General features: G+C 73.6%; 206 protein-coding genes, 2 tRNA genes, 2 pseudogenes and 2 riboswitches (2 of these 212 running past the window's edge). Of the genes and pseudogenes, 107 read left to right on the top strand and 103 right to left on the bottom strand.

Going from position 1 to position 224,003, the window contains the following annotated elements:
* Positions 1 to 691 carry the 5' portion of a UTP--glucose-1-phosphate uridylyltransferase GalU gene (gene galU, locus ACSUPR_RS19880; protein WP_436886206.1) on the bottom strand. The gene continues 239 nt to the left of window position 1, outside the view, so the window shows 691 of its 930 coding nt (coding positions 1-691); it begins with the start codon at positions 689 to 691; its stop codon lies beyond the left edge, outside the window.
* A gap of 159 nt (positions 692 to 850) precedes the next feature.
* On the opposite strand from galU, the gene ACSUPR_RS19875 reads away from it, so the two are divergent.
* The 4 genes from ACSUPR_RS19875 (at position 851) to mscL (ending at position 3,599) form a co-directional block, all read left to right on the top strand.
* Entirely contained in the window at positions 851 to 1,471 is a 621-nt protein-coding gene (locus ACSUPR_RS19875) for a 5-formyltetrahydrofolate cyclo-ligase (RefSeq protein WP_436886205.1), read from the top strand.
* A 362-nt stretch (positions 1,472 to 1,833) separates the two neighbouring features.
* Positions 1,834 to 2,175 carry an FmdB family zinc ribbon protein gene (locus ACSUPR_RS19870; protein WP_436886204.1) on the top strand — a complete coding sequence of 114 codons (342 nt, stop codon included), beginning with the start codon at positions 1,834 to 1,836 and terminating at the stop codon, positions 2,173 to 2,175.
* Between the two features lie 190 nt (positions 2,176 to 2,365).
* Complete coding sequence (locus ACSUPR_RS19865) at positions 2,366 to 3,019, top strand: SAF domain-containing protein (protein ID WP_436886203.1); 654 nt, start codon at positions 2,366 to 2,368, stop codon at positions 3,017 to 3,019.
* 172 nt (positions 3,020 to 3,191) lie between these two features.
* Positions 3,192 to 3,599, top strand: a complete 408-nt coding sequence (gene mscL / locus ACSUPR_RS19860; protein WP_436886202.1) for a large conductance mechanosensitive channel protein MscL — start codon at positions 3,192 to 3,194, stop codon at positions 3,597 to 3,599.
* A 108-nt stretch (positions 3,600 to 3,707) separates the two neighbouring features.
* On the opposite strand, the gene ACSUPR_RS19855 is transcribed toward mscL, so the two are convergent.
* A complete protein-coding gene (locus ACSUPR_RS19855; protein WP_436886201.1) occupies positions 3,708 to 4,760 on the bottom strand; it encodes a D-alanyl-D-alanine carboxypeptidase family protein in 1,053 nt (350 codons plus the stop codon).
* Positions 4,761 to 5,253: 493 nt separating this feature from the next.
* Here ACSUPR_RS19855 and ACSUPR_RS19850 point away from each other — a divergent pair.
* The 4 genes from ACSUPR_RS19850 (at position 5,254) to ACSUPR_RS19835 (ending at position 7,597) form a co-directional block, all read left to right on the top strand.
* Positions 5,254 to 5,326, top strand: a tRNA-Arg gene (locus ACSUPR_RS19850).
* 129 nt (positions 5,327 to 5,455) lie between these two features.
* The gene (locus ACSUPR_RS19845; RefSeq protein WP_436886200.1) at positions 5,456 to 6,043 is read left to right on the top strand and encodes a TetR/AcrR family transcriptional regulator; all 588 of its coding nucleotides are present in this window, start codon (positions 5,456 to 5,458) and stop codon (positions 6,041 to 6,043) included.
* A gap of 77 nt (positions 6,044 to 6,120) precedes the next feature.
* On the top strand, positions 6,121 to 7,185 hold the full coding sequence (locus tag ACSUPR_RS19840) for an SDR family oxidoreductase (RefSeq protein ID WP_436886199.1): 1,065 nt from the start codon (positions 6,121 to 6,123) through the stop codon (positions 7,183 to 7,185).
* 181 nt (positions 7,186 to 7,366) lie between these two features.
* Positions 7,367 to 7,597 (top strand): calcium-binding protein, encoded by a 231-nt coding sequence (locus tag ACSUPR_RS19835; protein WP_436886198.1) that lies wholly within the window; start codon positions 7,367 to 7,369, stop codon positions 7,595 to 7,597.
* 333 nt (positions 7,598 to 7,930) lie between these two features.
* Here ACSUPR_RS19835 and ACSUPR_RS19830 read toward each other — a convergent pair whose 3' ends face one another.
* The 3 genes from ACSUPR_RS19830 to ACSUPR_RS19820 form a co-directional block, all read right to left on the bottom strand.
* A complete protein-coding gene (locus tag ACSUPR_RS19830; RefSeq protein ID WP_436886197.1) occupies positions 7,931 to 9,166 on the bottom strand; it encodes a phospholipase D-like domain-containing protein in 1,236 nt (411 codons plus the stop codon).
* A 136-nt stretch (positions 9,167 to 9,302) separates the two neighbouring features.
* The gene (locus ACSUPR_RS19825; protein ID WP_436886196.1) at positions 9,303 to 10,088 is read right to left on the bottom strand and encodes a class I SAM-dependent methyltransferase; all 786 of its coding nucleotides are present in this window, start codon (positions 10,086 to 10,088) and stop codon (positions 9,303 to 9,305) included.
* 80 nt (positions 10,089 to 10,168) lie between these two features.
* Positions 10,169 to 10,756 (bottom strand): class I SAM-dependent methyltransferase, encoded by a 588-nt coding sequence (locus ACSUPR_RS19820; protein ID WP_436886195.1) that lies wholly within the window; start codon positions 10,754 to 10,756, stop codon positions 10,169 to 10,171.
* A 77-nt stretch (positions 10,757 to 10,833) separates the two neighbouring features.
* Between ACSUPR_RS19820 and ACSUPR_RS19815 the strand changes: the two genes are divergently transcribed.
* The 7 genes from ACSUPR_RS19815 (at position 10,834) to ACSUPR_RS19785 (ending at position 18,016) form a co-directional block, all read left to right on the top strand.
* Complete coding sequence (locus tag ACSUPR_RS19815) at positions 10,834 to 11,283, top strand: MerR family transcriptional regulator (RefSeq protein WP_436886194.1); 450 nt, start codon at positions 10,834 to 10,836, stop codon at positions 11,281 to 11,283.
* Positions 11,284 to 11,432: 149 nt separating this feature from the next.
* Positions 11,433 to 12,452, top strand: coding sequence for an STM4015 family protein (locus tag ACSUPR_RS19810; protein ID WP_436886193.1), 1,020 nt, complete (start codon positions 11,433 to 11,435; stop codon positions 12,450 to 12,452).
* 49 nt (positions 12,453 to 12,501) lie between these two features.
* Positions 12,502 to 13,524, top strand: coding sequence for an STM4015 family protein (locus tag ACSUPR_RS19805; RefSeq protein ID WP_436886192.1), 1,023 nt, complete (start codon positions 12,502 to 12,504; stop codon positions 13,522 to 13,524).
* A 39-nt stretch (positions 13,525 to 13,563) separates the two neighbouring features.
* A complete protein-coding gene (locus tag ACSUPR_RS19800; protein WP_436886191.1) occupies positions 13,564 to 14,547 on the top strand; it encodes an STM4015 family protein in 984 nt (327 codons plus the stop codon).
* Between the two features lie 19 nt (positions 14,548 to 14,566).
* Complete coding sequence (locus ACSUPR_RS19795) at positions 14,567 to 15,565, top strand: STM4015 family protein (RefSeq protein WP_436886190.1); 999 nt, start codon at positions 14,567 to 14,569, stop codon at positions 15,563 to 15,565.
* Between the two features lie 84 nt (positions 15,566 to 15,649).
* Positions 15,650 to 16,669, top strand: coding sequence for an STM4015 family protein (locus ACSUPR_RS19790; RefSeq protein ID WP_436886189.1), 1,020 nt, complete (start codon positions 15,650 to 15,652; stop codon positions 16,667 to 16,669).
* Positions 16,670 to 16,924: 255 nt separating this feature from the next.
* The gene (locus ACSUPR_RS19785; RefSeq protein WP_436886188.1) at positions 16,925 to 18,016 is read left to right on the top strand and encodes an STM4015 family protein; all 1,092 of its coding nucleotides are present in this window, start codon (positions 16,925 to 16,927) and stop codon (positions 18,014 to 18,016) included.
* Positions 18,017 to 18,099: 83 nt separating this feature from the next.
* Here ACSUPR_RS19785 and ACSUPR_RS19780 read toward each other — a convergent pair whose 3' ends face one another.
* The 3 genes from ACSUPR_RS19780 to ACSUPR_RS19770 all read right to left on the bottom strand — a co-directional run bounded on the left by ACSUPR_RS19780 (position 18,100) and on the right by ACSUPR_RS19770 (position 19,349).
* Entirely contained in the window at positions 18,100 to 18,456 is a 357-nt protein-coding gene (locus ACSUPR_RS19780; RefSeq protein ID WP_436886187.1) for a VOC family protein, read from the bottom strand.
* Between the two features lie 108 nt (positions 18,457 to 18,564).
* On the bottom strand, positions 18,565 to 18,900 hold the full coding sequence (locus ACSUPR_RS19775) for an ArsR/SmtB family transcription factor (RefSeq protein ID WP_436886186.1): 336 nt from the start codon (positions 18,898 to 18,900) through the stop codon (positions 18,565 to 18,567).
* Positions 18,900 to 19,349, bottom strand: coding sequence for an SRPBCC family protein (locus tag ACSUPR_RS19770; RefSeq protein WP_436886185.1), 450 nt, complete (start codon positions 19,347 to 19,349; stop codon positions 18,900 to 18,902). The genes ACSUPR_RS19775 and ACSUPR_RS19770 overlap by 1 nt, the downstream gene beginning before the upstream one ends.
* Before the next feature lie 414 nt (positions 19,350 to 19,763).
* On the opposite strand from ACSUPR_RS19770, the gene ACSUPR_RS19765 reads away from it, so the two are divergent.
* The 12 genes from ACSUPR_RS19765 (at position 19,764) to ACSUPR_RS19710 (ending at position 30,995) form a co-directional block, all read left to right on the top strand.
* On the top strand, positions 19,764 to 20,324 hold the full coding sequence (locus ACSUPR_RS19765) for a DinB family protein (RefSeq protein ID WP_436886184.1): 561 nt from the start codon (positions 19,764 to 19,766) through the stop codon (positions 20,322 to 20,324).
* Between the two features lie 86 nt (positions 20,325 to 20,410).
* Positions 20,411 to 20,953 (top strand): DUF1707 SHOCT-like domain-containing protein, encoded by a 543-nt coding sequence (locus ACSUPR_RS19760; protein WP_436886183.1) that lies wholly within the window; start codon positions 20,411 to 20,413, stop codon positions 20,951 to 20,953.
* A 356-nt stretch (positions 20,954 to 21,309) separates the two neighbouring features.
* Positions 21,310 to 22,152: a hypothetical protein gene (locus ACSUPR_RS19755; RefSeq protein ID WP_436886182.1), complete on the top strand. Its 843-nt coding sequence runs from the start codon at positions 21,310 to 21,312 to the stop codon at positions 22,150 to 22,152.
* Between the two features lie 115 nt (positions 22,153 to 22,267).
* Positions 22,268 to 23,338, top strand: coding sequence for an STM4015 family protein (locus tag ACSUPR_RS19750; RefSeq protein ID WP_436886181.1), 1,071 nt, complete (start codon positions 22,268 to 22,270; stop codon positions 23,336 to 23,338).
* Between the two features lie 182 nt (positions 23,339 to 23,520).
* The gene (locus ACSUPR_RS19745; protein WP_436886180.1) at positions 23,521 to 24,021 is read left to right on the top strand and encodes a hypothetical protein; all 501 of its coding nucleotides are present in this window, start codon (positions 23,521 to 23,523) and stop codon (positions 24,019 to 24,021) included.
* 154 nt (positions 24,022 to 24,175) lie between these two features.
* Complete coding sequence (locus tag ACSUPR_RS19740; RefSeq protein ID WP_436886179.1) at positions 24,176 to 25,225, top strand: STM4015 family protein; 1,050 nt, start codon at positions 24,176 to 24,178, stop codon at positions 25,223 to 25,225.
* Positions 25,222 to 26,376 (top strand): STM4014 family protein, encoded by a 1,155-nt coding sequence (locus ACSUPR_RS19735; RefSeq protein ID WP_436886178.1) that lies wholly within the window; start codon positions 25,222 to 25,224, stop codon positions 26,374 to 26,376. Before ACSUPR_RS19740 ends, ACSUPR_RS19735 begins: the two co-directional genes overlap by 4 nt.
* 8 nt (positions 26,377 to 26,384) lie before the next feature.
* Positions 26,385 to 27,257, top strand: a complete 873-nt coding sequence (locus ACSUPR_RS19730) for an STM4013/SEN3800 family hydrolase (protein WP_436886177.1) — start codon at positions 26,385 to 26,387, stop codon at positions 27,255 to 27,257.
* The gene (locus tag ACSUPR_RS19725) at positions 27,254 to 28,600 is read left to right on the top strand and encodes an STM4012 family radical SAM protein (RefSeq protein ID WP_436886176.1); all 1,347 of its coding nucleotides are present in this window, start codon (positions 27,254 to 27,256) and stop codon (positions 28,598 to 28,600) included. The genes ACSUPR_RS19730 and ACSUPR_RS19725 overlap by 4 nt, the downstream gene beginning before the upstream one ends.
* Positions 28,600 to 29,511: an STM4011 family radical SAM protein gene (locus ACSUPR_RS19720; protein ID WP_436886175.1), complete on the top strand. Its 912-nt coding sequence runs from the start codon at positions 28,600 to 28,602 to the stop codon at positions 29,509 to 29,511. Before ACSUPR_RS19725 ends, ACSUPR_RS19720 begins: the two co-directional genes overlap by 1 nt.
* Positions 29,512 to 29,554: 43 nt before the next feature.
* Positions 29,555 to 30,358 carry an HAD family hydrolase gene (locus ACSUPR_RS19715; protein WP_436886174.1) on the top strand — a complete coding sequence of 268 codons (804 nt, stop codon included), beginning with the start codon at positions 29,555 to 29,557 and terminating at the stop codon, positions 30,356 to 30,358.
* Positions 30,359 to 30,494: 136 nt separating this feature from the next.
* Positions 30,495 to 30,995 (top strand): DUF2087 domain-containing protein, encoded by a 501-nt coding sequence (locus tag ACSUPR_RS19710; RefSeq protein ID WP_436886173.1) that lies wholly within the window; start codon positions 30,495 to 30,497, stop codon positions 30,993 to 30,995.
* Positions 30,996 to 31,081: 86 nt separating this feature from the next.
* Here ACSUPR_RS19710 and ACSUPR_RS19705 read toward each other — a convergent pair whose 3' ends face one another.
* Complete coding sequence (locus tag ACSUPR_RS19705; protein WP_436886172.1) at positions 31,082 to 31,396, bottom strand: DMT family transporter; 315 nt, start codon at positions 31,394 to 31,396, stop codon at positions 31,082 to 31,084.
* A gap of 29 nt (positions 31,397 to 31,425) precedes the next feature.
* Positions 31,426 to 31,486, bottom strand: a riboswitch (guanidine-III (ykkC-III) riboswitch).
* Between the two features lie 314 nt (positions 31,487 to 31,800).
* Between ACSUPR_RS19705 and ACSUPR_RS19700 the strand changes: the two genes are divergently transcribed.
* The 7 genes from ACSUPR_RS19700 (at position 31,801) to ACSUPR_RS19670 (ending at position 38,972) form a co-directional block, all read left to right on the top strand.
* Positions 31,801 to 32,181: a DUF485 domain-containing protein gene (locus tag ACSUPR_RS19700; protein WP_436886171.1), complete on the top strand. Its 381-nt coding sequence runs from the start codon at positions 31,801 to 31,803 to the stop codon at positions 32,179 to 32,181.
* On the top strand, positions 32,181 to 33,857 hold the full coding sequence (locus tag ACSUPR_RS19695) for a solute symporter family protein (protein ID WP_436892066.1): 1,677 nt from the start codon (positions 32,181 to 32,183) through the stop codon (positions 33,855 to 33,857). The genes ACSUPR_RS19700 and ACSUPR_RS19695 overlap by 1 nt, the downstream gene beginning before the upstream one ends.
* A gap of 433 nt (positions 33,858 to 34,290) precedes the next feature.
* Positions 34,291 to 35,307 (top strand): sensor histidine kinase, encoded by a 1,017-nt coding sequence (locus ACSUPR_RS19690; RefSeq protein WP_436886170.1) that lies wholly within the window; start codon positions 34,291 to 34,293, stop codon positions 35,305 to 35,307.
* Positions 35,304 to 36,122: a LytR/AlgR family response regulator transcription factor gene (locus tag ACSUPR_RS19685; protein ID WP_436886169.1), complete on the top strand. Its 819-nt coding sequence runs from the start codon at positions 35,304 to 35,306 to the stop codon at positions 36,120 to 36,122. The genes ACSUPR_RS19690 and ACSUPR_RS19685 overlap by 4 nt, the downstream gene beginning before the upstream one ends.
* A complete protein-coding gene (locus tag ACSUPR_RS19680; RefSeq protein WP_436886168.1) occupies positions 36,119 to 36,505 on the top strand; it encodes a hypothetical protein in 387 nt (128 codons plus the stop codon). The genes ACSUPR_RS19685 and ACSUPR_RS19680 overlap by 4 nt, the downstream gene beginning before the upstream one ends.
* Positions 36,502 to 38,154 (top strand): cation acetate symporter, encoded by a 1,653-nt coding sequence (locus ACSUPR_RS19675; RefSeq protein WP_436886167.1) that lies wholly within the window; start codon positions 36,502 to 36,504, stop codon positions 38,152 to 38,154. Before ACSUPR_RS19680 ends, ACSUPR_RS19675 begins: the two co-directional genes overlap by 4 nt.
* 83 nt (positions 38,155 to 38,237) lie before the next feature.
* The gene (locus ACSUPR_RS19670; protein WP_436886166.1) at positions 38,238 to 38,972 is read left to right on the top strand and encodes a hypothetical protein; all 735 of its coding nucleotides are present in this window, start codon (positions 38,238 to 38,240) and stop codon (positions 38,970 to 38,972) included.
* On the opposite strand, the gene ACSUPR_RS19665 is transcribed toward ACSUPR_RS19670, so the two are convergent.
* Together ACSUPR_RS19665 and ACSUPR_RS19660 are read right to left on the bottom strand one after the other, a co-directional pair.
* Positions 38,966 to 39,751, bottom strand: a complete 786-nt coding sequence (locus tag ACSUPR_RS19665) for a hypothetical protein (RefSeq protein ID WP_436886165.1) — start codon at positions 39,749 to 39,751, stop codon at positions 38,966 to 38,968. The genes ACSUPR_RS19670 and ACSUPR_RS19665 overlap by 7 nt on opposite strands.
* 194 nt (positions 39,752 to 39,945) lie before the next feature.
* Positions 39,946 to 41,742: a phosphoenolpyruvate carboxykinase (GTP) gene (locus ACSUPR_RS19660; RefSeq protein WP_436892065.1), complete on the bottom strand. Its 1,797-nt coding sequence runs from the start codon at positions 41,740 to 41,742 to the stop codon at positions 39,946 to 39,948.
* A 526-nt stretch (positions 41,743 to 42,268) separates the two neighbouring features.
* On the opposite strand from ACSUPR_RS19660, the gene ACSUPR_RS19655 reads away from it, so the two are divergent.
* Complete coding sequence (locus tag ACSUPR_RS19655; protein WP_436886164.1) at positions 42,269 to 42,688, top strand: integrase core domain-containing protein; 420 nt, start codon at positions 42,269 to 42,271, stop codon at positions 42,686 to 42,688.
* On the opposite strand, the gene ACSUPR_RS19650 is transcribed toward ACSUPR_RS19655, so the two are convergent.
* Positions 42,685 to 43,590, bottom strand: coding sequence for a universal stress protein (locus ACSUPR_RS19650; RefSeq protein ID WP_436886163.1), 906 nt, complete (start codon positions 43,588 to 43,590; stop codon positions 42,685 to 42,687). The two genes, ACSUPR_RS19655 and ACSUPR_RS19650, sit on opposite strands and share 4 nt — an antisense overlap.
* Before the next feature lie 247 nt (positions 43,591 to 43,837).
* On the opposite strand from ACSUPR_RS19650, the gene ACSUPR_RS19645 reads away from it, so the two are divergent.
* The gene (locus tag ACSUPR_RS19645; protein ID WP_436886162.1) at positions 43,838 to 44,548 is read left to right on the top strand and encodes a DUF998 domain-containing protein; all 711 of its coding nucleotides are present in this window, start codon (positions 43,838 to 43,840) and stop codon (positions 44,546 to 44,548) included.
* A gap of 118 nt (positions 44,549 to 44,666) precedes the next feature.
* Here ACSUPR_RS19645 and ACSUPR_RS19640 read toward each other — a convergent pair whose 3' ends face one another.
* Both ACSUPR_RS19640 and coaA read right to left on the bottom strand, forming a co-directional pair.
* Positions 44,667 to 46,811, bottom strand: coding sequence for a HelD family protein (locus ACSUPR_RS19640; RefSeq protein WP_436886161.1), 2,145 nt, complete (start codon positions 46,809 to 46,811; stop codon positions 44,667 to 44,669).
* Between the two features lie 186 nt (positions 46,812 to 46,997).
* Positions 46,998 to 47,903, bottom strand: coding sequence for a type I pantothenate kinase (gene coaA / locus ACSUPR_RS19635; protein WP_436892064.1), 906 nt, complete (start codon positions 47,901 to 47,903; stop codon positions 46,998 to 47,000).
* Between the two features lie 382 nt (positions 47,904 to 48,285).
* Here coaA and glmS point away from each other — a divergent pair, with 382 nt between their 5' ends.
* Positions 48,286 to 50,139 carry a glutamine--fructose-6-phosphate transaminase (isomerizing) gene (gene glmS, locus ACSUPR_RS19630; protein ID WP_436886160.1) on the top strand — a complete coding sequence of 618 codons (1,854 nt, stop codon included), beginning with the start codon at positions 48,286 to 48,288 and terminating at the stop codon, positions 50,137 to 50,139.
* Positions 50,140 to 50,234: 95 nt separating this feature from the next.
* On the opposite strand, the gene ACSUPR_RS19625 is transcribed toward glmS, so the two are convergent.
* Positions 50,235 to 50,600: an STAS domain-containing protein gene (locus tag ACSUPR_RS19625; protein WP_436886159.1), complete on the bottom strand. Its 366-nt coding sequence runs from the start codon at positions 50,598 to 50,600 to the stop codon at positions 50,235 to 50,237.
* Positions 50,601 to 50,773: 173 nt separating this feature from the next.
* Positions 50,774 to 51,310 (bottom strand): ATP-binding protein, encoded by a 537-nt coding sequence (locus ACSUPR_RS19620; RefSeq protein WP_436886158.1) that lies wholly within the window; start codon positions 51,308 to 51,310, stop codon positions 50,774 to 50,776.
* 285 nt (positions 51,311 to 51,595) lie between these two features.
* Between ACSUPR_RS19620 and ACSUPR_RS19615 the strand changes: the two genes are divergently transcribed.
* Positions 51,596 to 52,507: a helix-turn-helix domain-containing protein gene (locus tag ACSUPR_RS19615; protein WP_436886157.1), complete on the top strand. Its 912-nt coding sequence runs from the start codon at positions 51,596 to 51,598 to the stop codon at positions 52,505 to 52,507.
* A gap of 431 nt (positions 52,508 to 52,938) precedes the next feature.
* On the top strand, positions 52,939 to 53,175 hold the full coding sequence (locus ACSUPR_RS19610; protein WP_436886156.1) for a DUF397 domain-containing protein: 237 nt from the start codon (positions 52,939 to 52,941) through the stop codon (positions 53,173 to 53,175).
* A gap of 239 nt (positions 53,176 to 53,414) precedes the next feature.
* On the opposite strand, the gene ACSUPR_RS19605 is transcribed toward ACSUPR_RS19610, so the two are convergent.
* On the bottom strand, positions 53,415 to 54,653 hold the full coding sequence (locus ACSUPR_RS19605; protein WP_436892063.1) for a KamA family radical SAM protein: 1,239 nt from the start codon (positions 54,651 to 54,653) through the stop codon (positions 53,415 to 53,417).
* A 524-nt stretch (positions 54,654 to 55,177) separates the two neighbouring features.
* On the opposite strand from ACSUPR_RS19605, the gene plsX reads away from it, so the two are divergent.
* The 3 genes from plsX to ACSUPR_RS19590 all read left to right on the top strand — a co-directional run bounded on the left by plsX (position 55,178) and on the right by ACSUPR_RS19590 (position 58,963).
* A complete protein-coding gene (gene plsX / locus ACSUPR_RS19600; RefSeq protein ID WP_436886155.1) occupies positions 55,178 to 56,284 on the top strand; it encodes a phosphate acyltransferase PlsX in 1,107 nt (368 codons plus the stop codon).
* Between the two features lie 51 nt (positions 56,285 to 56,335).
* Entirely contained in the window at positions 56,336 to 58,081 is a 1,746-nt protein-coding gene (gene argS / locus ACSUPR_RS19595; protein ID WP_436886154.1) for an arginine--tRNA ligase, read from the top strand.
* Between the two features lie 279 nt (positions 58,082 to 58,360).
* The gene (locus tag ACSUPR_RS19590) at positions 58,361 to 58,963 is read left to right on the top strand and encodes a YceI family protein (protein ID WP_436886153.1); all 603 of its coding nucleotides are present in this window, start codon (positions 58,361 to 58,363) and stop codon (positions 58,961 to 58,963) included.
* A gap of 48 nt (positions 58,964 to 59,011) precedes the next feature.
* On the opposite strand, the gene ACSUPR_RS19585 is transcribed toward ACSUPR_RS19590, so the two are convergent.
* Positions 59,012 to 59,872, bottom strand: a complete 861-nt coding sequence (locus tag ACSUPR_RS19585; protein WP_436892062.1) for a ribokinase — start codon at positions 59,870 to 59,872, stop codon at positions 59,012 to 59,014.
* A 35-nt stretch (positions 59,873 to 59,907) separates the two neighbouring features.
* Positions 59,908 to 60,720 (bottom strand): exodeoxyribonuclease III, encoded by an 813-nt coding sequence (locus tag ACSUPR_RS19580; protein ID WP_436886152.1) that lies wholly within the window; start codon positions 60,718 to 60,720, stop codon positions 59,908 to 59,910.
* Positions 60,721 to 61,087: 367 nt separating this feature from the next.
* On the opposite strand from ACSUPR_RS19580, the gene ACSUPR_RS19575 reads away from it, so the two are divergent.
* Positions 61,088 to 63,058: an acyl-CoA dehydrogenase family protein gene (locus ACSUPR_RS19575; RefSeq protein ID WP_436886151.1), complete on the top strand. Its 1,971-nt coding sequence runs from the start codon at positions 61,088 to 61,090 to the stop codon at positions 63,056 to 63,058.
* A 38-nt stretch (positions 63,059 to 63,096) separates the two neighbouring features.
* Positions 63,097 to 64,353 carry a winged helix-turn-helix domain-containing protein gene (locus ACSUPR_RS19570; RefSeq protein ID WP_436886150.1) on the top strand — a complete coding sequence of 419 codons (1,257 nt, stop codon included), beginning with the start codon at positions 63,097 to 63,099 and terminating at the stop codon, positions 64,351 to 64,353.
* A 182-nt stretch (positions 64,354 to 64,535) separates the two neighbouring features.
* Here ACSUPR_RS19570 and ACSUPR_RS19565 read toward each other — a convergent pair whose 3' ends face one another.
* Positions 64,536 to 65,678, bottom strand: a complete 1,143-nt coding sequence (locus ACSUPR_RS19565) for an acetyl-CoA C-acetyltransferase (RefSeq protein ID WP_436886149.1) — start codon at positions 65,676 to 65,678, stop codon at positions 64,536 to 64,538.
* Positions 65,679 to 65,827: 149 nt separating this feature from the next.
* Here ACSUPR_RS19565 and ACSUPR_RS19560 point away from each other — a divergent pair, with 149 nt between their 5' ends.
* Positions 65,828 to 66,139, top strand: a complete 312-nt coding sequence (locus tag ACSUPR_RS19560; RefSeq protein ID WP_436886148.1) for a hypothetical protein — start codon at positions 65,828 to 65,830, stop codon at positions 66,137 to 66,139.
* A 173-nt stretch (positions 66,140 to 66,312) separates the two neighbouring features.
* Here the strand turns inward: ACSUPR_RS19560 and ACSUPR_RS19555 are convergent, their stop codons facing one another.
* Positions 66,313 to 68,340 (bottom strand): DHA2 family efflux MFS transporter permease subunit, encoded by a 2,028-nt coding sequence (locus ACSUPR_RS19555; RefSeq protein ID WP_436886147.1) that lies wholly within the window; start codon positions 68,338 to 68,340, stop codon positions 66,313 to 66,315.
* A 176-nt stretch (positions 68,341 to 68,516) separates the two neighbouring features.
* Between ACSUPR_RS19555 and ACSUPR_RS19550 the strand changes: the two genes are divergently transcribed.
* A complete protein-coding gene (locus ACSUPR_RS19550; protein WP_436892061.1) occupies positions 68,517 to 69,659 on the top strand; it encodes an acyl-CoA dehydrogenase family protein in 1,143 nt (380 codons plus the stop codon).
* Positions 69,660 to 69,694: 35 nt separating this feature from the next.
* The gene (locus ACSUPR_RS19545) at positions 69,695 to 69,862 is read left to right on the top strand and encodes a hypothetical protein (RefSeq protein ID WP_017563552.1); all 168 of its coding nucleotides are present in this window, start codon (positions 69,695 to 69,697) and stop codon (positions 69,860 to 69,862) included.
* 111 nt (positions 69,863 to 69,973) lie between these two features.
* Here ACSUPR_RS19545 and ACSUPR_RS19540 read toward each other — a convergent pair whose 3' ends face one another.
* The 9 genes from ACSUPR_RS19540 to ACSUPR_RS19500 form a co-directional block, all read right to left on the bottom strand.
* The gene (locus tag ACSUPR_RS19540) at positions 69,974 to 71,227 is read right to left on the bottom strand and encodes a cation:proton antiporter (RefSeq protein WP_436886146.1); all 1,254 of its coding nucleotides are present in this window, start codon (positions 71,225 to 71,227) and stop codon (positions 69,974 to 69,976) included.
* Between the two features lie 318 nt (positions 71,228 to 71,545).
* Positions 71,546 to 72,310 carry an NPP1 family protein gene (locus ACSUPR_RS19535; RefSeq protein ID WP_436886145.1) on the bottom strand — a complete coding sequence of 255 codons (765 nt, stop codon included), beginning with the start codon at positions 72,308 to 72,310 and terminating at the stop codon, positions 71,546 to 71,548.
* A 227-nt stretch (positions 72,311 to 72,537) separates the two neighbouring features.
* The gene (locus ACSUPR_RS19530; RefSeq protein ID WP_436886144.1) at positions 72,538 to 73,320 is read right to left on the bottom strand and encodes an amino acid ABC transporter ATP-binding protein; all 783 of its coding nucleotides are present in this window, start codon (positions 73,318 to 73,320) and stop codon (positions 72,538 to 72,540) included.
* On the bottom strand, positions 73,317 to 74,165 hold the full coding sequence (locus tag ACSUPR_RS19525; RefSeq protein WP_436886143.1) for an amino acid ABC transporter permease: 849 nt from the start codon (positions 74,163 to 74,165) through the stop codon (positions 73,317 to 73,319). Before ACSUPR_RS19525 ends, ACSUPR_RS19530 begins: the two co-directional genes overlap by 4 nt.
* Position 74,166: 1 nt before the next feature.
* On the bottom strand, positions 74,167 to 75,036 hold the full coding sequence (locus ACSUPR_RS19520) for an ABC transporter substrate-binding protein (RefSeq protein ID WP_436886142.1): 870 nt from the start codon (positions 75,034 to 75,036) through the stop codon (positions 74,167 to 74,169).
* Between the two features lie 116 nt (positions 75,037 to 75,152).
* Entirely contained in the window at positions 75,153 to 77,432 is a 2,280-nt protein-coding gene (locus ACSUPR_RS19515) for a SpoIIE family protein phosphatase (protein WP_436886141.1), read from the bottom strand.
* 143 nt (positions 77,433 to 77,575) lie between these two features.
* Entirely contained in the window at positions 77,576 to 78,277 is a 702-nt protein-coding gene (locus ACSUPR_RS19510; protein WP_436886140.1) for a metal-dependent transcriptional regulator, read from the bottom strand.
* Positions 78,278 to 78,796: 519 nt separating this feature from the next.
* On the bottom strand, positions 78,797 to 79,450 hold the full coding sequence (gene pdxH, locus ACSUPR_RS19505; protein ID WP_436886139.1) for a pyridoxamine 5'-phosphate oxidase: 654 nt from the start codon (positions 79,448 to 79,450) through the stop codon (positions 78,797 to 78,799).
* 59 nt (positions 79,451 to 79,509) lie between these two features.
* A complete protein-coding gene (locus tag ACSUPR_RS19500; RefSeq protein WP_436886138.1) occupies positions 79,510 to 82,986 on the bottom strand; it encodes a hypothetical protein in 3,477 nt (1,158 codons plus the stop codon).
* Between the two features lie 231 nt (positions 82,987 to 83,217).
* Here ACSUPR_RS19500 and serC point away from each other — a divergent pair, with 231 nt between their 5' ends.
* The 3 genes from serC to ACSUPR_RS19485 all read left to right on the top strand — a co-directional run bounded on the left by serC (position 83,218) and on the right by ACSUPR_RS19485 (position 86,080).
* The gene (gene serC, locus ACSUPR_RS19495; RefSeq protein ID WP_436886137.1) at positions 83,218 to 84,339 is read left to right on the top strand and encodes a phosphoserine transaminase; all 1,122 of its coding nucleotides are present in this window, start codon (positions 83,218 to 83,220) and stop codon (positions 84,337 to 84,339) included.
* Positions 84,340 to 84,467: 128 nt separating this feature from the next.
* Complete coding sequence (locus ACSUPR_RS19490; RefSeq protein WP_436886136.1) at positions 84,468 to 85,505, top strand: glycerophosphodiester phosphodiesterase family protein; 1,038 nt, start codon at positions 84,468 to 84,470, stop codon at positions 85,503 to 85,505.
* A 161-nt stretch (positions 85,506 to 85,666) separates the two neighbouring features.
* Positions 85,667 to 86,080: an SRPBCC family protein gene (locus tag ACSUPR_RS19485; protein ID WP_436886135.1), complete on the top strand. Its 414-nt coding sequence runs from the start codon at positions 85,667 to 85,669 to the stop codon at positions 86,078 to 86,080.
* Positions 86,081 to 86,171: 91 nt separating this feature from the next.
* On the opposite strand, the gene ACSUPR_RS19480 is transcribed toward ACSUPR_RS19485, so the two are convergent.
* Complete coding sequence (locus ACSUPR_RS19480) at positions 86,172 to 87,233, bottom strand: hypothetical protein (protein WP_436886134.1); 1,062 nt, start codon at positions 87,231 to 87,233, stop codon at positions 86,172 to 86,174.
* 107 nt (positions 87,234 to 87,340) lie between these two features.
* Here ACSUPR_RS19480 and ACSUPR_RS19475 point away from each other — a divergent pair, with 107 nt between their 5' ends.
* Positions 87,341 to 88,066, top strand: coding sequence for a 3-keto-5-aminohexanoate cleavage protein (locus tag ACSUPR_RS19475; RefSeq protein ID WP_436886133.1), 726 nt, complete (start codon positions 87,341 to 87,343; stop codon positions 88,064 to 88,066).
* Positions 88,067 to 88,225: 159 nt separating this feature from the next.
* Here ACSUPR_RS19475 and ACSUPR_RS19470 read toward each other — a convergent pair.
* The 4 genes and pseudogenes from ACSUPR_RS19470 to ACSUPR_RS19455 form a co-directional block, all read right to left on the bottom strand.
* Positions 88,226 to 88,363: pseudogene (locus ACSUPR_RS19470) on the bottom strand (PPOX class F420-dependent oxidoreductase); the annotation flags it as partial.
* A gap of 269 nt (positions 88,364 to 88,632) precedes the next feature.
* Entirely contained in the window at positions 88,633 to 89,226 is a 594-nt protein-coding gene (gene thpR, locus ACSUPR_RS19465) for an RNA 2',3'-cyclic phosphodiesterase (RefSeq protein ID WP_436886132.1), read from the bottom strand.
* A 75-nt stretch (positions 89,227 to 89,301) separates the two neighbouring features.
* Complete coding sequence (locus tag ACSUPR_RS19460) at positions 89,302 to 90,666, bottom strand: MFS transporter (RefSeq protein ID WP_436886131.1); 1,365 nt, start codon at positions 90,664 to 90,666, stop codon at positions 89,302 to 89,304.
* Between the two features lie 122 nt (positions 90,667 to 90,788).
* A complete protein-coding gene (locus ACSUPR_RS19455; RefSeq protein WP_436886130.1) occupies positions 90,789 to 92,240 on the bottom strand; it encodes an NCS2 family permease in 1,452 nt (483 codons plus the stop codon).
* A 219-nt stretch (positions 92,241 to 92,459) separates the two neighbouring features.
* On the opposite strand from ACSUPR_RS19455, the gene ACSUPR_RS19450 reads away from it, so the two are divergent.
* Positions 92,460 to 92,717 carry a DUF2530 domain-containing protein gene (locus ACSUPR_RS19450; protein WP_436886129.1) on the top strand — a complete coding sequence of 86 codons (258 nt, stop codon included), beginning with the start codon at positions 92,460 to 92,462 and terminating at the stop codon, positions 92,715 to 92,717.
* A gap of 64 nt (positions 92,718 to 92,781) precedes the next feature.
* Positions 92,782 to 94,278 (top strand): DUF7059 domain-containing protein, encoded by a 1,497-nt coding sequence (locus tag ACSUPR_RS19445; RefSeq protein WP_436886128.1) that lies wholly within the window; start codon positions 92,782 to 92,784, stop codon positions 94,276 to 94,278.
* 95 nt (positions 94,279 to 94,373) lie between these two features.
* Here the strand turns inward: ACSUPR_RS19445 and ACSUPR_RS19440 are convergent, their stop codons facing one another.
* The 3 genes from ACSUPR_RS19440 to ACSUPR_RS19430 form a co-directional block, all read right to left on the bottom strand.
* Complete coding sequence (locus tag ACSUPR_RS19440) at positions 94,374 to 95,024, bottom strand: SRPBCC family protein (RefSeq protein ID WP_436886127.1); 651 nt, start codon at positions 95,022 to 95,024, stop codon at positions 94,374 to 94,376.
* 53 nt (positions 95,025 to 95,077) lie between these two features.
* Positions 95,078 to 95,440 (bottom strand): ArsR/SmtB family transcription factor, encoded by a 363-nt coding sequence (locus ACSUPR_RS19435; RefSeq protein WP_436886126.1) that lies wholly within the window; start codon positions 95,438 to 95,440, stop codon positions 95,078 to 95,080.
* Positions 95,441 to 95,531: 91 nt separating this feature from the next.
* Positions 95,532 to 95,966 (bottom strand): hypothetical protein, encoded by a 435-nt coding sequence (locus ACSUPR_RS19430; RefSeq protein ID WP_436886125.1) that lies wholly within the window; start codon positions 95,964 to 95,966, stop codon positions 95,532 to 95,534.
* 157 nt (positions 95,967 to 96,123) lie between these two features.
* Between ACSUPR_RS19430 and ACSUPR_RS19425 the strand changes: the two genes are divergently transcribed.
* The gene (locus ACSUPR_RS19425; protein WP_436886124.1) at positions 96,124 to 96,978 is read left to right on the top strand and encodes an MOSC domain-containing protein; all 855 of its coding nucleotides are present in this window, start codon (positions 96,124 to 96,126) and stop codon (positions 96,976 to 96,978) included.
* Between the two features lie 22 nt (positions 96,979 to 97,000).
* Here the strand turns inward: ACSUPR_RS19425 and ACSUPR_RS19420 are convergent, their stop codons facing one another.
* From ACSUPR_RS19420 to ACSUPR_RS19405, 4 genes are all read right to left on the bottom strand, one after another.
* Positions 97,001 to 100,060, bottom strand: coding sequence for a sacsin N-terminal ATP-binding-like domain-containing protein (locus ACSUPR_RS19420; RefSeq protein ID WP_436886123.1), 3,060 nt, complete (start codon positions 100,058 to 100,060; stop codon positions 97,001 to 97,003).
* 101 nt (positions 100,061 to 100,161) lie between these two features.
* Complete coding sequence (locus ACSUPR_RS19415) at positions 100,162 to 100,917, bottom strand: DUF3027 domain-containing protein (RefSeq protein WP_436886122.1); 756 nt, start codon at positions 100,915 to 100,917, stop codon at positions 100,162 to 100,164.
* Positions 100,918 to 101,104: 187 nt separating this feature from the next.
* Positions 101,105 to 101,488 carry a cold-shock protein gene (locus ACSUPR_RS19410; protein ID WP_436892060.1) on the bottom strand — a complete coding sequence of 128 codons (384 nt, stop codon included), beginning with the start codon at positions 101,486 to 101,488 and terminating at the stop codon, positions 101,105 to 101,107.
* Positions 101,489 to 101,871: 383 nt separating this feature from the next.
* A complete protein-coding gene (locus tag ACSUPR_RS19405; protein ID WP_436886121.1) occupies positions 101,872 to 102,636 on the bottom strand; it encodes a hypothetical protein in 765 nt (254 codons plus the stop codon).
* Between the two features lie 247 nt (positions 102,637 to 102,883).
* Here ACSUPR_RS19405 and ACSUPR_RS19400 point away from each other — a divergent pair, with 247 nt between their 5' ends.
* The 8 genes from ACSUPR_RS19400 to ACSUPR_RS19365 all read left to right on the top strand — a co-directional run bounded on the left by ACSUPR_RS19400 (position 102,884) and on the right by ACSUPR_RS19365 (position 112,405).
* Entirely contained in the window at positions 102,884 to 104,614 is a 1,731-nt protein-coding gene (locus ACSUPR_RS19400) for an L-aspartate oxidase (RefSeq protein ID WP_436886120.1), read from the top strand.
* 18 nt (positions 104,615 to 104,632) lie between these two features.
* Complete coding sequence (locus tag ACSUPR_RS19395) at positions 104,633 to 105,571, top strand: RNA polymerase sigma-70 factor (RefSeq protein ID WP_436886119.1); 939 nt, start codon at positions 104,633 to 104,635, stop codon at positions 105,569 to 105,571.
* A 100-nt stretch (positions 105,572 to 105,671) separates the two neighbouring features.
* Entirely contained in the window at positions 105,672 to 106,427 is a 756-nt protein-coding gene (locus tag ACSUPR_RS19390; protein ID WP_436886118.1) for an SDR family oxidoreductase, read from the top strand.
* 290 nt (positions 106,428 to 106,717) lie between these two features.
* Positions 106,718 to 109,180: a helicase-associated domain-containing protein gene (locus ACSUPR_RS19385; protein ID WP_436886117.1), complete on the top strand. Its 2,463-nt coding sequence runs from the start codon at positions 106,718 to 106,720 to the stop codon at positions 109,178 to 109,180.
* Positions 109,181 to 109,228: 48 nt separating this feature from the next.
* Positions 109,229 to 109,657, top strand: a complete 429-nt coding sequence (locus ACSUPR_RS19380) for a hypothetical protein (protein WP_436886116.1) — start codon at positions 109,229 to 109,231, stop codon at positions 109,655 to 109,657.
* 106 nt (positions 109,658 to 109,763) lie between these two features.
* Positions 109,764 to 110,234 carry a hypothetical protein gene (locus tag ACSUPR_RS19375; protein WP_436886115.1) on the top strand — a complete coding sequence of 157 codons (471 nt, stop codon included), beginning with the start codon at positions 109,764 to 109,766 and terminating at the stop codon, positions 110,232 to 110,234.
* Between the two features lie 38 nt (positions 110,235 to 110,272).
* A complete protein-coding gene (locus tag ACSUPR_RS19370) occupies positions 110,273 to 110,692 on the top strand; it encodes a hypothetical protein (protein WP_436886114.1) in 420 nt (139 codons plus the stop codon).
* Positions 110,693 to 110,758: 66 nt separating this feature from the next.
* Positions 110,759 to 112,405: a DNA repair helicase XPB gene (locus ACSUPR_RS19365; protein ID WP_436886113.1), complete on the top strand. Its 1,647-nt coding sequence runs from the start codon at positions 110,759 to 110,761 to the stop codon at positions 112,403 to 112,405.
* A 4-nt stretch (positions 112,406 to 112,409) separates the two neighbouring features.
* On the opposite strand, the gene ACSUPR_RS19360 is transcribed toward ACSUPR_RS19365, so the two are convergent.
* Complete coding sequence (locus ACSUPR_RS19360) at positions 112,410 to 112,646, bottom strand: hypothetical protein (RefSeq protein ID WP_220564700.1); 237 nt, start codon at positions 112,644 to 112,646, stop codon at positions 112,410 to 112,412.
* A 202-nt stretch (positions 112,647 to 112,848) separates the two neighbouring features.
* Between ACSUPR_RS19360 and ACSUPR_RS19355 the strand changes: the two genes are divergently transcribed.
* Positions 112,849 to 113,799 carry a R2-like ligand-binding oxidase gene (locus ACSUPR_RS19355; RefSeq protein WP_436886112.1) on the top strand — a complete coding sequence of 317 codons (951 nt, stop codon included), beginning with the start codon at positions 112,849 to 112,851 and terminating at the stop codon, positions 113,797 to 113,799.
* Between the two features lie 151 nt (positions 113,800 to 113,950).
* On the opposite strand, the gene ACSUPR_RS19350 is transcribed toward ACSUPR_RS19355, so the two are convergent.
* On the bottom strand, positions 113,951 to 115,048 hold the full coding sequence (locus ACSUPR_RS19350; protein WP_436886111.1) for a zeta toxin family protein: 1,098 nt from the start codon (positions 115,046 to 115,048) through the stop codon (positions 113,951 to 113,953).
* Positions 115,049 to 115,254: 206 nt separating this feature from the next.
* Positions 115,255 to 116,592, bottom strand: a complete 1,338-nt coding sequence (locus ACSUPR_RS19345) for a glycoside hydrolase family 6 protein (RefSeq protein WP_436886110.1) — start codon at positions 116,590 to 116,592, stop codon at positions 115,255 to 115,257.
* 194 nt (positions 116,593 to 116,786) lie between these two features.
* On the opposite strand from ACSUPR_RS19345, the gene ACSUPR_RS19340 reads away from it, so the two are divergent.
* The 3 genes from ACSUPR_RS19340 to ACSUPR_RS19330 all read left to right on the top strand — a co-directional run bounded on the left by ACSUPR_RS19340 (position 116,787) and on the right by ACSUPR_RS19330 (position 120,757).
* Positions 116,787 to 117,206: an NUDIX hydrolase gene (locus ACSUPR_RS19340; RefSeq protein ID WP_436886109.1), complete on the top strand. Its 420-nt coding sequence runs from the start codon at positions 116,787 to 116,789 to the stop codon at positions 117,204 to 117,206.
* A 63-nt stretch (positions 117,207 to 117,269) separates the two neighbouring features.
* Positions 117,270 to 118,988 carry an ABC transporter ATP-binding protein gene (locus tag ACSUPR_RS19335; RefSeq protein ID WP_436886108.1) on the top strand — a complete coding sequence of 573 codons (1,719 nt, stop codon included), beginning with the start codon at positions 117,270 to 117,272 and terminating at the stop codon, positions 118,986 to 118,988.
* Between the two features lie 47 nt (positions 118,989 to 119,035).
* Complete coding sequence (locus ACSUPR_RS19330; RefSeq protein ID WP_436892059.1) at positions 119,036 to 120,757, top strand: ABC transporter ATP-binding protein; 1,722 nt, start codon at positions 119,036 to 119,038, stop codon at positions 120,755 to 120,757.
* A gap of 316 nt (positions 120,758 to 121,073) precedes the next feature.
* Here the strand turns inward: ACSUPR_RS19330 and groL are convergent, their stop codons facing one another.
* From groL to thrC, 7 genes are all read right to left on the bottom strand, one after another.
* Positions 121,074 to 122,702 carry a chaperonin GroEL gene (groL, locus tag ACSUPR_RS19325; protein ID WP_436886107.1) on the bottom strand — a complete coding sequence of 543 codons (1,629 nt, stop codon included), beginning with the start codon at positions 122,700 to 122,702 and terminating at the stop codon, positions 121,074 to 121,076.
* Positions 122,703 to 122,984: 282 nt separating this feature from the next.
* A complete protein-coding gene (locus ACSUPR_RS19320; protein WP_436886106.1) occupies positions 122,985 to 123,773 on the bottom strand; it encodes an ABC transporter permease in 789 nt (262 codons plus the stop codon).
* Entirely contained in the window at positions 123,770 to 124,735 is a 966-nt protein-coding gene (locus ACSUPR_RS19315) for an ATP-binding cassette domain-containing protein (protein ID WP_436886105.1), read from the bottom strand. The genes ACSUPR_RS19320 and ACSUPR_RS19315 overlap by 4 nt, the downstream gene beginning before the upstream one ends.
* A 106-nt stretch (positions 124,736 to 124,841) precedes the next feature.
* Positions 124,842 to 125,444 (bottom strand): PadR family transcriptional regulator, encoded by a 603-nt coding sequence (locus ACSUPR_RS19310; protein WP_436886104.1) that lies wholly within the window; start codon positions 125,442 to 125,444, stop codon positions 124,842 to 124,844.
* An 80-nt stretch (positions 125,445 to 125,524) separates the two neighbouring features.
* Positions 125,525 to 125,764, bottom strand: coding sequence for a GNAT family N-acetyltransferase (locus ACSUPR_RS19305; RefSeq protein ID WP_436886103.1), 240 nt, complete (start codon positions 125,762 to 125,764; stop codon positions 125,525 to 125,527).
* Between the two features lie 380 nt (positions 125,765 to 126,144).
* Positions 126,145 to 126,423 carry a ubiquitin-like small modifier protein 1 gene (locus tag ACSUPR_RS19300; protein WP_436886102.1) on the bottom strand — a complete coding sequence of 93 codons (279 nt, stop codon included), beginning with the start codon at positions 126,421 to 126,423 and terminating at the stop codon, positions 126,145 to 126,147.
* 74 nt (positions 126,424 to 126,497) lie between these two features.
* On the bottom strand, positions 126,498 to 127,757 hold the full coding sequence (gene thrC, locus ACSUPR_RS19295) for a threonine synthase (RefSeq protein ID WP_436886101.1): 1,260 nt from the start codon (positions 127,755 to 127,757) through the stop codon (positions 126,498 to 126,500).
* A 13-nt stretch (positions 127,758 to 127,770) separates the two neighbouring features.
* Positions 127,771 to 127,911, bottom strand: a riboswitch (SAM riboswitch).
* 351 nt (positions 127,912 to 128,262) lie between these two features.
* Here thrC and ACSUPR_RS19290 point away from each other — a divergent pair.
* Complete coding sequence (locus ACSUPR_RS19290; RefSeq protein ID WP_436886100.1) at positions 128,263 to 129,699, top strand: alpha,alpha-trehalose-phosphate synthase (UDP-forming); 1,437 nt, start codon at positions 128,263 to 128,265, stop codon at positions 129,697 to 129,699.
* Between the two features lie 136 nt (positions 129,700 to 129,835).
* Positions 129,836 to 130,342, top strand: a complete 507-nt coding sequence (locus tag ACSUPR_RS19285) for a hypothetical protein (protein ID WP_436886099.1) — start codon at positions 129,836 to 129,838, stop codon at positions 130,340 to 130,342.
* A gap of 7 nt (positions 130,343 to 130,349) precedes the next feature.
* On the opposite strand, the gene ACSUPR_RS19280 is transcribed toward ACSUPR_RS19285, so the two are convergent.
* Both ACSUPR_RS19280 and ACSUPR_RS19275 read right to left on the bottom strand, forming a co-directional pair.
* Positions 130,350 to 130,943 carry a GrpB family protein gene (locus ACSUPR_RS19280; RefSeq protein ID WP_436886098.1) on the bottom strand — a complete coding sequence of 198 codons (594 nt, stop codon included), beginning with the start codon at positions 130,941 to 130,943 and terminating at the stop codon, positions 130,350 to 130,352.
* Between the two features lie 437 nt (positions 130,944 to 131,380).
* Positions 131,381 to 132,520: a S8 family serine peptidase gene (locus ACSUPR_RS19275; protein WP_436886097.1), complete on the bottom strand. Its 1,140-nt coding sequence runs from the start codon at positions 132,518 to 132,520 to the stop codon at positions 131,381 to 131,383.
* A 208-nt stretch (positions 132,521 to 132,728) separates the two neighbouring features.
* Between ACSUPR_RS19275 and ACSUPR_RS19270 the strand changes: the two genes are divergently transcribed.
* Together ACSUPR_RS19270 and otsB are read left to right on the top strand one after the other, a co-directional pair.
* Positions 132,729 to 133,013: a DUF3263 domain-containing protein gene (locus ACSUPR_RS19270; protein ID WP_436886096.1), complete on the top strand. Its 285-nt coding sequence runs from the start codon at positions 132,729 to 132,731 to the stop codon at positions 133,011 to 133,013.
* A gap of 257 nt (positions 133,014 to 133,270) precedes the next feature.
* On the top strand, positions 133,271 to 134,092 hold the full coding sequence (otsB, locus tag ACSUPR_RS19265; protein WP_436886095.1) for a trehalose-phosphatase: 822 nt from the start codon (positions 133,271 to 133,273) through the stop codon (positions 134,090 to 134,092).
* Between the two features lie 280 nt (positions 134,093 to 134,372).
* On the opposite strand, the gene ACSUPR_RS19260 is transcribed toward otsB, so the two are convergent.
* Positions 134,373 to 135,404 (bottom strand): serine hydrolase domain-containing protein, encoded by a 1,032-nt coding sequence (locus ACSUPR_RS19260; RefSeq protein ID WP_436886094.1) that lies wholly within the window; start codon positions 135,402 to 135,404, stop codon positions 134,373 to 134,375.
* A 170-nt stretch (positions 135,405 to 135,574) separates the two neighbouring features.
* Here ACSUPR_RS19260 and argJ point away from each other — a divergent pair, with 170 nt between their 5' ends.
* Complete coding sequence (gene argJ / locus ACSUPR_RS19255) at positions 135,575 to 136,735, top strand: bifunctional glutamate N-acetyltransferase/amino-acid acetyltransferase ArgJ (RefSeq protein WP_436886093.1); 1,161 nt, start codon at positions 135,575 to 135,577, stop codon at positions 136,733 to 136,735.
* A 68-nt stretch (positions 136,736 to 136,803) separates the two neighbouring features.
* On the opposite strand, the gene ACSUPR_RS19250 is transcribed toward argJ, so the two are convergent.
* On the bottom strand, positions 136,804 to 138,399 hold the full coding sequence (locus ACSUPR_RS19250) for a DHA2 family efflux MFS transporter permease subunit (protein WP_436886092.1): 1,596 nt from the start codon (positions 138,397 to 138,399) through the stop codon (positions 136,804 to 136,806).
* A 161-nt stretch (positions 138,400 to 138,560) separates the two neighbouring features.
* Between ACSUPR_RS19250 and ACSUPR_RS19245 the strand changes: the two genes are divergently transcribed.
* Positions 138,561 to 139,223: a TetR/AcrR family transcriptional regulator gene (locus ACSUPR_RS19245; RefSeq protein ID WP_436886091.1), complete on the top strand. Its 663-nt coding sequence runs from the start codon at positions 138,561 to 138,563 to the stop codon at positions 139,221 to 139,223.
* A 58-nt stretch (positions 139,224 to 139,281) separates the two neighbouring features.
* On the opposite strand, the gene ACSUPR_RS19240 is transcribed toward ACSUPR_RS19245, so the two are convergent.
* Positions 139,282 to 140,478, bottom strand: a complete 1,197-nt coding sequence (locus ACSUPR_RS19240; RefSeq protein WP_436886090.1) for an MFS transporter — start codon at positions 140,476 to 140,478, stop codon at positions 139,282 to 139,284.
* 156 nt (positions 140,479 to 140,634) lie between these two features.
* Between ACSUPR_RS19240 and ACSUPR_RS19235 the strand changes: the two genes are divergently transcribed.
* Both ACSUPR_RS19235 and ACSUPR_RS19230 read left to right on the top strand, forming a co-directional pair.
* Positions 140,635 to 140,874 carry a hypothetical protein gene (locus ACSUPR_RS19235; protein WP_436886089.1) on the top strand — a complete coding sequence of 80 codons (240 nt, stop codon included), beginning with the start codon at positions 140,635 to 140,637 and terminating at the stop codon, positions 140,872 to 140,874.
* 40 nt (positions 140,875 to 140,914) lie between these two features.
* Positions 140,915 to 141,277, top strand: coding sequence for an ArsR/SmtB family transcription factor (locus ACSUPR_RS19230; protein ID WP_436886088.1), 363 nt, complete (start codon positions 140,915 to 140,917; stop codon positions 141,275 to 141,277).
* 454 nt (positions 141,278 to 141,731) lie between these two features.
* On the opposite strand, the gene ACSUPR_RS19225 is transcribed toward ACSUPR_RS19230, so the two are convergent.
* The gene (locus tag ACSUPR_RS19225; protein WP_436886087.1) at positions 141,732 to 141,902 is read right to left on the bottom strand and encodes a DUF397 domain-containing protein; all 171 of its coding nucleotides are present in this window, start codon (positions 141,900 to 141,902) and stop codon (positions 141,732 to 141,734) included.
* A gap of 535 nt (positions 141,903 to 142,437) precedes the next feature.
* Between ACSUPR_RS19225 and ACSUPR_RS19220 the strand changes: the two genes are divergently transcribed.
* Positions 142,438 to 142,827 (top strand): hypothetical protein, encoded by a 390-nt coding sequence (locus tag ACSUPR_RS19220; RefSeq protein ID WP_436886086.1) that lies wholly within the window; start codon positions 142,438 to 142,440, stop codon positions 142,825 to 142,827.
* Between the two features lie 7 nt (positions 142,828 to 142,834).
* On the opposite strand, the gene ACSUPR_RS19215 is transcribed toward ACSUPR_RS19220, so the two are convergent.
* From ACSUPR_RS19215 to ACSUPR_RS19200, 4 genes are all read right to left on the bottom strand, one after another.
* A complete protein-coding gene (locus ACSUPR_RS19215; RefSeq protein ID WP_436886085.1) occupies positions 142,835 to 142,981 on the bottom strand; it encodes a hypothetical protein in 147 nt (48 codons plus the stop codon).
* Positions 142,978 to 145,155, bottom strand: coding sequence for a hypothetical protein (locus ACSUPR_RS19210; RefSeq protein WP_436886084.1), 2,178 nt, complete (start codon positions 145,153 to 145,155; stop codon positions 142,978 to 142,980). The genes ACSUPR_RS19215 and ACSUPR_RS19210 overlap by 4 nt, the downstream gene beginning before the upstream one ends.
* Positions 145,156 to 145,220: 65 nt before the next feature.
* Positions 145,221 to 145,574 carry a DUF6507 family protein gene (locus tag ACSUPR_RS19205; RefSeq protein ID WP_436886083.1) on the bottom strand — a complete coding sequence of 118 codons (354 nt, stop codon included), beginning with the start codon at positions 145,572 to 145,574 and terminating at the stop codon, positions 145,221 to 145,223.
* The gene (locus ACSUPR_RS19200) at positions 145,571 to 145,909 is read right to left on the bottom strand and encodes a hypothetical protein (RefSeq protein ID WP_436886082.1); all 339 of its coding nucleotides are present in this window, start codon (positions 145,907 to 145,909) and stop codon (positions 145,571 to 145,573) included. The genes ACSUPR_RS19205 and ACSUPR_RS19200 overlap by 4 nt, the downstream gene beginning before the upstream one ends.
* Positions 145,910 to 146,057: 148 nt before the next feature.
* Between ACSUPR_RS19200 and ACSUPR_RS19195 the strand changes: the two genes are divergently transcribed.
* Both ACSUPR_RS19195 and ACSUPR_RS19190 read left to right on the top strand, forming a co-directional pair.
* Positions 146,058 to 147,521: a DUF6177 family protein gene (locus ACSUPR_RS19195; RefSeq protein ID WP_436886081.1), complete on the top strand. Its 1,464-nt coding sequence runs from the start codon at positions 146,058 to 146,060 to the stop codon at positions 147,519 to 147,521.
* A 180-nt stretch (positions 147,522 to 147,701) separates the two neighbouring features.
* The gene (locus ACSUPR_RS19190; protein WP_436886080.1) at positions 147,702 to 148,721 is read left to right on the top strand and encodes a DUF6924 domain-containing protein; all 1,020 of its coding nucleotides are present in this window, start codon (positions 147,702 to 147,704) and stop codon (positions 148,719 to 148,721) included.
* A gap of 643 nt (positions 148,722 to 149,364) precedes the next feature.
* Here ACSUPR_RS19190 and ACSUPR_RS19185 read toward each other — a convergent pair.
* The gene (locus tag ACSUPR_RS19185; RefSeq protein WP_436886079.1) at positions 149,365 to 150,558 is read right to left on the bottom strand and encodes a serine hydrolase domain-containing protein; all 1,194 of its coding nucleotides are present in this window, start codon (positions 150,556 to 150,558) and stop codon (positions 149,365 to 149,367) included.
* Between the two features lie 95 nt (positions 150,559 to 150,653).
* Positions 150,654 to 151,325: a DUF4097 family beta strand repeat-containing protein gene (locus tag ACSUPR_RS19180; RefSeq protein ID WP_436886078.1), complete on the bottom strand. Its 672-nt coding sequence runs from the start codon at positions 151,323 to 151,325 to the stop codon at positions 150,654 to 150,656.
* Positions 151,326 to 151,738: 413 nt separating this feature from the next.
* Here ACSUPR_RS19180 and ACSUPR_RS19175 point away from each other — a divergent pair, with 413 nt between their 5' ends.
* Positions 151,739 to 152,815, top strand: coding sequence for an LPXTG cell wall anchor domain-containing protein (locus ACSUPR_RS19175; RefSeq protein WP_436886077.1), 1,077 nt, complete (start codon positions 151,739 to 151,741; stop codon positions 152,813 to 152,815).
* A 956-nt stretch (positions 152,816 to 153,771) separates the two neighbouring features.
* Here ACSUPR_RS19175 and ACSUPR_RS19170 read toward each other — a convergent pair.
* From ACSUPR_RS19170 to ACSUPR_RS19160, 3 genes are read right to left on the bottom strand one after another with little or no spacing between them, the layout of a single operon-like run.
* The gene (locus tag ACSUPR_RS19170) at positions 153,772 to 153,921 is read right to left on the bottom strand and encodes a hypothetical protein (RefSeq protein WP_436886076.1); all 150 of its coding nucleotides are present in this window, start codon (positions 153,919 to 153,921) and stop codon (positions 153,772 to 153,774) included.
* 22 nt (positions 153,922 to 153,943) lie between these two features.
* Positions 153,944 to 154,183, bottom strand: coding sequence for a hypothetical protein (locus tag ACSUPR_RS19165; protein ID WP_436886075.1), 240 nt, complete (start codon positions 154,181 to 154,183; stop codon positions 153,944 to 153,946).
* 11 nt (positions 154,184 to 154,194) lie between these two features.
* Positions 154,195 to 154,944: a class I SAM-dependent DNA methyltransferase gene (locus ACSUPR_RS19160; RefSeq protein ID WP_436886074.1), complete on the bottom strand. Its 750-nt coding sequence runs from the start codon at positions 154,942 to 154,944 to the stop codon at positions 154,195 to 154,197.
* Between the two features lie 134 nt (positions 154,945 to 155,078).
* Here ACSUPR_RS19160 and ACSUPR_RS19155 point away from each other — a divergent pair, with 134 nt between their 5' ends.
* Positions 155,079 to 156,560, top strand: coding sequence for a serine/threonine-protein kinase (locus ACSUPR_RS19155; protein WP_436886073.1), 1,482 nt, complete (start codon positions 155,079 to 155,081; stop codon positions 156,558 to 156,560).
* 11 nt (positions 156,561 to 156,571) lie between these two features.
* Here the strand turns inward: ACSUPR_RS19155 and ACSUPR_RS19150 are convergent, their stop codons facing one another.
* Positions 156,572 to 157,771: an ROK family transcriptional regulator gene (locus tag ACSUPR_RS19150; RefSeq protein WP_436886072.1), complete on the bottom strand. Its 1,200-nt coding sequence runs from the start codon at positions 157,769 to 157,771 to the stop codon at positions 156,572 to 156,574.
* A 177-nt stretch (positions 157,772 to 157,948) separates the two neighbouring features.
* On the opposite strand from ACSUPR_RS19150, the gene ACSUPR_RS19145 reads away from it, so the two are divergent.
* The 3 genes from ACSUPR_RS19145 (at position 157,949) to ACSUPR_RS19135 (ending at position 161,157) form a co-directional block, all read left to right on the top strand.
* A complete protein-coding gene (locus ACSUPR_RS19145; protein ID WP_436886071.1) occupies positions 157,949 to 159,313 on the top strand; it encodes an extracellular solute-binding protein in 1,365 nt (454 codons plus the stop codon).
* Positions 159,314 to 159,433: 120 nt separating this feature from the next.
* Positions 159,434 to 160,270: a carbohydrate ABC transporter permease gene (locus ACSUPR_RS19140; RefSeq protein ID WP_436886070.1), complete on the top strand. Its 837-nt coding sequence runs from the start codon at positions 159,434 to 159,436 to the stop codon at positions 160,268 to 160,270.
* Positions 160,267 to 161,157 (top strand): carbohydrate ABC transporter permease, encoded by an 891-nt coding sequence (locus ACSUPR_RS19135; RefSeq protein ID WP_436886069.1) that lies wholly within the window; start codon positions 160,267 to 160,269, stop codon positions 161,155 to 161,157. The genes ACSUPR_RS19140 and ACSUPR_RS19135 overlap by 4 nt, the downstream gene beginning before the upstream one ends.
* Before the next feature lie 114 nt (positions 161,158 to 161,271).
* Here ACSUPR_RS19135 and ACSUPR_RS19130 read toward each other — a convergent pair whose 3' ends face one another.
* Complete coding sequence (locus tag ACSUPR_RS19130) at positions 161,272 to 164,265, bottom strand: alpha-mannosidase (protein ID WP_436886068.1); 2,994 nt, start codon at positions 164,263 to 164,265, stop codon at positions 161,272 to 161,274.
* Between the two features lie 156 nt (positions 164,266 to 164,421).
* Here ACSUPR_RS19130 and ACSUPR_RS19125 point away from each other — a divergent pair, with 156 nt between their 5' ends.
* Positions 164,422 to 164,889 carry a hypothetical protein gene (locus tag ACSUPR_RS19125; protein WP_436886067.1) on the top strand — a complete coding sequence of 156 codons (468 nt, stop codon included), beginning with the start codon at positions 164,422 to 164,424 and terminating at the stop codon, positions 164,887 to 164,889.
* 606 nt (positions 164,890 to 165,495) lie between these two features.
* On the opposite strand, the gene ACSUPR_RS19120 is transcribed toward ACSUPR_RS19125, so the two are convergent.
* The 14 genes from ACSUPR_RS19120 to ACSUPR_RS19055 form a co-directional block, all read right to left on the bottom strand.
* On the bottom strand, positions 165,496 to 165,993 hold the full coding sequence (locus tag ACSUPR_RS19120) for a 2,4'-dihydroxyacetophenone dioxygenase family protein (RefSeq protein ID WP_436886066.1): 498 nt from the start codon (positions 165,991 to 165,993) through the stop codon (positions 165,496 to 165,498).
* Positions 165,994 to 166,015: 22 nt separating this feature from the next.
* A complete protein-coding gene (locus ACSUPR_RS19115) occupies positions 166,016 to 166,726 on the bottom strand; it encodes an SDR family NAD(P)-dependent oxidoreductase (RefSeq protein WP_436886065.1) in 711 nt (236 codons plus the stop codon).
* A 44-nt stretch (positions 166,727 to 166,770) separates the two neighbouring features.
* Positions 166,771 to 167,106, bottom strand: coding sequence for a hypothetical protein (locus ACSUPR_RS19110; protein WP_436886064.1), 336 nt, complete (start codon positions 167,104 to 167,106; stop codon positions 166,771 to 166,773).
* The gene (locus ACSUPR_RS19105; RefSeq protein WP_436886063.1) at positions 167,096 to 167,890 is read right to left on the bottom strand and encodes an ABC transporter ATP-binding protein; all 795 of its coding nucleotides are present in this window, start codon (positions 167,888 to 167,890) and stop codon (positions 167,096 to 167,098) included. Before ACSUPR_RS19105 ends, ACSUPR_RS19110 begins: the two co-directional genes overlap by 11 nt.
* Positions 167,887 to 168,759, bottom strand: coding sequence for an ABC transporter permease (locus ACSUPR_RS19100; RefSeq protein WP_436886062.1), 873 nt, complete (start codon positions 168,757 to 168,759; stop codon positions 167,887 to 167,889). The genes ACSUPR_RS19105 and ACSUPR_RS19100 overlap by 4 nt, the downstream gene beginning before the upstream one ends.
* On the bottom strand, positions 168,759 to 169,613 hold the full coding sequence (locus ACSUPR_RS19095; RefSeq protein ID WP_436886061.1) for an ABC transporter permease: 855 nt from the start codon (positions 169,611 to 169,613) through the stop codon (positions 168,759 to 168,761). Before ACSUPR_RS19095 ends, ACSUPR_RS19100 begins: the two co-directional genes overlap by 1 nt.
* A complete protein-coding gene (locus ACSUPR_RS19090) occupies positions 169,610 to 170,743 on the bottom strand; it encodes an ABC transporter substrate-binding protein (RefSeq protein ID WP_436886060.1) in 1,134 nt (377 codons plus the stop codon). The genes ACSUPR_RS19095 and ACSUPR_RS19090 overlap by 4 nt, the downstream gene beginning before the upstream one ends.
* Before the next feature lie 306 nt (positions 170,744 to 171,049).
* Positions 171,050 to 172,024: a LysR family transcriptional regulator gene (locus tag ACSUPR_RS19085; protein WP_436886059.1), complete on the bottom strand. Its 975-nt coding sequence runs from the start codon at positions 172,022 to 172,024 to the stop codon at positions 171,050 to 171,052.
* A 900-nt stretch (positions 172,025 to 172,924) separates the two neighbouring features.
* Complete coding sequence (ptsP, locus tag ACSUPR_RS19080) at positions 172,925 to 174,604, bottom strand: phosphoenolpyruvate--protein phosphotransferase (protein WP_436886058.1); 1,680 nt, start codon at positions 174,602 to 174,604, stop codon at positions 172,925 to 172,927.
* A 107-nt stretch (positions 174,605 to 174,711) separates the two neighbouring features.
* Complete coding sequence (locus ACSUPR_RS19075; RefSeq protein WP_436886057.1) at positions 174,712 to 175,752, bottom strand: zinc-dependent dehydrogenase; 1,041 nt, start codon at positions 175,750 to 175,752, stop codon at positions 174,712 to 174,714.
* A gap of 304 nt (positions 175,753 to 176,056) precedes the next feature.
* Positions 176,057 to 176,512 (bottom strand): PTS sugar transporter subunit IIA, encoded by a 456-nt coding sequence (locus ACSUPR_RS19070; RefSeq protein WP_436886056.1) that lies wholly within the window; start codon positions 176,510 to 176,512, stop codon positions 176,057 to 176,059.
* Complete coding sequence (locus tag ACSUPR_RS19065; protein ID WP_436886055.1) at positions 176,502 to 176,810, bottom strand: PTS lactose transporter subunit IIB; 309 nt, start codon at positions 176,808 to 176,810, stop codon at positions 176,502 to 176,504. The genes ACSUPR_RS19070 and ACSUPR_RS19065 overlap by 11 nt, the downstream gene beginning before the upstream one ends.
* Positions 176,807 to 177,922, bottom strand: coding sequence for a mannitol-specific PTS transporter subunit IIC (gene mtlA / locus ACSUPR_RS19060; protein WP_436886054.1), 1,116 nt, complete (start codon positions 177,920 to 177,922; stop codon positions 176,807 to 176,809). Before mtlA ends, ACSUPR_RS19065 begins: the two co-directional genes overlap by 4 nt.
* A 132-nt stretch (positions 177,923 to 178,054) precedes the next feature.
* Positions 178,055 to 178,816, bottom strand: a complete 762-nt coding sequence (locus ACSUPR_RS19055) for a DeoR/GlpR family DNA-binding transcription regulator (RefSeq protein ID WP_436886053.1) — start codon at positions 178,814 to 178,816, stop codon at positions 178,055 to 178,057.
* Positions 178,817 to 179,136: 320 nt separating this feature from the next.
* Between ACSUPR_RS19055 and ACSUPR_RS19050 the strand changes: the two genes are divergently transcribed.
* The gene (locus ACSUPR_RS19050) at positions 179,137 to 180,090 is read left to right on the top strand and encodes a 1-phosphofructokinase family hexose kinase (protein ID WP_436886052.1); all 954 of its coding nucleotides are present in this window, start codon (positions 179,137 to 179,139) and stop codon (positions 180,088 to 180,090) included.
* Positions 180,091 to 180,122: 32 nt separating this feature from the next.
* Positions 180,123 to 180,389 (top strand): HPr family phosphocarrier protein, encoded by a 267-nt coding sequence (locus tag ACSUPR_RS19045; protein WP_436886051.1) that lies wholly within the window; start codon positions 180,123 to 180,125, stop codon positions 180,387 to 180,389.
* Between the two features lie 65 nt (positions 180,390 to 180,454).
* On the opposite strand, the gene ACSUPR_RS19040 is transcribed toward ACSUPR_RS19045, so the two are convergent.
* The gene (locus ACSUPR_RS19040) at positions 180,455 to 181,216 is read right to left on the bottom strand and encodes an SDR family NAD(P)-dependent oxidoreductase (protein WP_436886050.1); all 762 of its coding nucleotides are present in this window, start codon (positions 181,214 to 181,216) and stop codon (positions 180,455 to 180,457) included.
* 232 nt (positions 181,217 to 181,448) lie between these two features.
* Between ACSUPR_RS19040 and ACSUPR_RS19035 the strand changes: the two genes are divergently transcribed.
* The 3 genes from ACSUPR_RS19035 (at position 181,449) to ACSUPR_RS19025 (ending at position 186,644) form a co-directional block, all read left to right on the top strand.
* Positions 181,449 to 182,741: an MFS transporter gene (locus tag ACSUPR_RS19035; RefSeq protein ID WP_436886049.1), complete on the top strand. Its 1,293-nt coding sequence runs from the start codon at positions 181,449 to 181,451 to the stop codon at positions 182,739 to 182,741.
* A complete protein-coding gene (locus ACSUPR_RS19030) occupies positions 182,738 to 183,775 on the top strand; it encodes a nitronate monooxygenase (RefSeq protein ID WP_436886048.1) in 1,038 nt (345 codons plus the stop codon). Before ACSUPR_RS19035 ends, ACSUPR_RS19030 begins: the two co-directional genes overlap by 4 nt.
* 331 nt (positions 183,776 to 184,106) lie before the next feature.
* Positions 184,107 to 186,644 carry a penicillin acylase family protein gene (locus ACSUPR_RS19025; RefSeq protein WP_436886047.1) on the top strand — a complete coding sequence of 846 codons (2,538 nt, stop codon included), beginning with the start codon at positions 184,107 to 184,109 and terminating at the stop codon, positions 186,642 to 186,644.
* 57 nt (positions 186,645 to 186,701) lie between these two features.
* On the opposite strand, the gene ACSUPR_RS19020 is transcribed toward ACSUPR_RS19025, so the two are convergent.
* Positions 186,702 to 187,583 (bottom strand): oxidoreductase, encoded by an 882-nt coding sequence (locus ACSUPR_RS19020; protein ID WP_436886046.1) that lies wholly within the window; start codon positions 187,581 to 187,583, stop codon positions 186,702 to 186,704.
* Between the two features lie 80 nt (positions 187,584 to 187,663).
* On the opposite strand from ACSUPR_RS19020, the gene ACSUPR_RS19015 reads away from it, so the two are divergent.
* Positions 187,664 to 188,248, top strand: coding sequence for a TetR/AcrR family transcriptional regulator (locus tag ACSUPR_RS19015; protein ID WP_436886045.1), 585 nt, complete (start codon positions 187,664 to 187,666; stop codon positions 188,246 to 188,248).
* Positions 188,249 to 188,318: 70 nt separating this feature from the next.
* Here ACSUPR_RS19015 and ACSUPR_RS19010 read toward each other — a convergent pair whose 3' ends face one another.
* Positions 188,319 to 189,569 (bottom strand): hypothetical protein, encoded by a 1,251-nt coding sequence (locus ACSUPR_RS19010; RefSeq protein WP_436886044.1) that lies wholly within the window; start codon positions 189,567 to 189,569, stop codon positions 188,319 to 188,321.
* A gap of 210 nt (positions 189,570 to 189,779) precedes the next feature.
* Complete coding sequence (locus ACSUPR_RS19005; protein WP_436886043.1) at positions 189,780 to 190,481, bottom strand: hypothetical protein; 702 nt, start codon at positions 190,479 to 190,481, stop codon at positions 189,780 to 189,782.
* Between ACSUPR_RS19005 and ACSUPR_RS19000 the strand changes: the two genes are divergently transcribed.
* The 3 genes from ACSUPR_RS19000 to ACSUPR_RS18990 all read left to right on the top strand — a co-directional run bounded on the left by ACSUPR_RS19000 (position 190,480) and on the right by ACSUPR_RS18990 (position 194,126).
* Positions 190,480 to 192,081, top strand: coding sequence for a sensor histidine kinase (locus ACSUPR_RS19000; protein ID WP_436886042.1), 1,602 nt, complete (start codon positions 190,480 to 190,482; stop codon positions 192,079 to 192,081). The genes ACSUPR_RS19005 and ACSUPR_RS19000 overlap by 2 nt on opposite strands.
* A gap of 66 nt (positions 192,082 to 192,147) precedes the next feature.
* Entirely contained in the window at positions 192,148 to 192,768 is a 621-nt protein-coding gene (locus tag ACSUPR_RS18995) for a response regulator (RefSeq protein WP_436892058.1), read from the top strand.
* An 89-nt stretch (positions 192,769 to 192,857) separates the two neighbouring features.
* A complete protein-coding gene (locus ACSUPR_RS18990; RefSeq protein WP_436886041.1) occupies positions 192,858 to 194,126 on the top strand; it encodes an alpha/beta hydrolase family protein in 1,269 nt (422 codons plus the stop codon).
* Positions 194,127 to 194,388: 262 nt separating this feature from the next.
* Here ACSUPR_RS18990 and ACSUPR_RS18985 read toward each other — a convergent pair whose 3' ends face one another.
* Complete coding sequence (locus tag ACSUPR_RS18985) at positions 194,389 to 195,189, bottom strand: ABC transporter permease (protein ID WP_436886040.1); 801 nt, start codon at positions 195,187 to 195,189, stop codon at positions 194,389 to 194,391.
* Positions 195,186 to 196,103 carry an ABC transporter ATP-binding protein gene (locus ACSUPR_RS18980; protein WP_436886039.1) on the bottom strand — a complete coding sequence of 306 codons (918 nt, stop codon included), beginning with the start codon at positions 196,101 to 196,103 and terminating at the stop codon, positions 195,186 to 195,188. The genes ACSUPR_RS18985 and ACSUPR_RS18980 overlap by 4 nt, the downstream gene beginning before the upstream one ends.
* Before the next feature lie 172 nt (positions 196,104 to 196,275).
* Here ACSUPR_RS18980 and ACSUPR_RS18975 point away from each other — a divergent pair, with 172 nt between their 5' ends.
* From ACSUPR_RS18975 to fusA, 4 genes are all read left to right on the top strand, one after another.
* A complete protein-coding gene (locus tag ACSUPR_RS18975) occupies positions 196,276 to 196,839 on the top strand; it encodes a DUF4365 domain-containing protein (RefSeq protein ID WP_436886038.1) in 564 nt (187 codons plus the stop codon).
* Positions 196,839 to 198,047: a hypothetical protein gene (locus ACSUPR_RS18970; RefSeq protein ID WP_436886037.1), complete on the top strand. Its 1,209-nt coding sequence runs from the start codon at positions 196,839 to 196,841 to the stop codon at positions 198,045 to 198,047. The genes ACSUPR_RS18975 and ACSUPR_RS18970 overlap by 1 nt, the downstream gene beginning before the upstream one ends.
* Positions 198,048 to 198,160: 113 nt before the next feature.
* Positions 198,161 to 198,355, top strand: a complete 195-nt coding sequence (locus tag ACSUPR_RS18965; protein WP_220564627.1) for a DUF1918 domain-containing protein — start codon at positions 198,161 to 198,163, stop codon at positions 198,353 to 198,355.
* Positions 198,356 to 198,538: 183 nt separating this feature from the next.
* Positions 198,539 to 200,641, top strand: a complete 2,103-nt coding sequence (gene fusA / locus ACSUPR_RS18960; RefSeq protein ID WP_436886036.1) for an elongation factor G — start codon at positions 198,539 to 198,541, stop codon at positions 200,639 to 200,641.
* Between the two features lie 189 nt (positions 200,642 to 200,830).
* On the opposite strand, the gene ACSUPR_RS18955 is transcribed toward fusA, so the two are convergent.
* The 3 genes from ACSUPR_RS18955 to ACSUPR_RS18945 all read right to left on the bottom strand — a co-directional run bounded on the left by ACSUPR_RS18955 (position 200,831) and on the right by ACSUPR_RS18945 (position 202,205).
* On the bottom strand, positions 200,831 to 201,526 hold the full coding sequence (locus tag ACSUPR_RS18955; RefSeq protein ID WP_436886035.1) for a hypothetical protein: 696 nt from the start codon (positions 201,524 to 201,526) through the stop codon (positions 200,831 to 200,833).
* Positions 201,523 to 201,873, bottom strand: coding sequence for a hypothetical protein (locus ACSUPR_RS18950; protein ID WP_436886034.1), 351 nt, complete (start codon positions 201,871 to 201,873; stop codon positions 201,523 to 201,525). Before ACSUPR_RS18950 ends, ACSUPR_RS18955 begins: the two co-directional genes overlap by 4 nt.
* Positions 201,874 to 201,938: 65 nt before the next feature.
* Positions 201,939 to 202,205, bottom strand: a complete 267-nt coding sequence (locus ACSUPR_RS18945) for a hypothetical protein (RefSeq protein WP_436886033.1) — start codon at positions 202,203 to 202,205, stop codon at positions 201,939 to 201,941.
* Positions 202,206 to 202,425: 220 nt separating this feature from the next.
* Here ACSUPR_RS18945 and ACSUPR_RS18940 point away from each other — a divergent pair, with 220 nt between their 5' ends.
* The 4 genes from ACSUPR_RS18940 (at position 202,426) to ACSUPR_RS18925 (ending at position 206,326) form a co-directional block, all read left to right on the top strand.
* On the top strand, positions 202,426 to 203,292 hold the full coding sequence (locus ACSUPR_RS18940; RefSeq protein WP_436886032.1) for an LLM class F420-dependent oxidoreductase: 867 nt from the start codon (positions 202,426 to 202,428) through the stop codon (positions 203,290 to 203,292).
* Between the two features lie 470 nt (positions 203,293 to 203,762).
* A complete protein-coding gene (locus tag ACSUPR_RS18935; RefSeq protein ID WP_436886031.1) occupies positions 203,763 to 204,629 on the top strand; it encodes a DMT family transporter in 867 nt (288 codons plus the stop codon).
* Between the two features lie 146 nt (positions 204,630 to 204,775).
* Positions 204,776 to 205,342, top strand: coding sequence for a dihydrofolate reductase family protein (locus tag ACSUPR_RS18930; protein ID WP_436886030.1), 567 nt, complete (start codon positions 204,776 to 204,778; stop codon positions 205,340 to 205,342).
* Positions 205,343 to 205,642: 300 nt separating this feature from the next.
* Positions 205,643 to 206,326, top strand: coding sequence for a potassium channel family protein (locus tag ACSUPR_RS18925; RefSeq protein WP_436886029.1), 684 nt, complete (start codon positions 205,643 to 205,645; stop codon positions 206,324 to 206,326).
* A gap of 50 nt (positions 206,327 to 206,376) precedes the next feature.
* Here the strand turns inward: ACSUPR_RS18925 and ACSUPR_RS18920 are convergent, their stop codons facing one another.
* The 4 genes from ACSUPR_RS18920 to cysS all read right to left on the bottom strand — a co-directional run bounded on the left by ACSUPR_RS18920 (position 206,377) and on the right by cysS (position 209,839).
* A complete protein-coding gene (locus ACSUPR_RS18920) occupies positions 206,377 to 206,811 on the bottom strand; it encodes a CoA-binding protein (RefSeq protein WP_436886028.1) in 435 nt (144 codons plus the stop codon).
* A 235-nt stretch (positions 206,812 to 207,046) separates the two neighbouring features.
* Positions 207,047 to 207,119, bottom strand: a tRNA-Thr gene (locus tag ACSUPR_RS18915).
* A gap of 121 nt (positions 207,120 to 207,240) precedes the next feature.
* Complete coding sequence (gene rlmB / locus ACSUPR_RS18910; protein ID WP_436886027.1) at positions 207,241 to 208,221, bottom strand: 23S rRNA (guanosine(2251)-2'-O)-methyltransferase RlmB; 981 nt, start codon at positions 208,219 to 208,221, stop codon at positions 207,241 to 207,243.
* Positions 208,222 to 208,438: 217 nt separating this feature from the next.
* The gene (cysS, locus tag ACSUPR_RS18905; RefSeq protein ID WP_436886026.1) at positions 208,439 to 209,839 is read right to left on the bottom strand and encodes a cysteine--tRNA ligase; all 1,401 of its coding nucleotides are present in this window, start codon (positions 209,837 to 209,839) and stop codon (positions 208,439 to 208,441) included.
* A gap of 326 nt (positions 209,840 to 210,165) precedes the next feature.
* On the opposite strand from cysS, the gene ACSUPR_RS18900 reads away from it, so the two are divergent.
* Entirely contained in the window at positions 210,166 to 212,646 is a 2,481-nt protein-coding gene (locus ACSUPR_RS18900; RefSeq protein WP_436886025.1) for a hypothetical protein, read from the top strand.
* Between the two features lie 224 nt (positions 212,647 to 212,870).
* Here ACSUPR_RS18900 and ACSUPR_RS18895 read toward each other — a convergent pair.
* The 5 genes and pseudogenes from ACSUPR_RS18895 to phoU form a co-directional block, all read right to left on the bottom strand.
* Positions 212,871 to 213,143: pseudogene (locus tag ACSUPR_RS18895) on the bottom strand (endonuclease/exonuclease/phosphatase family protein); the annotation flags it as partial.
* Positions 213,144 to 213,293: 150 nt separating this feature from the next.
* Positions 213,294 to 213,653: a hypothetical protein gene (locus ACSUPR_RS18890; RefSeq protein WP_436886024.1), complete on the bottom strand. Its 360-nt coding sequence runs from the start codon at positions 213,651 to 213,653 to the stop codon at positions 213,294 to 213,296.
* A 133-nt stretch (positions 213,654 to 213,786) separates the two neighbouring features.
* A complete protein-coding gene (ispF, locus tag ACSUPR_RS18885) occupies positions 213,787 to 214,266 on the bottom strand; it encodes a 2-C-methyl-D-erythritol 2,4-cyclodiphosphate synthase (protein ID WP_436886023.1) in 480 nt (159 codons plus the stop codon).
* Between the two features lie 26 nt (positions 214,267 to 214,292).
* Positions 214,293 to 214,775 (bottom strand): CarD family transcriptional regulator, encoded by a 483-nt coding sequence (locus tag ACSUPR_RS18880; RefSeq protein ID WP_026129182.1) that lies wholly within the window; start codon positions 214,773 to 214,775, stop codon positions 214,293 to 214,295.
* Positions 214,776 to 215,098: 323 nt separating this feature from the next.
* Positions 215,099 to 215,761 carry a phosphate signaling complex protein PhoU gene (gene phoU / locus ACSUPR_RS18875; protein ID WP_436886022.1) on the bottom strand — a complete coding sequence of 221 codons (663 nt, stop codon included), beginning with the start codon at positions 215,759 to 215,761 and terminating at the stop codon, positions 215,099 to 215,101.
* Positions 215,762 to 215,885: 124 nt separating this feature from the next.
* Here phoU and ACSUPR_RS18870 point away from each other — a divergent pair, with 124 nt between their 5' ends.
* From ACSUPR_RS18870 to ACSUPR_RS18860, 3 genes are all read left to right on the top strand, one after another.
* Complete coding sequence (locus ACSUPR_RS18870; protein WP_436886021.1) at positions 215,886 to 217,079, top strand: sensor histidine kinase; 1,194 nt, start codon at positions 215,886 to 215,888, stop codon at positions 217,077 to 217,079.
* A complete protein-coding gene (locus tag ACSUPR_RS18865; RefSeq protein WP_436886019.1) occupies positions 217,076 to 217,780 on the top strand; it encodes a winged helix-turn-helix domain-containing protein in 705 nt (234 codons plus the stop codon). Before ACSUPR_RS18870 ends, ACSUPR_RS18865 begins: the two co-directional genes overlap by 4 nt.
* A gap of 282 nt (positions 217,781 to 218,062) precedes the next feature.
* Complete coding sequence (locus tag ACSUPR_RS18860; RefSeq protein ID WP_436886017.1) at positions 218,063 to 218,881, top strand: class I SAM-dependent methyltransferase; 819 nt, start codon at positions 218,063 to 218,065, stop codon at positions 218,879 to 218,881.
* A gap of 30 nt (positions 218,882 to 218,911) precedes the next feature.
* Here ACSUPR_RS18860 and dtd read toward each other — a convergent pair whose 3' ends face one another.
* Together dtd and ACSUPR_RS18850 are read right to left on the bottom strand one after the other, a co-directional pair.
* Complete coding sequence (gene dtd / locus ACSUPR_RS18855) at positions 218,912 to 219,337, bottom strand: D-aminoacyl-tRNA deacylase (RefSeq protein ID WP_436886015.1); 426 nt, start codon at positions 219,335 to 219,337, stop codon at positions 218,912 to 218,914.
* Positions 219,338 to 219,371: 34 nt separating this feature from the next.
* The gene (locus ACSUPR_RS18850; RefSeq protein ID WP_436886013.1) at positions 219,372 to 221,228 is read right to left on the bottom strand and encodes a DUF2207 domain-containing protein; all 1,857 of its coding nucleotides are present in this window, start codon (positions 221,226 to 221,228) and stop codon (positions 219,372 to 219,374) included.
* Positions 221,229 to 221,387: 159 nt separating this feature from the next.
* Between ACSUPR_RS18850 and ACSUPR_RS18845 the strand changes: the two genes are divergently transcribed.
* The 3 genes from ACSUPR_RS18845 to ACSUPR_RS18835 form a co-directional block, all read left to right on the top strand.
* A complete protein-coding gene (locus tag ACSUPR_RS18845; RefSeq protein ID WP_436892057.1) occupies positions 221,388 to 222,254 on the top strand; it encodes a neutral zinc metallopeptidase in 867 nt (288 codons plus the stop codon).
* Between the two features lie 73 nt (positions 222,255 to 222,327).
* Positions 222,328 to 223,293: a neutral zinc metallopeptidase gene (locus tag ACSUPR_RS18840; protein ID WP_436886011.1), complete on the top strand. Its 966-nt coding sequence runs from the start codon at positions 222,328 to 222,330 to the stop codon at positions 223,291 to 223,293.
* 325 nt (positions 223,294 to 223,618) lie between these two features.
* Positions 223,619 to 224,003, top strand: the 5' portion of a protein-coding gene (locus ACSUPR_RS18835) for a hypothetical protein (protein ID WP_436886009.1). The gene runs 2,054 nt beyond the window's last position; the window shows 385 of its 2,439 coding nt (coding positions 1-385); the start codon lies at positions 223,619 to 223,621; its stop codon lies off the right edge, out of view.

The following is a 224,003-nucleotide window of genomic DNA, read 5'->3' as shown; positions in this document are numbered from 1 at the left end:
GGGTCTCGTGCAGCACCGGGAAGACCGACGGGTCGCAGATGTAGCGGCCGATGATCGCCCAGCGGCTGGGGGCCTGCTCCGGGGAGGGCTTCTCCACCAGGTCGGTGACGGTGACGACGTCGTCCTCGTCGGTGGGCTCGATGCCGGCGCAGCCGTAGAGGGAGACCTGCTCGGGCTCGACCTCCATGAGCGCGACCACGCTGCCGCCGTACCGGTGGCGGACCTCGATCATGCGGCGCAGCAGGTCGGCGGACTCGATGAGGTCGTCGCCGAGCAGGACCGCGAACGGGTTGTCCCCCACGTGCGCCTCCGCGCACAGGACGGCGTGCCCCAGGCCGCGCGGCTCCCCCTGGCGGACGTAGTGGACCTGGGCCAGGGAGCTGGGTTCCAGGACCGAGCGCAGCCGCTCGGCGTCCCCCTTGGCCTCCAGGGCCTCCTCCAACTCGTAGGCGCGGTCGAAGTGGTCCTCGATGGAGCGCTTGTTGCGGCCCGTGATCATGAGGACGTCGCGCAGGTCGGCGGCGACCGCCTCCTCCAAGACGTACTGGATCGCGGGCTTGTCCACGATCGGGAGCATCTCCTTGGGCGTGGCCTTGGTCGCCGGGAGGAACCGGGTCCCCAGGCCGGCCGCGGGCACGACAGCCTTCGTCACGGGGGCGAGGGCTGGATCTGGCTGGTCGCTGGCGTTCATGTCGGCACTCTAGGGCAGATCCCGGGCTGGGACGGTGCAGCGGTGTCCTCCGGGTGTCGAGAAGTCCCGGCGGTTTCGGGTCCGGGTGGGACGAAAGCCATCCGCCGTTCACCGGGGTGCGGCGGCGGGCCGGCCGCGGGTCCGCGACACACTGGCCCCATGGACGAGACGACGCGGTCTGACAAGCGGCGGATGCGGCGGGAGGTCCTGGCGGCGCGCCGGGCGATGGACCCCCGGGAGCGCGGGCGCGCCGGGTCGGCCGTGCGCGACACCCTCACCGGGCTGCCGTGGCTGGCCATGAGCGGAACCGTGGCCTGCTACTACTCGGTGGGCACCGAGCCGGACACCCGCAAGCTCGTCGCGGCGCTGTGGAAGCGGGGCGCGTACGTGCTGCTGCCGGTCTTCCTGCCCGACGGGAACCTGGACTGGGCGGCCTACGACGGCCCCGACGGCCTGGAACCCGCCGGGCACGGGCTGCTGGAGCCCACCGGCCGCCGCTACGGGACCGGGGCCCTGGCCACCGCGGACGCGGTGGTGTGCCCGGCGCTGGCGGTGGACCGCTCCGGCGGGCGCCTGGGCCGGGGAGCCGGGTGCTACGACCGGGCGCTGGCCCTGCGGGGTCCGAACTGCCCGGCGATCGCCGTGGTGTACGACGGCGAGTTCGTGGACGCGGTCCCCGGGGAGGAGCACGACCTGCGGGTGGACGCGGTGGTCACCCCGGGCGGCGGACTGCGCGTGTTCGACTCCGGGACTTGGCCCGCCCCGGAGCGCCGGGGGTGATCCCCCGGGGTCCCGGACACGCCCGGGGCGGATGGGAGAGCCCCGGCGGACCGCACGTGTCCGCCCCGGGACACCGCCCACCCGGAACACCGGACGCACCGCCCCGCGACACGGTCCGCCCGGGGCGGATGGGAGCGCCCCGGCGGGGACGGGCCGGGAGCGGTCCCGTCCGGCGGGCGCGCCCGGAGCGGGCCGGGCTGGCCGCGGGATTAAGCGGGCGGGGAGGGGCGTTGTCAGGGACGATCGCGCTCCGGTCGACGACGACGCCGCCGACCGGTGTCCCCACTGTCACGGCCCCGGTCGACGAGCGCGTACTATTTAGCAGTCAACGGGCGAGAGTGCCAGCAAGGAGGACCCGAACAGTGCCTACGTACCAGTACGCGTGCACCGAGTGCGGCGCCCAGATGGAGGTCGTGCAGAGCTTCAGTGACGACGCCCTGACCGTCTGCCCCGAGTGCGAGGGCCGACTGCGCAAGGTCTACTCCGCGGTGGGCATCGTCTTCAAGGGCTCCGGCTTCTACCGCACCGACAGCGGCAAGACCTCCAACAGCTCTTCCCTGACCGGCTCCGGCGCGAGCACCGCCCCCGCGGCCGCCTCGGACAAGAAGGAGTCCGCGGGCTCGGAGACCTCCTCCTCGTCCTCGCCCGCCAAGAGCGAGAGCACCAGCGGCAGCACCGCGGCCGCCGCCGCGACCGGCGGCTGAGGGCCTCCGCCGCCGACCGACCCTCCGCGCCGCCGAGCCATCGGCGGCGCGTGGCGCGTCCGAGGTGCACGGGCACGCCGAACACCCCCGGAGTGCGTCCGCGGGCACACCGGGGAAGGGTCGCGGAAAGGCCGGGGAAGGGCCTGTGGACAACCCGTTCGGGCGGGGTCCGGGGGCTTATTTTCGAAGCATGACCGACGCCCCGCGCCCTCCCTACCGGCACCGCGGCGCGCTCACCCGGTTCGTGGACCGGCACCGGCGCACCCTCGCCGCCCTGCTGACCGCCGCCGCGCTGGTCGCCGCCGTCCTGACGGTGCGCCCGCCACCGCCCGCCACCGTCGAGGTGCTGGTCGCCGCCCGTGACCTGGACGCCTCCGGCCCCCTGGCCGCGGGCGACCTGGTGCCCGCCTCCCTGCCCGCCTCCGCCGCCCCGCGCGGCGCCCTGGACCCGGGCACCGCGACCGCGGGCCGCAGCCTCAACGCCCCCGTGCGCCGCGGGGAGGTCATCACCGACGCCCGCCTGTCGGACCCACCCGCCCTGCCCTACGGCGACGGCCTGGTCGCCGTGCCCGTGCGGGTCGCCGACCCGGGGGCGGTGGCACTGCTCTCCCCCGGGGACCGGGTGGACGTACTGGCGGCGCAGGGCCGCGACGAGTTCGCCCCGGCCCGTGCCGGACCGGCCGCGGAGGTGGTCGGGGACCGCCCGGTGCTGGCGGTACCGCCCGAGGCCGGCCACGGCGGCGAGGGCGGAGCACTCATCCTCATCGCCGCCAGCCCGCAGGAGGCCCGGGAACTGGCCGGGCGGGCCGTCGACTCACGCCTGTCCATCACCATCCGGGGTTGACCGCTGACCTACCGTTCATCACCATCCGCAGTTGACCGATGACCATTTGTGGTGAAAGCTGGCCGAGCGCCCCCACCCGCCGCTCCCCCGCGCCTCCGGCGCACGCGGGCACGGGATCCCCGACGAGGGGCGCGTTCCGCACAGCACGCACGAGACACGTAGGGCTTTTGCCATGGAAGGCTTCAAGAAGTTCCTGCTCCAGGGGAACCTGGTGCAGCTCGCGGTGGCGGTCGTGATCGGCACGGTCTTCGCCAACCTGGTCACCGCGTTCACGGAGGGGTTCATCACCCCGCTGATCGGCATCTTCGGCGGGGTCCCCACCTTCGGCGACCTCTACTTCGAGATCAACGGCAGCCGGTTCCTGTACGGCGCGTTCATCGACGCGCTGATCTCGTTCCTGATCACCGCGACGATCGTCTACTTCTTCGTGGTGCTGCCGCTCGCCAAGCTGATGGAGCGCTTCGTCAGGGCCGAGGAGGCCACCACCCGCGAGTGCCCGCACTGCTTCACCGAGATCAACAAGAAGGCCGAGCGCTGCCCCGCCTGCACCAGCGAGGTCGTCCCGGAGACCGCGGCCTGACACCCCCGGGGGCGGCCCGGCCGGGCCGCCCCCGGGCCACGGCCGGAGGGCCTCCGGCCGTGGCGGCGCCCGGGCCGTAGGGCCTCCCGAGCCGGGCGCCGCCACCGGCTAACGGGTGTACTCCCAGTGCCAGGGCTCGAACGGACTCGACTTGGCCCAGGCGGGGTGGATCCACCCGTGGTCCGCGCCGTTGGTCTCCATCCAGTTCCACCTCTCCGAGCGGAAGTTCTGGATGCCGCAGCCCAGGTCGATGGCCTGGCCCAGTCCGTGGTTGCTGGTGCCCGGGACCGCTGCGAACCCGGGGGGCTGCTCGGCGTAGACGCGGTGCTGGTTGGGCAGGTCGCGGTAGGCGCTGTTGATGCACATGTTCTCGCCGAAGCGCTCGATGTACTTCACGTTGAGCTCGAGGAAGTCCACGGCGGCGTCGGCGCGCAGGAACTTGTCGTCGTAGAGCTCGCACAGGGCCTCCGACGGCAGCAGGCCGTTGGGGTAGCCGTTGGCCAGCTCGGCCTTGCTCGGGTCGCAGTTGGCGGCGGCCATGTACGAGTCGGGGTCGATGCCGCGCGCCTCCAGCTCGTCCGTGAGCGCCTGGGTGCTCTCCTCGGACTGCGTGCGCAGCCGCTCCACCTCGGCGCCCAGGGCCGCCTGCTCCAGCTGGGTGGTGGTCTGGAGCTCCTGGGCCTGCCCGGCCAGTTCGACCTGCTCGTCGCGCAGGTCGGTGGCGTCCTGGATGAGCGCCTCGTTGTTCTCCGAGATCTTGGCGGCGTAGGACTGGGTCTGCAGGTCCTCGTCGAGGTCCCCGGCGACGAGGACGCCCAGCGGCCCGGCGCTGGGCTGCTGGTAGAGGGTGCTGGCCAGCTGCGCCAGCGGCTCGCGCATCTCCCCCAGCTCCAGCTCGGTCTGCTGGAGTTCGTGGATGGTCTCCACGAGTTCGCCCTGGGCCTCTTCCAGGGCCTCCTGCCGCTCCGTGTACTCGGCGGTGGCCTCTTCGAGCTCCTGGGCGGCCTGCTCGGCCTGTTCCCGCAGTTCTTCCAGGCTGGCGGCGGCCGGGGCGAGCGCCACCGGCGGCGGCGGGACCACGATCAGGCCGGTGACCAGCAGCAGGGTCAGGACCCGGGCGAGCCCGGCGTGCCAGCCACGGTGGCGGTCCGCGACCGGCACACCACGCGCCGCTTCCGGTACGCGGGGTCCCCGCCGCGCCGAATCAGAGGTGAACGGCACGAATGCTCCTCCGGCTGCTTCTAATCCTCGAACGCCTACCCGTGGCCGCAAGGCAACGTACTACATGTCCACTTGCGGTCATACGAGAACGGTCGGCCGGTCGGCGCGGAATCCGGGAAGAGGGCCCCTCCCGCTGCGCGCACACTGCACGGCCGCCACTGTCATGGCTGGTCATCGAGGTGCGGCAGGTCACAGGACCCGGCCGCACCACGGGACACCGGGGCGGAACGGGACCTAACATGACAGCCCTCGTGAACAACATCACACCGCCACCAGGACAACCAATCGTAGGTCAGAGTACTCCGCCATGCACGCAGAGTCCCCCAAGCGGGCGGCCAAGACACCCTCCGACACCCCGAGTACGCCCATCCTGGGTTAGGCTTGGCCCGACGGCGGGGCAACGCATACCCGAGCGTTCCCCCGGCCGACCCATGGCTCCATAGCTCAGGGGATAGAGCACCGCTCTCCTAAAGCGGGTGTCGCAGGTTCGAATCCTGCTGGGGCCGCCCACCGCGGAATGCGGCCCCTCCTCCGGGAGGGGCCGCATTCCGTGTTCCGGAGAGGCCCCCCGGGGCCCGCACGGGCGATCGGATCTCCCCTTGGCAAGAATATGACGACCGGTCTATATTTTACCCGTGGGAACCAAAGGGGAAGAGACGCGCGCCCGCATGGTCGCCGCCGCACGGGACCTGATCGAGGCACAGGGCTACTTCGGCACCGGGGTGAACCGGGTGCTGGCCGACAGCGGCGCGCCGCGCGGCTCCCTGTACTTCCACTTCCCGGAGGGCAAGGACCGGCTGGTCGCCGACGCCCTGGAGGAGGGCGGCCGGGAGGTGGACGGGCTCATCGCCGCGACGGAGCACGGGGAGCCGGACGCCGCGTCCCTCACCCGGCGGCTGCTCGGCGTCCTCGCCGACCGCATGGAGGCGTCCTCCTACGACAAGGGGTGCCCGGTGGCGACGGTGGCCCTGGAGGTCTCCGGCACCCCGGAGCGCGGCGGCAACGAGCGGCTGCGCGAGGTCTGCGCGCGGATCTACGCGCGGTGGGAGCGGGCGCTGGCGGACCGGCTGGTCGCCGAGGGCCGGCCCCGCCCGGAGGCGGAGGACGCAGCCGGGGCCGTGCTCGCGCAGATCGAGGGCTCCCTGCTGCTCGCCCGGGTCCGGCACGACCGAGCCCCGGTCGACCGCGCGGCACGGGCCGTGGAGGCCCTGCTCGCCCGCTGACCGACCCGCCCCGACGGATGCGGGCGGTCCGGCCGTCGCAAAAAATATGAAGACCGGTCTATTTAAAAGGAGGATCCGTGTCCGAGAACGGAACACCGGGGAGCCTGGTCGTGGGAGCGACGGGGTTCGTGGGGCGGTGGCTGGTCCGCGCACTGCTCGGCCGGGGCACGCCGGTCGTCGCGACCGCGCGCGGCGGCCGCGGCGAGGAGCTGCGGCGCTGGCTGCGCGCCCACGGGGCGGACGACGGAGCACTGGCCACGGTGGAGGCCGACATCACCCGGCCGGGCCTGGCGCTCTCCCCCGCCGACCGGGACGCCCTCGGCGGGGTCCGCGACGTGTTCAACGCGGCGGCCCTGTACCGGTTCGGCGCGTCCGAGGAGGAGGCCCGGGCGGTCAACGTGGCGGGGGCCGTCAACGTGCTCGACCTTGCGGGCTCCCTGCCGGGGCCGCGCCGCCTCGTGCACCTGTCCGGGTACCGCGTGGCCGGGCACCCCCTGCCGGAGTTCCCGCTGCCCGCCGCCACCGCGCGCGGCCTGTACCGCGGGCTGGGCGCCTACGAGGCCTCGAAGGTGGAGGGGGACGCGGCGGTCCGCCTGCTGGCGGCCGAGCGCGGGGTGCCGCTGACCGTGGTGGCCCCGGGGACGGTGATCGGGCACTCGGAGACGGGCGAGTCGGGGCAGTACATCGGGCTGTCCGAGCTGGTGAAACGGCTGTGGCGGGGGCGGCTGGCCGCGGTGCCGGGGAACCGGCGCACGTTCCTGCCGGTGGTGGCCGTGGACCACCTGGCGGCGTTCACCGCTTCGGCCCCCGGGTACGACGACGGCCCGTTCCGGTCCCACACGGTCCTGGACCCGCGGACACCGCCGCTGCCGGAGACGCTGGCGCTGATCGCCGACCACCTGGGGGTGGCGCGTCCGCGGCTGACCGTCCCGGTCGGCCTCGTGCGCCGCCTGCCGCGGGCCCTGACCGGCGTCGATCCGGAGGGGCTGTCGTTCTTCTCGGAGGACCGCTACGACACCGGCTCCGCCGACCGCCTGGCACGGGCGGCGGGCCTGGCCCACCCTCCCGTGGAGGAGGCCCTGCGCCGCTGGGCCTCCCGGCTGGTCGAGGAGGACTTCGGCCGCGCCGCGGTCCGGGCCTGAGGGCCGGGGTCCCGGGGCCCCGCCCCGGCCCCGGAGCCGGAGCCGGGCAGTCCCGGTGCCGGTCCGCCGTTCACCAGGGGACGGCACGGACTTCTCCCCCGGGCGCCGTGTCGCGGTGACAACACGGAGTGATCATCCGATGATGGCTGCGGCAGCAGGAGCACATCCGGGGGGCCACGGGATGAAGAATGCGGGCGGAGCGCACCGCGACGACCACGACGACGAGCCGACGCCGCAGACCCGGCAGCGGCAGCGCGGGGGTTCGCCCGCGGCCATCGCCGGCGCCCTGCACCGCACCCCGCATCCGGGACCGCAGCACTGGGGCGGTCCGCGCCCGCGCAAGGCCGACCCCGACCCCTTCTTCTCCAGCAAGCTGACCCCGCCCCCGGGCGAGCGCCTGCGCCGCCGCTGAACCGTTCGTGCCCGGGGCCGCGCGGTCGGCGCGGGCACGGGGACGGCGCGGGCGGCAGAGCGGCGGGGACGGCGCGGGCGGCGGGGCGACAGGGGTCGAAGCGGTCGGCGGGACCCGTGGGTACGGTGGCCGGCGCGGGCCGCCCCGTCCGGACGGCGGAAGTCGCACGGGCGCAGCGGCCGGTGCGGACGGAGGCCCCCTCGGGCTCGGCCTGGGACTCGTGCGGGCGGGCGCGGCCCCCGGGAACGGGGTGTCCGAAGCGGACCCGGGTACCGGGCGGGCGGTCCCTTCCGGCCGGGCGCGGCCGGGCCGGGAACCCCACCGGCTCCGGGCTCAGAGGAAGGGCCGCCAGGGGGCGAGGATGGTCTCGCTGAACTTCGCGGCGAAGGGGCGGCCCCGCCACTCCTCCTCGGTGAGCTCCCGCGCGTTGGTGAGGTCGTTGGCGAAGACCTCCTCCAGGTGCCGGGCCACGCCCTCGTCGAAGATCTCGACGTTGATCTCGTAGTTGCCCGTCAGGCTGAGCCGGTCGACGTTGGCGGTGCCGATGGTGCTCCACCGCCCGTCCACCGTCGCCGTCTTGGCGTGCACCATGGCGTTCTGGTACAGCCACAGCCGCACCCCGCCGCGCAGCAGCGCCGAGTACTGGCCGCGGGCCATCCAGTCGGCCAGCACGTGGTTGGAGTTCTCCGGGATGAGGATGTCCACGTTCACGCCCCGCCCGGCCGCGTCCACCAGCGCCCGCTGGAGCTCGCGGTCCGGGATGAAGTACGCCTGGGTGATGAAGACGTGGTCCTTGGCCCGGTCGATGGCCTCCAGGAACATCGCCCGGATCGGGTAGATGAGCTGCTCGGGCACGTTGCGGTGGACCCGGAGCCGGGCGTCCCAGTGCGGGTCCCCCAGCATCCCCAGCTCGGGCTGGCGCAGGCGCCGGTTGGCGTTCCAGAAGTCGACGAACGCGTTCTCCAGCTCCCACACCGCCGGGCCGTCCACCCGCAGGTGCGTGTCGCGCCACTCCGTGGCGTACAGGGAGCCCACGTTGTAGCCGCCGACGAACCCGACCTCCCCGTCGACGGTGAGGATCTTGCGGTGGTCGCGGCCGGACTTGCGGACGTTGAGCAGCAGCACTCCGGGCCGGAACGCCGGGTAGCGCAGCACGTGGACCTCGGGCGGGAAGTCGAAGAACGACCGGGGCACCACCAGGTTCGCGAACCCGTCGTAGATGACGTACACCTCGACGCCGCGCACCGACGCCTCGATGAGCGCCTGCTTGAACGCGTTCCCGGCCCGGTCGTCCTTGACGATGTAGGACTCGAAGAGGATCCGGCGCCGGGCGCCCCGGATCGCCGCGAGCATGTCCTCGTACAGCTCCTCGCCGTAGGTGTACACCGTGGCCGTGGTGTCTCCGACGGGGAGGGCCTCGGGGGCGGTGCGCGGGAAGAACGCCCGGTGCGGGCGCACCTTCCGCCGCCAGTGGTTGACGCCCATGAGTGTGGCCGCCACCCCGATCTGGGCCGCCAGGAGGCCGAGCAGCCCCCATTTGACCGCTGACTTGATGGTGGAGCGTCGCACAGTCGCCTCCCGAGCAGGACGTCCGCCGCGCCGGGCGTCCGGTCCCCGTGACCGCCGTTTCCGGCACAAGGTGGACGTCAACCGTAACGTGTCGGCGCCCGCCCGGGACGGCAGACCCTCTGCTGCGCCCGGCGTGTCAGCCGCGCCTGCGGCACACCAGAAGCTCGGTGGTGGGGCTCTCCCGGCGCCCGCGCACCAGGCGCCGCTCCAGCGGGTAGAGGGCGGCCCCGGCCAGCCAGCCGGTGGGGGCGGTGAGTGTGGCGGCGCGCAGGGCCCCGCCCCAGGCCTTGCGCCAGGGCGCGGCGGCGTCGACCTGGGCGTTCATCAGGACCAGCATGGGCACCCGCAGCCGCAGGTCGAACCCCGCCTTGTCGAGGGTCCCGGCGATCCACTCCAGGGTGCGGTTGACCTGGTGCTCGCCGCGCTGTTCGGGGCGCTGGAGGCAGTTCTCGGAGATGACGAGGGTGCCCCCGGGGCGCAGCACCCGGGCGAACTCGCCGACCGCGGAGGTGTACCGCTCGTCGTCGGTGATGTGGAAGAGGACGTCCATGCACGACAGGGCGTCGAAGGAGGCGTCGTCGAACCGGTCGAGGTCGGCGGCGTCCTGGCGCACGAACCGGTGGTCGGGGAAGCGTTCGCGCAGCCGCGCCACGGCGGCGTCGGTCATGTCGCAGCCGGTGATGTCGGCGGCGCCCAGCCGCTCCCAGAGGCGGACGTAGAAACCGGTGCCGCTGCCCACGTCGAGGACGCTCGGGTCGATGAGGCCCAGGCGTCCCACCCGGCGCAGGAACACCTCCTCGCGGACCTTGTACATCCAGGTGTTGAAGGGGCGCCCCAGGGCGCGGTAGCCGACGCCGCTCTCGGTCCAGTCGCCCTCGAGGCGGCGCTCCCAGAAATCGCGAAGTTCACTGTGTGTGGCCATGGGACCACTCTCACACCGGGGAGGCGGGGATGTCCCGCCGCGACACCGCGTGTCCCGGACCCGTCCCGGACCCGTCCCGGTCAGGGCCGGTGGGCGACGACCGTTTCCAGGAACCCCAGTACGGTCCGCTCGTGGTGGTCCACCGTGAATCCGACGTCCCCGGCCACCGCCCGGGGCAGCCTCCGGGGCTGTTCCCTGCGCTCCTCCCGCCGGCGCCAGGGCGCCTTGGTGTACTCGATGTGGTCGACGAGCAGCAGCAGCCCGCCGGGGCGCAGCACCCGGTGCATCTCGGCCAGGGCCCGGCGCTGGTCGGGGATGGCGCACAGGGCCAGCGCGCACAGGACGGTGTCGAAGTCGCGGTCGGCGAAGGGCATGTCCTGGGCGTCGCCCTCCACCAGGACGACGGGGCGGCCGAGTGCGGCGGCCCTGCGGCGGGCGGCCGACAGCATCTCCGGGCTGAGGTCCAGGCCGGTGAGCTCGACCCCGTCGGGGTAGTAGGGCAGGTCGTGGCCGGTGCCGACGGCCACCTCCAGGGTCCGCCCCCGGGCCCGGCGGCACAGCCGCCCGCGGACACCGCCCAGGACGAGGCGCTGGAGGCGCTCGCCCCGGTCGTACCCGGCGGCCATCCGGTTCCAGTCCTCGCGGACGCGTTCGGTGCGCTCGTCCATCGTCTTTCCCCTCGTTCACGGTTCTTCCCCGCCCGTGTCCCTTGACACGGGCCCCCAGTGTGGAACTTCATGTCGACATGAGGTCAAGTGCCGGGGAACTGTCCATAGGGGATCTCGCCGCGGAGTTCGGGCTGGGCCCGCACGTGCTGCGGCACTGGGAGGAGAAGGGGGTGCTGGAACCCGCCCGCCGGGTGGGCGGGCAGCGGCGCTACACCCCCGAGCAGCGGTTGCGGGTGGCGCTGGTCCTGAGCGCGCAGGACGCCGGGATGAGCCTGGACCGGATCCGGGAGCTGGTCGCGGTGGGCGCCGAACGGCGGGGGGCGGCGCTGGCCGAGCACCTGGCGGAGCTGGACGAGCGCATGGAGCGGCTGCGGGCCGCCCGGGAGATGGTGTCGCACGCGGTGGCGTGCGAGTCGGGGGACGTGCTGGAGTGCCCGAGGTTCCGGCGGATGCTGGAGGAGGCCGTGGAGTCGGGCTGCCACGCGCGTGCCGCACGCGCGGAACGGCCGTCGGCGGAGCAGCCGTGAGTGCCGGGGCCGCGGCGGCGGGGACCGGGCTTCGGCGGCGGGGGCTTCCGGCGGCACGGGACCGAGGGTTTCGGCGGCGGAGGACCGTTCGTCACCCGGCTCTGCTATTCCTGGGTTCCTCCTGCCACCGCCCACCCCGAGGACCCCCCATGGCGTTCAGCTCCTACCTGACCGAGTACGCGGGACTTCCCGTGTTCGAGTACCGCCCGGCGGACCGGGCGGACGACCCGCTGGCGATGCTCGCCGCCCTGCGCGACCCGGCGGCCTACGCCTGGCTGCTCGCCGACCACGGGGGCACGGAGACCTCGAAGGAGCACGGCGGGGTCGACGGGTACTTCGGCCGGTTCGCCGCCGAGCCCACCGCGCCGGAGGTGACGGCCGTGGTCGTCGGGAACATCTCGGACACGATGAACGTGAGCAACTCCGATCCGGTGCGCGACGCCCTGGTGGCGCACGCGCCCCGGCTCACCGGGCTCCGTTCCCTGTTCTTCGCCGACCTCACCTTCCAGGACAGCGAGGTGTCCTGGATGCGCCACGGCGATCTGGGGCCGCTGCTGGACGCGCTGCCCGGCCTGGAACGGTTCGCCGTACGCGGGACCGGCGGCCTGTCACTGGAGGTGGACGGGCACCCGGCGCTGCGCTCGCTCACCCTCCAGGGCGGCGGGCTGCCCGCGGGCCTGGCCCGCCAGGTGCTCGCGGCCCGCCTCCCGAACCTGGAGCACCTGGAACTGTGGATCGGCGTTCCCGACTACGACGGGGACACCGACCCGGAGGTGCTGGCCCCGCTGCTGAACGGAGAGGTCCACACCGGCGTCCGCTCCCTGGGGCTGCGCAACGCCCAGTACACCGACCGGTGGGTGGAGGCGGTCGCCGCGTCCCCGGTCCTGGGGCGGCTGGAGGTCCTGGACCTGTCCGAGGGCACCCTCACCGACAAGGGCGCGCAGATCCTGCTCGACACCCCGGGATTCCGTGAACTGGAGCGGCTGGACCTGCATCACCACTACATGTCCGAGGACATGGAGCAGCGCGTCGCGGAGGTGTTCGCCGCCGCGGGCGTCACCGTCGACGTGTCCGAGCGGGAGGAGCCCGAGGACGACGAGGAGTGGGAGGACGGCGACGACGACGAGGAGGAGTGGGAGTACCGCTACTACCCGTCCGTCACCGAGTGAGCCCGTCCTCCGCTCCTGTCCCGAACCGCACCCCTGAGAGGCCCCGACCTTGACCTTCAACGCCCACATGACCGAGTTCGCCGGGCTGCCGGTGTTCGAGTACCGCTCCCCGGAGGGCATGGCCGCCCAGCGCCGCTGGGCCGAGGAGCACCCCAGCGGCCGCCGGGACACGGACGACCCGCTGGCGCTGCTCGCCGCCCTGCGCACCCCGGAGTCGTTCGCCTGGCGGCTGCGCGACGCCGAGGGCTGGGAGCCCCGCGAGGGGGACTTCGTGCTCCGGTACTACGAGCGGTTCTGCTCGGAGGTCCCCCCGGAGTCGGTGTCGGCCCTGGTGGTCGGCAACGTCGAGGAGACCATCGACATGGACGACCCCGGGCCGGTCCGGGACGCGCTGCTGGCGTGCGCGCCCCGCTGGACCGGGCTGCGGTCGCTCTTCTACGCCGACCTCACCTACCACGAGTACGAGGCCTCCTGGCTCAGGAACGAGGACATGGCCGCCGTCCTGGCCGCCTTCCCCCACCTGGAGCGGCTGGGCGTCCGCGGGACCGGCGACATGTCCCTGGCGGTGGAGGAGCACCCGGCGCTGCGCTCCCTCACCCTCCAGGGCGGCGGGCTCCCGGCCGGGCTGGCCGGGCAGGTGCTGGCCTCCCGCTACCCGGCGCTGGAGCACCTGGAACTGTGGCTGGGCATGGAGAACTACGGCGGCACCACCACCCCCGAGGACCTCGCGCCGCTGCTGAACGGCGAGGTCCACACCGGGGTCCGCTCCCTGGGGCTGCGCAACGCCGAGGAGACCGACACCTGGGTCCGGGCGGTCGCGGACTCCCCGGTCCTGGAGCGGCTGGAGGTCCTGGACCTCTCCGAGGGCACCCTCACCGACGAGGGGGCGCAGGTCCTGCTCGACACCCCGGGGTTCCGTGGACTGGAGCGGCTGGACCTGCACCACCACTTCATGACCGAGGAGACGGAGCAGCGGGTCCGCGAGGCCTTCACCGCCGCCGGGGTCGGGATCGACGTGTCCGGACGCCTCAAGGGCGGCGAGGACGACCGCTACCCCCTGGTCGGCGAGTAGGCCCCTCCGTTCACCCCCTGCCCCCCGAAAGGCGAGTCCTTGACCTTCAACACCCACCTGACCGAGTACGCCGGACTACCGGTGTTCGAATTCCGCAGCCGGGAGGCCATGGCCGCGGGCCGCCAGGAGGCGGACCCGCTGGCGATGCTCGCGGCCGCGCGGACCCCGGGCGCCTACGCCTGGCGGCTGAGCGACTCCGAAGGCGTGGAAGGGGGCGACCGGAAGTCCGCCCTGCGGTACTACGAGCGCTTCTGCGCCGAGGTGGACCCCGCCGCCGTGGCGGCCCTGGTCGTCGGGAACGTCCACGAGACCATGGACGTCGCCGACGCCGACCCGGTCCGGGACGCGCTGCTGGCGTGCGCGCCCCGCTGGACCGGGCTGCGGTCGCTCTTCTACGCCGACCTCACCTACGACGAGGCCGAGGCCTCCTGGTTGGAGCACGGCGACCTGTCCGCGATCCCGGAGGCCCTCCCGCGGCTGGAGCGGCTGGGCATCCGCGGGACGATCTCCCTGTCCCTGCCGGTGCGGGAGCACCGCTCCCTGCGCTCGCTCACCCTCCAGGGCGGCGGCCTGCCCGCCTCCCTCGCCCGCGAGGTGCTGGCCTCCGACTACCCGGCGCTGGAACACCTGGAACTGTGGCTCGGCGTCCTGCACTACGGGGGCGACACCACCCCCGAGGACCTCGCTCCGCTGCTGAACGGCGAGGTCCACACCGGGGTCAGGTCGCTGGGCCTGCGCAACGCCGAGGAGACCGACACCTGGGTCCGGGCCGTCGCCGGCTCCCCCGTGCTGGAGCGGCTGGAGGCCCTGGACCTGTCCGAGGGCACCCTCACCGACGAGGGCGCCCGGATCCTGCTGGACGCCCCGGGGTTCCGGAACCTGCGCCGCCTGGACCTGCACCACCACGCCATGTCCGAGGGCATGGAGCAGCGCGTCCGCGAGGCCTTCACCGCCGCCGGGGTCGAACTGGACGTGTCCGAACGCCTCGACGGCAACCGCCGCTACCCGTCCGTCACCGAGTGATCCCGGGCCCGAGGGAACCATGACCGACTTCTGGGAGTACTCCACCGAGTTCGCCGGGCTGCCCGTGGCGGCGTTCTCCGAGCTGCGGGACCGCCCCGGGGACCCGCGCCTCGCCGCGGCCCTGGCCGACCCGGCTTCGGTCGCCTGGCGGCTGGGGCCGCCGCACGACCCCGGCTGCGCCGAGCACGGGCCCTGGTGCCGGTGCCGGGAGGAGGGCTTCGACGAGCACCTGGAGGCGCTGTTCGAGCTGGTGGCCCCGGCCCGGGTGCGGGCGCTCGTCGCGGGCGGGTTCGGACTGGAGGTGTCGGAGAGCACCGAGGACTACCGGGACCTGTTCGTCGACAACGCCGACCGGCTCACCGGGCTGCGGTCGCTGTTCTTCACCGAGTACACCACCGGGGACAGCGAGATCTCGTGGATCGTCCAGTGCGACCTGGCGCCGCTGCTGGACGCCTACCCGGGCCTGACCGACCTGACGGTGCGCGGCGGAGGGGACGAGCTGGGCCTGCGCGTGGCCGAGCACCCGTCACTGCGTTCGCTGACCCTCCAGAACGGCGGCCTGTCCGGCGCCACCGTCCGCGGCGTGGTGGCGGCAGGCCTGCCCGCCCTGGAGCACCTCGAACTGTGGCTGGGGGTGGAGGACCACGGAGGGTCCACCTCCGTGGAGGACCTGGCACCGCTGCTGGAGGGCCGGGCCCTGACCGGGGTCCGGTCGCTGGGGCTGCGCAACGCCGAGCGGACCGACGACTGGGTGCGGGCGCTCGCCGGGTCCCCCGTGCTGGAGCGCCTGGAGGCCCTGGACCTGTCGCTGGGCACCCTCACGGACGACGGCGCCCGGGTGCTGCTGGACGGCCCGGGGTTCCGGAACCTGCGCCGCCTGGACCTGCACCACCACTTCATGACCGAGGACATGGAGGACCGCGTCCGTGCGGCCCTCACCGAAGCCGGGGTGGAGGTCGACACGGCGGAACGCTTCGACGGGGCGCCCTGGCGGACCTACCCGGCCGTCTCCGAATAGCGGACCCATCCGCCTCCGGGCCGTCACCACGGGCTGCTAGACATGATCCGCCCGACCCGTCCACACCAGGCAGGAGCACCACCCATGATCGGCGAACACCTCAGCGAATTCGGCGGGCTGCCGGTATTCGACTACCTCTCACCCCACGACATGGCCTCGACGGAGCAGCGGTACCGCGACCGCCCGGCCCCCGACGCGCTCGCGCAGCTCGCCGCCCTGCGCACCGCCCGCGACTACGCCTGGCGGCTGGGGGTCGACAGCTACGAGCCGGAGGAGCCCTTCGGGGAGTACTTCTCCTCCTTCGTGGAGGCGGTGGACGCCGCCGAGGTCCGGGCCATGGTGATCGGCCCTGCCGGATCCTCCGAGGACGAGGAGCCGGGCGCCCCGGCCCGGGACGCCCTCGTGGAGCACGCCGCCGCGTTCACCGGTCTGCGGTCCCTGTTCATCGGGGACCTGACCGCCGAGGAGCAGGAGATCTCCTGGATCCACCAGCCCGACCTGGCGCCGGTGCTGGCGGCCCTGCCCGGCCTCACGGAGTTCGCGGTGCGCGGCACCGGCGACCCCTACATGCACGAGAAGAGCCGGTTGGGCCTGGACATCGGGCGGCACGACTCACTGCGCTCCCTCACCGTGCAGAGCGGCGGCCTGCCCGCCGAGGTCTCCCGCGGCATCGACACCGCCGAACTGCCCGCGCTGGAGAACCTGGAGCTGTGGCTGGGTGTGGAGAGCTACCGCGGCGACACCACCCCCGAACACCTGGCCCGCACGCTGTCGGGCGAGGCGTTCCCCCGGCTGAACCACCTGGGCCTGCGCAACGCGGAGGACACCGACCTGTGGGTGCGCGCCCTGGCCGACGCCCCTGTGACGGGGCGGCTGCGCTCCCTGGACCTGTCCATGGGCACGCTCACCGACGAGGGCGCGCGGGTGCTGCTGGACGCGCCGGTGTTCCGGGAGCTGGGACGGCTGGACCTGGAGCACCACTACATGTCCGAGGAGACGGAGAGCCGGGTCCGCGACGCCTTCACCGAGGCGGGCGTGGAGGTCCGCGTCGGCGACCGGCAGGCCCAGGACGGCGACTGGCGCTACCCGGAGGTCACCGAGTGAAGTGACACCACGCGCCGCACCCGGCCCGGACCGCCGGGTTCGGCGGCCCGCCCGTCGCGGGGCTCACCGACCACGGCACCGTCCCGGATGCGTCCGGGCGCCGGGGCGGCGGATCCCGCCGGTAGGCGTCCCCTGGAGCGAACGAAGAGGGCACATCACCGCCCGGGGTGGACGTCGACCTGTCCCACCCCCTCGAACCCGAGGTGTGGTGGGGCGAGCCGTACCACTACACCGCGATCGCCGAGTAGGAGAGGCATGCCCCGAGAGCTCTGGCCGCACGAGCACCACATCGCCGAACTCGGCGGGCTGCCCGTCGTTGAGTTCCCCGGGTACGACACCGTCGACCACGGGTACCGGGCCCTGGTCCGCTCCGGTCGGCCGGTGCCCGACCCCTATCCGCCGCACGCCCGGCTGGCGGCCGCGACGGCCGCGCCCGGAACCGTCGCGTGGCGGCTGCGGCTGGACAGTGACATCGACCTGGGCCTGCGGGAGGCGCAGCAGGAGCGTTTCCACCAGTACCAGCGGGTGGAGGACGCGGGGGCCTACATCGCCCGCTTCGGTGAGGAGGTGGCCCTGGAGCAGGTGGCCGCTCTGGTCGTCGCCGACCTGGCCGACGACGAACCCACCACGGACCCCGACCGGGTGTTCGCGTCCCTGCTCGCGCTGGCCCCGCGGCTGACCGGGCTGCGGCACCTGTTCTACGGAGACGTGCTCCAGCGCCAGAACGAGATCTCCTGGATCCACCACACCGACCTGGGGCCGCTGGTCGGGGCGCTGCCGTCGCTGGAGGAGCTGACGGTGCGCGGGGGCACCGGGGATCTGGGGCTGAACGTGGAACGGCACGAGCGGCTCCGCGTGCTGGCCGTGCAGAGCGGGGCCCTACGGACGGAGGTCGTCCGGCAGGTGTGCGCGGCCGACCTGCCCGCGCTGCGGCGGCTGGAGCTGTGGACCGGAGTGGAGGAGTACGGCGGGGAGACCGGGCCCGAAGACCTGGAGCCGCTGCTGTCGGGGCGGGCTTTCCCGGCGCTGCGTCACCTTGGGCTGCGCAACACCGAGCACCTGGACGGGTGGGTACCGGTGCTGGCCGGGACTCCCGTGCTGGCCCGACTGGAGACCCTGGACCTGTCCCTGGGCGACCTGTCCGACGCGGGCGGGCTGGCCCTCATCGAGCACGCCGACGCCTTCACCCACCTGGAGCGGCTCGACCTGCACCACCACTACCTGTCCGAGGAGGTCCGGGAGGGCGTCCGCGCCGCACTGCCCGGCGTGGAGATCGACCTGTCCCATCCACGGGAGCCTGAGGAGCGGGACGGTGGGCTCCACCGCTACACCGTGGTCGCCGAGTAGGGGCGGCGCTGACCTGGAGAGCGTACGGGGCCGCGGGGGCCGGAAGACCGCGGGTGCGTGCTCCGGCCCCTCGCGGGGACCGGTCAGCGCGGCGGCTTCGTGAACCGGATGATCTGCAGGTAGTTGCCGTCCGGGTCCTTGAACGTGGCGAACCTCCCGGACGGCCGGTCGGCGGCGCGCTCGACCCACTCCACGCCCGCGGCCTCCAGCTGCTCCTCGAACACCTCGAAGTCGTCGACGTGGAAGTTGAGGATCGACCGGCCCGGCTCGGGGTTGGCCTCCCCCACGTCGTCGCGCTGGTCGATGACCAGCATCAGCTCCCCGAGGACGATCGGCCCGTCTCCGGTGTGGTCCGGCGCGAGCACCTTGCGGTACCACTCGCGCATCTCCACCGCCCGGCTGCTCCCGAGCAGGATGCTTCCGGCAGGCATGGTCGGCATTCCCAGCACACTCCTTCTGTTCCGGTACGGCTTGCTTCCAGCGCGGCACCGACGGGGCTCCGGCATCGGCCGGGGAACCCGCAGGGACCCCTCCCGGGAGTCCGCCGGTCAGTCCCGGCGCTGTTTTTGAATCTCTTCCGCGAGGCGCTTGATGCGGTCCAGGCGCGAATCCCAGTTCCGGCCGACCTCGTTCAGCTGCCGGATCGCGCGCGACAGCTGCGCCTCGTCGACCTCGTAGCGCCGCTCGCGGCCCATCGGGGTCGCGTGCACGAGGCCGACGCGGTCGAGGACGCCCAGGTGCTTGGTGACCGCCTGGCGCGAGATCGGGAGGCGGTCGCTCAGGCCGGTCGGTGTGCCGACGCCTTCCGCGAGCAGCAGGTCGAGCAGGCGGCGCCGGACCGGGTCGCCGATCGCCGACCACAGCTCGTCGTCGATGTCGGACATCACCGCGCCACCACGGAGGGGGCGTACTCCCGGAGCCGCGGCAGGAACAGGTCCCAGCCCTGCTCGTGCTCGTGGAAGGCCTCCTCCAGCACCGCGGCCTCCCAGCCCCTCTCCCGCCAGCCGCTCTCGGTCAGGCGCAGGAGCGTGCCGTCACCGGAGGGCTCCAGCTCGAAGGTGACCAGGAGGGAGTTGCCCGCACCGGGCACCTGTCCCTCGGGGGCGACCCAGCGGAACGCGAACCTGCGGGGCGGGTCCACCTCGACCACGGCGATCGGGGCGACGTCGGCGCGGTCGCCCCACACCAGTTCGCCGACCGCGCCCGGCGCGGGCTCGAACGATGCGTCGTCGGACCACCAGACCTTGATGTGCTCGGGGCGGCTCACGACGTCGAACACGATCTCCGGTGACGCGTCGATGCGGATCTCGCGCTCCAGCTTTCCGAACTCCATGACGGACCTCCAATGCGCAACCTTATGTTGCACATCACTCTGCCACCACTGCCGAGAAAGCGCAACCTCTTGTTGCGCGATTTCGGTGGAGTGCCGCGTACCGCCGGAGCGCCCGGCACCGGCCGGGTCCCACGGGAGCGGTGCCGCCGATCGGGGCCGGGGCGGCCGCAGAGCGGGGGCTCCCGCCTCCCGGAGACCGGACGGGAAGGCACCGCGCACCGGACGGGCGGGCCCGGTGGCCTGGTCCGGTGGGCCGACGGGCCCTCCGGGCGCGCGGGACGGCGGGCTCCACCGCCGGACAGCGCCCCCGGAGCGGGGCGGCGTGTACCGGGAGCCCCCGGGAACCGCCGTCGGCGCGGGCATGCGAGTATCCCCGGGAGCACCGCGCGGACCGACGCGACCCGGAGGGCGGACATGGGCGGACCCACCAGAAGAGCCGGGCTGTTCGGGGGCGCGAACGGCGACCGCCGCTTCACCGGACCGACCACCGGCGGCGAACGGCTGATCCTCACCGACATCCTGGCCGCCCAGCGCTCCACGCTGGAGCTGAAGTGCTCCGGCCTGGGGCCGGAGCTGTCCCGGCGGTCCGTCGAACCGTCCACCCTCTCGCTGCTGGGCCTGGTCCGGCACCTCGCGGACGTGGAGCGCCGCTGGTTCCGGCGGGTCCTGGCCGGGGAGGACGCGCCCGCCCTGTTCTCCTCGGCGGCCGAACCCGACGGGGACTTCGACGTCGGCCCCGCCTCCGCCCACGACCCGGGGATCGTCGCGGCGGCCTGGGAGGCCTGGCGTTCCGAGGTGGCCTTCGCCGAGCGGTTCACCGCCAGGGCACCCGACCTGGACGTGGAGGGAGTCGACTCCTGGCGGGGAACGGTGTCGCTGCGCTGGGTGCTCGTCCACATGGTCGAGGAGTACGCCCGCCACAACGGCCACGCCGACCTGCTCCGGGAGCGCATCGACGGGGCGGTCGGCCTGTGAGGCCGGGCCTGCGGCCCCCGGCGGGCGTCCGGACCGACACCGGCCGCGGCCTGTCCTCGGCCGTCACGCGGCACTAGGGTGAAACCGTGACTTCTCCGACGGAGGACCCGGCGCCGCCGCTCGGCGAGGACGACCGCGACGCGGTCGTGCGGCGCGTGCGGGAGGCGTACGCCCAAGGGCACATCTCGCACGAGGAGATGGACGAGCGCCTCGACCGGGTGCTCGCCGCCCGGACGCACGGTGAGATGGCGCCGGTCCTGGCCTCGCTCCCGGCGGAGAAGGCGGGCAGGACGGCGGTGATCTCCGCGGCCGGAGGCCGGATCACCCGGCGCGGGGCGTGGCGGGTGCCGCGGGTGCTCAGGGTCGAGTCCGCCTTCGGGAGGGTGCACCTGGACCTGTCCCGGGCGGTGATCGAGCACCCCGTGGTCGACATCGAGCTGCAGCTCGGCACCGGCAACGCCCGGATCACGGTGCCCCGTGACGCGGTCGTCGAGTTCGACGACCTGAACACGGGGTGGAAGGACACGGACCACCGGCCCCCGCGGAGGCCGCGGCCCGGCGGTCCGACGGTGCGGATCTCCGGGGCGGTGGGGTTCGGGCGGCTGAAGATCCGCCACGCCTGGTACTGAGGTCCCGGCCCCCGCCGTCCGTGGGCGGCCCGTGCACCGCGAACACACGACCGACCCGTTCAGCACCCGCCGCACCGGCCTTCACGGAAGCGCCGTGGCCGGGGCCCGCCGACTCTCCCAAGGTCCGCTTCTCCCCGGTTCCGGTCAAGGCCGCGCGGGTGCACGGGTTCCGCCGGCCGGTCGCGCCGGGATGGTTCCTCCGGCTCGGCCCCACCGGGGCCGCCGCTCCGCACAGCTCTCCGGGCACCGTGCGCCGCGTCGCCCGAAGGGTCCCGGACCTCTTCGGCCGACCGGGCGCGGGCGGTGGGCATGAGGTCGGCGGACCCGGCGCACCGGGCGGGCCGTAGGGTGCGGTCATGGGCAGACGGCGGAGGCTGAACCTGGCGGTGGTCGTACAGACCGCCTCAGCAGCGGCGGTGGTACCGGCGGTCATCTCCTTCCTGCTCGTGTCGTGGCTCGGGCCGGGGGTGGGGGCCGCCCTGGTCGCGGCCGGAACCGTGGTGGTCGCGGTCGCAGGAGCGGCCGTGGGCTTCGTGTTCCTCCGCCTGCGGGAGGGGCCCCGGGACGCGGAGGTCGTCGCGGCCTACCTCCCCGTGCTGAGGGCCGAGTGGTCACAGGTGGCCGAGCAGGCGGCCCGGCTGCCCGCGGCCGATGCGCCCCCAGAGGAGTACGATGCCGCCCGCACCTCCCTGACGGAGCACCTGCGGGCCGCCGAGCGTTCGCTTTTCGACGAGGCGGAGCCGATCCGCACCGCCGCCGGCATCACCCGGGCGACCGGCCACATCGCCGAGGCCCGGCATCTCCTGGCGGTCCTGGACGCGCTCGGCCGGGGGGAACCGCGCCCGCACCGCGGCGCCCCCTGCTTCTTCGACCCGGCGCACGGGCCGCTCACCTCCAAGGTCCGCTTCAACCCGGAGGGCGGGGCCGACCGCACCGTCCCGGTGTGCGACGCGTGCCGTGCCCGGCTCGAAGCCGGAGAGGTCCCGCCGAGCAGGCAGGTCGCGGTCGGCGGAAGGCCCACCGACTACTGGCGGGCGGGCTGGGTGTCGGTGCCCTACGTCGACGGCTACTGGCAGGAGCGCCGCTTCCCCGACCACGGGCTGCACCGGCTCCGCCGCGGCATCGAGCTCACCTGGGACGCCTCCGAGACCGAACCCCCCGCGCACCTGGACCGCGAGCCGCCCTGGTACTCGCAGTAGCGCGCGGCCCCGCCCGGGAACGTCCCAGGCTCCTGCTACAGCTGGAACCCCCGAAACCCCGGGCGGCCGAGCCCGCCCGGCCCCGCCCCTCCACCGCCCCGCCTCCGAGGACCCCATGCCCATCCGTGACCACATCACCGAGTTCGGCGGCTTGCCCGTCGTCGACTTCCCCTCATGGGAGGTCATGCGCGCGTCCGAGTACCCCGTCCGGGACGACTGGGCGCCGCCGTCCGCCGCGCCCGCGCTGCCCGCCGCCGGGTCGGCGGCCTGGCGGCTGCGCACCGACTTCTCCCCCCTGGTGTGGCGCACCGGCGAGGACGGGGAGACCGGCCGGGTCCGCCTGCCGGCCCTGGAGACCGTCACCGGCTACCTGGAGCGCTTCTTCGCCGAGGTCGCCGTCGAGGAGGTCGGCGCCCTCATCCTCGGCAACCTCCCCGGCCGGGACCACGACACCCTGATGGACGGGGTCCTGCGCTTCCTCCGGGAGCACGCCGGCCGGCTGGCCGGGCTGCACTCCCTGTTCGTCGGCGAGATCGTCCAGGAGGAGCGGGACATCTCCTGGATCGAGGAGTACGACGTCGCCGGCCTGGTCGGCGCGCTGCCCCGGCTGCGGCACCTGACGGTGCGCGGCGGGACCGACGGCTGCGGTATCGGGTTCGGGCGGCACGAGCACCTGGAGGAGCTCGTCGTGCAGAGCGGGGGCCTGGACCCGGACTTCCTGGAGCAGGTCGTCGGCCTGGACCTGCCCGCCCTGCGGAACCTGGAGCTGTGGCTCGGCTCCCCCGAGTACGGCGGCGGCGCCACCCCCGGCGACCTGGCCCCCGTGCTGTCCGGAGAGGCCCTCCCCCGCCTGGAGCGCCTGGGCGTGCGCAACACCGAGGGCCTGGACGACTGGATCCCCGCACTGGCCGACGCCCCCGTCACCGCCCGGGTGCGCGAACTCGACCTCTCCCTGGGCACCCTCACCGAGACGGGCGCACAGAAGATCATCGACCGCGCCGCCTCCTTCGCCCACCTGGAGCGCCTGGACCTGCACGAGAACTTCATCTCCGAGGAGACGGGCGCCCGGCTCGCCGCGGCCCTGCCCGGCGTGGACGTCGACCTGTCCGCCCCCCGGGAACCGGAGTTCGAGGAGGACGACGAGGAGGAGGGCGAGTACTTCTACTACTGCGCCGTCTCCGAGTGACCCCGGGCCCGCCGGTGTCCGCACCGCCGGGTCCGGCCGCCCGCCGCGGAGTCCGCCTCCGGGGAGGTCCCGCGCGGGTCCGGGTACCCGCCCCGGCCGGAGGGGGCGGGGCCCTGCTCCCGCTTCACCGAAGCCGATGAGCGCCGGCGAACCCCCCGGGCCGTCCGTGCAGTCTCACCGGCATGGACCCCAGAACCCCCGCCCCCCGGAAACCCATGAGCTGCGTCGGCCGGATCTTCGTCTGGACGATGATCGCCCTCCTCCCGCTGTTCACCGTCGGCCTCGGCCTGTTCCTCGTCTCCGAGGCCCTCTCCGGCCGCGACACCCTGGCCACCGGGCCGACGGGCACGTTCACCCCCACGGACAGGACGTGCGGCAGGGGCGGCTGCTCCCTGCAGGGGACGTTCACCGGCGACGACGGCGCGGTCGCGCTCCAGGACGTGACCCTGCGGGACGCGGTGCGCGTCCGTTCCCACGACCCCCTGCCGGACCCCATCGGCGGTGTGCGCCTGGACACCGGGGCCGAGAAGCCGATCGCTTACACCGCCGACTACTCGTGGCGGTGGGCCGTGGTGAAGGGGGCCGGGTTCACCGCCGTGGGGCCGGCGATCTCGATCGGCTTGGCCGTGGGGACGATCCGCCACCAGGCCGGGGCGCGCCCTGCCCACCGCCGCGGCCGCTGATCCCGCCCGCCGTCGGCCCCGGTCCGGCGCCCGTGCCCAAGGGGGCACCGGCCGGTGGAACGTCGCCGGGGGCTGCTAAACCTGGAACCTCTCGAAACCCCAGGCGGCGGAGCCCGGCCGGCCCCGCCCCTGTCGCCCCGCCCCTGAGGACCCCATGCCCAACAGCCAGCCCATCGCCGAGTTCGGCGGCCTGCCCGTCGCGGAGTTCACCTCCTGGGAGGGCATCCGCGACGACTTCGACACCGCCATGCACTGGGCCCGCAACCGGGGCGAGCTCCACGACTCGCTGCCGCCCTCCTACGAGCCGCTGTTCCGCGCGCTGGCCGACCCCGGCTCCCACGCCTGGCGGCTGCGCACGGTCGCCCCCCGGTACCCCACGGCCTTCGAGACCCTGACCCAGTACCTGGACCGCTTCCTGCGGCTCGTCCCCGGCGAGAAGGTCCGCGCCCTGGTGGCCGGGAACCTCGTCGAGGACGAGGAGGACATGGACGCCGAGCGGGTCGTCCGGGAGCTGTGCCGGCGCGCCCCGCGGTGGCCCGAGGTCCGGTCGCTGTTCTTCGGCGAGATCCTCCAGGAGGAGAACGAGATCTCCTGGATCCGGCTGTGCGACCTCGCCCCCCTGGTCTCGGCCTTCCCGAAGCTGCGCCGCCTGGTGGTGCGCGGCGGCTCCGAGGGGCTGGGCCTGCGGCTGCCCGAGCACCGGTGGCTGCGCGAGCTGACCGTGGAGAGCGGGGGCCTGCGCCCCGAGGCCGTGCGGGACGTGTGCGCCTCGGACCTGCCCGGCCTGCGCAGCCTGGAGCTGTGGCTCGGAGACGAGGAGTACGGCGGCGGCGCGACGCCCGGGGACCTGGCGCCGCTGCTGTCCGGCGGGGCCTTCCCGAAGCTGGAGCACCTGGGCCTGCTCAACACCCGCGGCGTCGACTCCTGGGTCGCACCGCTGGCCGGGTCGGAGGTCATGACGCGGGTGCGGTCTCTCGGGCTGGGGCTGGGCGACCTCACCGACGAGGGAGGGCGGGCCCTCATCGAGCACGCCGACGCCTTCTCCCACCTGGAGCTGCTGGACCTGCACCACCACTTCCTCTCAGAGGAGGTGCAGGCGGGCCTCCGGGCCGCCCTGCCCGGGGTGGACCTGAACCTGTCCGCCCCGCAGGCCCCCGAGGAGTGGGACGGCGAGCTCCACTACTACACGGCGGTGTCCGAATGAGCGGCACGGGGCTCCGCGGGCGCCCCCTGGTGGTGGTCGGCGTCCCCGGCAACCGCAGGCTGGACCTGTTCCGGGCCGCCGCCGCGGCCTCCGGGTGGCCCGAGCCCGTCGTCCTGCCCTGGTACGACCTGGCGTCCGGCCCCGTGGAGGTCCCCGCCGGAGCCCTGGTGCGGGTGGACTCCCCCGGAGGCGACGTCGCCACCGAGCGCCTGCTGCGGGGATGGGACAGCGACCCCGACCTCTACCGGGCCGAGGGCACCGGCGACCACCACGCCGGTTTCCGCGCCGCCCTGGCCCGGCTGGCCGACGCCGTCGCCGCGGCCCCCGGGGCGCACCTGCTCCAGGACGTGGAGGACCTGGTCGTCATGTGCGACAAGCGCCGCTGCCACGCGCGCCTGGAGTCCGCCGGGGTACCGGTGCCGCCGGCGCCGGACGCCCCCGTCCGGGACTACCGGGAGCTGCGCGCCGCCATGGAGCGGCACCGCTGGCCCCGGGTGTTCGTCAAGCCCTCACACGGCTCCTCGGCTTCCGGGGTGATCGCCCTGGCCACCGCACCCGGGGGCCGGATCCGCGCCGTGACCTCCGCCCACCTGACCCGGGACGGGGAGGGCCGCCCCGCCCTGTTCAACAGCCTCAAGCCGTGCATCTACACCCGGGAGGAGGACGTCGCCGCCGTGGTGGACGCCCTGGCCCCCGACGGCCTGCACGTGGAGCGGTGGGTGCCCAAGGCCGGGTTCGCCGGCAAGACCATCGACCTGCGGGTGGTGGTGACCGCCGGGAAGGCGCACCACGTGGTGGTGCGCTCCTCCTCCACCCCCATGACCAACCTGCACCTGGGCAACGCCCGCGGCGACCTGGAGGCGCTGAAGGCCGATGTCGGCCCGGAGCGCTGGGCCGAGGCGATGGCCGTGGCGGAGGCCGCCGCCGGATGCTTCGACACCCTGCACGCCGGGGTGGACCTGATGGCCTCCCCCGGCTGGCGCTCGTTCGCGGTGTGCGAGGTGAACGCGTTCGGCGACCTCATCCCCGGGGTGCTGCACGAGGGCCGCGACACCTACGCCGAGCAGCTCCACGCCCTGGACACCGGCCGCCACCCCGTTCCCCCCGTCAGCCGCCCCGCCCCGTCGGCCGCGACCGGCAGGGCATCCTGAAGGACACCATGGACAGCACCCTTCCCGACATGAACGCCGTGGTGGGCACGCACGACATCCTGCTGCTCACCCTGGACACCCTGCGCCACGACGTCGCCGTCGAGCTGGCCGCGGCCGGGCGCACCCCCAACCTGGCCCGGCTGCTGCCGGGCGGGCGCTGGGAGGAGCGGCACGCCCCGGGCAGCTTCACCTACGCCTCGCACCTGGCGATGCTCGCCGGGTTCCTGCCGACCCCGGCCGCGCCAGGGCCGCACCCGCGGCTGTTCGCCGCCGCCTTCCCCGGCAGCGTGTCCACCGCGCCGCGGACCTGGACGTTCGACACCCCCGACCTGGCCTCCGGGCTGGCGGCCGCCGGGTACCGGACGGCGTGCGTGGGCGGCACCGGGTTCTTCAACCGCAGGTCGGCGGTGGGCTCGGTCATCCCGGACATGTTCCAGGAGAGCCACTGGGAGGAGTCGTTCGGCGTCGCCGACCCGCACTCCTTCGAGAACCAGGTGGCGCGGGCCGTGGAGGTCACCCGCTCCCGCCCCGCGGAGCAGCCGCTGTTCCTGCTTCTCAACGCCGCCGCCCTGCACCAGCCCAACTGGTTCCACCTGCCCGGCGCGAGCGCGGAGGCCGGGGACACCAGGGAGAGCCACGCCGCCGCCCTGGAGTACGTGGACCGGCACCTGCCTCCGCTGCTGGAGGCGATGGCCGCTCAGCGCCCCTGCTTCGCGATCGTGTGCTCCGACCACGGCACCGCCTACGGCGAGGACGGCCACGTCGGGCACCGGATCGGCCACGAGGTCGTGTGGACGGTGCCCTACGCCCACTTCTTCCTGCCGCGCGGGTACACCGCGCCCCCAGCCCCGACCGCCCGCACCGAGGAGGCCACCCCGTGACGGCCCTGCCCCTGGTCCCGGCCACCGAACCCGTGGCCGCCGACTCCCCGTACCGCTCCTACGTCTACGCCTACCCGCACAAGAGCGCCTACCGCCCGTTCGCCGAGCGGCCGCTGCTGGCCGACCTGTGGCGGGGCGAGGACGTGCGGGCCCTGTCGCTGTACCTGCACATCCCGTTCTGCGAGATGCGCTGCGGGTTCTGCAACCTGTTCACCCGCTCCACCCCGCCCGCCGAGCAGGTCGCCGCCTATCTCGACGCCTTCGAGCGCCAGGCCGCGACGGTGGCCGCCACCCTGCCGGAGGGGGCCGGGTTCGCCCGCGCCGCCCTGGGCGGGGGCACCCCCACCTACCTGGAGGCCGACGAGCTGACCCGGGTGTACGACGTGCTGGAGTCGGCGTTCGGGGTGGACCTGACCGCCGTCCCGATGTCGGTGGAGACCTCGCCCGCCACCGCCACCGCCGACCGCCTCGCGGTGCTCGAGGAGCGCGGGGTGACCCGCGTCAGCATGGGCGTGCAGAGCTTCATCGACTCCGAGGCCCACGCGGCCGGGCGGCCGCAGAAGCGCGCCGAGGTCGACCGGGCGCTGGAGCTGATCCGCGCGCACACCACCGCCGACCTCAACGTGGACCTCATCTACGGGATCGACCGGCAGGACGAGCGGACCTGGGCCTACTCCCTGGACACGGCGCTGGAGCACGCGCCGGAGGAGGTCTACCTCTACCCGCTGTACGTGCGCCCGCTCACCGGGCTGGGCCGCCGCGGCCGCTCCTGGGACGACCACCGGCTGGGCCTGTACCGGCAGGGCCGCGACCACCTGCGCGAACGCGGCTACGAGCAGGTGTCCATGCGCATGTTCCGGCGGGCCGACGCCCCCGAGGCGCAGGCCCCGGACCACAGCTGCCAGACCGACGGCATGGTGGGCCTGGGCTGCGGGGCGCGGTCCTACACCGCCGCCGCGCACTACTCCTTCGACTACGCGGTGGGGGTGGGGCAGGTCCGGTCGATCATCGCCGACTACACGGGGCGCGACGCCGCCGACTTCGCCCGCCCCGAGGTGGGCTTCCTCATGGACGACGACGAGCGGCGGCGCCGCCACCTGCTCCAGTCGCTGCTGCGCGCCGAGGGCATGGACACCGACGACTACTCGTCCCGGTTCGGCTCCTCGCCCCGGGAAGACTTCCCGGACCTGTTCGCCGCCCTGGAGCGGCGCGGCTGGCTCGCCGACGCCGGGCCCGGGCGCGTGCTGCTCACGGAGGAGGGCCTGGCGCACTCCGACGCAGTCGGGCCGATGTTCTTCTCCGACCGGGTGAACGCGCTCATGGCCGAGTACGAGGCCCGCTGATGGGGGCGACCGCGCGGCCGCTGCCGCCGCACCTGACCCTGCTGTACAGGGGCCCGCTGGCCAGCTGCGACTACGACTGCCCGTACTGCCCGTTCGCCAAGCGGCGGGACTCCCGGGAGACTCTGCGCGCCGACCGGGCCGCCCTGGAGCGGTTCGAGGACTGGGTGGAGGCCCGGGCCGCCGAGGACCCCGGGACCCGGGTGTCGGTGCTGTTCACCCCGTGGGGCGAGGGGCTGGTGCGGTCCTGGTACCGGCGGGCGCTGCTGCGGCTGGGCGCGCTGGAGCACGTGGAGCGGGTGGCGATCCAGACCAACCTGAGCGGCCGGGTGGAGTGGCTGGCCGACTGCGACCGCGCCTCGGTGGCCCTGTGGACCACCTACCACCCTGGCCAGGTGTCCCACGAGCGGTTCCTGGCCAAGGCGCTGCGCCTGGCGGAGCTGGGGGTGCGGTTCAGCGTGGGAGTGGTGGGCGAGCCCGAACACCTGGCGGCGGCACGGCGGATGCGCGCCGAGCTGCCGGAGGAGGTGTACCTGTGGGTGAACGCCGCCGAGGGCCGCACCTACACCGACGCCGAGGCCGCCGACTGGCAGGCGCTCGATCCGCACTTCCACTACAGCCGCCACCCGCACGCCAGCCGGGGGCTGCCCTGCCGGACGGGGGACAGCGTGCTGTCCGTGGACGGCGACGGGAACGTGCGGCGCTGCCACTTCGTGGACGCGCCGATGGGCAACCTGTACGACGGGTCGTTCCGGGAGCGGCTGGGCCGCCGCGGCTGCCCGGTCGCCGACTGCGACTGCCACATCGGGTACGTGCACCTGGAGTCGCTCGACCTGTACGACGTGTTCCGCGGCGGGGTGGTGGAGCGCATCCCGGCGGTGCGGCGCCCCCTGCCGCTCACCGTCCGGCCGTGAATCCGCTTTCGCGGTGTCACCGGCGCCCGACATAATCCGGAACATGGTCTTTCCCCGGGTCATCGCCACCGATCTCGACGGCACCCTCCTCGGCCTCGACGGCCGCGTCTCCGAACGCAACCGCAGGGCACTGGCCGCCGCCGTGGCCGCCGGTGTGAAGCTGGTCCTGTCCACCGCGCGCCCGCCGCGCACCACCGCGCACATCGCCTCCCTGTTCACCTGCTCGGCGGTCCTGTGCGGCAACGGCGCGGTGGCGCAGTTGCCCGGGGCCGACCCGATCGTGCGTGCGCTGGACACCGTGACCGCGGGGACGGTCATCGGCCACCTGCGCGGGGCCCTGCCCGCGGTGGGGTTCGGGGTGGAGACCGGAACGGACTTCTACCACGACGCCGGCTACGACCTGGAGCCCTGGGTGCCGCGGGACTGGGTGCGCGAGGTGGTCGGCTCGACCGACACCCTGCTGGAGCGGGCCCGGCCCATCACCAAGCTGCTGGTGCGGTCGCGGGAGATCCCGGTGCACATCCTGCACGAGACCGCGGCCGGCACCGTGGGCGGGCTGGTGGAGGTCACCTACTCGGGCGGGCACGGGCTGCTGGAGATGAGCGCGTCGGGCGTGGACAAGGGCAGCACCCTGGCGATGGTGTGCGAACGCTGGGGGGTGTCCGCGGAGGAGGTCGTGGCCTTCGGGGACATGCCCAACGACCTGCCCGCCCTGTCGTGGGCGGGGGCCGGGTACGCGATGGAGAGCGGGCACCCGGGCCTGCTGGACCCGGCGCTGGGCCTGCTGACGGCGCCGCCCGCCCACGAGGACGGGGTGGGCCGGATCGTGGAGCGGCTGCTGGCGTGAGCCGGGGCGGTCGGGGCCGCCGGGCCGTGCGCCGCCTGCGGCGGTCCGGAAAATCGCTGGCCGACGGGGACGGGACCGGCCTAGGGTGCCGGTGCGCCGCCGTCCGGCGGCGGAACGACGACCCCGGGAGTCCCCGATGCCGCACCCCGCCCGGATGGCCTCCGCCCTGGCCGACCCCGAACGCCTGCAGCTGTACGCCCGTGTCATCGTCGCCGGCGCCGCCGGTGTGCCCGCCGAGGAGGTCGCCGCCGCGGGCCCGGTCGCGGCCCGGCACCTGGCCCGGCTGGCCGAGGCCGGCCTGGTGCGCGAGGAGGCGGGCCGGGTGGAGTGGGTGCCGGACGCGTTCGCCGCCGCCCTGCGCGACCAGCGGCCGACCGCGCCCGGGGACCCGGTGGACGAGCTGTTCCGGGACGGCCGGCTGGTCTCCATGCCCGCCCGCCGGGCGCTGCGGCTGGACGTGCTGGACCGGATCTCCCGGCGGCTCTTCGCCCCGGGCACGGAGTACGACGAGAAGCAGGTCAACGCCGTGCTGCGGACCTGTTTCGACGACACCTCGGCGCTGCGCAGGTATCTGGTGGACGAGGGGTACCTGGAGCGGAGCGACGACGGGAGCTCCTACCGGCGGGCCGACCGGTAGCCGGCGGCCGGGCCGGCCGCACGCCGTCCCTTCGGACACGGCACGGCCCCCGGCACCGGGTGGTGCCGGGGGCCGCGCGACACGGGTCAGTGGGCCAGCTTGAGGCCGACCACGCCGGCGACGATGAGCAGCAGGCACAGCGCCTTGGTCACGCTGAAGCCCTCACCGAGCACGAACATGCCGACCAGCGCGGTGCCGACGGCGCCGATGGCCACCCACACCGCGTACCCTGTGCCGACGGGGATGGTCCGCAGGGCGTAGGCCAGGCCCGCCATGCTGCCGACCAGGGTGACCCCGAAGGCCACGGTCGGCCACAGCCGGGTGAAGCCCTTCGAAGCGCTCAGCGCGGTCGCCCACGCGGTCTCCAGCAGTCCGGACAGGACCAGCACGAGCCAGGCCATCGGTACACCTCCACGACGAGAACGGATGTTCCGCGCCGTCTTGTCCTCACCGGGTACGGCGCACCTCGTCCGGGGCCCCGCGGGGCCGGGCCCGCGCGGGGCGCGGGCGGTGTCGATGTGAACGGTACAACGTCCCCGGCGGCCGGGCCGTTCCTCCCCCGGTGGTGGCCTCCCCCACCGGCGCCGACCGCTGGCCGACCGTTCGTCCCGGATCCCGACCGCTCACCGCACGGTGGGCGACCGCTCGCCGCTCGAGGTCCTCGTTCGGCGCGCGTGTCCGCGCACCCCCTCCTGCCTCCGAGTGCGGCTGCTTACAGTGCCGGGTAATACAGGTCACATCCGGGAGACCGGGTGACGACCCCGCACCGCACCGCCCCACCATCCATCCCCCGGAGGTTGTACCCATGACGATCGAGCGGTCCCCGGACCCCTCGCCGCCGCCCAACGGCGACGGCGCAGGCCTGAGCGCGGAGGCGGCCGTGGCCATGTACTCCGACCCGCGCTTCGTGCAGCTCAAGCGGCGGCTGTACCGGTTCATCTTCCCGGTGAGCCTCGCCTTCCTCGCCTGGTACCTGCTGTACGTCCTCCTGTCGGCCTTCGGCCGCGACGTCATGGGCACGGTGCTCTTCGGCAACGTGAACGTGGCCCTGGTCTTCGGCGTCCTGCAGTTCGTGTCCACCTTCGGCATCGCGATCTGGTACACGCTGTACGCCCGCCGCCACCTGGACCCCGCCGCCGCCGAGGTGCGCGAAGCCCTCCGCGGGACCGAGGAGGACTCCGCATGATCGAGCTCGCACAGGAGGCGACGAGCGAGAGCGCCCGCCTCGTCACGATCCTCCTCTTCTCCCTCATGGTCGCGGCCACCCTCGGCATCACCGTGTGGGCGAGCCGCCAGACCAAGTCGGCCACCGACTTCCACTCCGGCGGCCGGAGCTTCTCCCCGCTCCAGAACGGCCTGGCCATCGGCAGCGACTACATGTCCGCCGCGTCCTTCCTCGGGATCGCGGGCATGATCGCCCTGTTCGGCTACGACGGCTTCCTCTACTCCATCGGCTTCCTCGTCGCCTGGCTGGTGGCGCTGCTGCTCGTCGCCGAGCTGCTGCGCAACTCCGGCCGCTACACGATGGGCGACGTGCTCTCCTTCCGGATGCAGCAGCGCCCGGTCCGCACCGCGGCCTCGGTCTCCACCCTCGTGGTGTCGATCTTCTACCTGCTGGCGCAGATGGTCGGCGCGGGCGCCCTCATCGCGCTGCTCCTGGGCATCCAGGAGGGCCAGACCTTCCTGGGCATGGACGCCGCCACCGCCAAGATCGTCGGCATCGTGGTCGTCGGCCTGCTGATGACCGTCTACGTCACCCTCGGCGGCATGAAGGGCACCACCTGGGTCCAGATCGTCAAGGCCGTCATCCTCATGTCGGGCGCCGCCCTGCTGACGGTGCTCACCCTGGCCCTGTACGGCTTCAACCTGGGCGCCCTCATGGGGGACGCCGCCCAGGCCAGCGGCCAGGGGGGCTTCCTGGAGCCCGGTCTGCGCTACGGCGTCGAGGTCGCAGGCGACCCGCTCCAGACCATGTGGAACAAGCTCGACCTGATCAGCCTGGGCATGGCCCTGGTGCTGGGCACGGCGGGCCTGCCGCACATCCTCATCCGCTTCTACACGGTCCCGGACTCCCAGAGCGCCCGCAAGTCGGTGAACTGGGGCATCGGCCTCATCGGCGCCTTCTACCTCATGACCCTGGTGCTGGGCTTCGGCGCGGCCGCCCTGGTCGGGCACGAGGCCATCCGGGCCCAGGACGCGGCGGGCAACACCGCCGCACCGCAGCTGGCGCAGACGGTCGGGCAGAGCATCGGCGGCGACATGGCGGGGGCGGTGCTGCTGGCGATCATCGCCTCGGCCGCGTTCGCCGCGATCCTGTCGACGGTCGCGGGCCTGGTCATCGCGTCCTCCTCGTCCCTGGCGCACGACTTCTACAACTCGGTGATCCGCCGCGGCAAGGCGACGGGCGCCGAGGAGGTGCGGGTCGCCAAGATCGCCGCCCTCGGCGTCGGCGTGGTGGCCATCGTGCTCGCGATCTTCGCCCAGGGGCTCAACGTGGCCTTCCTCGTGGCCCTGGCCTTCGCCATCGCCGCCTCGGCCAACCTGCCGACGATCCTGCTCAGCCTGTTCTGGAAGCGCTTCAACACCCGGGGCGCCCTGGCCGGCATCTACGGCGGCCTGATCAGCGCCGTGGGCCTGGTCTTCTTCTCACCGGTGGTCTCGGGTTCGGAGACCGCGCTCATCCCGGGTGCGGACTTCTCCTGGTTCCCGCTGCCCAACCCGGCCCTGGTGTCGGTGCCGATCAGCCTCCTGTGCGCGGTCATCGGCACCCTCACCTCCAAGGAGCAGGACTTCGAGAAGTTCGCCCTGCTCCAGGTGCGCGCCCTGTCCGGCGCGGGAGCGGAGAAGGCCTCCGAGCACTGATCCCGGCGGGCCGGACCACCCGCCGGCCCACCACCCCCGGCGGACGGCCTCCGGCCGGCCCGCCGACCCACGGACCCGCCCACGGCGGGGGCTCCTCCGGGAGTCCCCGCCCCGGACCACAGAGGACCCGGGGTGGCCATCGGCGACCGCGACTCCCACCGGGGCCCGCCCCGGCCCCGGACGGCGGCCGCCGCCCCGGGTCCCCTCCCTCCCGGGCCCGTCACCCTCACGGATGACGGGCCCGGCTCGTGCCCGAACCGACCTGCCCCGTGCGAGGATTCCCACGGAAGCCGAAAGGTGACCCGGACAACGTGAGCGCCGACACACTTTGCTGGGATATTGTCGTCTTGTGTCGTATCGGTGGCCGTCGTGGTTGTCCCCCTCCCGGCGCCGCCGCCCCGGGCCGTCGGAGTCGCGGGCGAGCGTCGAGTTGATGCGCCAGGTCCACGCCCTGGGCGTCGACCTCCGGGACGGGCTGCACGGCAGGAGCGTGCCCGCCGCGGCCAGGCGCCTGCGGCGGCTGCTCGGTGCCGACGGCGTCGTCCTGGCGGACCTGGACGGCCCGGTGGCCGGCCACGGCAGGCGCCCCGAGCCGGACGAGGTCGACTCCCTGCTCGCCCAGGTCTTCGAGTACGGCAGCAACGTCCGGACCCGGCTGGCCGACGGCGCGACGGTGTGCGCGGTCCCCCTGAGTGTCGCCGACGAGATCGCCGGGGCGCTGGTGGCGTCCGGCGACCTGGTGGAGGCCGACGTGGAGGCGGCGGCCGCCCTGGTGTCGGACTCCCTGGACCACGCGGCGCTGCGCCGGGCCCGCGCCCGGATCGCCGCCGCCGACCTGCGCACCCTGCGCGCCCAGATCTCCCCGCACTTCGTGCACAACGCGCTGGCCGTCATCGCGGCGCTGGTGCGCACCGACCCGGACCGGGCCCGGCACCTGCTCTCGGACTTCGCCGACTACCTGCGGTACGGCTTCTCCGAGAAGGGCGACTACGCCACGGTGGCCGACGAGCTGGAGGCGGTGCAGACCTACCTGGAGCTCCAGCGGGCGCGGTTCCACGACCGGCTGGACATCACCGTGCGGATGGCCCCGGAGGTGCTGCCGGTGGCGATCCCGTTCCTGGTGGTGCAGCCGATCGTGGAGAACGCGATCCGGCACGGCCTGGAGCGCAAGGAGGGGCGGGGGCACATCAGCGTCTCGGGGTTCGGCGAGGGCCCGCTGTGCGTCATCGAGATCGAGGACGACGGCGTGGGCATGCACCCCGATCTGGCCCGCTCCCTGCTGGCGGGCACCGGCCCGGAGTCGCGCAGCATCGGCCTGGCCAACGTGGACCAGCGGCTGCGCGCCGTCTACGGACCCGAGTACGGTCTGGTGATCGAGACCGCGTTGGGGGAGGGGACCAAGGTGACCGTACGCGTTCCGAGGTTCGCCAGAGGGGTGGTGGCACCGTGAAGTCCGCCCTCCGGATCCTGGTGGTGGAGGACGAGGCGTCCACCCGGCAGGAGATGGCGGCGCTGCTGGAGGACATGCCCGAGGTGGCGCGGGTGCTGGTGGCCGAGAACGGCGCGGCGGCCGTGCGCCTGCTCGGGGTGGAGTCCATCGACGCCGCGTTCCTGGACATCCTCATGCCGGGGCTGGACGGAATGGACGTGGCCCGGGTGCTGAGCGTCATGTCCGACCCTCCGTCGATCGTGTTCGTGACGGCGTCGGAGGCGCACGCCGTGGAGGCGTTCGGCATCGGCGCCGTGGACTACCTGCTCAAGCCGATCCGGCCGGAGCGGCTGGCCGAGGCGGTGGGGCGGATCGCCCAGCTGCGCCGCCCCGAGCAGGCGGCGACCCCGGCCGAGGACCTGCACGTGGTGCAGATCGACACGGGCCGCCGGACGGTGTTCGTCAAGCGCGACGAGGTGCAGTTCGTCGAGGCGCAGGGCGACTACGTGCGCCTGCACACCGGCGAGGGGAGCCACCTGATCCGGCTGTCGCTGTCGTACCTGGAGGAGGTGTGGGCGGCGGCGGGGTTCGTCCGGGTGCACCGGGGCTTCCTCATCGCCATCCCGTGGGTGCGCGACCTGCGGGTGACGTCCTCCTCCGGCCTGGTGGCGGGCACCCCCGCCGGGGACGTTCCGGTGAGCCGGAGGCACGGGCGGAACCTGCGCGCACTGCTCCTGGAGGCGGCCCGCCGCGACCAGCTGGGGCGCGCCGCCAACTCCCAGCCGGCCCGTGTCCGGGACGGTGAACCCGAGGGACCGCCGCGGCGGGAGCCATGAGTCCGCGGCGGGAGAAGCTGACCAGCCCCCAGACGCGGATCGCGCTGGCCCGCGGCAACCGGCCGGCCCAGCACCTGCTGCCCATCCCCGGCCCCGTGGACACCGAGGCGGCGCGGCGGCTGTTCCGCCGCCAGCGCCGGACGGCGGTGCGCACGGTGGTGCTGCTGTCGCTGCTGCTGTTCGGGATGAGCGGCGCGTTCGCGCTGTGGCCGCAGCTGACGGGGGCGCGGGTGGCGGGGGTACCGCTGTCGTGGGCGCTGCTGGTGGTGGGGGTGTACCCGCTGCTGTTCCTGCTGGCGCTGTGGCACGTGCGGTCCGCCGAGCGGGCCGAGGAGGACGCCGCGGCCGCGGACGGGGAGACCGGAGCGGAGGGCCCGGGGTGATCTCCGTCCTGGCCATCGGCCTGGTCCTGGTCACCAGCCTCGTCATCGGCGTCTACGGGGTGCGCGCGGCCCGCTCCACCTCGGACTTCCTGGTGGCCTCGCGCCGGGTGTCGCCGAACTGGAACGCGATGGCGATCGCCGGGGAGTACCTGTCGGCCGCCTCGGTACTGGGCCTGTCGGGGCTGCTGCTCAAGAACGGCCTGGGCACCATGTGGTACGCGGTGGGGTTCTGCGCGGGCTACGTGGCGGTGGTGGCCCTGGTCGCGGGACCGATGCGCCGCTCGGGGGCGTTCACGGTGCCGGACTTCGCCGAGTACCGGCTGGGCGCGCCCCGGCTGCGCAAGCTGTGCGGATTCGTGGTGCTGGTGATCATGCTGCTGTACCTGGTGCCGCAGTTCAAGGGCGCCGGGGTGGTGCTGGCCCTGGTCAGCGGTACCCCGTACTGGGTGGGCGTGGTGCTGGCCGGGGTCGTGGTGAGCGGGTCGATCGCGGCCGGGGGGATGCGTTCGGCGACCTACGTGCAGGCGTTCCACTACGTGATCAAGCTGCTGTTCATCGCCGTCCCCGCGGTCTACCTGGTGGCGCACGCGGGTGCGGACGTGCGGGCTCAGGCGCTGCACCCGGAGTGGGGGACCCACTTCGCGGAGACGACGCCGGTGGAGTTCACCGTGGACACCACGTTCGGCCTGGACGAGCCGGTGGCGGTGACGGCGCCGGACGGCGACCGGGTGGAGCTGGACGCGGGCGACCACACGGTGCCCGAGGGCACCGTCTACGTGTTCCCGCAGGGGTCGGCGGTACCGCACCCGGAGGGGCTGCCCGACCTGGGCGGGGAGCGGTGGAGTGCGCCGCTGCTGAACTCGGGCGGGTACCCGCTGTTCGAGACGTGGTCGACGCTGCTGGCGATCACCCTGGGGTGCATGGGGCTGCCGCACGTCATCATGCGCTTCCACACCAGCCCGACGGCGCGCACCGCCCGCCGGGTGGCGGTGGGGGTGATCGCCCTGCTGGGCCTGTTCTACCTGTTCCCGGCGGTGTACGGGCTGCTGGGCCGGGTGCTGACCCCGCAGCTGGTCCTGTTGCAGGGCACGGACACGGTGGCGGTGGTGCTGCCCGCCCAGGCGGTGCCGGGGTCGGTGGGCGTGATCCTGACGGCGCTGGTGGCGGCGGGCGCGTTCGGGGCGTTCCTGTCCACGTCGTCGGGGCTGCTGCTGGCGCTGGCGGGCGGGCTGTCGCACGACCTGTTCCAGGGGAGCGTGCCGCGGCTGCGGCTGGCGGTGGCGGTGGGCGCGTGCGTGGCGGTGCTGCTGGCGCTGCCCGCCGAGAAGATCGACATCAACGTGCTGGTGGTGTGGGCGTTCACGGTGGCGGCGTCCACGTTCTGCCCGCTGCTGGTGCTGGGGATCTGGTGGCGCAGGCTCACCCTGCCGGGGGCCGCCGCGGGGCTGACGGTGGGCGGGGTGACGGCGACCGGCGCGGTGGGCTGGTCGATCCTGCTGGTGACTCCGGAGGGTTGGCCGACGGTGCTGCTGGCGCAGCCCGCGGCGTGGACCGTCCCGCTGGCGTTCACGACGATGGTGGTGGTGTCCCGGCTGACCCGGCCGCCGGACTGGGCCGAGCACGCGGTGCTGCGCCTGCACTCCCCCTGACCCGGACCGCGGTGTTCCGGCCCCGCGGGGGGCACCGAAGCCGTACGATCTCCGAGTGTCGCACAACGAGCACGAGGAGTGATATGACGTCCCCCCGCCGCGCCTTCGCCGTCCTGGCGACGGGCCTGCTGCTGATCGGCGGCGCCCCGGCGGCGCGGGCCGCCGTCCCCGACCCCGCCACCACGGGCCCCGTGTCGGTCTCCACCGGTGAGGAGGGCGTGCGCGTGGACGCCCCCGGCGTGCGGGTGGAGAGCGGTCCCGACCGGGTCGAGGTGGAGGTGGGCCGGACCCCGGTCTCCCACGTCCTGGTCTGCGCCGACGGGACCCGGGTGGTGGTCCACTCCGGCCGGGCTCCGGCCTGCCCGCCGCGGGCGCCGCGGCCCGAGCCCCCCGCGCCCGCCCCCAGGCCGCCGGCGCCCGAGCCGCCCGCCCCCGAGGAGCCTCCGCCCGCCCAGGAGAGCCCTCGCGTCCCGGAGCCGCAGCCCCGGGTCCCGGTGGACCCGGAGAGCCCGCAGGCCCGGCCCGCGCCGGGGGCGGCCCCCTCCCCCGGAGCGGAGCCGGCGGCTCCGGAGTCCGCCCCGACGGCCGGGGCCGCCCCCGCGGACCCCGCGTCCCCGTCGGCGGAACCAGCGGAGGCCGCCCGGCGCGAGGAGCCGGCACCGGCGGCCGCGGCCCTGCCGGTGGCGGACATGACCGGGGGCGGTGCCACCGCCTCCCCGGCCTTCGGCACGATGCGCACGAGCGCGGTGCTCCTGGTCGTGGTGGCCGTGGCCGCGGCGGCGTCCGCGGGGGCCGCGGCCCGGGCGAGCCGTCAGTAGGCGCTCAGCGGTGCGTCCAGGGCCCGGTCGATGCCGTCGAGGCCGGCCACGGCGTCCTCGATCGTGCCCGCGTCGTGGGCGAGGATGCCGCTGAACGGATGGCCCATGTAGAACAGCAGCACGACCGTGGCGAACACGAACGCCAGGTTGGCCGCGGCCCAGAAGTAGGCGACGCGGGAGCCGCTCCGGATCATGGCGAAGGGCAGGACCGCGACGACGATCGCCGAGAGCGCGGCGATGCCGGTGAGCAGGGGCGGCATCGCCTCGGTGGCGGCGTCGGCCCGCTCCAGGCGGGCCTCCCCCAGCGAGTTCAGCTCCTGGCGGGCGGTGAGCCGGTCCAGCCCGTCGCCGGTGTCGGAGACCGACAGCGACCGCACCGAGGCGGCCAGGTCCGCGTAGGCGGCGTCGCCCTCGGGGCTGAGGCCCCGGGCGGCCTGCATGGCGGGCCAGTCGTCCTCGACCACGGCGCCCAGGTAGGCGCGCAGCCGCTCGCGGACCTCCTCCGACTCCTGCTCGGGCAGGGCGACGGTGCTCCAGTACAGGGACTGGGCGGAGCCGGCCTCGGCCATCATGCCGTCCTCGGCACCCTTGTACCCCTCCCAGCCGATGACCACCCCCATCGCGGCCGAGCCGAGGTAGAGGGCGAGGGCGCAGGGGGCGACGACGATTCCGACGGCGCCGCCGGAATCCTCGTCGTCGACCCGGAAGCGGCCGACGGCCAGGACGGCCCCCGCGACCATGGTGGCCAGGACGGCGAGGACGAGGAACAGGGTGAGCATAAGGTTTCCCGAGGGCAGATTGCGTCACTGTCGGTCACATGATTAGCACGGACCGGAATTGCCTCGGGGGAGTTCGGGGAAAAACCCGCGGATGCGCGGTCCCGGAACGCGCCGGGGCGCGGGCACCCTGCGGTGCCCGCGCCCCGTGTCGCGGCCGGCCCCTTGCGCGGAAGAGGGGGTCGGCGGGATGCCCGCTACCGGCCGAGCCGGTCCAGCAGGGCGTGGTACTCGTCCCAGAGCTCGCTCGGGAGGTGGTCGCCGAAGGTCTTGAAGAACTCGGGGACCAGGGCGGCCTCCTGCTTCCAGATCTCGGGGTCGACGGAGAGCAGGAACTCCAGCTCCTCGGCGGACAGGTCCAGGCCCTCGGTGTCGATGCCGTCCTTGGTCGGCAGCAGGCCGATCGGCGTCTCGACGGCGTCGGCGGTGCCCTCCAGGCGCTCGACGATCCACTTGATGACGCGGCTGTTCTCGCCGAAGCCGGGCCACACGAACCGGCCGTCGGCGTCCTTGCGGAACCAGTTCACGTAGAAGATCCGGGGCAGCTTCGCCTGGTCGGCCCCGGCGCCCACCCTGATCCAGTGGGCGAAGTAGTCGCCCATGTTGTAGCCGCAGAAGGGCAGCATCGCGAACGGGTCGCGGCGCAGCTCGCCCACGGTGCCCTCGGCGGCGGCGGTCTTCTCGGAGGAGACGTTGGCGCCCAGGTAGACGCCGTGCTTCCAGCCGAAGGACTCGGTGACCAGCGGGACGGCGGTGGCGCGGCGCCCGCCGAAGAGGATGGCGGAGATCGGCACGCCCGCCGGGTCCTCCCACTCGTCGGCGATGGTCGGGGCCTGCCCGGCCGGGGTGGTGAAGCGGGAGTTGGGGTGCGCCGCGGGCTCGGAGGACTCCGGGGTCCAGGGGCGGCCCTTCCAGTCGGTCAGGCGCGCCGGCGGCTCCTCGGTGAGGCCCTCCCACCACACGTCGCCGTCCTCGGTGAGGGCGACGTTGGTGAAGATGCTGTTGCCCCACAGGGTCTCGATGGCGTTGGCGTTGGTCTTCTCGCCGGTGCCGGGGGCGACGCCGAAGAAGCCGGCCTCGGGGTTGATGGCGCGCAGGCGGCCCTCAGCGTCGAAGCGCATCCAGGCGATGTCGTCGCCGACGGTCTCGACCTTCCAGCCGGGGATGGTCGGCTGGAGCATGGCGAGGTTGGTCTTGCCGCAGGCGCTCGGGAAGGCGGCCGCGATGTAGTGGGTCCCGCCCTCGGGCGAGGTGACCTTGAGGATCAGCATGTGCTCGGCGAGCCAGCCCTCGTCGCGGGCCATCACCGAGGCGATGCGCAGCGCGTAGCACTTCTTGCCCAGCAGGGCGTTGCCGCCGTAGCCGGAGCCGTAGGACCAGATCTCGCGGGTCTCGGGGAAGTGCGAGATGTACTTGGTGGAGTTGCAGGGCCAGGCGACGTCCTCCTGGCCGGGCTCCAGCGGGGCGCCGACGGAGTGGACGGCCTTGACGAAGTCGCCGCGCTCCTCGATCAGGCGCAGGGCGGCGTCGCCCATGCGGGCCATGATGCGCATGGAGACGACGACGTACGGGGAGTCGGTGATCTCGACACCGAGCTGGGAGATCTCGCCGCCCAGCGGGCCCATGCAGAAGGGCACGACGTACATGGTGCGGCCGCGCATGGCGCCCCGGAAGACCTCGCCGAAGGTGGCGCGCATCTCGTCGGGGGCGATCCAGTTGTTGGTGGGGCCGGCGTCCTCTTCGCGCTCGGAGCAGATGAAGGTGCGGTCCTCGACGCGGGCCACATCCGTGGGGTCGGAGGTGCAGTAGAAGCTGTTGGGGCGTTTGTCCGGATTGAGGCGCCGGAAGGTCCCCTGTTCGACGAGCAGGTCCGTGAGCCGGGTCCACTCCTCGTCGGAGCCGTCGCACCAGACGACGTTGTCGGGCTGGGTCAACTCCGCGACCTCGCGAACCCAGGACACCAGTTCTTCGTGGGAGGTCGGGGCCACGCCCAGATCAATACCGACAGTCACAGCGGCTCCTTTGTGAATCGAGATCCCTCGCATCATGAACGAAGCTCCCCCACGGTGACCAATTGGTATAGGCCAATGGTCTAAAGCTGTGGGGCTGGACGAGCGGGTCCCGCTACGCCACAGGGGTTTCCGCGGCTGCACGGATGTGCCGGGAGAGGCCTGGGTGACGGGGGTTCCGTTCCTGGTGGGAGCCGATTCCCCCGGAGTGGCGGGGAAGAGGCGCTCCGGGGACGACACGGCGTGCGGTTCGTCACACACGGCCCCGGTCCGGTGACGGACCATCCGTGGACCACCGGATAGGCGGCCGACCGGGTTCCGGGCTCCGGCCTGCGCGGACTCCCGGAACCCCGGGGCGCCCGCGGCCGTCGGCCCGCGCGGCACCGCACCGGAGCGGCCGGTGGGCGGGAGCCGTGCCCGCTCACGAGGTGCGCCGCGCCGATCGTGCCGCTCCTCGCGGCGGCGCGGCCGTCCCGGCCCCGGGGCCGGGTACGCCTGCCTGCACAACGCCGTGGACGACCGCTCCCGCCCGGCCTGCCCGGAAATCCCGGCCGACGAGACCGAGGAGACCGCGGCCGGGTTCTGGCAACGGGCCCATGCCCACTTCGCGTCGGCGGGCATCGTCGTGGAGCGGGTGCTGACCGACAACGGGTCCTGCCACGAGTCCCACACCTGGCGCGACCTCCTGGCCGGCCGGGGCATCGCGCACAAGCGCACCCGCCCCTACCGCCCCCGGACCAGCGGCAGGGTCGAGCGCTTCAACCGGACCCCGGTCGAGGAACGGGCCCACGCCCGCCCCCACCGGTCCGAGGCCCAGGAGCGGGAGGCGTTCACCGGATGGTCGCACCACTACGACCACCACCGGCTCCACACCGCGATCGGCGGCCCTCCCGCCTCCCGTGTGCCCGACCTCTCAGGTCGGTACACCTAGCGCAGTATGGCGACCGGGCCCCGGGCACCGTGCAGCACGGAGTGGCTGACCGAGCCCAGCAGCAGGCCCCGGAACCCGCCGCGCCCGCGCGAACCCACCACGATGAGGTCGGCGGGGGTGGCCTCCTCCAGCAGGGCGACCACCGGGTGGGCGCGCACCACCCGGGTCGTCACCGAGACCCCCGGGTGGCGCAGCCGGGGCTGCTCCAGCTCCTCGGACAGGGACTGGCGGGCGGCCTCGGCGGCGGTGGTGTCGTCGAACAGCTCCGGCGGGATCGGCCCGGTGGCGGCGGCGAACGCCACCAGCGGCTGCCAGGCGCTCACCGCGACCAGTTCGGTGTCGGCGAACTCGGCCTGGGCGAACGCGAAGGCGACGGCGCGGCGGCTGGGCTCGGACCCGTCGATGCCGACGATGACCCGGCCGCGGACACCGTGCGCGGCGGCGTGCTCGTGCGGGAGGACCACCACCGGCACCGGGGACCGGGCGGCCAGCTCGATGCCGACGGAGCCGACGAAGGCGGCCACGATGCCGCGCAGGCCGCGCGAGCCCACCACCACGGCGACCGACCCCTCGGCGGTGGCCTCGGCGAGCAGCGCCTCCACCGGCCGGGCGTAGGAGAGGCGGGTCTGCACCCGCAGTTCGGGGAAGAGCCGCGACACCCAGTCGGCGGCGTAGGAGAGCAGGCGCTCGGCGTCACCGGTGTCGGCCTCGTCCGGGGGGACGTCGATCCGGGTGTGCGCCCCGAACACCCCGACCGAGGTCAGGGCGCCGGCCGCGGCCACGATCCGCACGCCGAGCCCGCGCAGCACCGCCTGCTGGGCCGCCCACTCCAGCGCGTGGCGGCTGGAATCGGTACCGTCGACCCCCACGATCAGCCACCGTGTCGTGGTCGGACCGTCCATCGCGCGCACTCCTTCGCCGACCGGGCCCGCCCGTACGCACCCGTCTCCTCCGTTCTCTGCATGATGCCGCGCCCAGGGGCGCCCGCGGATAACGGTGACGCCGCGAGTTGGCCGACACGGGGTCGGCCGAAGGGTGGTGGGGCGCCCACCGGGGCATAAGGTCCCCGAGCGAACCGGTGTGACCGGGAGCGCCCGCGGGTCCCGTCCGAGAGGTGTGGGAGAGCGTCGGGTGAGAACGGAGGGGGCGATGTCTTACTCGGGACATTGGCACTGGGACTACAGGGACGGCCGGGTGGCCGCCGTCGCCGCGGCGATCGTGTACAGCATGTGGACGCTGGAGGTGCTGCTGCCCGGCGGGGCCGCCGTGCAGGGTGCGCTGGCCGACCCGGATTCGGTGTTCGGCCGGTTCCTGGACAGCGCCCACCGCACGGGGTCGATCCTCGTGGTGCTGGCGGCGGTGCTGGGACTGACCCTGGGCGCCCGCCGGACCGGCCGCCTGCTCACCGCGTCCTGGTGGTCGATGGGCGTGTTCGGCGCGGCCTCGTTCGTCGCCTCGCTGCTCCCGGGCCGCTGCGTGGTCTCCACGGACGTGGCCTGCGCCTCGGAGACCCTGGCCGAGGGGGTGGGCGGGGCCACCGCCGCCCAGCCCGTCATAGCGACCGTCACCATCCTGGCCGCGCTGGTCGGCGTGGCGACCCTCGCCCTGGACCGCCGCCGGGCCGCCGACCCGGCCTGGGTGTGGGTGGCCGTGGTGGCCGCGCTCCAGGCGCTGGCCGCCGTCGCCGTGCTGGTCCTGGCCGTGCAGGTGTCCGGGGGCGACGGCAGCCCGGGCGTGGCGCTGGGCTTCCTGGAGCGGGCCCACCTGGTCACGGTCGCCCTGTGGCTGCTGACCGCCGGCGTCCTGCCCGGCCCCTGGAAGCGCTCCACCGCCCACCGCCCCGCCCCCGCCGCCCGCTGACCGCCCGGAGCCGGCCGACCGGAGGCCGGGGGACGCTCCGGGCGGCCTCGCGGAGTCCTCGGCATCCCATCGACGGGGTCTCCGCCGCCCCCGCGTCGCAGCGGTGCGGCTCGCCCCGTCAGCCGGCGGCGGGCGGGGCGAGTGCTTCGGGCAGCGGGCGGGCGTGGACGACGTGGAGGGTGCTGACGGCGCGGGTGAGGACGACGTAGAGGCGGTTGAGACCGCGCTCCTCGGCCTCGGCGATGGCGGCGGGCTCGGCGACCACGACCGCGTCGAACTCCAGGCCCTTGGCCAGGCCCGCCGGGACGGCGACCAGGCGGGCTGCGTCCAGGCCGGTGTCGTCGTCCAGCACCGGCACCTCCAGCCCCTCCGCGGCCAGCTCCTCCAACAGGGCGGGCAGGTCGGCGTCGGCGGCGATGAGGCCGACCGAGCCCTCACCCTCCAGCGCGGTGCGGCAGGCCTGCGCGACCCGGGCTGCCAGTCCGTCGGCGGCCGGGGTGACGCGCAGTGAGCCCGGGGCCCGGCGGACCGCGACCGGGGCGCCCAGCCCCCGGGCGATGGTGGGCAGCAGCCGGGCGGCGAAGTCGATGATCTGGGCGGGCACCCGGTAGCCCCGGTCCAGGACGCTGAGGTGCCCGGTGGGTTTGCCCAGGTGCTCCAGGAGGGTGGACCAGGTGCGCACGGCCGACGGGCTGGTCCCCTGGGCGATGTCGCCCAGCACGGTGAGCGAGCCCGACTCGCAGCGGCGGCCGATGGCCCGGCACTGCATGGGGCTGAGGTCCTGCGCCTCGTCCACGACGATGTGCCCCAGTCCCGCGGGCCGGTCGATCAGCGAGGCGGCCTCGTCGATCAGGGCCAGGTCCTCCACCGACCAGCGGGCCGACCTGGGCCCCCGCGGGCGGCCCGGCAGCAGGACCGCCTCCTGTTCCCGGGCCGTGAGGATCCCGTCGGCCGCCCTGGCCAGCCGCCCGGGGTCGGTGAGCAGCCCCAGCACCTGGGCCAGCGGTTCCACCTTGGGCCACAGCGCGGTGACCGCGGACCGCACCGCCGGGTCGCGTCGGACCTGCTCGTGCGTGCGGTCGTCGCAGACCTCCCCCTCGGACTCCATGAGGGTGAGCACCGTGTGGGCGATGCGGTGGGACAGCAGCTCGCGCCCCGAGCCGTAGGCGACGCCGCGCCCGGCCAGCTCGTCCAGCAGGGGCCGCAGGTCCTCCGGGTAGAGCCGCCAGCGGCGCGAGCCGCGGCGGACCATGAGGGCCTCGGCGGGCTCGCGCAGGTGCGACCACAGGTCGCGGCGGATCACCTCGGCCATCCGGGCGTCGCCCTTGACCCGGGCGGCGAAGGGCTCCTCGGTCCGGCGGACCCATCCCTCCGCGGACCGGAAGCGCTCGGGCAGGCCGCGGGTGAGCAGGTCCGCGACGGTGGTCTGGGTGACGTCGACCTCGCCCAGGGCGGGCAGCACGTTGCGGATGTAGGACAGGAACGACCGGTTGGGGCCGATGATCGCCACACCCGCCCGGGACAGGCGTTCGCGCTCCGTGTAGAGCAGGAACGCGATGCGGTGCAGGCCCACCGCGGTCTTGCCGGTGCCCGGCGCCCCCTGCACGCACAGGGTGGTGCCCAGCGGGGCGCGGACCAGGTCGTCCTGCTCCGGCTGGATGGTGGCGACGATGTCGCGCATCGGCCCGGTGCGGGGCCGCTCGATCTCGGAGGCCAGCAGGTCGCCGGGGCGGTCGCCGGGGTCGGGGGCTCCGGTGAGGTGCTCGTCCTCGAAGGCGGTGAGCACCACCTCGGGGTCCGCCCGCGGTCCGTGTTCGACGGTCGTGAAGCCGTACCGGCGGCGCACCCGCACGCGCATCCGGTCGGCGGGCGAGGCCCGGTAGTAGGCGACGCTGATGGGCGCGCGCCAGTCCAGGACCAGGGGGCGGCCCTGCGGGTCGTGGACGTGGCGGCGGCCGATGTGGATCCGGTCGGGACCGGCGCCCGCGTCCTCGTCGAGGAAGACGGTGCCGGGGTCGAAGTCGAGGCGGCCGAAGAACAGCGGCGCCCCGGGCATGTCGGCCAGGGCGGCCAGGCGGCGCTGCCTGCCCCGCCGGAGCGCGGCGTTGGTGACCTTGTCGTTGACGACGTCGCCGAGCACCAGTTCGGTGCCCTCGACCTCCTCGCGCATGGTGCGCAGGGCGGTGCGGGCGGCGGTGAGGGCGTCCCGCTCGGCGACCAGTTCGGGGTCGGCGGGCGCGGTCGTGGGATCGGTCGTGGTCATGCGGACCTCGGGAGGGATCGACGGGACACGGCACGGCCTCGCGCGTGCGCGGGTCCCGCCCCGGTCGCCCTCTCAGGGCCCGGTTCGTTCCGATCCTCGTGAAGCGCACGGCGTCCCCTGCGGGGGTGGGCCGTGGAAAGGGAGAAGGACCAGCCTACCCCCGCCCGGGTGTGCGCCGGACGCCCGTCAGGTCTTGCGCAGGCGGACCCGGCTGACCCGGTGGTCGTCCCCCTTGAACAGCACGAGGGTGGCCCGGCCCCGGGTGGGCCGGATGTTCTCGACGAGGTTGACCTCGTTGATGGTGCGCCAGGTGTTGGCCGCGAACTCCAGGGCCTCCTCCTCGCGCAGGGTGGTGGCCATGTGGTGGAAGTAGGAGCGCGGGTCGGAGAAGGCGGTACGGCGCAGCTCCCGGAAGCGGTCCAGGTACCAGTCGCGGATGTTGCCGACCTTGGCGTCGACGTAGATCGAGAAGTCGAAGAAGTCGGAGACGGCCAGCCGTCCGGCGTTGGCGGGCTGGAGCACGTTGATGCCCTCGACGATGAGGATGTCGGGGCGGTGCACGGTCTGCCGCTCGCCGGGGACGATGTCGTAGTTCAGGTGCGAGTAGACGGGGATGTCGATGCCGTCGGCCCCGGCCTTCATCTCGGAGACGAACCGGACCAGGGCGCGCCGGTCGTAGCTCTCCGGGAAGCCCTTGCGCCGCATGAGGCCGCGCGCCTCGAGCACCGCGTTGGGGTACAGGAAGTTGTCGGTGCTGACCAGTTCCACGTCCGGGTGGTTGGGCCACTGGGCCAGCAGGGAGCGCAGCAGCCGCGCGGTGGTGGACTTGCCGACCGCCACGCTTCCGGCGACGCCGATGATGAACGGGGACGGCCGGTCGGACTCCCCGAGGAAGCCGCGGACGGCGGCGTGCCGCTGCTGGGTCGCGCCGACGTACAGGTTGAGCAGCCGGGACAGGGGCAGGTAGATGTCCCGCACGTCGTCGAGGGACGTCGGGTCGGTGGTACCGCGCAGCCGGGAGAGCTCGGCCTCGGTCAGGGAGAGCGGAGTGGAGGCCCGCAGGGCCGCCCAGGCCTCCCGGTCCAGTTCCACGTACGGCGTGGAGACGCCGGTCTTCGTCGGGTGGGACACGAATGACCACCCTAGACGAGGGCTTCGACCGGTCCGGGCGCCCGGGTCGGGGTAAGCCCGAAGCCAGGCCTGAACGTGGTCGAAACCACACGTTCGCCCGCCCGTCACCCCGACCTCGACGGACGGCCACCGGCCGGCGGCCCTCCCCCGTGTGCCGCCGATGTTTTTTTCGGCCGGTCCCGGCCGGGTGGAATCGGTTCCACTCGGACGGCCGACACGCCCCCCACCTGCGCGGTCTACCCTTGGTACACCAAATGGTCTATACCGTTACCTGGGAAAACAGCTATTGGTATCAAGAGGTGGTTGGTCGATTCAGCGTCCTTTTTGGCCTACGCTGGCGGCCATGTGCGGAATCGTTGGCTACGTCGGGCCGCAATCGGCGCTCCAGGTCGTCGTGGACGGCCTCGCGAGGTTGGAGTACCGCGGATATGACTCCGCGGGTGTCGCAGTGCTGGGCGGGGGCGCCCTGCACACCGAGAAGCGGGCCGGCAAGCTCGCGAACCTGCGCGGTGCCCTGGAGGAGCACCCGATCGCCGGTGAGGGTGCGGGCATCGGCCACACCCGGTGGGCCACCCACGGTGCCCCCAATGACGTCAACGCCCACCCCCACGTCGACAACGGCAACCGGGTGGCGGTCGTCCACAACGGCATCATCGAGAACTTCGCCTCCCTGCGGCTGGAGCTCGAGGAGCAGGGCTGCAAGTTCCTCTCGGAGACCGACACCGAGGTGGCCTCCCACCTGCTCAGCACCGAGCTGGCCAGGCGCGGCGACGGGGACCTCGCCGGGGCCATGCGCGCGGTGTGCAAGCGGCTGGAGGGCGCCTTCACACTGGTCGCCGTCTCCGTGGACGACCCCGACCTCGTGGTCGCCGCCCGCCGCAACTCGCCGCTGGTCGTCGGCCGCGGCCGGGGGGAGAACTTCCTGGCCAGCGACGTGGCCGCGTTCATCGCCCACACCCGCGAGGCGGTCGAGCTGGGCCAGGACCAGGTCGTGGAGCTGCGCCCGGACTCGGTGCGCGTCACCGACTACGACGGCAACGACGTCGAGGTCAACGAGTACCACGTGGACTGGGACGCCTCCGCCGCCGAGAAGGGCGGCTACGACTACTTCATGCTCAAGGAGATCGTCGAGCAGCCGCGCGCGATCGCCGACACCCTCCTGGGCCGCCTGTCCGTGGACGGCGAGCTGACCCTGGACGAGATGCGCCTGTCCCCGGAGGACCTGCGCGCCGTCGAGAAGATCGTCATCATCGCCTGCGGCACCTCCTACCACGCGGGCCTGATCGCCAAGTACGCGATCGAGCACTGGTGCCGCATCCCGTGCGAGGTCGAGGTGGCCAGCGAGTTCCGCTACCGGGACCCGATCCTGGACCGGCAGACCCTGGTGATCGCGATCTCCCAGTCGGGCGAGAGCATGGACACCCTGATGGCGGTCCGCTACGCGCGCGAACAGCGCGCCAAGGTGCTGGCGATCTGCAACGTCAACGGCTCCACCATCCCGCGCGAGTCCGACGGCGTGCTGTACACGCACGCCGGCCCGGAGGTCGGGGTGGCCGCCACCAAGACCTTCCTCACCCAGCTGGCCGCCTGCTACCTCATCGGCCTGTACCTGGCGCAGGTGCGCGGGCTGAAGTTCGGCGACGAGATCGACGCGGTGATCGCCCAGCTGGCCACCATGCCCGAGCACGTGGAGAAGGTGCTGGACACGGTCGAGCCGGTGCGCGAGCTGGCCCGGTCGCTGTCGGACGTCGACACCGTCCTGTTCCTGGGCCGCCACGTCGGCTACCCGGTGGCGATGGAGGGCGCTCTCAAGCTCAAGGAGCTGGCCTACATGCACGCCGAGGCGTTCGCTGCGGGCGAGCTCAAGCACGGGCCGATCGCGCTGATCGAGGACGGCCTTCCGGTGGTCGTGGTGGTGCCCTCGCCGCAGGGGCGCAGCGTGCTGCACGACAAGATCGTGTCGAACATCCAGGAGGTGCGCGCCCGCGGCGCCCGCACCATCGTGATCGCGGAGGAGGGGGACGAGTCGGTGCGCCCGTACTCGGACGTCCTCATCGAGATCCCGGCGGTGCCGACCCTGCTCCAGCCGATCGTGGCGACCGTGCCGATGCAGGTGTTCGCCTGCGAGCTGGCGCTGGCCAAGGGCAACGACGTGGACCAGCCGCGCAACCTGGCCAAGAGCGTGACCGTGGAGTAGCCCCGGAGGGGGTGTCTCCGGCCCGGGCGCGTCCGACTCCGTCGGGCGCGCCCGGCGTTTTCCGTGTCCGCCCCGCCGGTCCGGTGCGGCCCGCGTCAGCGGGCGGCGGCGCGGGTTCCGGCGTGCGCGGCGACGGCGGTGGCCAGGTCGCCGTGGGTGGGCAGCAGGGCGTGCAGGTCCAGCACGTCGAAGATGCGCGAGAGCTGGCGGGGCGGGCAGGCCAGGGCCAGGTGGTGGCGTTCGCGGGTGGTGACGCGCATCGCGTTGATGAAGGCGTTGACCCCGGAGGCGTCGATGAAGTCCACCGCGGAGAGGTCGACGACGACGCAGCCCTGCACGGCGGCGGCCGCGATGGCGGCGTACGCGGTCTCGGCGGTGGCGATGTCGAGTTCACCGCCGAGCGTCACGACGGTGGCGCCGTCGCAGATGAATCCGTCCCGTCCCGTGTCCAGCACGTCCACGCCCCGCTCCCCGCGTCGGAAAACTTCCCCTGTCGGACGCGATCGGTCGAATACCGACATGCCCTGACAGCCTACTCTGCTCCGGGGCGTGCCGGAGTGGGCCGCGGGAGGGGCGGACGGGCCCGGTACCGGGGCGGGACGGGCCGCCGGACCGGGATCGGGGCCGGCGGGGGTCAGCCGCAGACGGCCCAGACGACCTTGCCGCCGCGGACCGGGTTCCAGCCCCACTCGCCGCTGAACGCGGCGACCAGGCTCAGGCCCCGGCCGGACTCGGCGAAGTGGTGGGCGTCGACCTTGTGGGGGGCGCGGTCGCTGGTGTCGGCGACCAGGCACGCGACACGCCCGGATCCGCCCGCCCGGCTCAGGCGCACCACGACCGGGGTCTCCGCGGCGGCGCGTCCGGGGTCCAGGGCGTGGCGGCAGGCGTTGCCGACGAGCTCGGAGAGCACGAGCCGGACGTCGTCGGTGATCCCGGCCAGATCCCATTCGGCGAGGGCGCGCTCGGCGAGGCGGCGGGCCGCGCCGACGGAGTCGGGGACCGAGGCGAAGGCGCCGGTGACGGACTCGTGAGTGCGGTCGGTGCGGCCCAGGGGGGTGCCGCCCAGCGGGTCCGCCCAGTGGCCGCCCGGCAGCCGGGGGGCCTCCGCCAGGGAGGGGCGGCGCCAGGATGCCCCGGAGTGCCTCTCCGACGACATCAGCTCTGCGTTCATCACGGTCCTCACGAGTGGTGATGCGGGTTCGCTCGGCCTTGCCTGCGGGTGGCATCGTGGCTTACGAATGTAAGTCACGGATGCACGTGCAGATCAACGCTCGGCAAGCCTATAGGACGAACAGGCCTTATCGGTAGATCTACTTCCAAGAATTCACACGCGGGCATCCGGGTTTACAGTCGACCCACAAGGCCTCGGAACGCCCGTCCCGAACCCCTGTTCCCAGCAGAATGGGGTCGCTATACTGGGCGGTCGCTCGCGCCAAAGCCGCTACAGGGAGGCGATGTGGTCGCCGATCACGCAGAGAACTTCCAGGTCACCCGGGATTTCCTGGCGAATTCCAGCGGTGGCCCGACCGTGCTGCGCATTCTTCTCGGAACGCAGCTCCGGAAGCTGCGCCAGGAGAAGGGCATTTCCCGGGAGGACGCCGGATACGCGATCCGCGCCTCCCACGCCAAGATCAGCCGCATGGAACTGGGACAGGTCAGCTTCAAGCACCGCGACGTGGAGGACCTGCTCAAGCTGTACGGCGTGACCGACGCCGCCGAGCGCGAGGCCCTGCTCGGCCTCATCACCAGCGCCAACGCCCAGGGCTGGTGGCACCAGTACAGCGACGTGCTGCCCAACTGGTTCGGCGTCTACGTGGGCCTGGAGGAGGCCGCCTCGGTCATCCGGACCTTCGAGGTGCAGTTCGTCCCCGGCCTGCTCCAGAGCGAGGGCTACGCCCGCTCGGTCATCCGGCTCTCGCGCACGGCCACGTCCGAGGAGGACATCGACAGCCGCGTGCAGATGCGCATGCACAGACAGCGCAGATTCACCGAGGGCGAGGGCCCCCGCCTGTGGGCGGTCATCGACGAGGCCGTGCTGCACCGGCCCTACGGCGACGCGGCCGTGATGCGCGGCCAGATCGAGCACCTCATCGAGATGTCCCGGCGGCCCAACATCACCGTCCAGGTGGCGACGTTCGCCATGGGCGGGCACCCGGCGGCCGGCGGCCCGTTCAGCATCCTGCGCTTCCCCACCCCGCAGCTGCCCGACGTGGTCTACCTGGAGCAGCTGAGCAGCTCGCTGTACTTCGACAAGTTCGAGGACACCAGCCTCTACGCCCAGACGATGGACCACCTGGCCACGCAGGCGCCGCCGCCCTCGGCCACCGAGGGGATCCTGCGCTCGTTCCTGGACCGCTACCGGGACTGACCCGCCACCCCGCCTCCTCCCGCCCCCGAACGTCCCCCGACCCCGCATCCCCCGGCCCCTTCCCAACGCCCGGTACCGCTCCGCGTCCGGGCGTTCGCCGTGTGCGCACACCCGTTCGGCCTCGGTGACCGGCTTCGGCCACGACTGGGAAACGATCGGGAGTCCGTGAACCCCCTCCCCGCCCCCGGCGTTAGCCGTGACATGCGTATCCTCACTCATGGACCTTGCATATGTGCTTACGGACGTAATCACGTATGCACGTGCATGAGCTACGCTTTGGGCGCGCACCGAGGACGGAACGGCACAACGGGGAAGATCTCTCCCCAAAACCCCGCCCGGCCCGTGGCTCCGGCACGAGCGGACCGACGTGTCGACGGCTCCGCGCGTGGACACCCCCGCTCACACGTCCCCCGAAGTTCCAGGAGGTCGAGATGCACCCCGTCTACAACGGCGTTCCCGCGAGCCGTCTGCCCAAGGTCGAGTGGACCAAGAGCAGTTGGAGCAATCCGGACGGGAACTGCGTCGAGGTGGCGACCCTGCCCGGCGGGGAGTTCGCGGTCCGGAACTCGCGCGATCCGCAGGGCCCGGTGCTGGTCTACACCCACGCCGAGCTGGAGGCCTTCGTCCGCGGCGCCAAGACCGGGGACTTCGACGCCCTGCTGAGCTGACCCCGGCGGCGGCCGCCGGACGGCCCCGCTGAAAGGACTTTCCCGGAGAAGACGCCCGCACCGATGGCCACCGCGCCGGACCCCGGCCGCGCGGTGACCGCCTACCGTCCACGGTGCGGGCGCACGAGGAGCCCGGTACCCCTACACGGGGTACCGGGCTCCTCGCTTCGGCGTCCGGGGCGGCGGAGGCGCGGATCGATGCCCTGGGCGGGCCGGGGAGGCCCCTCCGCCGCGGCCGGTTACAGGCGGGTGGGGTCCACGCCGCCGTCCCCGATGGCCGCCGGAGGCGTCTCCCACGGGAAGTGGGTGGCGCCCAGGGCGGGCTTGAGGTCGGACAGCCAGACCGCTTTCTCGTCGTACTCGGCGAAGAAGGGCCTGCCCACCAGCTCCGGGTCGCGCGCCTGGATGAAGTGGAGCGCGAACACCTTCTCGCCCGCGATCTCGGTGACGCCGTCCACGCACACCTTGCCCGGCGTGGCCGACATCGACGGGCCGCGCACGGTCCGGGCCAGGCCGGAGACGTTCCTGTAGGCGCCGCGGAAGATCTCGTAGGCCTCCGCCAGCGGCACCGCGAAGTAGTCCTGGGGGCCGGTGTCGCGCTCGACGAACATGTAGTACGGGACCATCCCGTGGCGCAGGTGGGTGCGCCACATGCTCTCCCACGTCGCCGGGTCGTCGTTGATCGTGCGGATCAGCGGCGCCTGGGTGCGGATGACCGCGCCCGTGGAGCGGATGCGCCGTACGGCCTCCTGCACGATCTCCGGGCGCATCTCGTTCGGGTGCGAGAAGTGCGCCATGAACGCCAGGTTCTTGCCCGACGCCACGACCTTCTCGAAGAGCCGGAGCGTGTCGTCGGCGTCCGGGTCGGTGACGAAGCGCTGCGGCCAGTAGGCCAGCGCCTTGGTGCCGATCCGGATGGCCTCCAGGTGCTCGATCTCCAGCAGCGGCTCGATGTACTTGGAGATCACGCCCTCGCCCATGATCATCGGGTCGCCGCCGGTGAACAGGACGCTGGTGATCTCCGGGTGGGAGCGCACGTAGTCGACGAGCTGGTCGATCTCGCTGGAGGCGAACTTCAGGTCGGCGTCGCCGACGAACTGGGCCCAGCGGAAGCAGTACGTGCAGTACGCGTGACAGGTCTGCCCCTGCTTGGGGAAGAAGAGCACCGTCTCCTTGTACTTGTGCTGGAGGCCGGGGATCGGCTCCTCGTCCACCTTGGGGACGTTGAGGTCCATCTGCCCGGCCGGGTGCGGGTTGAGCCGCGCCCGGACGGCGTTGGCCGCCTCGTTGAGCTCCTTGCGCGGAGCCCCGGACCTGATCAGGTCGGCGATCCGCGCCACGTCGGCCTGGGGCAGCATGTCCGCCTGCGGGAAGACCAACCGGTAGATCGGGTCATCGGGTGCGGCGTCCCAGTCGATCAGCTCGTCAAGGACATAGGCGTTGACCCGGAAGGGCAGGACGGTGGCCACCGCCTGCACCGCGAGCCGCTCATCGGCGGCGAGACCGGCTCGCGCGGTGAGCTCGTCGATGTGCTTCGTCGTGTAGGCACGGAACCGACGCCCGGTGGACGGGGACGGTGCCGCCTCTGGCGTAACGCTCACGCCTCTCCTCTCCTGCATGTGAGTCAGGGCCGCCCGCGCGGGTTCGTGAGGGCAGCCCTGATCCGGGGGTTCCGGTGTGCGGGCACCCGGGAACCTCCGGAAACGGAATTCGTGTTCGGCTGTCACATGTACCCGGAGCGTGACGAACCTCCGGGCCAGCGAGCGGATATACCCCTACTTGGGGTTTTATATCCAGATAGATCAAAATACAGCTCTGACCTGGACATACTGCAAGCATCCTCGCACGAACGGATGAATGGCCCGAACCGTGGAACCTCCCGCCGCACCCGGTACGGTGTTTGCACACCACCCGCGCACCCGTCGGCGTGTGCCCGCACCGGCGCGGGGACCTGCGACGACGGCGTGCGCCCACCGCACCACCACACCGTGAAGGACGCCACGTGACCGGCACCTCCGACGCGGACGCACCCGTCGCACCCCGCCGCACCTCGCCGCCGATCATCGCAGTCGACGCGATGGGCGGCGACAACGCGCCCGAGGCCATCGTCGAGGGCGCCGTCCTCGCCGTGCGCGAACTGGGCCTGCGGGTCGTCCTCGTGGGCCGCCGCACCCAGATCGCCGGCCTGCTCGCCGAGCACGACGCCCTGCGCGAGATCCCGGTCGTGCACGCCGAGGACAGCCTCGCCATGCACGAGGGCGCGCTGGCCAGCTGGCGGCGGCCCCGTTCCAGCGCCGCCGTCGCCTGCCGCCTGATCCGGCGCGGTGACGCCGACGCCCTGGTCTCGGCCGGCTCCACCGGCGGCATCGTCGCCACCTCCACCGTGCGCCTGCGCACCCAGCACGGGATCCTGCGGCCCGCCCTGGCGGTCACCCTCCCGACCGGGGAGACGCCGACGGTGATGGTGGACGCGGGGGCCAACGCCGACGCCAAGCCGGAGATGCTCGTTCAGTTCGCGCACCTGGGGTGCGCCTACGCCCAGACCGCCTTCCGGGTGCAGCGCCCCCGGGTGGGGCTGCTCACGATCGGTTCCGAGCCCGGCAAGGGCAACAGGCTGATCCGCAGGACCGCGGAACTGCTCGCGGCCACCGCGGAGGACTCCACGGTCATGGACTACCGCGGCAACATCGAGGGCCACGACCTGCTCGCCCGCAAGGTCGACGTGATCGTCACCGACGGGCACACCGGGAACGTGGCGCTCAAGGCCGTGGAGGGGACGGCGGCGTTCGCCATGGACGCCGTCCGCACCGCCCTGACCTCGTCCGTGGCCGCCAGGGCGGGGGCGATGCTCCAGCGCAGGGCGCTGCGCGGGCTGCGCGAGCGCCTGGACAGCGAGACCTACGGCGGCGCCGCGCTGCTGGGTCTCAACGGCACCGTCGTCATCGCCCACGGCGACAGCCGCGCCCGCGGCATCGCCCACGCCTGCCGCCTCGCCCACGACCTGTCCGCCGGGGACATCGGCGAGCAGGTGCGCCGGCGCGTGCACACCCGCCAGGCCGGGTGGCTGCACCGCCTGGCCCAGTCGGAGGGCCCGGCCGAGGGGCGCTGAGGGAGCGGAAAAGCGCCGAGAACACTCCTGCGGGCTCGGTACGCTTGGTGCATGGCCGACCCGCAGGAAGTACTCTCGCGACGGGTCCAGTCCGCCCTCGGGGCCGCCTTCGGTCCCGAGTACGCCGACACCGACCCCGTCATCCGCCCGTCACAGTTCGCCGACTACCAGGCGAACGCAGCGCTCGCACTCGCCAAGCGCCTGGGCCGAAAGCCGCGCGAGGTGTCCGCGGCGATCATGGAGCACCTCGACGTCGCCGACGTCTGCTCGGCCGTGGAGGTCAGCGGACCCGGCTTCATCAACCTGACCCTGCGCGACGACTGGATCTCCGGGCGGACCCGCGAGCTGCTGGACGACGAGCGCCTGGGCGTGCCCGCCCAGGAGCGCCGCAACATCCCGCTCGACTACTCCGCGCCCAACGTGGCCAAGGAGATGCACGTCGGCCACCTGCGCACCACCGTGGTGGGCGACTCGCTGGCGCGGACCCTGGAGTTCCTGGGCCACAACGTCATCCGCCAGAACCACATCGGCGACTGGGGCACCCCCTTCGGCATGCTCATCGAGCACCTGCTGGCGGTCGGGGAGGACTCCCCCGAGGCGGACCTGCTCACCACCGACCCCAACGCCTTCTACCAGGCGGCGCGCACGGAGTTCGACTCCTCGGGCCCCGAGCCGGAGGGCTTCGCCGCCCGCGCCCGGCGCCGGGTGGTCGCCCTCCAGGGCGGCGACGAGGAGACGCTGCGCCTGTGGCGCAGGCTCGTGGGCCTGTCCAGGGTGTACTTCAACAAGGTGTACGCCAAGCTGGGCGTCACCCTCACCGACGACGACCTGGCCGGTGAGAGCACCTACAACGCCATGCTCGCCGACGTGTGCGACGAGCTGGAGGCCAAGGGCATCGCCGAGGTCAGCGACGGCGCCCTGTGCGTGTTCCTGGACGGCTTCACCGGCCGCGAGGACAAGCCGGTGCCGCTGATCATCCGCAAGAGCGACGGCGGCTACGGCTACGCCACGACCGACCTGGCCACCGTCCGGTACCGGGTGGAGGACCTCAAGGCCGACCGCATCCTGTACGTGGTGGGCGCCCCGCAGGCGATGCACTTCAAGATGGTGTGGACGGCCGCGCGCGAGGCCGGCTGGCTGCCGGACTCCGTCGAGACCACCCACGTGCAGATCGGCAACGTGCTGGGCCCGGACGGCAAGATCCTGCGCACCCGCAGCGGCGCCCCGGTGCGGCTGATGGCGCTGCTGGACGAGGCGGTCGACCGGGCGGCCGCGGTCGTCCGGGAGAACCGGCCCGACCTGCCCGCCGAGGAGCAGGCGGAGATCGCCCGCCAGGTGGGCATCGGCGCGGTCAAGTACGCGGACCTGTCGGTGGCGCACGACACCGAGTACACCTTCGACTTCGACCGCATGCTGGCGCTGACCGGCAACACCGGACCGTACCTGCAGTACGCGCAGGCCCGGATCCGGTCGATCTTCCGCAAGGGCGGGCTGTCCCCCGAGCAGGCGCGGGCCGACATCACGATCGGCCACCGGGCCGAGCGTGCGCTGGCGCTGAAGCTGCTGGAGTTCGGCCCGGTGGTGGCGCAGGTCGGCGACCTGCTCCAGCCGCACCGGCTGTCGGGCTACCTGTTCGAGCTGGCGCAGTCGCTGACGGCGTTCTACGAGCACTGCCCGGTGCTGGCCGCCGGCACCGAGGCCGAGCGCGAGTCCCGGCTGACGCTGGTCGCGCTGGCGCTGCGCGTGCTGGTCCAGGGCCTGGACCTGTTGGGCGTGGAGGCTCCCGAGCACATGTAGGGCCGACCGGAGGGGCCGGGACGCGCGCTGGCGCGTCCCGGCCCCTCGTCGTGCTCGGGCACCCGCGGGCGGACACGGACCGGGTCCCGGACCGGTCATCGTCCGAGAGAACTCTCACAGAGGACGAATTCCCTTGCACACCAGGTTTTCTCCGCTTTCCGGGATGAAGCGAGTCGGATCTCTCGCTCCCCTGCGCGTCCGAACCCCGGGCCGGCACGGAACGCCGGACCTAGGGTGGACGGACAAAACACCCAATGCAGACAAAAGGGAGAAGTAGGTATGGAATCCACTCCGGTCGGCCCGGCGCCGGGCCTCTGGCACCTGGACCCCCTGCACTCCAGCCTCATCTTCGTCGCCCACTACCTGCGCTTCGGCCGGGTGCAGGGAACGTTCGGGCGGGCGCGGGGGCGGGTGCTGGTCGCCGAGGACGCCGCCGCGTCCAAGGCCGAGGTGGTCATGGACGCCGCGAGCATCAACACGGGTGTCGGCGCCCGCGACGCCCACCTGCGCTCCCCCGACTTCCTGGACGTGGAGAACCACCCGGAGCTGCGCTTCGTCTCCACCGGGATGGAGCCCGGGGGCCGCGGCCGCAACGCCTTCCGGCTGCACGGCGACCTGACGGTGCACGGCACGGCCGCCCCCGTCACCCTGGACGCCCGGTGGGTGGGCGAGGCCCCCGACTACGCGTACCCCGACGAGGTGTACGGCCACTTCTTCTCCGCCACCACCCGCATCCGCCTGTCCGACCACGGCGTGGGCGACGGCGGCGAGGTGCCCTGGGGCGGGCGCCTGGTCGGGGACGAGGTCGACATCGTCCTGGAGGTGCGCCTCCAGAACCAGGACCCCGCCCCCTTCCTCCAGCAGATCGGCCACCCCTCCTGAGGCGGCCCCGGAGGGGACCGCGCCCCGCGGGCGCCGGGGCGCCCGGGCTCAGCCCCTGAGCAGCGCCTCGACCTCCGCCCGGGAGGGCATCGAGGAGCTGGCCCCGTGGCGCTGCACCGACAGCGCCGCCGCCGCGGCGGCGAAGCGCATCGCCCCGGCCGGGTCGGCGCCCTCCGCCCGGGCCACCGCGAAGGACCCGCAGAACGTGTCGCCGGCGGCCGTGGTGTCCACGGCGTCGACCTTCAGCGCGGGGACGTGGACCGGCTCGGCGCCGCGCGCCCCGTACAGGGAGCCCTCGCCTCCCAGCGTGAGGAGGACCTCCGGGACCCGCTCCAGCAGCGCCGCCAGCGCCTCGCGGGGGTCGGTGCGGCCGGTGATCGCGGCCGCCTCGTGCTCGTTGGGGACGAGCACGTCCACCGACTCCAGCAGCTCGTCCGGCAGCTCCCGCGCCGGGGCCGGGGTGAGGTGGACCCGGACGCCCTGCTCGCGGCCGGTGCGCGCGGCCGCGAGGACCGCCTCCATCGGCAACTCCAGCTGGAGCAGGAGTGCGTCGGCCCCGCCGACGAGCTCCCGGTCCCCGGGCACCGTGCCGGTGACCGCGCCGTTGGCGCCGGGCACGACGATGATCGAGTTGCCGCCGCCGCCGTCCACCACGATGTGGGCGATGCCCGAGGGACCGGGGACGGTGCGCAGGCCGGTGGTGTCGATCCCGGAGGCGACGAGGTTGCCCCGCAGTTCGGCGCCGAAGGCGTCGTCGCCCACCGCGCCCAGGAACACCGTGTCGGCGCCCGCGCGGGCGGCGGCCACCGCCTGGTTGGCGCCCTTGCCGCCGGGCACCTGCCGGAAGGCGGTGCCGGTGACGGTCTCGCCGGTGGCGGGAGCGGTGTCCACGTAGGCCACCAGGTCCATGTTGACGCTGCCGAAAACGGCGATGCGCGGGGTGCTCACGCCCCGTCCTCCTTCTTCTTGTCGCGGGGCAGCCCCTCGTCCCCGTCCAGGCCCACGATGACCGGGGCGTGGTCGGAGGCGCCCTTGCCCTTGCGCTCCTCGCGGTCGATGCCCGCACCGCTGACCCGGGCGCGCAGCGCCGGGGAGGCGAGGACGAAGTCGATGCGCATGCCGCGGCGCTTGGGGAAGGCCAGGCCCTTGTAGTCCCAGTAGGTGTAGACACCGGGGCCGGGGGCGTACTCGCGGACGACGTCCTCGAAGCCCGCCTCGCCCAGCCCCCGGAACGCCTCCCTCTCGGGCCCGGTGACGTGGGTCAGCCCGTCGAAGGCCGCCATGTCCCACACGTCGTCGTCCTGCGGGGCGATGTTGAAGTCGCCGACGTAGGCGATCTGCGCGCCGGGGTCCGCGGCCAGGGCGTTCTCGCCCACCTCGCGCAGGGCCCGGAGCCAGCGCAGCTTGTAGGCGTAGTGGGGGTGGTCGATCTCGCGGCCGTTGGGCACGTACAGGCTCCACACCTGGACGCCGCCGCAGGTGGCGCCGATGGCGCGGGCCTCGGCCTCCTCGGGGTCGCCGTAGCCGGGCTGGCCGGGGAAGCCCACCCGCACGTCCTCCAGGCCGACCCGGGAGGCGATCGCGACGCCGTTCCACTGGGAGATCCCGTGGTGGGCGACCTCGTAGCCGCGGTCGGTGAAGACGGAGCCGGGGAACTGGTCGTCCCTGGCCTTGGTCTCCTGGATGGCGAGGACGTCGACGTCGCTCCGGTCGAGCCAGGCGCCGATCCGATCGACCCGGGCCCGGGCACTGTTCACATTCCAAGTCGCGATTCGCACAGCGCCAGCCTAGGGCTTCGCGGCGACAGAGGCGCGGGCTCCGGGGACGCCGGGAGGGTGGCGGGCGGGGGTCGGCCGCCGGGCTCCGGACGAGGTGGTGGGCCCCGGTGCGGCCGTCCTCCGCACCGGGGCCCGACGGGACTCCCAGCACATGCCCGGTTGTTTCCGTCGCGTCCCGTAAGACGGCCGAGGGCCTTCCGAGGTTCGCATTTCGCCCAAGGTTTTTTGCGGCGGCGTCACCCTCCGCGGGCGGGCGGCGGGCCCTGCCGTGCGTCGACGCGCCCGCACCCGGGTAGGGCTGTGATGCAGGCCACACGAGACACCCCTTCCTGGACGAGGTGACGACATGTCCGCGGCCGATCCCGACGCCCGAGCGCACACCCCCGGCCCCACCGCACCCGAGCCCGCCCCCGAGGTCGACGAACGCCGTGCCAGAGCAGTGGCCGAGCAGGCCCGTGAGGAGGCCTCCGACCTGCCCGGCTTCGCCAAGGAGCTGTACCTGGGCCGCCTGCGCCTGGACCTGATCCACCCGATGCCCGTCCCCGACCGGGAGGACGACGAGCGCGGCGACGCCTTCCTCGCCCGGCTGCGCGACTTCTGCGAGGGGATCGACCCCCACCGCATCGAACGCGAGGAGCGGATCCCCGACGAGGTCGTGGCCGGGCTGCGCGAGCTGGGCGCCCTGGGCATGAAGATCCCCGTCGAGTACGGCGGCCTGGGACTGAGCCAGGTCCACTACAACCGCGCCCTCGCCCTGGTGGGCTCGGTGTCCCCGGCGGTCGGCGCCCTGCTGTCGGCCCACCAGTCGATCGGCGTGCCCCAGCCGGTGTCCATGTTCGGCACCCCGGCGCAGAAGCGGGAGTTCCTGCCGCGCTGCGCCCGCGAGGCCATCAGCGCGTTCCTGCTCACCGAGCCCGACGTGGGCAGCGACCCCGCCCGGCTGCGTACCACCGCCGTGCCCACCGACGACGGGACCGCCTACCTGCTCGACGGGGTGAAGCTGTGGACCACCAACGGCGTCGTCGCCGACCTGCTGGTGGTGATGGCACGTGTGCCGGAGGGCCCCGGCCACCGGGGCGGCATCACCGCGTTCGTGGTCGAGGGGGACTCCCCCGGGATCACCGTGGAGCGGCGCAACCGGTTCATGGGCCTGCGGGGGCTGGAGAACGGCGTCACCCGGCTGCACGGCGTCCGCGTGCCGGCCGCCCACCGGATCGGCGAGGAGGGGCAGGGGCTGCGCATCGCCCTGTCCACCCTCAACACGGGGCGCCTGTCCCTGCCCGCCCTGTGCGTGGGCGCCGGGAAGTGGGCCACCAGGATCGCCCGCGAGTGGTCCCGCGAACGGGTCCAGTGGGGGCGCCCGGTCGGGCGGCACGAGGAGGTCGCCAAGAAGATCTCCTACATCGCCGCCACCACCTACGCCATGGAGGCCATGCTCGACCTGGCGAGCCGGATGGCCGACGAGAAGCGCAGGGACATCCGCATCGAGGCGGCCATCGCCAAGCTGTGGGCCTCCGAGCACGCCTACCGGATCGCCGACGAACTGGTGCAGATCCGCGGCGGGCGCGGGTTCGAGACCGCCGAGTCGCTGGCCGCCCGCGGCGAGCGGGGGATCCCCGCCGAGCAGATGCTCCGGGACCTGCGCATCAACCGGATCTTCGAGGGGTCCACCGAGATCATGCACCTGCTGATCGCCCGCGAGGCGGTGGACGCCCACCTGGCGGTGGCCGGGGACATCATCGACCCGGACGCCGACCGGGCGGCCAGGGCGCGGGCCCTGGCCAGGGCCACCGGGTTCTACGCCGCCTGGCTGCCGACGCTGGCGGTGGGCCGGGGGCAGCTGCCGTCGGCGTACGTGGAGTTCGGGCCGCTGGCCGGGCACCTGCGCTACGTGGAGCGCGCCGCCCGCAGGCTGGCGCGGTCCACGTTCTACGGGATGTCGCGCTGGCAGGGCGGGCTGGAGGTCCGGCAGGGGTTCCTGGGCAGGGTGGTGGACATCGGCGCCGAGCTGTTCGCGATGAGCGCGGTGGCCGTGCGCGCCCGGCACGACGCCGACACCCGGCCCGAGCGCGGCACGACGCCCCTGGAGCTCGCCGACGTGTTCTGCCGCCAGGCGCGCCTGCGCGCCGACACGCTGTTCGAGGGCCTGTGGTCCAACACCGACGCCGTCGACGGGAAGCTGGCCCGCCGGGTGATGGACGACTCCTACACCTGGCTGGAGGAGGGCGTGCTCGACCCGTCCCTGCCCGGACCGCTGATCGCCCCGGCCGAGCCGGGGCCCTCGGCCGAGAAGAACCTGCACCGGCGGATGGGCTGAGCCGCGGAATGTCGGAGGCGGGGGCTAGCGTGTTCGGCATGCCCGAACCGCACCCCCGCCGTGACGCGGAACTGTCCCTCTCCCAGGCCCGCCGGATCGCGATCGCCGCCCAGGGGCTGACGGACCCCCGGCCCGCGGGCACGCCGACCCTGGCCCACCTGGGCCGGGTGGTGCGCCGCCTGGGGATCATCCAGATCGACAGCGTGAACGTCCTCGCCCGCAGCCAGTACCTGCCGGTGTTCGCCCGGATGGGCGGCTACGACACCGCGCTGCTGGACCGGGCGGCCACCACCGCCGCCAAGGCGAGCCCGGCCCGCCTGGTCGAGTGCTGGGCCCACGAGGCGAGCCTGGTGCCCCCGGCCACCCGGCAGCTCATGCGGTACCGCATGGAGCGCAACCGGGCCAGGACCGGGAGCGGCTGGATGAGCAGCATCCAGGCGGAGCGGCCGCAGCTGATCAAGGCGGTCTACGAGGAGGTCGCCCGGATCGGCCCGGCCACCGCCCGCGAGGTGGAGGCCGCGCTCGCCCACGACGTGCCGCGCGCCAAGGACCACTGGGGGTGGAACTGGTCGGAGGTGAAGAAGTCCCTGGAGTACCTGTTCTGGGTCGGCGACCTCACCTCCAACGGCCGCAACTCCCAGTTCGAGCGCCGCTACGACCTGCCCGAGCGGGTGCTTCCCGCCGAGGTGCACGCGGCGCCCCTGGTGAGCGACGCCGACGCCCACCGGGAGCTGGTGGCCATCGCCGCCCGCGCGCACGGGATCGCCACCGAACCCTGCCTGCGCGACTACTTCCGGCTCAAGGGCGCCGAGTCGCGCCCGGCCGTCGCCGACCTGGTGGACTCCGGCGAGCTGGTGCCGGTCCGGGTCCGTGGCTGGGACCGCACCGCCTACCTGCACCGCGACGCCCGCATTCCGCGCAGGGTGGAGGCGAGGGCCCTGCTGAGCCCGTTCGACTCCCTGGTGTGGACCCGGGACCGGGCCGAGGAGCTGTTCGGCTTCCGGTACCGCATCGAGATCTACACCCCGGCCGCCAAGCGGGTGCACGGCTACTACGTGCTGCCGTTCCTGCTGGGCGAGGACCTGGTGGCCCGCGTCGACCTCAAGGCGGACCGCGCCTCGGGCACCCTGCTCGCCCAGCGGATCACCCTGGAGGAGGGCGCACCGGCCGACACGCTGCCGCAGCTGGTGGAGCACCTGGCCGAGATGGCCGCCTGGCTGAACCTGCCCAACGGCCCCGGCGGCCCCGCCCTGGCCCGCTGGTTCGGCGGGACGAGCTTGACGGCCGGGAAGTAGGTGCGGAATCCGCGCGCGTCCCGGGTCGGCAGCTGGAGACCGGAGACCGCGGCGTGCGCCCCGACGTGGAAGCCGGGCAGCGGTGCGGTCTTGGTCCCGCTCCGATCTCGGTAACGGCTGTAGCACCTGCCCGCCGGGCCGCGCGGCCCCCGGAGGGGCGGCGCGGCCCGGCGGGCGCGGGGTCAGACGCGCTCGATGATGGTGACGTTGGCCTGGCCGCCGCCCTCGCACATGGTCTGGAGGCCGTAGCGGCCGCCGGTGCGGTGCAGCTCGTTGACCAGCTTGGTCATGAGGACGGCGCCGGTGGCGCCCAGCGGGTGGCCCAGGGCGATCGCGCCGCCGTTGGGGTTGACCCTGGCGGGGTCGGCGCCCAGCTCCTCGATCCAGGACAGCGGGACCGGCGCGAAGGCCTCGTTGATCTCGGTGACGTCGATGTCGTCGATGCCCAGGCCCGCCTTCTCCAGCGCGATCCTGGTGGCCGGGATCGGGGCGGTGAGCATGTAGACCGGGTCGTCGCCGACCAGGGACAGCTGGACGATGCGGGCCAGGGGGGTGAGCCCGTGCCGCTCCACCGCACGCTCGGAGGCGATGAGGACCGCGCCGGCGCCCACGGAGATCTGGCTGGCCACGGCGGCGGTGAGCTCCCAGCCGTCGCGCAGGGCCTTCAGGCCCGCCATCTTCTCCAGGGTGGTGTCGGGGCGCACGCCCTCGTCCTGCGTGACGCCCGCGATCGGGGCGATCTGGGAGTCGAAGCGGCCGTCGGCGATCGCCTCGGCGGCCCGCCGGTGGCTCTCCAGGGCGTACTCCTCCAGCTGCTCCCGCTTGAAGCCCCACTTCTCGCACATGAGCTGGGCGCCGCGGAACTGCGAGATCTCCTGGAGGCCGTAGCGCTCCACCCAGCCCTCGCCGTACAGTCCCAGGTCGTTGTCGATGGCGTACTGGACGTTGGAGCCCATGGGGACCATGCCCATGTTCTCCACGCCGGAGGCCACCACCAGGTCCTGGGTGCCGGACATGACGCCCTGGGCGGCGAAGTGGACGGCCTGCTGGGAGGAGCCGCACTGGCGGTCGATGGTGACCCCGGGGACGCCCTCGGGCAGCCCGGCGGACAGCCAGGAGGTGCGGGCCAGGTCCAGGGCCTGGGGGCCGACCTGGCTGACGCAGCCCATGATGACGTCCTCGACGGCGGACGGGTCCACACCCGTGCGCTGGACGAGTTCCTTGAGCACGTGCGCACCGAGGTCGGCGGGGTGGACGGCGGCCAGCGCGCCCTTCCTCGTCCCGACGGGGGTGCGGACGGCGCCGACGATGTATGCCTCGGCCACGGGTCCTCCAAGGGCCTGGGTGACGTTTCCTATGAACCGAACTGTATTCGGTTTTGTGGATCCGGCAAGACCCCGGCCCCCCTTCACCGTCCGTTTCCCCTCCCGTTCACCCCGGTGTGCTGCTCTGGAGTCGACGAGAGGAGACGACGATGAGCGGGATGGTCCTCGTCCTGGGCACGGCCGCGGGCACGGTGCTGTTCTTCCTCGCCTTCGCCTCCGGCCGCCGCGTCCTGGCCTGGGGCGTCGGCGCGGGCGCGCTCGCCGCCGGGATCCTGGGCGCCCGCCTGCTGGCGGAGGTCCCCCTGTGGGCCCTGCTGCCGCCGGTGTGCCTCTCGGCGCTGCTGTGGGGCTGGCTGCACGTGGCCTCCCGCTACGCGGACGCCGACGAGGAGGCGGCCCGGTACTACCCCGAGGTCGCCGGCTCCGGGGACGGCGCCCCCGACCGCGCCGGAAGCGCCTAGACCGTGCTCTTCGGACCTCCGCTTCGGTCCGCGTTCGGCGCCCCCGGAAGGCGGGAACCCTCGGCCCCACGGGAACGTCCCCGTTCCCCGGACATCCCCTCCGGGCCTGCCGAACCCCGCCCGCGCCTCACACACACCCCCACGGAACAGGACGGCACTCAAAAAAACAGACCCTAGGCGCGGTCCTCCTCGCGGACCACGCGGCCCGCGTCCCCCTCGTCGCCGAGCGTCTCGGCGGTCATCCGCTCCAGCGCCGCCACCACGTCCGGGTGCCGCTCGGGGTCGTAGTCCGCCAGCAGGGAGCCCAGCGCCTCCCGCTGGGCCGCGAAGACCCGGTCCGCCGCCTCGGCGCCCGCCGGACCGAGCTCCCAGGGCTCGCCCCCGCCGGTGAGGTAGCCCGCCTCCAGGAGCTCCCGGTGGACCGCCTCCCAGCGGTCGTCGGGCAGGCGGGACATCTCCACCAGCTCGGACACCCGCAGTGGCCCGGTCACCGCCAGGTGGCTCAGCGTCCAGCAGGCGCGCGGCGAGATCTCCAACCCGGCGGCGGTGCGCAGCCGGGCGTACATCTCCCTCGCCCCCTCGTGGCCGCAGGCCCGGTAGACCTCCCGTTCGACGGTCTCGATCGCGGTGCGCCCGCCCGAGGCCACCGGCGGGATGGACTCGCCCAGGTCGGCGGACTGCGAGCCGACCGTGGTGCGCAGCGGCACCTCCGGCAGGAACAGGGCGAGCACCAGCCCCACCAGGGCCACCGGCACCGCCCACAGGAACACCACGTCGATGGCGTCGGCGTAGGCCCCCAGGAACATCGCCTGCGCCTGCGGGGGCAGTGCGTCCAGGGCGCGCGGATCGCTCTCCAGGGCCGCCGTGTCCACGCCCGCCGGCAGCGCCGACGACCCGGCGCGGGCGGCCAGATTGGCGGCCAGCTGCCCGGAGAAGACCGCGCCGAACACCGCCGTGCCGAACGAGCCCCCGATGGACCGGAAGAACGTCGCGGCCGAGGTGGCCGCGCCCAGGTCGGCGTACTCCGCGCCGTTCTGCACGACCACCACCACGACCTGCATGACCAGCCCCAGCCCCACCCCCAGCACGAAGAACGAGCCCCACATCTGCCAGTCGGAGGTGTCCGGCCCCAGCCGCGACAGCAGGAAGAGCCCCAGCGAGGTCACCGCCATCCCGGCGATGGGGTACGGCTTGTACCGGCCGGTGCGGGTGACCAGCCGCCCGGAGGTGATCGAGGTGAGGAACAGCCCGAGCACCATCGGCAGCAGGAACAGGCCCGAGGCGGTCGGCGACTGCCCGTGGACGACCTGGAGGAACAGCGGGAGGAACGCCATCGAGCCCATCATCGCGAACCCGACGCACAGGCCGATGGCCATGGCGACCACCACCACGGGGTTGCGGAACAGCCCCAGCGGCATCACCGGCTCGGCCGCGCGGCGGGCCGACAGCCACCATCCGGACCCGAGTGCGACGCCGGCCAGCGCCAGCCCGACGACCTGCGGCGACGCCCAGTCGTACACGGCACCGCCCCAGGAGGCGACCAGGGTGAGGCACACGGCGGTGGCGGCCAGCAGCACGATCCCGGCGTAGTCGATGGTCCGCCGCCCGCCGGGCCGGGAGGCGGGGAGCACCGCCAGGACGACGGCGAACGCCAGCACGCCCAGCGGCAGGTTGACGTAGAACACCCAGCGCCAGGACAGGTGGTCGACGAACAACCCGCCCAGCAGCGGCCCGGCCACGCTGGAGACCCCGAACACCGCCCCGAACCACCCCTGGTAGCGGCCGCGTTCGCGGGGGGAGACGATGTCGCCGACGATCGCCATGGCCAGCACCATCAGCCCGCCGCCGCCGACGCCCTGGAGCCCGCGGAAGAGGATGAGCTGGAACATGTCCTGGGCCAGGCCGCACAGCGCCGATCCGGCCAGGAACACGGCGATGCAGACCAGGAACAGCGTCTTGCGCCCGAACTGGTCCCCGAGCTTGCCCCACAGCGGAGTGCTGGCGGTGACCGCGAGCAGGTAGGAGGTGATGACCCAGGACAGGTGGTTGAGGCCGCCCAGGTCGGAGACGATCGTCGGCAGCGCGGTGGACACGATCGTCTGGTCGAGCGCGGACAGCAGCACGGTGAGCATGAGCGCGACCATGATCACCGCGGTCCGCCCGCCGCGGTGTTCGCGCCGTTCCCTGTGGGTGTGGACCATCGGCTCCGCCTTCCGTCGGCCGGTGCGCTCACCCTAGGAGGGGACGCACCGCGCGAAAGGTGCGGAACACCCGACCGGGCGGGAACTTTGCCGCCGCTTGGATCCCCCTCTTCAAAACCGAATTCGGTTCGGTTACTGTGGCGGCAACCGTGACCCACGACACCCCGGAGCAGAGCATGAAGCGGGAACTCTTCGACGCCGACCAGGACCTCTTCCGCGAAACGGTGGCCGGGTTCCTCCAGCGGGAGGTCGTGCCCTTCCACGAGCAGTGGGAGAAGGACGGCATCGTCCCCCGCGAGGTCTGGGTCCGGGCGGGCGAGGTCGGCCTCCTCGGCCACGGGGTCCCCGAAGAGTACGGCGGCACCGGCGTGACCGACTACCGGTTCAACGCCATCGTCAACGAGGAGGTCTGCCGGGCCCACGCCAGCGGGCTGGGCGTCACCCTCCAGAACGACGTCATCGCCCCCTACCTCGTCGGCCTGACCGACGACGAGCAGAAGAAGCGCTGGCTGCCCGGCTTCGCCGGCGGCGGGCTCATCACCGCCATCGCCATGACCGAGCCCGGCACCGGCAGCGACCTCCAGGGCATCCGCACCTCGGCGGTCCGGGACGGCGACGAGTGGGTGATCAACGGTTCCAAGACCTTCATCACCAACGGCATCAACGCCGACCTGGTCATCGTGGTCTGCCGGACCGACCCCGACGCGGGCGCGCAGGGCTTCTCCCTCATCGCCGTCGAGCGCGGCACCCCGGGCTTCGAGCGGGGCCGCAACCTCGACAAGATCGGCATGAAGGCGCAGGACACCGCCGAGCTGTTCTTCCAGGACGTGCGGGTCCCCGCGGCCAACCTCATCGGCCAGGAGGGGCAGGGGTTCATCCACCTGCTCCAGAACCTGCCGCAGGAGCGGCTGTCCATCGCCGTCTGCGCGACGGCCTCCGCGGAGTTCATGCTCCGGCACACCGTCGAGTACTGCCGGGAGCGCACCGCCTTCGGCCGCCCTATCGGACGCTTCCAGAACACCCGTTTCGTCCTGGCCGAGTTGGCGACCGAGGTCGACATCGCCCGCACCTACGTGGACCGGGCGATCACACTGCTCAACCGGGGCGAACTCACCGTCGAGGACGCCGCCATGGCCAAGTGGTGGACCACCGAGCTGTGCAACAAGGTGATGGACCGGTGCCTGCAGCTTCACGGCGGGTACGGGTACATGATGGAATACCCGGTGGCACGGGCCTGGCAGGACTCCCGCGTGCAGACGATCTACGGTGGCACCACCGAGATCATGAAGGAGATCGTCGGACGCGGCCTGGGCCTGTAAGCCGGTCAGCCCCCTCCGGAAGGGTCGAGTCGGTCATGAGCGGTGCGTGGGACGGCCTCATCGTCATGGGCCTGCTGGTCGTGCTGCTGGTCATCGGCGTGCGCAAACTGCGGCCCCGTGTGCACATCCCCTGGACGACCGGCGGGATCGTCGTCTTCTTCGTGTTCCTGTGCCTGCTGCTGTGGGCCTGGTCCTGGCGCTGAGGGCCGCGCCGGGGACGCCCCGGCGCGGCCCTCGGCCGCCCTCCCGTGCGCCCGGACGGCGGGCGGGAGGGGCGGGGGCACCGGGGAGGCCGTCGGCGCGGGACGGCCGGCTCAGTGGTCCCTCTCCTGGTCCTCCCCCCGGCGGCGGGCCTCCGGGTCCGCTGGTGCCGCGGCGTCCGCGGGCCCCGCGGCACGGCGCAGCAGGGCCCCGCCCGCCTGCGGCAGGATCAGGACGCTGAGCATCCCGGCGGCGACGATCGCGGCCGCGTGGGCGCCGTCCAGGGCCCCGCTCCGGGTGCCGATCGTGGTCAGCACCGTGAGCAGCGGCAGGGCGGTGGCCGAGAACAGCACCAGCGCGGGGCGCTGGGCGCCGGGGACGTCCCCGCGCGAGAACAGGTACTCGGGACCGCCCCGCACCAGCAGGAACGCCGCCAACAGCACCGGCAGGAGCAGCAGCAGGAGCGGCTGGGCCAGCAGCGAGCCCAGGTCGAAGCGCACCCCTGTGACCACGAAGAACACCGGGATGAGGAACCCGAAGCCGATGGCGTCCATCTTGGACTCCACCGCCTCCGCCTCCCCCTCGTGGTTGACGGCGATCATCAGCCTCATGACGACCCCCGCCGCGAACGACCCGAGCAGGGCGTCCAGCTGCATGGCCGACGCCAGCCAGACCAGCGCCACGATCACCACCATGCACAGGCGGACCGCCACCTGCGCGCTGGAGCCCAGGGTCACCCGCACCAGGCGCGCCCACCGCTCCGAACGCGGCCGGGTGGCCGCCCACGCGCACGCCCCGGCCAGGGCGAAGAACACGGCCAGCAGCAGGGTCCCCTCCCAGGGCCGGTAGCCGCTGAGCAGCAGGGCGATCAGCACGACCGGCCCGAACTCGCCGACCGACCCCGAGGCCAGGAACCGGGTGCCGAACGCCCCGCCCAGCGCCCCGGAGTCGCGCAGGATCGGGAGCACCGTGCCCAGGGCGGTCGTGGTCAGCGCCAGGCCCACGATCAGCGCCGCCTGGGACGCGCCGAGCAGCGCCCAGCCGATGGCCAGTCCCAGCACCACCGAGCAGGCCCAGGCCAGCAGCGCCCGGTTGAGCGGCCTGCCCCTGATCCGCCGGAAGTCGAGCTCGTACCCGGCCATGAACATCAGCAGGGCCAGGCCGAGGTCCGCCAGGAGGGTGATGGTCCCGTTCTCCCGGACGACGCCGAGCACCGAGGGCCCGAGCACGATCCCGAAGCCGATCTCCAGCACCACCGACGGTACGACCACCCACCGCGCCAGCCGGTCGCCGAGCAGCGGGGCCAGCAGGGCGGCCGCCAGGAGGGCGAGGAGCATGCCCATCGTGCCCAGTTCCGCGCCTTCCATGTCCCTCCGCTCCCCGGGTCCCGTGCCCCGGACGTGGGAACACTACGTCCGGGGCGGCCCGGGAGGGGCGGGGACACGCCACCGGCGGGGGCGCCGGCGGAGTCCCCGCGGAACGGACGGGCATCGGGAGAACAGGTACTGGGCCGTGTTTTTTTGAACCTCCGCTCCGCTTCGGTTCGCGTTCGGCGCCCCCGGAAGGCGGGAACCCTCGGCCCCACGGGAACGTCCTCGTTCCCCGGGCACCGCCTCCGGGCCTGCAGAACCCCGCCGGCGCCTCACACACCCCCGCGGAACAGGACGGCACTCGAAGAACAGACCCTAGGCCCAGGGGTCGAAGTCGATCCCGGCGGGCTTCGCCCTGGCCAGCGCGCCGGGGAACGAGCCGTCCCGCAGGTCGAGCTGCGCGCTGCCGAAGTCGGCGGAGGTGAGGATGTCGCGGATACCCGGCGGGTAGTGGTCCCAGCCGACCAGCGGCGGGTACTGCCAGACGCCGTAGTGGTTCTCCGGCGGGTCGTCGTGGGCGGCGGCGAACCGGAAGGCGTGGGTGGACGCCCCGTCCTTGTGGTAGACGATCTTGGGGTGGGTGCCCTCCCAGCGCACCTGCGAGGCGGGCCGGGTGACGTAGTCCCCGTGGGCCGACGCGGACACGTGGCGGGCCTCGCCGCCGAACACCCACACCACCACGTGCTCCAGGTCGTGCCGGTGGCCGCAGCAGCCGTGCAGCACCTGGTCCTTCTCGAAGTAGAGCGCGTACATGTACGCGCACCACCCGCTGGGGTCGCACTTGGAGCGGGAGTAGGAGTTGGTGTTGTCCAGGTCGGACCGGTCGCGGCAGTTGCCGTTGAGGGCGCCGGTGGTCTTCAGGCCCCCGTTGAGGGTGCCGTCCGGGCCGATGGCGGGGGTGGGGTAGCAGCCGTCGGTGTCGTAGTCGAAGGCCGGCTGCCAGCGGCCCTCCTCCGCGGTGTGGGCCGCGGGCAGCGCCGCCGGTGGCGCCGCCAGGGCGATACCGGGGGTGACGAGGACGAGGGCGGCGGCCAGGGCCAGGGCCCGGCGCGCGAGTCGGGAGGGTGGGCGTTGCGGCAAGGGGGTCTCCTCTCGGTGTCCGGCGCGGGGGTGTGCGCCGGCGACCGGTACGCCGAACGGGGGTCGTTCGGTCACCCTGGGTGAACGAACGGGGCGCGGGGGTGCCGGTCGGAGTCGATGACACCAGGGCGCGCGCCCCCGCGCAACGGGGGCAACGGAGAGTTCCCCCGCCGTTCGGAACCGGGAGGAGAAGTTCCCCGGGCGTTCGGCGGACGCCCGGGGAGCGGTCACAGGCGGCCGGAGTCGATGATCCGCTGGAGGAACCGGCGCGTCCGGGGCTCGCGCGGCTCCCCGAGCACCTGCCCGGGCGGCCCCTGCTCCAGGACGCGCCCGCCCTCCAGGAAGCACACCGTGTCGGCGACCTGCCGGGCGAAGCCCATCTCGTGCGTGGCGAGCAGCATGGTCATGCCGTCCTCGCGCAGGTCCCGCACCAGCTCCAGCACCTCCCCCACCAGCTCGGGGTCCAGGGCGCTGGTGATCTCGTCCAGCAGGAGCAGCCGCGGCCCGTTGACCAGGGCCCGCACGATCGCCGCCCGCTGCTGCTGGCCGCCGGACAGCCGGTCGGGGTACTCTGCGGCCTTGTCGGCCAGCCCCACCCGGTCCAGCAGCTCCCGCGCCCTCTCCTCGGCCTCCCGGCGGTCGCGCCGGTGCACCCGGCGCGGGGCCAGGGTGACGTTGTCCAGCACGGTCATGTGCGGGAAAAGGTTGAACGACTGGAACACCATGCCGATCCGGCGGCGCACCCGGTCCGCGTCCACCCGCGGGTCGGTGATGTGCTCGCCGTCCAGGTGGATGGTCCCGTCGGTGACCGGCTCCAGCAGGTTGGCGCAGCGCAGCAGGGTGGACTTGCCCGAGCCGGAGGCGCCGATGAGCACCACCACGGCGTGCTCGGGCACGTCCAGGTCCAGCCCGTCCAGGACGGTGTTCCCCCGGAACTCCTTGCGCACCCCGCGCATGCGCAGCACCGGGGCCCGGCCCTCGATCCGGGCCGCCCTCTCCAGCTCGCTCACCGGTCCCCCTCCGCCGACTGCCGCCGCGCCGCCCGCAGCGTCACCTGGTCGGTGATCGCCACCAGCGGGATCGCCATGAGCACGAACAGCACCCCGGCGACGATGTACGGGGTGAAGTTGTAGGACTGGGCTGTGGCGATCTGCGCCGCGCGGATGGCGTCGATGGGGCCGGCCAGCGAGATCAGGCCCACGTCCTTCTGGAGCGCCACCATGTCGTTGAGCAGCGGCGGCGACACCCGGCGCACCGCCTGGGGCAGCACCACCCAGCGCATCGCCTGGGGGTAGGTGAGCCCCAGCGAGCGGGCCGCCGCGATCTGGCTGGGGTGCACCGACTCGATCCCGGCGCGGAACACCTCGGCGATGTAGGCGCCGTAGGTGACCACCAGCGCGATCCCGCCGAGCACGAGCACGCTGGGGGTGTTCTCCAGCCGCAGCCCGGGCACCCCGAACGCCATCAGGTACAGCACGATGATCAGCGGGGCGCCGCGGAACCCGTAGGTGTAGGCGGTGGCCAGCGCGCGCAGCGGGAAGAACACCGGTCCGCGCAGGGTGCGCAGCACGGCGGCGAGCAGGCCGACGGCGAGCGCGCCCAGGGCGCAGAACACCAGCAGCCGCACGTTGAGCCAGAGCCCGGTGAGCACCGCGGGCAGGGTGCGCAGGGCCACCTCGGGGTCGAAGAAGGTCTCGCGGACCCGCTCCCAGCCGGGCGAGCCCACCACGACCGTCACCAGGACGGCGCCCAGCACGGCGGTGGAGGCCGCGCCGACCAGCACCGAGCGCACGCTCTGGCGGCGGCGCAGCGCGGCCCTCTCGACCTCCAGGGGGCTGGGGGCGTGTGCTGCCACGTCAGTCCAGCTCGGGGGCGTCGGCGGCCTCGGCCAGCCACTCCTGCTCGAGCGCGGCCAGGTCCCCGCGTTCGCGCAGGGCGTCCAGGGCGGCGCTGACGCAGTCGGTCAGGGGCGAGTCCAGGTCCAGCACCAGCCCGAACTGCTCGGCGGCGGCCTCGGTGCGGGGCAGCTGGCCGACGATGACGGCGTCCTCCAGCTCCGCGGAGGTGATGTAGAACGCGGTGGGCAGGTCGAAGACGACCGCGTCCACCTGGCCGTTCTCCAGAGCCTGCTTGGCGTCGTCGTTGTTGTTGTAGACCAGCGGCTCGTTCTCGGGGTCGACGGTCTCCAGCAGGGTTTCGTAGCTGGTGGTGCCGACCTGGGCTCCGATGGTCAGCCCGGCGAGGTCGGCGGTGGAGGAGGCCCCGGCCGCCTCGGAGCCGGCCAGCGCCACGACGGCCTGGCGGACGTCGTAGTAGGGGCTGGAGAAGTCGACGGCCCGCGCCCGCTCCTCGGTGATCGAGAACTGGTTGATGTCGAAGTCGAACTCCTTGGGACCGGGCTGGATGGCGCTGTTGAACGCCACCGTCGTCCAGGAGACCTGGTCGGGCCCGTAGCCCAGCTCCTCTGCGACCGCGTAGGCCACGGCCGACTCGAAGCCCTCGCCGTTGGAGGGGTCGTCCTCGGAGAACCACGGCGGGTAGGCGGGGCTGTCGGTGCCGATGGTGAGCACGCCCTCGGTGAGGGTGGGCAGGCCGCCGGGGGTGCACTCGACGATGTTCTCGCCGTCGGGGCCGGAGGCGCCGTCGTCGGCGGGGGCGCAGGCGGTGGCCAGCAGGACGGCGCCGGCGGCGAGGGCTCCGAGCACGGGCAGGGGACGGGAGGTCATCGGCTCACTCCACGGGAAGGGGGACGCAATGCCGTCCAAATTACCTACCTGACCGGTGGCGAATCCAGGTCTTTTACGTCACGGAACGCTGTGGAAGCGCGCGGTCACGCGGCAGGTCACGCGGGCGGCTCGCCGTCCCCGTCCTCCTCCGGTGCGTGCATGGGCATCTCGAACCAGACGGCCTTGCCGTCGGGGGTCGGCCGCGAACCCCAGCGGGTCGCCAGCTGCTCCACCAGGTACAGGCCCCGGCCGCCCTCGTCGTCGGCGGCGGCGCTGCGGATGCGGGGCAGCCGCAGGTCGTGGTCGAAGACCTCCACCCACACCCGGGAGGCCCCCTTGCGCAGGCGGAGCAGGAACTCCTTGTCGTCGTCCTCGGCGACCGCCTCGTCGGCCTCGGCGACCTCGTCGAGCAGGTCGCTCCAGTCCTCGTCGAACTCGTCGAAGGAGGGCGTCCCCTCGAAGGGCGTCTCGGAGTCGCGCACCCCGGCGTCGGTGAACTCGCGGTGGACCGGGTGGGGGGTGGCGTGGATGACGACGTTGGTGACGATCTCCGAGACCAGCAGGCAGGCCAGCTCGGCCTGGTCCCGGTCCATCCCCCACTCCTTGAACGTGTTGGCCGCCAGGTGGCGGGCCTCGCCCACGGTGGACGCCTCGGAGGGGAACCAGCCCTCGCGCAGCGCCAGCTCGTCGGAGTCGGTGCGCACGACGAGCAGCGCGGTGTCGTCGTCCAGCTCGCCCGGGACGCTGTGCACCGCCGCCTCGGCGATCTGCTCCACGTCCTTGTCGGCGACCTCGGAGACCCGCTCGGTGAGCCTGCAGAAGGCCTGCTCGGGGTCGCGGCCGCCGCCCAGGGGGGTGCGGTCGACCAGCCCGTCGGTGTACAGCAGCAGCGTGGCGCCGGTGGGCAGCCGCAGTTCCGCCTGGTGGTAGACCACGTCCTCGCCGGCGCCGCCCTTGACCCGGGTGCCGAGCATGCGGTCGTTGACCTCCAGCTCCAGCGCCTCGACGGATTCGGAGGTGATGAGCAGCGGGGCGGAGTGCCCGGCGTTGGCGTAGGAGAGCTCCCGCGACCAGGCGTCGTACACCATGTACAGGCAGCTGACGCTGGGGATCAGGGTGCCCCCGGCGCCGTCGGGGCGGCCCAGCCTGCGCACCCACTCGTCGAGCTCGCGCAGGATGTCGGCGGGTTCGCGGTCGGCCTGGGCGAAGGCGCGCAGGGCCGCGCGCAGCTGGCCCATGACGGCGGCGGCGTGCGGGCCGCGGCCCTCGACGTCGCCGATGACCAGGCCCACCCGTCCGGCCGAGAGCGGGATGACGTCGTAGAAGTCGCCGCCCACCTGGGTCTGGATGCCGTGGCCGTGCGCCTGGAGCGGGCCCGCGGGCAGGTAGCGGGAGGCGATGGTGAGCCCGTCCTGGGGCGGGAAGTGGCTGGGCAGCAGGCTGTTCTGGAAGGCCAGGGCGGTGCTGCGCTCCTCCTCGTACAGCCGGGCGTTGTCGATGGCCAGGGCGACGCGGGAGGCGATGGCGCCGACGAGGTCGCGGTCGAAGCCGCCGTAGGTGTTCTTCTGGCGGGGGGAGAGCCCGGACAGGGCCAGGGTGAGGACCCCCAGCACCTCGCCGCGGGCGCGCAGCGGGGCGGCGATCGCGGAGGTGATGCCCACCTGGCGGGAGACCAGGTCCGAGCGGCTGTTGGGGGAGTTCTCGAAGAGGTGGTCGTTGCTGACGACCGTCTCCAGGCGGCGCAGCGACTGGGTCACGAAGTGGCGTTCGGGGTAGCGGACCTCGTCCCCGACGTCGAACCAGGTGCGCGGCGGGGGCGTCCACCCCTCGGCGTGCACCGAGACCCGTCTGACCAGCCGGTCGTGGTCGTAGAGGTCGATGAAGCAGTGGTCGGCGAACTGGGGCACGAGGATGCCCGCGACCCCGCGGACGGTGGAGTCGAACTCCAGGGAGCTGGACAGCCGGCTGCCGATCCGCTCGAGCAGTCCGTACTGCTCCTCGACCCGGCCGCTGCGCAGCGCCTCGCGGGCGATGAGGGTGATCCCGTCGATCTCCCCGTCGTCGTTGCGCATCGGCACGGCCTGGGCGCGGACGTGGATCCAGGTGGAGTCGCCCTTGAGGACCGCGAACGTGCCCTCCCAGGGCTCGCCGCGCAGGACGCGGCGGGCCAGCTGGGAGGCGTGTTCGCGGTCGGACTCGTGGATGCCGATGTCGAGCAGGGAGAGGCCGACGTAGTCGCGGCCGCCGACGAAGCCGAAGAGTTCGCGTGCGAAGGGGTTCCAGTAGCGCAGCAGGCTGAACCGGTCGATGACGACGATGGCGATCTGCGCGCGGTCCACGACGGCGGCCGTGGCGAGCGCGTCGCCTTCCCGGAAGGGCTCACCCCACCGTGTCATCTAGCCGCCACCTCGCCGTCATGAACTGCAAGCATGCCCGCCCCGGGTCACCCGAACGACCGCACCTTGCAGCGAGCGTAGCAACACCGTCAATGTTCTCGCAGCGCAATGTGACAATCCTGATGAGCAACGGATCCCCGTCGTCACGGCTTGGCGACGAAGATGTGCGCGGCGATGGCCGAGGTGAGGTCGGTGTCCCCGCCGTCCTCGGCGACGACCCGGACCCCGTCGTCGGTGGCGCGCAGCACGACCTCGCGCTCGGGCTGCACCCCCGCCTCGCGCAGGGTGCGCATGACGTCGGCGTCGGACTGGATCTGCTCGCTGATCCGGCGGACGGTGACGGTGGTCTCCGGCCCCGAGGCGACGTCGACCATCGGCACGATGGACTCGTCGGTGAAGGGCTCGGGCGAGTAGTCGTCCAGGCCCAGCTCGTCCAGCGCCGGGATCGGGTTGCCGTGCGGGCACACCGAGGGCGCGTTGAGCAGCGTCACCAGGCGCTCCTCCACCGCCTCGGAGATGACGTGCTCCCAGCGGCAGGCCTCGATGTGGACGTCCTCCCAGGGCAGCCCGATGACGTCGACGAGCAGCCGCTCGGCCAGCCGGTGCTTGCGCATGACGTGGGTCGCGAGCCTGCGCCCCTCGGCGGTCATGACCAGGTGCCGGTCGTTCTCCACCCGCAGCAGGCCGTCGCGCTCCATACGGGCCACGGTCTGGCTGACGGTCGGTCCGCTCTGGTGCAGGCGCTCGGCGATCCGCGCCCGAAGCGGGACGATGCCCTCCTCCTCGAGCTCGAAAACCGTCCGGAGGTACATCTCCGTGGTGTCGATCAGCCCGTGTGCGGTCAAGACTCCCCTCCCATGACTCTGCGCCCGGCGCACGGTCACGGCGGGCACGGCAGGTCTCTCACAACACGGGCCGGGGCGGTGCGATTCCCGGGAGCCGAGTGGGGACCGGGGCGTCCGCACGACCGCGGGAGCGACCACCGATACCGCAAGCATATCGTGACGGCAAGGACCCGGAATTCCGTTCGGAGCGGCCGTTGGTCCCGGGGCCGGTGCCGCGCCGTCCGGCGGCCCCGGCCGTGTGCGCACGGGGCCGCTCCCGACCCCGTGCGACCAGGGCCGGCCCGCCCGGTCCGGCGGTGGGGGGACCCGGAGCTCCCCGGCCGGGGCCCCGGCGGCCCCGGGCTCGCCGGCCGCCTCGACGCGCCTCCTCCCCGCGGTCCCGGCCCGGCCGGGAGGCCGCCGCGCAGCGCGGGCGAGCGTTCGGCGAAGGCCCGCCGAACGACGGGGCGCGCCCGGGGGCGGTTCCGGCGGGGGCGCCCCTCCCGGTCGTGCGGCTCGAGGCGGTCGGCCGTCCGGGGCTCAGGGGGCGAGGCGGGCGATGTCCCAGGTCCCGTCGTCGGTGCGCAGGTAGCGGAAGCGGTCGTGCATGCGGTCGGCGCCGCCCTGCCAGAACTCGACCTCACGCGGGACCAGGCGGAAGCCGCCCCAGTAGGCGGGGCGGGGGATCTCGGTGTCGCCCGGCCAGACCGTCTCGAACTCGCGGTAGAGGCGGTCCAGTTCCTCGCGGTCGGCGACCGGCTGGGACTGGCGCTCGCTGGCCCAGGCGCCCAGGCGGGAGCCGCGCGGGCGGGACGCGAAGTAGCGGTCGTTCTCGGCGTCGCCCAGGCGCTCCACCCGGCCCGCGATGAGGACCTGGCGGCGGATGGGGTGCCAGGGGAAGACCACGCTCGCCCGGGGGTCGGCCTCCAGGGCGGCGCCCTTGCGCGAGGTGTAGTTGGTGAAGAAGCGCAGGCCCCTGCTGTCGTAGCCCTTCATCAGCACCGTACGGGCCCGCGGCATGCCGTCGGGCTCCACGGAGGCCAGCACCATCGCGTTGGGCTCGGCCAGGCCCGACTCATGGGCCTCCTCGAACCACAGGTGGAACTGGGTCATGGGGTGCTCGGCGAGGTCGGCGCGGCGCAGGGGCGCCCCCAGGTAGGGTTTGCGCAGCTCGGCGGGGTCTGTACGGTCCACAGGGGGCATCTTCTCTCGCCGGGGCCCGCCCGCGCCACCCGTCCCCCGGGACGCGCGCGTCACACGCAGCCCGGCCCGGGGTCCACCGTGGACGGGCTGATCCGGCCGCAGGCCGCCACCACGTGCTGGTGCGCCCCGTCCTCCCCCCGCGGCCCCACGACCACGAGCTGCACCATGCGGGCGGCGTACCAGTTGCCCTCGGCCGGCTCCCCGAACGCGATGTGGCCGGAGACCGCGGACAGCCCCGACGTGTTCTGGACGTGCCCCACCAGCGCGTCGCGCTCGGCGTCGTAGGCCTCGTCGTCCTTCAGGAAGGGCGGCGCGTCCCCGCCGGGCACCGGGTGGTCGATGGCGCGCAGCGCCCTGGAGAGCACGGTGACGGCGTCGGCGGCCATCGCGGCGTGCGCGATCGAGGGCAGTCCGCGGTCGGCCGCGGCGGGCCCGGTGCCGGTCGGCCTCTCGCCGTCCCCGTCGCCGTACAGCTCCTCGACCAGGGCCTCGGCCTCGGCGTAGAAGGCCCGTTCGCTGCCCTCGGTGTAGCGCCCCCAGGCACCGCCGGCGGCCAGCGGCGTGTAGAAGACGGGGTAGCCGTCGGCACGGCCGATGGTCTCGGCGTGGTCGGTGACGAACTTGGCGATGTCGTCGCCGCCGAGCACGTCGATCCCGGCCTCCACGCACATCCCCTCTTCCTGGAGGCGGCGGTGGAAGTCGGCGAAGTCGGTGGAGCGCCCGGCGAAGTAGATGAGGTCGGGCGGGTCCTGGGCGCACACCCGGGCCAGGTGGTCGGTCTGCGACACCTCCCCGTCCCGGTAGGGCAGCACGCCGGGCACCACCGCGCCGGAGCCGTCGGCCAGGTTCACGGCGGGCGGGGCGGTCCCGTCGGGGTCCTGCCAGGGCTCCCCGCCCAGGGCCCGGAACGCGGCCATGAACCGCATCGCCAGGTGCGGGCCGTAGCTCTCCCCGCCCTGGTTGTCGGCGATGGCCACGGCGGTGCGCGCGGGGCCCAGGACCGGCTCCCGCTCCCCCGCCGCCAGGCCCGTGCCGTCCCACTCCACCCCGTGGTACGCCCACGCGGCGGCCTGCGCGGCGATCCGGGAGTTGGCGGGGGCCAGCGGGAAGAAGTACTGGCCGTACCTTCCCGACGCCTCCATGGCGATGTCGTCGAAGGTGGCGGTGGTGCCGACCACCGGGATGCGCGCGGCTCCCAGCACCCGGATCGCCTCGGTGGTGCCCTGGAGGCTCTGCCCGAACCCGATCGCGGCGATCGGCCGGTCCATCCGGTCGCGGGTGCGCCCGGCGCGCTCGACGACCATGCGCGCGGCGTCCGCGGCGCGGGACCAGCCCTGCCCGGTGCTGACCAGCAGGACCTTGATCCGGGGCAGGGAGGCGTCGGCGGACGCGTTGTGCTCGGCCTGGCGCTGGGCGATCCCGAGCAGCTCGCCCTGTACCCCGGCCAGGGCGAGGTCGGAGCCGGCGGTGGTGCTGAGCGCGCCGAAGTAGGCGACGGTGACGTGCGGGGTGCCGCGCCCGGCGGCGTCCACCGCGTCGTTCTGCTCGCGGATGCGCTCGGTGACCTCCGCCAGGCGGTCGTGGAAGACGAACCCGCCGAAGGTGGCTCCGTAGCAGTCCTTGCCGTCCTGCTCGATACCGACCGGCTCCCACAGCCAGTTCCGGACGCACGGGTTGAAGGGCGCCATGGCGCTGGGCCCCACCCCCCAGGCGAGGGAGACAGCGAGCACGAGGGTGGCACCGGTGCCCGCGGTCCAGCGCCGGGTGAGGGCGGCGGCGGTGGGCACCGTCCGGTCGGCGGGGCCGCCCGCGGCGGGGTCGGCGGGGACACCGGGCACGGCGAGCTTCAGGGTGCGGGAGGCGCCCAGGACCCCGGCGGCGTGGCGGGCCCGCCGCCACAGGGACACCTCCTCCTGGCGGACGGTGGTCTCGGTGCCCGGGAGGGAGGGGTAGCGGGTGGCGTCGACGGCCGGGGGGACCAGGGGGGACGTGCCGGGGCCGCGTACCTGGACGATGAGCAGGGGGTCGGGGAGGGTGCGGCGCACCCGTTCGTCCTCGATGAGCCGGACGAGGTAGCGGCCGACCCGGTCGAGGCGGTCCTGGTCGACCAGGAGGACGGGGCGCAGGGTCCGGCCCCGGCGCGGCCGCAGGGGGCGGTGGACGCCGCCGTGGGTGTCGGCGAGGTCGTCCAGCAGGGCGTTGGCCGCGAGCCGGTGGACGGCGGGCAGCGGTCCGTACTCGCGGATGGCCGCGGAGGGCGCCGGGTGGGGTGCGGTGGCGGCGGCCGGGGGCTGCTGCGGTCCCCGGTCCGGGAGCCGCAGCAGCAGCTCCCACCAGGCGCGGGGACGGTCGGCGTGCACGGGCGCAGGCGCGGGCGCGGCGTCCTCGGCCGGGTGCAGCCGGCCCTCCCGGTCGGCCTCGCCCTTGAGGAGGTTGAGGACGTGGATGCCGCGGTCGCGGTGCCCGCGCAGGCCCGTTCTCTCCTCGTAGTCGGCGTGGTCGTCGAGCCAGCGGTAGGCGCGCCAGGGCAGGACGAGGAAGGGTGCCAGCGAGGCGTAGACGATGAGCAGCAGGACCGCGGCCGTCCCGGCGATCCAGTTGTTCACCCCCTGGAGGGTCTGCCCGAACAGCGTCTCCGGGCCCGGTCCGCCCAGCGCGGTGGCCAGGCCGAGCGCCCCCAGCAGCGGCGGCGCGAGGACGCCCAGTACGCCGATGACGAAGGAGACCGGGGTGAGCAGCACCGCGTCGAGGCGGCCGAAGGTGATGCGGGTGCTCAGCCCGGCGAGCCGGATGGCGGCCCCGTGGGCGACGCGCAGGTAGGCGGCGAGCCAGCGCGGGGCGGTCCGGTGCCCGCCCTCGCGGCGGGAGGCCGAGCGGATACGGCCCAGGGCGGCCACCACGTGGATCTGGGTGCGGCGGTCGGTGTCCAGTTCGAGGTCGCCGCGCCCGGCGACGCTGCCGCTCATGCCCTCGTGGATGGCGCGCCGGTCGCAGGCGCGCAGCCGCAGCAGGGAGCGCAGGCGGGCGAAACGGGGCGGGGGCGGCGCGATGCGGCCGCGCCCGGCCGGGGGGAGGTCCCGGTCGGCGGCGGCGAGGAGCCTGCCGACGAGGTCGTACAGTTCGTCGGTGGTGGCCCAGGGCTCCCGGTCGTCGGCGTCCGGCGCCGCCTCCGCCGCCCGCGGGGCCGCGGCGGTGCCGGGAACGGGCAGGCGCAGCGGCGTCTGGTTGCCGCAGCGCTCCACGAGGGCGTCCAGCAGGGCGTCGCGGTCGGCGGGGTCGTCCGGGACGAGGTCGAGGACGGGCGGGGGCTCGGCGAGGTCCCCGCGCTGGACGTCGTCGCGCACGCGCACCGGGCGGCGGCGGGCGGCGCGCCGCTCCATCCGGGCCAGGCGGCGGTGGTGCGCCCGGCCGGGGCGCTCGCGCAGGGCGTCGAAGACGGAGAGGACGTGCCGCGTGCCGTCACCGCCGGCGGGCCCGGCGCGGTCGGCCGTGTCGGGGGGCGCCGCGGGCGCGGTGGGTTCGGGCACGGGCGGACACCTCGTGGTGGTCGTCGTCTCTGCTGGCGTTCGCTCCCCCCGAAGCGACCCCATTAGACAACAAAGGGCACCCGCATTTCACGCGTCGGGACCCGATCGTCACTGGCCCATACCGGCCACCCCCGGGGATTGTGACGCGGCGATCCTTTCTCACGTATTTTCACGTGGGCAAATATCACCCTGACCGGCGGCGTCGCCGTTGTCACCACTACCCTGGGGTCCGTGACCGAGATTCAGATTCCCGCGAACCTCCTGCCCTCCGACGGCCGATTCGGCAGCGGCCCCTCCAAAGTCCGCCCGGCCCAGCTGGAGGCGCTGGCCTCCTCCGGATCCCGCTACCTGGGGACCTCGCACCGGCAGAAGCCGGTGAAGTCCCTGGTCTCCCGGGTCCGTTCCGGGGTCTGCGACCTCTTCTCCCTGCCCGAGGGGTACGAGGTCGTCCTCGGCAACGGCGGCACCACCGCCTTCTGGGACATCGCCGCGCACGGCCTGCTGCGCGAGAAGTCCCAGCACCTGTCGTTCGGCGAGTTCTCGAGCAAGTTCGCGAAGGTCGCCAAGGGCGCCCCCTGGCTGGCGGAGCCGACCGTCGTCGCCGCCGACCCGGGCACCCACGGCGAGGCCGTCGCCGAGGCCGGGGTGGACGCCTACGCCCTGACCCACAACGAGACCTCCACCGGTGTGGCCGCGCCCATCGCGCGGGTGGCCGGGGCCGACGAGGACGCCCTGGTGCTGGTCGACGCCACCAGCGGCGCGGGCGGCCTGCCCGTCGACATCGCCCAGACCGATGTCTACTACTTCGCCCCGCAGAAGAGCTTCGCGGCCGACGGCGGCCTGTGGCTGGCCGTCATGTCGCCCAGGGCCCTGGCCCGGGTCGAGGAGATCGCGGCGAGCGGCCGGTACATCCCCGAGTTCTTCTCGCTCACCACCGCGATCGACAACTCCCGCAAGGACCAGACCTACAACACCCCGGCCGTGGCCACGCTGCTGCTCCTGGCCGAGCAGCTGGAGTGGATCAACGGGCAGGGCGGCCTGGACTGGTCGGTGGCCCGCACCGCGGAGTCCTCCTCGATCCTGTACACCTGGGCCGAGAAGTCCGCGGTCGCGACGCCGTTCGTCACCGACCCGGCCAAGCGCTCCCAGGTCGTGGCGACCATCGACTTCAGCGACGACGTGGACGCCGCGGCGGTCGCCGGGGTGCTGCGCGCCAACGGGATCGTGGACACCGAGCCGTACCGCAAGCTGGGGCGCAACCAGCTGCGCGTGGCGACGTTCCCCGCGGTCGAGCCCGCCGACGTGCAGGCCCTGACCGAGTGCATCGACCACGTGCTCACCCGGCTCTCCTGAGCCCTTCCGCCGCCGTTCCCCGCACGGCCGCGCCCCGGCCGTGCGAAGGGGCAGAATAGAGGTCGGTCCGTTTCCGCGGGCCGACCTCCTCTTTTCTCCCTATTCCGGACTTCCAGGACGGGTCGACTGTGCGCAGGAACAAGAAGGACTCCCCCATCAAGATCATCTCCCACCGGGGTGCGTCGGGACACCGGCCCGAGCACACGCTGGCCTCCTACGAGCTGGGGGCCCGGCACGGCGGCGACTTCATCGAGATGGACCTGGTCGCCACCAAGGACGGGCGGCTGGTCTGCCGGCACGAGTCGGAGATCGGCGAGACCACCGACGTGGCCGACCGCCCGGAGTTCGCCGACCGTCGCACCACCCGGACCATCGACGGCCGCGAGGTCACCGGGTTCTTCGCCCAGGACTTCACCCTGGAGGAGATCCGGACGCTGCGCGCCAGGGAGCGCCTCCAGGACGTGCGCACGATGAACGCCCTGATGGACGGGACCTACGGCATCCCGACCCTGGAGGAGGTCATCGACCTGGCGCTCTCCCTCACCGACGAGCTGAAGCGGCCGATCGGGATCTACCCCGAGACCAAGCACCCCTCCTACCACGTCTCCCAGGGCCTGGACCTGGAGCCGCCGCTGATCGCGGCGCTCAAGGCGGCCGGGCTGACCGGGCCGGAGCCGCGGGTGCCGGTGTTCCTCCAGTCGTTCGAGGCCGAGAGCCTGCGCAAGCTCGCCGAGACGGAGCTGCCGCTGGTGTTCCTGCTGGGCACCGAGGAGCACTGGCTGCACTACACCACGCCGGACGGGCTGGCCGAGGTGGCGTCGTTCGCACACGCCATCGGCCCGGCCAAGTCGCTGATCGCGCCGGTCGGCGAGGACGGGGACTTCACCGAGCCGACCTCGCTGGTGGACGACGCGCACGAGGCGGGGCTGCTGGTGCACCCGTACACGTTCCGCAGCGAGAACCACTTCCTGCCCCCGGCGCTGCGCTCGGACGGCGGCCCGGGCGACTACGGCTCGTTCGCCGCGGAGTACGAGCTGTTCTTCGAGCTGGGCGTGGACGGGGTGTTCACGGACTTCTCCCGGCACGCCTTCCTGGTGCGCGAGCACTTCCTGGACACCGAGCAGGCCGCGCAGAACGGCCAGGGCGGGCCCAAGAAGGGCGGCTGAGCGGCCGCGGCACCGCGCCGAGAGGGGCCCGGACGGTTCCCCGTCCGGGCCCCTCTCGGCGTTCCGGGCCTTCCCCGCGTCGCAGTAACTCCTTATAGTGGTTACATGATCCGGCGCGGGCCCGGCCCGCGCGAGTCCCGCCGACACGAGGAGAAGACGCCATGACCACCCGAACGGTCGGTCTCACCCGGGACGCCGGATACCAGGTCGGTGTCTCCCGCACCCTGCCCCTTCCGGCCTCCGCGGTGTGGGGGTTCATGGCCGGGCCCGAGGGGCTGGCCCTGTGGCTGGGTCCGGGCGCGGAGGTCGACCTGCGCCGGGGCGGCGCCCACCGCACCGCGGACGGTGTCGTGGGCGAGGTCCGCGGGTACCGCGAGGGCGAGCGCCTGCGCGCCACCCGGCGCTCCCCGGACGGCGCCGAGAGCACCGTCCAGTTCACCGTCTCGGCGCGGGGCGACCGCACCGTGCTCACCTTCCACGAGGAGCGGCTGAACGGCCCGGAGGAGCGCGCCGCCCGGCGCGGCCACTGGAAGGCCGTCATGGCCGCCGTGGAGGCGGCCCTGCTCCCCGCCTGAGGCGTACCCCCTCCCGGCCCTCGTCCACACCCGCGCCGGGAGGCGTGCGCCCGCCGGGCGGTCTCCCGCGGGGCGCACGGCCGTGCCCGCCCTAGGAGCGGCGGGCGAGCAGGACGATGCCGCCGATGAGGAGGAGGGCCACCGCCCCGCCGCCCACGAGGAAGGGGACCGCGCTCCCCCGCCCGCCGGTGTCCTCGGCCGGCTCCCCGGCGGACTCCGACGGGGAGGGGGACGCGCTCTCCTCCTCCGTCTCCACCTCTCCGGTCCGGTAGCGCTCCTCCAGCGGGACCCGCCACACCGGGGCGTTCAGGCCCTCCGTCCCGGCCATCAGGGCGGTGCCGTCGAGTGTGAAGGCGACGGACTCCCCCTGGTCGGACTCGGGCAGATCGAACCCGCCCAGCGACCTGCCCGGCACCCCGTCCGTGGAGTCGTAGACCGTCGCGCCCCAGTAGGTGCGGATCACGTAGCGGGTGCCGTCCGGGCCGAACGCGGCGTCGGTGGCGAACAGCGGGGCCGAGTCGATCCGCTCCAGGGTGTTGACCCCCTCGGGGTCGAGCTCCTCCGGAGCGGCGTACAGTCCGCCCGAGAACTCCTTGGACACCACGTACAGCCGCCCGTCGCGGGGGTCGATCATCATCGACTCGGCGTCGCGGCCCCCGTCCGCGTAGGAGAAGGTCAGCACCGTCGGCTCCAGGGTGGCGTCGGCCAGCACCTCCGGCTCGGGGAACCGGTACACCCGCACCTCGGTCCAGCTCCCGCCGAAGTTGTCGCCGATGTCGCCGATGTGGACCGCGGGCTCCCCGTCGGGCCCGGGGGCCACGGAGACCGCCTCCCAGTCGCGGCGTTCCAGGGCCAGCGTGAGGGTCGCGAGCGTGTTCCCCTCCCCGTCCACCGCGTACACCTCGCTGAGGTGCTCTCCGCTGTCGTTGTGGGTCCACCACACGCCCTCGTGCCGCAGCGAGGGGGCGATGCCGCTGGACTCGGAGATCCGCGGGTCCTGGAAGGTGAAGGCGACCTCCGAGCCCTCCGGCCCCTCGCCGCCGCGCGGGTAGTCGAGCCCCGTTCCCCCGTCGGGGACCTCCGGCTCCGCCAGGGCGGGTGCCGGAAGGAACACGGACAGCGCGGCCACGGCGCACACGAGCGGTCGTCTCATGACGGACATCCTGCCAGGGGGCGCGGGTCCGGGCGTGCGACCGGGACGCTTTTGCGCACGGGCGCGAACGGGCACATTCGGCATACGGAGTGCCGTGAGGAGTACCCATGAGGATCGTCGCCTGCCTGAACGGGGACCGCCGTCCCGGAGCGCACCCAGCCCTTCCCGTCTCCGTGGACCAGCTGCTGGCCGACGCCCACGCCGCGGTGGCCGCGGGGGCGACCGACCTGCACATCCACCCGCGCGACCGGAGCGGCGCCGAATCGCTGGAGCCGCAGGTGGTCGGCCCGCTGATGGAGCGGCTGCGCGCCGAGGGGCCCGGCGTCCCCGTGTCGATCACCACGGCCCTGTCCGCCGAGTCCGACCCGTGGCGGCGCTACGACCTGGTGCAGCGCTGGGCGTCGTCGGCGCTGCCCGACTCCGTGACGGTGAACCTGCACGAGGCGGGGTCGGTGGACCTGGTCCACCTGCTGGAGGACCGCCGCGTGGCGGTGGAGGCGGGGCTGTGGACGGTGGACGCCGCCCGCATCCTCGTCGCCACCCGGGTGCCGGTGGCCGCGGTGCTGGTGGAGCCCACCCAGGTCGCCGTGGAGGACGCCCGCCGCAACGCCGGGGCGATCCTGTCGCTCCTGGACCGGGCGGGCACGGACGCACCGCGGCTGCTGCACGGGGCGGACGCGACCGCCTGGCCGATGCTGGAGGACGCGCTGGACGCCGGGACGGACATCCGGATCGGCCTGGAGGACACCCTGCGGATGCCGGACGGTACGGAGGCGCGGGACAACGCGGCGCTGGTCGCGCACGCGGTGGGCCTGGCCTCGGCCCCCGCCTGAGCGCCGTCGGTCCACGGTGCGGGCGCTGCGCGGCACGTCCCCGCCGTTCTCCTCGGGCCCCCGGCTGACGACGCGGTGGGGGTGGAGGCGGATGTGGGGGCGGTCGCCGCCGACGGCCTCGGCCCGGCCGCGGATCTCGGCCCCGCGCGGCCGCCGGGGCGGCAGGGCGTCGTCCACGACGACGACGGCGCGTCCGGTGTGCTGGACGTCGCGGAGCCCCTCGGTGGCGGCGGAGTCGTGACCGCCGGTCTCCACGACGGTGCCGTCGTCGGAGAGGGACCAGCCGACGGGTGTCACGTGGATGCGGCCGTCGGGGCCGACCGTGGCGATACGGGCGGGCCTGCGCCCGCCGGTCGCGGTCGGGTGGTCGGGCTCCGGACCGGTGAGGACTCCCACGGCCGGTCTCCCGGAGGCGGGGGTGCGGTCACCGGCTCCCCTGCCCCGCGCGGTCCCCCGCCGGTCCGGCGGGGTTCAGTCCAGGAGGGCGCCCAGCAGCACGAGGAGCATGATGGCGCCCAGCACCACCGGCAGCAGCCACCGCTGTTTGTGGTTGTTGGTGAGCATGCTCATGCCGTGCTCCGCTCTGGCGGTCGTCCGGGGTCGGTTTTCCAGCCTAACGCCCAGGTCCGGACGGTTCGGTAGCGGTCCGCCCGTCCGGGCCTGCTCTCGACGAGGTGCACGTCACGGGCGGGCCAGGGCGCTTGTGGGCCGTCCCCCAGCTCGGAGAGCAGGCCGGTGAGGTCCCGGGGCGGGCGGCTGCGGGCCACGGTGAGATGCGGCACGTAGACGCGGTCCTCGCCGGGCAGGCCGGCGGCGGACGCCGCGGCGCGCAGGTCGGCGCTCAGGGCGGCGAGGGCGCCGGTGTCGCCGCCGACCCCGGCCCACAGGACGGCGGCGCGGTCTCGGTGGGGGTGGGGGAAGACGCCCCAGCCGTCGACGGTGAGGTCGAAGGGGCCGCGGTCGCCGGCCGCCGCGCCCAGGGCGGCGGTGAGGCCGGGCAGCAGGTCGTCGGGGACCTCGCCGAGGAAGGCGAGGGTGAGGTGCCATTCCCCGGGCGGGGTCCAGCTCAGTTCGGGGGCGTGTCGCAGGCCCGGTTCCCGGGCGCCGCGGACGGCGTCGACGACGCCGGGGGGCGGTGTCAGTGCGGCGAACAGTCTCATGGGGGCATCCTCGCATCCGCCCCCGGTCCGCCGGAGTGCCCCGTCCCGGGCGGGCGCGGGGCACTCCGGCGGGCCTCAGCGGGCGCGCGGCCCGGTGAGGTCGTCGCGCCGCCCGGGTTCGGCGGGGGTCCCGGCCGCGCCGTTCTCCACCGCCGCCCCGACGGCCGCACCGGTCCCGGCGGGCTCCGCCGCGACCGGTGCCCGGCGGCGGCGCGGGAGCAGGTCGCGCACGCGCACGCCCTTGTCCCGGAGGAGCGGTACGGCGAGCACCGAGACCACGAGCATGGTCACCGTGCCGCCGATGACCAGGCTCGTCTGCGGCCCGAAGGCGTCGGCGAGGAAGCCGACCACGGGGGCGCCGATCGGGGCCACGCCCATGAACACCAGCAGGAACATGCTCATGACGCGCCCCCGCATGTTCGGGTCCACGGTGAGCTGGAAGGTGGCGTTGAGCGTCGTCACGTAGGTCATGAAGGCGATGCCCATGGGCACCAGCACCACGACGAACGCGAGGTAGGTGGGCATGAGCCCGGCGGCGATCTGGGCGGCGCCGAAGACCATCGACCCCATGAGGATGAGCCGGAGCCGCGGGCGCTCGCGGCGGGCGGCCAGCAGCGCGCCGACGAGCGCGCCCACCGCCAGGCAGGCGGCGGCCACGCCGAACGCGGCGGCCCCGGTCTCGAACACGTTGTTGACCATCAGGGCGATCTGGTTCTGCCCGTTGGCCCCGAACAGCTGCGTGCACGCCGCCAGCAGGAGCAGCAGCACGAGGTCGCGGCGGCCGCTGACGTAGGCCAGCCCCTCGCGGATCTGCCCCTTGCCCCGGGGGACCGGCTCGGTGGGGTTGAGCTCGGCGGTGCGGATGAGCAGCAGGGCGAGGATGGTGAACCCGAACGAGGCCCCGTTGATGAGGAAGACGGGGCCGCTGCCGATCCACGCGATGAGCAGCCCGGCGACGGCCGGGCCGGTGACCCTGCCGAGCTGGAAGCTGGCGCTGTTGAGGGCGATCGCGTTGGTCAGCAGTTCCCGGTCGACCATCTCGGGCACGAAGGCCTGGCGCCCGGGGTTGTCGAGCACCGTGACCAGCCCGAGCCCGAACGCGAACAGGTACACGTGCCAGACCTGCGCGGCCCCCAGGGTGGCCAGCACGCCCAGGGCGACGGCGAGCAGGCCCATCGCGCTCTGGGTGAACACCAGCAGGCGGCGCTTGTCCAGCCGGTCCACCAGGGCCCCGCCCCACAGCCCGAAGAGGAGCATGGGCAGGAACTGCAGGGCGGTGGTCATCCCCAGCGCGATGCCGCTGCCGCCGCTGAGCTGGAGGACCAGCCAGTCCTGGGCGATGCGCTGCATCCAGGTGCCGGGGTTGGAGAGCAGCTGGCCGAGCGCGTACAGGCGGTAGTTGCGCACGGACAGTGAGCGGAACATGGCGATACGCCGCATCAGCCCCTCCTCGGAGGAGGGACTGATGCGGTCATCGGCGCGTTCCGGGCGAGAAAAGGTAAACGGCGTTGACTCATCATTCGGGTCAACGCCGTCCACCCTCGCGGGAATTCCCGCTCCGGTCAGCCGATGAGGGCGTAGATGGGCGCCTCGGCGAAGTGGATGAGGAACACCACCGAGATCAGCCACAGCAGCGGGTGGACCTGGCGGCCCCTGCCCGTGACCAGGCTGACGAACGCGTAGGTGAGCAGGCCGAACCCGATGCCGTTGGCGATCGAGTACGTGAAGGGCATCATGATGATGGCCATGAAGGAGCCCAGGCCGATGGCCGGGTCCTTGAAGTCGATGTTCACGACCTGGGTCATCATCATGAAGCCCACGATGACCAGGACCGGGGTGGCGGCCTCGAACGGGACGAGGGTCACCAGCGGCGTGAAGAAGGTCGCCAGGACCATCATCAGGCCGGTGACGATCGGCGCGATACCGGTCCGCGCGCCCTCACCGACGCCGGCGGCCGACTCGGCGTAGAGGGTGGCCACCGAGGCCGAGCCCAGACCGCCGAAGACGGTGCCCAGGGAGTCGGCGACCAGGACCTCGCGGGTGCCCGGGATGTTGCCGTCCTCGTCGGCCAGCCCGCCCTGGTGGGCGACGCCGACCATGGTGCCCATGGTGTCGAAGAAGTCGGCCAACAGCAGGGTGAAGACCAGCATCAGCACGGTGGCGAAGCCGATCTCCGACCAGCGGGCGAACACGTTGAAGCCGCCGTCGGCGAACAGGCCGACGAGGGAGAAGTCGGGCAGGGCGACCAGGCCGTCCACGCCGGTGGGCAGGGTGGGGACGGTCAGCCCCCAGCCCAGGCCGTTCTCGCCGCGGCCCAGGGCCGTCTCCACGGCGATGGCGAGCACGGTGGCGATGATGATGCTCAGCAGCATCGCCCCGCGGACCTTGCGGACGTACAGGGCGATGGCGATGAGCAGGCCGACCACGAAGATCAGGATCGGCCAGCCCTGGAGGCCGCCGTTGCCGAGCTGGACCGGGGTGCCCTCGCCCGCCTGGACGAATCCGGCGTTGACCAGGCCGATGAGGGCCAGGAACAGGCCCACGCCGACCGCGATCGCCATCTTCAGGCCGGGCGGGATCGCGGCGAAGACCGCGGTGCGGAAGCCGGTCAGCACCAGGACCAGCAGGATCAGGCCCTCGACGATGATCAGCAGGAAGACATCGGACCACGGCATCAGCGGTGCGATCCCGAAGGCGACCACGGCGTTGAGGCCCATGCCCGCGGCGATGGCGAACGGGTAGCGGCTCACCACGCCCATGAGGAGGGAGGAGATCGCGGCGACCAGGGCGGTCACGGCCGCGACCTGGGGGATACCCAGGGTCTCGCCGTTGACGTCCTCGGCGGTGCCGATGATCAGGGGGTTGAGGACCACGATGTAGGCCATGGCGAAGAAGGTCGCCAGACCGCCGCGGACCTCGGTGCCGAGGGTGGAGCCGCGCTCGGAGACACGGAAGAAGCGGTCAAGGGGCCCGCGGGGCTCCTTGTGGACGGGGGATGAGGTTGGTGCGTTCACGATGTCAGCCTGACCTGGTCGCGTTACCGGACAACAAGGATTCTGGGCCAGATTAGTTGCATCTTCATACAACAGCCGACACGACTTTCACACGGGTTTCGTAGAAAACACCATCTGCTCGGATGATCCGTTGATCCGATGTGACCAACGTTTCCCTGTTCAGGGCGCATGTCGCCACCGCTCCATGGAGCGGTGGCGGTCTGCGGCTAGCCTGGAAACGTGCGCAAACCTCGACAGCCGGACCCCGAAGTCCACGAAAGCGACTACCGCGTCCCCGCCGCGCTCGGAACCTTCGCCTGGGCGGTCGCACTGGTCGTCCTGCTGCTGATGGGCGACAACCTGCCCGAGTCCGAGCGCTGGTGGATCGGCGTGTGCGCGACCGGGACCGCCCTGGGGGTCTTCGGCTTCCTCTACATCCCCCGCCTGCTGCGCAAGCGCGAGTCCGCCGAGCGGGGTGCCGGCCACGACTCCCCCTGACCCGGCGCACCGCGCGCGGGCGGCCCCGAACGCCCTGGTGGGTCCGGTGGCCGATAATGAACGCGTGCCTGAGACAGCCTTCCCGCGCGGACTCGCCGAACGACTGCGCGCCACCCTCATCGACGCCGACTACACGGTGTCGGGCGTCCGCGACCGGCTGGGCGACGCCGCCGCCCGCGCCCTGGCCCGCGAGGAGCTCGTCCCCGCCCTGCGCGCCACCGGCGGCGAGGAGCGCCTCGGCCTGCTGCTGCGCCTGTGGTGGCTGCGCAGCCCCATCCCCGCCCGGGCCGCGCGCGCCGTCCTGCCCGTGGACGAACTCGCCGCGGCCGGGCTGGTCACCGTGGACGACCGGCCCGACGGGCCGGTCGTGCGCTCCCTCGTCCACCTGGGCCCCTGGGAGCTGGAGGAGGGCCGCCCCGGCTTCGTCGTCTCCGACCCCAAGGTGCGCCCCGGCGGCGGGGAGGTGCCCCGGCCCGACCACGTGGTGGGCGCGGGCGGCGCCTCGGCCACCCTGTCCCGGCTGATCGTGGACGGCCCGGTCGAGCGCGCCCTCGACGTGGGCACCGGATGCGGCGTGCAGGCCCTGCACCTGGCCTCCCGCGCCCGGGAGATCACCGCCACCGACCTCAACCCGCGCGCCCTGCGCATGGCCGCGATCAGCCTGGCCCTGTCGGGGGTGCCCGACGTCCGCCTGCTCCCGGGATCCCTGTACGGGCCGGTCGCGGACGAGCGGTTCGACCTGATCGTGTCCAACCCGCCGTTCGTCATCACCCCCGACGCCTCCCGCTACACCTACCGGGAGTCCGACCTGCCGGGCGACACGGTCTGCGCCGAGCTGGTGCGCGAGGCGCCCGCCCACCTCACCGAGGGCGGCTGGTGCCAGATCCTCGCCAACTGGGTGCACTCCGACGGCGACGACTGGGAGGACCGGGTCGGCGGCTGGATCACCGGGACCGGCTGCTCGGGCTGGGTGGTCCAGCGCGACGTGCAGGACCCCGCGGAGTACGTGGAGCTGTGGCTGCGCGACTCCTGCGAGCACGGCACCCCCGAGTACACCCGGCGCTACGACGCCTGGCTGGACTACTTCGAGCGCGAGGGCATCAAGGGCATCGGCTTCGGGTGGATCAGCCTGCGCAACGACGTCGCCCAGGACGCGACGGTGCGCGTGGAGCAGCTGCGCCACGACATCGAGCAGCCGGTGGGCCCCTACCTCCCCGCCGTGGTGGACGGGGCGATGACGGCGCACCGGCTGACCGACGCCGCGCTGCTGTCGGCGCACGTGGCCCTGGCCCCGGGCGTGGTGGAGGAGCGCATCGGCGTCCCCGGTGCCCCGGACCCGGAGAAGATCGTGCTGCGCCAGCGCGACGGGCTGCGCCGGGTGGCCCGGGTGGGCACCGTGGAGGCCGCGCTGGCGGGGGTCTGCGACGGGACGATGCCGGTGGGGCCGCTGCTGGACGCCATCGCCCAGCTCATCAACGAGGACCCGGTCCGGGTGCGCGAGCGGGTGCCCGGCGCGCTCCGCACCCTCATCTCGGAGGGGTTCTTCACGGTCACGCGCTGACCCGCCCATCACCCTCGGCCGACGGCCTCCGGCCGCGGCACCCCCCGCACCGCCACCCTCCACCGCTCCCGGCCGGCGGCCCTCCCGGGCGCCGGTCAGGGCTGCTCGGGGGCCTCGTCCGGGACGGTGGTGTAGAAGGCGATGGTCCGCTCCGCACTGGCGCGCACCGCCTCCGGGTCGGCCCCGGCCGCCAGGTGGGCGGCCTCCCAGCCGCGGGCGGCCAGCTCCATGAACCGCATCGCCTCGGGCGAGGCGCCCCATTCGGAGAGCTCGGCGGGGATGTCGGCCCCGGTCTCCAGGTGCAGGCTCAGGCCGAGGACGGCCAGGTCCCAGCCGACGCCCACCGCGCCCGGCCCGTAGCGGTCCCAGAACTCGCTCAGCGGCGCCACGTGCGCCAGCTCGAAGCGGGTGCGCTCCCTGCCGTCCCGGGCGGGCAGCGGGGTCAGGCGCACGTGCACGTCGCTGCGCGCGCCGTCGAACTCCCAGCTGACGTGGAACGCCTTGGGCGGGTCGCAGGCCAGGATCCGGCCGCTCGCGTTGCCCTCCACCTGGTAGGCGCCGCCGAGTTCCAGGTCGCCGCTGACCGGGGCGAACCAGCGCGGGAGGCGCTCGGCGCTGGTGCAGGCCTCCCAGAGGTTCTCCACACCGGTGTCGTAGTCGCGGGAGATGGTGACGGTGGTCTCCGCCCCCTCGCCGCTGATGGTGACCGTGCGCCCGGCCTCGTCGATCCGCTTCTGAACGTCCATGGTCCACTCCCCTGTCGGGTCCGGTCCCGGTCCGGCGTCTTTCCGGACCGGGGTCACCGCGGACGCCGCCCGGGTCCCCCCTCGCCGGGGGCGCGGCGCTCGCGGTCGCCTCTGGCGAGTTCGGTCTCCAGCGCCATCAGGTGCGGCTCCCAGCGGGCGGCGAAGCGCCGCAGCCAGGCGTCGGCCTCGCGCAGGGGGGCGGCGTCCACGGCGTACAGCCGTCGGCTGCCGTCCCTGCGCACGGTGGCGAAGCCGTTCTCCCGCAGCACCCGCAGGTGCTGGGAGACGGCCGGTTGCGAGATGCCGAACTCGGCCCGGACGACCTCCGTCAGCTCGCCGGAGGCGCGCTCACCCTCGTTGAGCAGCTCCAGCAGACGCCGACGCACGGGGTCGCCCAGGACGTCGAAGGCGTGCATGGGACCACCATATAAGCATGAGGCTATATAAGCCAAGGTTGATATCAGACGTGTCGCCCCTCGCCCCGGTGCCGGAGGTGCGACGCCGCGCTCAGCCCGTGAAGACGATCTGGCCCGAGCCCACTTCCTCGCCGCCCTCCACCAGCCGGAACCCCGGGGCGTCCGGGTCGGCGACGACGTCGTCGTCGCACTCCAGCCCGATCCGGTGCGTCTCGCCCGGCGGGAACTCGCGCAGGTCCACCGGGAGCTGCGCGTAGCAGGTCGTGGACTGCTCCTCGTGGTCGAACTCGACGGTGGGGCGGTACCCCGAGAAGAACGAGGTGCTCCGTCCCCCCTCGCCGGCGGCGTTCATGGTGAGCTCGACCGTGATCTGCCGGCCGGCCTCGAAGGTCTGCTCGCTTCCCGCGGGCGGGGCGCCCTCCTCGACACCGCCGGAGCCAGGGGAGGCGTCCGGCTCGTCCGAGGAGCAGCCCGCCACCGCGACGAGGGCGGCGGCCGCGAACAGGGCGATGGGGATCGTGCGCATGGAGGGATCCTGTCGATTCGGATGTCGGCGGGGTTCGTTTCGCCAGGGAGGACGCACCGGAACGTGCCCCGGTTCCTTCCAGGCCTCGATGAGAAGTACAGCGGGTGCGGCGCCCGGGGGCAAACCGGGGGTACCCCCATGCGCTAGCGTGCTCGCCATGGCCAGAATCTCCGAACTCGTCCACTACCCGGTCAAGGGGTGCGCGGGCGTCTCCCTCGACACCGCCGAACTCACCGCGGCCGGCCTCCGCCACGACCGCTCCTTCATGGTCGTGGACGGCGCCGGCGACTTCCGCAGCCAGCGCAAGGACCCGCGCATGGCCCTCATCCGCCCCGAGGCGGGCGAGGGGGTGCTGCGGCTGGCCGCCGACGGGATCGAACCGCTGACCGTGGAGGTCGACCCCGGCGGGCCCCGGCTCGACGTCACCCTGCACGGGCTGCCCTTCGTCGGCGTCGACCAGGGCGCGGAGGCCGCGGCCTGGCTGTCCGAGGTGCTCGGCGCGCCCAGCCGCCTGGTACGGGTGCCCGACGACCACGGGCGCAGGACCGGCGGGCTCACCCCGGGTACCAGCGGCTTCGCCGACAGCACGGCGGTGCTGATGGCCTCGCAGGCCTCGCTGGACCTGCTCAACGGGCGGATCCTGGAGCGCGGCGCCGAACCCGTGCCGATCCGCCGGTTCCGCCCCAACATCGTGGTCTCCGGCTGGGCCGAGCCGCACACCGAGGACCGGGTCCGCGCCGTGCGCCTGGGCACCGCCGAGCTCGGCTACGCCAAGGTGTGCATCCGCTGCGCGGTCACCACCGTGGACCAGGAGACCGGGGAGAAGCGCGGCCCGGAGCCGCTTCGCTCCCTGGCGGGGTACCGGCGGGCCGACGAGGGCGGTGTCTCCTTCGGCGCCAAGTTCGCGGTCACCCGGCCGGGCGTGCTGGCGGTCGGCGACGAACTCGACGTCACCGCCTGGGGCGAGGCCGAGCAGGGCTTGGGCGCCCGTCCGGCCGCCACGCTCGACTGAGCCCGGCCCGGCCGCCCCGCGGTCACTGCTCCAGGTCGGTCTCGGCCAGGAGCAGCGGGGCCGCGTCCGGGTCGCGCAGCGCCGCCGCCAGCAGGTGTCGGCGCTCCCACTGCTCGGCGCGCCAGCACAGGGCGCGGGCCAGGCCGTCGCTGGTGGAGGCGTGCACGGTGCCGTCGCCCGCGTACCACTCCACCTCGACCCCGTCCACGACCAGCTCCGCATGGTGCAGGTAGGTGCGGTCCGGCTCCCCGGCCGGGTCCAGGAAGAGGTCGGCGACCGCCGGGACCTGCCGCAGGGTGCCGCCCGCGGGCACGTCGCCCTCCACCGTCTCGCTCGCCAGCTCCAGGTCCAGCACCTCGGCCAGCTCCTCCGGGGCGGCGGCCAGCACCAGCGGGCGCTCCGCGAGCAGCGGCAGCAGGTCCGGGGAGTCCACCACCACCGCCTCCTCGGCGTCCGCCACCACGATGGTGCCGCCGAGCACGGCGCGCACCCGCGCGGGCGGGGTGACCAGGTCGGCGTCCACCCGGGCCAGTTCCGTCCAGATCCGCAGCAGCGCAGGGCGGTCCACGTGCCGCTCCGGGTCGGCCAGCCGGGCCAGCAGGTCGTCCGGCCCGTCCGGGTCGGCCAGCAGCTCGGCCAGGGTGGTGCGCACGCCCAGCGCCCGGGCGAACTCCGGGTCGATGTCGGCGGGCGCCTCGTCGTAGAGCCCCGCCAGCGCGGGCTCGGCCTCGGAGGCGCGGAGCTCGGCCGGGGCGGCCCCGCCCACCAGAGCCCGGGTGCTCAGCCACCAGGCGGTGTAGGACGGCACGTCCACCACCCGCCCGTCGGGCAGCAGCACCCTCGCCGGGTCGGTCACCGCCTCGCGCAGCGCGCCCCGCGACAGCATCTCCAGGGCCTGCGGCCAGCGGTCGTCGGCCACGTAGTCGAGGTCGGCCACGCAGACCAGCTCGGGGACCACCGGCGGCAGCTCCGGGTCGCCCACCCGCTCCAGGACCTCGTCGGCCCACTCGTCCAGGGCGTCGGGCGCCTCCTCGAAGACGTCGAGGACGTCCTCGCCCAGGGCGGCCTCCTCGGCGCGTACCAGGGTGAACTCCCACAGCGCGCCGACCGCCCGCAGCGCGTCGGTGCCGTGCCGCTCCACCAGGTCCGCGTGCACGGTGCCGAACGGGGCGTCCTCGGCCAGCACCTCCGCCAGCGGCGCGCCGGGGACGAGCAGCTCGGCGGCCACCGAGTAGCCGTCCTCGTCGTCGCGCAGCGCCAGCTCGGCCAGCCAGGGGGCGTCCGCGACGGTGGTGCCGGAGGCCGCGACCAGGTCCAGGACCGCCTCGGCCAGCGGCTCGGGGTCGTCGGCGTCCAGGGAGGCGCGTACGGCCGCCTCGGTGCGCGCGTCGGCCAGCACCGCGCCGGGGCCCGCCTCCACCGCGCCCAGCCGCAGCAGCAGCGGGTGGGCTGCCTCGGGGTGGACCAGGCGCACCCCCAGGGCGGCCAGGGCCTCGGCGTCGATGCGGGAGGTGCCCTCCGGTTCGGGGACCAGCAGGGACCTGGGCCCGCGCACCAGGCGGCCGTCGGCCAGCGGCACCGGCAGCGCGCCCAGTTCGTCGGTGTCCGCTCCGGCGGCCAGCGCCGCGTACAGGCCCGCCCACCAGGACGGCGGCCGGTCGGTGTCGGCGAGCAGGTCGGCGATGTCGGCGGCGCCGACGCGGTGGACGCGCAGCGCCGCCAGTGCGGGGTGGCGGGGGTTGAGGCGTCCGGGCAGCAGCCCGGGGATCAGCTCGGCCAGGACCGCGGCGAGCTCCGGTCCCCCGGTGTCCAGCAGGACCGCGTCGCCCGGGGCGACCGGCGCCCCGGTCTCGGTGGTGAGGAAGGGGGTGGTGCGCAGGGGCTCGGCGACCCGGGCGCGGAACCCGGCGTCGACGTGCCCGCCGCCCACCCGGGTGCCGGGCACCAGGTCCAGGGCGGCCTCGGTGCCGAACCGGCGCAGCAGCGCGCAGTAGGCCCCGGCGGCCTCGGTGAGCAGCAGGTCGGTGGCCGGGCCCGGCTGCACCGCGCGGCGGTCGCTGCCCAGGGGGAAGGTGCCGATGAGGACGGCGGGCAGGTCCAGCCCGGTGTCCGTGGGGGTGGGCGCGTGCACCACCGGCTCCACGTCCTCCGGCAGCGGGGCCACGCGGCCGTCGTCGTCGACGGGCACAGCCCAGGTGAGCGACCACGCGGTGCGGCCGCGCTCCTCGGTGGGGCGGTCGGCGAGCAGGGCGGGGTCGAGGGTGCCGGTGCGGGTGAGGGTGCGCCAGCGGGTGGTGCGGGTGCCCTCGGCGGTCCGCAGGGTCGTGAGCGGTTCCCCGCCGTCCTCCCGGCGGGCGGCGGCGCGCTCGTCGCCGTCCACCAGGACGCGGACCTCGGCCAGTCCGGGCAGGGCCAGCAGCAGGGCCTCACCGGTTCCGGACAGCAGGTGGCGCACCCGGTCGCGGGCGGCGTCGTCGCGCAGCGTCAGGGCGACGACGGTGTCGTAGCCCTCCGCGCCGGAGACGCCGGCGGTCCCGTCCGCGGGGAAGGGGAGGCGCAGCATGGGCACGTGCCCGCCGCGGCGCTCGATCTCCGCGGCCAGCCCGTTGCGGTCCTCCCCGGAGAGCAGTTCGGCCACTGCGGCCCGCGCCAGGCCGGCGCTGAAGCGCACGGCCGCCCCGGCCGAGGCGACGGTGACGTCGTCGCTGAGCGCGGCCACGGCGGAGAAGCCCACCCCGAACCGGCCGACCGCGTCGTCGTCGCGCTTGGTGGAGGCCCGCAGGGTCGCCAGCGACTCCACGCCCTCCGCGGTGAGCGGGGCGCCGGTGTTGGCGGCGACGAGGCGGTGCCCCTCCAGGGCCAGCAGCAGCCGTCCGGGGACGCCCGCGCGCCGGGCGGCGTCGGCGGCGTTCTGCGCCAGCTCCACCACGACCCGGTCGCGGTAGCCGCCGAGGGCGAAGTCCTCCTCGGCGTTGGCGTCCTCGCGGAACCGGGCGGGGGCGTCCGCCCACGCCGCGAGTACGCGTCGGCGCAGTTCGGCGGTGTCGTAGGGGTCAACCCCGGTGGCGAGCGGCTCGGCCATGGTGGTCCCTCCTGGCTGCCGGCACGGCCCGGCACGATGCACATCAGACCCTAGCCCACACCCGGTGCGGGACGGTGTCGGGACGTGCCCGGGCCGGGCCGTCAGGAGTCGGAGGAGACCAGTTCCAGCTCGGTGGTGTCGTCGAAGACGATGTGGTCGTAGCCCAGCTCGTCCACGACGGGGGCCACCGGCTCGTTGCGCGACTGCGGCATGCGCACCTCGGAGTGGGCGCCGCAGCCGTGGTCCAGGGAGACGACGCGGCCGTCGTCCGGCGCGTACCCGTTGGTGCACACCCCGAACATCTGGCGCAGCTCCCCGGCGAGCGGGGTCATGAAGCCGCAGGTGATGCAGCGGGCGGGCGCGGCCTCGGCGATCGGGGCGCGCGGACCGGCGTCCCCGTTGTACCAGCGCTCGGCGGCCTGCTCGCGGCCGGTCTCCGACAGCACCTGCTTGCGGCCCAGGCCCAGCTCCCAGACCATCTGCCGGTCCACGCCGTCCTCGTCCAGCTCGCTGTCGGCGACCTGGGCGTAGCCGGGCACGAGGCGCTCGTCGTCCTCGTCGGTGGGCAGCAGGTCGCCGGGACCGAGGTCGCCGGGGAGCAGCCGCTCCTTCCACGGCACCCACTCGGGTGCGACGAGGGCGCCCTCTCCGGGCAGCAGCACGACCTCGTTGACCGTGACGTCCTTGGCGCGCGAGGCGCGGACCACGGTGACGGCGTAGGTCCAGCCGGGGTACGCCGGGTCGAGGCAGGTGAAGTAGTGGGTGATCAGACGGGTGTCCTCGACCTGGGGTGCGAGGTGTTCGCCCACCCACTCGGGTCGCCCGACCTCGGCGGCCACCGAGCGGGCCAGGTCCACCGCCTCGATACACGCCTTGTCGGGTACAGGAGAACGTCGAGAAGGGCTCACGTTCCCCATTCTCACTGATGCACGACACCGATTTGACCACAACGCGGGTCAAGGTTCGTCCGATACACCCTCTTGATCGGGTCTTGGGAACGCCGGACGGCCCCGGTCCGCGGACCGGGGCCGTTCGCGCGGGAGGTCAGGCCTCGAGGTCGTCGGCGACGACCCGCAGCACGGCCGCGACGCGCGAGGCCTCGCGGCGCTCGGGGTGGCGTCCGCGGCGGTACCCGTTGGAGAGGCCCTCGAGCAGTTTGATGAGGTCCTCGGTGATGACCACCATCTCTTCGGGGTCCTTGCGCCGGGCCTTGACCACCGAGTGCTGGGCGTCCATCAGTTTGACCTGGAGCGCCTGGGCGCCCTTGCGTCCTTCGGCCACCCCGAACTCGACCCGCTGGCCGGGGCGCAGCGTGTCGGTGCCGGGGGGCAGGGCGGTGGAATGGACGAAGACCTCTCCACCGTCGTCGCGTGTGAGAAAACCGAAACCCTTGCCGCCGTCGTACCACTTGACCTTGCCGGTGGGCACGTAGGACCTCATGCTTTCACTCGTTGCCTGAGAACTGGTATGCCAGGCTAATGCCCGGGGGTGACGGAAGGCGAGGCATAATTCCGGTCCCTGACAGCGGAACGAGGCCCGGATGCGGCTCATCCGGGCCTCGTGCGTCCCAGCGGCCCCTCCCCGCGGGTGCGGAGTACGGGACGGGACTCGGCGGAGATGCCGGGCCGCCGGGAACGCGGTGCGGAACCCGGACTGGACGCCGGGTCACCCGTCTCACTGGCGTGGCCGCCGACGAAGCGAAAGCGGCCGTGTACGCCTTTCGTACCCGAGAACGTGTGCCCGAACTCACCGTAACGGGCAGACCGGAAAAGGTTATTCCCCTGCTTTTGCCTGCCGATGACCGGCGGGTCTCAGCCCGCCCGCCCGCGCTCCGCGGCCCGCGCCGAGCGGACGGCCCGCGGGTAGAGGTGGGCGGCCGACACCAGGGAGCCCAGCCCCAGGCCGATGACCCCGTACTCGCCCAGGGACCGCTGGATGTACTGGTCCACGAAGTCGGCCTCACCGCTCCACAGCCCCATGCCGACCGCACAGGCCAGCAGCGGCACCAGCACTGCGACCCATTTGTCCCGTGTGTTCCACACCCGGCTGAGCACGACGAACGCGACCCCCAGCACCCACAGGAAGGACAGCCCCCACCCCCAGGGCACGGCGGACAGCAGCAGTACCAGGGCGGCCGCCTCGGCGGGGTGGTGGCGCAGGCACAGCACCAGCCCGCGCAGCGGTCCGGTCTCGCGGCGGCCCCGGCCCTCCAACCGCATCTCGGTGCGGCCGGGCCCCTCCAGCAGGCCCATCAGCCCGTTGCTGGGGCCGCCCCGCCAGGGCGGCGGCGGCCGGTCGGCGTGCCGGGGCCGGGGCGGGATCAGCTCCTCGTCCTCGATGTCGAGGTTGCGGCCGGTGAGCTCGCGCTCCACCAGGTCCTCGGGGGTACCGAGGCTCAGCAGGATGTCGCGGACGGCGTCCTCTCCGCCGTGGGGGGCGGCGGCGCGGCGCGCGTCGATCCGGGCACGCAGATCGGCGAGGTAGGCGGTCCTCTCCCTGGCGGTCAGCCGACCGTGCAGGACCAAGCCGACCTCGGACAGATAATCGAGCACCAATTGTTCCGAGCGCTGGGTCATGTCCCCATAGTGGCGGACGATGACCTGCCTTTTAAGCCCTCTTTCCTGTTTCGGTCGACTTATTCGCCGCGTATACGGCCTGTCACACCGTGGCGTACGGGATAGCGGGTGCGCAGAAGGGCGTCCGTGGCCGGAACCGCCCCGGGCGGTGTCGGCGATCACCCCCGCCGCATGTCACAGATCGGCCCTCCGACAGGTCTGTCCAAGCGAAGGGGCAAACGAACCACCTCGATCCGGAGGCACTCCCATGGACATCTCGGAACGGCGGATCGCCACCTCGGTCCTGGTCATCGGCACCGGTGGCGCGGGCCTGCGGGCCGCCATCGAACTGGCGGAGCGCGGCGTCGACGTCCTGGCCGTGGGCAAGCGGCCCCGGTACGACGCCCACACCGCGCTGGCCGCCGGGGGCATCAACGCCGCCCTGGGCACCATGGACCCGCAGGACACCTGGCGCCAGCACGCCGCCGACACCCTCCAGGAGGGCTACCTGCTCGGCGACCCGCGCACGGTCCGCACCGTCACCGAGGGCGCCGCCCGCGGGATCGAGGACCTGGAGCGGTACGGGATGCGGTTCGCCCGCGAGGCGGACGGGCGCATCTCGCAGCGGTTCTTCGGAGCGCACACCCACCGGCGCACCGCGTTCGCCGGGGACTACACGGGCCTGGAGATCCAGCGGACCCTGGTCGACCGGGCGGCGCGGCTGGACGTCCCCGTCCTGGACGACGTGTACATCACCCGGCTGCTGGTGGAGGACGGCGCGGTGTTCGGCGCCTACGGGTTCGGGTTGCGGGACGGGACCCGGCACGTGATCCTCGCCGACGCAGTCATCCTGGCGGCCGGCGGACACACCCGCATCTGGCGGCGCACCTCCTCCCGGCGCGACGAGAACACCGGCGACTCCTTCCGCCTGGCCGTCGAGGCGGGCGGCCGCGTCCGCGACCCCGAGCTCGTCCAGTTCCACCCCTCCGGCCTGCTGTGGCCGGAGAACGCGGCCGGGACCCTGGTGTCGGAGGCCGCCCGCGGCGAGGGCGGCGTCCTGCGCAACGGCCTGGGCGAGCGGTTCATGGCCCGCTACGATCCCGACCGCATGGAGCTGTCCACCCGCGACCGGGTGGCGCTGGCCGCCTACACCGAGATCAGGGAGGGCCGCGGCACCGAGAACGGCGGGGTGTGGCTCGACGTCTCGCACCTGCCCCAGGAGACGATCCTGGAGCGGCTGCCCCGGGTGCACCGCACCCTGCTCGAACACCAGATGCTCGACATCACCGAGTCGCCGATGGAGATCGCCCCGACCGCCCACTACTCCATGGGCGGGGTGTGGGTGCGTCCCGAGGACCACTCCACCGACGTCGCGGGTCTGTACGCGATCGGCGAGGCCGCCAGCGGGCTGCACGGGGCCAACCGGCTGGGCGGCAACTCCCTCGTCGAGCTCCTCGTCTACGGCCGCCTCACCGGTCAGGCCGCGGCGGAGTACTCGCTGGGGCTGCCCGCCCACCGCCGCTCGGCCGAGGAGGTCGGGCGGGCCCGCGCCGAGGTCGACGGCCTGCTGGCCGCCAGGGGGCGCGAGAACACCCGCTCCCTCCAGCGCGCCGTCCGCACCCTGATGACCGAGCACGCCGGGGTGGTCCGCGACGAGGCGGGCCTGCGGGCCGGGCTCACCGCCCTGGACGCCGTGGAGGAGCGCATCGGCGGGCTGGGGGTGCACCCGGACCTGGCCGGGTTCCAGGACCTGGCGCACGCCTTCGACCTGAAGTCCATGGCGCTCTCCGGGCGCGCCACGCTGGAGGCCGCGTTGGAGCGCCGGGAGACCCGGGGGTGCCACAATCGATCCGACTTCCCCGACACGGATCCGTCACTGCGGGTCAACCTCGTCTGGTCCGGCCCCGGCAGGCTGGAGCGCGAGGGGATCCCCGGGGTCCCCGCGGAGATCTCGGAGCTGATGCACGAGGTGTCCAGCACCGGAAAACTCGTCGAATAACGAGGAGCCCACGAGCGCATGCCGTCGCAGGAGCCCGGCCCCGACGCCGCCCGGGACGCCCCCGGCCCGGACACCGCCGGACCCGGCCTGGAACGGGCCGAGGAGGTGTTCCGGGGCGTGCGGGGCCGCCTGTTCGGGATCGCCTACCGGGTCCTGGGGTCGGCCACCGAGGCCGAGGACGTGCTCCAGGAGGCCTGGATCCGCTGGCAGACCTACGACCGGTCGACCGTGCGCGAGCCCGAGGCGTTCCTGGCCACGACCGTGACCCGGCTGGCGATCAACGTGGCGCGGTCGGCCAGGGCCCGGCACGAGTCCTATGTCGGTCCCTGGCTGCCGGAGCCGGTGGACACCTCCGCCGACCCGGCGCTGGGCGCCGAGCGCGGCGCGGTCCTGGAGATCGCCGTGCTCATGCTGCTGGAGCGGCTCACGCCCACCGAGCGCGCCGCCTACGTGCTGCGCGAGGCGTTCGACTACCCCTACGACCGGATCTCGGAGATCATCGGGCAGACCGCCGCCAACACCCGCCAGCTGGTGAGCCGGGCGCGGCGGCACGTGTCCCGGGAGCGCCGCGCCGGCGTCGGGGCGGCCGAACAGAAGCGGCTGCTGGCCGCGTTCGTGAACGCGGCCCGCAGGGGCGACATGTCCGCGCTGGAGGAGTTGCTGGCCCACGACGTCGTCTCCTACACCGACAGCGGGGGTGCCGTGCGCGCCGCGAAGTACCCGCTGGTGGGGCGCGAGCGGGTCGCCAGGGTCGTCCACGCGTTCTCGGACCGGTTCTGGACGGGCGTCACGGTGGAGGAGGTGCGGGCCAACGGCGCGCCCGCGGTGCGCCTGTCCCGGGATGGGGAGGTCTTCGGCGTGATCACCGTGACCGCCTCCGAGGAGGGCATCGACCGGGTGCTGTGGCTGATGAACCCCGCCAAGATCGGGGGCTTCGCAGCCTCGGCGGAGCCCTGAGAAGAATCCTCCCGTACCCGTCACAGGCGCGGGGGCCGCCCGGTCATAGCCGGTGAACGGTCGGCGCGCAGGGCGCCGCCACCACCGGAAGGCGCACATCATGACGAAGGTCGTCGTCATCGGCGGGACCGGGCTGATCGGTTCCGGGATCGTCGGGGAGCTCACCGCGCAGGGCCACGAGGCCGTGGCCGCCGCACCGGACACGGGGGTGAACACCCTCACCGGGGAGGGTCTGGCGGAGGCACTGGAGGGGGCCTCGATCCTGATCGACGTGTCCAACTCGCCGTCCTTCGAGGAGAGGGCGGTGATGGACTTCTTCACCACCTCGACCGCCAACCTCCTGCGGGAGTCGGCGAAGGCGGGTGTGGAGCACTACGTCGCGCTGTCGATCGTGGGAACCGGGCGCTGGGGGGCGAACCCGTACTTCCGCGCCAAGATCGCGCAGGAGGCTCTGGTCACCGGGTCGGACCTGCCGTACTCGATCGTGCACGCCACCCAGTTCTTCGAGTTCGCGCGCGCCATCGCCGAGGAGGCGACGGTCGACGGCGTCGCGCGCGTGGCGGACACGGTGATGCGGCCGATCGCGGCCGCGGACGTATCCGCCGCCGTGGCCGAGATCGCCTTGGGCGCTCCGACCGGGAGCGTGACCGAGGTGGCCGGGCCCGAGGAGATCACCATGGAGGACCTGGTCCGGGCCCGCCTGGCGGTCGACGGTGACCGACGCGAGGTCGTCGCGGGCAGGGAGAACCCGTACTTCGGCGCCGTCGTCGAGCCGGGCGCCCTGCTGCCCGGCGAGGGCGCGACCATCGCCACCACCCTCTACAAGGACTGGCTCGCCGCGCAGACCCCGCGCTGACGACCGTCCCGGCGGTCCCCGGACCCGGGCCGCCGGGACGGCATCCCCGTCTCGGGGATCACCCGGAGCGTGTCCCGTGGATGCCGCCCGCCGCAGGCAGGGGTGCTGGACCGCGGGCGCCCGTCGGGGGCGGCGATGGGCTGCGGGCGGGGCCCTGGTGCGTTCACCGCAGGGCCGGGGAGGGGGTCGGGGCGGCTCCTCTCCCGGCTGATGAGAACGCGGTGGGGGGCGTGCCGGGGCGTCGCGTAGCAGGGTGAGTATCGGCGGGGCATGCCCTAGCGTTGATTCCGATGACCGAGAACGCACCGCCCGGCCTGCGCGGACCGGGCACGGAGACCGCCGGGCCGGGCCGCCCCCCGACCTTCACCTCCTGGCTGCGCGAGCGCACCGACGAGGAGCTCGCCGCCCTGCTGTCCGCCCGGCCCGACCTGGGCCGTCCCGTGCCCGAGGACATCGGCGCCCTGGCCGCCCGGGCCACCACGCGCAACACCGTGCTGCGGGCCCTGGAGGGGCTGGACTCCTTCACCCTCCAGGTCCTGGAGGCCGTCACCGCCCTGGGCGACGACCGGATGTCCGAGCCCGTGGGCGTCACCGCCGGAGAGCTCACCGCGGCCCTGTCGCCCGGCGACGGCGACGGGGAGCGGGGAGGGGCCGTGGCGGCCGCCCTGGAGGGGCTGCTGCGCTCGGCGCTGGTCTGGCCCGACCGGGACCGGCTGCGCCCCGTTCAGGTCCTGCGGGACCTGCTGCCCGCCCCGGCCCGGCTGGGCCCGCCGGTCCGGGTGCTGCTCGCCGCCCTGCCGCACGGCCGCCTCAAGCGGCTGGCCGGGGACCTGGCCCCCGGCTCCCCCGCGCCCGGCCCGGTCGAGGCGCTGGCCCGGCTGCTGTCCGGCCCCGACGGCCTCGACGCCCTGCTGGCCGGGGTCGGGGAGCAGGCCCGCCGACTGCTGGACGGCATGGCCTGGGGGCCGCCGCACGGCACCCTCGCCGACGCCCGCCGCGACGTCGGGCTGGCCGACGCCGGGTCGCCGGTGGAGGAGCTGCTGGCCCGCGCCCTGCTGCTGCCCAGCGGCGACGACACCCTGACCCTGCCCCGGGAGGTGGGGGTGCACCTGCGCTCGGGGGTGCTGTTCCGCGAGGTCGCGGCCGCCCCGCCGGAGTTCTCGGGCACCGCCCGCGGGCCCGAGGGGGTGGACCGGTTCTCCGCCGGGCAGGCGTTCACGGTGCTGCGCGCCGTCGAGGAGCTGCTGGAGTCGTGGGCCGAGGAGCCCGCCGCGGTCCTGCGCAACGGCGGACTGGGCGTCCGGGACCTGCGCCGGGCCGCCCGCGCCATGGAGACCGACGACACCACCGCGGCGCTGTTCGTCGAGGTCGCCCATGCCGCGGGGCTGCTGGGCGCCGACGACCGGGTCGAGGGCGAGTGGCTGCCCACCCGCGAGTACGACCTGTGGCGGGAGAGCCCGCCCGAGCGCCGCTGGCTGCGGCTGGCGCAGGCCTGGCTGGACACCGACCGGGTGCCCGCGCTGAGCGGGTCCCGGGACTCGGGCGGGCGGATACGCAACGTGCTGGGCCCGGGCCTGGTCCGCCCGCTGGTCCCGCAGGCCCGCCGGGACGTGCTCACGGAGCTGGCCACCGCCGAGCCCGGGTTCTCCCCGTCGCCGGAGTCTCTGTCGGCCCGGCTCTCCTGGCGGCGGCCGCGCCGCCGCTCGCCCGTGTACACCGAGCTGGTGGAGAACGCCGCCGCGGAGGCCGCCGTGCTCGGGTTCACCGGCCGGGGCGCCCTGGCCGGATACGTCCGCCCGCTGCTGGAGGGCGATCCCGAGGCCTCCGCCGCGCTGCTCTCCGGCCACCTGCCCCGCCCCCTGGACCACGTCCTGGTGCAGGGCGACCTCACCGCCGTCGCCCCCGGCCCGCTGGTCACCGAGCTGGCCCGGGAGCTGGCGCTGATCGCGGACGTGGAGTCCACCGGCGGCGCCACCGTGTACCGGTTCACCGAGGCCTCGGTGCGGCGCGGGCTGGACGCCGGGCGCGGCATCAACGACATCCTCACCCTGCTGGAGCGCCATTCGCGCACCCCGCTGCCGCAGGCTCTGCGGTACCTGGTGTCCGACGTGGGCAGGCGGCACGGGCGGCTGCGCGCCGGTTCGGCCTCCTCCTACCTGCGCTGCGACGAGCCCGCGCTGCTGGACGAGGTGCTGGGCGACCGGCGCACCGACACCCTGGGCCTGGTGCGGCTGGCGCCGACCGTGGTGGCCGCGGCCGTCGGCCGGGCGGCGCTGGTGGAGGGGCTGCGCAGGCTCGGCCACCACCCCGTGGCCGAGGGCGGGGACGGGGCCATGCGGCTCTCCCGCCCCGAGGCCCGCCGCGCCGAACCCGTGGAGGTGCCGCCCGATCCGCCGTCCGCCGTCCCCACCGCCGACCGGTTGCGCGCCATCGTGCGGGCCGTGCGCGCCGGGGACGAGGCCGCCACCGCGGCGCGCCGCCCGGTGCCGCTGCCCGAGGACGGACCGCCCGGATCCCGGGCGGCGGCGGTGCTGGAGGCGCTGGCCCGGGCCGCGGAGGCGGGGCGCCGCCTGTGGATCGGCTACACCGACACCGACGGGCGCCAGGTCGGACGGATCATCGGCCCCTCGACGGCCGACGGCGGGTTCGTCACCGCCCTCGACGAGACGCGGGGCGCGGTGCAGCGCTTCGCGGTCCACCGGATCACCGCCGTGGCCGAGCTGGAGGAGGACGATCGGACCGGTACGCCGTAGGCTGGGACGCGGTTGCCAGTCGGCCCTCGGACAACGAGAGACACCCCCATGAGCGATGCGACCCTGCCCCCCGGGGCCTCGTCCCCCCGTGAGCACGGACGCGACGGCGGGCGCGGACACGACGGCGAGCGCGGCCGGGCGGAGGACCCCGCCCCGGCGCGCGGGGAGGGAGCCGCGCCCGGCGCGACCGCGTCCGGGGCGGCCAACAGCTCCACGATGGCGCTGATCCTGCACGCGTTCACGCTGCTGTGCTGCGGCAACTGGATCTTCGGCGTCGCGGGCATCGTGTTCGCGATCCGGGCCGCCCACGCCCGCGACCGGGGGCTGCCCGGCCGGGCCGAGATGCTGACCCGGTACTCCTGGTACTGCCTGGGCGCGGCCGGGGTGATGCTGTTCGTCATGCTGGTGCTGACGTTCGTGGTGTTCACCCGGTCGGGGTCGTGGATCGAGGGCATCGTGCCGGTGACCAACTACTGACCGCAGGCGGGGGCGGAACCCCCGCCGGGCCGTCCGCGTCCCAACCCGTGAAGGCGGGTACACCAGGAGGCGTGGGGGCGGCGGGGCCCGCAGGGAAGGGGAGCGCATGCAGCGGGGATCCGGGAGTCCCAGGGACTTCTGGGAACGGGAGCAGGGCTTCGCCCTGCGCTCGGTCTCCCCCGCGGCCGCACCGGCCCCCTCCCCCGCCGCCCCGGCGCCGGCCGCGGGCCCCCGTCCGCACGCGCGCCCGCCCGCGGGGCCGTTCACCGGTCCGCCGCCGACGGGGCCGCCCGCACGGGTCGGCGGCACGGTCGCCGCCCTGGTGGTCGCGGTCCTGACCCTGGTCCCGCCTGTGCTGCTGGGCGCCTACACGGGGCTGTGGTTCCTGTTCCTGGGCGTCAACGTCCCGGGGATCGCGCTCGCCGCGGTGGGGCTGACGAAGATCCCCGACGCGGACGAGGTCGAGCGGTACCTGCGCTACACCTGGGCGTGCAACCTGGCCTACGCCGTTCTGGACGCGCTCCTGGTGGGCATCGGCCTGTTCGTGCTCCTGCTGATCATCGCTCTCGGCTACTGAGCCGGACCGGTGGCCCTTCTCCCCCTCCGAGGAACCCTGTGAACGAGAACCCGTACGACCCCTACAAGAACGCGACCGGCGGCTACTCGAACCCCGGCCCCTACGGGTACGCCTCCGGCCAGGACCCCTACGCACAGGACCCGAACGCCTACGGCCCGGCCGAGTACGGGCCCGTCGTCCCCCTGTACCCGGCGGCGCCGCCCAAGGCCGACCACGAGGGCCGCGCCGTCACCGCGCTGATCCTCTCCTGCGTCCAGCTGGTCCTGTGCTGCGGACTCACCGCGATCCCCGGCGTCGTCTTCGGCGCCCTGGCCCTCGGTGAGAAGTACGACACCGAGCGCGGGGCGCGCATGACGAGGAACGCCTGGCTCTCGGTGTGGATCAACTTCGGGATCCTGGCCCTGGGGGCCGTGCTCCTCATCGTCGTGATCGCGCTGGACATCGCCTCGTCCACCTGACCCGGGCATGATCGGGGGCCCCGGCGCGTTGCACCTGGGGCCGCCCCCGCCGACGGAAGGTTCCGTGTGTCCTGCCTGATCGTCCAGTCCGACAAGACCCTCCTGCTCGAGGTCGACCACGAGCTCGCCGGTGAGTGCCGCCGCGCGGTCGCCCCCTTCGCCGAGCTGGAGCGCGCCCCCGAACACGTGCACACCTACCGGATCACCCCGCTGGCGCTGTGGAACGCCCGCGCTGCGGGGCACGACGCCGAGCAGGTCGTGGACGTCCTCATCCGCTTCTCGAAGTTCCCCGTGCCGCACTCGCTGCTGGTGGACATCGCCGAGACGATGGACCGGTACGGGCGGCTGCGGCTGGAGGGCGACCCGGTGCACGGACTGGTCCTGCGCTCCTCCGACCGGGCGGTGCTGGAGGAGGTCGTCCGGTCCAGGCGGCTCAAGGGGATGCTGGGCGAGCGGCTCGGCGAGGACTCCGTGGCCGTGCACCCCAGCGAGCGCGGCAACCTCAAGCAGGCGCTGCTGAAGATCGGCTGGCCCGCCGAGGACGTGGCCGGGTACGTCGACGGCGAGGCCCACCGGATCGACCTGGTCCAGGACGGCTGGGAGCTGCGCGACTACCAGCGTGCCGCCGCCGAGGGCTTCCACGCGGGCGGTTCGGGCGTGGTGGTCCTGCCCTGCGGGGCGGGCAAGACCGTGGTGGGCGCCGCGGCGATGGCGATGACCGGGGCGACCACGCTCATCCTGGTCACCAACACCGTGTCGGTGCACCAGTGGAAGAGCGAGCTGCTGCGGCGGACCACGCTCACCGAGGAGGAGATCGGCGAGTACTCGGGGACCCGCAAGGAGATCCGGCCGGTCACCATCGCCACCTACCAGGTGATGGCCGCCCGGCGGAAGGGCGTGTACACGCACCTGGAGCTGTTCGACGCCCGCGACTGGGGCCTGGTGGTCTACGACGAGGTGCACCTGCTGCCCGCGCCGATCTTCCGGATGACCGCCGACCTCCAGGCCCGGCGGCGGCTGGGGCTGACCGCGACGCTGGTGCGCGAGGACGGCCGCGAGGGCGACGTGTTCTCGCTCATCGGCCCCAAGCGGTACGACGCCCCCTGGAAGGACATGGAGAACCAGGGGTGGATCGCCCCGGCGGACTGCGTCGAGGTGCGGGTGGACCTGTCGGAGTCCGAGCGGCTGGCGTACGCCACGGCCGAGCCGGAGGACCGCTACCGGTTCTGCGCGTCCTCCGAGGCCAAGACGGCGGTGGTGCGGGAGCTGGTGGAGCGGCACGCCGACGAGCAGGTGCTGGTCATCGGCTCCTACATCGACCAGCTGGACGAGCTCGGCGAGGCGCTGGGCGCCCCGGTGATCAAGGGCGAGACCCGCACCGGGGAGCGGGAGCGGCTGTTCGACGCGTTCCGCGCCGGGGACCTGCGGACCCTGGTGGTGTCGAAGGTCGCCAACTTCTCGATCGACCTGCCCGAGGCGGGCGTGGCGGTCCAGGTGTCGGGGTCGTTCGGGTCCCGGCAGGAGGAGGCCCAGCGGCTGGGCCGGGTGCTGCGGCCCAAGGCGGACGGCCGCTCGGCGCGGTTCTACGCGGTGATCGCGCGCGACACCCTGGACCAGGACTACGCGGCTCACCGGCAGAGGTTCCTGGCCGAGCAGGGGTACGCCTACCGGATCACCGACGCCGCCGACATCCTGGCCGACGGCGAGGTCTGAGGGTTCAGAACGAGGGCAGCCCGCCGATGACGTAGGTCCCGGCGGCGATCGCCCATGCGATGAGGGAGTAGGTCAGGGTCCGGGTGCGCAGGGCGCGGTCGTCGCGCACCCCCGGGGCGGCGAAGGCGGCGACCAGCAGGGCCAGGCCGAGCAGCGCGGGGATCGCGGAGGCCAGCGAGAAGAGCTGGGTCTGGGCGGCGCAGGCGGTGTAGCCGGAGGTGCCGGGATCACCACAGAACACGTCGTACCCCGATCGGATCGTTCGGTGCGGGCGGGACAACCCGACCGTACCGTTTCGGCGGGGTCGGTCGGTGGGCCGATGCCGACCGTATCCGGGGGTGCGAGGTTTTCGTGATCCAGGACACCCACCCCTCTTTACACGAACCCGATTCGTGTCCAATCATGGGCGGGAAGCCCCCCCGGCACCCCTCGGAGGTCCTCCCATGCCCGACCGCACCGGTTTCCACTCCCTGCGCGGCGGCGGCCTGAACTGGGACTCGCTGCCCCTGAAGCTGTTCGTCAAGGGCAACACGAAGTTCTGGGACCCGGCCGCCGTCGACCTGAGCAGGGACGCCGAGGACTGGAAGACCATCGGCGAGGCCGCGCGGCAGCGCATCCTGCGGCTGTGCGCGTTCTTCGCCGCGGGCGAGGAGGCCGTCACCGAGGACCTCCAGCCGTTCCTGCGCGCCATGGCCGCCGAGGGGCGGCTGGGCGACGAGATGTACCTGACCCAGTTCGCGTTCGAGGAGGCCAAGCACGTCCAGGCGTTCCGGCTGTGGCTGGACGCCGTCGGCGTGTACGACGACCTGCACTCGTACGTGGAGGAGAACCCCGGCTACCGGGCGCTGTTCTACGAGGAGCTGCCCGCCTCCCTGGAGGCGCTGCTGGACGACCCGAGCCCGCGCAACCAGGTGCGCGCCTCGGTCACCTACAACCACATCGTCGAGGGCTCCCTGGCGCTCACCGGCTACTACGCCTGGAACCACATCTGCACGGTGCGCGACATCTTCCCCGGGATGCGGCGGATCGTGCGCCACATCGGCGACGACGAGCGCCGCCACATGGCGTGGGGCACCTTCACCTGCCGGAGGCACGTGGCGGCCGACGACGCCAACTGGGCGGTGGTGAGCGAGCGGCTGGAGGAGCTGCTGCCGCACGTGATGACCACCGTGGAGCGGGGCGAGGCCGCGTCGGAGTCCACCCCCGAGAGCGCGCCGTACGAGCTGCCCGCGGGCGAGCTGCTGCGCTACGCCTCCGACCGCGCGCTGCGCCGCCTGGGCGCCATCGAGTCCGCCCGCGGGGTGCCCGTGGCGCAGATCGACCTGGACGCCTCCCCCGAACGCCTGGAGGAGGAGTTCGGCGAGGAGGACCGGGCGGCGATGGAACGGCTGTGAGGGCGGGGCCGCCGCCCCGGGGCCGTACGCCCCGGTTCCGGCCCCGTCCGGGCGGGGCCGGAACCGGGCGGCCCCGCGCCGGGGTACCGGCGCGGCGGCCGCCCAGGGCCCGGCGGCGGCTCGCGGAACCGGCCGCGGTGCCCGCCGGGCGCTACGGCGCCCCCCGGGACCCGGCGGCGTCCTCGGAGTGCCAGAGCTCGCGGCGGCCGCGCTGCGCCTCCAGGGCGATCCGCCCGAAGGGCTCCACCCGCCAGTCGCCGTCGGCGTCCAGGTGGTTGGCGTAGAGGACCCCGCCGTCGCGGGACAGGATGTACAGGGAGTCCACCAGCCGGTGGGTCTCCAGGAACTCGATCGTGTTGGGGACCCCCTGGTAGAAGCGGTCGTGCAGGTGCTCGGGCAGCCAGCGGCCGAACCCCTGCTGCTCCCGGGAGCGGTGGTACCGGTCGAGGATCGCGAACCGGCTGGCGGAGGCGTGGACGGCCAGGAAGGCGACCTCCACCCGGTAGCCCTCCTCGCGGAAGCCCCGCACCCACTCGGCCGCCCAGTCCGCCCTGCCCAGCGGGTGGCTGCACACCGCGTCCGACCGTCCGGCGCGGATGTGCTCCATGGCGGGGACGTGCAGCACCCCCACCTGCGCGGCGACCGCGTGCGAGGCGGCCCGGTCGTCGCGGCTCATCGCCCGCTCGTAGTCCGGGGACAGGCGCATCAGGTCGTCGCCGTCGTAGCAGACGGTGCCCTCGGGCAGGACCGGCGGCAGCAGCCGCTGGAGGGTGGACTTGCCCGATCCCGGCTGGCCGCCGAGCAGCAGCAGCCGGGGGTGCTCTCGGGGCGTCCCGGTGAGCCGGTCGCGCAGCCCCAGGTCGAAGAGGTCGGCGGCGTCGGCCGCGGAGAGCGGGCGCACCTCCCCGTCCGGGAGCGGCACGGAGCGCAGCTCGTCCAGGGTCCGGGTGAGCGCGTCGGCGGCCCGGTCGGCCTCGTCCGGGGTGAGGAAGGGCAGCCGGGCCTCCCGCGCCAGCAGGTCGGCGGCCCGGTCGCGCAGGCCGCGGGCCGTGCAGGCGCCGATGGCGGCGCTGAACAGGTTGTGGGCGCGTTCCCTGGCCAGCCGCTGCCGGTCGGTCTGCGGCGGGACACCGCCGGTGGGGCTCTCCAGCAGGAGGGGCCCGGCCGGGGAGGCCGGGCGGGGCTCCGCCGCCGGGGCCGCCGCACCGGGTTCGAACGCCCCGGGGACCGGTGTGGTGTCCGTCGCCATGTCGTCACCCTTCCGGGGGCCGGCGGTCGGCCCCGCAGTCGCTGACACAGGGTGATCGTAGTGCGTCCCGGCGGGTCCCGCGGGCGTTTCCGGCGGCCGGTAGCGGACTTCGCGCGGACCCGTGCGCCCCTGGGGACGCACGGGTCACACGTGTCGCGGGGCCCCGCGCGGGCCGGGCGGCAGGGGGTTCCCGCCCGGTCCGCGGGTCAGGCCGCCGAGCAGACCGCCTCGGGCACCGTGTTGGCGCCCGTGCGGGATCCGGTGAACCCGAACTCGGCGGTGGCGCCCTGCGCGAGGGCGCCGCCCCACTCCGGGTTCAGCGCGGTGACCGCCCCCCCGGAGGAGGTCACCCGGGCGTTCCACGCCTGGGTGACGGTCTGGCCGTCGGTGAACTCCCACTCGACCCGCCAGCCGTTCAGCGGGGCGTGGGCGGTGACGGTGACGGTCGCCTGGAAGCCGCTGCCCCAGTCGTTGTCGATGCGGTAGTCCGCGGTGCACCCGCCCTCGGCGGGCGGCTCGGAGGGCTCGCCCGAAGGCTCCTCGGTGGGTCCCTCGGTGGGCTCCTCCGAGGGGAGGCCGGGGGCGTTGACCGCCATCTCGTAGGCGAGGTCGGGGACGAACGACCCGGCGGGCCCGGCGCAGCCGTCGGCCTCCCCGGGGAGCTTGACCCACAGGTAGGCGTCGATGACGGGGTTCCCGGTGTTCGTGGTGCTGGGGGTGCCCAGCGCACGGCCCCGCGGGTCGCACCACTCGCCGTCGGGGGCGGGCCCGTTGCCGTTGCGGCTGGTGTCGATCACCGCTCCCAGGCCGGGGACCCCGGTGGCGGCGATGACGGCCTCGGCGAAGGCGGCCTCGTCGGCGGTGTACCGGTAGTTGGAGGTGTTGGTGGAGACGCCGTCCGCGCTGTTCGCGATGTCGGCCCCGTTGAGCAGCTCGGCGGCCCGGGACGGGCTGAGCCAGGCCGAGTGGCCGATGTCGAAGTAGACGCGCGCCTGGGAGGAGCCGGCCTTGAGCGCCTTGCCCGCGTAGGCCATGGAGTCCAGCAGCGCCTGCCGCTCCTGCGGCTCGCTGCATCCGCTGACCAGCGGCAGGGCGTCCGGCTCGACGATGATGTAGGCGGGCCGGCCGTCGAGTCCGGCGGCGACCTCGTCCACCCACTGGCGGTACGCCTCGTGGGAGGGCGCCCCGCCACCGCTGTGGTTGCCGCAGTCGCGGCCCGGGATGTTGTAGACGACCATGATGGGCACCTGCCCGGCGGCGTCGGCGGCACCGACCAGCGCGTCCACCTCGCCGCGGACGGTCGCGGGGTTGTGCCGGGTGAACCAGCTGCCCTGGGCGACCGAGGCGATGCGCTCCTCGATGAGGGCGGCCCTGGGGTCGGAGGGGTTGTCGGCCGCCCAGCGGGCGGCGGAGGTGTCGGGGTTGACGTAGAAACCGGTGTCGGCGGCGGCCGGAGCCGTGGCGAGGCCGACGGCGGCGGCCAGGATCGCGACCGATCCGGCCGCGGCGCCCAGCGCCGCGCGCAAACGGGATGTGCGGGACATGTGTGTTCCTCGGACGGTTCGTTCTCGGTTGGTCCCCACCACCTGGAAGCGCTCCCAGTCCGGACGTAACCTAACCCGCACACACCGTGTCCGCCCAGGGGTGCTGCCGCGGCGTTTCCGAACGGTTACATCGGGCCGCGGTCCCGGCCCCGGCGGGGCGGGCCCGCGCCGCCGCGCCCCCTACCCTGGAGACCATGTCCGCCTCCACCACACCGCCCGCCGTCATCGACGCCCTGGCCTGGGTGCACGTCCGCGACGGCAGGGTCCTGTGCGTCCGCTCCCGCGGGCGCGACGTCCTCTACTCCCCCGGCGGCAAGCGCGAGCCCGGGGAGACCGACGAGCGGGCCGTGGCCCGCGAGGCCCTCGAGGAGGTCGGCGTCACCCTCGTCCCCGGCACCTTCCGCCTCGTCACCGTCGTCGACGAGGTCGCCCACGACCAGGCGCCCGGCACCCGGGTGCGGATGGCCTGCTACTCCGCCGACCACGAGGGCGAGCCGCGCCCCAGCGCCGAGGTGTCCGAGATCGCCTGGGTCGGCCACGCCGACCGGGACCGCTGCGCGCCCGCCACCCAGCGCCTGATCGAAGCCCTGCACGCCGCCGGAGAGGTCCTCTGAGCAGGGCCTTCGCCTTCCGAAAATGGGTGGCCCCGGCCACGGGCCGGAGATTACAGTCCGTGTGTGCGCGACCTTCCCCAGCCTCCGGGCGATCCCGACCACCGCTCCGCCGACCGTTATCTGCTCTGGATGGCGCGCAAGGAGTGGCGGTCGCTGCTGTGGGCGGGGACCCTCGCGAGCGGGTACACCGCCGGGACCGTCCTGCTGTCGGCCGCCCTGGGCGCCGCGGTGGACTCCGCCCTGGACACCCGCGCCGTCCTGACGTGGTTCGGCGTCCTGGCCGCGATCACCGCGGCCCTCACCGTGTTCATCCCGCTGGCGCACCGGGCCGAGTGCTTCAACTGGTACGCCTCCGGCTACCGCACCATGCAGCTCGTCTGCTCCCGGTCCTCCGACCTGGGCCCCACCCTCACCCGGAGACTGCCCTCCGGCGAGGTCGTCGCGGTGGGCACCGAGGACATCGACCGGATCGGCGACTTCTACGAGCGCTCCTCCATGATCATGGGATCGCTGGTCTCCATGGCCGCCGTCGCCGTCCTCATGCTCACCTCGCACGTGCTCTTCGGACTGATCGTGCTCGTCGCGGTCCCCCTGATCATGCTCGGCATCGCACCGGTGCTGCGGCCCCTGGCCCGGCGCCAGGAGCACCAGCGCACCCGCAAGGCCGAACTGACCACCCGGGCCTCCGACCTGGTGGCGGGGCTGCGCGTGCTGCGCGGCGTCGGCGGCGAGAACACCGTGGGCGAGCGCTACCGGCGCGAATCCCAGGAGGTGCGGGCCGCCGGGGTGCGGGTGGGCTGGATGGACGCCGCCCTCCAGGCGCTGCGCGAGCTGTACCCGGGACTGCTGCTGGTCGGCATCGTCTGGTACGGCGCCCGGCTGGCGCTGACCGGGGAGATCACCGTCGGGCAGCTCGTGGCGTTCTACGGGTTCACGACCAACCTGGCCGTGGACGTGCGCCGCATGATGCAGGCGGTGTCCCTGTACATCTCCGCGCGGGTCTCCGCCGGGCGGGTCGTCCGGGTGCTGGCCCTGACCCACGACCACCCCGACCCGCAGGTGCCCGCCGACCCGCCGACCGGGCCCTGCGGCCTGCACGACCCGGAGAGCGGCCTGCACGTTCCGGCGGGCCTGCTCACCGGTGTGGTGTGCGCCGACCCGGCGGACGCCACCGCGATCTCCGCCCGGCTGGGCCGCTACGCCGAGGGCGGGCACCTGGTCGAGGAGGCCACCGGGCGCTCGGTCCCGCTGTCCGACCTGCCGCTGCGCGACGTGCGCCGCCGCGTCCTGGTCGCCGCCAACGACGCCCACCTGTTCTCCGGCCCGCTGCGGGAGGAGCTGTCGCCCGACGGCGGCCTGTCCGAGGAGCGGCTGGCCGAGGTGGTGCGCGTCGCCGCCGCCGAGGACGTGGTCCGCCAGTCCCCGGCGGGGTGGGACGCGCTGCTCACCGAGCGCGGCCGCGAGTACTCCGGCGGCCAGCAGCAGCGGCTGCGGCTGGCCCGGGCGCTGGCGCACGAGCCCGACGTCCTGGTGCTGGTGGAGCCGGCCTCCGCCGTGGACGCCCACTCCGAGGCGGCCATCGGCGCCCGGCTGGCGGCCGAGCGCTCGGGGCGCACCACCGTGCTGGTCACCACCAGCCCGCTGCTGCTGGACCGTACCGACCACGTGCGGTTCGTCCGTGACGGCAGGGTCGCCGCCGAGGGCGCCCACCACGACCTGCTGGCGACCGAACCCGACTACGCCGCCACCGTTCTGCGCACCGTGCTGGAGGAACAGCCGTGACCGCCACCGACGAACACCGGGGCCTGCTCCCGGTCGCCCCGCCCCCGATGGTGTGGGCACGGCTGCGCACCCTGGGCCGGCGGCACGGCGGCACCCTGGCCTGGGTGATCGGCCTGTACGGCCTGGCCGCGCTGGCCGCTCTGGCACCGCCGTGGATGCTGGGCCGCATCATCGACGCAGTGCGGGCCTCCGCCGCCCCGGAGCGGATCGACGCCATGGCGCTCCTCATCGTCGGCGCCCTGCTCTGCCACGCCGTCCTGACCCTGGTGTCCGTGGCGCTGTCCATCCGGTTCGGCGAGGCGGTCCTGGCCGAGCTGCGCGAGGGCTTCGTCCGCGCGGTCCTGCGCCTGCCGCTGGGCACCGTGGAGCGCGCGGGCAGCGGCGACCTCATGGCCCGCACCGGACGCGACGTCGCCCACCTCGGGCACACCGTGCGCCACTCCATCCCGGTGATGGTGGTGAGCGGGGTGACCGTGGTGGTCATCTTCGGCGCGCTGGCCGTCCTGCACCCGGTGCTCCTGCTCGCCTGGCTGCCGTCGGCGGCGATCGTGTCCTCGTCCACCCGCTGGTACGCCCGCCGCGCCCCGGCGGGGTACCTGCGGGAGCTGGACGCCTACTCCGAGCTCACCCAGGGCGTGACCGACACCGTCGAGGGGGCGCACACCCTGGAGGCGCTGGGCCGCCAGGACCGGCAGCGGGCGCACACCGACCGGCGGGTCCGCGGCTCCTACCTGGCCGAGCGGTACACGCTGTGGCTGCGCACCGTCTGGTACCCGACGCTGGAGTTCTCCTACGTGCTGCCCACCGCGGTGACCTTCCTGGTCGCGGCGTACCTGCACTCCCAGGGCGCGCTGACGGTGGGGCAGATCGCCACGGCGGTGTTCCTCACCGTGCAGATCGTGCGGCCGGTCGACCAGCTCATCGACCAGGTCGACAGCCTGATGATGGGCTTCACCAGCCTGCGCCGCCTCGTGGGCGTGGAACTCGCCGACGAGGCCCCCGACACCGGCGACGCCCCGGTCGGCCCGGGGACGCCGGGTGCCGTCGAGATCTCCGGGCTGCGCTTCGGCTACACCGGCACCGAGGTCCTGCACGGCGTGGACCTGTCCCTGGCGCCGGGCGAGCGGCTGGCCGTGGTGGGGCCCAGCGGGGCCGGCAAGTCCACGCTCGGCAAGCTCATCGCGGGCGTCCACACGCCCACGTCCGGGACCGTCCGGGTGGGCGGCGCCGACCTGACGGGGCTCGCCCCGCGGGCCCGCCGGGAGAAGGCGATCCTGCTCAGCCAGGAGAGCCACGTGTTCCGCGGGACGGTCGCCGAGAACCTGGCACTGGCCCTGGACCGCGAGGAGGAGGACCGCGACACCCTGTGGCGGGCGCTGGCCGCGGTGGACGCCGACGACTGGGTGCGCGCCCTGCCCGAGGGCCTGGACACGAGGGTCGGCTCGGGCCACCTCACCCTGGACCCGGCCCACGTGCAGCAGCTGGCACTGGCCCGGGTGGTGCTCGCCGACCCGGAGGTGCTGGTGCTGGACGAGGCGACCTCGCTGATGGACCCGGGCTCGGCCCGCCACCTGGAGCGCTCCCTGGCGGGCGTCCTCGCGGGCCGCACGGTGGTGGCGATCGCCCACCGCCTGCACACCGCCCACGACGCCGACCGCGTCGCGGTCGTCGAGGACGGCCGCATCTCCGAGCTGGGCTCCCACGACGAGCTGCTCGCCGCCGGGGGCTCCTACGCCGCCCTCTGGCACGCCTGGCACGGCGACTCCTGACCCCGCACCGGAACGGCGGCGGCCGGGCCGCCCCCGCGGGACGTCCGGCCGGTCCGCGATGGTGGGCCCGTCGCCGGCGGCGTTCTCCGCCTGGCCGCCCGCGGGCCGCCCCTGTACCTGCTCGAGGACAGCCCGCCCGAGCGGCTCTTCGAGGCGGTGCGGACCGCGGTGGAGCGCTCGCTCACCGGCTGGGACCAGGGACCGGTGCGGTCCGGCCCCCCGCGGCGGCCCCCGGAAATGCGGAACCGGGCGGCCCCGAGGGGCCGCCCGGTCGTCGCGGGCTGAGGTCGCGTATCCGGACCTCCGGCGCCGTGGACTAGAAGTCCATGCCGCCCATGCCACCGGTCGGGTCGGCCGCGGGGGCCGCCTTCTCCGGCTTCTCGGCGATGACGGCCTCGGTGGTCAGGAACAGACCGGCGATGGAGGCCGCGTTCTGCAGAGCGGAACGGGTGACCTTGGTCGGGTCGATGACGCCGTCCTTGAACAGGTCGGTGTACTCGCCGGTGGCGGCGTTGAGGCCGAACCCGGGCTCCAGGTTGCGGACCTTGTCCGCCACGACGCCGCCCTCGAGGCCGGCGTTGACGGCGATCTGCTTCAGCGGCTCGGCGATGGCGCGGCGAACGATGTCGGCGCCGATGGCCTCGTCGCCCTCCAGCTCCAGCTTCTCGAACGCCGGGACGCTGGCCTGCAGCAGCGCGACACCACCGCCGGGGAGGATGCCCTCCTCGACCGCGGCCTTGGCGTTGCGGACGGCGTCCTCGATGCGGTGCTTGCGCTCCTTGAGCTCCACCTCGGTGGCGGCACCGGCCTTGATGACCGCGACGCCGCCGGCCAGGCGGGCGAGGCGCTCCTGGAGCTTCTCGCGGTCGTAGTCGGAGTCGGTGCGCTCGATCTCGTTGCGGATCTCGTTGACGCGACCGGCGATGGCGGTGGCGTCGCCGGCACCGTCGACGATGGTGGTCTCGTCCTTGGTGACGACGACCTTGCGGGCGCGGCCGAGCATGTCGAGCTCGGTGTTCTCCAGCTTGAGGCCGACCTCCTCGGTGATGACCTGGCCGCCGGTCAGCACGGCGATGTCGCCGAGCTGGGCCTTGCGGCGGTCACCGAAGCCCGGGGCCTTGACGGCCACGGACTTGAAGGTGCCGCGGATCTTGTTGACCACGAGGGTCTGGAGGGCGCCCTGCTCGACGTCCTCCGCGATGACGACCAGCGGACGGCCGGCCTGGAGCACCTTCTCCACGATGGGGAGGAACTCGTTGTTGTTGGAGATCTTGGAGTTGGCGATGAGGATGTACGGGTCCTCGAGGACCGTCTCCATGCGCTCCAGGTCGGTGGCGAAGTAGGGCGAGATGTAGCCCTTGTCGAAGCGCATGCCCTCGGCGAGCTCCAGCTCGAGCCCGAAGGTCTGCCCCTCCTCGACGGTGATGACGCCTTCCTTGCCGACCTTGTCCATCGCCTCGGCGATGGTCTCGCCGATCTGGGTGTCGCCGGCGGAGATGGAGGCGGTGGAGGCGATCTGCTCCTTGGTCTCGATCTCCTTGGAGAGGTTGCCGAGCTCCTCGCTGATGCGGGAGACGGCGGCCTCGATGCCCCGCTTGAGGCTGATCGGGTTGGCGCCGGCGGCGACGTTGCGCAGACCCTCGCGCACGAGCGCCTGGGCCAGGACGGTGGCGGTGGTGGTGCCGTCACCCGCGACGTCGTCGGTCTTCTTGGCGACCTCCTTGACGAGCTCGGCCCCGATCTTCTCCCACGGGTCCTCGAGCTCGATCTCCTTGGCGATGGAGACACCATCGTTGGTGATGGTGGGGGCGCCCCACTTCTTCTCCAGGACGACGTTGCGGCCCTTGGGGCCGAGCGTGACCTTGACGGCGTCCGCGAGCTGGTTCATGCCGCGCTCGAGGCCGCGACGGGCCTCCTCGTCGAACGCGATCAGTTTGGCTGCCATTGAGTTCTTGTCCTCCCGTGACCGGGCTGATACGCGATGGGACGAGGCGTGCGCCCGCGACGGACGACCGCGGGCCCACCGGCGACCCTGTTGCCGGCGGCCGCGGTCTCGCAGCCTCGATCCGGTTAGCACTCAGCCTGGGCGAGTGCTAACCAGATCCCTTTTTAGCACTCGACCCAGGAGAGTGCAAACGATGCGGTCACGATTCCACCACCTCTTCAATACGCGTTCACCTGCACAAACCTCCCATGTGACAGCCTTTTTCGCTGGCGGCGGACGAGGTCAGGCGGAGATCCTGCGCATCGCCCGGGACCCCAGGCCCAGGACCAGCAGGGTGGTCGCCAGGGCCACCGCCCAGCCGACGCCCACGGCCGCGTTCCACTCTCCGGCGAACAGCGCCCGCTCGGCGTCCACCACGTACGCGACGGGATTGGCGCGGGACAGCGCGTAGAGCCAGTCCGGCGCCAGCTCCATCGGCAGCAGCACGCCCGACAGCAGCATCAGCGGCATCACCGCGGTCTGCACGATGGGCGCGAACACGTAGGTCTGCCGCACCTTGAGGGCCACCAGGTACGACAGCGCCGACAGGCCGGTCCCCAGCACGACGAGCAGCAGCAGGCCCACGGCGAACCCGGGCAGCGGGGCGCGGAACCCGAACGGCACGACCAGCACGACGATGAGCACCATCTGCGCGGCCATGACGGCCACGTCGCGCAGCACCCGGCCCAGCAGAAGGGCCACCCGGCCGACCGGGGCGGCCATCAGCCGCTCGTGCGCGCCGGAGGCGATCTCCGGCAGCAGCCCGAACCCGGCGAACCCGGCGGTGAACAGGGCGAGCATGACCAGCAGCCCCGGCACGAACCACTGCCAGGGGTTCTGTCCCTGCTCACCGGCCAGGCCGGTGAGCAGCGGCGCGAACAGCACCAGGTACAGGACCGGCTGGAGCATGCCGAACAACAGGAACACCGGGCGGTGCAGCAGCGGGCGGAACTGTCGGACGAAAATGATCCGGGTGTCCCGGAACAGGGAGGACCGCCTCGCGGTCCCGGTGGTCGTGGTCTCCGTGGTCACGGGTTCTCCTCCCGCAGGCTGCGGCCGGTGAGGGTCAGGAAGACGTCGTCGAGGGTGGGGCGCTGCACCCGCACCGTGGTCAGGGCGACCCCGGCGGCGTCCAGGGAGCGCAGCAGCTCGGGCAGGGCCGCGTCGCCGCGCTCGACCCGCAGCCGTACCCCGGCCTCGCGGCCGGGGACGACCTCGACCTCGGTGGCGGTGGGCAGCTTCCCGGCGATCGCCGCCCCGGTGGCCGCGGTCTCCTCGTCGGCGACGGCGAAGGTGACGAGGTCGCCGGAGACCCCGCCCTTGAGCTCGTCGGCGGTGCCGTCGGCGATGACCCGTCCGTGGTCGATGACCAGGACCCGCTCGGCGGCGTCGTCGGCCTCGTCGAGGTAGTGGGTGGTGAGGACGATGGTGGTGCCGGTGCTCTCGCGCAGGCGGGCGATGTGCTCCCACAGGTTGGCCCGGCTGTGCGGGTCCAGGCCGGTGGAGGGCTCGTCGAGGAAGAGCAGCGGCGGCCGGTGGATGAGCCCCATGGCGATGTCCAGGCGGCGCCGCTGCCCGCCGGAGAGCCTGGTGGCCTCGCGGTCGGCGGCCCCCGACAGCTCGAGCATGTCGAGCAGCTCGGCGGTCCGCCGCCGGGCCGTGGCCCGGTCCAGCCCGTAGAGCAGGCCCTGGGTGTACAGCTCCTCCCCGGCGCGCTGGTCCTCGCCCGCGCCGTGCCCCTGGCCGACGAACCCGATGCGGCGGCGCACCTCGGCCGGTTCGGAGCACACGTCGCGCCCGGCGACCACGGCGGTGCCGGAGGTGGGTTCGAGCAGGGTGGTGAGCATCCGCAGGGTGGTGGACTTGCCCGCGCCGTTGGGCCCGAGCAGGGCGACCAGTTCGCCCTCGGCGACGTCGATGTCGACGCCCCGGACCGCCTCGACGGTCTCCTTGCCCGCGCGGAAGTGCTTGGTGAGATCCCGTGTACGGATCATCCGCGACTCCTTATTCAAAGTTGAACAGGCTCGAGTGTGCCCCACCCCCGAGCCATATTCAAGTTTTAATACGCGGGCACGGGGACGCCAGGCCCCGGGCGTGCGCCTACCCCCGCGGCTTCTCGGCGGGAGGCCGCCCGAAGGCCCGCGGGCTGTCGTCGGCCATGGTGTAGCGCCCCTCCTCCAGTTCCCGGATGAGACCGCGGGTCCACTCCACGGCCGCCCCCACGGACAGTTCCCACAGTCTGAACAGCGGGCGCACGTGCTCGGGCTTGTCCCACTCCTCGGTGCTCAGCCGCCCGGTCTCCAGCGCCTCGGCGCCGCTCCTCTCCAACTCCGCGATCCGGCTTCGGAGCAGATCGATCACCTCGGCCCGCGGCAGCGAGGTCATCAGGGTGATCCCCGCGCACAGCAGGGCGTGGTCGTCGCCCGCGTGGGAGAGCGCCCTGCGCAGCAGCCGGTGCAGCTCGGCCTCGCCCTCCTCGGTGATCTCGTAGGAGACGCGTTCCACCACATCGTCGCCCTCGGCGGTGACCTCCCGCAGCCTGCCCTCGGCGGTGAGCTTGCGCAGCGCGTGGTAGATGGACCCCCACTTGACGTTGGCCCACTCCGAGGCGCCCCAGTCCATCAGCTCGCGGCCGACCCGATACCCGTGGGCACGCCCCGACATGCGCACCACACCCAGCACCAACAACCGCGTCGCCGACATCGCCGCCTCATCCGGAGCTCCCCGGGGACCGCCCCCGGTGGGACTCCAGGTTACGGCCCGCCCCCGAACGCACCCGGGGCTCACAGCGCCCGGAAGCGGCGGACGATGGGCGGCGGGGTGGGCCCGGCCTTCTCGTAGGCGGCGCGGGCCGGGGCGTGCCCCTCGTCCCCGCCGGTCTCGGCCACGGCCGTGCTCGTGCCCCGGGCGCGGATCCGGTCGGCCGCGTGCCGGGTGATCACCGTTCCCAGCCCGGCCCTCCGGTGGCCGGGGCCCGCGGCCGGCAGGGCGACCTCGCCCGTGTCGTCCGCGGGGCGGACCACGGCGGTGTGGAACCCGGCGGCCCGCCGCGCACGGCGACCCGCACGGTGGTCCCCGGCTCGTCGGGGGCCCGCCCACCGCCTCGCGCCGGCCGGCCCGCCGGTCCGGGGTCGTCCGCCCGTGGATCCGCGCGCCGAGCGCCCGCCGCAGCGACGCGTGCACCGGCGCCCGGGCCCGCAGCGACGACTCCGGCACCGTCACCCGCTCGGCGCCCGGAACTCCCTGATCCCGGTGTCCACGGCGGCAACGTACGCAGCCGCGCCGGGAACGAGGGCGGCCCCGCGTCCCGGGGACGCGGGGCCGGGGAGCCGCCGGGCCTCGCGAGCCGGCGGGGTCCGTGGGGAGGGCGGGGTCCGCGGAACCGCCTACCGGGGTGCGGCGGTCAGCAGCCGCCCGCGACCGCCGGGATGATCGAGATCTGCGCGCCGTCGGCGATCTCGGTCTCCAGGCCCTTGGCGAAGCGCACGTCCTCGTCGCCCACGTAGACGTTGACGAAGCGGCGCACCTTGCCGGCGTCGTCGAGGATGCGCGCCCGGATACCCGGGTGGTTGGCCTCCAGGTCGTCGAGGATCTCGGCGAGGGTGCTCCCCTGTGCGGAGACCTCGGCGGCGTCACCGGTGTAGGTGCGCAGGATGGTGGGCACGCGAACGCTGGCGCTCATGGCGTCCTTCTTCTCTGTGGTGGTCGTGGCGGAACGGGTCCCCGGGGCGTGGCGCCGCCCCGGGGAAGCGGGGGTCAGGCCAGCCCGGCCTCGGCGAACGCCTTCAGGGACGGCGCGATGGTGGCCGTCACCCCCGCGCTCACCGCGTTCAGGGTCTTGAGCCCGTCACCGGTGTTGAGGACGACGGTCTCGGCCTTCGGGTCGAGCCGCCCCTCCCGGACCAGCTTGCGCAGCACGCCGGTGGTGACGCCGCCCGCGGTCTCGGCGAAGATCCCCTCGGTGCGGGCCAGCAGCGCGATCGCCTCGACGACCTCGTCGTCGCCCACGTGCTCCACCGAGCCGCCGGTGCGGCGGGCGATGTCGAGCACGTAGGGGCCGTCCGCCGGGTTGCCGATGGCCAGCGACTTGGCGATGGTGTCCGGCTTGACCGGCTGGATGACGTCCAGGTCCTTCTCCCAGGCCTGGGCCACGGGAGAGCAGCCGGTGGCCTGCGCGCCGAAGATCCGGTACGGCCGGTCCTCGACCAGGCCCAGCCGGATCAGCTCCTGGAAGCCCTTGTCGATCTTGGTGAGCTGGGAGCCGGAGGCGATGGGGATGACGATCTGCTCGGGCAGCCGCCAGCCGAGCTGCTCGGCGATCTCGTAGGCCAGCGTCTTGGAGCCCTCGCCGTAGTAGGGGCGCAGGTTGACGTTGACGAAGCCCCAGCCCTCGCCGGCCTCGTCGCCGATGAGCTCGGAGCAGAACCGGTTGACGTCGTCGTAGTTGCCGTCGATGGCCACGACCTTGCCGCCGTAGACGGCGGCCATGACGACCTTGGCCTCCTCCAGCCCGGCGGGGATGAACACGCAGGACTCGAACCCGGCGCGGGCCGCGGCGGCGCCGACGGCGCCCGCGAGGTTGCCGGTGGAGGAGCAGGACAGGGTGGTGAACCCGAAGGTGCGGGCGGCCTCGACGGCGATGGCCACCACCCGGTCCTTGAAGGAGTGGGTGGGGTTGCCGGAGTCGTCCTTGACGTACAGGGAGTCCAGGCCGAGTTCGGCGGCGAGGCGGTCGGCCCTGACCAGGGGGGTGAGGCCGGGGTTCATGTTGGGCAGTTCGGCGACGTTCGCCGGGACGGGCAGCAGGTGCCGGTAGCGCCAGATGTTGGCGGGGCCGCTCTCGATGTCGGCGCGGGTGACGGTGCCGAAGTCGTAGGCCACTTCCAGCGGGCCGAAGCAGAACTCGCAGGCGAAGCGGGGTGCGAGGTCGTAGCGCTCGCCGCACTCGCGACAGGACAGCGCGGTCGCGGGTCCGAAGGACTGGACGGAGGTGGGTTCGGTGGCGGCAATCGCCATGGCGAGGCGTCTCCCCTCATCTTCCCTGGCGGACACCTTGTCCCCAGGCCGGAGTTGGCACCTGTCCCGGCCGCCCCGCGGGTCCGCGAGTGTGTACGCCGAGATGGTTGCCGGGGCTTCGCAGGGCCGGTCCCTCCACCCCTCTGGATGAGCAATATGAAATTGTCGTGCGCTCGGCCGGGTGCTCCCGGAGTCGGCACGGTCACTGTAACGGACGCGTCGACCGGTTTTCCACGGGGCGTGATCCGGGTAACACGAAACGACTCACATGGTGAGACGGCACGGATCCGGGAGCGGCCCGTGCGTGTGTCCTGTGCCCGCTGGGTGACATCGTGCACCTGTGACCTTCGTCGGGTTTGGGGCGCCTGCCGACCGGCGAGACCTAGATTGCGTCCTCCGCCGTCCGCCGCCGCCCGACCCCACGGGTCCGTGCGCCGGACCCGGGGGCCGTTTCCGTATCCTTCGCTCGACCGGAACCCCGCGCATCCCGAGAGGACGAGATCACGTGGACAAGGCCCAGATCCTCATCGCCTCCAACCGAGGACCGGTGTCCTTCTCGACCACCGAGGACGGTGGGCTGGAGCACCGGCGCGGCGGAGGCGGGCTGGTGTCCGGCATGATCTCGGTGGCCACCGAGGTCGACGGCATCTGGGTGTGCGCCGCCCTGTCCGAGGCCGACCGCCGGGCCGCGGCCGAGGCGCCGGGGGCGCGGCTGGACCTGCGCCACGACCTGGACGGCATGCGCGTCCACATGCTGGACATCCCGGAGGAGACGTTCCAGGGCGCCTACACGGGGGTCGCCAACTCGACGCTGTGGTTCCTCCAGCACATGATGTACGACACCCCGAACAAGCCGTCGTTCGGCTCGGGTTTCCGGCGCCGGTGGGAGAACTACACCGCCTACAACAACGCCTTCGCCGAGGCGCTCGTGACGGGGGCCGCCGACGGCGCCCGGGTGGCCGTGCAGGACTACCACCTGGCGCTGGTGCCGCGCATCCTGCGCTCCCGCCGGCCCGACCTGCGCATCGCGCACTTCTCGCACACGCCGTGGGCGCCGCCGGAGTACCTCCGCCTGCTGCCCGACGACATCGCCCGCGAACTGCTGGCGGGCATGCTGGGCGCCGACCGGCTGGGCTTCCTGAGCCCGCGCTGGGCCGACGCCTTCCTGCGCTGCTGTGCGGAGATCCTGCGCGCGGACGTGGACTTCGCCGGCCGGACCGTGGAGTACGGCGGCCGGGTGATCGGGGTGGGCGTGCACGCGCTGGGCGCCGACGCGGAGGAGCTGCGCGCGAGCGCCGCCGACCCGCTGGTGGCGGTGCGCCGGGAGACCCTGGAGGAGCTGGTCGGGGACACGAGGCTGATCGTGCGGGTGGACCGGACCGAGCTGTCCAAGAACATCGTGAGGGGGCTGGAGGCGTACGGGGAGCTGCTGCGCGCGCACCCGGAGTGGCGCGGCCGGGTGACCCACCTGGCGTTCGCCTACCCGAGCCGGGGCGACGTGCCCGAGTACCGCGACTACACGGACCGGGTGCTGCGGGTGGCCAAGGAGATCAACGAGGAGTTCGCGACCGCCGAGTGGACCCCGCTGATCCTGGAGGTCAACGACGACTACCCCCGCTCGCTGGCGTCGTTCCAGCTGGCGGACGTGCTGCTGGTGAACCCGATCCGGGACGGCATGAACCTGGTCGCCAAGGAGGGCCCGGTGCTCTCGGAGCGGGATTCGGTGCTGGTGCTGTCGCGGGAGGCGGGGGCCGCCGACGAGCTGGGCCGGGACGCCCTGACGGTCAACCCCTACGACACCGTGGAGACGGCGGAGGCCCTGCACAGGGCGCTGTCGATGCCCGCGGAGGAGAGGCGGATCCGGCGGGAGCGGCTGGCTGAGGCGGCGGTGGCACTGCCGCCGCGCCGGTGGTTCCAGGAGCAGCTGCGCTCCCTGGGCTGAGCCCGCCCGCCGCGTGCGCGGCGGTCCCCGGCCGGGAACCGCTCCCCGTTCGTCCCCGGTGCGCCCCCTCCGCCGGGGGAGGCGGCTCCCCCGCCCGGGGGAGGACCGCGGCCGCGCCGCGGGCCAGACTGGGGCCATGGACTCTCACGCGTCGCCCGCCGCGGACCGCCCGCCGTCCGGTGCCCGGGCCTCCTCCGGCGCCCCGGACCGCACCGCGCGCTGGGCGGTGGCCGCGGCGCTGTGGTCGCTGCTCTACGTCGTGTCCAAGGTGGAGTACGCCCTGGCCGGCCGGCTGGGGGTGACCGGCGGCCCGGAGGTGGGGGCCGACGCCTACGCGGACCCCGGGCCCGGCGGGGTGGCCGCCGCCCAGTGGGGCAACGCCGGGGTCGGGCTGGCCGTGGTCCTGCTGTTCGCGCTGTGCGCCCTGCCCGCCTTCCGCCGGGTCCCCCGGTGGCTGTCTCTGCCGCCGGTGGGGGCGGTGGCCCTACTGGGGCTGGTGGGCGCGGTGGGCATGGTCGGCCGGGACCTGTTCACGGGGTCGGGCGGAACGGTCTTCGGCCTGTACTGCCTGGTGTGGGCGGCCCTGTCGGTACGCGTGCTGGCGGGCCTGGCACGGCGGACCCGGGCCGGGCGCCGGGCCTGAGCGGGGTTCAGGCGTCGGGGAGCGGCGCACCGGCCTCGGCGAGGATCTCCCGCACCACCGCGGACTTGGCGTCGGCGTAGTCCTGGATCCGCTCCCAGGTCCGCTCGGCCAGCCCCCGCTTGACCGCGACGTAGCGCTCGCGGGCGTCGGCGTTGGCGATGAGGTGGTCGCGGAACAGGCGCATCCGCTCGATCTCCGCGCAGCCCTCGCTGAAGACGTGCAGGTTGAGGTTGACGTCCGGCCCCTTGAAGACCCGGTGCTCGTACCAGTCCGGCTCGCGGATGACGAGCACGTACCCGGCGGCGTAGAGGTCGGGGAGGTAGGCGGGCTCGTCGGCGGAGTCGGCGACGACCAGCAGCAGGTCGACACAGGGTTTGGCGGGCAGGCCGGGGACGGCGGTGGAGCCCACGTGCTCGAAGAGCAGGACGCGGTCGCCCAGGGCGCCGCGCACCCGCTCGGCCTCGCGTTCGAAGAGGTAGGGCCACTTGGGGTCGTAGTTCGAGATGTGGACGCGGCCGTTGACGAGGTTGCGGTGCTCGGGAGAGGAGTCCACCCGCATTTCCCCGCGGGAGGGCAGCGGTGACGCTTCGAGGGGAGACATTCCACAAAGGTTTCTCTGTTCACCGCCCCGCGTCAAGGGTATCCGGCGTGGCTTACATATGCACGTGTATTCGTGACATGACGAAATCTCACATCACCACGGAGAGCGATGTCCCGGATACTCTTGGAGAGAATTCGCGCTTCTTTTTCTTCGCCTTGTTCTCTTTGCACGCATATTTCCTTCCGCGCGTCGGCCCGGACGCTGCGACCGCCGGGACCAGCGCTCCCGCCGGGGCCGGGCCCGCCGGATCTGTGGAACAGGTGTTCGAGAAAACGCCGCCGGGATCGCCCGGCGGGGAGGACCCGGCACCGTTCGGCTCCGCCGCGCACGACCGTTCGGACACCGCCCCGAAAACACCCCTCCGGCACCCCGCCGAATCCGCCCGGAGGCGCCGGCCGAATGAGGAGGGGAATGGCGGTCCCCCGTTTCCGCCCCGGTCAGCCCCTGCGGCGGCGGCCGCCCTTCTTCCGCCGGGAGGCGGGCGGCGCCTCGGCGGCGCGCTGCTCGGCGATCTCCGCCTCCTCCAGCGCCCGCTCGGCCTTGACCCCGTAGGGGTCGGCGGAGGAGCGGCGCACCCACACCACGACCAGGGCCACACCCAGGACCAGCACCAGGCCGACCAGCGCGAACCACACCCACACCGGCACCGAGGGCCTCTCCTGCGCCTGGTCGGCCAGGTCCTCGTCGATGAGCGGGATGTCCTGCGCCGCGCCCGAGGCCTGCGACTCCGCCCCGGTCAGGTACAGGCTCGGCAGCCCGTCCGGGCCCTCCTGCCCGCCCTCCACCAGGGCCTCGCGGACCTGTTCGGGGCGCAGCTGCGGGTGGGCCGAGCGCAGCAGGGCGGCGGCCCCGGCGGCCATCGCCGCCGCGTACTCGGTCCCGGTGACCTGGACCTGGCCCATGTCGGGTCCGGCGGTCTCCAGGTCGGCGCCGGGGGCGACCAGGTCGATGGCCCCCGCGTCGGGCGAGCCGGAGATGAGCTCCGCGTTCTCGTCGACCCCGCCCACGGCCAGCACGTTGGGGTCGTCCGGGTTGTCGGCCGGGCCGACCACCAGGGCCCCGGCGGCGACGGCGTCGCGGGTGGCACCGGTGAGGTCGGACCCCTCGGGGATCTCGGGCAGCAGGATGACCTGCGCACCGGCGTCGGCGGAGTGGCGCACCGCGGCGGCCAGCCGGCCCTCGGTGGGGATGACCAGCAGACCCGAGGCGGGTGCCACGCCGAGCACGCCGCCGTCGGCGTCCATGCCGTGCCCGTGGCCCGCGACCAGTGCGGCCGCGGCGCTGCCCGCGTCGGCGTCGCCGTCGTTGCCGCCGAACTCCTCGTCGACGGTCAGGTTGTCGACCAGATCGGGGTGGTCGGCGTGGACCGAGACCCCGGGCAGGGCGACCGTGATGCCCTGGCCCTGTGTTTCCGGCCACAGTTCCTGGGCGTTGACGGACTGGAGCCCCCACTGCTCGGGGCGGAAATCGGGAACTCCGTCGGCCGCCGCGGGGGCGGCGCCCGAACCGAGGACGACGATCGCGGCGATGGCGACGATCCCGGTGTGTTCCCTGTGACGGCTGATGCCCCCGAGCACGACAGGCTCCCTAATGTTGCTCCCCTGTACCACCGTAATTCTGTCACGAGCACAGGTTTCCGGCGTGGACAAGTGACCGTGTGGGTAGGGAAGGCAACTGTATCCCTGCTGCCAGTCCTGGGTTTTCCGCTCCGCATCCGGCATGTCGAGTCGCTAGCATGAGTCGGGCCGATCCGGACAAACCAATTTCCCGTCCAGGGGGTGTCCCATGCCGAATATCGGTCAGACCGAAGGCGGTCAGCCAGCCCTGGCCGAACGCGATCAGCGCATCCTGGCCTTCGAACGCCAGTGGTGGAAGTTCGAAGGCTCCAAGGAGCAGGCGATCCGCGACGAGTTCGGGTTCTCCGCCACGCGGTACTACCAGCTGCTCAACGGACTGGTGGACCGCCCGGAGGCACTGGCCTTCGATCCCATGACGGTCAAGCGGCTGCGCCGGGTGCGCGCCGACCGCCAGCGCCAACGCAACGCGCGGCGGCTGGGCATCCGACTCTGAGGCTCCTTTTCGGTCGCACTCTGCCCGAAGTACCACGGACGCGACCGCAGGTCCGAAACCAGACGAGAAGCGCGGGTGCGCACTACAGGTGCGCACCCGCCTCTCTCATCCCACACGAACCACCATCGTGCACCGGGGCCGGTGAACGGCGGCCGAACGCTGCGCGGACATCCGGCACCGGTTCCGGCGCGCCCGTCGTCGGCGCCTGTTCACCCTCCCGGGTTAGGTTGGAATCCGCCCTCCCGGAAAGGTCCGCCATGCAGCTGCCCGAACCGAGCACGACCGAGGGGCGCGCCGCGCTCGACGCCCTGCTGACCGACCCCGCCAAGGCCCTGGCCGCCTTCGACTTCGACGGGACCCTCGCGCCCATCGTCGACGACCCGCGCGCATCCGCGCCGCAGCCGGGGGTCGTGGAGCTGCTCGCCTCCCTGGCCGGGCGGCTGGGCGCTGTCGCCGTCATCACCGGGCGCCCCGCCGCCACCGCCGTCGCCCTGGGCGGGCTGGAGCGGGTCCCGGGCATCACCGTGCTGGGCCACTACGGCGCCGAGCGCTGGGCGGACGGCCGGGTGCTGGCCGCCGATCCTCCGCCGGGGGTGGCCCTGGTCCGCGACGAGCTGCCCGGGCTCCTCGGCTCCGTCGGCGCGCCCGAGGGCACCCTGGTCGAGGACAAGGGCCGCTCGCTGGCGGTGCACACCCGCCGCGCCGCCGAACCCGACGCCGCGCTGGCCCTGCTCGCCCCGCACCTGGCGGCGCTGGCGGAGCGGGCCGGACTCCGGGTGGAGCCCGGCCGGATGGTCATCGAGCTGCGCCCCGAGGGCGTGGACAAGGGCGTGGCCCTGTCCGGGCTCGTGGAGGAGCGGGCCGCCGGGTCGGTCCTGTACGCGGGAGACGACCTGGGCGACCTGCCCGCCTTCGACGCGGTGGCGCGACTGCGCGCCGAGGGGATCCCGGGGCTGAACGTCTGCTCGGGCTCCGGGGAGGCGCTCGGGGTAGCCGAGGCCGCCGACCTGGTGGTGCCGGGCCCGGCGGGCCTGGCGGAGTTCCTCACCGCCCTGGAGCGGGCCCTGGGCCGCCCCTGAGCGGGCACCGCCCGCGACCGCTCCCCCACCCGGCCGACCGGCCTGTCGGACGGCGCCGCGCCCGCCCCGCCGCCCGACAGGCCGTCCGAACCCCGTACCCCCGTGCCCGTGCCCCGGGCCCGGGAAGCGGCCCGCCGACGACACCGCCCCGCGTCCGCTCCCCCGCGCGATCCCGCGCCGCCGGGCGGCGCCCCGGCCTCGGCGCACGCGTGCCCGGCGGGCGTCCCCGCCCGGCCCCGCCGGTGGCGCCGTCCCCGGGCGGCCCGGACCGGGCCCCGGGTCAGGGCGTGGAGTCGTGCGCCTGCGGCGACACCGCCGAGCGGGCCGCCGAGCGCAGGTCCACCAGGCCGGTGCGGTCACGGCCGTAGTGGACCGCGTTGGTCAGCACCCCCACGTACCGGCTGCTCTCGGGGTGCATGAACAGGCTCGTTCCGGTGAACCCGTTGTGGTGGACCACCCCCTCCGGGGTCACCAGCCACCCCAGCCCCCGCCACATCCGCTGTCCGGCGTCCACGTGCGGCCGCCAGCTGTCCCGCACGAAGGACGGCGGCACCGGCCCCTCCCCGCCCTCGTGGATGCGCAGCAGCTCCCGCGCGAACGCGCCCAGGTCGATGGCGGTCGTGAACGCCCCCGCGTGTCCTGCGACCCCGCCCATCAGCGCCGCCGCCTCGTCGTGCACCACGCCCCAGGCGGGCGCCGCCCCCGGCAGCCGCCGCTCGGTGGGCGCGACCCCGGGAGAGCGGGCCAGCGGGCCGAACACCGTGGACCGCATCCCCAGCTCGTCCCACAGGTCCGCGGCCAGCCGGTCCAGCCCCGTGCCGTACAGCCGCTCCAGCACCAGCCCGAGCAGGATGAACCCCCGGTCGACGTACCGGTGGCCCGGCTCCTCCAGCGGGTCGGCCAGGATCGCCTCGGCCAGGTCCTGGCCGGCGCCCACGTACCTCTCCAGCCAGGTCACCGGGTTGAGGCGGCCGGTGTGGGTGAGGATCTGCCGGGTCGTCACGACCGCCCCGGGCAGACCGTCCGCGGGGAGGTATTCGGACATCGGTGCGTCCAGATCGAGCATCCCCTCGGCGACCGCCTGGCCGACCAGCGGCCACGTGGCCATCACCTTCGTCAGACTCGCCACGTCGTAGGCGACGTCGGGCGCGGTGTCGTTCTCCTCGTCGATCCGGCCGACCGCCACGAACTCCCACATGCCCCCGGTACCGATGACGGCGGTGCCGCCGGGCAGCCAGCCCGCGTCCACCATCACCTTCAGGACTCCGCGGATCCGCGCCCCCGTCTCCGTGAGCCAATCTCCATCACGCACCACAGCCTCCCCCGGGTGTTCTCCACTCACTCGGGCGGATACCCCGTTATCTGCTCGTTGTCACACCGTTCCGGACTCCGTGCAGGACGAAACCCTTGCAGGTCAGGGCCGTAATCAAGGCCTTGATCCCGGGCGGAGTAGTCTGGCGCCCACGACCCCGAGGAGGACGATTGAGCAGCAAGACCCCCGTTCCCGCCGGTTTCCGCGGAGTCGCCGGGAACATCGGGATCAAGGACCCCAACGACGACTTCTTCGCCGTGGTGTCCGAGGTCCCCGCACACGTGTCCGCCGTGTTCACCCGATCCCGGTTCGCGGGACCCAGCGTGCTGCTCAGCCGCCGCGCGGCCGCCGACGGCCGGGCCCGGGGTGTCACGGTGATCGCCCGCAACGCCAACGTAGCCACCGGGGGCGTGGGCGAGGAGAACGCGCGCGAACTCCAGGAGCGGGTCGCCGCGGCCGCCGGGGTGCCCGCCGACGAGGTCCTGGTGGCGTCCACCGGCGTGATCGGCCGCCCCTACCCGATGGAGAAGGTCCGGGCGCACCTGGACGCGCTGCCCGACGAGTTCCCGCCCGCCGACCTGGACCGGGCCGCGGCGGCGATGATGACCACCGACACCCACCCCAAGATCGCCTCGGCCCGGATCGGGGACGCGACCCTCACCGGGATCGCCAAGGGCGTGGGCATGATCGAGCCGGACATGGCGACGATGCTGGCGTGGTTCTTCACCGACGCGCAGATCGAGCAGCCGCTGCTGGACGAGGTGTTCCGCCGGGTGGTGGACCGCACCTTCAACGCGCTGAGCATCGACGGCGACACCTCCACCAGCGACTCGGCGGCGCTGTTCGCCAACGGGCTGGCCGGGCCGGTGGACATGGCCGGGTTCGAGTCGGCCCTGTTCGACGTGGCGCTGCGGCTGGTGCGGATGATCGCCTCCGACGGCGAGGGCGCGAGCAAGCTGCTGGAGGTGCGGGTGACCGGGGCGCGCGACGACGCGCAGGCCAAGCGGGTCGCCAAGGCGGTCGTGAACTCCCCGCTGGTCAAGACGGCCGTGCACGGCGCCGACCCCAACTGGGGGCGGGTGGCGATGGCGGTCGGCAAGTGCTCGGAGGAGACCGACATCCTGCCGGAGAGGACCCGCATCCTGTTCGGGGACGTGGAGACCTACCCGGCGGAGTCCACCGACGAGGTGCTGGCGCGGGCGGCCGAGCACATGAAGGGCGACGAGGTGGTGGTCTCGGTGGACCTGGGGATCGCCGAGGGCGGATTCACCGCCTACGGCTGCGACCTGACGGAGGGGTACATCCGCATCAACGCGGACTACACCACCTGATCCGGACGCGGGGAGGGGGCGGGGCCGTGCGGCCCCGCCCCCTCCCCGTTCCCGTTCCCGCGAGCCGCTCAGACGTGGACGGCGGGGGCCTCCTGCCCGTCCTCCATCCGTCCTGCGCGCATGAACAGCGACAGGACCGCACCCGCCATGAGCAGTGCGGACGCGATGAGGAAGGCCAGCTGGAGCCCGTCCAGGAAGGCCAGGTTGCTGGCGCGGGTGACCGCGTCGGCGACCTCCGCGGCGGCCCCCTCGGGGATCACCGCCCCGCCCTGGGCGACGGTGCTCTGCGCGGCGGCGAGCTCGGCCGCCGAGGGGGCGCCCTGCCCGGCCGCGGTGAGGTGCCCGGGCAGGGTGGCCAGGATCGTCCCGGACATCACCGCTCCCAAGACGGCCGTGCCAAGCGACCCGCCCAGCTGCATGGCGGCCTGCTGGAGCGCCGAGGCCACCCCGGCCAGGCGCACGGGGGCGTTGCCGATGATGGCGGCGGTCGCGCCGGTCATGACCAGGCTCAGGCCCGCGCCCAGCAGCAGGAACGCGACGGAGGTGTACAGGATGCCGGTGCCGGCGCCCAGCCCCGAGAGCATGAACATGCCGACCGCTCCGGACAGCAGGCCCGCCGTGGTGGGCGGCTTGGCGCCGACCCGGTCCAGCAGGCGCCCGGCCAGCGGCGAGGTGACGGCCATGGTGGCGGTCATCGCGATGATCTGCATCCCGGTCTGCGCGGGGCTCAGCCCGCGCACGCCCTGGAGGTAGAAGGTCACGAAGAACAGGGAGCCCATGAGGCTCACCGCCATCACCACGGTGAGCACGACGCCGATGGACACCGACCGGTCGGCGAACAGGGACAGCGGCAGCAGCGGCTGCTCGGGACGGCGCTCCCACAGGACGAACGCCAGGCCCAGGACCAGGGCGGCGCCGAGGGAGGCCAGGGTGACCGGGTGCGTCCAGCCCACCACCGGCGCTTCCACCAGCGCCCACACCAGGGCGAACACGGCGACGCTGACCAGGGCGATGCCGGGGAGGTCCATGCGGCTGCCGGGGTCGGTGGGGCGGTTGGCGGCGAGCAGCCACAGGCCCAGGCCCAGCGCGACCGCGCCGACCGGGACGTTGATGTAGAAGACCGCCTCCCAGCCCAGGGAGCCCACCAGCAGCCCGCCGATGATGGGTCCGGCGGCGGTGGAGGCGCCGATGAGGCTGCCGAAGACCCCGAAGGCCCGGCCGAGCCTGCTCGGCGGGAACACCGAGCGCAGCAGGCCCATGGCCGAGGGCAGCAGCAGCGCGCCGAAAACGCCTTGTGCGATGCGGAAGGCCACCAGCATGATGATGCCGGAGGACAGCGCGATGGCCACCGACGAGGCGACGAAGCCGACCACGCCCACCAGGTAGACGCGGCGGTGGCCGAACCTGTCGGCGAGCTTGCCCGCCGTGATGAGGAAGACGGCCAGGCCCAAGAGGTAGCCGTGGGTGACCCACTGGAGCTCGGCCAGGGAGGCCCCCAGCGAGGCCCCGATGGCGGGGTTGGCCACCGCCACGATCGTGCCGTCCAGCGCCACCATCATCACCCCGAACGCGATGGCGACGAGCGTCGCCCAGGGGCTGCGCGTCCAGCCGGACGCCTCCCGGTCGGGCGGCGCGGCCTGGGGCGGAGCTGTCTCTGCGGTCATGGGTCCCCCTCGGAAATCGTCTGCCCCGAGATTATGACAGTGACTGCCACTTGTCAGCCACTGCCTTTTTACAGTGACTGACACCACATCGCCTCGGAGGTATCCTCGGGTGGAACCCGTGGGACACCACGGGTGGACACGGGTGAACGGGAGGCGCGTCCATGAGCACGATGAGCCCCGACGCCGTCGGAGAGGCCGCCGGGGACTGCCGCCCGGGACTGCGCGAGGCGAAGAAGGCGCGCACGCGCAGGGCGCTCATCGAGACGGGACTGCGCCTGTTCCACGAGCAGGGTTACGAGAACACCACCACCGAGGAGATCGCCGCCCGCGCGGGGGTCTCCCAGCGCACGTTCTTCCGGTACTTCCCCACCAAGGAGGACGTGGTCCTGGAGGCGATGGGGAGCGTCGACGAGGTGCTCATCGAGCACCTCCTGGCCCGGCCCGCCGACGAGGCGCCGTTCGAGGCCCTGCGCAACGCCATGCGCGACCACTGGGAGACGCTCGGCCGGACGGCGATGCACCACTTCAAGGGCGGGGCGGCCGAGATCATCGCCGAGAGCCCCGAACTGGTGCGCACCGGGATGGTCTACTGCCGGCGCCGACAGGCCCGCCTGGCCGAGGCGATCGCCCTGCGCGCCGGCATCGGCCCCGCCGACCCCAGGCCCGAGCTGGTGGCGGCGATCTTCTTCGCGGCGCTCTCCAACGGGCACGAGGAGTGGGAGCGGACGGGGGCCCCGGGGCTCGACGGGCTCCTGGAAAGCTTCATGCGCCAGCTGGAGCTGGTCCCCGAGGCCATCGGCCCCGGCTGGGGCATCCCGGACTGACCGCCGGGGGAGACGCCGCCCTGCCGCACACGGGGCGGCCCCGCACCCCCTCCGGGGGTCAGCCGCCCACCGGCTCCCCCGTCACGCGCGGGCGCCACAGCAGCGCCGCGGCCCCTCCGCACACCGCGACCGCGGCCCCGGCCCCGGCGAACACCGCCACCGGCGCCACGCCGCCCGCCCAGCCCGCCAGCGGGTAGGTCACCAGGAAGCAGGCGTGGGAGAGCGCGAAGCGCGCCGCGAGCACCCCGGCCAGGCCGCCCTCGGGGGCGGCGTCCCGCAGCACCCGGCCGGAGGGGGCGGCGATCAGCGAGCAGCCGACGCCCAGCAGCACCCAGCCGGCCCCGAGCACCGCCATGCCGGGCGCGAGCGCCCAGCCGGCGGTGAGCACCGCCGCCCCGGCGACGAGCACCCCGGGGCCCGCGAGCATGAGCCTTCGCGTGCCGAACCGGTCCACCAGCCCGCCCAGCGCGAACGCCACGGCCATCGAACCCGCCCCGAAGAACGCCAGCGCCACCGCCACCCCGGCGTCGGTGCCGCCCAGGTGGGCGCGGACCAGGACCACGGTGTCCACCAGGACCAGGGCGGTGACCACGGCGGCGGCGAGGTCGAGCAGGACGACGGCGCGCAGGCGGGGGTCGGTGGCGAACACCCGCCACGAGGCGGCGGCCCGGCGCGGGTCTCCGGTGTCGCGCGGCAGCGCGGTGGTGAGCACCAGCGCCGCGGAGGCGGCGAAGGCGACCGCGGTGAGCACGAACAGGCCGTGGAAGGGGACGAGCACCAGCAGCGCGGCGGCCAGCAGCGGTGAGGCCAGCGCCTCCAGGTCGTAGGCCAGGCGCGAGAGGGCCAGGGCGCCCGTGTAGCCGCGGTCGTCCACCAGCTCGGGGATCACCGCCTGGAAGGCCGGGGTGAAAACCGCCGACGCGCACTGGAGTACGGCGATGAGGACGTAGACCTGCCACACCTGGTCGACCCAGGGCAGCGCGGCGACGGCGAGCGCGCGGACCGCGTCGGCGCCCACCAGGACGGTCCGCCGGGGGACCCGCACCAGAACAGCGGTGAGCAGGGGACCCGCGCCGACGTAGGCGACCATCTTGATGGTCAGCGCGGTGGCGACGACCGCCGCGGCGCGCTCCCCGGCGAGTTCGTAGCCGAGCAGGCCGAGGGCGACGGTGGCCAGGCCCGTTCCGGCGAGCGCGATCACCTGGGCGGCGAACATGCGCCGGTAGGCGGGGAAGTCGGCGAGGACGCGCCACATGAGGGGACACCTCCGGGAACTGGGAGCGGATCTCCCGAATCATACATGTGCGCAAGTACGCACCTGATGACCCATCATTCGGTTCGACGGGGAACCGCCCGGAGCACCCGGCGCGCCCATGGGGTGGACATCCGCCCTCCGCCTCGACAGGGGCCCATGGCCGCCCTCCTCGTGCCCGCGCCCATCGCGCTCGGCGCCGCCGCGGGCTTCTTCCCGGGACGGCGGGGCGGAGGGCCCGCGAGCGGGTCCGAGGACGGGACACCGCCGGAGCTGCAGCGCGCGGCGACGGAGTTCGGCAAGCGGTTGCAGGCGCTCGGCCTCACCCGGGCCCGGACACCGGCGACCGGGCCTCGGCCGACCACCGCACCGTCCTCGCCGCCTCCCGGCGGCCACTGATCACGGCCTCGGGGCGAACCGCTCCCCCTAGACTGCGCACATGCGGACCAGCGACGAACAGAAGGCCCCGAGCCTCATCCACCCGGCCCCGCCCGAACCCGAGCGGCTGGCCGTGGCGGCGGGCGTGTTCGCCCTGCTGGCCGACCAGACCAGGCTGCACCTGCTGTGGCTGCTGGCGGAGGAAGAAGAAGCGGACGTCGGCCGCCTCACCGAGGCCTGCGGCGCCTCCCGGACGGCGGTGTCCCAGCATCTGGCCAAACTGCGCCTGGCCGGACTCGTGGAGTCCCGGCGCCGGTCCCGCCACGTGATCTACCGCCTCGCCGACGGCCACCTGCGCCGCCTCGTCCTGGAGGCCCTCAACCACGCGGACCACGTCGTCACCGGCGAGCCCTTCCACGAGTGACCCCGGCCGGAGGCCGAACCACCCGCCCCGGCACAGGGGGTCTCCCACCCGCCCGGGACCCCGGCCCCGACCGGAAGCGAACCGCCCACCCCGGACACAGGGGGTGGAACAGTACTGAAGGCTTCCAGGAGCTCAGCCCCCTGGAAACGGCGGCCCGCGGAGCGCGGGCCCGGCCCCGGCCGCAGTCGGCGTCCGGCAGACCGCCGGTCCGGTGCGTCGGGCGCCCGTGCCGAGTGGCGGGGGTGTACCGCCGGAGCCGGGTGCGCGCGAGGCGTGCGCGCCCAGCCATCCGGGGCGGGAGGCAAGGGTCCGCCTGGGAACGAGCCGTTGCTCCCAACAGGCGGCGGTAACGTGCACGACCCCATGCCCTCCCGCGGTCGCGGGGGTGGAAGCCGCACGGACCCGCGGCGCCGGCCCCGGCCGGAAGGCCTCCCGGAGCCCCGCGCCACAGGGACTATTCGGCCGCCAGGACGGCGGCCCACTCGGCGGAGCCGAAGGTGAGGTACCCGTCCCGGCGGTGCCCGGTGTCCCGGACGTCAACACCGGACGCGTGCTCCCGGGTCTCCACGCAGTTCAGGGAATCACCGCTGTAGCTGCTCTTGTGCCAGTCGGTCGGGTGGTTCATCACCGCTCCAGGGGCCTGCAGAGGGTCGCTTCAAGTCTCACCTTCCCCCTTCCCGAACGGCGCCCGCACATGACGAAGGCCCCGGGAAACCCCGGGGCCCGCGTGGAAGTGGCTACTTCTCAGCGGCGAGAGCCGCGACCCACTCCATGGACGCGAAGGTCAGGTGCCCCACTTCGCGGTTCTTGGTGTCACGCACCTCCGCTCCTCCGCAGCGGCGTGCTCCCCGGCCTTGGCGCGACGCCCGCCACCGGCACCGCGGCCGGGACGAAGCGCGCCTGGTCGGCCGGGAACGATCAGCCGACCCACAAGCCGAGTTCGTACCGGCTGACCCGGGTGACAGGACCCTCGTCCTACCGCTGCCCGGGGGTCCCGCCCACGACCACATCACCTCGGTGGGCGAAACCCCGGGCCTCGTAGTAGGTGCGCAACCTCGCGTTGAAGCACACACAGTCCAGCCGCAGTGCTCCGGCTCTCCGGCTGCGTGCTGTGTCACCCGCCCAGTCGAGCATCACGGTTCCCAGACCGGCGGCACGGCATGAACATCCAGGTCATGGCCACACCCGACGGCGAACCACTGTGGACCTCCTGGTCGCTGTCCGGGGCGGTGCACGACATCAAGGCCGCCCGGGTATGGAAGATCGCCGAGCGCATCGGGGCTGCGGGACTGATCGGGCTGGGCGACAAGGGCTACGTGGGCTCTCTGACGAGGTGTTCTGCTCGTTCAAGGGGCGCGGCAAGCCGCAGCGAAGGAAAGACGCCGAATCCGCCCACGCCAAGCTCCGCTCACCGAGCGAGCGTGCGTGCGTGCGTGCGATCGCCACAGCTCAAGAATTGGGACGCCCTGCGCCGCCTACGCTGCTGCCCGCACCGGACTGGAGAGAACGCCCGAGCCGTGCCCGCCCTTCAACTCCGCGACGTAGGATGAAAAATTCTCAGTATGTCTCGCGTCCCTCCGGATCCGGGTTCTTCAGGATGTCGGCGTGCGCCTCAGCCTGCGCCTTGCTGAGCCCGAGCTCCTCGTACATGGCAACGAGCTCCTCGAAAGAGTAGTTCTCCGGGTCTTCCACAGGAACGATCACAGCAAACCCCATTCTCTGAAGACGCCCTCGAGCGCCTCTTCTATCGGCCTGAAGTTATCATCACTCCATTGGCGATTTCTGTCAAACCCCGGAAGGGAGCGATTGATATCAAGCTTCTCCCGAAGCATCGAATCTCCCGTCTTTCCAGTGATCCACTGGGAATAGCTCCGCGCAAACAGCTCCTGCGGCGAGGTGAGGTATTCCACATAGCGAGACCTTGGCTGACTATTGATCTCTTGAAATTCTGGTGAATTTTTTACCACTTCCAGAAAATTCCTCATCGCCGGCGACAGCCTTGCCGACATTGACCCCAGCCCTAGACGGGTCGTCCTATCGCCAGCCTGGTCCACCGCGTGTCCGATTTCATGAACGATGTCTTCTCTCACATATTCATCACTTGGATCAAGAATAATCAACCTCTTTATAGGCACGAACTCCCCACTGGCTCCCGGGCGAAGCTCATTGCGCTTGAATGTTATTTCGGACATGTCGTCCGGGAAACGATGAACCTGACTCAAGAGGTCCACCGAAACCCGAATCTCTCCTAGCAGGTCCGACGAGATGGACTCATCCACCCTGACAGGAAAGGCCCATCCGGCATGTAGATCGTCAGAGTTTTCCGAGCCGTCGTTGGAATCATGGAAATAGTCAGCACCGGGTCCGACCGACTCGTCGCCATTCGAGGTGAAATGATTCTGCTCGGGATTCTCGCTTCCGCCGTTTTGGGGTGACCGATCCGAGTCGAAACCACTGTTGGTTTCTGTAGCTTCGGAGCGAGGCGTGTCGGGGGAGTGGAAGTTGGCCGGACCGGACGTCTCCGTGAAGAAGCCCCTGATGCGTTCGGTGATCTCCGAGTAGTCGCCCAGGTTGTTGACGACGAAGGAAGGCAAACCGAAACCCGACCCGCCACCGGGGCCGTCCGCCCAGGCGGTCGTGAACGGACTGTCGAATCCGTCCCGGCCTCCTCCACCCGCGTCGGGGAGGAAGTCACCGCGCAGGAACGTGCTCGCCAGGGTCGCCCCCTTGACGCTCCACCCGATCGGGCCCGTGAACAGGGCGACGGCCGCGTTGGCCCCGCCCGTGGTCCAGGCGTAGGCCGGACGCTCCTCCAGTTCGGTCCACGGGAACTGCTCGTGGAGCACCGGCCCCCAGGCGTCCTTGATGTTCTCCCACCACAACTCCCCGTCCCGGGAGTCGTCGTCGAAGGGGTTCATGAACCCCTGCTGCCCGTACAGCCCTGTGATGGCCGCGGCGCTCAGTACCAGATCGACCTTGTGGTCGACGAAGTTGTTCCCGACCTCCGAGGGGGAGGATGCCCACCCCCGGTCCTCGGTCCACAGGCCGGCCGCCACCACGGCCGACACCCCCATGTCCCACAGCATCGTGGGCCCGAAACCGTCCCAGAGGGCCATGGCCCCGTCGCGTGCGGGGTCCAGGATCCAGGGCAGGTCCGCGTGGACCACGAGGTGCCAGGTCAGGTCGTTGGACTTGCCCATCAGGTCCCAGAGCCGGTCCGCGCCCTCCAGTGACGGGTCGAGCGTGTAGGAAGGGACGTCGTCGGGATCGATGCCGTAGACGAAGGTGTTGACCCCGTCGCCAGCGTGCCCCGCCGCCACGTAGTCGGTCCCCGAGCCGGTGACCCCCGCGATGCTCTGGGCGCAGCTCCGCTCCGCTTCCTGGTAGGTCCCCCACGCACGGTTGACCTCGGTCTTCAGAATGACGTTCTCAATGAAGTCAACGGGGTTGAGGTGCCAGTGCTCCTTGTCCTTGCACTTCTCGTAGAGTGTCCACGCCCGCTCGCGGAGCCCTTCGAGCTTCTGCCTGGATGTGCGGGCCTCCTCGGCGAACGTCTCCAGGGCATCGGCGACGACCGCGGTGTCGTCGCCGACCGCATCGCCCTTGGTCGCCACCGGCCCCATCACGGAGTACAGCCGTTCCGCTTCGGGCGCCTTGTAGTGCTCCTGCAACCCCTGCCAGGAGGCCTCGACGCTGTGACCGCCCTCGGAGATCTCCCCGGCCGCGGTGCGCATGGCGGACGCCGCCGCTTCCAGGGAATCCGGTGAAGCCGGGACCGAGGGGATCGCGGGCGGATGGATGAGGGCCGTGTAATCCAGGACCAGGGGCTGCTGATTCCTCAGGTCGGCCTGGGGAACACGCTCTTCGATGGGGGGCACGTCGTCGGCTCCCTGAAGGGGGCGGGATGGGGGCGGAGGGACGGCGAGTACAGGGCCGAGCGGGATCAGTGGGGTGCGTGCATCGGGTCGACGCTGTCGACCACGCCCGCGTTGTTCTGGGCTTCCTCGGCCATTTCCAGGTCACCGGCGAGATAGGCGTCCACGGCCAGAGAGCACCCCTCCATCGCGGATCCGGCCCTCGTGACCATCGCTTCGGCCAGACCGCTGTAGTGCTCCAGGAAGTTGTAGAGCTCGTTCTGGACCGGTGCGCTGCACGAGGCCGTCGCGGCGGCGAGGATCTCCTCTGCCATGGTGTTCATCGTTCCGTCCAGGGCGTCACCGCTGCCGTCACCGAGAGTGGTGAAGACCTCGGTGAGAACCCCGCCCACACCCGGAGGATCGATATCCCAGGTACTCATCGGGCTCCTTCCCGTACCCCGGAGAACCGCTCGGCACGAAATCCCTCCGGGAGTTCGGCATCCTCGACATGGCCGGTTCCGGCCATTTCCTGTTGTGCACGGATGACCGCCGCCTCCATACGGGACAGCGCCGGACGAAGCCTTTCGAAAGACCTGGTCAGACGCTTTTCCAGGGAGGTGAAACCGTCCTTCAGCCGCTCACTCTGCTCCTCTTGGGTGAGCCAGGACAGCATGGGAAACGTACGGTCGGAGAACCGGGCCTCCGGTGGGCCGAGAGGCGCCCGTTCGGGTTCTTGCTCGTCCCAGGAACCCGGTTCCACCAGGTCGAACTTCATGCGGACCCCCCTTTCATGAGATTCAATGGGATAAGCGATCTTCGTTATCTCTTCGGGCGTATTATGCCGATCGGCTGCGACAGAGGGTGGCCCGGGCCGTACACGCAGGAGTTCCCTCGGCGCACCGCCGTTCGCACTCCCCGAACCGATGGAGACCTCCGTGACTTACGACGTCGTGGCGCTGACCGCCCGCGTGCCCGACCCGCAGGCGGTCTCTGAGGCCTTCAGGCAGGCCGGTTCCGGCCGGTCCCTGGATGCCCTCAGCGGAGGCAACATCCTGCGGCTGTGCGACCCCGCCGGACGTCCGCTGGTCACCCTGGAACCGCCGCAGTCGGTCGGTTCCCGCGCTGAGGTCGCCCGGCTGCTCGGACAGGAGGCCGTGTGGGGCCTGCCCGATCCCTGCTGGTGGGTGGAGCTGCGAGCCCGCCCCGACCAGGAGGGCCGGGATGCCGCCCACCGCGTCGCCGACGCTCTGGCCCTGGGCATGGGTGGAAGCGTGTGGACGTCCGGGCCCGGAGATCTCGGCCCCTGGGAGGACCCTGGCCCTTCGGAGCACACCGGAGCCGTGAGCGGCCACCCGGCCGTGGAACGCGTCGCCGGCAGCACCTTCGTCATCGCACAGGACCGCGACGTCGTCCCATTGTCCAGCTGGATCACGGATGCGCTCTTCTCGCACGGTCTGCGCGGCCCCGGCTTCCAGTTGCTGACGCCCGCATCTGCGCGGCTGACCTATGCACTGCGCACCCTGATGTCCATGCCCAAGGCACGGTGGGTCGTGCGCACCGCAGAGGAGGAGTACATCGACGGATCCTCCGGTGTTCCTCTGCGCTGGGACGACGGAGAGGGTTTCGTCCCCACAGTGACCGATCCCGCCGCTTTCCGGGCCGTGGAGGGCTTCGACTCTTCTTCCGAAGAGGGTCTCCAGCTCCTCGTCAATCTGACCGTGGACCATCGCGGAACCTTCGCGCCCCCGTTCGGGCGGAGCGTGGAGATCCTCACCGGGCTGTTGGCCGGTGCGGTTCCAGGAGGATGGGGAACCCATGAACCCGCCCTGGCCCCCTGGGACAGGGAGCGGCTCGTCCGCCTCATCCGGAGCCGTTTCCCCCGTTCGGGCCGTTTCCATTTCTCTGCTCCGGCGGAGGCGAAGAGGTCGTTCACAGGAAGTCTGCGCGTGGAGTGGAGCGGAGAACGGGCGCGGGAACAGATCTCGCTGGTCATCGGATACGGGCCGGGCGAGCGGTTTCCCTCTGCAGAAGAGGTCGCCTCGGTTGTGGAGGCCCTGGCCGCTGAAGGGCTGCTCTCCCAGGTGTGGTTCCGCAAGTCGCGGGGGCGGGCCGACACCACCTGCGAGGCACGCTGGACCGGTGTGCCCGGCACGGTCGGAATGGCCGTCGGCCCCCGTGAGGCGGCAAGGCTCGGAGACGGGCTCTCGTGCGGGCCGGTGGAGGGTGTTCCGCTCGGCGGGGGGAACGCATGCCCTGTCTGGTTCCCCTTCCCCGAAGACGACGCGGGAGCACTGCGATCGGCCGAGCTCGCGCGGGCCCAGGCCCTGCACTTGGCCAGGGCGTTGCCGCCCATGGGCGGTCCGAGCCGAGGGCGGTCGTCCGAATAGCGGAGGCGCCCGCGGGCGGGGATGCATGGCCGGTTGCGGGAGCGAAGCGGGGCTGGTCGGTTGTGAAAAGTCCGCGCCGGTGCACACTTCGGCTGTTCGCGCGGGGGACACGTGACTGTCGTCGGGCGCCGGTAGAACGGTGGCGCCCCTTCCCCTCCCCTCCGCGAGGTGCCCCCTCTGATGTCCCGTCCCTCCCGCCCCTTCCTCCCCCTGCCTCCGGCCGACGACGGCCCGCGCGTGTTCGGCACGCTGCTGCTCCGTACCGGCGGCGACGACGCCGCATGGGCCGACGTGCTCTCCCGGATGGGCCCGCTCCCCGGGCTGACCGTGGTCGGCCCGGACCTGGACAAGCCGCCCGCGGTCCCGCCCGGCGAACCCCGGCGCCTGCTGCTCGCGGTGGACGCCCCTGCTTGGCGGGACGCCGCCCCCGAGGAGGTGCGCGAGGCCCTGGGCGGAGAGGGGACGTGGATGCCCGACCTGGTCCTCCTCGTCACCGACGCGACGGCGGCCGATCCCCGGCTGCGACCGCTGGTCGCCTTCCGGCCCTCCGGCGGGGAGGCGTTCCAGATCTCGCCCCGGCTGGCCGCGCTCGTCCATCTGGTCCTGCACCACCCCCTCACGGAGCTGACCCTGGAGGGCTTCGAGGAGTGGTCCCCTGTGGACGGGGAGGAGGATGGGGACTTCTCCGACCCCGTCGGCGCCGGGCTGGAGACACTCGACCCCGCGCCCCGCTACGAGCCCCCGGCCCGGCCCCTGCCCCCGCCCGGCGAGGGGAGAGAAGGCCTGCTCGTGCGCACCGACTTCACCGACGACACCGCCTGGAGTGCGGTGGTGGAATCGGTGCGCCATCCCGGGCCGGAGTGGTTCGGCGACATCGTCGACGACTTCGGCACCGACTTCGACTTCGTGGACGACGTGGTGTTCGAGGGTGCGTCCCCCGAGCAGTTGATGGCCGCCGTGCAGCCCGTCCCCGGGGAATCCGGGGAGGAGGCCCCGGATGTGGTGCTGATCGCGGACGGCCCCACCATGCGCGACCCGGAACACCCCGTGGTCGTGGTGCCGCTGTGGGGCCGCCCGGGGTGCGCCTTCCGGCTGCCCGCCGTACAGCTCGGGAACATGGTGGTCAACCTGGCGCTCTCCAACATGGACCTCGAGGACTTCATGGACAGTCGGGCTGCGAGCCTCGCCGGGCCGGTGTGAGTGCGCCGGAACGGCGGCCTGACAGCGGGCCGGCGGTGAGGCGGCGGCGAGCGGCCCCCTCCGGCTGCTGAGAGGCGCCCGCCCCGGCCTCGCGCACGCGAGGCCGGGGCGGGGGCGAGTGGGCGGGCGAGACCGGGCCGACGGCGATCGGGCCCGGGAGCCACCCCACCCGGGAGGGCACATCGGTCCCAGGTGCCGTCGTCTCCGCGTGCGCTGCCGGGCCGACCAGAGCCGGGGCGGTGCACGGGAGGCCCGTCCCGCGCATGCTCGGCCGCTCGGGACCGGGCCGGACCGGTGGGAGGAAGGGCGAAGCGGGAGGCCGGCCCGCCTCGGGCAAGGGCCGCCTCGGGGAAGGGCCTGCACGGGGCAGGGGTCGTGCGGGGGGTTCCCGCCCCCGCTGCGGGGTCCGGGGCGCTGTCCCCGACGGCGACCACGGCCCTGCCGAGCCGGCGTTGGCAGGTGCGAGCCGCGCAAGCCGTGCGAGCCGCGCGAGCCGTGCGAGCCGCGCGATTCCGGCGTCGTCCGGTGCGGTGGGCCGCTCCGGCTGTGACACGGGCGCGGGCCGCGCGGGACCCGGTGGGTCCGGCGCGGCCCGGTCGGTGTTCCGTCCGCCGCGCGGGTCCGCGACGGGACCCGCGTTCGGCTATCCGGCCTGCGTGGCTTCCTCGGCCCGGCCTTCGACGAAGACCTCACCGATGAGCCGCTCCAGCACCCCGGGAAAGACCTCGGCCGGGTTGATCGCCGCGTCGCCCATGGTCAGCGAGCCGGTCAGGGTCGTCACGCCGTCCGGGGTACCGAGCATCAGTGCCCCGTAGCCCCCGGGAGGGCTGCCGTTGTGGTGGAGGATCGTGCCGCGGTCCTCTCCCAGGTCCTGCACGAACAGCCCCAGGCCGTAGCCGAAGTCCGGGTGCGGCTCGCACATCTCGGACAGCAGCGCGTCCGGCAGCAGCCGACCGCCCGTCAGGGCGCTGAAGAACGTGTGCAGGTCCAGGGTCGTCGAGATCATGTCACCCGCGCCGACCAGCAGGGAGAGGTTCTGGCGGGTGACGTCGACCGTCACCCGCTCACCGTCCTCCTCGTAGTGGAAGTAACCGTGGGCGTGCGGCTCGGGCAGGTCCGGGGAGTCACCCGGCACCACGGTGCCCGACAGCCCGAGCGGGTCGAGGATCCGCTGCCGCATCGCCTCGGCGTACGTGTGCCCGGTGACCTCCTCGATCAGCAGCACGGCCAGCGTGTAGTTGGTGTTGGAGTAGCTCCACTGCGCCCCCGGCTCGAACCGGGCCGGCCTGGCCAGCGAGAACTCCACCAGCTCGTCGGGCCGGTAGCTGCGGAACCGGTTCTGCGCCCAGGCCCTGCCCGTCGCGTCGATCCCCGGCACGAACGTCCCGTCGGCTTCGAGCTCGCCGGTGTAGTTGTACAGCCCGCTGCTGTGCTGGAGCAGCATCCGCACCGTGATCCGGGTGTCCAGCCCGAACCGGGGCAGCCGGTCGGCCACGGGGTCGTCCAGCCCGAGCAGTCCTTCGGCGACCAGTTGCAGGACCAGGGTCGCCACGAAGGTCTTGGTGGTGCTGCCGATCCAGAAGTGGCCGTCGGTGGGTGGTCCCTCCTGGATGCCGGACTCGCGCACACCGGCGCTGCCGACCCAGGAGCCTCTCTCGTCGTGTACGCGCATCTGCAGTCCGCCGAAACCGAGGCCGACGATGTCCTCGATGGTCTGCTGGAGCTCGGGGCGGTCGGGTCCGGTGGCGTTAGCGGTGGTGGGGGTGGTGGGAGTGGGGGTGGTACCGGAGGCGGTCCGGGTGGTGGGCTCGGTTGGGGTGATCGGAGTGGTGGGCATGACGTGCTCCTTCAGGGGGCCGGGTGGAAGAGGGGTGGGATCGGAAGGGGGCGGGGCTGGGAGAGGGGTGCGCTGGAGGGGGATGTGATCGCGGGTCAGATGCTGCGGGCGGCGATGTCGCCGTGGTCGGTGGTGGCGGTGATGGCGAGTGCGGCGGTGCCGTCGTTCTTGAGGGCGTTGTCGATGCGGCCGTAGGAGGTGCCCGCGTCCAGGGAGGCGGAGACGCCGGGGACCGCGGTGACGGTGATGTCGCCGGAGCGGGTGCGCAGTTCCAGGGCTCCGGTGCCTCCCGCCTGCTCGACGCGGATGTCCCCGCGGGCGGTGGTGAGGCGGCCGGGCCCGCTGGGACCGGCCAGGGTGATGTCGCCGTCCTGGAGGGTGATGCGCGCGGCGGCGGTCTCGCCGAGTCGGACGGGGCCCTGGGCGCTGTCGAAGGTGACCTCGCCCAGGCGGCCCTCACTGTGGAGTCCGAGGGCGGCCGCGGTGGCCTGGACGTCGGAGCCGGCGGGCAGGTGGACGGTGACCTCGACGGATCCGGGGTGCCCGAAGGTCCGGTCGCGGGCCTCGGGGTCCTGGATGCGCAGGACGTTGTCGGCGCAGGTGACCTCGATGCGCTCCGCGGCCTTGGTGTCGCGGCTCTCGGCGGGATCGGCGGGGCGGATCTCGACGGTGGTGTCCGCGCGGTCGGCGGCGATGAGGCGGACGTGTCCGGCGGCGAGGTCCAGGATGGTGGTGACGGAGGCGGTGGTGTCGAATCGCTGCTGCATGGCGCATTCCTTCGCTTCGAAGTTTCTGTTGATGGAAACGCTACGTTGCGTTTGAATATCTGGCAACATACTTGTTGCGAAGAAGCTTTGTTTCAGCAGGTCTTGGAGCCAAAATCGTTGCAACAGCTGTGAATCTAATGCAATGAATCGCGGTCGCGTGTTGCAATGAAGGAAAATCGAACGCTACGCGGAGCTCCCTCCTCCGATGTGACTCGCGCAGTGGGCGACACGTCGGCATCCGGCGGTGGCTGACCGAGGGAACGACGGCATCCGCCCCGATGGGCTCCGATATACCGAGACACGAACGGCGATCCGGCATGATTCGCCGTCCTGGATGAGTGTTTTCCACATCTTTGCGTGACTCGCAGTAGTCGAGAGTGACTTTAAGCAACTCATTGTCGACGATTTCGGGTATGGACCATTGCTCCAAATCAGCACCGAAGGCGCCCGGCGCCTTGAGTGCTCGCAACCTCATCCGCGCGGCCGCCACGTTCACCGGCGCTGTGCTCATCGCACCGTTGCTGTGGACCACGGCTCCCGCTCTCGCCCACGACACCCCGGGGCCCCAGGAGAGGGTCCCCGAGTCCGCTTCGCAGGGGCAGAGCGGAACGCCGGTGGACCTGGACCGGGCGACGGAGGAGGCCTTGGGCGGCACGCCGCTCCCGGACCTCTCGGGGTTCCCTCTGGACAAGACGCACAAGTTCACCGAGCTGTACAGGGACTACCCGGAACCCGGAAAGCCCGGCAAGCCCGAGAAGCCCGAAGAGCCCGGGGAGCAGCTTCCCGAGACCGGGGAACCCGAGCAGCCTGAGAAACCTGGGAAGCCCGAGGAGCCCGAGGACTCTGAGGAGGCTGGGAAGCCCGGGAAACCTGGGGGAGAATCTGAGCAGCAGGGCAAACCGTGCAAGCACGGGAAGCCCTGCAAGCCCGAAGAGCCCGGCAAGCCCGAGGAACCCTGCAAGCCCGGCAAACCCGGAAAGCCCGGGAAGCCCTGCAAGCCCGAAGAACCCGAAGAGCCGTGCGAAGGCAGCGAGAACGGCAAACCGTGCAAGCCCGAAGAGCCCGGCAAGCCTGAAGAACCCTGCAAGCCCGGCAAACCCGGAAAGCCCGGGAAGCCCTGCAAGCCCGAAGAACCCGAAGAGCCGTGCGAAGGCAGCGAGAACGGCAAACCGTGCAAGCCCGAAGAGCCCGGCAAGCCCGAGGAACCCTGCAAGCCCGGCAAACCCGGAAAGCCCGGGAAACCCTGCAAGCCCGAAGAACCCGAGGAACCGTGCGAAGGCAGCGAGAACGGCAAACCGTGCAAGCCCGGAACACCGGAGAAGCCGGAACACCCGAAGCCTGAGTCTCCTGAGCGCCCTGCGCAGCCCGAACTCCCGCGCACCGGTGCCTCGGTCGCCGTCCCGGCCGTGGGCGGCCTGCTCGCCGTACTGGTCGGCGCCGGTGCGATGATCCTGGGTCGCCGCCGCCGGACGGACGACGCACAGGTCTGACCGATCTCCTGACATGACCGTCCCGCTCGGGCCCGCACCTTTCGAGGTGCGGGCCCGCTGGCCATCCGGCGCCCCGTCGACCGGGCCGGCGGCCGGTCGATCGCCCCGATGGCGTGGTCCGGCATCTCCGAGAACGACTCCGGGCGCCTGCTCGAGGTTCGGGAGGACGGACGCACTTCAGGTGCGGGTTACGGCGTCTGTGGTCGGTGTTACAAGCGAGGTCGGGTGCGACCGGCGGGTTCGCAGGCGGACCCTTCCTCCGTGGACCTGTGTGGCCGGGCGGGGCAGGCCTCGCGCGCACCCGCCCCGTAAACCCCCACCACCCGGCACGCCCGTCGAACGCACCGGCCCGGCGCTCTGCCGCACGCCGACTGCGGCGGGACGGGCCCACGCTCCGCAGTCTGTACCTTCCCAAGCGGCTGAGCTTTTGGAGACCAACGCTTGCTGCCGGGAGCGACCACAGACCGCCCGCCCCAAGGGGTGACCCTCCTGGAAACCTCCAAGTCCGTCCACCCCCTGGGGCCAGGGCCGAGGTTCCCCCTCCCTCTCACCCCCTGCGGCACAGCTCCCGGTCCCTCCTCCCCCGACCCCCTGGGGCTGGGGCGGCGAACCCTCCTGCGGCCGTCACCCCCTGGGGCGGGGGCCGAGAGACGTCCTCCGGCTGGGGCCAGGGACTCCAGAAACGGGCACGAACCCTGCGGCGGAAGCCCCGGCCTCCTCTTCCCTTGACCCCTCTGGCCTGGGATGGGAGACCCGCCCGCGGCCTTCGCCCCCGGAGGTCTGGGGCCTGGGTGGTGCCCGCCTGCTCCACCTGGAGTCGTGGGAGATGATGCGCCCTCCGACCGTGCCGGGAACCCCGGACAGGAGACCTCCGCCCGCGACAGCGTTGACACGTCGGGAAGGGCACACGCCCCGAGGGGCGGGCTCCCCGGTGTGCCGGGGAGCCCGCCGGGTGGTCACCGGGTGAAGGTGGCCCAGGTGTGGGTGCCCAGGTCCCCGAGCGGACAGACGGGCGAGTATCCCCAGGCTGTGGACAACTCCTCGATCATGAGCAGGCCGCGCTGGCCCCCGGCGCCCTCCCACTCGGCGGATTGCGCGGATTTCAACGCGGATATGCGGGGACCCCGATCACTCGGGAACGAAGACGCTCAGCCGGTACCACGCCTCCGTGCGCAGGCACAGGACGTCCAGTCTCAGGTCTTCGTACCGGTGGTTCCGCAGCCGCTCCCTCTCCCGCTCGCGGAACGCCCGCATCTCCGCCGCGTCCGGCGTCTCGAAGAGCACCTCCCAGCGTCCCGCCGCGTGCCGCTCCGCCGACTCCCGGGCGCGCCTGCGCTCGCGTTCCCGTCGTGCACGCTTGCCCGGCACGGCGCCTCCCCTCAGTCGGCGGTCTTCTCCCAGACCGACACGTGCTTCTCGCTCTCGTCCCCGAACGGCGTCCGGTCCCAGTCCTGCCAGCGGCCCACCAGCCGCATCCCCGCGATCCGCGCCATCAGGTCCAGCTCCGAGGGCCACACGTACCGGAACGGGACGGACCGGAAACTGCCACGGCCGTCCGCGACCCTGACGTAGTTGGAGCTCGACCGCTGCGTCGCGGGTTCGTACAGGTCGAACGCCCAGTTGTCCTCGCCCACGTGGAACGGCACCATCTTCTGCCCCGCGGGCAGCCTGCGCAGCTCCGGGATCCCGACCTCGACCACGAACCGCCCGCCCCGCTCCAGGTGTGCGGCAGCGTTGACGAAGCACTCCACCTGCTCGTCCTGCGTGGTCACGTTCATGATCGTGTTGAAGACCAGGTAGACCAGCGAGAACTCCCCCGGGACCCGGGTGGTGGTGAAGTCCCCGATGGCCACGTCGATGTCCCCGCCTCCCGGCTTGGCGCGCATCCGCTCCACCATCGCCGGGGACAGGTCGATGCCGTGCACCGGGACGCCGCGCGCGGCCAGCGGCAGCGCGATGCGCCCGGTCCCGACGGCGAACTCCAGGGCCCGCCCCTCCCCCGCCAGCTCGGCCAGCAGGTCGACCGCGGGATCGACCTTCTCCGGAGCGAACATGCCCTCGCCCGGGGTGTCGTAGTGCTCGGCGACGTCGGTGTCGAAGTGGTTCGGCTTCGGCTGCGGTTCGCTCATGGACGTGACGCTAACCCGGGGGCCCGGTGCGGTGCACACGGTTTTCCCCAGCGGGCGGGGAAAGCCGGTATTCCCAGAACCACCGCCCTCTGCGAGGATTCCGAAGCAGTACGAGCACCGGAAGGAACGGACCCTTGGTCGACCCCCTGCGTTCCGACGATCCCCGTACCATCGGCCGCTACCGCCTGGAGGGCGTGCTGGGCGGCGGCATGGGACGGGTGTACCTGGGCAGATCGCCGGGCGGCCGGACCGTCGCGGTGAAGGTCGTGCGGCCGGAGCTGGCGGGGGACGAGGGCTTCCGCCGGCGCTTCGCCCGTGAGGTGGAGGCCGCCCGCAGGGTGGGAGGTTTCTACACGGCGCAGGTGGTGGACGCCGACCCCGCCGCCGACCCGCCCTGGCTGGTCACCGCCTACGTCCCGGGCCCGTCGCTGTCGGAGGCGGTGCGGCGGCACGGTCCCCTGACCGCCGACGGGGTCCTGTCCCTGGCCGCCGGTCTGGCCGAGGGCCTGGCGGCGGTGCACGAACAGGGCATCGTCCACCGGGACCTCAAGCCGGGCAACGTCATCATGGCCGAGGACGGCCCCCGGGTCATCGACTTCGGCATCGCGCGGGCCCTGGGCTCCGGCGACGGCATGACCTCGACGGGGATCATGGGCACCCCGTCGTTCATGGCCCCGGAGCAGATCCGAGGCGAGGGCCCGGGCCCCGCGACGGACGTGTTCGCGCTCGGCTGCGTGCTGGTATTCGCCGCCACGGGGCGGCCCCCCTTCGGCGGCGGGGAGCTCGCCACCCTGGTGTACCGGATCGTGCACGAGGAGCCGGACCTGTCCGGAGTACCGGAGGAGCTCGTCGACCTGGTGGCGGCGTGCCTGTCCAAAGATCCAGCCGCCCGGCCGACCATCCCGACGATCCTCGAACGGGTGGCTCCCGGCGCGGTGGGCGGGAGGAATCCGGACCCGAGAGCGGTCAGAGATTCCGGGGGCACGGGGGCTGTCGCCTTCGAGGCGCCACCCGCACCGCTCCCGGGTCCAGGAGCGCCGAACCCTGCCTCCCCCGCCCAGCGGCACGCCTACCACGTCGAGGCCAAGGAGCTGACCCTTCTGGGGGTCCGGATCGGCATGCTCCTGTGTCTCGTGTTGCTCGTCGTGATGACCGTACTGGCCCTGATCCTCTACCGGGGAGAGACGCCCGGCCTCTTCCCACTGGGCCTGGCTCCCCTCATAGGGGGAGTGCTCCTCATCGCGGGCGTGTTCCAGGGAAGGAGGTTCGTACCCAACACCTCACTGATCCTGGACAACGAGCAGATGACCGTCGTGCACAGGGCCGGCCTCAGCCAGGTGGTGTCCTCCCACTCCATTCCGTGGAACACGGTGTGGAGAGTCGGATTGGACGACAGGGCGAACCTGGTCGTCTGGCCCCGTACGGGCGTGCGGCCACCGGACGGTCTATCGGTGGGGACGACGGCCGAGGGCGGATGGTCCATCCCCTTGTTCGTCCCCGTCCTGAACTCAAGGCGCGCCGGCTCCCGGCGGATCGCCGCGGTGAAGGCGACGCTGTCGTCCATCGCCGGGGATGGGTTCATCGACATGGAGGGCGATGCCGGAAGCGGAAGCTGACGGCACCCCGCTCACACGCCGCCGACCGTGGGCGAGTACGACGAGTGCAGGACCAGCGAGGCCGCGCCGATCGCGCCCGCGTCCTCGCCGATGAGCGAGGTCTCCACCCGTACCCGGCGCACGCCCCGGGCCAGGGTGCGCCCGGCGACGGCCGTCGTCAGCGCCTCCCGGTACAGGTCGCCGACGTGGGGGACGCCCCAGCCGCCGAGCACCAGCAGCGGCACGTCGATGATGTTGACCAGCGCCGTCCCCGCGTCGCCCAGCCTCCGCCCCGCCTCGGCGATGACCTCCAGTGCGACCGGGTCCCCCGAGCGGGCCTCGCGGCACACCCGGCGGTAGGCGGCGACGGTGCGCGCCTGACCGCGCTCGTAGGCGCCGGCGTCCTCGCCCCGGCGGCGGGCGGCCTCGGCGGCGACGGCGTGCGGGGCCAGGTAGGTCTCCAGGCAGCCGCGGTTGCCGCAGGGGCACTCGGGGCCGCCCGGGTCGACCACCACGTGCCCGATCTCGGCGGCGTTGCCGCTGCGGCCCCGGTACACGCGCCCGTCGAGGATGAACCCGCCGCCCACGCCGGTGCCCACGTACACGAACGCCATGTCGGCGGAGCGCCGCTCGCCGCCCGCCCAGCGCTCGCCGATGGTGGCGGCGGTGGCGTCGTTGTCCAGGACGGTGGTGAGCCCGGTGCCCTCCCCCAGCGCCTCGCGCAGCGGCACGGAGCGCCATCCGGGCAGGTGGGGCGGGGTGACGGCGCCCTCGGTGTCGATGGGCCCCGGGGTGGCCACGCCCAGGCCGAGGATGCGGTCCGGGGCGGGGGCCTCCTCGACGATGGCGCGCACCGACCGGCACAGGGCGTCGATGACCCGCCCCGGGCCCTGCGCCGAGGGGGTGCGCCGCCGGGTGCGGGCGACCACGTGCCCCGCCAGGTCTGTGACGACGAGGGTCGTGGAGGCGGGGTCGATGTGCATGCCGACGGCGTAGTAGGCGTCGGCGTTCAGCCGCAGCACCGTGGCGCGCTTGCCGCCGCGGGAGGTGGCCCGGCCGTCCTCGCGGACCAGGCCGTCCTCCAGCAGGCGGCGGACGATGTTGGAGACGGTCTGGGCGGTCAGCCCGGTCTGGGCGGCCAGTTCGACGCGGCTGATCCCGTCGGCGGAGCGCACGGCGTCGAGCACCCGGCTCTGGTTGAGCCCGCCGAGCCAGGCGAGGTTGGTGCCCATGGGGCCTCCCCTTGCGGTTTCGTGGTGCCGGTCGTGGTCCCACATGAGCGTAACCGCCCTGGAAGCGCCGACTTACCCCATTGTCTTTATCCAAGCTTTTGAGTAATGATGTGTCACACGTCACTTCATCTCAAGGCAGGTCGACCGTTCCCCACCTCACCTCCCCAGGAGAGCACGATGAAAGGAACCGGACCCCGCACACGACTGACGGCCGCGGCCGCCGTGCTGGCACTCACCGCCACCGGCTGCGGAGGCGGCGCCGCGGACAGGGACGAGAACACCGTCCGTATCGCCTACCAGAAGTTCGGCACCTTCATCGCGATGGACTCGCTGATGCGGAAGGTGAAGGAGGAGTTCGAGGCCGACCACGCCGGCGTCACCGTCGAGCTCCAGGCGATCGAGGCGCCCGCCGAGGACTACCAGACCCAGGTCAACCTCATGAACGGGTCCGCGAGCCAGGCCCCGGACCTCATCTACCAGGACTCCTTCACCATCAACCAGGACGCCGACGCCGGCTACCTGATGCCCCTGGACGGGTACTTCGACGCCTGGGAGGACGCCGACCTGTTCAGCACCCAGGAGGCACAGGCCGTCACCTCCCTGTCGGGCGAGCGGTACGGCGTCATGCTCGGCACCGACGTGCGGGGCCTGTGGTACAACACCGAACTCCTGGAGCAGGCGGGTGTGGAGACCCCCTGGGAGCCCGCCACCTGGGACGAGGTCCTGGACGCCGCCCGGGCGGTCAGGGACGGGTTCGGCGGCGACGTCACTCCGCTCAACGTCTACTCCGGCACCCCCGCCGGGGAGGCCGCCTCCCTCCAGGGCTTCCAGATGCTGCTCTCGGGGACCGAGGACGCCCTCTTCGACGACCGGTCGCAGAAGTGGGTCACCGGGAGCCGCGGGTTCACCGACTCCCTGGAGTTCGTCCGCACCGTCTACGACGAGGGCCTGGGCCTGGAGGTGCAGGACGCCCTGGACACCAACGTCGGCACCGTGAACAACGAGGAGCGCTTCCCCTCCGGCGAGCTGGCCATCAGCCTCGAGGGCTCCTGGGCCACCCAGTCGTGGATCCCCGAGGCCAACCGGCCCTGGGACGGCTGGGAGGAGGTCATGGCGTTCACCCCCATGCCCACGCAGGACGGTCGGGGCGCCGGGGCGACCAGCATGTCCGGCGGCTGGGCGCTGTCGATGGGCGCCCACGCCACGAACCCGGAACTGGCCTGGAAGGTCATGACCTACGCCCTGTCCAGGGAGAACGCGGTGAAGTTCGCGATCGAGGGCGGCCAGATCCCGGTCCGCACCGACGTCGCCGAGGACCCGGCGTTCCTGGAGAACGCGTCCATGGCCGAGGAGTTCGCGGCGCTGGTGGACATCACCGGCTTCCGTCCGGCCTACAGCGAGTACCCGCGCATCTCCATCGCGGTCCAGGAGGCGATGGAGGCGGTGATGCTCGGCGAGGCGACCCCCGAGGAGGCCGCCGGCCTCTACGCCCAGGAGGTGGAGGGCATCGTCGGGCCCGACAACGTCACGGGCGGTTCCTGAGCCGTGGGGACCGCACCGACGACCCGCGCGCCGCGGGTCCCTGAGCGGGGGCCCGGGGGTCCGCCCCGGCCGCGCCGTCCCCGGCGCGCCCCGGGCGGGGCGGCCCGCTGGGTGGTGCCGATGGCGCCCGCCCTGTTCCTGCTGCTGGCGTTCTTCGCCGGGCCCATCCTGTGGACGGTGTGGGCGTCGTTCACCAACGAGGCGCTGACCGGGGCGCAGGCCGCCGACACCGCGTTCGTGGGACTGGACAACTTCGAGCGGCTGGCGCAGGACCGCCGTTTCCGGGCGGCGGCGGTGCTCACCGTGCTGTTCCTGCTCGGTTCGGTCGCGGGCCAGACCGTGCTGGGTCTGGCGCTGGCGCTGCTGCTGCGCCACCGGCACGGGGCCGTGCGCGGCGCCGTGGGCGCGGTGGTGGTGGGCGCCTGGGTGGTGCCCGAGGTGGTGGCGGGGTTCGTGTGGTACGCGTTCCTCGAACGCGAGGGGACCCTCAACGCGCTGCTCGGGTCCGTCGGGGCGCAGGGGCAGAACTGGCTGTTCACCGCGCCGCTGCTGGCGGTGGTCCTGGCCAATGTCTGGAAGGGCACCGCCTTCTCGATGATGACCTACGGGGCCGGGCTGTCGGAGGTGCCGCGCGACCTGGAGGAGGCGGCCCGGGTGGACGGGGCGTCGGGCCGCCAGGTGCTCTGGTACGTGGTGCTGCCGCTGCTGCGGCGCACCGTCGCCACCACCCTGCTGCTCATCACCCTCCAGACCGTGCAGGTGTTCACACTCATCTACGTGATGACCGCGGGCGGTCCCGGGTCGCGCAGCACCACCCTGCCGCTGCTGATGTACCGGGAGGCCCTGGACCTGGGCGACCTGGGGTACGGCACGGCGATCGCGCTGGCGCTGCTGGTGGTCGCCGGGCTGTTCTCGGTCGTCTACGTACGGATGCTCAGCAGGGAGGAGCGGGCATGACGACTGCGAGGACGCGGGCGGGCGGCGCCGGGCCCCGGCGGCCCCGGATCGCCGCGGTCGCCTCCCCGGGCCGGGCCGCCGGGGCGGTGCTGGTCCACCTGGTCCTGGCGGTGCTGGCGCTGCTGTTCCTGCTGCCGCTGCTGTGGATGCTGTTCGCCTCGGTGGACGGGGAGGCCACGCTGCGGGCGGGGCTGCCGGGCGTGCCCACCCTGGACAACTTCCGGGCGATCCTCACCCCGGAGACCGTCTACCGGCCGCTCTGGAACAGTGTGCTGACCTGCGGCGGGGCGGCGGTCATCACGGCGTTCTGCTCGATGCTGGCGGCCTACCCGCTGTCGCGGTACACGCTGCGGTTCAAGCGGCCGTTCCTGTACACGGTGCTGTTCGCGACCGGCTTGCCCATCACGGCGATCATGGTGCCGGTGTACGGGCTGTTCGTGAACGCGGGCCTGCTGAACTCGCTGTGGGCCACCACCCTGTTCCTGGCGGCGAGCACGCTGCCGTTCGGGATCTGGCTGACCAAGAACTTCATCGACGGCATCCCCATCGCCCTGGAGGAGGCGGCCTGGGTGGACGGGGCGTCGACCTGGCAGTCCATCCGGTACCTGGTGGCGCCGCTGCTGGCGCCGGGGCTGGCGGTGGTCGGGATCTTCACGCTGGTGAGCACGTGGGGGAACTTCTTCGTGCCGTTCATCCTGCTGTCCAGCCCGGACAAGATGCCGGCGGCGGTGCGGGTGTTCACGTTCTTCGGGCAGTACGGGTCGGTGCGCTACGGCGAGCTGGCGGCGTACTCGCTGCTGTACACCCTGCCGGTGGTGGCGCTGTACCTGGCGGTGTCGCGGGCGATGGGCGGGCGGTTCACGCTGGGCGGCGCGATGAAGGGCTGAACCGCGCCCCCCGGGCCCCGGGGGCCGGCCCGTCCGCGCACCGCGGAGCGGGGCCCGGGAACGGGGCCTTCGCGGAGCGCACCGGGCACACGGCCCGGTGCGCCCCGCCCGGGTTCAGCGGGCCAGGCGCAGGGTGACGATCTGGAAGGGCCGCAGGGAGAAGGCCACCCCGCCCTCCCCCGCGTCCAGGTCCGGGGCGCCCTCGTACTCCTCCTCCAGCAGGTTCACCGCGCGCACCCCCGACACCGGGAACCCGAAGCGCACCGTGGCGCGGGTGCGGGCGCCCAGCGACTCGTACAGGCGCAGCACGACGTCGCCGGAGCGGTCGTCGGCGGGCTTGAGCGCCTCGACCGCCACCCCGGCCCCCTCCACCCGCACCAGGGGCTCCACCGCCCCGGTGCCGCCGACCTCGCGCGGCGGCAGGTTGAGCCGGTACCCCTCGCGGACCGCGTCGGCCACCGTCGCCCCCGGGACCAGCGCGTACCGGAACCGGTGCTCGCCCTGGTCTGTCTCGGGGTCGGGGAAGCGGGGCGCGCGCAGCAGCGACAGCCGGACCGTGGTGGTGGTACCGCCGTCCTCGCGCACGTCGCGGGTGACGTCGTGGCCGTAGGTGGAGTCGTTGACCAGTGCGGCTCCGTAGCCGGGTTCGGCCACGTGCAGCCAGCGGTGGGCGCAGATCTCGAACCTGGCGGCGTCCCAGGAGGTGTTGGTGTGGGTCGGGCGGCGCACGTGCCCGAACTGGATCTCCGCCGCGGAGGACTCCGCGCGCACGTCCAGGGGGAAGGCGGCCTTGAGGAACTTCTCCCGTTCGTGCCAGTCCACGACCGTCTCCACGTCCAGCCGCCGGGAGCCGGGGGCCAGGGTGAGGGTCTGCACGACGGCGGAGTCGCCGAAGGAGCGGGTGATCCGCAGGCCGTCGCCGACGATCTCGATCCCGTCCACGGCGGTGAGGTCGGTGACGGTGTTGCGGTAGAAGGAGTCCACGTCCCAGGCGTCCCACTGGTTGGGCAGGTCCTGGTGGAGCTGGAGCAGGTTGGCCGGGCCGGCCAGCGCCTCCCGGCCGGTCTCCCGGTCCACGACGGAGGTGACCAGTCCGCGGGCGTCCACGCGGACCGTGAGCAGGCCGTTGGCCAGCAGGTACGAGCCGTCGACGGTGGTGGTCCCGGTGTCGCCCTCCGGCGGCCTCCGGGGCGCGGCGCCCAGCGCCGGGACTCCGCCGCGGTCGTGCGGGGCGGCGTTGAACTCGACCACCCCGTCGCCCGGGCCGACCAGCAGGCGCTGCGCCCGGTCGATGAGCGCGCCGAGTTCGGCCTCCGCCTCCGCGTAGGCCTCGGCGGCCTCCCGGTGCACCCAGGCGATGGAGCTGCCCGGGAGGATGTCGTGGAACTGGTTGAGCAGCACCGTGCGCCAGAGCCGGTCCAGCGCCTCGTGGGGGTAGTCGGCCCCGCGTCGCACGGCCGCGGTGGTCCACCACAGCTCGGCCTCGCGCAGCAGGTGCTCGCACCGGCGGTTGCCCTGCTTGGTGCGGGCCTGGCTGGTGTAGGTGCCGCGGTGGAACTCCAGGTACAGCTCGCCCCACCACACCGGGGCGTCGGGGTACTCGGCCTCCGCCTCGGCGAAGAACGCGTCCGGCCGCTGGATCTCCACCCGGGCGGAGCCCTCCAGGTCGGCCAGCCGGGCGGCCCGGCCCAGCATCTCCCGGGTGGGGCCGCCCCCGCCGTCGCCGTGGCCGAACGGGACCAGGGAGCGGGTGGCGCGGCCCTTCTCCCGGAAGTTGCGGGCGGCGTGGGCGAGCTCGTGGCCGGTCAGCTCGGAGTTGTAGGTGTCCACCGGGGGGAAGTGGGTGAAGACCCGGGTGCCGTCCAGGCCCTCCCAGCGGAACGTGTGGTGGGGGAAGGTGTTGGTCTGGCTCCAGGAGATCTTCTGGGTGAGGAACCAGCGCGAGCCCGACAGGCGGATGAGCTGGGGCAGCGCCGCGGAGTAGCCGAAGGAGTCGGGCAGCCACACCTCCCGGGTGTCGATGCCCAGCTCGTCGCGGAAGTAGCGCTTGCCGTACACGAACTGGCGGGCCAGGGCCTCCGAGCCGGGCATGTTGGTGTCGGACTCCACCCACATGCCGCCCACCGGCACGAACCTGCCCTCCTTCGCGGCCTGCGCCGCCCGGGAGAAGACGTCGGGGCGGTGCTCCTGGAGCCACGCCCACTGCTGGGCCTGGGACATGGCGAAGACCAGCCCGGGGTGGTCGTCCAGGAGGTTCACGACGTTGGCGGCGGTGCGGGCGACCTTGCGCCGGGTCTCGCGCAGCGGCCACAGCCAGGCGGAGTCGATGTGGGCGTGGCCCACGGCGGAGAGCCGGTGGGCGGCGGGCGCGGCCGGGGAGGCCAGCGCCCCGGCCAGGGCCCCGCGGGCGCGGCCGGCGGTGCCGGGGACGTCCTGGAGGTCGAGCAGGTCCAGGGCGCGTTCGACCGCCCGCAGCAGTTCCCAGCGGCGGGGGTCGCCGGGGTCGAGTTCGCGCATGACGCCGCCGAGGACGTCGAGGTCCATGGCCAGGTCCCACACCTGCTCCTGGAAGACGGCCAGGTCGGCGCGGGCCAGCCGGTACAGGGGCGGGCCGTCGGGCCCGGCGGGGGCCGAGCCCAGGTCGGTGGGCCGAAAGGGCGGGTTCCCGAGGATGACGGGGTTGGCGGCGGCCTCCACGTGGAGGTCGGCCTCGGTCTCGGCGGCGGGGAGGCGGACCCAGGCGTTGCGGGGGTTGAGGCCCTTGAGCACGGTGCCGTCGGGTCGGTGGACCAGGCCCTCGGCCTGGAAGCCGGGCATGTTCGCGTCGAAACCGAGGTCGAGGACGGCCTCGACGGTGCGGCCCTCCCACTCCCGGGGGACCCGTCCGCGGAAGCGGAACCAGGTGGTGCCCCAGGCGGGCCCCCATGTGTCGCCGACGGATGCGGGGGCGTGTGGGGCGGCGATGCCCTCCTCGGCGGGGACGGGCTCCCCCGGGGCGTCCCAGCGGGAGACCTCCAGGGGGACGGACGGGCCGTGGACGGCGGGCCATACGCGTTCGCGCAGGACCCTCTCCAGGCGCGCTTCGGTCAGCTTGCGGTCATCGTGCACGGTGGACCTCCTCGGTCACGTCCCTGGCCGACGTGCCCAACGTTGCCCACGTCACATGACTTCGTCAACACTCTGGATAAAGAGATGTGAGGAGTCCGGCCCGGACCCGGTCCGGGGACTGCCCGGGAGGGCGCCGGTCTCCTACGATGGGGGTACATGAGCTCCCCCCTGCTCCCCCCGGGCCGCGCCGCCGGTGGTGGGCGGCCGCGCCCCTCGCCCGCGCCGCGGCTGGCCATGGGCGCCGTGACGCTGGCGGCCCTGGTGGCCGCCGCGTGGGCGGCCGTCCTCGCCCTGACCGCGGCCGAACCCTTCTCCTGCGCGCTGACCTCGGGGGACGTGGCCGCGAACCACTGCAACCGGGCCGCCGGGCGGTTCGCCGCCCTGTCCCCCGCGGCCGTGCTCCTGCTGCTGCTCCCGCCCGCCGCCGGTGTCGCCCTCGGCTGGCGGGGCCTGCTGCGGGGCTCCCCCGGAGGCAGGGCGCCCACCGGCGCTGCCGCGGCCGAGGACCGCCGGGCGGGCGGCGCGTGGGGCTGGGTGGCGGCGGGTGGCGCGCTGGTGCTCGTCGGGCCGGTCGGCTGTGCGCTGCTGTGGGCGTCTCTGGCCGCGGCGGGTCCGGAGCTGTGAGGTTCCCGCCGGATGCGGCCCCGCTGCGGCGGGTGCCGGCCTTCCGCCGGTTCCGGCCCGGGTCCGCCGCTTCGGCGCTGCGCGGGCGGCTCACCGTGTTCGCCGCGACCCTCGCGGTCCGGGAGCCGACCCGGTCCACCGTCCTGATCGGCTCGCCGGGGCCGGCGCGGTGGCGTGGTTCGTCGCCCTGCCCGTCGGGATGGCGTCCATCGACATCGTCGGACGGACCCGGGCGGCCCGGCCCGTGATCCCGGCCCGGTGCGCGCCGGCGGCGGGCGCGGCGACGTACCCGGGCCCCGTGGCGGCGATCCTGCCGTCGGCCGGGGTGAACACCCTGCTCACAGCGGTCGGCCGACCGCGCGGCGGGCGGTGCTCCCCGCCCTGGCCGGCGACGGGCTGCCCGCCCTGTCCCCGGCCCTGTCGGGTCCGGCCTTCCGGACGGCACCGCCGAGGGGCCCGGCGCCGGCCGGGCCGCTCACGGCGGCGGGCGGCGTTCCCTCCCCCATTCCGGGTGAAGGGTGCGGAACGGCCGGTTCCGGGGGATCCCACTCACCCCGGAACCGGCCCCCGGCCGGGGGATCCCACCACTCCCGGCCGGACCCCGGTTCAGCGGATGAACGGCTCCAGGTAGCCGTCCAGCCCCACCGAGGCGTAGTGGGCGCGGGCCATCTCGATCTTCGTGAAGACGTCCTCGTACCCGGTCTGGGCACCGTTCTCGTCCACGTAGACCATCGCGCCGGTGATGTTGAAGAAGGTGACCATGCGGTCGCAGTCCTCCGGGACCGCGAGGGTGTGGATCTCGCCGGGCGGCTCGTAGACGAAGTGCCCGGCCTCGGCCACCCAGTCGTGCTCGTGGTAGTGCCAGCGGCCCTCGATGACGTACCCGAACACGGCGCCCGGGTGGCGGTGGCGGGAGACGATGCCGGACGCGGTGACCTTGAGCAGGTTGCACCACTGGCCGGTGACGGTGTTGAGCATCAGCGGGCGGAACCACACGTCGGGCGCCTGGGGCACCCACACGCGCGGGTCCTCCGGGACCGCGGCGACCGCGATCTCGTCGGGGATGCCGACGGACTGGGTGATGACGGGGGTGTTGTCGGGCACGGCTTCGCCTTTCTCGAGGGGGTCAGGCGGCCAGGTAGCCGCCGTCGACGGGCAGGACGACGCCGGTGATGAAACCGGCCTCGGGCCCGCACAGGAACTCCACCGCGCCCGCGACCTCGGCGGGGGTCCCCCAGCGGCCCATGGGGGTGCGGTCCAGGATCCGGGCCTCGGCCGCCGGATCGCTGCGGATGCCGCCGGTCAGGTCCGTGCTGATCCACCCCGGGGCCACCGCGTTGACCCGGACGCCGTCGGCCGCCCAGGCCACCGCCAGGGACCGGGTGAGCTGGGCGACCCCGCCCTTGCTGGCGGTGTAGCCGGGCACCAGGGGGCCGCCGAAGAAGCTCAGCATCGAGGCGACGTTGACGACGCTGCCGCCCGCGGCCGCCAGGGCGGGCCGGGCGGCGGTGCAGGCCCGCATGACCGAGACGAGGTTGACCTCGATGACGCGGGCGAACACGGCCGGGTCGAACTCCTCGCGGCGGCGGATGACGCCGACCGCGTTGACCAGCGCGGTGATCTCGGTGAAGGAATCCAGGTACTGCTCGATCCCTCCGGGCGCGGTGACGTCGAGTTCGGTGATCTCGGCGGCTCCGCGCAGGTCGGCGGGGGCGTCGTCGGCGCGCAGTCCGCAGGCGGCGACACGGTGGCCGCGGGCGGCGAACCGGGCGGCGACGGCCGCTCCGATGCCGCTGGTCCCGCCGACCACGACGACGGCCGGGGTGGTGTCGGCCATGGGCTCCTCTCGGGGGTGGTGGGCGCGCCGGGGCGCGCCGGAGGTCAACGCCCCTCCTCGGGGACGGCGAGCGCGTCGATCCAGTACTCGCGGGCCAGGGCGTCCACCCCGGCGGGCGAGACGCCGCGCAGGTGGACCACGGTGCCGTCGGTTCCGGCGATCCGGCCGTGGTTCTGGAGGCGGAGGATGTGGTACCGCTCGGGCTGGAAGCCCAGGACCACGTCGACGGGGAAGCGGCCTCGCTCGTCGGGATCGTCGCCCAGGCCGGGTTCGGCCTTGCCGACCGCCTGGAAGGAGAGCCAGCCCTGGTACAGCAGGACCGCCAGGACGACCGCGGCGATCCGGCGCAGGGTGGGCGAGGAGGCCGCTCTACTCCACATCGGCCGCGGCCCCCTCGGTCTCCCCCTCGGCCAGGAGGCCGTTGACGTGGGCGACGGTGGCGCGGAACCCCGGGTGGCCCACGGCGGCGTCCCAGGTCCGGGGCCGGGGCAGGTCCACCCGGACGATCTCCCGGACCGTGCTGGGACGCCCCGAGAGGACGACGATCCGGTCGGACAGGAACACGGCCTCGTCGATGTCGTGGGTCACGAAGAACACGGTGGGCCTGCGCTCCTCGAAGATCCGGGTGAGGTCCTCCTGGAGGCGGCGCCGGGTCTGGGCGTCGATGCTGGCGAACGGCTCGTCCATGAGCATCACGGCGGGCTCGGTGGCCAGCACCCGGGCGACCCCGAGCCGCTGGCGCATACCGCCGGACAGCTCGTGCGGGTAGCGGCGCTCGAACCCCTCCAGGCCGACCAGGGCCAGGTACTCGCGGCCGCGCTCCTCGCGCTCACGGCGCGGCATCCCCTTCATCCGCAGGCCGAAGACCACGTTCCCGAGCACGGTCTTCCACGGGAACAGCGCGTGGTTCTGGAAGACGACGCCCCGGTCGGGGCCCGGGCCGGTGACCCGGTTCCCGGCCACGGAGACCGTGCCGGAGGTGGGCCGGACGAACCCGGCCACCGTGTTCAGGACCGTGGTCTTGCCGCAGCCGCTGGGGCCCAGGACGGACACGAACTCGCCCTCGGACACCGAGAAGGAGACGTCGCCGATGGCCACGACCTCGTCCCCGGTGTAGGCGTCGGTGTAGGTCTTCTCCAGGTGGTCGATCACCAGGGCGGTCATCCGTCGTCCTCCATACCGCGAACCAATCCCCACCGTTCCACGGTGGCCCTCTCGAACGGAGCCAGGACGAGGGCGTCGAGCATGTACCAGAGGATCCCCAGCACGACCATGCCGAGGAAGACCTGGCTCACGTCGCCCACCCGCCGGGCGTCGAACATCATGAACCCGATACCGCTGGTCCCGACGATGATCTCGGCGGCCACCAGCGCCCGCCACCCGTAGCCCAGCCCGGTGCGCACCCCGGTGGCGATGGACGGCAGCGCGCCCGGCACGGTCACCTCCCAGAACACCCGCAGGCGCCCGGCGCCGAGCGACCGCGCGGCCAGCACCAGCTCCCGGGGCACCTGCTCGACCCCGGAGACGACGGCGAGCATGATCGGGAACACGACCGTGTAGACGATGACGAACGTGACCGCGGTCAGGCTGAACCCGAACCAGACGATGACGATCGGCAGCCAGGCGATGTCGGCGATCGCCTGGAAGAACAGCAGGACCGGCCACAGCGCCTTGCGCACCCGCAGGGACAGCGCCGTCAGGAACCCCATGGGGATGCCGATGAGCAGGCCGAACCCCGCGCCGTAGGCCAGTCGCTCCAGCGAGTCGGACAGGTACCCGGGCAGCACGCCCTTGCGGACGAGCTCGGCGAACTCGGCGACCACGCGGTCGGGGCCGACGAAGAAGGCGGCCGGGAACACCCCGAGCTCGGCGACCAGCCACCACAGGGCGACCACGGGGACGAAGGGGCCCAGCGTGCGCAGGGCGGGGCTGCGGGTCAGCCGCAGCCACAGCCTGCGGTGCGGCGGGGCGGGGGCGCGGGCGGGCCTGCCGGGCCCGGCCGCCCTCTTGCGTTCGGCGGAGCGCACCGCCATCACCCCTCTCCCGAGGTCATGCCCCAGCGCCGGACCGTGCGCCGTTCCAGGGGTGCCAGCAGCAGGCGGTCCGTGCAGAGCCACAGGACGCCGATGACCACCATCGCGGCGATGATGACGTCGGTCGAGAACGAGGTCTGGGCCAGGAAGAGCGCGTAGCCCAGGCCCGCGTGGGTCGCGATGATCTCCGCGGCGACCAGGCCGCGCCAGCCGTAGCCCAGGCCGATGCGCAGGCCCGCGATGACGCTGGGCATCGCCCCGGGCAGCAGCACCTCCCAGAAGAGCCGCCACGGGCCCGCCCCCAGGGAGCGGGCCGAGCGCAGCAGCGAGGTCGGGATGCGGCGCACGCCCAGCATGGTGTTGTAGGCCAGCGCGAAGAACATGGCGTTCCAGACGATGAAGATCACCGCGCCGTCGCCGTAGCCCAGCCACAGGGTGGCGACGGGGATCCAGGCGATGCCCGCCAGCGCCACCGAGAACCGCAGCAGCGGCGAGAAGAACGCGGACAGGGCCCGGCTGGCGCCCAGGGCGATGCCGAAGGGCAGCGCGGTGGCCACGGCGATCACCGAACCCATGAAGACCCGGTACAGGCTGGCGCCCACGTGCCGGGCCAGCTCCCCGCTGACGGCCATGTCCCACAGGGCCCGGACCACATCGGTGACCTGGGGGAACACCCGTGTGGGGACCCCGGTGGCGGCGACGGCCGCCGCCCACAGGGCCACCAGGACCGCCAGCGGGGCCACGAACCAGGCGAGGTCCGCGGCCCACGACCCGGTGCGGCCGCGGCGTGGGACGGCCGCACCGGGACGGGGTGCCGCCGGGGCGTCGCCGCCCCGGACGGGAAGGTGGCTCATACCGCGCACGAGTTCTGGGCGACCTCGCGGATGAACGTGAAGTCGGGGTCGATCTGTGCGTCGGTGGGCACCTCGGCCAGGTCCGAGAACAGCTCCGGGTTGTTCTCCTCCACGGCCAGGATCGGCCCCGGGGCGAACAGGTTGTTGATGTCGAAGCCGTACTCCAGCACCTCCTGCTCCTCCAGCAGCAGGGCGACGGTGTCCGCCGCCAGGTAGTTGCAGGAGGAGAAGCGGGCGTCGAGCTGCTGGACGTTGTGCTCCATGGCCGCGAGGGCGACCTCGGGCTCGGTGCCGGTCAGCCAGCGGGCCGCGGAGTCGGAGGCCTCCTCGGGGTTCTGGCGGATCCACTGGTCGCTGGCGGCCCGGGCCGTGAGGAAGGCCTCGACCAGCTCCGGGTTCTCCTCCAGGTACTGCGGGGTGGTGACGATGTACCCGATGAAGGGGATGTAGCCGCCGCCCCGGACCACCTCGTAGGAGCCCTCGACCTGGTTCTGGATGGTGATCGGCCAGGGGTCCCAGATGACGGCGGCGTCCGCGCCGCCGGTCTCCAGGGCGACCGGCATGTCCGGCGGGGCGGTGTTGACCAGGTCCACGTCCTCGACGTCGATCCTCAGGTCCTTGAGCAGGCCCAGCAGGTACAGGTGGTTGATGGACCCGAAGGTGGTGGCGATGGTGGCGCCCTTGAGGGTGCTCAGGTCGTCGGGGTCGATCTCGGAGTCCTCGACGGCGACGACGGCGGCGGTCTCGTCGATGCTGCGCTGGACGGCGGAGCCCGTGTAGTTGCCGACCAGGGCCAGCTCGACGCCCTCCTGGGCGGCGGCCAGGGCGGGGACGCCGACCTGGATGATGTCGACCTCCCCGGAGGTGAGGGCGTTGATGGCGTCCACACCGGTGGGGAACGGGTCGGCGAGGGTCACGTCCAGGCCCTGCTCCTCGAAGAGGCCGAGCTCGGTGCCGACGGGCAGGCCGATCTGGTCGATCGCCGAGACGTAGCCGGCTTTGAGGGAGCCGCTGACGGGTTCCGCCGCCCCCTCCACCACGTCGTCGACGGTGGAACCTCCGGAGCAGGCCGTGGACAGCAGGACGAGCGTGCCCGCGAGGGCGAGGGGGGCGAGAAGAGGTCGGGGCATGGGAGATCTTCCGGTTGGCGTGACCGAACACCCCGCGCGGGCGCACGGGGCCGCCGTGTCCGCGCCCGGACGGGGCGGCGCTGGGCCGCCCGGGGCGGGAGGACACGGCGGGGCCGGGACGCGGGGGTCGGAGAGGGGAGGGAACGGGGCGACGCGGGAACGGGGGCACGGGGGTGCCGCCGCGCGAATCCTCCTCGCGCCGTCGCTCACGACCGTACCGACAGTGGCGTGAGACCGTTAAGAGCAATTCCTTTATGGGGTTATCCGCAAACCGAATACTGTGCGGATCGATGTGCGGCAGACCGTTCAGCGGGGTAGGGGGACCTGCCTGCGCGTGCTCGTCTTATTCGGGATCCGAATAGTTCCTTCGGGGATGTCCCTTTCGGAGATCTCCCTGAGAACGATCCGCGCCGCCGGGGTGAGGGGGCGGGTGGAGTCCCAGCACACCGCCACGCCGCGTTCGGGCGCCCCCGCCAGCGTCCGCACCCGGACCCCGGTGGTGTCCGCCGTCCGGGCCGCCAGCCAGTTGGTGACGCCGACGCCGATCCCCCGGGCGACCAGGGACACCAGGGTCTGGGGCTGGTTGGTGGCCTGGACCGGCTCTATGGCCAGCCCGTGGTCCCGGAACACCCGGTAGGTCTCGAACTCGGAGGTCTCCGGGGCGTCCAGGCGGCCGATCGAGACGATGGGGTGCGCGGCCACCTCGTCCAGGGGTACGGGGTCGGGGACCAGGCCCAGGGGGTGGTCCTCGGCGTGCACGAGCACCAGCGGCTCGCGCCACAGCGGGAGGCAGTTGACGGACTCCGAGGCGGGCCGGGGGAGCATGGGCCGCAGGTAGAGGTCGACGTCCCCGGAGATGAGGGCCTCGTCCAGTTCCAGGGTGGCGCGCTCGGACAGGACCACCCTGATGTCGGGCTCGCGGGCGGCCAGGTCGCGCAGCAGGTCCGGGACGAACGCGGCGCTGACGCTGGGGTAGGAGCCCAGGGTGACGATGCCCAGGGCACCGCCGCGCCAGGGTGCCATCGCGGACTCGGCCTCCTCCAGGGCGTGGAGGACGTTGCGGGCCTGCACCGCCAGGGCGGCACCAGCCTCCGTGAGCCGGACCGGGCGCTTCTTGCGGTCGAAGAGGGGTTGCCCGATCTCCCGTTCCAGCGCCGCCACGTGCTGGCTCACCCGGGGCTGGGACCTGCGGGTGGACTCGGCTGCGGCGACGAAGCTCCCGGTGTCGATCACGGCCAGGAAGGATACGAACCATTCCAGACGTATGTCCGTGTCGAGCATGCGGATTCGCTCCCGTATAAAGTTGTCACTGGGGCTGATGTTACGCAGGATACAAAACGCGTATACACCCCAGAACAGGATGTAACCCCTCGACAGCGGGAACCGAGTCCCTTTTCGTCCGGACTATTGGCTTTCCTGATCGGACCATGCGTCCGGGCCGCCCCGCTGACGGGCCCGCACGGCTTCTCCGCATCGCCTCCCCTCCGGCCCCCTCTTCGTCGCGTGTGCGAGCCGCCCGGAGGTCTCCACCTGCACGAAGGCCCCGACGGCCTCGCCGCCCGCGGATGGCGGCCGCGGGGCCGCCCGGCCCGGTCGGGGGCCGTGGAGGGGCGGGCACGGAACCCGCGGGCGCGGAACCCACGGGCGGCGGGAGTCGCGGGCGGCCCGAGGAACCACGCCGTGCCCGCGGTGGCGTCGGCGTACACGGGTGCGGCGGGGGCGGATTCCAGGCCGCCCCCGCCGCGGGGGCGCCGTGCGGTCAGGCGGACGGCGCCCCGGGCCGCACCCGGTGCGGCGGGCCGGTCCCACGGCCGGGCCGCACCGACGCGGCGGTCGGGGTCGCCGCTCCCGGAAGGAGCGGCGGAGGGATCACGGCGGGGGCGGCGCCGCGGTGTGCCCGGCCGCGCCGCCGGCGCATCGCCGGCGCGGGCGCCGCGCGGACCGCGGCAGAGGCGGAGCCGCGGAGGCCGGACGGGGTCGGCGCCGCCGGACGGAGCACGGCGCGGACCCGCGGCAGGGACAGGGCCGCGGTGTACCGGCCGTGACCGCCCATCACCGGCGCGGGCACGGGGCCCGGGTGCGCGCGGTGCGGCGTCGGCCCGGGCCCGGGGCCGTGGCGGGGGCACGGCCACGGTGTTCGGGAACCGCTGCGGCAGGGCCCCGCCCCGGCCGCAGCGGCGATCATGGGGTCTCGGTGCGGGCGGCCGCGCGGACCGCCTCGCGGGCCGCGCCCGCGCCCGCGGCCGCCAGGGCGAGATGGGCCAGGCGGCGGCACTCGTCCAGGGTGTGGAGCGAGAGGGCGTGGCGCACCCCCGGCAGCGCCGGGGCGGACATCGACAGGCTCGTCGCCCCCAGGCCCACCAGGACCAGCGCCAGCAGCGGGTCGGCCGCGGCCTCCCCGCACACCCCCACCGGGACGCCCAGGTGGTCGCCCGCCCCGCCCACGGTGCCGATCAGCGACAACAGGGCGGGCTGCCACGGGTCGAGCAGGTCCGGCAGCGAGCCCAGGGTGCGGTCGACGGCCATCGTGTACTGGGCGAGGTCGTTGGTGCCGATCGACACGAAGTCCACCTCGCGCAGCAGCCGGTCCGCGAGCAGGGCCGCCGCCGGGACCTCGATCATCACCCCCACCCGGGTCACCCCCTGGGCGCGGGCGAGGCCGGCGAACTCCCTCGCCTCGTCGGGGGTGGACACCATCGGCGCCATCACCCGCACGTCCGCCCCGGTCTCCTTGGTCGCCGCCGCGATGGCGGCGAGCTGGTCCACCAGCAGCTCCCGGTGCAGCCGGGCGGTGCGGTAGCCGCGCACCCCCAGGGCCGGGTTGTCCTCCTCGCCCATCGGGACGAACGCCAGCGGCTTGTCCGAGCCCGCGTCGAGGGTGCGCACGGTGAGCGGGCGCCCGGCGAACGCCGAGAACAGCCCGATGTAGGCGGCGGTCTGCTCGTCGCGGGTGGGCGGCTCGGTGCGCTCCAGGAACAGGAACTCGGTGCGCAGCAGCCCCACGCCCTCGCTGTCGTGGGCGGCGGAGGCCTGCGGGTCCCCCTCGCCGATGTTGAGCAGCAGCGGGACGGACACGCCGTCGGCGGTGGCCCCCGGGCCGGTGGCGGACGCCGCCAGGGAGCGCCGCAGCTCGGCGCGGTGGAGCGCCCGCCGCACGGTGTCCTCGTCGGGTTCGGCGACGACGGTGCCCTCGTCGCCGTCGATCGCCACCGGGGTCCCGTCGGTGAGGGTGTCGGCGCCCGCGCAGCCGACCACCGCCGGGATGCTGAGGGCGCGGGACAGGATGACGGTGTGGCTGGTGGGACCGCCGTACCGGGTGACGATGCCCAGGACCCTGGCCGGGTCCAGGTGGACGGTGTCGGCGGGGGCGAGGTCGTCGGCGACCAGCACGTGCGGCACGCCCGGGTCGGGCAGGCCCGGCATGGGCAGGCCCAGCAGCAGGGCCACCGCCCGGTCGCGGATGTCGGCGAGGTCGGCGGCCCGCTCGGCGAGGTAGCCCCCGGCGGCCTTGAGCAGGTCGCGGTAGGTCTCGCAGGCGGAGTGCACCGCCCAGGCCGCCGGGTCGCCCGCGGCGGCCCGCTCGCCGATCCGGCGGGCGAGCTCGGGGTCGCGGGCCATGAGGGCCTGTGCCCCCAGCACCGCGGCGGCCTCCCCGGCGAGGGCGGCGGCCTGCGCGTCGAGCCCGGCCGCCACCTCCTCCAGGGACGCGCGGGCGGCCTCCGCCTCGGCGCCGGGGTCCCCCGCGGCGGGGCGCTCGGCGGGCAGCCGCGGCGGCGGCGCCATGCGCGCCACCGGGCCGACCGCCGCGCCCGGAGCCGCCGGGATGCCGCCGAGGGAGGAGAGGGATCGGGTCTGCGCCATGGTCGCTCCGTGAATCGGTGGATGGGCCGGAGGGGGCCGGGGCTCCCGTTATCAGGGAACCCCAGCGGGGCCGGTCGCGGTAGCCCCCTCCGCGGGCTGTGGACAACTCAGGGCTGGATGGTCACCTTGATGGCGGTGCCGGCCGCCACCGTCTCGATGGCCTTGTGCACGTCGGACAGCGCCATCCGCTCGGTGATGAGGTCGGCGACGGGCACCGCGCCGGAGGCGATGAGCTCCAGGGCGCGCTTGTTGTGCTCGGGGCTGGAGCCGTTGGCGCCGAAGATGGAGATCTCCCGGTAGTGGACGGCGTTGGAGTCCAGGGAGATGATCGGGTTGTCCTTGGGCAGCCCGCCGAAGAAGCTGATCCGGCCGCTGCGGGCGACCATCCTCAGGGCGTCCTCCTGGGCGCGGCCGGAGGCGGCGGCGGTGATGACCACGTCGGCCCCGCGGCCGTCGGTGAGGCGCAGCACCTCCTCCACGGCGTCGGTCTCCTCGCCGCAGATGGCGGCGTCGGGCCGGACGATCTGCGCGGACATGTCCAGGCGCCCCCGGTTGAGGTCCACCAGGAACACCTTCTTCGCGCCCTTGGCCCGGGCGAGGCGGACGTGCAGGCAGCCGATGGGGCCGGCGCCCATGACCACGACGGTGTCGCCCTCGCCGACCCCGGCGATCTCCTGGCCGTTGAGGACGCAGGCGAGCGGTTCGGCGACGGAGGCCTCGGCGAAGTCCAGGCCCTCGGGGATGCGGTTGACCCCGTCGACGGCCAGGACGGCCTCGGGGATGATCATGTACTCGGCGAAGCCGCCGTCGTAGTGGTAGCCCATGGACTGCTGGCGCGAGCAGACGGTGAACCGGCCGTCGCCGCACTCGGGGCAGGTGCCGCAGGGGATCGCGGCGATGACCTGCACCCGGTCGCCCTCGGCCCAGCCGTCCACCCCGTCGCCGACCTGGACGACGCGTCCGGCGATCTCGTGGCCGATGACGCGGGGCGGGTCGATGTGGTGGTGTCCGTGGCGGAAGATCTTGACGTCGGTGCCGCAGGTGGAGCAGTTGGCGACGGCGATCTTGAGCTGCCCGGGCCCGGCGGTGGGCTCGGGAGCCTGCTCCAGGCGGAGGTCACCGGGTGCGTAGAAGCGGGCGACGAGCATGTTCGGCCTTTCATGGTGCTGTCCGGCACGGGGTCTTCCGCGCCGGAGGCGTCCGTCGGGGAGCTTCCGCTCCCCGTCGAGCAAATGGAACTGCGCCGGAGGCGTCCGTTGAGGGTGGTGGTGGGCGACGGGCGGGCTGCGCCGGAGGCGTCCGTTGAGGGTGGTGGTGGGCGACGGGCGGGCCGCGCCGGAGGCGTCCGTCGAGGGTGGTGGCGGTGGGCGACCCCCGGCCGCCGCTCCGGGGAGTGGACGGAGCGGCGGGCGGGGGCGGGAGGGACGGCCCGGCCCGGAGGGCCCACCGGGTTCAGCCGTCCGCGGCCGCGGGGTCCAGGAGTGCGACCACGTCGGCGGGACTGGAGGCACCGCGCAGGCGGGCCGCCTTGTCCGGGTCGGTGAGGACCCCGGCCAGTGCGGTCAGGACACCCAGGTGCTCCTCCCCCGTGGCGGCGATGCCGATGGCGACGTGGACGGTGGGCCCGCCCCAGTCGACCCCCTCGGGGAACTGGATCACGGCCAGTCCGGTCCGCCTGACGTGGACCCGGGACGGGTCGGTCCCGTGCGGGATGGCGACCCCCTCCCCGAGGAACGTGGACACCGACGCCTCCCGCTCGTGCATGGCGGGCAGGTAGCCGGGGTCGACGGCTCCGAGTTCCAGGAGCAGTTCACCGCACTGGTCGATGACGTCGGCGCGGTCCTTCGCGGTGCGGCCCAGGCGGACGGCGTCCTCGGTGAGGACCAGGCGGGCGGGTTCAGTCGGCAAGGGTGCCACCGTCCCTGATGGCGTTCTCGACCTCGGCGAAGACGGGGTCGCCCAGGAACATCCGGAAGCCCTTGACGACCGTGCCCGGTACCCGGGTGCGGGCGCGGGCGGCCAGGCCCTCCTGGGTGAGGACCAGGTCTGCGTCCTCGGGGATGCGGTCCACCGGGGCGTGCTCGACCGCCACGCCGTACTTGCCCAGGCTGCCTTTGAGCTGGGTGGTCAGCAGGACGCTGCTGCCCATCCCGGCGTCGCAGGCCACCACGACCTTCTTCACGTCGGAACCCTGGATGCTGCTCATGCGACGTTCTCCTCGCTGGTTGCGGAGTTCTTCTGGGCGGCGGCCTCCTCGCGGGCGGCCTTGCGCTCCGAGCGGCCGAAGCCGAGCAGGAGCGAGGCGACCACGAAGGACACCGCCGTGGCCACGGTGACACCGGCCAGGACCGGGAGGTGCCCGCCGGGCGGGGTGACGGCCATGAGGGCGATGATGCTGCCCGGCGAGGCCGCGGAGATCAGGCCGGCGTCCATCACCATGAAGGTGGCGACACCCGACATGCCACCGGCGATGGCGGCCAGGATCAGCTTCGGCTGCGCGAGGATGTACGGGAAGTAGATCTCGTGGATTCCGCCGAAGAAGTGGATGACGATCGCGCCGGGCGCGGTCGCGCGGCTGATCCGCGGGCCGAAGAGCATGCAGGCGATGAGGATGCCCAGGCCGGGGCCGGGGTTGGTCTCGATGAGGAACTCGATCGCACTGCCGTCGGCGGCGGAGCGGGCGGTGCCCAGCGGGGTGAACACACCGTGGTTGATGGCGTTGTTGAGGAACAGCACCTTGGCGGGCTCGACGATCAGCGAGACCAGCGGCAGCAGGCTGTGGTCGATGAGGAACTGCACCCCGGCACCGAGCGCGTCGGCGATGCGGCCCACGACGGGACCGACGGCGTAGGCCCCCACCACCGCGAGGAGGCCGGCGAGGATGCCCGCGCTGAAGTTGTTGACGAGCATCTCGAAGCCGGCCTTGATGCGCGGCTGGATGAGCCCGTCGAGGTGCTTCATGGCGTACGCGGCGAGCGGGCCCATGATCATCGCGCCCAGGAACATGGGGATGTCCGCGGAGGCGATCACACCCATGGTGGCGGCCGCGCCGACCACACCGCCCCGCTGCCCGTACACCATGGTGCCGCCGGTGTACGCGATGAGCAGGGGCAGCAGGTAGGTGATCATCGGTCCGACGAGTTCCGCGAGGTACTCGTTGGGCCACCAGCCGGTGGGGATGAACAGGGCGGTGATCAGGCCCCAGGCGATGAACGCGCCGATGTTGGGCATGACCATGCCCGAGAGGAAGCCGCCGAAGCGCTGTACTCCGGACCTGACCGATGCGAGCTTGTCGCTCTGCTGCTCTTCGGTGGACATGTGGGGGACCTCCTGGGAGGCGCGGCGGGCGCGGGCCCGTCGGCGAGGGTGTCGGTGGGTGGGGCGTCCGTCCGACTGGACGGTGAGGGGCGGACGGAGGGCGCGCCTCGGACGGACGGACGCCGGTCCTGGTCAGACCACCCGGACGGTGGGTCCGGCGGTCTCCAGTTCGTCGGCGAGGCCACCGGCGAGTCCCTGGTCGGTGATGATCAGGTCCAGGTCCTCGACGGAGGCGAATCGGGCGAAGTGGTCGTTGCCGACCTTGGTGTGGTCGGCGAGGAGGACGGCCCGCCGGGCCGAGGCGATCATGGAGCGCTTCACCTCGGCCTCCGCCGGGTCGGGCGTGGTGAGCCCGCGTTCGACGGAGATGCCGTTGGTGGCCATGAAGGCGACGTCCACGAAGGATTCGGCCAGCGACCTCAGGGCCCACGCGTCGACGGTGGCCTGCGTCCGGGTGCGCAGGCGGCCGCCGAGGAACATCAGGTTGATGTTGGTGCGCGTGGTGAGTGTGAGGGCGATGGAGAGGGAATTGGTGACGACGGTGAGCTCCCGGTCGGCGGGCAGCTGCTCGGCGAGGCGTCCGGTGGTGGACCCCGCGTCGAGCAGTACGGCCCCTTCGGCGGGGAGTTCGTCGAGCGCCGCCTTGGCGATCCGCTCCTTCTCCTGGGTCATGACGGAGTCGCGCACGTTGAGCGCGGGCTCGAAGCCCAGACGCTCCACGGGGATCGCGCCGCCGTGGACCCGCCGCAGGACTCCGTGGCGCTCCAGCGCCGTGAGGTCCCGCCGGATGGTCTCGTAGGTGACGTCGAACTCCGCGGCGAGCCCCGTCACGTCGACCCGGCCGTCCCGGCGGGCCCGCTCGAGGATCGCCTGCTGGCGTTCTTCCGCGTACATGTTGGATCACCTGTGTTTCGGTGTGGTTTTCGGTGAGTTTAATCGTGTTGCCTGGGACACACAAGGGGTACCTTCATTCAATATCCCAGCAAGGCGCCGCGACCACCCGCAACCACCACCAGCGGGGCGAACATCCCCGCCGGACCACGGGCCCGCCCTCTCCGGAGCCTGGCGGAGCAGCCTCCCGCAGACCCCAACGGCACACCACCGAACCGGAAACCAGAGGACAACAGTGTTGACACACACAGATGAACACACATAATCAAAGGCAGTCCAACATCCGGACCGGGCCGGGCGCAGCGACCGCGAAAAGAGCTCCCATGATCCTGACCCTCACCCCCAACCCGAGCGTGGACCACACCCTGGAGGTGGGCCGCCTCGTCCGAGGCGAGGTCCTGCGGGTCGACGCCACGCGCGCCCAGGCGGGCGGCAAGGGCGTCAACGTCGCCCGGGCCCTGCACCGGGCCGGGGTGGACACCCGTGCGATCCTGCCGGTCGGCGGGGGCGGTGGCGCCGAGCTCACCGCCCTGCTCGGCGACCTGCCCCGGCTCACCGTCCCGATCGCGGGCGAGACCCGCGCCAACATCGCGGTCACCGAGACCGACGGCACCACCACCAAGCTCAACGCCCCGGGCCCGACCCTCTCCCCCGGCGAGGCCGACGCCCTGCTGGCCGCTCTCGAGGAGGAACTGTCCCGGGGCCCCGAATGGATCGTGGCCAGCGGCAGCCTGCCCGCGGGGGCCGGGGACGACTTCTACGTCCGGGTGGCCGGGCTGGCCGCCGGGTACGGTGTCGCCCTGGCCCTGGACACCTCCGGCAAGCCCCTGGAGGCGGCGGTGCGCGCCGGGTCGATCAGCCTGCTCAAGCCCAACCTGGAGGAGCTGTCGGAGCTGACCGGACGCGTCCCCGCCACCGTCGGCGAGGTCGTCTCGGCCGCCCGCGAGCTCCTCGCGCCGGGCAACGGCTCCGCCCTCGTGACGCTGGGCGGGCACGGTGCCATACTCGTGTCGCCCGAACACGCCCGGTGGGCGCGCGGCCCCCGGGTCCGCACCCGCAGCACGGTGGGCGCGGGCGACTGCGCCCTCGCCGGATTCCTCACGCCCGCCGACTCCCCTGCCGACCGCCTGCGCAACGCGGTGGCCTGGGGGACGGCGGCGGTGTCCCTGCCCGGAACGACCATCCCCGCACCCGACGACGTCGAGCCGGACGCCGTCGGAGTGGTGACCGAACCCGACCCCTCCTGGTCGCTCGATTCCCTCGTCGACCGCCTCTGACCGGCCCACCGGCCCCTCCCAAGGAGCAGCAGATGCCCCAGCGCACCGTAGCCGTCGGTTCCGCCCAAGGACTGCACGCGCGGCCCGCCACCCTCTTCGTCCAGGCCGCCACCGCCACCGGCCTGCCCGTGACCGTCGCGGCCGCGGGCAAGGACCCGGTGAACGCGGGCAGCCTGCTCGCCGTGATGACCCTGGGGGTCAAGCACGGTGAGGAGGTGACCCTGGCCGCCGAGGGCGAGGGCGCCGACGCCGCCCTGGACTCCCTGGCCGAGCTGCTGGCCTCCGAACTGGACGCCTGAGCGCACGCCGCGCACGGGGACGCCCGCCTCCGGAGCTCCGGGGGCGGGCGTCCGCGCGTCGGGGGTCAGTCCTCCTGCTTCACCCGGTGGACCTTGTGCTGCGCGGCCTGGGCCCGGGGGCGCACCACCATCAGGTCGATGTTGACGTGCGGGGGCCGGGTGACGGCCCACACGATGGTGTCGGCGACGTCCTCCGCGCTGAGCGGGTCCGGCACGCCGGCGTAGACGGCCTCGGCGGCGTCGGCGTTCCCGCGCAGCCGGTTGAGGGAGAACTCCTCGGTCTTGACCATGCCGGGCGCGATCTCCAGGACCCGGACAGGCTGCCCGCACAGTTCCAGGCGCAGGGTCGCGGCCAGGGTGTGGGCGCCGTGCTTGGCGGCCACGTAACCGCCGCCGCCCTCGTAGACCACGTGCCCGGCCACGGAGCTGACCACCAGGACGGTGCCCGCTCCGCTGTCGATGAGCTTGGGCAGCAGGGCCTGGGTGACGTTGAGCACGCCCAGCACGTTGACCTCGTACATGGCCCGCCAGTCGGCGGGGTCCCCGGTCGCGACGGTCTCGGTGCCGATGGCGCCGCCCGCGTTGTTGACCAGCACGTCGCAGGAGGGCAGCTCCGCGGCGAAGGCGTCGACGGCGGCGCGGTCGGTGACGTCGAGCACGCGGGCGCGGGCGCTGTGCCCCTCCCCGGCCAGTTCGGCGGCCAGTTCCTCGATGCGGTCGGCGCGGCGGGCCACGAGGACCACGTCGTAGCCCTCGGCGGCCAGGCCCCGGGCGGTGGCTGCGCCGATCCCGCTGCTGGCACCGGTGACGACGGCGGTCGCTGTCATGTGGTCCTCCCCCTGCGAGATCACTTCCGGGCCGAGCGTATCCGGGACCGGCGGTCGGGGCTCCGCTCACCCCCCGGTGCGGACCCGCCGGGGCGGGGGCCGTGCCGGGACGGCGCCGGAAATCCGATGGCCCGGAAAAGGGGCCGGTGTTATCTTGGCACCCCATTCCGGAATCCGCGCCCGTTCGGCATATCCGTTTTCCGGAGATCTCCGGCTTTTCGGGAGGCCTGCGGTGTCCGAAGGAGAACCGCCCGCGAGAACACCCCTGCTGCGCCGGTACGCCCTTTTCTCACTGGGCGCCACCACCGCGGACTTCGCTTTCGGGGCGGTGTTCATCACGGTTCTCCTGGGCCGGGGCGTGGACCCCGGCACCCTGGGCGCCATGGTCGCCCTTTCCACTCTGTTCGGACTGGCCGCGGAGGCTCCCAGCGGGGCCCTGGGGGACCGGTACGGGCACCGGCGGCTGCTCTCCCTGGGACTGGTGGTCTGGGGTGCGGGCTTCGCCCTGTTCGGCTGGGCCGACACCCTGCCCCCCACGCTGGGCGGGGCCGTGCTGTGGGCGGTGGGCTTCCACCTGCACTCGGGCACCCTGACCGCGCTGGTGGTCAACCGGGTCGGCAGCCGCGACCGGACCGCCCGGGTGGCCCGGGTGACCCGCTGGGGGCAGGTCTCCTCCCGGCTGGGCGGGGTGGCGGGCGCCGCCTCGGTGATGGTCGCCGGGACCTGGCTCTCCGCCGACCTGCTGATCCTCGCCGCGGGTGTGCTGCTGGCGGCCCTGGGCCTGGCCGCCCCGCTGGCCTTCCCGCGGGCCCCGGGCCGGGCGGACGCATCGGTGGCCGGACTGCTCAAGGAGTCGGTGGCGGCCCTGGCGGGGCGGCGGTTCGTGCCGCTGGTGGCCATGCTCGTGGGCCTGACCCTGGCCAAGGCGGTCCTGGTCGTCTGCTGGCAGCCCCTGGTGGCACGGGAGTACGGGGACGACGTCCGGTTCAACGGGCTGGTGCTGCTCGGTATGAGCCTCGCCCTGGCCCTGGGGGCGGCCTGCTCCCGGTTCGCCGGCCACCGGAACCCGCACCTGTGGACCCCGCTGGGCGCGGTCGCCACCACCGTGCCGCTGCTCCTGGTGGCCGGGGGCGCGCTGCCGCTGCTGCCCGGCCTGGTCCTGGCCGAATTCCTGCTCGGGCTGTCCCTGGCGCTGTTCGCGGCCTGGGAGCACCTCATGTACAGCGACGAGGCGCGCAATACGCTTTTCTCGGTGATGTCGTTCCTCGGACTGGCCGTGAACGGCGCCGCTTTCGCCGTTTTCGGAGCGGCTTGGGAGATATGGGGGCTCGGGTTCGCGATGGCCGCCGTTCTGTTCCTTGCCGCGGCCTTCTCCCTCTCCGTGGTACCGCTGGCGTTCGCCTTTCCCGAATCACGCCGTTTCTTCGTCCCCGGCGCGACCGGCGAGCGGGCCCGGGAGCGGACCACCGGTACCGGGTCGGTTACCCTGCCGGTGCAGGGTGCGGGGAGAGCGGAGGGATCATGAGCCATCTGTCGGATCTGCTGCGGGAGCGGCCGCTCGTCCAGGCGCCCATGGCGGGCGGGGCCTCCACCCCCGACCTGGTGGACGCGGTGGTGCGGGCCGGGGGCACCGGGTTCCTCGCCGCCGGGTACCTCGAACCGGGGCGGGTGGAGGAACAGGTCGCGCAGGTGCGCGGGCGGGGGGTGACGGCGTTCGGGGTGAACGTGTTCGTGCCCGGCCCGGCGGGGGACCCCGCCGCGGTGGCCGCCTACGGCGGTGAGCTGGCCGCCGAGGCCCACAGGTACGGCGTGGAGCCGGGCGGGCCGGTCCACGACGACGACGCCTGGGACGCCAAGGTCGACCTGCTGGAGCGGCTCGGCGTCCCGGTCGTGAGTTTCACGTTCGGCTGCCCCGACGGCAACGTGCTGCGCCGCCTCCAGGAGGCCGGGTCCGCGGTCGTCGTCACCGTCACCTCGCTGGACGAGGCGCTGCTGGCCACGGCCCGGGGCGCCGACGGCCTGTGCGCCCAGGGCGTGGAGGCGGGCGGGCACCGTGCCGCCTTCGACCCGGAGCGGGGCGGGGAGCTGCCGACGGTGGAGCTGGTGTCCGCTGTGGCCGCCGCCGTGGAGGTCCCGGTGATCGGCGCGGGCGGGATCATGACGGGCGGGGACGCCGCGGCGGTGCTGCACGCGGGCGCGGCGGCGGTGCAGCTGGGCACGGCGTTCCTGCGCTGTCCCGAGAGCGGGGCCCAGCCCGCGCACAAGCTGGCCCTGGCCGACCCCGGCTTCACCGGGACCGCGCTGACCCGGGCGTTCACCGGGCGTCCGGCGCGCGGCCTGGTCAACCGGTTCATCACCGAGCACCCCGCGGCCCCGCACGCCTACCCGGAGCTGCACCACATGACCCGGCCGCTGCGGGCGGCCGCGGCGCGCGCGGGCGACACCGGCGGCATGGCGCTGTGGGCAGGCGAGGGCTTCCGGCTGGCCACGGACGAGCCGGCCGCCACAGTGGTGCGGCGGCTGCGCCGGGAGGCGGAACAGGCGGGCGCCCGGCTCTGAGCCGGGCCGGGCCGGCCCGGCGCTCCCGGTCGCCGGTGCCGAAGGCCCGTGCGACCGGTGCGGCGGACCGGCGGGCGACGGACGGCCGGCCCCGGGGGCGGGGCGGCCCGGACCCGCCCGCGGCGGATGCGCGGCATCTCGGACGGGCGGAGATCCCCGCCGGCCCCGGCGCGTGGTCGCCGCCGGCGCCACCGCCGCCCCCGTCCTGCTCGGCCCTGTCCGGGCCGCGGCGGGAATGACGGGCCCGAGGGGCTTTACCCGCAGGTAACAATTAGGTTCCCTCACAGTTCAGCGCTAGAGCGCGTGACTTGGGACACCCTAGGGTTCCGCCATGGGTGTATTGCGGAAACATGTCCTCCTACGTGTACTTTTGGGTGTTCTCTCGGTCCTCGTGGTGCTCGCGCTCGTCGGCGCCCTCCTGGGGGTGTGGACCGTGCGCAGGTCCTTCCCCCAGACCTCCGGAGAACTCGCCCTCCCCGGGCTGAACGCCGAGGTCACGGTGCTGCGCGACGAGTACGGCGTCCCCCACGTGTACGCCGGTGACGCGCACGACCTCTTCATGGCCCAGGGCTACGTGCACGCCCAGGACCGCTTCTGGGAGATGGACTTCCGCCGCCACGTGACGTCCGGGCGCACCGCCGAGCTCTTCGGCGAGGCCCAGGTGGACACCGACGTCTACCTGCGGACCATGGGCTGGCGGCACGTCGCCGAGCAGGAGTACGACCTGCTCTCCGACGACACCCGGGGCTACCTCGACTCCTACGCCGCCGGCGTCAACGCCTGGCTGGAGGAGAACGACGGGGCCGGGGCGAGCCTGGAGTACGCCCTGCTGGGCGTGCTCAACGGAGGCCACACCATCGAGCCGTGGGACCCGGTGGACAGCCTGGCCTGGCTCAAGGCCATGGCCTGGGACCTGGGCGGCAACATGCGCGAGGAGACCGAGCGCGCCCAGCTGCTCGGCCTCGGGTTCACCGAGGAGCAGATCGCCGAGCTGTACCCGGAGTACCCCTACGAGGAGCACCGGCCGATCACCGACACCGACGAGCTGCTGACCGCGGGGCCCGAAGGCGACCCCGGGGACGCGCGGCGCGCCCCCGAGCTGCCCGAGGAGGCCGTCGCCGCCGTCGGCGCGGTGTACGACGGCGCCCTGGCCCTGCCCGAGATGCTCGGCCCCAAGAACACCCCCGACCTGGGCTCCAACTCCTGGGTCGTGGGCGGCGAGCACACCGGGTCGGGCCTCCCCCTACTGGCCAACGACCCCCACCTGGGCGCGGCCATGCCCTCCACCTGGCACCAGGTCGGCCTGCACTGCACCGAGCTGACCGAGGCCTGCCCGTTCGACGTCGCCGGGTTCGGCTTCTCCGGGCTGCCCGGGGTGGTCATCGGCCAGAACGAGTCGATCGCCTGGGGCTTCACCAACCTCAACCCCGACGTGATGGACCTGTACGTCGAGCGCGTCGAGGGCGACTCCTACATCGTCGACGGCGAGGAGCGCCCCCTGGAGACCCGCACCGAGACGGTGAAGGTCGCCGGCGGCGAGGACGTGGAGTTCACCGTCCGCTCCACCCACCACGGCCCGCTGCTGTCCGACACCGCCGCGGGCGGGGACCTGGCCGGGATCGCCGAGGCCCCGCCGGTGGAGGGTGCCGAGGAGGGGGCCGGGTACGCGGTCGCCCTCCAGTGGACCGCGCTGTCGCCCGGCACGACCGCGGACGCCCTGTTCGTCATGAACCGCGCCCGGGACTGGGAGGACTTCCGGCGGGCCGCCAGCGGGTTCACGGTCCCCGCGCAGAACCTCGTGTACGCCGACAACGAGGGCAACATCGGCTACCAGGCGCCCGGCTCGATTCCCGTCCGGGGCGAGGGCGAGGGCCGCTACCCGGCGCCCGGCTGGGACTCCGCCTACGACTGGGAGGGGTTCCTCCCCTTCGAGGAGCTCCCCAGCGTGTACAACCCCGGATCCGGGTTCATCGTCACCGCCAACCAGTCCGGTGTGGACGCCGACTACCCGCACCTGCTCACCGACGACTGGGACTACGGCTACCGCGCCCAGCGCATCAACGACCTGCTGGAGGAGGCGATCGCCGAGGGTCCGGTGACCGGCGCGGACATGTCGGAGATCCACATGGACTCCTACCACCTGGGCGCCGAGGCGATCGTCCCCCACCTGCTGGAGGCCGACGTGGAGGGCACCGCCGCGCAGGGCCGGGACCTGCTGCGCGACTGGGACCTGTACACCGAACCCGACTCCGCCGGTGCGGCGTTCTACCAGGCGACCTGGCGGCACCTGCTGCCGCTGCTGTTCGACGAGCTGGACCCGGTGCGGATGACCGGCAACTCGCGCGGCATGTACGTGGTGGGCGGCCTTCTGGAGGACCCCGACTCCGCGTGGTGGCGGGGCGAGGGGGCGAGCGGCCGCGACGCGGTGCTGGCCGCCGCGATGGAGGCCGCCGCCGAGGAGCTGACGGAGCTGCTGGGCGACGACCCCGCCGACTGGCGCTGGGGCGACCTGCACACCCTGACCGCGACCCACCAGTCGTTCGGTACCTCGGGGATCGGCGTCGTGGAGTGGCTGTTCAACCGGGGCCCGGTGGAGAGCTCCGGCGGCTCGGCGATCGTCAACGCGACCGGCTGGGACGACGAGGAGGGGTACGGGATCTCGACGGTGCCGTCGATGCGGATGGTCGTCGACATGTCCGACCGGGACGCCTCCACCTGGATCCACCTGACCGGCAACTCCGGGCACGCGTTCCACCCCAACTACGAGGACCAGCTGGAGCCGTGGAGCCGCGGGGAGACGATGCCGTTCGCGTTCACCGAGGAAGCGGTGCGCGCCGCCTCGGTGGACGAGCTGACACTCGTCCCCTAGCCCGGCCACGTGCGGGGGCCCGCGCCGACGGTGGCGCGGGCCCCCGGCGTCCGGGGCTCAGCGCTTGAGCGCGAGCGGGAAGGAGACGCCGGTGCGCTCCTCCGACACCTCCCACAGGCGGCGGGCGGCGGCCCCGTCCTGGGCGGCTCGGCTGCGCCGGGACAGGCCCGGCGCTCCGGCCATGCCGCCGCTGGGCCCGGCGAACCCGGCCGGGGGCATGTCCTGGGTGGCCGCGTAGAGCGTGGGCAGCGCCCCCACCGCGGCGCTCTGCGCGAAGAAGCGGTTGCCGACGGTCCTGACGAGGCGGGTCACCGGGCTGTTGTCGTGCCTCTGGAGGTTGGTGGCCGCGTAGCCGGGGTGGGCCGCCACCGCGAGCACCGGGGAGCCCGCCTCGGTGAGGCGGCGCTGGAGTTCGAGGGTGAACAGCAGGTTGGCCAGCTTGGAGCGGCCGTAGGCGCGGTAGGGGCTGTACCCGCGCTCCAGGTCGAGGTCGTCGAAGCCCATGCCCCGGACGATGGCGTGCAGCCCCGACGAGAGGGTGACCACGCGGCCGGTGACGTGCTCCAGCAGCAGGTTGGTGAGGGCGAAGTGGCCCAGGTGGTTGGTACCGAACTGGAGCTCGAACCCGTCGGCGGTGCGGCCCCGGGGGACGGCCATGATCCCGGCGTTGTTGATCAGCAGGTGGATGTCGCCGCTCCAGGAGTCGGCGAAGGCTCGCACCGAGGAGAGGTCCGCCAGGTCCAGGCGGCGTACCTCGGTCTCCCCGGGGATGCTCTCGGCGGCGGCCCGCCCCCTGGCCTCGTCGCGCACGGCCAGGACGACGCGGGCTCCGACACCGGCCAGGACGCGGGCGTTCTCCAGGCCCAGCCCGCTGTTGGCCCCGGTGATGACGACCGTGCGGCCGGTCAGGTCGGGAAGTGCGATGGGTGTGCTGTTCATGCCCTCACGGTAGGCGCCCCACCGCGAAGTTGTCAATGACAACAATGATGTCATTGCAAACATCGGTTTATGCTGGTCCCATGACAGACCGCCCCTATCACCACGGCGACCTGCGGGCCGCCCTGCTCGCGGGCGCCGAGCGCACCCTGGCCGAGCGGGGGCCCGCCGCGCTGTCCCTGCGCGAGCTCGCGCGCGAGGCCGGGGTGAGCCACGCGGCGCCCAGCCGCCACTTCCGGGACAAGCCGGCCCTGCTCGACGCGCTCGCCCTCGCCGGCTTCGAACGGCTCACCGCGCAGCTGGCCGCGGCCGCCGCCGAACCGGGCGACTTCCGCAGCGGCCTGCTCGCCATGGCACGCGTGTACGTGGGGTTCGCCCTGGAGAACACCGCCCTGCTCGACCTCATGTACGCGCGCAAGCACGAGTCCGACTCCCCCGAGGAGCTGTTCGCGGCGCTCGGCCGGATGCTCGACATCGTCCTGGGCGCCATCACCGAGGGCCAGGAGGCCGGAGAGATCGCCGAGGGGGACCCGGAGGTCATCGGGCTCACGGTCGCCGCGGCCCTGCACGGCTTCGCCTCCCTGAAGTCGGCGACCCCCCAGGAGAGCGTGGACCTCCTCCTGCCCGGCCTCGTCGACGTCCTGGTCGACGGCCTGCTCCCCCGCTGAGCGCGCCCGGCGCGGACGGGGACCCCGCGGGACGGGCGTTCCGGGCACCCGCCGGTGCGCCCGGCGGGTGTCAGCGCCCCGGCGGGGTGAAGGGGTCGGCGGGCGGGTCGTACACGACCTCCTCGTCCAGGAGCCACACCCAGTCGGGCCGCCAGGCCGGGTCCCGGCGGGCCATCTCTGCGGCGACGTCGCCGATGGGCACGCCGCCGCCCACGGCGAAACGCTCACCGGCCCACCCGGGCCAGTGGTCGTAGGCCCGGTCGACCTCGGCCGACTCCGGGGTGGCCCGGACGCGGAGGAAGAACCAGCGGCCGTGCTCGGGGTGCGCCTCCGCCCGGTGCAGCTCGAAGTCGGACGGGAACCGGAATCCGTCCACCCGGGAGCCGTCGGCGTCGACCAGGGACGGCGAGGCCGACCGCTCCCCGATGGACACCGTGTAGGTGACCTCGCCGCCGTGGTCGGCGGCCAGGCCGCGCAGGGCGTCGGTGAGCCTGCGCAGCGGCTCGCTGTCCGGCGGCACGGGGCGCTCCCGCTCGGCGGACGCCCGCATCACCGGTTCGACGAGCAGGGCCCACTCCCGGCCGGAGAGCCTGCGGACGCGCAGGCGGTCGGCCGGGACCTCCGTCCCGGCGGAGACCGGGACGGCCTCGCGCGGGACCCCGGCGGCGACCCCGGCACGGCGGAGCACGGTCATCGCGGCCTCGGTGTCGAAGGGGATGTCCTCCAGGAATCCGAGGTCCGCCCCGGTCACGGAGCGGCGACCGACGGCGGCCACGAGCTCCTCGACACGGGCGTGGAAGGCGTCGAACTCCTCCTGCTCCGCGTCCTCCCACTCCTCCAGCTCGGCGAGGTGGCCCTCCTCCAGCAGGGAGCCGATCCGCCGGGCGGCGTGCTCCGCGTCGAGGTAGGGGTCCGTGTGGACGCGGACGCCGTCCGCCTCCACCCCCTCGGGGTAGGCGGAGCGCGCCCACGCCTCCCCGTCCCACCAGTAGGCGAACCCGAGCACGCCGCGTTCCTCGGCGCGCCCGATCCACTCCCAGGGCAGCCAGGCCGGGGCCTGGGCGAAGAGGTTCGTCGGCCGCCGGTACGGGTTCGTGGTGTCCCCCGACCGGTCCCAGCCGACCAGAAGGAACCGGTCGCCCTCCACGCGGACCAGGCGGAACCAGTTGCCGCCCCCGTCCTCCATGAAGAGCGACCCGTCCTCGGCGATGCGCCGCCCCTCCGGCCAGAAGGAGCCCATTCCGGCGGCGACGGCCGCCTCGGCCGCGGCGAAGGCCCAGAGGGCCTCGGGATCGGGCAGGCGGTCCGCCGTGCGGGTCATGCGCTCTCCTGAAGATCGTGGGTCCGCGCCGCAGGCTACCGTCCGCCGCGGACGGAAGCGGGGGTCGCAGCGCCCGGAGGCGGGCGGTGCGGTCGCGGGGACGCCACCGGACGGAGCGCGGTGTCCGCACCCCCGGCGGCGCCGGCCCGCAGGAGCGCGAGCGCGTGACGGCGGCGTTCCGCGGGGCCCGGCCGATACCGGGGCGGGTGGTCACCGCGGCGCGGAGGCGACACCGTTCGCCCGGTCGGCCTCGCCCAGCAGGGCGAACTCGCGGAAGAGCCCGGCCGGCCAGGCGAAGGTCAGGGCGATGACGGTGAGGTTCTTGGCGGCGACCACCGTCGCGACCACCAGGGGCCGCTCGTCCGCGGGCACCCACAGGTCGATCACCGCGCCGGGCACCGGGTCGAAGACCGCGAAGGCCGCGGCCGGGAAGACGAACTGGCCGAGGAACAGGCCGAGCCGCGGTGTGATGCCCGCCGCGAAGGCGGCCCACGCCCCGGAGGGCGTCAGCCGGTCCGCGGGCAGGACCTCGCGGGCGGCGATCCACAGCAGGGCGGAGAGCAGGGCCAGCCGGGAGCCCTGGGCGACGGCCTCGGAGGCGATCCCGAGGCCGCCCGTGAGCGGGCTGCCGGGGAGGACGAGCGCCGCGCGGTGCTCGACTACATCGCCCTCACCCGCCGCCTCCTGGAGGAGGAGACCGCCCGCCTGCGCGAGGCCTAGGGTCTGTTTTTCGAGTGCCGTCCTGTTCCGCGGGGGGTGTGTGAGGCGCCGGCGGGGTTCTGCAGGCCCGGAGGGATGTCCGGGGAACGGGGACGTTCCCGTGGGGCCGAGGGTTCCCGCCTTCCAAAGGCGCCGAACGTGGACCGGAGCGGAGCGGAGGTTCGAAAAAACACGGCCTAGTCTCGGGACCATGAGCACGTCCGCCCTCCCGCGCCGGCCCCTGGCCGACCTGGCGCTGTGGGCCGCCCTCGGCGGTCTCACCGTCCTCGAACTCTCCGGGCTCTCCGATTCCCGCGGCGGTTCCCACCGGTGGGAGGCGGCCGCGCTGCTGCTCGTCCTGGCCGCGGCCGTGGGCCTGTCCCGGCGCCGTCCCGACGCCGCGGCGGCCGTCGCCCTCGCCGCCGCCACCGCGGAAAGCGTCGCGGCGGGGATCGGCCCGGCCCAGACCCTGCCCCTCTCCCCGTTCGTCTCCCTCGCGGTCCTGGCCCTGCTGGCCGGGCGGCGCTCGGGCCGCGCCCGGCCGGTCGCCTCCATGGCGGTGACGGCCGCCGTGGTGGTGCTCGCCCTGTACGCGGTGTCCACCGCGACGGCCTGGCCCGGGACCCGCGACCTGCTGTCCGGCCTGGTCGAAGCGCTCGGTGGAGCGCTCGCCCTGGTCACCGCGCTCGTCGCCCCCTGGCTGCTGGGCCGGCACCTGGTGTGGCGCGCCCGCCTCACCAGCGGCGGCTGGGAGGTCGCCGAGCACATGGAACGCACCCGGGCGGCCGAGGCCGAGCGCGCCCGGCTGCGCGAGCGCGCCCGCATCGCCGCCCGCATGCACGACTCCCTCGGACACGACCTGGCCCTGCTCGGAGTGCGCGCCGCCGCTCTGGAGATGGCCTCCCAGGACTCCCCCGAGCGCGCGGAGGCCGCCGCCGAACTGCGCACCGCCGCGCACGCGACCACCCTGCGGCTGCGCGAGGTGATCGGCGTGCTGCGGGAGGGACCGGACGGCGAGGACGCGGAGACGGTGCCCGGACTCGTCTCCGGAGCGGTCGACGCGGGCATGCGCGTCCGCCTGCTGCGCGAGGGCCCCGACCCCGACCCGCGCACACCCGGCGGCCGGGCCGCGGGACGGGTGGTCCGCGAAGCGCTCACCAACGCCGCCCGGTACGCCCCCGGGGCCGAGGTCACCGTGCGGGTCGTCCGGGACGGCGGGCCGACCCGGGTGGAGGTGTCCGACACCGGTACCGCCGCAGGGCCCTCCGCGGAGTCCGGCGGCGGCACCGGGCTGGCGGCGCTGCGCGCGGAGATCGCCGCCCTGGGCGGGACCCTCGACGCCGGGCCCCTCCCCGGCCCCGGGTTCGCGGTGCGCGCCGAGATCCCCGAGGGCCGCCCCGGGAAGGGGGACCCGCCGCCCTCCCGCGCCCGCCTGGCCCGGGAGGAGGCGCGCGCCGGAGCCCGCCGCAGCGTTCTCACCGCGGTCGCGGTCCCGGCCGCCATCGTCCTGCCCGCCGTCGGCGCCGGGTTCGCCCTGCTGTGGTGGACCGGGACCAACTCGGTGCTGCCGCCCCAGGACTACGAGCGGATCCGCGTGGGCGACACCCGCGCCCAGGTGGAGGCGCTGCTGCCCCGGTACGCCTATCCCGAGCGGTCCGTGGACGGCGCACCCCCGGAGCCGCCCGGCGCCGACTGCCGGTACCAGCTCGTGCGGTACGAGAACGGCCTGCCGCCGGTGTACCGGCTGTGCTTCGCCGACGGGGTGCTGGTGGCCAAGGAGGAGATCGACCGGGAGGCCGCGGCCCCCGAGTAGGGTGTGCGCGTGGAGACCGGGAACGGTGCCGGGGCGCTGCGCGTGCTGCTGGCCGACGACGAGGCGATGATGCGCGCCGGGCTGCGCGCCATCCTGTCCGCCGCATCCGGGTTCGAGGTGGTGGGCGAGGCCGCCGACGGCGCCGAGGCGGTGTCGCTGACCGCCGAGCACCGGCCGGACCTGGTGCTCATGGACGTGCGCATGCCCGGTATGAACGGCCTGGACGCGGCGGAGGCCATCGCCTCCGCGCACCCGGACACGGCGGTGGTCGTGCTGACCACGTTCGGAGAGGACTCCTACATCGAGCGGGCGCTGTCCGGCGGTGCCGACGGGTTCGTGCTCAAGACCGGCGACCCCCACCAGCTGGTGGCCGGGCTGCGGGCGGTGGCCGACGGCGGCGCCTACCTGTCGCCCGAGGTGGCCCGCCGGGTGGTCGGCCTGCTGGACACCTCCTCCCCGCGCCGGACCCGCACCGCGCGGGCCCGGGAACTGGTGGGCCGGCTCACCGCGCGCGAGCGCCAGGTGCTGGAGCTGGTCGGCGAGGGCTGCTCCAACGACGAGATCGCCCGCAGGCTGGGCATCGCGTCCGGGACCGTGAAGGTGCACGTGGGGTCGGTCCTGACCCGGCTCGGCGTGGACAACCGGGTCCGGGCCGCGATCCTGGCCTACGAGGCCGGGCTGCTCTGACCCCGGGTCCTCCCCTACCCCTTTGTGCCTAGGCGTCCGACGCCGTCCGGGCGATGTGCGCGGACACGGGCCCGGCGGAACATGCGGACATGACACGTTCACGCTCTCCGCGAGCCGTCCGGCTCCGCGCCCTGCTCGGCGCCGCCGCGGTCCTGGCCGCCTCGCTGTCCGCCCCGGCCGCCCTGTCCGCGGTCACCGCCCCGGAACCCGTCACCCCGCGTCCGCCCGCCCCCTCCGGCCCGCACACCACCGGCCGCACCACCCTGCACCTGGTCGACACCGGACGCGGCCACCCCTGGGTGCCGGCCGCCGAGGACCGCGACGTCATGGTCGACGTCTGGTACCCGGCCGAAGGGGACGGGGAGCCCGCCCCGTACGTCCCGGCGTCCTTCGCCGGGACGGTGGAGTCGGACTTCGAGCAGTACGGGATCCCGCGCGGCACCGTCGACGCGGCCGGGGCGGAGACGTCCTCCCTTCTCGACGCCGACGCCGCGGCCGCCGGCCTGCCGGTGCTGCTCTTCTCCCCCGGGATGGGCATGTCGCGCCTGCAGTTCACCGCGCTGTGCGAGGACCTGGCCTCGCGCGGGTTCGTCGTGGCGGCCATGGACCACCCCTACGAGGCGCGGGTGGTGGAGCTGCCCGACGGACGCCTGCTGCGCACCTCCCTGCCCACCAACGACACCGGGAACCGGAGGCTGGCCGGCGGGGTGCGCCTGGCCGACACCCGGTTCGTGCTGGACCGGCTGGAGGGGTTCGCCGCCGGGGAGGACACCGCCGACGACTCCGGGAGACCGCTGCCCGCGGGACTGGCCGACGCCCTGGACACGGAGCGGGTGGGCATGTTCGGCCACTCCCTGGGCGGGGTGACGACGGCGGAGGCGATGCTCGTGGACGACCGGATCGACGCCGGGGTCAACATGGACGGCAGCATGGCCTACCACGTGGGCGACGAGGAGTGGTCCGACGCCACCCTGGCCGGGGCGTCCCGCCCCTTCGCCCTGATGGGGGCCGGGACGAGCGGCGGCGCCGGGCACCCGCACCGGTCCGACCACTCCCCCGACTGGCGGCTGTTCGTCGAGGCGTCGAGCGCGCCGGTCCTGGAGGTGTACATGTCCGAGGGGGAGCACATGTCGTTCACCGACCTCCAGTGGATCCTCCCGCAGGTGGAGGACGCCCTCGCCCCGTCCTCCCCCGCCTGGGACAGGGCGGTGCGGGGCGGCGTGGGCACGGTGGACCCGCAGGAGTCGGTCGCCGCCCAGCGCGCCCACCTGGCGGCGTTCTTCGACCACCACCTGCGGGGCGGGGCGTCCCCGCTGCCGGACCCGGTGCCCCCGGTGACGGAGGCCGCCGAGCACTGACGCTCGTTGGCCCGCCGGGACCCGGGTCCCGGCGGGCCAACGGACCCGGCGGTCCCGGCGGACCCGGCAGGCCCGAGAGCCACTGAGAACCCGGCCGGCACTGAGAACCCGGCCGACCCGGCAGGCCCGGCAGACCCGGCAGACCCGGCGGACTCAGCGGGCCCCCGGCCTCTGGGTCCACAGTCGGCCCGACAGCCCCGGTGCCCCCGGTGGAAGGCCCCGGCACCACGCGGGCCTCCGCGCGGAACCGGGGACCCCGCGGTCACACGTCGCGCACCAGGAACTCCGCGCGGGCGACGATCCAGGCGGCGGCCGCCCACCCCGCCACCACGACGATGTTCACCGGGCCGTCGTGGGGCGCGGTGTAGAAGCCCACGTCACCGCCCGCGTAGAACTCGATCCCGGCGGTGCCCGGGGCCAGCGCCGCCAGGTCGTCCAGCACGGGGTTCCCGGACAGCTGGAGCACCAGCGGCAGGCCCAGGAGCAGCAGGAAGCCGACCACGAACGTTCCCGGGGTACTGCGCAGCGCCGTGCCGACACCGGTGAACAGGGCGCCGAACAGCGCCATGCACAGCCCCGCACCCAGCGCCGTCCCGGCCAGCGCCGACGGGTCCGGGGCCGCGTGCGGGCCGACGAACCCGGCCAGGACCGCCGCCCCCACCGCGGTGGCCAGGACTCCGGCCGCTCCGGCCAGGCCCGCGACCACCAGGGTGCGCGCGGTCAGGACCAGGGTCCGGTCCGGCCTGGCCAGCAGGGTCCCCGTGACGCCCCGGTCGCCGAACTCGCCGGTGGCGGCCAGCGCGGCCAGCGTCAGGACCGTGAACTGCACCAGGTAGAAGTGCCCCTGGGAGAGCAGCCGGGAGTAGGCCAGGGCGTCGGCCTCGTCGGGGTTCTCGGAGATCCGCGACAGCTCGGTGAACCCCATGAGCGCGGCGAACACGGCCATGCCGAGCAGGGCCGCGGCCACCGCCCACCAGGTGGAGCGCAGGGAGGTCAGGCGGATCCACTCCGCGGCGGCCTCCCTGCCCAGCTCGACCGGGTACCGGCCGCGGGTCACGGTCATCGGGCACTCTCCTCGGACTCGTGCTCCACGGCCTCGCCGGTGAGCTCCAGGTAGGCCTGTTCCAGGGACGCCGCCCTGGTCAGCAGGCCGTGGACGCGGACCCCGGCCTCGTGCGCCAGGTCCCCGACCCCGGCCGCCGGAAGGCCGAACACCCGCAGCAGTCCGGGCCCGGCCTCCACCCGCACCCCGGGGCCGCGGCGCTCCAGGCGCTCCCGCAGGGGGCCGGGGTCGGGGGTGCGCACCTCCACGTGGGTGCGCGACCAGGCGCCGATGACCTCGGCGAGCGGGGCGTCGGCGATCAGCCGCCCCCGCCCGACGACCACCAGGTGGTCGGCGACCGCCTCCATCTCGCTCATCAGGTGGCTGGAGACGAACACGGTTCGCCCCTCGTCCGCCATCCGCCGCAGGAGCGCGCGCATCCACCGCACCCCGTCCAGGTCCAGGCCGTTGACGGGTTCGTCGAACACCAGCACCCCGGGGTCGCCCAGGAGTGCGTCGGCCACACCCAGCCTCTGCCGCATGCCCAGCGAGTACCCGCCCACCCGGCGTCCGGCGGCCTCGGCCAGCCCGACCCGCTCCAGCACCTCCTCCACCCGGCTCCGGGGCAGGCCGATGCTCGCCGCCTTGGCCCGCAGGTGGGCCCGGGCGGAGCGCCCGGGGTGCGCGGGCCCCGAGGGCAGCACCGCGCCCACCCGCAGCGCGGGCCGGGGCAGGTCCCGATAGGGGCGTCCGTCGATCAGAGCCTCCCCCGAGGTGGGCGCGGCCAGCCCCAGGAGCATCCGCATCGTGGTGGTCTTGCCCGCACCGTTGGGGCCGAGGAACCCGGTGACCCGGCCGGGCTCCACCGTGAAGGTGAGCCCGTCCACCACCGTCCTGTCCCCGTAGCGCTTGGTCAGGTCCCGCACCGTCGGCATGCGCGTCCTCCTCGTCTCGTAGTCCCTGACAGCCTGCTGCCGCGCGGCCTCCCGGCGCATCGGAGGTTCGTCGGCTCCCGCCTACCCCTTTGTGCGTAGGGGTTCTCGGCACATGAAGGCCGGGGAATCGCTACAGTGATCCCGCGAACCCCAAGATTTCTCCGGGAGACACATGGCCGAGGTCGACGACGATCGCCCCAGGGGCGAGGACGACCTCATCGACGGCCAGCTGCCGATGAACGCCCGGCAGGAGCACTTCAGCCTGGCCTTCACCCGGCTGGTGACGTACACGGCCGGTTGCAGCATCAAGACGCACGAGACCGACTACGACGGCGTCGACATCACGCTCGCCTCGTCCGCGGAGTACCGCCGCTACTACGGTCCCGAGTTCGAGCTCCAGCTCAAGTGCACGACCCAGACGAGGTATCTGACCGACACCCACCTGGCCTGGCCGATGAAGGCGAAGCCCTTCCGCAAACTGACCCGGGGCAAGCGGTTCATCCCGGCATACCTCGGCGTCCTCGTCGTACCCGAGGAGCCCGACCGGTGGCTCTCGGTCGGTGAACACGGGCTCCTCACCGAAAGCCGGATGTACTGGCAGTCGGCGAGCGAACTGGCGACGACCGAGGAAATCGGCGGAAGCCGGACCGTCCACCTGCCCCGCGCCAATCTGTTTACTCCGAGCGCGCTCAAGGGCATCATGAAAAGGATCGGCGAGCAGGAGGGAGGCTTCTGATGACCCCCACCACGCTCGACCCCTTCCGGGAGGCCGCGGCCCTGCTCACCCCCGGCGCCGTCTCCAGGTTCCTCGCAAGCCAGGGCTGGGAACTGGAAAGCAGGAAACCGGATGTCAGGGAGATATGGCGACTCGACGGATCTTCAGAATTCGGACCCGCGCGCATCATGCTCCCGCTGGCAACTGATTACGTGGATTTCCACAAGAGGTTCCGGGACACCCTGGATTCCCTCTGCCATGTTTACGACATCGACATAAAAGAACTCCGAAGTCGTATATCCCTCGCAAAGTTCGATACCCTTCTGGTGCGACTCAACCAGCCAAGCGACAATGGATCCATACCCTTCCGTCAGGCGGAGAGCACCGTTGAATCGCTCTTCAGGATGGTGAAGGCCGCGGCCACGACGGCGGCGGACCCGCTTCATTCGCACCGGGGGCGCAGGCCTGCGGTGGTATCCGAATTCCTGGACGAGTACGTCCGCCTCGGCCAGACCGGAGAAGGAAGCTTCGTCTTTTGTGTCTTCGTCGATCCGACCGGCCCGCCCTTGACGAATGCCGAGGACGACGCGGGGGGCCCGGCCCGTACAACCTTCTCCCGCCAGGTCCTGACGACTCTCGCCCTGGGACTGCGGTCCACCCGGAGGCTCGCCCTGAACCGGGACGAGGAAGCCCCGGAGTCGCCCGCGGAACTCGGACTGAGCTCTTCGCTGGTGGAATCCCTGGAGAACATGGCGGAACCCCGAGAAATCCGCTCGCTGGATTTCTCCTTCAAATGGTCTACCGCCGAACCGGAACCAGAAGGCCAGAACGAGCCCATCATCGTGGACAGGGATGTCATCATCGGCCTCCCCGAAATCCGCGAACGCCTGGTCCGCCGTGAGGAGCCTCCGCGGAGGACCACACTCTTCGGAACCGTCAAGAGCCTGACCCGCGAAGAGCCGTCCTCCGACGAGGAGGAGGCCGCTATCGTGACGCTGCTGACGCGGATACGGGGGAGAACGCGAAGCGTCCACATGGCTCTCACCGGGGAAAACCACCATTGGGCGATCATGTCCTATCTGAAGAAGGTACCGATCGGCGTCACCGGGGATCTCGCTTTCGAGCGCCGCGCCTGGCGCCTGACCGGAGATATCGCGGTCGACGCGAGTTTCCTTAAGAACTCTCCCGAAAAGCGGGCGCACGCAGGAAGCGAAGAGAACAGCACTTAGGGCTCTTCCGGACAGGTCCGGGGGCGCCCCGGGGTCCGGTTCGGGTGGGAGGGGGTCCGGGTAGACCCCCGGTACGGGCCGGTCGGGGGGACCGGCGGAAACGGGGGAGGACCATGCACGCGAAGGTCGGCGACCACCTGCGCACGCACGGGGTCACCAGCGGCGACGGGCGGCACCTCGGGGAGATCATCGAGGTGCGCGGGGCCGAGGACGGCCCTCCCTACCTGGTGCGCTTCCCGGACGGGGCGGAACGCCTCATCTACCCGGGGCCGGACACGGTGGTGGAGCCCCGGCGCCCGGTCGACTGACGGAGCGTCCACGGGGGCGGCGGACCACGCGGGTCCGCCGCCCTTCGCGTGTCCGAAAACCGCTGGCCCGCAAAGCGTTCGGCCCCGTACGCTCCCGGCAGGCGGCAGGCCGTACCCACGGCCGCACAGGCATGCGCGCACCGCCCGAATGGTCGCCCCGACGGACGGAGAGGAATGGACGGCATGGCCACCACACGGATGGAACAGGCCGCGGTCCGCAACATCGGGATCATGGCCCACATCGACGCGGGCAAGACCACCACCACCGAGCGCATCCTGTACTACACCGGCACCTCCCACAAGGTCGGCGAGGTCCACGACGGCACCACCGCCACCGACTTCCTGCCGGAGGAGCGCGAGCACGGCATCACCATCGCCTCGGCGGCGGTCACCTGCCGGTGGACGGTCGACGGCGCGGTGCACACGGTCAACCTCATCGACACCCCCGGCCACATCGACTTCACCGTCGAGGTGGAGCGGTGCCTTCGCGTCCTGGACGGCGCGGTCGCGGTGTTCGACGCGGTGGCCGGAGTCGAGCCCCAGTCCGAGACCGTGTGGCGCCAGGCCGACCGCTACGGCGTGCCGCGCGTCTGCTTCGTCAACAAGATGGACCGGGTCGGCGCGGACATGGCACGGTGCGTCGAGATGATCCGCGACCGGCTGGGCGCGGTGCCGCTGGTCCTGCACCTGCCGGTCGGCGCGGAGGCGGGCTTCCGGGGCGTGGTCGACCTGGTCGGCATGCGCGCCCTGGTGTGGTCGGCCGACACCGGCCCGGGCGAGGAGTACGAGGTCGCGGCCGTCCCCGGAGAGCTGGAAGGGGAGGCGCGGCGGTGGCGCGCCCGCCTGCTGGAGACCGTCGCCGAGCACGACGAGGAGCTGATGGAGCTGTACGTCCGGGGCGAGGAGCCCGGCGAGGCGGAGCTGCGGGCGGCGATCCGCCGGCTGACCGTCGGCTCGGGGGACGGGCCCGTCACCGTGACGCCCGTACTGTGCGGTACCGCGTTCAAGAACAAGGGGGTGCAGCCGCTGCTGGACGCCGTGGTCCGCTACCTGCCCTCCCCGCTCGACGCGGGGGAGGTGGCCGGGGTCCGCCCGGGGGACGCGGGTACCGCGGTCGCGCGCCCTCCCTCCGAGGACGCGCCGCTGGCGGCGCTGGCCTTCAAGATCACGGGCGACCCGCACCTGGGCCGCCTGACGTTCGTCCGGCTGTACTCCGGTCGGCTGGACACCGGTGGGCGGGTGTACAACCCGCTGCGAGGAGAGAAGGAGAGGATCGGCAAGATCTACCGCGTGCACGCCGCGACCCGGGAGGAGATCCCCGCGGCGGTCGCCGGTGACATCGTCGCCGTCATGGGGCTGCGCCGGACCGCGACCGGGGAGACCCTGTGCGACGCGGCGGACCCGGTCGTGCTGGACGCCATGGACTTCCCGGACCCCGTCATCGAGGTCGCGGTGGAGCCCCGGTCCCGGTCCGACCGGGACCGGCTGTCGTCGGCGGTCGCCCGGCTGGCTGAGGAGGACCCGTCACTGCGGGTGCACGCCGACGCCGGGAGCGGCCAGACCGTCCTGGGCGGCATGGGCGAGCTGCACCTGGAGATCCAGATCGCCCGGCTGCTGCGGGAGTTCGGTGTGGACGCCCGGGTGGGCCGGCCGCGGGTCGCCTACCGGGAGACCATCCGGCGGGCGGTGCCGTCGGTGGACCGCACGCACCGGAAGCAGACCGGTGGCCGGGGCCGGTTCGCCCGGGTGCGGATCGCCGTCGAGCCGTTCGAGGGCGGGTACGAGTTCGTCGACGAGGTGACCGGCGGCCGCGTGCCGCGGGAGTTCGTCCCCGCGGTGGACCGGGGCTGCCGGGACGCGCTGCGGCTCGGCGTCCTGGCCGGGTACGAGGTGACCGGGGTGCGGGTGCGCCTGCTGGACGGCGCGTTCCACACCGAGGACTCCTCGGACCTGGCCTTCCGGGCGGTGGCGGCGGAGGCCGTGAAGGAGGCGCTGGCACAGGCCGACCCGGCACTGCTGGAGCCGGTGATGGCCGTGGAGGTGACGACTCCCGAGGACTGCGTGGGAGACGTCATCGGCGACCTCAACGCCCGGCGCGGCCGGGTGCGGTCGCTGGCGGAGCGGCGCGGGGCCCGGGTGGTCTCGGCGGCGGTGCCGCTGGCGGAGATGTTCGGCTACGTGGGCGACCTGCGCGGCCGGACCTCGGGCCGGGCGTCGTTCGGGATGGAGTTCGACTCCTACGCACAGGCGCCCGACGCGGTGGCCGCGGCGGTGATCGGCCGCTGAACGGGCCCCGTCCCCCCAGGGGGCGGGGCCTTCGCGTATACGGGGACCGCATGCCCGGGAAGCGGGGACGACGCCCGCACCGCGCCTTCGGACGCGCGTGGACACCGGGCGCCCGCGGCGGCCGCACGGCGCGCGGGACAGGTCCTCCCGCGGCTGCCGGACCGGGGGCGCGGCCCCGCGGAGCCTCGGTCAGAGGACGGCGGCGCGCAGCAGGACGAGCTGGTCGTGGGTGTCCAGGACGGCCTCGGCCAGGCCGGTGTCCACGTCCTCCAACTCCTTGAACAGGGTCTCCAGCAGGGGGATCAGCTCGAGCAGCCAGATCACCACCTGGGGGTGGCGCACGGTCGGCGAGGTGGCCGCCACGGTGCCGGCGGTGTCGGCGAACTGGCGCAGGGCGCGGGGATGGGCGGACCAGCGCCGCAGCCGCTCGGTCCAGGTGTCCAGGAAGGGGGACAGGTCGTCGAAGGCGGTGGCCAGCGTGTCCAGGAGCAGGACGGCGGGACGGTCCTCGGGTTCGCGGTCCAGGGTGCGCAGCCACAGGGCGACGAAGCAGGCGCGGACGGCGGCGCGCTCGTCGGCGGGCCACTGCCACCAGCGGGCCAGGTCGAGCTTGGCGGCCACCGTGTCGATGTCGATGAGCCCGCCGCCGGGCAGGGCGAGGTCGAGGATGCGCGGCAGGAAGTGGCGCAGGTCGTCGACACCGCCCCAGGTGGTGAGGGCCTTGGCCACGAACCTGCGCAGGTCGTCCTCACCGAGTTCGCGCAGGGGCGAGCCGCGCAGCATGCGCTGGTCCTCGTCCGTGACGCAGTGCGGGCAGCCGTCGATGCGGGCCGCCAGGGGGTGGCGTGAGAACACCGCGTACAGCCGCTCGACCGCCTCTCTCACTGGTCTTCCTCCCCGGTGAGCGGTCCGGCACCGGTCCGGCGGCCGGTGGTGCGGGCGGCGGCCGTGTCGACGGCGTCGGAGCGCGGCGGCGGGAGCCCGTCCACGGCGGTCGGGGCGGGACGGGGGCCGGTGGCGGCGGTGCGCGGGGCCCCGGTGAGCAGACCGGCTTTGGGCGGGGAGGAGTGGAGCACGCCCGTCCGGGCGGGTCCGCCCCGGACCGGGGTCCCGCCGGCGGACACCCCACCGCGCGCGGTGAAGGCCTCCAACGCGGTTCGCAGGATCCCCTCCCGCCGCCGGTCGTGACCGCCCCGCGGTGCCCGGCGCCGCCCCGGGCTTGTTCTGCTCACCCGCAGGAGTCTACGGTCCCGGGACCCCCGAAAGTTCCACAACCCCTGGGGCTGCGGCTTTTCCGTTACCTACCGGATGCCCGGCGGTCGCCTTCGCGCGGCTCCGGCGGGCCCGGACGGCCCCCGGTCCGCTCCGGTCGCGAACGCCCGGCGAACCGCTGGACGGCGGCGAGGACCAGCAGGCCCAGGGCGGTGGCGGTGCCGAAGGAGGCGAGCGTCGCGGCGAGGCCGGGGCCGCCGAACAGGTCGGCGTACAGGTCCCGGGTGAAGGCGCGGGTCAGCGCGAAGACGACGGCGAAGAGCACCCAGGCGACGATGGAGGCGGGGTTCATCTGCGGACTCCGGCGGGTGCGGTGGAGGACATGCCGCGCATCCTAACCGACCCCGGGGCCGGCCCCGCGGGCGTGGTCCCGACGCGCCCCGCCCGCGGTGTCCTGCGGGTTCTCCACAGGTCCGGCGATGCACTGGCGCGGGCCCTCCGTGGCGGCGAGACTGGGTCCCGGTCGGGGATCCCGACCCGCCACCCCCTATCCGCCACCCCCTGGAGGGCACATGGAACTCGGGCTGCACATCGCCGACTTCACCTGGGACGGGGGCGTCCCCGAACTGGGCGGCCGCCTGGCCGACACCGCACGGCACGCCGAGGCGTCGGGGATCTCCCGGATCACCGTGATGGACCACTACTGGCAGCTGGGCGGTGCCCTCGGTCCCCCCGAGAACGCCATGCTGGAGGCCTACACCACGCTCGGCTTCCTGGCCGCGCACACCGAGCGGGTGCTGCTGCACACCCTGGTGACCGGGGCCGTCCACCACCGGCCCGGCGTCCTGGCCAAGCAGATCAGCACCCTGGACACGCTCTCCGGCGGCCGCGCCGGACTGGGCATCGGCGCCGCCTGGTACGAGGCGGAGGCGCGCGGGCTGGGGCTGCCCTTCCCGCCGGTGGCCGAGCGGTTCGACCGGCTGGAGGAGACCCTGCGGATCTGCCTGGGCATGTGGAGCGGTGAGGAGGGCGCGTTCGAGGGCGAGCACCACCGGCTGGAGCGGATGCTCGGCAACCCGCGCGGCCTGTCCGACCCGCGTCCGTACCTGATGATCGGCGGGATGGGCGAGAAGCGCACCCTGCGGCTGGTGGCGCGGTACGCGGACGCCTGCAACCTGTTCGGCGGGCCGGAGGTGCCGCACAAGCTCGACGTGCTCCGGCGCCACTGCGAGGACGTGGGCCGCGACCCCGAGGAGGTCGAGAGGACGGCGACGATCTCGCTCGACGCCGGGAGCGGGCGCGACGACCTGGTCGAGAGGCTGCTGGAACTGCGCGGGGCGGGCATCACCGTCACCTACGTGTTCGGGCAGGGGTTCCCGGACCCGCGCACCGTGGTGGACCTGCTGGCGGCGGCCCTTCCGGAGGTGGCCGACTCCTGAGCCCCGCCCCTCACCGCGGACCCGCGCCGCCGCGGGGGCCGAGCGCCCGGGCACCACGGGCCGCGCCGCCGCGGGGCCGCGCACCCGTGACCGCACCGCCGCAGGCCGGACACCGCTGCGGACCACGGCACCGCCACGGGACCCGCACCGCTGCCGGTATGGAGAACCGCACCGCCACAGACATGGAGCGGCACGGCGCAGGACGGCACCGCCGTGGGCGGCGGGGCGCCGCGGCGTCCCACCGCCGCCGCTCTCCCGCTTCGGCCGGACGGCGGGCCCTTCGGCGCGGGCCGCTGCATCCGCCCGCGTCCGGACCGGTGAGGGGCCGCCGTCCGGGTCCGCGTACCCGGCCGACGCATCGGCGCACCCGACGCACCGATACCGAAGGCGCGCGGAAGCATCCCTCCGTAGCCCGGGATCATCCCCCGGTATGACGACACGGCTTCCGGGACCGCGCAAGGATCGCCGGCATGGACCCCTACATATGGCTCGGCGTTCTGCTGGGCACCCTGTCCTGCGCCTCCTACGCGGCGGCCGCGGTGTCCCAGTGGAGGCTGGCGGTCCTGGTCCCCGAGCCGCTGGTCGGGGGCGGCCCCCTCAGCGCGCTGCTGGCCAGTCCCATGTGGTGGACGTCGATCCTCCTCAACGGCGGGCGGGCCGCCTTCCAGGTGGCGGCCCTGGCCTTCGCCCCGCTCACCGTGGTGCAGCCGCTGGGCGTCCTCACCCTGGTCTTCGCGATCCCCTGGGCCGTCCGGCTCGGCGGACGGCGGCTGACCCGCCGACAGGTGCGGGGCGCGGTCCTGGTCGTGGCGTCGGTGGCGGTCCTGCTGGTCCTGTCCGTGACGGACGGCCGGAGCACGCCCCTCTCCACCGCCGACGGGTGGACCGTCGCCCTCGGCACCCTGGCCCTGCTCGCAGCCGGCGCCTGGGGGGCGGGCCGCTGCCCGGCCACCTGGCGCAGCCACCTCCTGGCCGCCCTGGCGGGCATCGCCTTCGGCGTCTCCTCCGCGCTCGCCAAGACGACCGTCACCGTCCTCGGCACCGACGGCGCAGCCGCGTTCACCCACCCGGCGGCCGCGGGCACCGCGGTCGTCGCCCTCCTCGGGGTGTTCCTGGCCCAGGCCGCCTACCAGGGCGTGGAGCTCGGTTCGCCGCTGGGGGTGACGACGGTCGCCAACCCGGTGGCGGCGTCCTCCGTCGCCATCGCCTTCATGGGCGAGTCCTTCCTCGGCGGTCCGGTCGGCCTCATCCCGGCGGCCCTGGCCGCCGCGGGCGCCGCCTACGGCATCTCCCTCCTCACCGCCCGCCTCCCGGCCCCCGCCCCGCGAGCCGCCTGAGCACGCCGTCCGCACCGCCGCCCGTGCGGGGGCCGCCCGGCCCGCGGCGGAAGAATCCCGGAGAAAAATCCCGGCGCGTGTCGATCCCGTCGGCGGCCGTTCGACGAGAGGGTGTGAGCACGGACGGAAAACGAGGAACACACATCATGCGCACTCTGATCGTCACCGCCTTCGTCTCCCTCGACGGCGTCATGGAGGCCCCGGGCGGAGAGCCCGGCTACCGCAACGCCGGCTGGACCTTCAAGGCCGTCGAGTTCGACGAGGCCGCCTACGGGATCAAGGCCCGCGAGCAGGAGGAGGCGACCGCCCTGCTGCTCGGCCGCCGCAGCTACGAGGCCTTCGCCCCGGTGTGGCCGACGATGGTCGAGGAGTTCAGCGGCTACAACGCCATGCCCCGCTACGTCGTCTCCACCACCCTCGCCGAGCAGGACGAGCGCTGGCCCGCCACCATCCTTCGCTCGCTGGACGACGTGGCCGCCCTCAAGGAGACCGAGGGCGGGCCGATCATCGTCAACGGCAGCGGCACCCTGGCCCACGGCCTCGCCGACGCGGGCCTGGTCGACCGCTACCACCTGCTGGTCTTCCCTCTGCTCCTGGGCGGGGGCCTGCGCCTGTTCAGCGACTCCGACAAGGACCTGACCAAGCTGGACCTCGTGGAACACGAGGTGTACTCCAACGGCGTCCAGAAGCAGGTGTTCGACGTCGTCCGCTGACCCGGAGCGGACCGCGCGGTCCGGCGGGGGCCGGGAGGCCGGGTAACGGTCTCCCGGCCTCCCGGCCGTGCCCGCCGGCCCCGGCGGCCACCCGGTTCGCCGGACGGAGGCCTCGTCCGAAATCCGGCGTGCCCCGGGTACGGGGCGCCGCCCCGTGCGCCCGGAGGCCGGAAATTCGCCTATCCTCCCAAGTCAGCGGTGGCGGAAGCGACCCGCTCCGTTCCGCGTGCCCGAGGCCGCCCGCTCTGATCCGCGCATCCGGCGGCCGGCGACCGACCCCGGACCGAGATGGGTGCCCCCATGGCGGAACACGACGCCCTCCCCCAGCACATCGAGAACGACGGCCGCGTGACCCGGTGGGAACGCAGATCGGAGGTGCCGATGCTGCTGCTCGCCGTGGCCTTCCTCGTCGCCTACGCCTGGCCGATCATCGACCCGGAACTGGAACCCGACCTGTACACCGTGCTCCAGGCACTGTCCTGGACGGTCTGGCTCGCCTTCGCGATCGACTTCGCCGTCCGCCTCTACCTGAGCGAGGACCGGGTGAGGTACGCCCTGCGCAACTGGTACGACGTGCTCCTGATCCTGGCGCCCATGTTCCGCACCCTGCGCCTGCTGCGCCTGTTCTCGATCGTGCGCATGCTGAACCGCTCCGCCCACAGCATCTCCCTGATGGGCCGGACCTCCGTCTACGTCGGCGGCGCGTCGGTGCTCATGGTCTTCCTGAGCGCGGTCACCGTCCTCGACGCGGAGCGCGGCGCGCCGGACGCGAACATCACCGAGTTCGGGGACGCCCTGTGGTGGTCCATGGTGACGGCCGTGACGGTCGGATACGGGGACTACTACCCCGTCACCCTCGAGGGGCGCCTGGTGGCCACCGTGCTGATGATCATGGGCATCGGCCTGATGGGCGTGGTCACGGCCGCGGTCGCCTCCTGGTTCCTGCAGAGCGCCCAGGAGGAGTCCCGCTCCCCCTCCTCCTGACGCCGGCCCGCGGCGCCCGCCGCCGCGGCGCCGGCCGCCCCGGCGGCCGCTCAGCCGCGCCTGCCCCACTCGATGGCGGGGCAGGTGTCCATCACCATCGGCACCCCGGCGTCCGTCGTGCGCCGGAACGCCTCCTCGTCGACCACGCCGAGCTGGAACCACACCCCGCGGGCGCCGACCGCGACGGCCTGGTCGGCGAACTCCCCCGCCGCCTCGGACCGGCGGAAGACGTCGACGACGTCGATGACGCCGACGGCGGCGGCCGCTTCGGCGAGCGTCGCGTAGGCCTTCTCGCCCAGGACCTCCTCGCCCGCGGCGGCCGCTCCGGGGTGGACCGGGACGATCCGCTTGCCCTTGGCCTGCAGCACCCGGGCGACGCCGTGGGCGGTGCGCCGCGGGTCGTTGGACAGGCCGACCACAGCCCAGGTGTCGGTGTCGTCGAGGAGGTGGTCGATGGTCTCGGGGTTCAGCCACGGCTCGGTCATGTCGGTGGACAACATCCCCGCAACGCCGCCGATTCCCGCCGCTGGGCGGAGAACCGTCCCCGCGGCTCCGGTCCCGGCCCGCGGGCGGGCGGATGTGCGGCCCCGGCGGTCCGGCGGCCGGGTCCCGTGGGCCACGGCGGATGCGGTGGACGGCCGTGGGCGGTGGCTCTCCGGGCGGTCGCACGCGCACAGGGGCGGGTCGCGCCCGGAGACGTCCCAGGTCGAAAGAGGTGAGAGCCGGCGAGGGGACTTGAACCCCTAACCTGCCGCTTACAAGGCGGCTGCTCTGCCAATTGAGCTACGCCGGCGGGGCGCCGGACTCCCGCAGGAGCCGCGTCCACCCGAATGGTACCGGGTGAGGCGCGTTCCGGCCTACTCGGAAAAGCCCGTCCCCGGTTCCGCATCGGGGAACCGGGGACGGGAGGGAGGTCAGGAGTCCCGCTGCTCGGCGCGCAGGCGCGCGACCTCGTAGAGGGACACCCCGGCGGCGACCGAGGCGTTGAGCGACTCGGCGTTGCGGATCGGGATGCTCGCGATCACGTCGCAGGACTCGCGCACCAGGCGGGACAGGCCCTTGCCCTCGGATCCCACCACCACGACCAGCGGGCCGGTGGCCAGGTCCAGGCCCGGGATGGCGGCGTCGCCGTCCGCGTCGAGGCCGACGACGAACACGCCCGCCTTCTTGAAGGCCTCCAGGGCACGGGTGAGGTTGGTGGCCTGGGCGATCGGGAGCCGGGCCAGGGTGCCCGCGGAGGTCTTCCACACGGTGGTGGTGACCCCGGCGGAGCGGCGCTCGGGGATGAGCAGGCCGTCGGCGCCGAACGCGGCCGCGGAGCGGGCGATCGCGCCGAGGTTGTGCGGGTCGGTGACGCCGTCGAGGGCGACGATGAGCGGCGGCTCGTCGGAGCCCAGCGCCCGCTCCAGCAGGTCCTCGGGCACGAGGTAGCGGTAGGGCCGCGCCTGGAGGGCCATGCCCTGGTGGACGGCGCCCGGCTGGCCGTTGCTCTCGCAGCGGCGGTCGAGCTCGGCGCGGGTGACCTCCAGCACCTCCACGCCCTGCTCGCCGGCGAGGCGGGCGGCCTCGTTGACGCGGTCGTCGGTGTCGAGGCTGTTGGAGATGAAGAGGCGGCTGGCGGGCATGCCCGCGCGCAGCGCCTCCAGGACGGGGTTACGGCCCACGAGCAGGTCGGAGTCGACCCGGCGGCGCTCGGGCTCGGAGCCGCGGGTCGACCGCGGGGCGGTGCCGGGGGCCTCCGCGTCCTTGGCCCGGCGGATCGCCTTGGAGCGCTGCTTGCCGTCGTACCAGTGCCGCTGTTCGGCGGGCAGGGTGCCCTTCTTGCCCTCCAGGGACCGGCGGCCCTTGCCGCCGCTGCCCTTGGTGGGGCCCTTCTTGCTCTTCTTCGCCGGCATGGTCGCCGTCCCTCCGCTACGTATCGCGAGCATGCCGGAAGCGTTCTCCGGCCGGTGGGGTGCCGCGTCGCCGATGGCGGCGGCAAACCCCCAGGGTACCGCCGAGCCGGTACCGGACGTGTTGTCCACAGGCGGCCGCGCGCCCCTGGTGGCGGGTGGCGGGGCGCCCTACGGTGGAAACCGGGGGCCGCCCCGCCCCTGACCATGTGCGCTGCCCTCAGCCCCGCCGCAGGTCCCAGCGCGGCCCCTGCGGCGTGTCCTCCACCACCACGCCCGCCTCGGCGAGGCCGTCGCGGATGGCGTCGGCGGCGGCGTAGTCCTTGCGGCCCCGGGCGGCCTGGCGCTGCTGGAGGACGACGGCGACGAGCGCGTCGACCACCTCGCGCAGTCCCTGGCCGCCGGTGGCCCACTGCTCGCTCAGCGGGTCCAGGCCCAGCACGTCGAGCATGGAGCGCAGCTCCCCGGCGAGCTCGGCGGCCTTCTCCTTGTCCCCCGCCGCCAGGGCGGTGTTGCCCTCGCGGACGTGCCCGTGCACGACGGCGAGGCCCTGGGAGACGCCCAGGTCGTCGTCGAGCGCGGCGGCGAACTCGGCGGGCACCCGCCCGGCCGGGACGACCCCGCCCAGCACCTCGACGGCGCGGGTGAGGAAGCCCTCGATCCGCTGGTAGGCGACCGCGGCCTCCTGGAGCGCCTCGTCGGAGTAGTCGATGGTGGAGCGGTAGTGCGCCTGGCCGAGGTAGTAGCGCAGCTCGACGGCGCGCACCTTCTCCAGCATCTGCGGGATGCGCATCGAGTTGCCCAGCGACTTGGCCATCTTCTCGCCGCCGATCTTGAGCAGCCCGTTGTGCAGCCAGTACTGCGCGAAGGCGTCACCGGCGGCGCGGGACTGGGCCATCTCGTTCTCGTGGTGCGGGAAGACCAGGTCCAGGCCGCCGCCGTGGATGTCGAAGGCCGGGCCGAGGTACTTGGTGGCCATCGCCGAGCACTCCAGGTGCCAGCCCGGGCGGCCGCGGCCCCACGGGGTGGGCCACGTGGGCTCGCCGGGTTTGGCGCCCTTCCACAGGGCGAAGTCGCGGGGGTCGCGCTTGTCCCGGTCGGGGTCGGAGTCGGCTGCGGGCTGCACCTGCTCCAGCCGCTGGTTGGACAGGTCCCCGTAGGGCGGGAAGGAGCGCACGTCGAAGTAGACGTCGCCGGAGCCGTCGTCGGCGGCGTAGGCGTGCCCGGAGTCGATGAGCCGCTGCATGAGCTCGACCATCTCGGGCACGTGGCCGGTGGCGCGCGGCTCGACGGTGGGCGGCAGGCAGCCCAGCACGTCGTAGGCGTGCGTGAAGGCGCGCTGGTTGCGCTCGGTGACCTGCCACCAGGGCACGCCCTCGTCGGCGGCGACCTTGATGATCTTGTCGTCGATGTCGGTGACGTTGCGGCAGAAGGTGACCTCGTAGCCCTTGTGGGTCAGCCAGCGGCGCAGGATGTCGAAGTTGACCCCGGACCGGATGTGACCGATGTGGGGCGGTGCCTGCACGGTGGCACCACACAGGTACAGGGAGGCGTGTCCCTCGCGCAGGGGGACGAAGTCGCGGACCTGTCGGGCACTGGTGTCATAGAAGCGCAGACTCACGTTGTCAAGCGTATCGTCTTTCCCCTCACAGCGGCGTCACAAACCGACGCCTCGGAGTGGGGGTGATACGGGCGCCGGAGTGGTCGCGGCCCCCTGTTTTCCGCATCGGACATCCCGAAGTGCTCATATACGGAGAACCGTATTCGGGGATCCGTTGTGTGAGATACCCCGGAACAAAGCGTCGCGGCCGAGGAACGGCAGGTCACGAGATGCAGCATATTCCGACATAACGCCACGGAACGCCCTTGGGGCACGGAGTGGCGAAGCCACCGGAATCGGACGGAATCTCGTGTTAACGGCATCACCTCGACTACGCTGCGGAAGCGATGGCCCCTTACAACGATGTCCCCGGCACAGGAACACGGAACGGCAGCCCCGCGGGTCGCGGCACGGGAGTCGGCGCTCTCGCCGGCGGTGCCCTGTTCGTCGGGCTGATCGCGCTGTGCGCCCTCGTCATCTCCTATAACGGTGTCTTCCGGCTGGCCGAATACGGTCATCCGCGGGGCGGAGCGCTCGCCCACGTGTTCCCGGTGACCTACACGCTGCTGCTGCTCATGGCGTGCTGGACCAGCTACCTGATGCGCGACGCGTCGCCGCGCCGCCGCGCCTGGGTGGACCTGGTGCTGATCCCGCTGCTGGTGCTGTTCGCGGCGGCGGTGATGGTGCTCAACAACCTGGGGCTGATCGAGTCGATCCCCCAGCGGGTCGCCAACGTCATCGTGGCGGTGGCCCCGCTGCTGGCGCTGCTGGTCGCGCTGCTGCTGTGGATGGCGGTCCGTGCCCACCTGCGGCACAGGCGCCGCGCGGGCGGACCCCGGCCCACCCCGGCCGACGACCGGCCCACCGTGCTGCGCGCCCGCGCGGTGGTGCACGGGCAGGAGCCCCGGGCGGCCGAGCCCGACGACGGGCAGTCGCTGGAGCAGCGCCTGCTGGGGCTGGGCCTGGGCGCCGCGACGCCGGGCCCGGGGAAGCCGTCGGAGGAGGCCGCGGGCCCCGGACCGGACGCGCCCGCGCGGCCGGAGCCCGAACCGGCCGCCGCCGAGGAGGACGGGGAGCCGGAGGCCTCGGTGCCGACCCTGCCGCTGCCGCGCCGCGGCTCGGGCGGGGGCAACCCCATCAGGAAGGCCGCCGAGAACCCGCCGCTGGTCCCGGTCGCTTCCCCCGAGCCCGGATCCGTGGCGGATCCGGAGCCCGGGGCGGACCCGGTGCCCGCCCCGGAGCCTGAGCCCGCCCCGGAGCCTGAGCCCGCCCCGGAGCCTGAGCCCGCCCCGGAGCCTGAGCCCGCTGCGGAACCGGCGCCCGCCGCGGAACCGGCACCCCTGCCGACGGTTCTCGCGGACGAGGGGTTCGAGCACGACCCCGCGCCCGGCGACCCCGTCACGGACGAGGCGGAGGCGCCCGCCGCGGTGCCGACCGCTCCGGAGCCGCCGGAGGAGCCCGGCGGTCCCGGGGCCGCTCCGGCGCCGGAGCCCGCCGCGGCCCCGGAGCCCGTGGCTGCTGTGGAAGTGGAACCCGCCGTGGCCGTGGGCCCGGGGGAGGACGGCGCCGCGGAGGAGGCGTCCGCGGAGACCCCCGCCTTCGGGATCACCTGGGAGCCGCCGGAGGACGACGAGGACACCTGGACCCGCGCCGAGTACGTCCCGCCGGTCTGGACGCCCCCGGAGGACGACGAGGCCCCGGAACCCGAGGAGGAGCCCGCACCGGCGCTGGACCACGACACCGGCCCGGCCGTGCGCGCCGCCTTCCGCATCCCGGACGACCCGATGGCCGCCTCGCGCTCCGCGCTCTCGGACGACCTGGCCGACGACGGGCCGGTCTGGTCCCCGCCCGTGCCCGGGGAACGCGAGAAGAGCCCGTGGCCCGCTCCCGACGCCTCCGGTGGCCGTGCCGAGCCCGGCGGCGCCGACGGGGACCCGTGGCCGACGCCCCCCTCCGGTGAGGCCGGGGACGGCCCCCGGTGGGAGGCCCCCGCGTCCCCGGAGCCTTCGCACACGGCGGGACGGGACCGGGGCTCGGACCCCGCGGCCGGCTCCGTGCCGGAGAGCCGCGGCGGCTCCCCCGCGGAGGAGGCCGGACCCGCGCCGGCCGCCGCGGGTGTGCCCGCGCCCCCGGAAGGGGACCCCGTGCCCGCGGACACGCACGACGCCGGGACCGGCCCGGACACCGGCGACGACGAACCCCTGTGGCCCGCCACCGCCCGACCGGAACGGCCGGCCGTCGCCGCCGCCCCGGAGGACCACGACGGCGGCTCTCCCCGGCCCGCGTCCGCCGGGCCGGACCGCTCCGACACCACGACGGCTCCGGCGACCGCCGGAACCCCGCGCACGGCCGGCGCCGATCCCCGTACCGGCGACGACGAACCCCTGTGGCCCGCGCCCTCCCGGCCGAGCCGCCCGGGCACCGCGACCGCCCCCGCGGACACGCACGCCGCAGAGGGGTCCCACGGCACCGGCGCCGACGAACCCTTCCGGCCGGCACCCGCCCACCCGGTCCGGACCCCCCCCGGGGCTCCGGCGGCGGCCGGGGACGGCCCGTCCGGCCCGCCCGAGGGGTCCGGACGGCCCCGGCGCGGCGGCTTCGCCGCACCGGCCGTGCCCCCGGGGGCCGCACGGCCGCGCGAGGACGACGCCGACCGGGCCGACGAGGCCGACGACCCCGACGAGCACACCACCGAGCCCGTGCGCCGCCACAGGCCGCTGGAGAAGCGCCCCATGATCCTCAAGCCGCCGCGGCCGCCGATGCCCGACTTCGCCTCCGGGCCGCCCTCCCGGCGGGTCCGCAGCGAACCCCTGCGCCCCGACGAGTGACCGGGTTCGGACTCCGCGCGCGGGCGGCGACCGGCAGGTGGTCGCCGCCCGTCTCCGTCAGCGACCACGCCCGTGCGGCGGTCGCCCCGCGCGTGGGGATGCGGTCGATCCGCACCACCGGGAAGCCCGCGGGCCGGCTGAAGCCGACCTCCTCCCCCGCCTCGAGGGCCGACCCATCCTCGACGTGAGCGGTTCGGTCCCCGGTCGTCGACACTCGCGTTCAGGTCGCCCAGGAGGACCGACCGCTCCAGCGGCTCCCCGGCGACCGCCTCGCCCAGTGCGCGGACGGAGGCGTTGCGCCGGTCCACCCCGAATCCGGAGGCCTCCACCCGCACCGACGCCGGGTGCACCACGTCCACGGCGCAGGCTCCTCCGGGCCCGCCCGCCTCGGCGCGCAGCGCCCGTGCCCACCCCGTGCCGGTGTCCACCGGGGCGGCGTCGACGACGGGGTGGCGGCTCCACAGGCCCACGGTGCCCTCGCCCACGGGGTACGGCAGCGGCCCGGTGAACTCCGCGCCGTAGGCCTCCCAGCGCTCCCGGGTGACCTCCTCCAGGGCGACCGGGACGGGGGGCGGCGGACAGCGGCGCCCCGGCGACGGGTCCGGCGGTGGCGCCGGCGGCGGCGTTCACATTGTGGATGACCGCGGTCAGGTCGGGCCCGACCGCGGATCGGGGGAGGCCAGGGGACGCCCGGGTCCGGGCAGCCGGACGGCGAGCAGCAGCAGGGCGGCCGGCCCGGCGGGGACGGAACGGCGCACGAGCGCCACGGCCGCGGCGGGGACCGCCAGGACGCTCCACGGGGCGGCACGCTCTCCCACGGTCCGCCCAGGTGCTCCGGGGTCTCGGGGACCCCGGAAGGCGACCGCGAGGGCGACCAGCGCGGTGAGTGCCGCGGTGACCGCCCCGCGGGGCCGGGGCGCCCACCGGCCGCCCGTCCGGCCGGTCACGGGCTCCGGCCCCGGAGGCCCGGGCTCCCCGGCCGGAGCGGCCTCGTCCACGTCCGCCATGTTCTCTCCTGGGGCTTCTGTGCCACTTGGGGGCGCTGTCCGACCCAGGAGGGCAACAGGACGGGTGTCGCGGCGCCGTGAAGCACGAACGCCCCGCGGCCGGAGCCGCGGGGCGTTCGTGTCGATCGGGTGGTCAGTCCACGGGGACGCACAGGGCGGTGGCGATGGCGGCGATGCCCTCGCCGCGCCCGGTGAGGCCCAGTCCGTCGGTGGTGGTGGCCGACACCGTCACCGGCGCCCCGACGATCCCGGTCAGCGTCTTCTCCGCCTCCGCGCGCCGGGGCGCGAACTTGGGCCGGTTGCTGATGATCTGCACCGCGATGTTGCCGACCTCGAATCCGGCCGCGCGCACGCGGGCGACCGTCTCGGCCAGCAGCGCGGCGCCCGAGGCGCCCTTCCAGCGGGGCTCCGAGGTTCCGAAGTTGGACCCCAGGTCCCCCAGGCCGCACGCGGAGAACAATGCGTCGCAGGCGGCGTGGGCGGCGACATCCCCATCGGAATGACCGCTGACGCCTTCCTCCCCCGGCCATTCCAAACCGGCGAGAAAAAGTGTCCGTCCAGGAGAAAACGGATGGACGTCGGTGCCGACGCCCACCCGAGGAATTTTCGTCATGAATTATGCGATTCCGAGACCGTGCTTCAGTTCGTCAGAACCTCGTCGAGGAGGGCTTCGGCCTTGTCCTCGTTGGTCTTTTCCGCGAGGGCCAGCTCGCTGACGAGAATCTGGCGCGCCTTGGCGAGCATCCGCTTCTCGCCGGCGGAGAGACCGCGCTCCTTGTCCCGGCGCCACAGGTCGCGCACGACCTCGGCGACCTTGTTGACGTCGCCGGAGGCGAGCTTCTCCAGGTTGGCCTTGTAGCGCCTGGACCAGTTGGTGGGCTCCTCGGTGTGCGGCGCGCGCAGCACCTCGAAGACCTTGTCCAGGCCCTCCTGCCCCACCACGTCACGAACGCCGACATCCTCGGCGTTCGCGGCCGGCACACGCACCGTCAGATCGCCCTTGTCGACCCTCAGAACGAGGTAGGTTCTGTCCTCGCCCTTAATGGTGCGAGTCTCGATCGCTTCAATACGAGCAGCCCCATGATGGGGGTAGACAACAGTGTCGCCGACCTTGAAAGCCATGTGACAGGTACCCCTTCCGCTACCACAAGGATACCATGAATCTGTGACTTAACGTACCTATTAGCTTTGCGAACACGCAGGTCAAGCCCCACTTTTTAGGGCTTGACAAAGTCTACCCGACCCTGCGGGAGTGGCCGATCAGTGCAGGTCCGGACGGGCCGGGGGCCCTTTAGCGGAAGGGATCGGCGGCCGTCACGCGGGGGTCACGGGACCCCGTGCCGGACGGCGCCCGCGCACCCGGAAAGAGATTCGTATCACCATACGGGGGCACACCCGGCCCGCGGGCCCCTGCCCCCCGGGGAGAGGGGCCCGGCGGGCCGCGCTCAGCTCTCCGGCTCGTAGTCCTCCCGCCGCTCCCCCGTCACCATGTAGACGAGGTTGTCCGCGACGTGCACCGCGTGGTCACCGAAACGCTCGTAGAACCGCCCCACCAGAGTGACGTCCATGGTGGCCTCCACCCCGTACTCCCAGCCGGGGGCGAGGATGCGCTGGAGCAGCTTGCGCCGCAGCCGGTCCATCCGGTCGTCGTCCTCGTCCAGCTCCAGCGCGGTGTCGGGGTCGCGGTGCCGGATGACCTCCCCGGCCTTGGTCACCAGCATCTCCGCCTGGTGGCCCATCTCCAGGACGATGGAGCGGACCGGCTCGGGGATCGCCGAGTCGGGGTGCCTGCGGCGGGCGATCTTGGCCAGGTGAACGGCGTGGTCGCCCATCCGCTCCAGGTCTCCGCGCATGTACAGCGAGGTGATGATCGTCCTCAGGTCGGAGGCGACGGGCTGCTGCCGGGCCATCAGACTGAACGCGGTCTCCTCGACCTCCTGGTCGAGGCGGTTGATCCTCTCGTCACCTGAGATGACCTCCTGCGCCGCGTCCAGGTCACTGTCCAGCAGGGCCGTGGTGGCCCGTGCGATGGCGTGCCTGGCCAGGCGGGTCATCTCGATGAGGCGCTCGCTCAGGCTGTCGAGGTCCTCGTGGTACGTATCGCGCATGGTGTCAATGCTCCCAGTGGTTTTCTGAAGAGTCGGCCAAGAATCGGTGAACGCTGGAAGAAGCTCGGCCATGACAGCGGCCCTGACCGGGTAAAGGTCCAGCCCGCACGTTTACGATCGAAACGTGCAAGGGGAACTTCTCGCCGCTCTGACCGGCATCATCGGACTCGTCGCGGGCGTCGTCGCAGGCGTCCTGGCGGGCTCGTTCTTCCGGGTCGGCGGCACCGAGCGGCCGGCGCCCGCTCCACAGCGCAACGACGGCACCACACTGCCGCCGGGCATCGCCGAGGTCCTTTCCGCTCTCCCTTCCTCCGCAGTGGTCCTGGACTCGGCCGACCGGGTGCTGCGCGCCTCCTCGGCCGCCCGGGCCTTCGGGCTCGTCCGGGGCGAGGAGCTGGTCATCGACGAGCTCCTCGCACTCGCCCGCCGGGTGCGGCGCGACGGTGTCATCCGGGAGACCGAGATCGAGGTGGCGGTACGCAAGTTCGGCCCCGACGCGACGTCCTTCGCCGTGCGGGTGGCGCCGCTGGGCGGCACCGGGCTGGTGCTGGTGCTGGCCGAGGACCAGACCGAGCACCGGAGGGTGGAGGCCGTGCGCCGCGACTTCGTGGCGAACATCTCCCACGAACTCAAAACTCCGGTCGGCGCGTTGTCACTCTTGGCCGAAACCGTACAGGACGCCAGTGACGACCCCGAGGCCGTGCGCCGGTTCACCGACCGCATGCAGACGGAGGCGTCGCGGCTGACCGCGCTCATCCAGGACCTCATCACGCTCTCGCGCATCCAGGGCGCCGAGCCGATGGCCGAGCCCACCCGGGTGGACCTGGGCGGCGTGGTGGAGGAGGCCCTGGACGCGGTGCGCATGCCCGCCGACGCCAAGGGGATCGAGCTGGTGGCCAGCGGCGCCGAGGGCGTCACCGTCCTGGGCGACGAGGGGCTGCTGGGCACGGCGCTGCGCAACCTCATCACGAACGCCGTCTCCTACAGCCCCAAGAACACCCGGGTGGCCGTCTCGGTCGCGCAGACGCGCACCACCGTGGACATCAGCGTCGCCGACCAGGGGATCGGCATCCCCCAGCAGGACCTGGAAAGGATCTTCGAGCGGTTCTACCGTGTGGACGCCGCTCGGAGCCGGGCCACCGGAGGTACCGGTCTGGGCCTGGCGATCGTCAAGCACATCATGACCCACCACCGTGGAGAAGTGACCGTGTGGAGCAAGGAGGGGTCGGGGTCGACGTTCACTCTGCGTCTGCCCAGACCCGATGACCGGGGGCTGGACGCCGCCCGGAACACCGACCGTCAGGAGGCGGCACAGTGACTCGTGTACTCGTGGTCGAGGACGAGGAGTCCTACAGCGACGCCCTGTCCTACATGCTGCGCAAGGAGGGCTTCGAGGTCGCCGTGGCCCCCACCGGGACCGTGGCCCTGGAGACCTTCGACCGCACCGGCGCCGACCTCGTCCTGCTGGACCTGATGCTGCCCGGCCTGTCGGGCACCGAGGTGTGCCGGAGCCTGCGGCAGAAGTCCAGCGTCCCGGTGATCATGCTGACCGCCAAGGACTCCGAGATCGACAAGGTCGTCGGTCTGGAGCTGGGCGCCGACGACTACGTGACCAAGCCCTTCTCCTCCCGCGAGCTGGTGGCCCGCATCCGCGCGGTGCTGCGCCGCCGGGGCGGGGAGACCGTCGACGAGCCGGGGCTGCCCACGGCGCTGGAGGCCGGCCCGGTCCGCATGGACGTGGACCGGCACGTGGTGACCGTGCGCGGTGAGAACGTGCAGCTGCCCCTCAAGGAGTTCGAGCTCCTGGAGGTGCTGCTGCGCAACGCAGGTCGGGTGCTGACCCGGATGCAGCTCATCGACCGCGTGTGGGGCGCCGACTACGTCGGCGACACCAAGACCCTGGACGTGCACGTCAAGCGGCTGCGCGCCAAGATCGAGGACGACCCCGGCAGCCCCAAGTACATCGTCACGGTGCGCGGACTGGGCTACAAGTTCGAGCCGGTCACCGCCGACGTCTGACCCCTCCCCTCCCTCCGAGAGGACTCCACCCCCCTTCGTGTCCCGGTCCCGGGCCCTCGCGGCCCCGGCGGCCGGGACACGGCCGTTCCGGGGGCTCCCGGCGGCTCCGGCGGCTCCGGGGCGTCCCGGCACGGGCGCCGGGGGGCCGGGCCCGGGGGTCGGGGATAAGCGGCCGATAACCGCCGGAAAGGCGGTTCGCGCAGGATTCCGACACGGGGGGCGTCCGGATCGAGGGCGCCTCCCGGGCCAGCACCGGACCCGCGCAGAAAGGCGTCCCGCCCCATGACCTTCATCGGTATGACCGCCGCCGTGCACAGCCTGGACCTGCCCGGCACCGAGGTGATCCCCATCTACGAGGGCTTCCACGGCTACATCTACGGCAGCCTGTCCGAGGCCAACACCGCCGACCTGGACCTGGTCCGGGCCCGGCTGGGGTCGGGGCCGCTGCGCATCCTGGACCTGTGCTGCGGGACGGGCCGGTTCGCCCGCGCCCTGGCCGCCGAGGGGCACTCCGTCACGGCCGTCGACCTGTCCGCGGACATGGTCGGCCAGGCGGAGGAGATGTGGCGGCCGCTGGCCGCCGACGCCCCCGGCTCGGTGGTCTTCGAGGCAGCGGACGCCACGGCGCTGGAGCCGGAGGAGCCGTTCGACGCGGTGCTCATCGGCGGGCTGTCCGTCAACACCTTCGACGCGCCCGGACGCCGGGAGCTGCTGCGGGCGGTGCGCACGTACCTGCGCCCGGGCGGGACGCTGCTGTTCGACCACTTCCCGGCCCCGACGGGGACCGCGCCGGTGGAGACGTACCACACCTTCCCCTTCCCGGGGGAGGACGGGAACGCCTTCACCGTGCTGTCGGTGCTCCAGACCCCGCTGGAGGGGACCCAGATCACCAACATGTACTCGGAGATCATCGACACCGAGGGGGTGACCCGCCGCTTCCTGTCCAGCGAGACGGTCACCTACACGGACGCCGAGGAGCTGCGCGGGGAGCTGGAGGGGGCCGGCCTGCGCGTCGTGGAGGAGCTGGACACCGCCCCGGAGGCGGAGTCGTCGTCCTCGGTGGCGCCCCGCTCGGTGCTGGTGCGCTGCGAGGCCGTGTGAGGGGGCGGGAGCGGTCCGGGCCGCCCGGTGTCAGACCTCCAGGAGGACGGTGAAGGGGCCCTCGTTGGTCAGGCCCACCGACATCTTCGCGCCGAACACCCCGGTGGCGACCGTGGCGCCCAGTTCGCGCAGTTCCTTGACGACGGCGTCCACCAGGGGTTCGGCGACCGGTCCCGGCGCGGCCGCCTGCCAGGTGGGGCGGCGGCCCTTGCGGGCGTCGCCGTAGAGGGTGAACTGGCTGACGACCAGCAGCGGGGCGCCGGTGTCGGAGCACGACTCCTCGTTCTCCAGGATGCGCAGCGTCCACAGCTTGCGGGCGAGCCTGGCCGCCTCGGCCTCCGTGTCGGTGTGGGTGACACCCACCAGGGCCATCAGGCCGGGCCGGGTGATCTCCCCGACCACCTCGCCGTCCACCGTCACCGACGCGTGCGACACCCGCTGCACGACCGAGCGCATGGGCCGCTCCCCCGCTTCCTTCTCTCGGCGTCCCCTACCGGCGTTCGGAACGCTGGAACTGGTTGAGCACCCGCAGCCGGCGGGTGTTGGTGATGATGCCGGTCAAGGACACCACGAACGCGCTGATGGAGTCCGAGAAGTCCTGGATCCGCCACTCGAGCGGTCCGGTGTACCAGGCCAGGCCGTCGCCGGTCAGCTCCTCCGGGGTGAGGTCGCTGAGGGCGGCCTCGGCCAGGATGTCCGACCAGCGGTCGACGTCGTCGAAGATGACCGCGTAGGGCAGGTAGCGCGAGTACAGCTCGACGCGCTGGCCGGGCGGGGCCGTCTCCGCGCGCGGGCTGAGCAGGTACCTCCGGAAACCCATGGTGTGGGCGTACACCGAGCTGCCGAGCCTGGTCTTGTTCGGCATGTACTGGGCCCCGGCGGTGATGGCGGCGCCCGCGATGACGACCGCCAGGCCGGTGAAGGCGGCGGTGGTGAACACCGCCAGCACCGCGGTGAGGACCACCCCGGCCGCGGTGACCGCCATCCCGGCGGTGCTCCACAGGGTGCGCACCCGGTTGGGCGAGCGGGCGAACCACTTGAGCCGCACCATGTCGCGGTACAGCTCCTCGCGGACCCGGTCGATGCGGGCCGGGAAGTCGGCTGCGGCGCGCGGGGAGCCCAGCCGGGACAGCCGCACCGTGGGGCGGTCCCCGAACAGGGCGTCCAGCAGCAGCCACTCCGAGGGCAGCAGGGTCTCCCCGGGCGGTCCGTCCAGTCGGACCAGCCGCCAGTCCACGGAGGTGAAGTGCTCGTGCGGCAGCTCCTCCAGGCGGATGTAGCCGCGCACCGCCAGGTCCAGGACGGTGGCGGTGAGGTCGGCGATGTCCACCCGCTCGTCGATGAGCGTGCCGATCTGGCCCGGGTGGACGCCGTCGGGCGGGGTGAACCGCACCCGGCCGTCCTCCTCGGTGACCGGGGCGTGGTCGCCGGCCGCGGCCTCCTTGCGCAGGGCGCGCTCGTCGCGGCCGCGGATCCGGATGAGGACGGCCAGGCCGCCGATGAGGACGACCAGCAGCACCCCGAACACGCTCGCGGTGGCGGGCGTGACCTTGAAGGCCGAGGCCAGCGACCAGCGGCGGGTGAGGATGGGCTCGCCCTCGGCGGTGCCGGGCGGGTAGTTGACGACGATGTCCAGGCGTTCGTCGGGCTCCATGTCGGCCTGGAGGAAGTGCGCGACCGAGGACTCCGGCCCCATGTCGGAGGCGGTGCAGTACATGGCGCTGCGCGGCTCGCCCGCCAGGCAGGACAGTGCCTCGGGCGGGAGCGGGGCGGTGACGGTGACGTCGGTGGCCTCGACGGTGTGGCTGTAGGCGCCGATGGCGCGCCATTCCATCTGCACGCCCCGGGACACCTCGCTGACGGTGCCGCCGATGCGGTAGGTGAGCACCACCTCGTCCAGGCCGCGGGTGGGGATCTCCACCACGAGCGCGCCGTCGCGGTGCTCCAGAGCGGCGTCGAGCATCCGCCCGTCGGGACCGGTGACCTTCACCCCGCCGACCTCGAACCGGCGGTCGTACTCGGTGTCGTAGAGCATGGTCTCGGTGAGGCCGCGGACGAACACCTCGGGGGCCGTCCCCTCGAACCGGATGGTCTCCCGGGCGTGCAGGACCCCCAGGGCGTCGAGTTCGAGCTCGACGGTGTTGGTGATCAGGGGGCCCTCGCGGTCGCCGCTCTGCCGCCCGATGACGCTCGAACCGGCGGCCGGTACTGTGGTGGCCGGTGCCGCCACCGTCGCGGCGGGAGCCGCGGCCACCGCGCCCGCGGCGGGCGCCACCGGCAGCGAGGAGAACACGAAGAGGGCCGCCGCGAACGCGACGGCCTGGCGCCAGGAGCCGACCCACCACATGATGCGAGAGCCTATCCGGTCCCCCCGGCCGGTGATGTCCCCGGGCGGTCAGCGCACGGCCCCTCCGGCCCGGCCGGGCCGGGGCGCGGAAGGGGCCCGCCGGTGAGGGGGAGGCCCGTGTCGGAGGACTGGTCGGAGCGGCCCGGGTTCTTCCAGCGGATGGGGATCGGCGTGTCGCTCACCCTGGGCACCGGACTGGCGGCGGTCGCCCTGACCGGGTTCCTCGCCATCTCCGCGATGATGCCGGGCACGGATCCCGCCTGGTCGCACCCGGTGGCCGCGGGGGACGCGGACCCCGGCGGGACCGGGGAGCCGGCGGCCGGGACGTCGCTGCTCACGGACAACCCGCTCTACCTGGCCGGGGAACTGGGCGAGGTCACCTGTGAGGCACCCGCGCTCGACGAGGACGACCCGGCGTCGGTCGAGCGGTTCGTCCACACCATCGCCGACTGCCTGGACCGGGCCTGGGGGTCCTACTTCGCGGACGCCGGGATGCGGTTCACCGCGCCCAACCGCGTGTACTGGTACACCGAGGGCCACAGCCCGTGCGGGGCGTTCCCGACGGGGGACACGGCGGCGTTCTACTGCCAGGCCAACCAGGGCCTCTACCTGGGGGTGGAGGACATCGTGGAGGCGTCGGCGGGCAGCGACCGCCCGGAGGCGTACACGTTCGTCATCAGCCACGAGTACGGGCACCACGTGCAGGGGCAGTCGCGGATCCTGGCGGAGTTCCACTCGGCCCGGGCCGGGGTGCCGCGGTCGGCGGCCGACGAGCTGACCCGCCGCAGCGAGCTCCAGGCCAACTGCCTGGGCGGGGTGTTCCTGGGGGCGGCCGAGGAGCACCTGGGGTTCGGTGCACAGGGCCGGGAGAATATCCTCGATGACGTCGTCCGGCGTTCGGACCGGGGGCTGGGGCACACGCACGGCAGCGGGGAGAACGGTCGGCTGTGGACGGCGCACGGTATGGACCGGAGGGATCCGGGCGCCTGCGACACGTGGGACGCCCCCGAAGAGCTGGTGCGGTGACGGTGGCGGGGCGCGGGCCGGGCCGCCCGGCCCGCTGAGGACGGGACGGTCGGCAGTGCAGGGTTCGGGTGGGGTGTCCGCGGAGGAGCGGGCGCGGCGCACCGACCGCCGTGTGTTCGCGACGGTGACGGGCCTGCTGGTGGTCCTGCTGGCGCTCGCCCTGCTGTCGTGGACGACCGTGGAGGAGGCCGGCGGCGGGGCGGCGGACGCGTCCGGCCCCCCGGCCACCGACTCCGACGACAAGTCCGGGCTGGTGCCCTCCGGGAGCGAGCGCTCCGGGCCGCTGCCCGGCGCGGTGCAGGCCCCGGAGCGGCCCACGGGGCACGCTGCCCTGGTGGCCAACCCGCTGTACGGGACGGGGCGGCTGAGCCCGCGGCCGTGCCCGGCCCCGGAGCTGGACGTGGACGACCCGGAGTCGATGGGGGCGTTCCTGCACACCGTCGCGGACTGCCTGGACGACGCCTGGGGCACCCAGTTCGCGCGGGCGGGGATCCCGTTCACCCCGCCGCGCCGGGTGTTCTGGGACGAACCGGGGGTGAGCCCCTGCCGGACCTACCCGTCGCAGGCGGGGGCGTTCTACTGCCGGGCGAGCGCGAGCATCTACATCGGGGTCACCGACGTGGTGGACAAGTGGAACGGGGCGCGCAACGGCGTCGTGTACGCCTCGCTGCTGGCCCACGAGTACGGGCACCACGTGCAGGGCGAGTCGGGACTGCTGGAGTACTACCACGAGCAGCGGGAGCTGGAGGTCGGCAGCATCGCGCGCAACGGGTGGACGCGGCGCAGCGAGTTGCAGGCGAACTGCCTGGCGGGTGCGTTCCTGGGGTCGGTGCGGGTGGGGTACCCGCTGACCGAGGAGGACCTGGACGCCCTGCTCACCGACGCGGAGGCGACCGCCGACCGGGAGGGCGGACCGGAGAAGGAGCGCACGCACGGGTCGGCGGAGAACAGCGTGCACTGGACGCTCACCGGCTGGGAGGAGCAGACCCCGGGGGCCTGCAACACCTGGGACGTGGACGACCCCTCCCTGGTGGACTGACGACACCCCCGCGGACGGGCCCCGGGACGCGGCGGCAAAGCGGTGGAACGGGGCCCGGAGCGGCGGTGAGCGGGCGCTCCCGGGCACGGCGGCGGGGCGGCTCCCCAAGGCCGCAGGAGAGCCGTGGCAGGGCGGCCGAGGCACGGGCGACCACCGGAGACGGCCGTCGGCGGGCGTCCCCGGGCACGGCGGCGATCGGCCTCCCGTGGCCGCAGGAGAACCCCGGCGGGGCGGGCCCCGAAGCGGCCGGACGGGGCCCGGGTAGTTTTCCACAGGTCGGGGACCTGCGCTGTCGCGCGGACACGGAGCGTGGCAGGATGCTGGCATGTCGGATCAAACAGAGCCCCTCCGATCCCGCGTCCCGCCCCCCGCGGCCTCCGACCCCCTCCTCCCCGGCGCCCCCGCTGCCCCGGTGCCACCGGTCCCCGAGGACGGCCCGGGCGCGGTGCCCGGTGCCCCCGGCAGCGACGCCCGGCCCGGGCGCGGGCGGGTGGAGCTGCGGGTGCACGGGGTCAGCGGCGGTCAGGCCGAGGAGCTGCTGGACGTCGAACCCGCCATGCGGGTGGGCGGGGACCGGCTCGCCGGGTTCTTCCGCTGGCGGCGGGGCGCCGACACCGAGACCGTGCCCGGGGTGCGGCGGGAGATCTTCGCCTGGGGCAACCTCACCTCGGGGAGCGCCTCGCGCGCGTTCTGGCTGCTGCTGCTGCCGT

Origin of the sequence: Nocardiopsis dassonvillei (assembly GCF_964273065.1) — a bacterium.
Classification (GTDB): domain Bacteria; phylum Actinomycetota; class Actinomycetes; order Streptosporangiales; family Streptosporangiaceae; genus Nocardiopsis; species Nocardiopsis dassonvillei_B.
The sequence above is the reverse complement of the archived record's forward strand: the minus strand, read 5'-3'. Positions and strand labels throughout refer to the sequence as shown.

Bases quoted from the DNA above. Each gene is read 5' to 3' on its own strand.
- ACSUPR_RS19875 (WP_436886205.1), top strand. From the start codon at position 851: ATGGACGAGACGACGCGGTCTGACAAGCGGCGGATGCGGCGGGAGGTC.
- ACSUPR_RS19865 (WP_436886203.1), top strand. From the start codon at position 2,366: ATGACCGACGCCCCGCGCCCTCCCTACCGGCACCGCGGCGCGCTCACC.
- mscL (WP_436886202.1), top strand. From the start codon at position 3,192: ATGGAAGGCTTCAAGAAGTTCCTGCTCCAGGGGAACCTGGTGCAGCTC.
- ACSUPR_RS19835 (WP_436886198.1), top strand. From the start codon at position 7,367: ATGAAGAATGCGGGCGGAGCGCACCGCGACGACCACGACGACGAGCCG.
- ACSUPR_RS19825 (WP_436886196.1), bottom strand. From the start codon at position 10,088: ATGGCCACACACAGTGAACTTCGCGATTTCTGGGAGCGCCGCCTCGAG.
- ACSUPR_RS19820 (WP_436886195.1), bottom strand. From the start codon at position 10,756: ATGGACGAGCGCACCGAACGCGTCCGCGAGGACTGGAACCGGATGGCC.
- ACSUPR_RS19815 (WP_436886194.1), top strand. From the start codon at position 10,834: ATGAGGTCAAGTGCCGGGGAACTGTCCATAGGGGATCTCGCCGCGGAG.
- ACSUPR_RS19810 (WP_436886193.1), top strand. From the start codon at position 11,433: ATGGCGTTCAGCTCCTACCTGACCGAGTACGCGGGACTTCCCGTGTTC.
- ACSUPR_RS19795 (WP_436886190.1), top strand. From the start codon at position 14,567: ATGACCGACTTCTGGGAGTACTCCACCGAGTTCGCCGGGCTGCCCGTG.
- ACSUPR_RS19790 (WP_436886189.1), top strand. From the start codon at position 15,650: ATGATCGGCGAACACCTCAGCGAATTCGGCGGGCTGCCGGTATTCGAC.
- ACSUPR_RS19785 (WP_436886188.1), top strand. From the start codon at position 16,925: ATGCCCCGAGAGCTCTGGCCGCACGAGCACCACATCGCCGAACTCGGC.
- ACSUPR_RS19780 (WP_436886187.1), bottom strand. From the start codon at position 18,456: ATGCCGACCATGCCTGCCGGAAGCATCCTGCTCGGGAGCAGCCGGGCG.
- ACSUPR_RS19775 (WP_436886186.1), bottom strand. From the start codon at position 18,900: ATGTCCGACATCGACGACGAGCTGTGGTCGGCGATCGGCGACCCGGTC.
- ACSUPR_RS19770 (WP_436886185.1), bottom strand. From the start codon at position 19,349: ATGGAGTTCGGAAAGCTGGAGCGCGAGATCCGCATCGACGCGTCACCG.
- ACSUPR_RS19765 (WP_436886184.1), top strand. From the start codon at position 19,764: ATGGGCGGACCCACCAGAAGAGCCGGGCTGTTCGGGGGCGCGAACGGC.
- ACSUPR_RS19755 (WP_436886182.1), top strand. From the start codon at position 21,310: ATGGGCAGACGGCGGAGGCTGAACCTGGCGGTGGTCGTACAGACCGCC.
- ACSUPR_RS19750 (WP_436886181.1), top strand. From the start codon at position 22,268: ATGCCCATCCGTGACCACATCACCGAGTTCGGCGGCTTGCCCGTCGTC.
- ACSUPR_RS19745 (WP_436886180.1), top strand. From the start codon at position 23,521: ATGGACCCCAGAACCCCCGCCCCCCGGAAACCCATGAGCTGCGTCGGC.
- ACSUPR_RS19740 (WP_436886179.1), top strand. From the start codon at position 24,176: ATGCCCAACAGCCAGCCCATCGCCGAGTTCGGCGGCCTGCCCGTCGCG.
- ACSUPR_RS19735 (WP_436886178.1), top strand. From the start codon at position 25,222: ATGAGCGGCACGGGGCTCCGCGGGCGCCCCCTGGTGGTGGTCGGCGTC.
- ACSUPR_RS19730 (WP_436886177.1), top strand. From the start codon at position 26,385: ATGGACAGCACCCTTCCCGACATGAACGCCGTGGTGGGCACGCACGAC.
- ACSUPR_RS19720 (WP_436886175.1), top strand. From the start codon at position 28,600: ATGGGGGCGACCGCGCGGCCGCTGCCGCCGCACCTGACCCTGCTGTAC.
- ACSUPR_RS19715 (WP_436886174.1), top strand. From the start codon at position 29,555: ATGGTCTTTCCCCGGGTCATCGCCACCGATCTCGACGGCACCCTCCTC.
- ACSUPR_RS19710 (WP_436886173.1), top strand. From the start codon at position 30,495: ATGCCGCACCCCGCCCGGATGGCCTCCGCCCTGGCCGACCCCGAACGC.
- ACSUPR_RS19705 (WP_436886172.1), bottom strand. From the start codon at position 31,396: ATGGCCTGGCTCGTGCTGGTCCTGTCCGGACTGCTGGAGACCGCGTGG.
- ACSUPR_RS19700 (WP_436886171.1), top strand. From the start codon at position 31,801: ATGACGATCGAGCGGTCCCCGGACCCCTCGCCGCCGCCCAACGGCGAC.
- ACSUPR_RS19690 (WP_436886170.1), top strand. From the start codon at position 34,291: ATGCGCCAGGTCCACGCCCTGGGCGTCGACCTCCGGGACGGGCTGCAC.
- ACSUPR_RS19680 (WP_436886168.1), top strand. From the start codon at position 36,119: ATGAGTCCGCGGCGGGAGAAGCTGACCAGCCCCCAGACGCGGATCGCG.
- ACSUPR_RS19670 (WP_436886166.1), top strand. From the start codon at position 38,238: ATGACGTCCCCCCGCCGCGCCTTCGCCGTCCTGGCGACGGGCCTGCTG.
- ACSUPR_RS19665 (WP_436886165.1), bottom strand. From the start codon at position 39,751: ATGCTCACCCTGTTCCTCGTCCTCGCCGTCCTGGCCACCATGGTCGCG.
- ACSUPR_RS19650 (WP_436886163.1), bottom strand. From the start codon at position 43,590: ATGGACGGTCCGACCACGACACGGTGGCTGATCGTGGGGGTCGACGGT.
- ACSUPR_RS19645 (WP_436886162.1), top strand. From the start codon at position 43,838: ATGTCTTACTCGGGACATTGGCACTGGGACTACAGGGACGGCCGGGTG.
- ACSUPR_RS19640 (WP_436886161.1), bottom strand. From the start codon at position 46,811: ATGACCACGACCGATCCCACGACCGCGCCCGCCGACCCCGAACTGGTC.
- glmS (WP_436886160.1), top strand. From the start codon at position 48,286: ATGTGCGGAATCGTTGGCTACGTCGGGCCGCAATCGGCGCTCCAGGTC.
- ACSUPR_RS19620 (WP_436886158.1), bottom strand. From the start codon at position 51,310: ATGAACGCAGAGCTGATGTCGTCGGAGAGGCACTCCGGGGCATCCTGG.
- ACSUPR_RS19610 (WP_436886156.1), top strand. From the start codon at position 52,939: ATGCACCCCGTCTACAACGGCGTTCCCGCGAGCCGTCTGCCCAAGGTC.
- argS (WP_436886154.1), top strand. From the start codon at position 56,336: ATGGCCGACCCGCAGGAAGTACTCTCGCGACGGGTCCAGTCCGCCCTC.
- ACSUPR_RS19590 (WP_436886153.1), top strand. From the start codon at position 58,361: ATGGAATCCACTCCGGTCGGCCCGGCGCCGGGCCTCTGGCACCTGGAC.
- ACSUPR_RS19585 (WP_436892062.1), bottom strand. From the start codon at position 59,872: ATGGACCTGGTGGCCTACGTGGACACCGCTCCCGCCACCGGCGAGACC.
- ACSUPR_RS19575 (WP_436886151.1), top strand. From the start codon at position 61,088: ATGTCCGCGGCCGATCCCGACGCCCGAGCGCACACCCCCGGCCCCACC.
- ACSUPR_RS19570 (WP_436886150.1), top strand. From the start codon at position 63,097: ATGCCCGAACCGCACCCCCGCCGTGACGCGGAACTGTCCCTCTCCCAG.
- ACSUPR_RS19560 (WP_436886148.1), top strand. From the start codon at position 65,828: ATGAGCGGGATGGTCCTCGTCCTGGGCACGGCCGCGGGCACGGTGCTG.
- ACSUPR_RS19555 (WP_436886147.1), bottom strand. From the start codon at position 68,340: ATGGTCCACACCCACAGGGAACGGCGCGAACACCGCGGCGGGCGGACC.
- ACSUPR_RS19550 (WP_436892061.1), top strand. From the start codon at position 68,517: ATGAAGCGGGAACTCTTCGACGCCGACCAGGACCTCTTCCGCGAAACG.
- ACSUPR_RS19545 (WP_017563552.1), top strand. From the start codon at position 69,695: ATGAGCGGTGCGTGGGACGGCCTCATCGTCATGGGCCTGCTGGTCGTG.
- ACSUPR_RS19540 (WP_436886146.1), bottom strand. From the start codon at position 71,227: ATGGAAGGCGCGGAACTGGGCACGATGGGCATGCTCCTCGCCCTCCTG.
- ACSUPR_RS19520 (WP_436886142.1), bottom strand. From the start codon at position 75,036: ATGACCTCCCGTCCCCTGCCCGTGCTCGGAGCCCTCGCCGCCGGCGCC.
- ACSUPR_RS19515 (WP_436886141.1), bottom strand. From the start codon at position 77,432: ATGACACGGTGGGGTGAGCCCTTCCGGGAAGGCGACGCGCTCGCCACG.
- ACSUPR_RS19485 (WP_436886135.1), top strand. From the start codon at position 85,667: ATGACCACCCGAACGGTCGGTCTCACCCGGGACGCCGGATACCAGGTC.
- ACSUPR_RS19480 (WP_436886134.1), bottom strand. From the start codon at position 87,233: ATGAGACGACCGCTCGTGTGCGCCGTGGCCGCGCTGTCCGTGTTCCTT.
- ACSUPR_RS19475 (WP_436886133.1), top strand. From the start codon at position 87,341: ATGAGGATCGTCGCCTGCCTGAACGGGGACCGCCGTCCCGGAGCGCAC.
- thpR (WP_436886132.1), bottom strand. From the start codon at position 89,226: ATGAGACTGTTCGCCGCACTGACACCGCCCCCCGGCGTCGTCGACGCC.
- ACSUPR_RS19460 (WP_436886131.1), bottom strand. From the start codon at position 90,666: ATGCGGCGTATCGCCATGTTCCGCTCACTGTCCGTGCGCAACTACCGC.
- ACSUPR_RS19440 (WP_436886127.1), bottom strand. From the start codon at position 95,024: ATGGACGTTCAGAAGCGGATCGACGAGGCCGGGCGCACGGTCACCATC.
- ACSUPR_RS19435 (WP_436886126.1), bottom strand. From the start codon at position 95,440: ATGCACGCCTTCGACGTCCTGGGCGACCCCGTGCGTCGGCGTCTGCTG.
- ACSUPR_RS19430 (WP_436886125.1), bottom strand. From the start codon at position 95,966: ATGCGCACGATCCCCATCGCCCTGTTCGCGGCCGCCGCCCTCGTCGCG.
- ACSUPR_RS19425 (WP_436886124.1), top strand. From the start codon at position 96,124: ATGGCCAGAATCTCCGAACTCGTCCACTACCCGGTCAAGGGGTGCGCG.
- ACSUPR_RS19420 (WP_436886123.1), bottom strand. From the start codon at position 100,060: ATGGCCGAGCCGCTCGCCACCGGGGTTGACCCCTACGACACCGCCGAA.
- ACSUPR_RS19405 (WP_436886121.1), bottom strand. From the start codon at position 102,636: ATGACCCAGCGCTCGGAACAATTGGTGCTCGATTATCTGTCCGAGGTC.
- ACSUPR_RS19400 (WP_436886120.1), top strand. From the start codon at position 102,884: ATGGACATCTCGGAACGGCGGATCGCCACCTCGGTCCTGGTCATCGGC.
- ACSUPR_RS19395 (WP_436886119.1), top strand. From the start codon at position 104,633: ATGCCGTCGCAGGAGCCCGGCCCCGACGCCGCCCGGGACGCCCCCGGC.
- ACSUPR_RS19390 (WP_436886118.1), top strand. From the start codon at position 105,672: ATGACGAAGGTCGTCGTCATCGGCGGGACCGGGCTGATCGGTTCCGGG.
- ACSUPR_RS19385 (WP_436886117.1), top strand. From the start codon at position 106,718: ATGACCGAGAACGCACCGCCCGGCCTGCGCGGACCGGGCACGGAGACC.
- ACSUPR_RS19380 (WP_436886116.1), top strand. From the start codon at position 109,229: ATGAGCGATGCGACCCTGCCCCCCGGGGCCTCGTCCCCCCGTGAGCAC.
- ACSUPR_RS19375 (WP_436886115.1), top strand. From the start codon at position 109,764: ATGCAGCGGGGATCCGGGAGTCCCAGGGACTTCTGGGAACGGGAGCAG.
- ACSUPR_RS19355 (WP_436886112.1), top strand. From the start codon at position 112,849: ATGCCCGACCGCACCGGTTTCCACTCCCTGCGCGGCGGCGGCCTGAAC.
- ACSUPR_RS19350 (WP_436886111.1), bottom strand. From the start codon at position 115,048: ATGGCGACGGACACCACACCGGTCCCCGGGGCGTTCGAACCCGGTGCG.
- ACSUPR_RS19345 (WP_436886110.1), bottom strand. From the start codon at position 116,592: ATGTCCCGCACATCCCGTTTGCGCGCGGCGCTGGGCGCCGCGGCCGGA.
- ACSUPR_RS19340 (WP_436886109.1), top strand. From the start codon at position 116,787: ATGTCCGCCTCCACCACACCGCCCGCCGTCATCGACGCCCTGGCCTGG.
- ACSUPR_RS19330 (WP_436892059.1), top strand. From the start codon at position 119,036: ATGGTGTGGGCACGGCTGCGCACCCTGGGCCGGCGGCACGGCGGCACC.
- groL (WP_436886107.1), bottom strand. From the start codon at position 122,702: ATGGCAGCCAAACTGATCGCGTTCGACGAGGAGGCCCGTCGCGGCCTC.
- ACSUPR_RS19315 (WP_436886105.1), bottom strand. From the start codon at position 124,735: ATGATCCGTACACGGGATCTCACCAAGCACTTCCGCGCGGGCAAGGAG.
- ACSUPR_RS19310 (WP_436886104.1), bottom strand. From the start codon at position 125,444: ATGTCGGCGACGCGGTTGTTGGTGCTGGGTGTGGTGCGCATGTCGGGG.
- ACSUPR_RS19300 (WP_436886102.1), bottom strand. From the start codon at position 126,423: ATGAGCGCCAGCGTTCGCGTGCCCACCATCCTGCGCACCTACACCGGT.
- thrC (WP_436886101.1), bottom strand. From the start codon at position 127,757: ATGGCGATTGCCGCCACCGAACCCACCTCCGTCCAGTCCTTCGGACCC.
- ACSUPR_RS19285 (WP_436886099.1), top strand. From the start codon at position 129,836: ATGGACTCTCACGCGTCGCCCGCCGCGGACCGCCCGCCGTCCGGTGCC.
- ACSUPR_RS19280 (WP_436886098.1), bottom strand. From the start codon at position 130,943: ATGTCTCCCCTCGAAGCGTCACCGCTGCCCTCCCGCGGGGAAATGCGG.
- ACSUPR_RS19270 (WP_436886096.1), top strand. From the start codon at position 132,729: ATGCCGAATATCGGTCAGACCGAAGGCGGTCAGCCAGCCCTGGCCGAA.
- otsB (WP_436886095.1), top strand. From the start codon at position 133,271: ATGCAGCTGCCCGAACCGAGCACGACCGAGGGGCGCGCCGCGCTCGAC.
- ACSUPR_RS19250 (WP_436886092.1), bottom strand. From the start codon at position 138,399: ATGACCGCAGAGACAGCTCCGCCCCAGGCCGCGCCGCCCGACCGGGAG.
- ACSUPR_RS19245 (WP_436886091.1), top strand. From the start codon at position 138,561: ATGAGCACGATGAGCCCCGACGCCGTCGGAGAGGCCGCCGGGGACTGC.
- ACSUPR_RS19240 (WP_436886090.1), bottom strand. From the start codon at position 140,478: ATGTGGCGCGTCCTCGCCGACTTCCCCGCCTACCGGCGCATGTTCGCC.
- ACSUPR_RS19235 (WP_436886089.1), top strand. From the start codon at position 140,635: ATGGCCGCCCTCCTCGTGCCCGCGCCCATCGCGCTCGGCGCCGCCGCG.
- ACSUPR_RS19230 (WP_436886088.1), top strand. From the start codon at position 140,915: ATGCGGACCAGCGACGAACAGAAGGCCCCGAGCCTCATCCACCCGGCC.
- ACSUPR_RS19225 (WP_436886087.1), bottom strand. From the start codon at position 141,902: ATGAACCACCCGACCGACTGGCACAAGAGCAGCTACAGCGGTGATTCC.
- ACSUPR_RS19220 (WP_436886086.1), top strand. From the start codon at position 142,438: ATGAACATCCAGGTCATGGCCACACCCGACGGCGAACCACTGTGGACC.
- ACSUPR_RS19205 (WP_436886083.1), bottom strand. From the start codon at position 145,574: ATGAGTACCTGGGATATCGATCCTCCGGGTGTGGGCGGGGTTCTCACC.
- ACSUPR_RS19200 (WP_436886082.1), bottom strand. From the start codon at position 145,909: ATGAAGTTCGACCTGGTGGAACCGGGTTCCTGGGACGAGCAAGAACCC.
- ACSUPR_RS19195 (WP_436886081.1), top strand. From the start codon at position 146,058: ATGGAGACCTCCGTGACTTACGACGTCGTGGCGCTGACCGCCCGCGTG.
- ACSUPR_RS19190 (WP_436886080.1), top strand. From the start codon at position 147,702: ATGTCCCGTCCCTCCCGCCCCTTCCTCCCCCTGCCTCCGGCCGACGAC.
- ACSUPR_RS19185 (WP_436886079.1), bottom strand. From the start codon at position 150,558: ATGCCCACCACTCCGATCACCCCAACCGAGCCCACCACCCGGACCGCC.
- ACSUPR_RS19180 (WP_436886078.1), bottom strand. From the start codon at position 151,325: ATGCAGCAGCGATTCGACACCACCGCCTCCGTCACCACCATCCTGGAC.
- ACSUPR_RS19175 (WP_436886077.1), top strand. From the start codon at position 151,739: ATGGACCATTGCTCCAAATCAGCACCGAAGGCGCCCGGCGCCTTGAGT.
- ACSUPR_RS19160 (WP_436886074.1), bottom strand. From the start codon at position 154,944: ATGAGCGAACCGCAGCCGAAGCCGAACCACTTCGACACCGACGTCGCC.
- ACSUPR_RS19150 (WP_436886072.1), bottom strand. From the start codon at position 157,771: ATGGGCACCAACCTCGCCTGGCTCGGCGGGCTCAACCAGAGCCGGGTG.
- ACSUPR_RS19145 (WP_436886071.1), top strand. From the start codon at position 157,949: ATGAAAGGAACCGGACCCCGCACACGACTGACGGCCGCGGCCGCCGTG.
- ACSUPR_RS19140 (WP_436886070.1), top strand. From the start codon at position 159,434: ATGGCGCCCGCCCTGTTCCTGCTGCTGGCGTTCTTCGCCGGGCCCATC.
- ACSUPR_RS19135 (WP_436886069.1), top strand. From the start codon at position 160,267: ATGACGACTGCGAGGACGCGGGCGGGCGGCGCCGGGCCCCGGCGGCCC.
- ACSUPR_RS19125 (WP_436886067.1), top strand. From the start codon at position 164,422: ATGAGCTCCCCCCTGCTCCCCCCGGGCCGCGCCGCCGGTGGTGGGCGG.
- ACSUPR_RS19115 (WP_436886065.1), bottom strand. From the start codon at position 166,726: ATGGCCGACACCACCCCGGCCGTCGTCGTGGTCGGCGGGACCAGCGGC.
- ACSUPR_RS19110 (WP_436886064.1), bottom strand. From the start codon at position 167,106: ATGTGGAGTAGAGCGGCCTCCTCGCCCACCCTGCGCCGGATCGCCGCG.
- ACSUPR_RS19105 (WP_436886063.1), bottom strand. From the start codon at position 167,890: ATGACCGCCCTGGTGATCGACCACCTGGAGAAGACCTACACCGACGCC.
- ACSUPR_RS19100 (WP_436886062.1), bottom strand. From the start codon at position 168,759: ATGGCGGTGCGCTCCGCCGAACGCAAGAGGGCGGCCGGGCCCGGCAGG.
- ACSUPR_RS19095 (WP_436886061.1), bottom strand. From the start codon at position 169,613: ATGAGCCACCTTCCCGTCCGGGGCGGCGACGCCCCGGCGGCACCCCGT.
- ACSUPR_RS19090 (WP_436886060.1), bottom strand. From the start codon at position 170,743: ATGCCCCGACCTCTTCTCGCCCCCCTCGCCCTCGCGGGCACGCTCGTC.
- ACSUPR_RS19085 (WP_436886059.1), bottom strand. From the start codon at position 172,024: ATGCTCGACACGGACATACGTCTGGAATGGTTCGTATCCTTCCTGGCC.
- ptsP (WP_436886058.1), bottom strand. From the start codon at position 174,604: ATGGCGCAGACCCGATCCCTCTCCTCCCTCGGCGGCATCCCGGCGGCT.
- ACSUPR_RS19075 (WP_436886057.1), bottom strand. From the start codon at position 175,752: ATGCTCGTCGCCCGCTTCTACGCACCCGGTGACCTCCGCCTGGAGCAG.
- ACSUPR_RS19065 (WP_436886055.1), bottom strand. From the start codon at position 176,810: ATGAGCAGCATCCAGGGTTCCGACGTGAAGAAGGTCGTGGTGGCCTGC.
- mtlA (WP_436886054.1), bottom strand. From the start codon at position 177,922: ATGTCCACCGAAGAGCAGCAGAGCGACAAGCTCGCATCGGTCAGGTCC.
- ACSUPR_RS19055 (WP_436886053.1), bottom strand. From the start codon at position 178,816: ATGTACGCGGAAGAACGCCAGCAGGCGATCCTCGAGCGGGCCCGCCGG.
- ACSUPR_RS19050 (WP_436886052.1), top strand. From the start codon at position 179,137: ATGATCCTGACCCTCACCCCCAACCCGAGCGTGGACCACACCCTGGAG.
- ACSUPR_RS19045 (WP_436886051.1), top strand. From the start codon at position 180,123: ATGCCCCAGCGCACCGTAGCCGTCGGTTCCGCCCAAGGACTGCACGCG.
- ACSUPR_RS19040 (WP_436886050.1), bottom strand. From the start codon at position 181,216: ATGACAGCGACCGCCGTCGTCACCGGTGCCAGCAGCGGGATCGGCGCA.
- ACSUPR_RS19030 (WP_436886048.1), top strand. From the start codon at position 182,738: ATGAGCCATCTGTCGGATCTGCTGCGGGAGCGGCCGCTCGTCCAGGCG.
- ACSUPR_RS19025 (WP_436886047.1), top strand. From the start codon at position 184,107: ATGGGTGTATTGCGGAAACATGTCCTCCTACGTGTACTTTTGGGTGTT.
- ACSUPR_RS19020 (WP_436886046.1), bottom strand. From the start codon at position 187,583: ATGAACAGCACACCCATCGCACTTCCCGACCTGACCGGCCGCACGGTC.
- ACSUPR_RS19015 (WP_436886045.1), top strand. From the start codon at position 187,664: ATGACAGACCGCCCCTATCACCACGGCGACCTGCGGGCCGCCCTGCTC.
- ACSUPR_RS19010 (WP_436886044.1), bottom strand. From the start codon at position 189,569: ATGACCCGCACGGCGGACCGCCTGCCCGATCCCGAGGCCCTCTGGGCC.
- ACSUPR_RS19000 (WP_436886042.1), top strand. From the start codon at position 190,480: ATGAGCACGTCCGCCCTCCCGCGCCGGCCCCTGGCCGACCTGGCGCTG.
- ACSUPR_RS19005 (WP_436886043.1), bottom strand. From the start codon at position 190,481: ATGGTCCCGAGACTAGGCCGTGTTTTTTCGAACCTCCGCTCCGCTCCG.
- ACSUPR_RS18995 (WP_436892058.1), top strand. From the start codon at position 192,148: ATGATGCGCGCCGGGCTGCGCGCCATCCTGTCCGCCGCATCCGGGTTC.
- ACSUPR_RS18990 (WP_436886041.1), top strand. From the start codon at position 192,858: ATGACACGTTCACGCTCTCCGCGAGCCGTCCGGCTCCGCGCCCTGCTC.
- ACSUPR_RS18985 (WP_436886040.1), bottom strand. From the start codon at position 195,189: ATGACCGTGACCCGCGGCCGGTACCCGGTCGAGCTGGGCAGGGAGGCC.
- ACSUPR_RS18980 (WP_436886039.1), bottom strand. From the start codon at position 196,103: ATGCCGACGGTGCGGGACCTGACCAAGCGCTACGGGGACAGGACGGTG.
- ACSUPR_RS18975 (WP_436886038.1), top strand. From the start codon at position 196,276: ATGGCCGAGGTCGACGACGATCGCCCCAGGGGCGAGGACGACCTCATC.
- ACSUPR_RS18970 (WP_436886037.1), top strand. From the start codon at position 196,839: ATGACCCCCACCACGCTCGACCCCTTCCGGGAGGCCGCGGCCCTGCTC.
- ACSUPR_RS18965 (WP_220564627.1), top strand. From the start codon at position 198,161: ATGCACGCGAAGGTCGGCGACCACCTGCGCACGCACGGGGTCACCAGC.
- fusA (WP_436886036.1), top strand. From the start codon at position 198,539: ATGGCCACCACACGGATGGAACAGGCCGCGGTCCGCAACATCGGGATC.
- ACSUPR_RS18945 (WP_436886033.1), bottom strand. From the start codon at position 202,205: ATGAACCCCGCCTCCATCGTCGCCTGGGTGCTCTTCGCCGTCGTCTTC.
- ACSUPR_RS18940 (WP_436886032.1), top strand. From the start codon at position 202,426: ATGGAACTCGGGCTGCACATCGCCGACTTCACCTGGGACGGGGGCGTC.
- ACSUPR_RS18935 (WP_436886031.1), top strand. From the start codon at position 203,763: ATGGACCCCTACATATGGCTCGGCGTTCTGCTGGGCACCCTGTCCTGC.
- ACSUPR_RS18930 (WP_436886030.1), top strand. From the start codon at position 204,776: ATGCGCACTCTGATCGTCACCGCCTTCGTCTCCCTCGACGGCGTCATG.
- ACSUPR_RS18925 (WP_436886029.1), top strand. From the start codon at position 205,643: ATGGCGGAACACGACGCCCTCCCCCAGCACATCGAGAACGACGGCCGC.
- ACSUPR_RS18920 (WP_436886028.1), bottom strand. From the start codon at position 206,811: ATGACCGAGCCGTGGCTGAACCCCGAGACCATCGACCACCTCCTCGAC.
- rlmB (WP_436886027.1), bottom strand. From the start codon at position 208,221: ATGCCGGCGAAGAAGAGCAAGAAGGGCCCCACCAAGGGCAGCGGCGGC.
- ACSUPR_RS18900 (WP_436886025.1), top strand. From the start codon at position 210,166: ATGGCCCCTTACAACGATGTCCCCGGCACAGGAACACGGAACGGCAGC.
- ACSUPR_RS18890 (WP_436886024.1), bottom strand. From the start codon at position 213,653: ATGGCGGACGTGGACGAGGCCGCTCCGGCCGGGGAGCCCGGGCCTCCG.
- ispF (WP_436886023.1), bottom strand. From the start codon at position 214,266: ATGACGAAAATTCCTCGGGTGGGCGTCGGCACCGACGTCCATCCGTTT.
- ACSUPR_RS18880 (WP_026129182.1), bottom strand. From the start codon at position 214,775: ATGGCTTTCAAGGTCGGCGACACTGTTGTCTACCCCCATCATGGGGCT.
- phoU (WP_436886022.1), bottom strand. From the start codon at position 215,761: ATGCGCGATACGTACCACGAGGACCTCGACAGCCTGAGCGAGCGCCTC.
- ACSUPR_RS18860 (WP_436886017.1), top strand. From the start codon at position 218,063: ATGACCTTCATCGGTATGACCGCCGCCGTGCACAGCCTGGACCTGCCC.
- dtd (WP_436886015.1), bottom strand. From the start codon at position 219,337: ATGCGCTCGGTCGTGCAGCGGGTGTCGCACGCGTCGGTGACGGTGGAC.
- ACSUPR_RS18850 (WP_436886013.1), bottom strand. From the start codon at position 221,228: ATGTGGTGGGTCGGCTCCTGGCGCCAGGCCGTCGCGTTCGCGGCGGCC.
- ACSUPR_RS18845 (WP_436892057.1), top strand. From the start codon at position 221,388: ATGGGGATCGGCGTGTCGCTCACCCTGGGCACCGGACTGGCGGCGGTC.